The 230,686-nt window shown below is 71.1% G+C and carries 178 protein-coding genes, 4 pseudogenes and 3 riboswitches (1 of these 185 cut by a window edge); of the genes and pseudogenes, 77 read left to right on the forward strand and 105 right to left on the reverse strand.

Translation table 11 applies throughout. From position 1 onward, the window contains the following. From OG407_RS02485 to OG407_RS02500, 4 genes are all read left to right on the forward strand, one after another. Window positions 1-1,093, forward strand: partial view of a bifunctional serine/threonine-protein kinase/ABC transporter substrate-binding protein gene (locus OG407_RS02485; protein WP_405854534.1) — the 3' portion only. 1,058 nt of this gene lie to the left of the window's left edge; 1,093 of the gene's 2,151 nt are visible here — the last part of the coding sequence; its start codon lies beyond the left edge, outside the window; it ends in the stop codon at window positions 1,091-1,093. A 22-nt stretch (window positions 1,094-1,115) separates the two neighbouring features. Further along, window positions 1,116-3,314: a bifunctional serine/threonine-protein kinase/ABC transporter substrate-binding protein gene (locus tag OG407_RS02490; RefSeq protein ID WP_405854536.1), complete on the forward strand. Its 2,199-nt coding sequence runs from the start codon at window positions 1,116-1,118 to the stop codon at window positions 3,312-3,314. A gap of 79 nt (window positions 3,315-3,393) precedes the next feature. After that, a complete protein-coding gene (locus OG407_RS02495) occupies window positions 3,394-4,011 on the forward strand; it encodes a MerR family transcriptional regulator (RefSeq protein ID WP_405854538.1) in 618 nt (205 codons plus the stop codon). Then, entirely contained in the window at window positions 4,011-4,403 is a 393-nt protein-coding gene (locus OG407_RS02500; RefSeq protein ID WP_405854540.1) for a hypothetical protein, read from the forward strand. The genes OG407_RS02495 and OG407_RS02500 overlap by 1 nt, the downstream gene beginning before the upstream one ends. Window positions 4,404-4,427: 24 nt before the next feature. Here the strand turns inward: OG407_RS02500 and OG407_RS02505 are convergent, their stop codons facing one another. From OG407_RS02505 to OG407_RS02515, 3 genes are read right to left on the reverse strand one after another with little or no spacing between them, the layout of a single operon-like run. Then, window positions 4,428-5,435 (reverse strand): ABC transporter substrate-binding protein, encoded by a 1,008-nt coding sequence (locus OG407_RS02505; protein WP_405854542.1) that lies wholly within the window; start codon window positions 5,433-5,435, stop codon window positions 4,428-4,430. Window positions 5,436-5,449: 14 nt separating this feature from the next. Beyond that, entirely contained in the window at window positions 5,450-6,217 is a 768-nt protein-coding gene (locus tag OG407_RS02510) for an ABC transporter ATP-binding protein (RefSeq protein ID WP_405854544.1), read from the reverse strand. Further along, the gene (locus OG407_RS02515; RefSeq protein WP_405868251.1) at window positions 6,217-7,245 is read right to left on the reverse strand and encodes a FecCD family ABC transporter permease; all 1,029 of its coding nucleotides are present in this window, start codon (window positions 7,243-7,245) and stop codon (window positions 6,217-6,219) included. Before OG407_RS02515 ends, OG407_RS02510 begins: the two co-directional genes overlap by 1 nt. Before the next feature lie 190 nt (window positions 7,246-7,435). Continuing rightward, a riboswitch (cobalamin riboswitch) is annotated at window positions 7,436-7,516 on the reverse strand. Between the two features lie 152 nt (window positions 7,517-7,668). Between OG407_RS02515 and OG407_RS02520 the strand changes: the two genes are divergently transcribed. Further along, entirely contained in the window at window positions 7,669-7,803 is a 135-nt protein-coding gene (locus OG407_RS02520) for a hypothetical protein (RefSeq protein ID WP_405854546.1), read from the forward strand. 165 nt (window positions 7,804-7,968) lie between these two features. On the opposite strand, the gene OG407_RS02525 is transcribed toward OG407_RS02520, so the two are convergent. The 3 genes from OG407_RS02525 to OG407_RS02535 form a co-directional block, all read right to left on the reverse strand. Further along, window positions 7,969-8,871 carry a helix-turn-helix transcriptional regulator gene (locus OG407_RS02525; protein WP_405854548.1) on the reverse strand — a complete coding sequence of 301 codons (903 nt, stop codon included), beginning with the start codon at window positions 8,869-8,871 and terminating at the stop codon, window positions 7,969-7,971. 64 nt (window positions 8,872-8,935) lie between these two features. Beyond that, complete coding sequence (locus OG407_RS02530; RefSeq protein ID WP_405854550.1) at window positions 8,936-9,868, reverse strand: alpha/beta hydrolase; 933 nt, start codon at window positions 9,866-9,868, stop codon at window positions 8,936-8,938. 52 nt (window positions 9,869-9,920) lie between these two features. Next, on the reverse strand, window positions 9,921-10,388 hold the full coding sequence (locus tag OG407_RS02535) for a cupin domain-containing protein (protein ID WP_405854552.1): 468 nt from the start codon (window positions 10,386-10,388) through the stop codon (window positions 9,921-9,923). Between the two features lie 195 nt (window positions 10,389-10,583). Between OG407_RS02535 and OG407_RS02540 the strand changes: the two genes are divergently transcribed. Then, the gene (locus tag OG407_RS02540; protein ID WP_405854554.1) at window positions 10,584-11,246 is read left to right on the forward strand and encodes a TMEM175 family protein; all 663 of its coding nucleotides are present in this window, start codon (window positions 10,584-10,586) and stop codon (window positions 11,244-11,246) included. A gap of 60 nt (window positions 11,247-11,306) precedes the next feature. Here the strand turns inward: OG407_RS02540 and OG407_RS02545 are convergent, their stop codons facing one another. Together OG407_RS02545 and OG407_RS02550 are read right to left on the reverse strand one after the other, a co-directional pair. Further along, a complete protein-coding gene (locus OG407_RS02545) occupies window positions 11,307-12,512 on the reverse strand; it encodes an alpha/beta hydrolase (RefSeq protein ID WP_405854556.1) in 1,206 nt (401 codons plus the stop codon). A 63-nt stretch (window positions 12,513-12,575) separates the two neighbouring features. Next, on the reverse strand, window positions 12,576-15,266 hold the full coding sequence (locus OG407_RS02550; protein ID WP_405854558.1) for a LuxR C-terminal-related transcriptional regulator: 2,691 nt from the start codon (window positions 15,264-15,266) through the stop codon (window positions 12,576-12,578). 151 nt (window positions 15,267-15,417) lie between these two features. Here OG407_RS02550 and OG407_RS02555 point away from each other — a divergent pair, with 151 nt between their 5' ends. Then, entirely contained in the window at window positions 15,418-16,131 is a 714-nt protein-coding gene (locus OG407_RS02555) for a hypothetical protein (RefSeq protein ID WP_405854560.1), read from the forward strand. A gap of 43 nt (window positions 16,132-16,174) precedes the next feature. Here the strand turns inward: OG407_RS02555 and OG407_RS02560 are convergent, their stop codons facing one another. The 4 genes from OG407_RS02560 to OG407_RS02575 all read right to left on the reverse strand — a co-directional run bounded on the left by OG407_RS02560 (window position 16,175) and on the right by OG407_RS02575 (window position 19,591). Beyond that, on the reverse strand, window positions 16,175-16,936 hold the full coding sequence (locus OG407_RS02560) for an SDR family NAD(P)-dependent oxidoreductase (RefSeq protein ID WP_405854562.1): 762 nt from the start codon (window positions 16,934-16,936) through the stop codon (window positions 16,175-16,177). A 32-nt stretch (window positions 16,937-16,968) separates the two neighbouring features. Further along, complete coding sequence (locus tag OG407_RS02565; RefSeq protein WP_405854564.1) at window positions 16,969-18,024, reverse strand: MBL fold metallo-hydrolase; 1,056 nt, start codon at window positions 18,022-18,024, stop codon at window positions 16,969-16,971. Window positions 18,025-18,115: 91 nt separating this feature from the next. Further along, a complete protein-coding gene (locus OG407_RS02570; RefSeq protein ID WP_405854566.1) occupies window positions 18,116-18,796 on the reverse strand; it encodes an SDR family NAD(P)-dependent oxidoreductase in 681 nt (226 codons plus the stop codon). A 132-nt stretch (window positions 18,797-18,928) separates the two neighbouring features. Beyond that, window positions 18,929-19,591 carry a ScbR family autoregulator-binding transcription factor gene (locus OG407_RS02575; RefSeq protein ID WP_405854568.1) on the reverse strand — a complete coding sequence of 221 codons (663 nt, stop codon included), beginning with the start codon at window positions 19,589-19,591 and terminating at the stop codon, window positions 18,929-18,931. A gap of 109 nt (window positions 19,592-19,700) precedes the next feature. On the opposite strand from OG407_RS02575, the gene OG407_RS02580 reads away from it, so the two are divergent. Then, window positions 19,701-20,669 carry a ScbA/BarX family gamma-butyrolactone biosynthesis protein gene (locus tag OG407_RS02580; RefSeq protein ID WP_405854570.1) on the forward strand — a complete coding sequence of 323 codons (969 nt, stop codon included), beginning with the start codon at window positions 19,701-19,703 and terminating at the stop codon, window positions 20,667-20,669. A 224-nt stretch (window positions 20,670-20,893) separates the two neighbouring features. Continuing rightward, window positions 20,894-21,343, forward strand: a complete 450-nt coding sequence (locus OG407_RS02585) for a DUF6086 family protein (RefSeq protein ID WP_405854572.1) — start codon at window positions 20,894-20,896, stop codon at window positions 21,341-21,343. A 74-nt stretch (window positions 21,344-21,417) separates the two neighbouring features. Here OG407_RS02585 and OG407_RS02590 read toward each other — a convergent pair whose 3' ends face one another. From OG407_RS02590 to OG407_RS02660, 15 genes and pseudogenes are all read right to left on the reverse strand, one after another. Next, on the reverse strand, window positions 21,418-23,235 hold the full coding sequence (locus tag OG407_RS02590; protein WP_405854574.1) for a dipeptide ABC transporter ATP-binding protein: 1,818 nt from the start codon (window positions 23,233-23,235) through the stop codon (window positions 21,418-21,420). Then, window positions 23,232-24,092: an ABC transporter permease gene (locus OG407_RS02595; RefSeq protein ID WP_405854576.1), complete on the reverse strand. Its 861-nt coding sequence runs from the start codon at window positions 24,090-24,092 to the stop codon at window positions 23,232-23,234. The genes OG407_RS02590 and OG407_RS02595 overlap by 4 nt, the downstream gene beginning before the upstream one ends. A 54-nt stretch (window positions 24,093-24,146) precedes the next feature. Beyond that, on the reverse strand, window positions 24,147-25,085 hold the full coding sequence (locus OG407_RS02600) for an ABC transporter permease (protein WP_405854578.1): 939 nt from the start codon (window positions 25,083-25,085) through the stop codon (window positions 24,147-24,149). Beyond that, a complete protein-coding gene (locus OG407_RS02605) occupies window positions 25,082-26,734 on the reverse strand; it encodes an ABC transporter substrate-binding protein (RefSeq protein ID WP_405854580.1) in 1,653 nt (550 codons plus the stop codon). Before OG407_RS02605 ends, OG407_RS02600 begins: the two co-directional genes overlap by 4 nt. 117 nt (window positions 26,735-26,851) lie before the next feature. Beyond that, window positions 26,852-27,268 carry a nuclear transport factor 2 family protein gene (locus OG407_RS02610; RefSeq protein WP_405854581.1) on the reverse strand — a complete coding sequence of 139 codons (417 nt, stop codon included), beginning with the start codon at window positions 27,266-27,268 and terminating at the stop codon, window positions 26,852-26,854. 94 nt (window positions 27,269-27,362) lie between these two features. Then, window positions 27,363-27,815: an ester cyclase gene (locus tag OG407_RS02615; protein ID WP_405854583.1), complete on the reverse strand. Its 453-nt coding sequence runs from the start codon at window positions 27,813-27,815 to the stop codon at window positions 27,363-27,365. 49 nt (window positions 27,816-27,864) lie between these two features. Next, entirely contained in the window at window positions 27,865-28,653 is a 789-nt protein-coding gene (locus tag OG407_RS02620; protein WP_405854585.1) for an SDR family NAD(P)-dependent oxidoreductase, read from the reverse strand. 38 nt (window positions 28,654-28,691) lie between these two features. After that, a pseudogene (locus OG407_RS02625) lies at window positions 28,692-34,871 on the reverse strand (type I polyketide synthase); the annotation flags it as partial. 118 nt (window positions 34,872-34,989) lie between these two features. Then, window positions 34,990-47,988, reverse strand: a pseudogene (locus OG407_RS02630) (type I polyketide synthase); the annotation flags it as partial. A gap of 43 nt (window positions 47,989-48,031) precedes the next feature. Further along, entirely contained in the window at window positions 48,032-57,451 is a 9,420-nt protein-coding gene (locus tag OG407_RS02635; RefSeq protein ID WP_405854587.1) for a type I polyketide synthase, read from the reverse strand. A gap of 94 nt (window positions 57,452-57,545) precedes the next feature. Next, complete coding sequence (locus OG407_RS02640) at window positions 57,546-60,281, reverse strand: AAA family ATPase (protein WP_405854589.1); 2,736 nt, start codon at window positions 60,279-60,281, stop codon at window positions 57,546-57,548. A 482-nt stretch (window positions 60,282-60,763) separates the two neighbouring features. After that, window positions 60,764-62,236 carry an MFS transporter gene (locus OG407_RS02645; protein WP_405854591.1) on the reverse strand — a complete coding sequence of 491 codons (1,473 nt, stop codon included), beginning with the start codon at window positions 62,234-62,236 and terminating at the stop codon, window positions 60,764-60,766. Between the two features lie 158 nt (window positions 62,237-62,394). Then, window positions 62,395-63,708 carry an NtaA/DmoA family FMN-dependent monooxygenase gene (locus OG407_RS02650; protein ID WP_405854593.1) on the reverse strand — a complete coding sequence of 438 codons (1,314 nt, stop codon included), beginning with the start codon at window positions 63,706-63,708 and terminating at the stop codon, window positions 62,395-62,397. A gap of 427 nt (window positions 63,709-64,135) precedes the next feature. After that, the gene (locus OG407_RS02655; protein WP_405854595.1) at window positions 64,136-64,576 is read right to left on the reverse strand and encodes a MerR family transcriptional regulator; all 441 of its coding nucleotides are present in this window, start codon (window positions 64,574-64,576) and stop codon (window positions 64,136-64,138) included. A gap of 30 nt (window positions 64,577-64,606) precedes the next feature. Next, complete coding sequence (locus OG407_RS02660; RefSeq protein WP_405854597.1) at window positions 64,607-65,626, reverse strand: MDR family NADP-dependent oxidoreductase; 1,020 nt, start codon at window positions 65,624-65,626, stop codon at window positions 64,607-64,609. 173 nt (window positions 65,627-65,799) lie between these two features. Beyond that, a riboswitch (SAM riboswitch) is annotated at window positions 65,800-65,913 on the forward strand. Window positions 65,914-65,946: 33 nt separating this feature from the next. On the opposite strand from OG407_RS02660, the gene OG407_RS02665 reads away from it, so the two are divergent. From OG407_RS02665 to OG407_RS02690, 6 genes are all read left to right on the forward strand, one after another. Further along, entirely contained in the window at window positions 65,947-66,072 is a 126-nt protein-coding gene (locus OG407_RS02665) for a putative leader peptide (RefSeq protein WP_328685759.1), read from the forward strand. A 237-nt stretch (window positions 66,073-66,309) separates the two neighbouring features. Continuing rightward, complete coding sequence (locus OG407_RS02670; RefSeq protein WP_405854599.1) at window positions 66,310-67,932, forward strand: ABC transporter substrate-binding protein; 1,623 nt, start codon at window positions 66,310-66,312, stop codon at window positions 67,930-67,932. Window positions 67,933-67,935: 3 nt separating this feature from the next. Next, on the forward strand, window positions 67,936-68,895 hold the full coding sequence (locus OG407_RS02675) for an ABC transporter permease (RefSeq protein ID WP_405854601.1): 960 nt from the start codon (window positions 67,936-67,938) through the stop codon (window positions 68,893-68,895). Beyond that, window positions 68,892-69,818, forward strand: coding sequence for an ABC transporter permease (locus OG407_RS02680; protein WP_405854603.1), 927 nt, complete (start codon window positions 68,892-68,894; stop codon window positions 69,816-69,818). Before OG407_RS02675 ends, OG407_RS02680 begins: the two co-directional genes overlap by 4 nt. Next, complete coding sequence (locus tag OG407_RS02685; RefSeq protein WP_405854605.1) at window positions 69,800-71,530, forward strand: dipeptide ABC transporter ATP-binding protein; 1,731 nt, start codon at window positions 69,800-69,802, stop codon at window positions 71,528-71,530. Before OG407_RS02680 ends, OG407_RS02685 begins: the two co-directional genes overlap by 19 nt. Further along, window positions 71,527-72,540, forward strand: a complete 1,014-nt coding sequence (locus tag OG407_RS02690) for an LLM class flavin-dependent oxidoreductase (protein WP_405854607.1) — start codon at window positions 71,527-71,529, stop codon at window positions 72,538-72,540. Before OG407_RS02685 ends, OG407_RS02690 begins: the two co-directional genes overlap by 4 nt. Window positions 72,541-73,271: 731 nt before the next feature. Here the strand turns inward: OG407_RS02690 and OG407_RS02695 are convergent. Continuing rightward, a complete protein-coding gene (locus tag OG407_RS02695) occupies window positions 73,272-73,487 on the reverse strand; it encodes a hypothetical protein (RefSeq protein ID WP_405854609.1) in 216 nt (71 codons plus the stop codon). A gap of 278 nt (window positions 73,488-73,765) precedes the next feature. Continuing rightward, entirely contained in the window at window positions 73,766-74,794 is a 1,029-nt protein-coding gene (locus OG407_RS02700) for a LuxR family transcriptional regulator (RefSeq protein ID WP_405854611.1), read from the reverse strand. A gap of 202 nt (window positions 74,795-74,996) precedes the next feature. Here OG407_RS02700 and OG407_RS02705 point away from each other — a divergent pair, with 202 nt between their 5' ends. From OG407_RS02705 to OG407_RS02715, 3 genes are read left to right on the forward strand one after another with little or no spacing between them, the layout of a single operon-like run. Beyond that, window positions 74,997-76,049 (forward strand): FkbO/Hyg5 family chorismatase, encoded by a 1,053-nt coding sequence (locus tag OG407_RS02705; RefSeq protein WP_405854613.1) that lies wholly within the window; start codon window positions 74,997-74,999, stop codon window positions 76,047-76,049. Continuing rightward, window positions 76,046-77,593, forward strand: coding sequence for a class I adenylate-forming enzyme family protein (locus tag OG407_RS02710; protein ID WP_405854615.1), 1,548 nt, complete (start codon window positions 76,046-76,048; stop codon window positions 77,591-77,593). Before OG407_RS02705 ends, OG407_RS02710 begins: the two co-directional genes overlap by 4 nt. Continuing rightward, window positions 77,580-78,575, forward strand: coding sequence for a DMT family transporter (locus OG407_RS02715; protein WP_405854617.1), 996 nt, complete (start codon window positions 77,580-77,582; stop codon window positions 78,573-78,575). The genes OG407_RS02710 and OG407_RS02715 overlap by 14 nt, the downstream gene beginning before the upstream one ends. Here OG407_RS02715 and OG407_RS02720 read toward each other — a convergent pair. The 14 genes from OG407_RS02720 to OG407_RS02785 form a co-directional block, all read right to left on the reverse strand. Then, window positions 78,549-78,830 (reverse strand): DUF6059 family protein, encoded by a 282-nt coding sequence (locus OG407_RS02720; protein ID WP_405854619.1) that lies wholly within the window; start codon window positions 78,828-78,830, stop codon window positions 78,549-78,551. The two genes, OG407_RS02715 and OG407_RS02720, sit on opposite strands and share 27 nt — an antisense overlap. Beyond that, window positions 78,806-80,032, reverse strand: coding sequence for a dipeptidase (locus OG407_RS02725; RefSeq protein ID WP_405854621.1), 1,227 nt, complete (start codon window positions 80,030-80,032; stop codon window positions 78,806-78,808). Before OG407_RS02725 ends, OG407_RS02720 begins: the two co-directional genes overlap by 25 nt. Next, entirely contained in the window at window positions 80,029-81,693 is a 1,665-nt protein-coding gene (locus tag OG407_RS02730) for a dipeptide ABC transporter ATP-binding protein (protein WP_405854623.1), read from the reverse strand. Before OG407_RS02730 ends, OG407_RS02725 begins: the two co-directional genes overlap by 4 nt. Continuing rightward, window positions 81,686-82,666, reverse strand: a complete 981-nt coding sequence (locus OG407_RS02735; RefSeq protein ID WP_405854625.1) for an ABC transporter permease — start codon at window positions 82,664-82,666, stop codon at window positions 81,686-81,688. The genes OG407_RS02730 and OG407_RS02735 overlap by 8 nt, the downstream gene beginning before the upstream one ends. Window positions 82,667-82,669: 3 nt before the next feature. Continuing rightward, a complete protein-coding gene (locus OG407_RS02740; protein ID WP_405854627.1) occupies window positions 82,670-83,755 on the reverse strand; it encodes an ABC transporter permease in 1,086 nt (361 codons plus the stop codon). Continuing rightward, window positions 83,752-85,389: an ABC transporter substrate-binding protein gene (locus OG407_RS02745; protein ID WP_405854629.1), complete on the reverse strand. Its 1,638-nt coding sequence runs from the start codon at window positions 85,387-85,389 to the stop codon at window positions 83,752-83,754. The genes OG407_RS02740 and OG407_RS02745 overlap by 4 nt, the downstream gene beginning before the upstream one ends. A 244-nt stretch (window positions 85,390-85,633) precedes the next feature. Next, window positions 85,634-85,743, reverse strand: a riboswitch (SAM riboswitch). Between the two features lie 76 nt (window positions 85,744-85,819). Continuing rightward, on the reverse strand, window positions 85,820-86,356 hold the full coding sequence (locus OG407_RS02750) for an AAA family ATPase (RefSeq protein ID WP_405854631.1): 537 nt from the start codon (window positions 86,354-86,356) through the stop codon (window positions 85,820-85,822). 6 nt (window positions 86,357-86,362) lie between these two features. After that, window positions 86,363-87,427, reverse strand: coding sequence for an LLM class flavin-dependent oxidoreductase (locus OG407_RS02755; RefSeq protein ID WP_405854633.1), 1,065 nt, complete (start codon window positions 87,425-87,427; stop codon window positions 86,363-86,365). Between the two features lie 226 nt (window positions 87,428-87,653). Continuing rightward, window positions 87,654-88,238: an AAA family ATPase gene (locus tag OG407_RS02760; RefSeq protein WP_405854635.1), complete on the reverse strand. Its 585-nt coding sequence runs from the start codon at window positions 88,236-88,238 to the stop codon at window positions 87,654-87,656. Window positions 88,239-88,314: 76 nt separating this feature from the next. Continuing rightward, on the reverse strand, window positions 88,315-89,295 hold the full coding sequence (locus OG407_RS02765) for an ABC transporter substrate-binding protein (RefSeq protein ID WP_405854637.1): 981 nt from the start codon (window positions 89,293-89,295) through the stop codon (window positions 88,315-88,317). Window positions 89,296-89,401: 106 nt separating this feature from the next. After that, entirely contained in the window at window positions 89,402-90,430 is a 1,029-nt protein-coding gene (locus tag OG407_RS02770) for an ABC transporter substrate-binding protein (protein ID WP_405854638.1), read from the reverse strand. A gap of 114 nt (window positions 90,431-90,544) precedes the next feature. Further along, window positions 90,545-91,639 carry a FecCD family ABC transporter permease gene (locus OG407_RS02775; protein WP_405854640.1) on the reverse strand — a complete coding sequence of 365 codons (1,095 nt, stop codon included), beginning with the start codon at window positions 91,637-91,639 and terminating at the stop codon, window positions 90,545-90,547. Next, complete coding sequence (locus OG407_RS02780) at window positions 91,636-92,709, reverse strand: FecCD family ABC transporter permease (RefSeq protein ID WP_405854642.1); 1,074 nt, start codon at window positions 92,707-92,709, stop codon at window positions 91,636-91,638. The genes OG407_RS02775 and OG407_RS02780 overlap by 4 nt, the downstream gene beginning before the upstream one ends. Before the next feature lie 124 nt (window positions 92,710-92,833). Next, entirely contained in the window at window positions 92,834-93,634 is an 801-nt protein-coding gene (locus OG407_RS02785) for an AraC family transcriptional regulator (RefSeq protein WP_405854644.1), read from the reverse strand. A 92-nt stretch (window positions 93,635-93,726) separates the two neighbouring features. On the opposite strand from OG407_RS02785, the gene OG407_RS02790 reads away from it, so the two are divergent. The 3 genes from OG407_RS02790 to OG407_RS02800 all read left to right on the forward strand — a co-directional run bounded on the left by OG407_RS02790 (window position 93,727) and on the right by OG407_RS02800 (window position 98,979). Then, the gene (locus OG407_RS02790; protein WP_405854646.1) at window positions 93,727-95,796 is read left to right on the forward strand and encodes an ABC transporter transmembrane domain-containing protein; all 2,070 of its coding nucleotides are present in this window, start codon (window positions 93,727-93,729) and stop codon (window positions 95,794-95,796) included. Next, window positions 95,793-97,598, forward strand: coding sequence for an ABC transporter ATP-binding protein (locus OG407_RS02795; RefSeq protein WP_405854648.1), 1,806 nt, complete (start codon window positions 95,793-95,795; stop codon window positions 97,596-97,598). Before OG407_RS02790 ends, OG407_RS02795 begins: the two co-directional genes overlap by 4 nt. A 358-nt stretch (window positions 97,599-97,956) precedes the next feature. Continuing rightward, window positions 97,957-98,979, forward strand: a complete 1,023-nt coding sequence (locus tag OG407_RS02800; protein WP_033280953.1) for a DNA-directed RNA polymerase subunit alpha — start codon at window positions 97,957-97,959, stop codon at window positions 98,977-98,979. 702 nt (window positions 98,980-99,681) lie between these two features. Here the strand turns inward: OG407_RS02800 and OG407_RS02805 are convergent. Further along, window positions 99,682-100,254: an RICIN domain-containing protein gene (locus OG407_RS02805; RefSeq protein WP_405854650.1), complete on the reverse strand. Its 573-nt coding sequence runs from the start codon at window positions 100,252-100,254 to the stop codon at window positions 99,682-99,684. Between the two features lie 764 nt (window positions 100,255-101,018). On the opposite strand from OG407_RS02805, the pseudogene OG407_RS02810 reads away from it, so the two are divergent. Together OG407_RS02810 and OG407_RS02815 are read left to right on the forward strand one after the other, a co-directional pair. Continuing rightward, window positions 101,019-101,603, forward strand: a pseudogene (locus OG407_RS02810) (carbohydrate binding domain-containing protein); the annotation flags it as partial. Window positions 101,604-101,831: 228 nt separating this feature from the next. Next, window positions 101,832-102,236 (forward strand): nuclear transport factor 2 family protein, encoded by a 405-nt coding sequence (locus OG407_RS02815; RefSeq protein ID WP_405854652.1) that lies wholly within the window; start codon window positions 101,832-101,834, stop codon window positions 102,234-102,236. A gap of 132 nt (window positions 102,237-102,368) precedes the next feature. Here OG407_RS02815 and OG407_RS02820 read toward each other — a convergent pair whose 3' ends face one another. After that, complete coding sequence (locus OG407_RS02820; protein WP_405854654.1) at window positions 102,369-102,575, reverse strand: hypothetical protein; 207 nt, start codon at window positions 102,573-102,575, stop codon at window positions 102,369-102,371. A gap of 136 nt (window positions 102,576-102,711) precedes the next feature. On the opposite strand from OG407_RS02820, the gene OG407_RS02825 reads away from it, so the two are divergent. Next, window positions 102,712-104,454: a CocE/NonD family hydrolase gene (locus OG407_RS02825; protein WP_405854656.1), complete on the forward strand. Its 1,743-nt coding sequence runs from the start codon at window positions 102,712-102,714 to the stop codon at window positions 104,452-104,454. On the opposite strand, the gene OG407_RS02830 is transcribed toward OG407_RS02825, so the two are convergent. The 3 genes from OG407_RS02830 to OG407_RS02840 form a co-directional block, all read right to left on the reverse strand. Next, window positions 104,451-105,491: a helix-turn-helix domain-containing protein gene (locus OG407_RS02830; RefSeq protein ID WP_405854658.1), complete on the reverse strand. Its 1,041-nt coding sequence runs from the start codon at window positions 105,489-105,491 to the stop codon at window positions 104,451-104,453. The genes OG407_RS02825 and OG407_RS02830 overlap by 4 nt on opposite strands. Continuing rightward, complete coding sequence (locus OG407_RS02835; protein ID WP_405854660.1) at window positions 105,479-105,793, reverse strand: hypothetical protein; 315 nt, start codon at window positions 105,791-105,793, stop codon at window positions 105,479-105,481. The genes OG407_RS02830 and OG407_RS02835 overlap by 13 nt, the downstream gene beginning before the upstream one ends. 767 nt (window positions 105,794-106,560) lie before the next feature. Then, complete coding sequence (locus OG407_RS02840; RefSeq protein ID WP_405854662.1) at window positions 106,561-107,103, reverse strand: EF-hand domain-containing protein; 543 nt, start codon at window positions 107,101-107,103, stop codon at window positions 106,561-106,563. Between the two features lie 217 nt (window positions 107,104-107,320). Here OG407_RS02840 and OG407_RS02845 point away from each other — a divergent pair, with 217 nt between their 5' ends. Further along, a complete protein-coding gene (locus OG407_RS02845) occupies window positions 107,321-108,217 on the forward strand; it encodes an NAD-dependent protein deacetylase (RefSeq protein WP_405854663.1) in 897 nt (298 codons plus the stop codon). Window positions 108,218-108,441: 224 nt separating this feature from the next. Then, a complete protein-coding gene (locus tag OG407_RS02850; protein WP_405854185.1) occupies window positions 108,442-109,338 on the forward strand; it encodes an IS982 family transposase in 897 nt (298 codons plus the stop codon). A 236-nt stretch (window positions 109,339-109,574) separates the two neighbouring features. On the opposite strand, the gene OG407_RS02855 is transcribed toward OG407_RS02850, so the two are convergent. Further along, entirely contained in the window at window positions 109,575-111,167 is a 1,593-nt protein-coding gene (locus OG407_RS02855; RefSeq protein ID WP_405854665.1) for a peptidoglycan-binding protein, read from the reverse strand. Window positions 111,168-112,420: 1,253 nt separating this feature from the next. On the opposite strand from OG407_RS02855, the gene OG407_RS02860 reads away from it, so the two are divergent. Next, window positions 112,421-113,821 carry a glutamate decarboxylase gene (locus tag OG407_RS02860; RefSeq protein ID WP_405854667.1) on the forward strand — a complete coding sequence of 467 codons (1,401 nt, stop codon included), beginning with the start codon at window positions 112,421-112,423 and terminating at the stop codon, window positions 113,819-113,821. Between the two features lie 89 nt (window positions 113,822-113,910). On the opposite strand, the gene OG407_RS02865 is transcribed toward OG407_RS02860, so the two are convergent. From OG407_RS02865 to OG407_RS02875, 3 genes are read right to left on the reverse strand one after another with little or no spacing between them, the layout of a single operon-like run. Then, entirely contained in the window at window positions 113,911-114,975 is a 1,065-nt protein-coding gene (locus tag OG407_RS02865; protein WP_405854669.1) for a threonine aldolase family protein, read from the reverse strand. 55 nt (window positions 114,976-115,030) lie between these two features. Then, window positions 115,031-115,576, reverse strand: a complete 546-nt coding sequence (locus OG407_RS02870) for an XRE family transcriptional regulator (RefSeq protein WP_317770824.1) — start codon at window positions 115,574-115,576, stop codon at window positions 115,031-115,033. A gap of 29 nt (window positions 115,577-115,605) precedes the next feature. After that, window positions 115,606-116,328, reverse strand: coding sequence for a metal-dependent hydrolase (locus OG407_RS02875; protein WP_405854672.1), 723 nt, complete (start codon window positions 116,326-116,328; stop codon window positions 115,606-115,608). Between the two features lie 346 nt (window positions 116,329-116,674). Here OG407_RS02875 and OG407_RS02880 point away from each other — a divergent pair, with 346 nt between their 5' ends. From OG407_RS02880 to OG407_RS02895, 4 genes are all read left to right on the forward strand, one after another. Further along, on the forward strand, window positions 116,675-117,085 hold the full coding sequence (locus tag OG407_RS02880; protein ID WP_405854673.1) for a winged helix-turn-helix transcriptional regulator: 411 nt from the start codon (window positions 116,675-116,677) through the stop codon (window positions 117,083-117,085). A 130-nt stretch (window positions 117,086-117,215) separates the two neighbouring features. Then, entirely contained in the window at window positions 117,216-118,139 is a 924-nt protein-coding gene (locus tag OG407_RS02885; RefSeq protein WP_405854675.1) for an NADP-dependent oxidoreductase, read from the forward strand. Between the two features lie 161 nt (window positions 118,140-118,300). Further along, window positions 118,301-118,546 carry a hypothetical protein gene (locus OG407_RS02890; protein WP_405854677.1) on the forward strand — a complete coding sequence of 82 codons (246 nt, stop codon included), beginning with the start codon at window positions 118,301-118,303 and terminating at the stop codon, window positions 118,544-118,546. 38 nt (window positions 118,547-118,584) lie between these two features. Further along, window positions 118,585-119,556 (forward strand): alpha/beta hydrolase fold domain-containing protein, encoded by a 972-nt coding sequence (locus OG407_RS02895; RefSeq protein ID WP_405854679.1) that lies wholly within the window; start codon window positions 118,585-118,587, stop codon window positions 119,554-119,556. 37 nt (window positions 119,557-119,593) lie between these two features. Here the strand turns inward: OG407_RS02895 and OG407_RS02900 are convergent, their stop codons facing one another. Further along, entirely contained in the window at window positions 119,594-120,721 is a 1,128-nt protein-coding gene (locus OG407_RS02900) for an FAD-dependent oxidoreductase (RefSeq protein ID WP_405854681.1), read from the reverse strand. A gap of 103 nt (window positions 120,722-120,824) precedes the next feature. On the opposite strand from OG407_RS02900, the gene OG407_RS02905 reads away from it, so the two are divergent. The 3 genes from OG407_RS02905 to OG407_RS02915 all read left to right on the forward strand — a co-directional run bounded on the left by OG407_RS02905 (window position 120,825) and on the right by OG407_RS02915 (window position 123,408). Continuing rightward, window positions 120,825-121,535: a TetR/AcrR family transcriptional regulator gene (locus tag OG407_RS02905; RefSeq protein ID WP_405854683.1), complete on the forward strand. Its 711-nt coding sequence runs from the start codon at window positions 120,825-120,827 to the stop codon at window positions 121,533-121,535. 402 nt (window positions 121,536-121,937) lie between these two features. Next, the gene (locus tag OG407_RS02910) at window positions 121,938-122,624 is read left to right on the forward strand and encodes a glycerophosphodiester phosphodiesterase (protein ID WP_405854685.1); all 687 of its coding nucleotides are present in this window, start codon (window positions 121,938-121,940) and stop codon (window positions 122,622-122,624) included. Beyond that, a complete protein-coding gene (locus tag OG407_RS02915; protein ID WP_405854687.1) occupies window positions 122,608-123,408 on the forward strand; it encodes an inositol monophosphatase family protein in 801 nt (266 codons plus the stop codon). Before OG407_RS02910 ends, OG407_RS02915 begins: the two co-directional genes overlap by 17 nt. Window positions 123,409-123,450: 42 nt before the next feature. Here the strand turns inward: OG407_RS02915 and OG407_RS02920 are convergent, their stop codons facing one another. Then, complete coding sequence (locus OG407_RS02920; RefSeq protein WP_405854689.1) at window positions 123,451-123,864, reverse strand: DUF6069 family protein; 414 nt, start codon at window positions 123,862-123,864, stop codon at window positions 123,451-123,453. A gap of 179 nt (window positions 123,865-124,043) precedes the next feature. Between OG407_RS02920 and OG407_RS02925 the strand changes: the two genes are divergently transcribed. From OG407_RS02925 to OG407_RS02935, 3 genes are all read left to right on the forward strand, one after another. Next, a complete protein-coding gene (locus OG407_RS02925; RefSeq protein ID WP_405854691.1) occupies window positions 124,044-124,709 on the forward strand; it encodes a TMEM175 family protein in 666 nt (221 codons plus the stop codon). Window positions 124,710-124,722: 13 nt separating this feature from the next. Further along, the gene (locus OG407_RS02930) at window positions 124,723-125,634 is read left to right on the forward strand and encodes a LysR family transcriptional regulator (protein WP_405854692.1); all 912 of its coding nucleotides are present in this window, start codon (window positions 124,723-124,725) and stop codon (window positions 125,632-125,634) included. A 127-nt stretch (window positions 125,635-125,761) separates the two neighbouring features. Beyond that, window positions 125,762-126,943 carry an aminotransferase class V-fold PLP-dependent enzyme gene (locus OG407_RS02935; protein ID WP_405854694.1) on the forward strand — a complete coding sequence of 394 codons (1,182 nt, stop codon included), beginning with the start codon at window positions 125,762-125,764 and terminating at the stop codon, window positions 126,941-126,943. A gap of 21 nt (window positions 126,944-126,964) precedes the next feature. On the opposite strand, the gene OG407_RS02940 is transcribed toward OG407_RS02935, so the two are convergent. From OG407_RS02940 to OG407_RS02995, 12 genes are all read right to left on the reverse strand, one after another. After that, a complete protein-coding gene (locus tag OG407_RS02940; RefSeq protein WP_405854696.1) occupies window positions 126,965-129,673 on the reverse strand; it encodes a family 78 glycoside hydrolase catalytic domain in 2,709 nt (902 codons plus the stop codon). A 5-nt stretch (window positions 129,674-129,678) separates the two neighbouring features. Then, window positions 129,679-131,250: a DUF4038 domain-containing protein gene (locus OG407_RS02945; RefSeq protein WP_405854698.1), complete on the reverse strand. Its 1,572-nt coding sequence runs from the start codon at window positions 131,248-131,250 to the stop codon at window positions 129,679-129,681. After that, complete coding sequence (locus OG407_RS02950) at window positions 131,247-133,799, reverse strand: beta-glucosidase (protein ID WP_405854699.1); 2,553 nt, start codon at window positions 133,797-133,799, stop codon at window positions 131,247-131,249. The genes OG407_RS02945 and OG407_RS02950 overlap by 4 nt, the downstream gene beginning before the upstream one ends. Next, window positions 133,796-135,982, reverse strand: coding sequence for a beta-galactosidase (locus OG407_RS02955; protein WP_405854701.1), 2,187 nt, complete (start codon window positions 135,980-135,982; stop codon window positions 133,796-133,798). The genes OG407_RS02950 and OG407_RS02955 overlap by 4 nt, the downstream gene beginning before the upstream one ends. A 57-nt stretch (window positions 135,983-136,039) precedes the next feature. After that, complete coding sequence (locus tag OG407_RS02960) at window positions 136,040-137,539, reverse strand: glycoside hydrolase family 43 protein (protein WP_405854703.1); 1,500 nt, start codon at window positions 137,537-137,539, stop codon at window positions 136,040-136,042. Further along, window positions 137,536-138,480 carry an ATP-binding cassette domain-containing protein gene (locus tag OG407_RS02965; protein ID WP_405854705.1) on the reverse strand — a complete coding sequence of 315 codons (945 nt, stop codon included), beginning with the start codon at window positions 138,478-138,480 and terminating at the stop codon, window positions 137,536-137,538. Before OG407_RS02965 ends, OG407_RS02960 begins: the two co-directional genes overlap by 4 nt. Beyond that, complete coding sequence (locus OG407_RS02970; RefSeq protein ID WP_405854707.1) at window positions 138,477-140,354, reverse strand: dipeptide/oligopeptide/nickel ABC transporter permease/ATP-binding protein; 1,878 nt, start codon at window positions 140,352-140,354, stop codon at window positions 138,477-138,479. Before OG407_RS02970 ends, OG407_RS02965 begins: the two co-directional genes overlap by 4 nt. Continuing rightward, the gene (locus tag OG407_RS02975; protein ID WP_403592884.1) at window positions 140,351-141,292 is read right to left on the reverse strand and encodes an ABC transporter permease; all 942 of its coding nucleotides are present in this window, start codon (window positions 141,290-141,292) and stop codon (window positions 140,351-140,353) included. Before OG407_RS02975 ends, OG407_RS02970 begins: the two co-directional genes overlap by 4 nt. Window positions 141,293-141,381: 89 nt before the next feature. After that, window positions 141,382-142,917: an ABC transporter substrate-binding protein gene (locus OG407_RS02980; protein WP_405854709.1), complete on the reverse strand. Its 1,536-nt coding sequence runs from the start codon at window positions 142,915-142,917 to the stop codon at window positions 141,382-141,384. A 408-nt stretch (window positions 142,918-143,325) separates the two neighbouring features. Beyond that, a complete protein-coding gene (locus OG407_RS02985; RefSeq protein WP_405854711.1) occupies window positions 143,326-144,321 on the reverse strand; it encodes a LacI family DNA-binding transcriptional regulator in 996 nt (331 codons plus the stop codon). 186 nt (window positions 144,322-144,507) lie between these two features. Then, on the reverse strand, window positions 144,508-145,545 hold the full coding sequence (locus OG407_RS02990) for a hypothetical protein (RefSeq protein WP_405854713.1): 1,038 nt from the start codon (window positions 145,543-145,545) through the stop codon (window positions 144,508-144,510). A 207-nt stretch (window positions 145,546-145,752) separates the two neighbouring features. Next, window positions 145,753-146,211, reverse strand: a complete 459-nt coding sequence (locus OG407_RS02995) for a DUF6194 family protein (RefSeq protein ID WP_405868253.1) — start codon at window positions 146,209-146,211, stop codon at window positions 145,753-145,755. A gap of 47 nt (window positions 146,212-146,258) precedes the next feature. Between OG407_RS02995 and OG407_RS03000 the strand changes: the two genes are divergently transcribed. Continuing rightward, window positions 146,259-147,017, forward strand: a complete 759-nt coding sequence (locus OG407_RS03000; RefSeq protein WP_405854715.1) for a MerR family transcriptional regulator — start codon at window positions 146,259-146,261, stop codon at window positions 147,015-147,017. Here the strand turns inward: OG407_RS03000 and OG407_RS03005 are convergent. Then, complete coding sequence (locus OG407_RS03005) at window positions 146,989-147,219, reverse strand: hypothetical protein (protein ID WP_405854716.1); 231 nt, start codon at window positions 147,217-147,219, stop codon at window positions 146,989-146,991. The two genes, OG407_RS03000 and OG407_RS03005, sit on opposite strands and share 29 nt — an antisense overlap. Before the next feature lie 8 nt (window positions 147,220-147,227). Continuing rightward, on the reverse strand, window positions 147,228-147,857 hold the full coding sequence (locus OG407_RS03010; RefSeq protein WP_405854718.1) for a DUF3887 domain-containing protein: 630 nt from the start codon (window positions 147,855-147,857) through the stop codon (window positions 147,228-147,230). Between the two features lie 221 nt (window positions 147,858-148,078). On the opposite strand from OG407_RS03010, the pseudogene OG407_RS03015 reads away from it, so the two are divergent. After that, window positions 148,079-149,119: pseudogene (locus OG407_RS03015) on the forward strand (chitinase); the annotation flags it as partial. 71 nt (window positions 149,120-149,190) lie between these two features. On the opposite strand, the gene OG407_RS03020 reads toward OG407_RS03015, so the two are convergent. From OG407_RS03020 to OG407_RS03030, 3 genes are all read right to left on the reverse strand, one after another. Then, window positions 149,191-150,243 carry an Atu2307/SP_0267 family LLM class monooxygenase gene (locus tag OG407_RS03020; RefSeq protein WP_405854720.1) on the reverse strand — a complete coding sequence of 351 codons (1,053 nt, stop codon included), beginning with the start codon at window positions 150,241-150,243 and terminating at the stop codon, window positions 149,191-149,193. Window positions 150,244-150,271: 28 nt separating this feature from the next. After that, window positions 150,272-150,727 (reverse strand): MarR family winged helix-turn-helix transcriptional regulator, encoded by a 456-nt coding sequence (locus OG407_RS03025; protein WP_405854722.1) that lies wholly within the window; start codon window positions 150,725-150,727, stop codon window positions 150,272-150,274. Between the two features lie 71 nt (window positions 150,728-150,798). After that, window positions 150,799-151,896, reverse strand: a complete 1,098-nt coding sequence (locus OG407_RS03030; RefSeq protein ID WP_403592858.1) for a PP2C family protein-serine/threonine phosphatase — start codon at window positions 151,894-151,896, stop codon at window positions 150,799-150,801. A 307-nt stretch (window positions 151,897-152,203) separates the two neighbouring features. Here OG407_RS03030 and OG407_RS03035 point away from each other — a divergent pair, with 307 nt between their 5' ends. After that, the gene (locus OG407_RS03035; protein WP_405854724.1) at window positions 152,204-152,623 is read left to right on the forward strand and encodes an ATP-binding protein; all 420 of its coding nucleotides are present in this window, start codon (window positions 152,204-152,206) and stop codon (window positions 152,621-152,623) included. A 17-nt stretch (window positions 152,624-152,640) separates the two neighbouring features. Here the strand turns inward: OG407_RS03035 and OG407_RS03040 are convergent, their stop codons facing one another. The 3 genes from OG407_RS03040 to OG407_RS03050 all read right to left on the reverse strand — a co-directional run bounded on the left by OG407_RS03040 (window position 152,641) and on the right by OG407_RS03050 (window position 154,993). Then, complete coding sequence (locus OG407_RS03040) at window positions 152,641-152,868, reverse strand: non-oxidative hydroxyarylic acid decarboxylases subunit D (RefSeq protein ID WP_019056888.1); 228 nt, start codon at window positions 152,866-152,868, stop codon at window positions 152,641-152,643. Window positions 152,869-152,902: 34 nt separating this feature from the next. Beyond that, window positions 152,903-154,327, reverse strand: coding sequence for a non-oxidative hydroxyarylic acid decarboxylases subunit C (locus OG407_RS03045; RefSeq protein ID WP_405854726.1), 1,425 nt, complete (start codon window positions 154,325-154,327; stop codon window positions 152,903-152,905). 69 nt (window positions 154,328-154,396) lie between these two features. Beyond that, entirely contained in the window at window positions 154,397-154,993 is a 597-nt protein-coding gene (locus OG407_RS03050; RefSeq protein WP_405854728.1) for a non-oxidative hydroxyarylic acid decarboxylases subunit B, read from the reverse strand. Between the two features lie 87 nt (window positions 154,994-155,080). Here OG407_RS03050 and OG407_RS03055 point away from each other — a divergent pair, with 87 nt between their 5' ends. Further along, the gene (locus tag OG407_RS03055; RefSeq protein WP_405854730.1) at window positions 155,081-155,953 is read left to right on the forward strand and encodes a helix-turn-helix domain-containing protein; all 873 of its coding nucleotides are present in this window, start codon (window positions 155,081-155,083) and stop codon (window positions 155,951-155,953) included. A gap of 25 nt (window positions 155,954-155,978) precedes the next feature. Continuing rightward, entirely contained in the window at window positions 155,979-156,638 is a 660-nt protein-coding gene (locus tag OG407_RS03060; RefSeq protein ID WP_405854732.1) for a DUF402 domain-containing protein, read from the forward strand. Window positions 156,639-156,808: 170 nt separating this feature from the next. Here the strand turns inward: OG407_RS03060 and OG407_RS03065 are convergent, their stop codons facing one another. Then, the gene (locus OG407_RS03065; protein WP_405854733.1) at window positions 156,809-158,266 is read right to left on the reverse strand and encodes an MFS transporter; all 1,458 of its coding nucleotides are present in this window, start codon (window positions 158,264-158,266) and stop codon (window positions 156,809-156,811) included. Between the two features lie 174 nt (window positions 158,267-158,440). On the opposite strand from OG407_RS03065, the gene OG407_RS03070 reads away from it, so the two are divergent. After that, on the forward strand, window positions 158,441-158,896 hold the full coding sequence (locus OG407_RS03070) for a MarR family winged helix-turn-helix transcriptional regulator (RefSeq protein WP_405854735.1): 456 nt from the start codon (window positions 158,441-158,443) through the stop codon (window positions 158,894-158,896). 59 nt (window positions 158,897-158,955) lie between these two features. Here OG407_RS03070 and OG407_RS03075 read toward each other — a convergent pair whose 3' ends face one another. The 10 genes from OG407_RS03075 to glnT all read right to left on the reverse strand — a co-directional run bounded on the left by OG407_RS03075 (window position 158,956) and on the right by glnT (window position 171,844). Then, window positions 158,956-159,882 (reverse strand): hypothetical protein, encoded by a 927-nt coding sequence (locus tag OG407_RS03075; RefSeq protein ID WP_405854737.1) that lies wholly within the window; start codon window positions 159,880-159,882, stop codon window positions 158,956-158,958. 190 nt (window positions 159,883-160,072) lie between these two features. Then, window positions 160,073-161,557, reverse strand: a complete 1,485-nt coding sequence (locus tag OG407_RS03080; RefSeq protein ID WP_405854739.1) for an alpha-amylase — start codon at window positions 161,555-161,557, stop codon at window positions 160,073-160,075. Then, window positions 161,554-164,274: an MGH1-like glycoside hydrolase domain-containing protein gene (locus OG407_RS03085; protein WP_405854741.1), complete on the reverse strand. Its 2,721-nt coding sequence runs from the start codon at window positions 164,272-164,274 to the stop codon at window positions 161,554-161,556. Before OG407_RS03085 ends, OG407_RS03080 begins: the two co-directional genes overlap by 4 nt. A 184-nt stretch (window positions 164,275-164,458) precedes the next feature. Continuing rightward, on the reverse strand, window positions 164,459-165,580 hold the full coding sequence (locus tag OG407_RS03090; RefSeq protein WP_405854743.1) for an MFS transporter: 1,122 nt from the start codon (window positions 165,578-165,580) through the stop codon (window positions 164,459-164,461). Between the two features lie 113 nt (window positions 165,581-165,693). Continuing rightward, window positions 165,694-166,344 (reverse strand): helix-turn-helix domain-containing protein, encoded by a 651-nt coding sequence (locus OG407_RS03095; protein ID WP_403592833.1) that lies wholly within the window; start codon window positions 166,342-166,344, stop codon window positions 165,694-165,696. A gap of 53 nt (window positions 166,345-166,397) precedes the next feature. After that, the gene (locus OG407_RS03100; protein WP_405854745.1) at window positions 166,398-167,489 is read right to left on the reverse strand and encodes an FAD-dependent oxidoreductase; all 1,092 of its coding nucleotides are present in this window, start codon (window positions 167,487-167,489) and stop codon (window positions 166,398-166,400) included. Further along, window positions 167,486-168,814: an FMN-binding glutamate synthase family protein gene (locus OG407_RS03105; RefSeq protein WP_405854747.1), complete on the reverse strand. Its 1,329-nt coding sequence runs from the start codon at window positions 168,812-168,814 to the stop codon at window positions 167,486-167,488. Before OG407_RS03105 ends, OG407_RS03100 begins: the two co-directional genes overlap by 4 nt. A gap of 16 nt (window positions 168,815-168,830) precedes the next feature. After that, entirely contained in the window at window positions 168,831-169,523 is a 693-nt protein-coding gene (locus tag OG407_RS03110) for a glutamate synthase (RefSeq protein WP_405854749.1), read from the reverse strand. Further along, the gene (locus tag OG407_RS03115) at window positions 169,511-170,386 is read right to left on the reverse strand and encodes a glutamine amidotransferase (protein ID WP_405854750.1); all 876 of its coding nucleotides are present in this window, start codon (window positions 170,384-170,386) and stop codon (window positions 169,511-169,513) included. Before OG407_RS03115 ends, OG407_RS03110 begins: the two co-directional genes overlap by 13 nt. A gap of 63 nt (window positions 170,387-170,449) precedes the next feature. Next, entirely contained in the window at window positions 170,450-171,844 is a 1,395-nt protein-coding gene (gene glnT, locus OG407_RS03120; protein WP_405854752.1) for a type III glutamate--ammonia ligase, read from the reverse strand. Window positions 171,845-172,087: 243 nt separating this feature from the next. On the opposite strand from glnT, the gene OG407_RS03125 reads away from it, so the two are divergent. Then, entirely contained in the window at window positions 172,088-172,846 is a 759-nt protein-coding gene (locus OG407_RS03125; RefSeq protein WP_405854754.1) for an SDR family oxidoreductase, read from the forward strand. A gap of 159 nt (window positions 172,847-173,005) precedes the next feature. Continuing rightward, window positions 173,006-174,370, forward strand: a complete 1,365-nt coding sequence (locus OG407_RS03130) for an FAD-dependent oxidoreductase (RefSeq protein WP_405854756.1) — start codon at window positions 173,006-173,008, stop codon at window positions 174,368-174,370. 75 nt (window positions 174,371-174,445) lie between these two features. On the opposite strand, the gene OG407_RS03135 is transcribed toward OG407_RS03130, so the two are convergent. The 3 genes from OG407_RS03135 to OG407_RS03145 form a co-directional block, all read right to left on the reverse strand. After that, window positions 174,446-174,580 (reverse strand): hypothetical protein, encoded by a 135-nt coding sequence (locus OG407_RS03135; RefSeq protein ID WP_405854758.1) that lies wholly within the window; start codon window positions 174,578-174,580, stop codon window positions 174,446-174,448. After that, on the reverse strand, window positions 174,577-175,767 hold the full coding sequence (locus OG407_RS03140) for a DUF2306 domain-containing protein (RefSeq protein ID WP_405854760.1): 1,191 nt from the start codon (window positions 175,765-175,767) through the stop codon (window positions 174,577-174,579). The genes OG407_RS03135 and OG407_RS03140 overlap by 4 nt, the downstream gene beginning before the upstream one ends. Before the next feature lie 88 nt (window positions 175,768-175,855). Then, window positions 175,856-176,386 (reverse strand): PadR family transcriptional regulator, encoded by a 531-nt coding sequence (locus OG407_RS03145; protein WP_405854762.1) that lies wholly within the window; start codon window positions 176,384-176,386, stop codon window positions 175,856-175,858. 260 nt (window positions 176,387-176,646) lie between these two features. Between OG407_RS03145 and OG407_RS03150 the strand changes: the two genes are divergently transcribed. The 3 genes from OG407_RS03150 (at window position 176,647) to OG407_RS03160 (ending at window position 180,033) form a co-directional block, all read left to right on the forward strand. Then, complete coding sequence (locus OG407_RS03150) at window positions 176,647-177,078, forward strand: hypothetical protein (protein ID WP_405854764.1); 432 nt, start codon at window positions 176,647-176,649, stop codon at window positions 177,076-177,078. Window positions 177,079-177,352: 274 nt separating this feature from the next. After that, window positions 177,353-178,600 carry a hypothetical protein gene (locus OG407_RS03155; RefSeq protein ID WP_405854766.1) on the forward strand — a complete coding sequence of 416 codons (1,248 nt, stop codon included), beginning with the start codon at window positions 177,353-177,355 and terminating at the stop codon, window positions 178,598-178,600. Window positions 178,601-178,761: 161 nt separating this feature from the next. Beyond that, window positions 178,762-180,033, forward strand: coding sequence for an alpha-L-fucosidase (locus OG407_RS03160; RefSeq protein WP_405854768.1), 1,272 nt, complete (start codon window positions 178,762-178,764; stop codon window positions 180,031-180,033). Between the two features lies 1 nt (window position 180,034). Here OG407_RS03160 and OG407_RS03165 read toward each other — a convergent pair whose 3' ends face one another. After that, window positions 180,035-180,832 carry a helix-turn-helix domain-containing protein gene (locus OG407_RS03165; protein WP_405854770.1) on the reverse strand — a complete coding sequence of 266 codons (798 nt, stop codon included), beginning with the start codon at window positions 180,830-180,832 and terminating at the stop codon, window positions 180,035-180,037. Between the two features lie 156 nt (window positions 180,833-180,988). Between OG407_RS03165 and OG407_RS03170 the strand changes: the two genes are divergently transcribed. From OG407_RS03170 to tgmB, 3 genes are all read left to right on the forward strand, one after another. Continuing rightward, on the forward strand, window positions 180,989-181,285 hold the full coding sequence (locus OG407_RS03170) for a YkvA family protein (protein WP_405854772.1): 297 nt from the start codon (window positions 180,989-180,991) through the stop codon (window positions 181,283-181,285). Window positions 181,286-181,449: 164 nt separating this feature from the next. Then, window positions 181,450-181,641 (forward strand): putative ATP-grasp-modified RiPP, encoded by a 192-nt coding sequence (gene tgmA, locus OG407_RS03175; RefSeq protein WP_327406634.1) that lies wholly within the window; start codon window positions 181,450-181,452, stop codon window positions 181,639-181,641. 16 nt (window positions 181,642-181,657) lie between these two features. Further along, complete coding sequence (gene tgmB, locus OG407_RS03180; RefSeq protein WP_405854774.1) at window positions 181,658-182,644, forward strand: ATP-grasp ribosomal peptide maturase; 987 nt, start codon at window positions 181,658-181,660, stop codon at window positions 182,642-182,644. A gap of 43 nt (window positions 182,645-182,687) precedes the next feature. On the opposite strand, the gene OG407_RS03185 is transcribed toward tgmB, so the two are convergent. Further along, the gene (locus tag OG407_RS03185) at window positions 182,688-183,845 is read right to left on the reverse strand and encodes a serine hydrolase domain-containing protein (protein ID WP_405854776.1); all 1,158 of its coding nucleotides are present in this window, start codon (window positions 183,843-183,845) and stop codon (window positions 182,688-182,690) included. Between the two features lie 201 nt (window positions 183,846-184,046). On the opposite strand from OG407_RS03185, the gene OG407_RS03190 reads away from it, so the two are divergent. Next, window positions 184,047-186,086, forward strand: a complete 2,040-nt coding sequence (locus OG407_RS03190; protein ID WP_405854778.1) for a SpoIIE family protein phosphatase — start codon at window positions 184,047-184,049, stop codon at window positions 186,084-186,086. A gap of 9 nt (window positions 186,087-186,095) precedes the next feature. Here OG407_RS03190 and OG407_RS03195 read toward each other — a convergent pair whose 3' ends face one another. Beyond that, the gene (locus tag OG407_RS03195; RefSeq protein ID WP_405854780.1) at window positions 186,096-186,563 is read right to left on the reverse strand and encodes a hypothetical protein; all 468 of its coding nucleotides are present in this window, start codon (window positions 186,561-186,563) and stop codon (window positions 186,096-186,098) included. Window positions 186,564-186,707: 144 nt separating this feature from the next. Here OG407_RS03195 and OG407_RS03200 point away from each other — a divergent pair, with 144 nt between their 5' ends. Continuing rightward, on the forward strand, window positions 186,708-187,676 hold the full coding sequence (locus OG407_RS03200; protein ID WP_405854782.1) for a GlxA family transcriptional regulator: 969 nt from the start codon (window positions 186,708-186,710) through the stop codon (window positions 187,674-187,676). A gap of 17 nt (window positions 187,677-187,693) precedes the next feature. Here OG407_RS03200 and OG407_RS03205 read toward each other — a convergent pair whose 3' ends face one another. The 4 genes from OG407_RS03205 to OG407_RS03220 all read right to left on the reverse strand — a co-directional run bounded on the left by OG407_RS03205 (window position 187,694) and on the right by OG407_RS03220 (window position 191,458). Then, window positions 187,694-187,936: a DUF5133 domain-containing protein gene (locus OG407_RS03205; protein WP_328685681.1), complete on the reverse strand. Its 243-nt coding sequence runs from the start codon at window positions 187,934-187,936 to the stop codon at window positions 187,694-187,696. A 74-nt stretch (window positions 187,937-188,010) separates the two neighbouring features. Continuing rightward, window positions 188,011-189,783 carry an ABC transporter ATP-binding protein gene (locus OG407_RS03210; protein WP_405854784.1) on the reverse strand — a complete coding sequence of 591 codons (1,773 nt, stop codon included), beginning with the start codon at window positions 189,781-189,783 and terminating at the stop codon, window positions 188,011-188,013. 107 nt (window positions 189,784-189,890) lie between these two features. After that, entirely contained in the window at window positions 189,891-190,748 is an 858-nt protein-coding gene (locus OG407_RS03215; RefSeq protein ID WP_405854786.1) for an aldo/keto reductase, read from the reverse strand. Between the two features lie 215 nt (window positions 190,749-190,963). Further along, on the reverse strand, window positions 190,964-191,458 hold the full coding sequence (locus OG407_RS03220) for an FBP domain-containing protein (protein WP_405854788.1): 495 nt from the start codon (window positions 191,456-191,458) through the stop codon (window positions 190,964-190,966). Window positions 191,459-191,529: 71 nt separating this feature from the next. Here OG407_RS03220 and OG407_RS03225 point away from each other — a divergent pair, with 71 nt between their 5' ends. From OG407_RS03225 to OG407_RS03235, 3 genes are all read left to right on the forward strand, one after another. Next, window positions 191,530-192,105, forward strand: a complete 576-nt coding sequence (locus OG407_RS03225) for a TetR/AcrR family transcriptional regulator (RefSeq protein ID WP_405854790.1) — start codon at window positions 191,530-191,532, stop codon at window positions 192,103-192,105. A 163-nt stretch (window positions 192,106-192,268) separates the two neighbouring features. After that, window positions 192,269-193,465, forward strand: coding sequence for a GDSL-type esterase/lipase family protein (locus OG407_RS03230; RefSeq protein ID WP_405854792.1), 1,197 nt, complete (start codon window positions 192,269-192,271; stop codon window positions 193,463-193,465). A 356-nt stretch (window positions 193,466-193,821) separates the two neighbouring features. After that, a complete protein-coding gene (locus OG407_RS03235) occupies window positions 193,822-194,709 on the forward strand; it encodes a Gfo/Idh/MocA family protein (protein ID WP_405854794.1) in 888 nt (295 codons plus the stop codon). Between the two features lie 25 nt (window positions 194,710-194,734). Here OG407_RS03235 and OG407_RS03240 read toward each other — a convergent pair whose 3' ends face one another. The 3 genes from OG407_RS03240 to OG407_RS03250 form a co-directional block, all read right to left on the reverse strand. Beyond that, on the reverse strand, window positions 194,735-195,085 hold the full coding sequence (locus tag OG407_RS03240) for a hypothetical protein (protein WP_405854796.1): 351 nt from the start codon (window positions 195,083-195,085) through the stop codon (window positions 194,735-194,737). Between the two features lie 142 nt (window positions 195,086-195,227). Continuing rightward, on the reverse strand, window positions 195,228-196,118 hold the full coding sequence (locus OG407_RS03245; RefSeq protein WP_405854798.1) for a GNAT family N-acetyltransferase: 891 nt from the start codon (window positions 196,116-196,118) through the stop codon (window positions 195,228-195,230). Between the two features lie 254 nt (window positions 196,119-196,372). Continuing rightward, window positions 196,373-198,793 carry a GH92 family glycosyl hydrolase gene (locus tag OG407_RS03250; protein ID WP_405854800.1) on the reverse strand — a complete coding sequence of 807 codons (2,421 nt, stop codon included), beginning with the start codon at window positions 198,791-198,793 and terminating at the stop codon, window positions 196,373-196,375. Between the two features lie 372 nt (window positions 198,794-199,165). On the opposite strand from OG407_RS03250, the gene OG407_RS03255 reads away from it, so the two are divergent. Together OG407_RS03255 and OG407_RS03260 are read left to right on the forward strand one after the other, a co-directional pair. Further along, window positions 199,166-200,377, forward strand: a complete 1,212-nt coding sequence (locus OG407_RS03255; RefSeq protein WP_405854802.1) for a glycoside hydrolase family 64 protein — start codon at window positions 199,166-199,168, stop codon at window positions 200,375-200,377. Between the two features lie 44 nt (window positions 200,378-200,421). After that, on the forward strand, window positions 200,422-201,540 hold the full coding sequence (locus OG407_RS03260) for a PP2C family protein-serine/threonine phosphatase (protein WP_405854804.1): 1,119 nt from the start codon (window positions 200,422-200,424) through the stop codon (window positions 201,538-201,540). A gap of 36 nt (window positions 201,541-201,576) precedes the next feature. Here OG407_RS03260 and OG407_RS03265 read toward each other — a convergent pair whose 3' ends face one another. The 3 genes from OG407_RS03265 to OG407_RS03275 form a co-directional block, all read right to left on the reverse strand. Continuing rightward, window positions 201,577-203,826: an MMPL family transporter gene (locus tag OG407_RS03265; RefSeq protein ID WP_405854806.1), complete on the reverse strand. Its 2,250-nt coding sequence runs from the start codon at window positions 203,824-203,826 to the stop codon at window positions 201,577-201,579. Window positions 203,827-203,935: 109 nt separating this feature from the next. Continuing rightward, window positions 203,936-204,376, reverse strand: coding sequence for an Lrp/AsnC family transcriptional regulator (locus tag OG407_RS03270; protein WP_405854808.1), 441 nt, complete (start codon window positions 204,374-204,376; stop codon window positions 203,936-203,938). Between the two features lie 23 nt (window positions 204,377-204,399). Then, the gene (locus tag OG407_RS03275) at window positions 204,400-205,749 is read right to left on the reverse strand and encodes a transaminase (protein ID WP_405854810.1); all 1,350 of its coding nucleotides are present in this window, start codon (window positions 205,747-205,749) and stop codon (window positions 204,400-204,402) included. Window positions 205,750-206,196: 447 nt separating this feature from the next. Between OG407_RS03275 and OG407_RS03280 the strand changes: the two genes are divergently transcribed. From OG407_RS03280 to OG407_RS03320, 9 genes are all read left to right on the forward strand, one after another. Next, window positions 206,197-207,645 (forward strand): sensor histidine kinase, encoded by a 1,449-nt coding sequence (locus OG407_RS03280; RefSeq protein WP_405854812.1) that lies wholly within the window; start codon window positions 206,197-206,199, stop codon window positions 207,643-207,645. After that, on the forward strand, window positions 207,642-208,064 hold the full coding sequence (locus OG407_RS03285; RefSeq protein WP_405854814.1) for a roadblock/LC7 domain-containing protein: 423 nt from the start codon (window positions 207,642-207,644) through the stop codon (window positions 208,062-208,064). Before OG407_RS03280 ends, OG407_RS03285 begins: the two co-directional genes overlap by 4 nt. Then, a complete protein-coding gene (locus OG407_RS03290) occupies window positions 208,061-208,423 on the forward strand; it encodes a DUF742 domain-containing protein (RefSeq protein ID WP_405854815.1) in 363 nt (120 codons plus the stop codon). The genes OG407_RS03285 and OG407_RS03290 overlap by 4 nt, the downstream gene beginning before the upstream one ends. Beyond that, window positions 208,395-209,018 (forward strand): GTP-binding protein, encoded by a 624-nt coding sequence (locus tag OG407_RS03295; protein WP_405854817.1) that lies wholly within the window; start codon window positions 208,395-208,397, stop codon window positions 209,016-209,018. Before OG407_RS03290 ends, OG407_RS03295 begins: the two co-directional genes overlap by 29 nt. Continuing rightward, window positions 209,015-210,241, forward strand: coding sequence for a cytochrome P450 (locus OG407_RS03300; RefSeq protein ID WP_405854819.1), 1,227 nt, complete (start codon window positions 209,015-209,017; stop codon window positions 210,239-210,241). Before OG407_RS03295 ends, OG407_RS03300 begins: the two co-directional genes overlap by 4 nt. Beyond that, window positions 210,238-211,464 carry a cytochrome P450 gene (locus OG407_RS03305; protein ID WP_405854821.1) on the forward strand — a complete coding sequence of 409 codons (1,227 nt, stop codon included), beginning with the start codon at window positions 210,238-210,240 and terminating at the stop codon, window positions 211,462-211,464. Before OG407_RS03300 ends, OG407_RS03305 begins: the two co-directional genes overlap by 4 nt. Before the next feature lie 227 nt (window positions 211,465-211,691). After that, entirely contained in the window at window positions 211,692-212,312 is a 621-nt protein-coding gene (locus OG407_RS03310) for an L-threonylcarbamoyladenylate synthase (protein WP_365304894.1), read from the forward strand. A 124-nt stretch (window positions 212,313-212,436) separates the two neighbouring features. After that, a complete protein-coding gene (locus OG407_RS03315; RefSeq protein WP_405854823.1) occupies window positions 212,437-213,198 on the forward strand; it encodes a dienelactone hydrolase family protein in 762 nt (253 codons plus the stop codon). Window positions 213,199-213,414: 216 nt separating this feature from the next. Next, the gene (locus OG407_RS03320; RefSeq protein WP_405868255.1) at window positions 213,415-214,551 is read left to right on the forward strand and encodes a glycoside hydrolase family 64 protein; all 1,137 of its coding nucleotides are present in this window, start codon (window positions 213,415-213,417) and stop codon (window positions 214,549-214,551) included. Between the two features lie 59 nt (window positions 214,552-214,610). On the opposite strand, the gene OG407_RS03325 is transcribed toward OG407_RS03320, so the two are convergent. After that, window positions 214,611-216,983, reverse strand: coding sequence for a M4 family metallopeptidase (locus tag OG407_RS03325; RefSeq protein WP_405868257.1), 2,373 nt, complete (start codon window positions 216,981-216,983; stop codon window positions 214,611-214,613). 453 nt (window positions 216,984-217,436) lie between these two features. On the opposite strand from OG407_RS03325, the gene OG407_RS03330 reads away from it, so the two are divergent. From OG407_RS03330 to OG407_RS03360, 7 genes are all read left to right on the forward strand, one after another. Next, on the forward strand, window positions 217,437-218,741 hold the full coding sequence (locus OG407_RS03330; RefSeq protein ID WP_405854825.1) for an extracellular solute-binding protein: 1,305 nt from the start codon (window positions 217,437-217,439) through the stop codon (window positions 218,739-218,741). Window positions 218,742-218,748: 7 nt separating this feature from the next. After that, window positions 218,749-219,660, forward strand: coding sequence for a carbohydrate ABC transporter permease (locus OG407_RS03335; protein ID WP_405854827.1), 912 nt, complete (start codon window positions 218,749-218,751; stop codon window positions 219,658-219,660). Continuing rightward, a complete protein-coding gene (locus tag OG407_RS03340) occupies window positions 219,657-220,574 on the forward strand; it encodes a carbohydrate ABC transporter permease (protein ID WP_405854829.1) in 918 nt (305 codons plus the stop codon). The genes OG407_RS03335 and OG407_RS03340 overlap by 4 nt, the downstream gene beginning before the upstream one ends. Before the next feature lie 79 nt (window positions 220,575-220,653). Next, window positions 220,654-221,784, forward strand: a complete 1,131-nt coding sequence (locus OG407_RS03345; RefSeq protein ID WP_405868259.1) for an ROK family protein — start codon at window positions 220,654-220,656, stop codon at window positions 221,782-221,784. A 34-nt stretch (window positions 221,785-221,818) separates the two neighbouring features. Then, entirely contained in the window at window positions 221,819-223,345 is a 1,527-nt protein-coding gene (locus OG407_RS03350) for a GMC oxidoreductase (RefSeq protein ID WP_405854831.1), read from the forward strand. A 48-nt stretch (window positions 223,346-223,393) separates the two neighbouring features. Beyond that, window positions 223,394-224,005, forward strand: a complete 612-nt coding sequence (locus OG407_RS03355; protein WP_405854833.1) for a nucleoside deaminase — start codon at window positions 223,394-223,396, stop codon at window positions 224,003-224,005. Beyond that, complete coding sequence (locus tag OG407_RS03360) at window positions 224,002-224,928, forward strand: sugar phosphate isomerase/epimerase family protein (RefSeq protein ID WP_405854835.1); 927 nt, start codon at window positions 224,002-224,004, stop codon at window positions 224,926-224,928. The genes OG407_RS03355 and OG407_RS03360 overlap by 4 nt, the downstream gene beginning before the upstream one ends. Here OG407_RS03360 and OG407_RS03365 read toward each other — a convergent pair. Next, entirely contained in the window at window positions 224,849-226,447 is a 1,599-nt protein-coding gene (locus OG407_RS03365; protein WP_405854837.1) for a BTAD domain-containing putative transcriptional regulator, read from the reverse strand. The two genes, OG407_RS03360 and OG407_RS03365, sit on opposite strands and share 80 nt — an antisense overlap. Before the next feature lie 164 nt (window positions 226,448-226,611). On the opposite strand from OG407_RS03365, the gene OG407_RS03370 reads away from it, so the two are divergent. Both OG407_RS03370 and OG407_RS03375 read left to right on the forward strand, forming a co-directional pair. Continuing rightward, window positions 226,612-226,995, forward strand: coding sequence for a hypothetical protein (locus OG407_RS03370; protein WP_405854839.1), 384 nt, complete (start codon window positions 226,612-226,614; stop codon window positions 226,993-226,995). 113 nt (window positions 226,996-227,108) lie between these two features. Then, window positions 227,109-228,353 (forward strand): MFS transporter, encoded by a 1,245-nt coding sequence (locus tag OG407_RS03375; RefSeq protein ID WP_405854841.1) that lies wholly within the window; start codon window positions 227,109-227,111, stop codon window positions 228,351-228,353. Between the two features lie 46 nt (window positions 228,354-228,399). Here the strand turns inward: OG407_RS03375 and OG407_RS03380 are convergent, their stop codons facing one another. Then, entirely contained in the window at window positions 228,400-229,242 is an 843-nt protein-coding gene (locus OG407_RS03380; protein ID WP_405854843.1) for a helix-turn-helix transcriptional regulator, read from the reverse strand. Window positions 229,243-229,256: 14 nt separating this feature from the next. Next, complete coding sequence (locus OG407_RS03385; RefSeq protein WP_405854845.1) at window positions 229,257-230,192, reverse strand: SDR family oxidoreductase; 936 nt, start codon at window positions 230,190-230,192, stop codon at window positions 229,257-229,259. Window positions 230,193-230,416: 224 nt separating this feature from the next. Here OG407_RS03385 and OG407_RS03390 point away from each other — a divergent pair, with 224 nt between their 5' ends. Next, window positions 230,417-230,599: an antitoxin gene (locus OG407_RS03390; RefSeq protein ID WP_019056963.1), complete on the forward strand. Its 183-nt coding sequence runs from the start codon at window positions 230,417-230,419 to the stop codon at window positions 230,597-230,599. Window positions 230,600-230,686 lie beyond the last annotated feature (87 nt).

The following is a 230,686-nucleotide window of genomic DNA, read 5'->3' on the forward strand; positions in this document are numbered from 1 at the left end:
CGCGCGTCGCGCATGGGTCATCGGTGTCCAGGCCGACTTGACCGGCCCGCTGAAGGCGGCGGGGACGGCACAGGAGCGGGCCGCGCGGCTGGCCGTGGAGCAGTTCAACGCACGTGAGGACAAGCCGTTCCCGCTCACGCTGCGCGTGCTGGACGACCGGGGCGAGCCGGCCCGGGCCCAGGCCGTGGCCCGCCGACTGACGCGCGACCGCGACGTGTTCGCCGTTCTCGGCCCCACCGGTTACGCCTCGGCGCAGAGTGCCGTGGAGGTGTACGAGAGTGCCGGGCTGCCCTTGGTGACCGTGTCCGAACTCTCGGTCTCCGCCGTCCAGTCGGCCCTGCTGGCCAAGCCGCGAAGATACTTCCGGGCCGCTCCGCTGGCCGCGTACTCCGCGTTCGCCACCGTCACCGCGCTGACCGCGCAGGGGTCCCGCCACCCGGGGCTGCTGGTCGATCGCGCGGGCGGGATCACCGGCATGGAGTCCGTCAACGTCGTCCACAGCGCGACCGGCGCGGGCGGGGTGGCCCTGTACGCGCGGGTCGTCCCCGCCCTCGCGCCCGACGTGTCGACCGTCGTCGCCGACATGCTCGCCCACGGCGTCGACAGCTTCTACTACACCGGCACCCCCGAACGTGCCGCCCCGCTCGCCCGCGCCCTGGCCGCACGGGACTTCACCGGCCCGCGCTTCCTGGACATTCCGTCGGCCACACCCGCCTTCGTCTCGGCGGCGGGCCCGGCGGGCGAGGGCTGGCAGGTCCTGGCTCCGTACATCGACCCGGCCGCCGCGGCCGTACGACCGTTCGCCACCGCCTACCGCAAGCGGTTCGGCAGTACGCCGGGCGACTGGGCGGCGGAGGCGTACGACGTGACGCGCCTGCTGGCCGACCGGCTCACCGCTCTCGCCGGGAGCGCCAAGAAGCGCCCCAGCCGCACCCAGGTCGCCGACGCGCTCGCCAAGGCCAGGTTCAAGGGGCTGGTCACCACGTACGCGTTCGACGCCGACCAGCAGCTCGTCACCCGGCAGGTGCAGCACTACCAGGTCAAGGGCGGGCGCTTCGTCTACGACGGCCCGGTGGGACTGTCCGCTTCCTGACACACGGCACGGGAGCAGTGGGATGCAGGCATTGCGGGCCGGGGACCCGGAGAACCTGGGTGGGCACCGGCTGCTCGCCCGGCTCGGCGTGGGCGGCATGGGCGTGGTCTACCTGGCCCGTACCGCCGACGGGACACCGGTCGCGCTGAAGGTGATCCGCGCCGAGTACGCATCCGACCCCGCCTTCCGCGCCCGCTTCCGGCGCGAGGTGCGGCTGGCCACCGGGCTCACCGGCCGCTGGGTGGTCGCGGTGACGGCCGCGGACACCGAGGCGCGTGAACCATGGCTGGCCACCGCGTTCGTCCCCGGTCCGTCGCTGGCCGAGGCGGTGGACGGCCTCGGGCCGCTCCCGGCGGACACGGTCGCCACGCTCGGGGCCCAACTGGCGCAGGCGCTGGGCGAGTTGCACGCCGTGGGCCTGGTGCACCGGGACGTCAAACCCGGCAACATCCTCCTCGTGCCCGACGGCCCCCGGCTCATCGACTTCGGCATCGCCAAGGGCGTCGGCACGACCGCGCTCACCGCTCCCGACGCGGTCGTCGGCACCCCCGGCTACCTCTCCCCCGAGCAGACCCGGACCCGGGGCGGCGAGGTCGGTCCGGGCAGCGACCTGTTCTCCCTCGGCTGCGTGCTGGCGCACGCGGCGACCGGCCGGCGCCCGTTCGGCACCGGCGAGGCACCCGCGGTCCTGTACCGCACGGTGCACGAACCCCCCGATCCCACCGGCCTGGCCCAACTCCCGCCGCCGCTGCGGACGGTGATCGACGCCTGCCTCGCCAAGGACCCCGCGCTACGGCCGACGGCCGCGGCGGTGCACTCCGCACTTACGGGCGAGAAGCACCCGGACGACGGCCCGTCACCGGCGCCCGAGTGGCTGCCGCCCGCTGTCCTGAGACTGGTCGCCGAGCGCTCGGCCCGCGCCCTCGACCCGCCACCCCGCACGGAGGGACCGTCCGCACCCGAGCCGCTCAACACGCCTACGGCGCAAGGCTTTTCACGCCGCCGCGTCCTGACGATCGGCGGCTCGGCAGCCGCCGTACTCGCCGCGTCCGCCACCGGCGCGGCAGTCCTCCTCGCCCGGGGACACACGCCGACGAGCGGTTCACGCGACGACGTACCCACGCACACTCTCGCCCTCCACGCGGACCTGACGGGCGCTCAGAAAGCAATGGGCACAGCGCAGATGCGGGGAGCGGTCCTCGCGGTCGCCGCCCACAACGCCCGCAAGAACGTCACCTACCGCCTCGTCCTCTCCTCTTTCGACGACGGAGGCGACGCGACCCGAGCACGGGCGACGGCCCACCGCGTGCTCGCCCGGGCGACGGTCGTCGCGGTCATCGGCCCCAGTACAACAGCGGGTGCCCGCGCCGCCGCCCCGCTCTACGCGGCGGCGTCCATGCCGGTGGTCCTGGTGTCGGCCGCCGACGACGCGGCCGGACTGTCCGCCACGACCCTGCGCACCCTGTGCGTGACGAGGGCGTCCGACAGCTCACGGACCCTGCCGATCCTCTTCTACCTGACGAGGACCCGCCCCAGCCGGCGCACTGCGATCGTCCAGGACGGCGCGGCGGGCGAGGCGGCTGTCGACATCAGCCGGAACCTGGTCGAGACACCGCCCGACGGCGGCACCGTCACCGTCCACCAAGTGGCGCCCGCTACCAGCGACTTCGGCCCGGCCGTCGCCCGGGCACTGGCCACACATCCGCAAGCGGTGGTCTACGGCGGCACGTCACCGCGCCGTGCGGCGGCCTGCGCCCGGGCCTTGGCCGCGGCCCGGTTCGCGGGGGCGGTGACCGGCTTCGAGCCCGTCATGCGCGCCGACTTCCTCGCGGCGGCGGGGCAGGCGGCCGAGGGGTGGGTCTTCGAAGCGCCGTACACCGAAGCGCGGTCGGCCGGCACCCCGGCCGCGAAGGCGTTCACCGCGGCCTTTCGGGCGCGTTTCGGCGGGCCGCCCGGCCGCTGGTCCGCCGAGGCGTACGACGCCGTCGGTCTCGTCGCCCGAGCCCTGGACGCGCTCGGGACCACCACCGCGATCGAGCCCGCACAGGTCGCCGAGCGTCTCTTCCACACCGCGTACGACGGGGTGGCCAAGCCGATCCGCTTCGTCCCGGGCACGACTCACGCGCTGGATCCGGAGAACACCGGGTTCCTGTACCAGGTCAGGGACGGTGCGTTCCGTTTCCTGGGCCGCTACGACCAAGTGAGCGCGGGCCGGCCGTGACGCGAGGCGGCCGGCCGGGGTCTCACCCGTGGCCAACCCCCTTGACTCTCAGGTCACTTGAGAATCCATAGTGATGGGTGTGAACGAACGGGAGCTCTACTCCATCGGGGACGTCGCCCGCCGCACGGGCCTGAGCGTGAGTGCGATCAGGTTCTACGCCGACGAAGGCGTCCTCGCGCCCACCGGTCTCACCGAGGGCGGCTTCCGGCGGTACGACGTGCACGCCATCGCCCGGCTCGAACTCGTGCGCACCCTGCGGGACTTGGGCGCCGGCCTCGACGACATCCGCCGGGTGCTGGCCGAGGAGACCAGCCTGCACGACCTCGCCGTCACGCATCTGCGGCTGGTGGAAGACCAGTTGAGGCAGTTCCGGGCGCGCCGTGCCGTACTCCGGACCATCACGCGGCAGCACACCACAGCGGAACAGGTCAGCCTGATGCACAAGCTCGTGTCGATGTCCGACGACGACCGTGACCAACTCGTCGACCAGTTCTGGGACTTCGTGACCGACGGCCTGGACGTCCATCCCAGTTATGTGGAGCGGCTGCACAGTCTGCGGCCACACCTGCCCGAGGAACCGTCCACGAGCAGTTGGAAGCCTGGATCGAACTCGCTGAGTTCGTGCGGGACGCGGAGTCCCGCACGGCGCTGCGGGCTTTCTTCCACCGCACTTTCGGTACCGGGCAGGGCAAGTTGATGGCATCACCGGAGATGACGGCCCGTGTCGAGAAGCACCGGAAGCTACTTCTGGAGGCGCGGGCCTCCCAGCAGGCCGGGGTGCCTGCGGATTCACCGCAGGCCCGGGACCTCGCCGAGCGGGTCGCCGCCGATTCGGCCGAGTTGGTCGCCGCGATGAGAGGGGAGCACGACGTCGATGTCGCCAAGTCCCGGCGCGACATCGTCGAGTTCGACCGGAACGGCAAGCCGCCGCAGTGGCAGCCCAAGGCGACCGGCCTCAAGCTGCTGACCCAGTACCGCTCCCTGGTGGCGACGATCAACGGCACGGCCAGGCCGGACCCGACCTCGGACCGGGTCCGGGCTGCGGTCGTCCGGGAGTGGATGGGTGCCGCCCTGCGCCAGGCTCCTTGACCCGCAAGGGCCCCCGCACTCGCCCTAGTTGGCGTCCTTCGCCGCGGCCACCGTCCGCAGATACGCGCCGAGGCGGGCGATGGCCGACGGGTTGCGGGGGCTTTCGACGAGGTCGACGTAGTCGAGGACGAAGATGCGGTGGTGCTTGACGGCGGAGACATTGCGGAGTGGGCCGTAGGAGAGGAGGAACTTCTTCTTCTGTTCGGCGGTCACGTCGCCGTAGTCGCAGATGACGATGACGTCGGGGTCGCGCTGGACGACGGTCTCCCAACCGACCGTGGTCCAGGAGTCGTTGACGTCGTGCATGACGTTGGTGCCGCCGGCCTCGCTGATGATCTGGTCGGGGGCGGCGTAGCGGCCGGAGGTGAACGGGGAGTCCTGGCCGCTGTCGTAGAGGAAGACGGTGGGGCTCTTCGCCGGGGCCTTGCTGTGTACGGCCGCGACTTGCTTCTTGAAGTCGGCGATCAGGGTGGCCGCGCGCTTCTCTACGCCGAAGAGTTCTCCGAGGTTGGTGAGGTCGGTGTAGAGGGCGTCGAGGGGCGGCATGATGCCGCGCGAGGTGTCGGTGCGGCCGTTGTGGCAGGACTCGGTGAGGACGTACGAGGGGATGCCGAGCTTCTTCAGGGCGTCGGGGGTGAAGCCGCTGTCCTCGCGGAAGCCGTAGTTCCAGCCGGCGAAGACGAGGTCGGCGCGGGCGTCGAGGACGTTCTCCCTGGTGAGTTGGTCCTTGGACAGCCACTTCACCTCCTTGTAGCCGTCCTTCCAGGGGACGTCCGTCAGGTCACCCTTGTCGTCGGGCATCGCGAACCCGGCCATGCGGTTCTCCAGGCCGAGGGCGAACATCAGCTCGGTGATGCCGACGTCGTTGGTGACGACCCGCTTGGGGACCGTCTTGTACGTCACCTTCTGGCCGCAGTTGGTGAGGGTGACGGCGGAGGACATGGCCTTCTGCGGCGTGGGCTCGACCGTGGCACCGCAACCGGCTGTGGTGGTCGCGGCAAGGCAGAGGGCGGCGGCAAGTAGCTTGCGCATGCGGGTTGTTGTCCTTACGAGGTGGGCGGGAGCAGGTCGAACAGGAGCTGGACGGCGCCGGTCTCCGGGTGCCGTACGGGATGTGCGCGGACCCCGAACACCTCGGCGAGCAGGGCGGGTTGGAGTACCTCGTGCGGTGCGCCGGAGGCGACGATCCGGCCGTCCGCGATCACGTACAGCACGTCGCAGTGGGCGGCGGCGAGGTTGAGGTCGTGCAGGGCCGCCAGCACGGTCAGGCCGCTGTCGCGGACCAGGGACAGCACGTCCAACTGGTGGGCGATGTCGAGGTGGTTGGTGGGTTCGTCGAGGACCAGGACGCGGGGCCGTTGGGCGAGGGCACGGGCGATCAGGACGCGTTGCCTCTCGCCGCCGGACAGGGCGAGGAAGCCGCGGTCGGCGAGGTGGGTGACGCCGGTGCGCTCCATGGCTCCGGCGCAGATCCCCCGGTCCGAGGCGGCGGTTCGGTCCCGGTGGGGCAGCCGCCCCATGGCGACCACTTCGGCGACGGTGAAGTCGAACTCGGCCGACGACTCCTGCGGCAGCACGGCCACCTTCCGGGCGGCGGCACGTGGTTCCATGGCGTGTACGTCGTCGCCGTCGAGCCGGACCACACCGCATGCCGGTCGCAGCGCCCGGTACACGCACCTCAACAGAGTTGATTTTCCGCTGCCGTTGGGGCCGACGAGCCCGACGAAGGCTCCGCTGTCCACGACGAGCCGGATGTCCTCCACGAGCCGTACCGCGCCCGCGTCGACCGACAGGCCCTCGATGTCGAGCCTCATCAACGCCCCCCGAAGGCATAGCCGCCGCGCCGCATCAGCAGCAGGAACGCGGGCACTCCGACGACCGCGGTGATCACGCCGACCGGCAGTTCGGCGGGCGCCAGCAGTAGCCGGGACAGGACGTCCGCCCACACCAGGAGCACCGCTCCGGCGAGCGGGGCGACCGCGAGGACCTTGCGGTGATCGGCGCCGACGAGCATCCGTACGAGGTGCGGCACCATCAGCCCGACGAAGCCGATGGCTCCGCTGACCGCGACCACGGTCCCGGTGACGGCGGCGGTCACGAGGAACAACTCCCGGCGCAGCCGGGCGGGTTGGACGCCGAGCGCGGCGGAGGTCTCGTCCCCCATCGCGAGCGCGTTGAGCGACTCCGCCCGCCACCGCAGCCACGCCCACCCGGCCGCCACGGTGACGGCGGCCACCGGCACCTGCGCCCAGGTCGCCCCGCCCAGGCTCCCCAGCAGCCACATCATCGCCGAGCGGGCCGCCTCGCCCCGGGCCGCGCCGAACACCATCACGGTGGTGACGGCCTCGAAGCCGTACGCCAGCGCAGTCCCCGTCAGGATCAGCCGCAGCGGTGTGAGACCGTGCGGCGAGCGGGCCACGGCGTAGACCAGGACCATGGCCGCGAGTGCCGAGGCGAACGCCGACACCGACAGCGCCCACACCCCCAGCCCCGCGAACGCGCCCAGCAGGATGACGGCGTTGGCGCCGACCGCCGCGCCGGAGGAGATGCCGAGCACGAACGGATCGGCGAGCGCGTTGCGGACCATCGCCTGCACGGCCACGCCGACGGCGGAGAGTCCGGCCCCGACGACGGCCGCGAGGACGACCCGTGGCAACCGGATCTCCCAGACGATGGTGTAGGCGGCCACGTCTCCGGCGTGCACGGTCCCGCCGGTGACCCCGGCCCACAGGAACCGGAACAGGTCCGCCGTGCCGATTCCGGCCGCGCCGAGACCGACGCCGCACACGAGGGAGACGCAGAGCAGGAGCAACAGCCCGATGAGCAGGAAGGGTTGGGGTATTCGGCGAGGGTCACGCCCTGGACTCTGGCCACGGCCGGAGCCGGTTGTCGGACGTCGGAGCACGGTCGGCGGTCCTTCACCTGGGGCCGCCTGGTGAGCCTCGATCGAGGAGACAGCCCGGACGACCGTGCCGGCCGCTCGGCCCCCTCTCGCAGTCCACGGCGAGCAGTCAACGGGTCGCGCCACCCACGGGCGATCGGACTCGCGCGACGACCGGGGGTCGCCACGCACACCGTTGCGGGTCAGCGCCGGACTCTCACCGGACTTCCCCCGCGGGAGGCCTGGGGAGCGTAACAAACGACGCGGACCGGTCCGACGGCGCCCGAACCACACCATCTCAATAGTCTGTTTGAACTGATCTATACGGGAGTTCTCCCAGTTCCTCGGCGCGGTCCCCTACCTCGGCGCCCCCTGGCGACCGGCGTGCCCCGCTTGTTCGTCATCGAGGCCGAGTACGTGCTGTCCCTCGCGCACGCCGAGATGGCGTGGATCGACTCGGTCATCGATGACATCCGCACGGGCACGCCGACTTGGCCGACCGGTAAGGCAGACGGCTGAGAGAAACGGGACGCCTGAGGCTCACCGCTCCGCATGACGGACCGCTCTTCGGGATCTACCCGGGCGGAGTTCTCGGCGTGCGGGTCCTCGCCGATGTCTACGGGCTCGATGCGTCCGACCGCGGCAAGCTCGCGGACGAGGACCGACGCACCGCGTCCTCCATGCTCAACTCGGGCCGCCACGCCCCGACATGACGTGGGCCAGACCCCGCCCCGGCTCCGGACAGGTCGCGCGCAGGGCGTCCAGCTTCTCCGCGTCCGTCGTCCCGACCACCGCCGTGTACGTGACGATCCTGAGGTCGGTGCCCGCGGCCATCACGACGTCCAGGTCGAGGTCGATGTTCCCGACCCGGGGGTGCTCGACGGTCTTGCGGTCGCCGACGTTGGTGCGGGCGGTGCCGTTGGACCAGAGGCGGGCGAAGCGTGGGCTGTCGTGCAGCATGCGGTCGACGAAGGTGGCGAGCCGCGCGTCGTGGGGATGGGCGGCCGCCGTCATCCGCAGGTCGGCGACGAGGTCCTCCTCCTCTGCCTCCTCGCCCGCCCAGGACCGCACCGGCCAGGCCGCGATCGGTTCCCGCCGTCGTCCACCGCTGGACCGGAACATGCCTGCGACGAGGTTGAGTTCGCTCCAGCCGTACGTACGGGGGTCGCCGACCATCTCGGACCACATCGCGTTCCAGCTGATGAGGGTCCAGTCGGCGGCGAACACCGCCGTGGGGTTGCCCGCCAGCTGGCCCACCAGGCGGTACACCCTCGCGGGGACGTGCCGGGACACGTTCCCGGCCGAGGGCGGCGCGAGGTGGGCGCAGCGGAACAGGTGGTCGCGCTCGGACGGTTCGAGCCGTAGCGCCCTGGCCAGTGCGGTGACGACCTGGGCCGAGGGGTTCCGGGCGCGGCCCTGTTCCAGCCGGATCACGTAGTCGACCGACAGGCCGGCCAGCCGGGCCAGTTCCTCCCGGCGCAGCCCGGGTATGCGCCGGTCCCCGCCCACCTCCAGCCCGCTGTCCCGCGGTGACACCCGCTCGCGCCACCCCCGCAGAGCGATGCCGAAGTGGTTCGTCGTAGCCATGAACCACATTGTCGTTCAACTGGTGTGCGGCACAGGGACGTTCACCTGCCGTACGGCGGAGTCTTTACTCGCCGGGCTCGTCGGCGGCGGCGTCAGCGTCGGTGCCATCGGTCCACCGGGCCCGGATGAACGCTCCGGCGGCGTCCAGCGCGGCAGCGCCCTCGTCGAGCAGCGCGGCGAACGCCTGGAAGACGTGCGGGACTTGGGGCCAGACCTGGAGTTCGACGTGGACGTCGTGCGCGGCGGCGCGTGCGGCCAGTCGTACGGCGTCGTCCAGGAGGATCTCGTACGAGCCGACCTGGATGAACAGGGGCGCCAGGCCGGTCAGGTCGGCGAAGACGGGGCTGGCGTGCGGGGTGGTCGGGTCCGTGTCGCGGAGGTAGTCGCGGGCGCGGGCGCGCAGGCCTTCCGGGGTCAGTGAGGCGTCGACCGCCGCCTTGCCCACCGCGCTGTCGCCGGACACGGTCAGGTCGGCCCACGGGGAGAAGACCGCGGCCGAGGCGGGCTGGGGCAGGCCCGCGTCCTTGGCGGCGACCAGCGTCGCGGCGACGAGACCGCCGCCCGCGGACTCCCCGACGAAGGCAATGGCGGAACTGGGAGTTCCGTCGTCGAGCAGGGCCCGGTACACGGCCAGGGCGTCGTCGACCGCCGCGGGGAACGGGTGCTCGGGTGCCAGCCGGTAGTCGACGCAGACGGCGCGCGCACCGGTGCGCCGGGAGACCTCGGCGGCCAGACCCGCGGCGTCGGCCGCCGAGCCGATGACGTACGCGCCGCCGTGCAGGTACAGCAGGACGGTCGCCGGGTCGTTGGCCGGGGTCTCGACGGTGACGACCGGTACGCCGCCCAGTTCGCCCTCCGTCGTCTTGACGTCGGGCGGCAACGGGATGGACGTCATCATGTCGTGGAAGAGGGCGCGCTGTTGGGGGACGTCCCCGCCGAGGTCGAGCGGGCCGTGCCGCAGCATCTCGTCGAGGGCCTGGCGCTGTTGCCGGGACATGGCTGTGCCTTTCGTGGTTCCGGTCGGTGCGGTGGTGCTCTGGAGCGGTGGGTCAGCGCGGCGGGCCGACGATGATCTGGCCGTACATGTCGGCGGCCTCGGCCATGATGTCCCGCGAGATCTCGAAGCCCTCGGGGCGCGGGGTCGTGAGGTCACGTCCCGCGTGCCGGAACATGCCCTCGATGCCGCCGGGTGTGCAGATCATCAGCAGGTCGGCCGTGTCGGAGGTGATCCGGTAGCCGTGCGGCACGTTCCGCGGCAGGAAGACGATGCCGCCCTCCGTCAGCTCCATCTCCTCGTCGTCGCACCACAGCAGCGCACTCCCCTTGATGAGCATGAAGACCTCGTCCTCACGGGTGTGCTTGTGGTAGGGCGGCGCCTCGCCCTTGGCGACGGAGAACCGCCCCACGGTCAGCTGTCCGCCGGTGGCCGCGGCGTCGAGGAGTACGGCGAACTCGCCGCCGTCGAGCCATTCCAGTTTCTGCTGCTGCTCGGGCTGTGCGAGGTAGGCCATGGTCATGCGGCGGTCCGTTCTGCGCGATCAGCTGTCTGAGGTGTCTCCGGTCGGGGCCGTGCCCTGTCCGTCCGATGATCCTCTTCTCCGCGTACCGGCCGCCAGCCTGGCGGGTAGGACCAGCAGTACCACTCCCCCGGCCCGGACCTCGGTGCCGGGCGCGTCCGAGGTGCCCCTCGGCTTGTGGCATTCTCTGCTGCCATGGATGTCTCGACTGATCAAGAACTGCCGTCCGAGGAGCAGGACATGGAGGCCCGGGCGGTCTCCGGCGATCGGCTCACGTTCTTCGGGGACGCGGTGGTCGCCATCGCGCTCACGCTGCTGGCGCTGGAACTGCCGGTGCCGGAGGGGTCGACCAACTCCGAGTTGTGGCACTCGGCCACGTCACACCGTGAGAGCTATCTGGCGTTCATGATCAGCTTCGTGGTGATCGCCGCGCACTGGCGCTCCCACCACCGGGTGTTCCGCTACGTCACGGCGACCAACACCCGGTTGACATCCCTGACCATGTACTGGCTGCTGACGCTGGTGGTCACCCCGTTCGCGACCGACGTGATCGGCGGCCACGGAGCGTTCCAGGCGCGGTTCGTCTTCTACGCGGTCGTGCAGTTCTTGTCCTGTCTCCTGTTCATCCTGATGGTCCGCGAGGTCCCCCGCGACGGCCTCCAGCGCCCCGGCACCCCGCCCGAGCTCTTCGCCCGGTCCATCCGCCGCCTCGGCATGGTGGCACTGGGCTTCCTGATCTCGATCCCGGTGTCGCTCTTCACCCACTGGGCCTACCTCTGCTGGATCGTGGTGCCGGTCGCCGACTCGGTCGTCGACGCGCGCAGGGGTCGTAACGGGCAGCAGGGCGCGGAGGATTGAGCCGGGGGCTCACCGACGACAACGACGTCAGTGGTCGGGTGACAGGTCGTCGCCGGGTCTCTACGACACCGGCTTTCCGGTGGCGCTGTCCGCCCGGTCCAGCCGCGCGGACAGGAACTCTCCGGCCCGGTCCAGCGCTACGGCCGCCTCGTCGAGCAGCGGCTGATAGGCCTGGAAGACGTGCGGGACCCTGGGCGTGACCTCCAGCGTGACCTCGACGTCCGCGGCGGCCGCCTGCCGGGCGAGGCGTAGGGCGTCGTCGAGGAGGACCTCGTGGCTGCCGACCTGAATGATCAGGGGCGGCAGGCCGGACAGGTCCGCGAAGACGGGGCTGATCAGGCCGAGAGCGGCATCCTGTCCGGCCGTGTAGTCGGTGACCCGGGGTGCGAGGAGTTCCCGGCTGAGCAGCGGATCCGCCTCGTGCTTGGTGTCGATGCTCGCCCCGGCCAGGGTGAGGTCGACGTACGGCGACATGACGTAGGCCGCGGCGGGCAGGGGCAGTCCGCGGTCACGGGCGTTGACCAGGGTGGCGATGACCAGTCCGCCGCCCGCTGACTCCCCGGCGAGGACGATGTCCGAGGGGGCGATGCCGTCCTTCAGGAGAGCTTCGTAGGCCGCCAGGGCGTCGTCCACCGCCGCCGGGTACGGATGCTCGGGGGCGAGCCGGTAGTCCACGGAGTAGACCTTGGCGCTGGTCCGGCGCCCGACCTGCGAGGCCAGACCGGCCGCGCTCGCCGCGTCGCCCAGAACATAGACGCCGCCGTGGAAGTAGAGGACGACGTGCCGGGGTTCGACTCCGTCGACCGTGATCGCGGCGACGGGGACACCGCCCAGCGTGGTCGACGTCATGGTCACCTCGGGGGGCAGCGGCTGCGCCGACGTCAACTCATGGAGCAGGCGCCGCTGTTCACTGACATCACTGCCGACGGGAAGGGCCGACCGACGCAGGATCGCGTCGAGAGTGTCCTGCTGCTCGGTACTCACGGAACGTTCTCCCTTGGATGTGGGGTGGCTCGGTGGCGCGATCGGCCGGACCGAGAGGTCTTGCGGGGGCCGGGGCCTGACTCTGCGTACTTCGAGGAGGTCGAGGCCGAGTGCCTCGACCTCGGCGAGGACGCCGTAGAGCGCCGAGGCGTCCGGCAGCAGCCCGGTGAGCACGGTTTCGGTGCCCTGCTGCTCGGGCGCGAACGCCGGGAACGCCGTCAGCAGGGTGGGGCCGAGGTGGCCGCAGACCCGGATCTGGTACAGGAGGGGGTCATCACCCATGGCCCCATGGTCGAGGACGGCCGGGTGACTCCGCGTCGCCGGAATCCGGTGATCCTACGGTCCTCAGCCGCGGCCGTTCGACAGCAGCCGCAGCTCCCGCCCGCGCTGCACGGCCGAGGACCGGTCGCCGGCGCCGAGCTTGGCGTAGATCCGTCGGATGTGGGTGTTGACGGTGTTGAGCGAGACCGAGAGTTCGCCGGCGATCTCGGGGCGGGTGAGGTTCGTCGGCAGGTAGCGCAGGACGCGCAGTTCACTCGGGCTGAGGTTCTCGGCGGGTACCGAAGGCGGCCGGTCCGGTCCGCCGGTGGCGGTGCCCCGCACGACGTCCAGGATGTCGGAGACCAGCGCGGCGTGCGACGTCCGCTGCGGCAGCGACTCCAGCAGCTCCCAGGCACCGGTCATCGCGAAGGGCAGGATCATCCGGTCCGCTTCGGCGAGGTTCAGCGCCTGTTCTACGGCCGCTCCCGACGCCCGCTCGTCGCCGAGGTCGCGGCAGGCGAGCGCGTCCAGGAGGTGGGCCTCGATCGGGGTGAGGAAGGAGTTGACCGGGGCGGTGCCGTCGAGGACCGGCCGGAGTTCGCGGCGAGCGCCTGCCGGGTCCTGCTCGGCGAGGCGGATCACCGCGGCCGCGGTGCGGATCTCACCGGCGGCGGCCCGCTGTTCGTCGAGGGCGGCGAGGGTGGTCCGCGCCTGGTCGACCAGGCCGAGGCGGGCCTGGGTGGCCACCGTCCAGCCGGTCACCCGGGACCAGAGCCCGTGCTCGCCCCTCATGTGCGACTGCACCTGCTCGGCGGCCCTCAACTCGGCCAGGGTCTCGTGGAGTTGACCGCGTGCCGCCGGAAGCATCGCGGAGACCAGGTGCACCAGCAGCCGGACCCCCGGCTCGCCGTCGGACTGCGTGGCACGCCGGGCGCGGTCCAGCCACTGTCGCCCGAGGTCGAACTCGCCCGCGCAGATCAACGCCCCGGCGAAGGACACCTGCGCGGGCACGATCACCGGCTCGGCGCCCCAGCCGTACCGGTCGGCGAGCGCCAGCGCCTCCTCGCAGCGGCGCCGGACCAGGGCGAAGGAACGGTTGCCGGAGGCGAATCCGAGGTGGGCGAGGCAGGCGACCTCCAGGTACGGGCGGCCGATGTCGTGGGCGAGCACGGCGCCCTCCTGAAGGTGCCGTTCGCTGGCGTCGAGGCGTAGCGACCAGGCCTCGGTGACGCCCAGGTTCAGCAGGGCGAGCGCTCGCAGGTCACCCGCGAGCGCGACCTCCGTGGTGGACTGGCTGGTGCTGGGGGACGGCAGTGCGTCGGCCTGCTCGAACACGGCGTCGAAGTGCCCGCGCAGCCGGGCCAGCAGCAGGTCCAGGGACGCGATCGCCATGCGCAGCCGAGGCCGGCGGTCGGGTGCGGTCGTCTCGGCGTACGACCGGGCGAGGTCGAGGTGTGCCTGGGCCTCGTCCAGGCGGTACTGGTGCAGATCGGCGTTGGCGTGCACGAGGGCCAGCTCCGGGCGCTCCTCGCCGGTGCGGACCGGGAAGGCGTGCAGCAGCGCGACCACGGTTCCGGCCTGTCCGTCCAGGGTGAGGCTGACGGTGTGATCGGCGAGCAGGTGCGCCGCCTCGGCCCAGTCGCCGGCGGCCTGCAGATGCCGGACGGCGTCGGCGGTCTGGGCGTGTTCGGCGAACCAGCGCGCGGCCAGCCGGTGCAGTTCCGGGATGTTCCCGGGGAACGTGCGGCGCAGTTCCAGCCGGAGCAGGTCACCGAACATGTGGTGGTAGCGGAACCAGGTCCGGCCGGGATCGAGCGCCACGACGAACGCGTTGGCGTCCTCCAGATCCAGCAGGATGCGCTCCGACCCGGTCGCGTCCGTGAGCAGATCGGCCAGCTCGCCGTTGACGCGGTCGAGCAGTGAAGTCCGCAGCAACAGCCGCTGTACGTGCGGCGGTTGGCGCTCCAGCATCTCGGCCAGGAGGTACTCGGCGACCGTACGGTGGCTGCCGGAGAACTCGGCGACGAACCGCTCGGGGTCCGGGTGCCCGGTCAGCGAGAGCACGGCGAGGCGCAGCCCGGCCGCCCAGCCCTCGGTGCGCTGGTGCAGCCTGTCGGCCACGCGGTCGGGCAGCACGATCTTGGTGGCGGCCAGGAGTTCGCGGGTCTCGGCCTCGGTGAAGCGGAGCTGCGCGGCGCGGATCTCGGCGAGTTCACCGGCCAGCCGCAGCTTGTGCAGGCGCAGCGACGGGTCACGGCGGGTGGCCACGATCGCGTGGACGCCCTGCGGAAGGCCGGTCAGCAGTGTCCCCAACTGCTCGACGGCCGCGGCGGATCCGAGCTCGTGCAGATCGTCGATGACCAGGAAGAAGGGCTTGCGGGACGCCGTGATCTCGGACCGCACCTTGTCCATGACGGCACCGCCGTCGGAGCCGGGAGTCACGGCCGCGGGTTCGCTCACATCGTCGGTACCGGCCGCGGCGCGGACCGCGTCCAGCAGAGCGAGCCAGAACAGCTGCCCGTCCCGCTGGCTCGGCCGTACGGACAGGAAGGCGATGCGGCGGTCCTGGTCCGGCCGGTCGGCCCACGTGCGGAGCAGCGACGTCTTCCCGCTGCCGGCGGGCGCGGAGACCAGCGTCACCTGCTTCTCGGCCGCACGGTCCAGGGCGGCGACCAGGTCGCGACGGTCGATGAGTCCGCGTCTGCCCCGGCCCGCCGAGCGGCCCGAACCCGCTGCGGCCCGCGGGTCGGGGGTCACGCGATGTCCTTCAGCCACGCGGTCAGCGTAGTCGATGCGCAGCACGGCATCCCGGCGGCGAACCGACGCCTGCACGGCGGTGATCCTGGGCATGAGGTGAGGGCCGTATCGAGGTGGTCCGTCGTGTGGAGGTGGCGGCGCGCAAACGCGTTCGCATAGCCTCGCGGACATGCCAGATGTGTTTGCGGGCGTCCGTCTGCTCGGCCCGCCGGAGACCGACGGCGAGTACATCGCGCTGAGCGGGCACGAGTTGGTGCACCTGCACGAGTACACGCGGATCTACGCCGTGCCCGGCCTCTACGAGCATGTCGTCCAGGAACTGCTGGAGTGCACATCACCCCAGGTCGCGGCAGCGGGCTTCCTGCGCGCGGCCGAGCGCCTCGGGTTGGAGCCCGGGTCGCTGACGGTTCTCGACGTCGGCTCCGGCACGGGCTTGGTCGGCGAACTCGTGCGTGGCGGGGGCGTAGGTCAGGTTGTCGGGGTCGACGCGCTGCCGGCAGCGCGCGAGGCGAGTCTGCGCGACCGGCCGGGGGTCTACGCCGACTACGTGGTCGGCGACTTCCTGCGCCCCGACCCACTCCGCGAGGCTCTACGCCCGTACGCTCTAGGGGGGTTGGTGTCGGCAGGGGCGTTCGGTGGCACGCACGCCACCCCGCCGGCGCTTGAGAACGCCCTCGCGCTCCTGCCGCCCGGTGCCCCTGTCGTCTTCACGATCGACGAGCGGTGGATGGACGCGTCGGATCCGGACGGGTTCGGTGCCGCGGTCGAGCGGCTGGTGGCCGACGGACGTCTCGCGGTGCTGGAACGAACCCGGTTCCAGCACCGCGTGACGACGACCGGCGAGCCGATCTTCTACCGGCTCGTCGTGGGCGAGTCCAGGTGAACAAGGCGAGGTGAACGGCCTTACCGGACCGGCGAGTTGTCGGTCACCAGACCTTCATGCCGCCGTCGACGACGAGGTCCACGCCGGTCACGTACGCGCTCTCGTCGGACGCGAAGAACAGGGCCGCGCTCGCCACGTCCTCGGGTCGACCCACTCGGCCCAGGAGTGTTCGGCCGAGCATCTGGCGGGAGAAGTCGTCGTTCTCCAACTGCGCGCGGGTGGCCTGGCTTTCGATCAGGCCGGGCGAGATCGAGTTGACGCGGATGCCGAACTCGCCTCCCTCCATGGCCAGTTGGCGGGTCATGCCGATGATCGCCGCCTTGTTCGTCGTATGGGACAGGGACGGGAAGCCCTTGAAGCCGAGGGAGCCGTTCAGGGAGGCCATGTTCACCACCACGCCCCGGCCGGCCTTCAGTTGGGGCCATGCGGCCCGGGTGAGGTAGAAGACGAGGTCGACCTCGTCGCGGCGGGCGCCGTCCCAGTCCTTGTCGGTGACGTCTTCGAGCCAGTTGAAATGAGCCCTGGCGGCGAGGTTGAACAGGACGTCGATCCGGCCGAATTGATCCACGGCGAAGTCGACGAGTCTGGCGGATTCGGCGGGATCATCGAGACGGCACGGCTGCAGCGACACCATCTCACCGCCCTCGGCGCGCACCGACGCGACGGTCTCCTCCGCCGCCTCGACCGTCACGTCGCACCCGACGACCCGGGCACCTTCCCGGGCGAACGCCAGGGCGGTGGCACGCCCCGTGCTCCCGCCCGTGCCGGTGACGACACAGACTTTTCCGGCCAGTCGGCCCGGCATCTCAGCGTCCCTTCCGGTGTGTTGAGCCGTGATCAGGCATGGACCTGCGAACCCTGGCCGAGGTCGAGGCGGAGCGATTCGAGGATGATGAACGTCGTGCTGGCCGTGTAGACGTCGGCGGCGGCGAGGACGCCGGTGTACTTCTTGACGACCGGGTCGGCGGCGTAGGCGACCTGAGCGGCCTGGTACTCCTTGACCGCGGCCCAGGAGTTGTCCCCGTACTTCGCGAAGTACGGGGTGGGGTCGACCGCCGTCAGCGCCTTCTTGACGTTGTCGACGATGTCGTTCACGTACCGCTGGTAGACGACCATGTCCTGGCGGGTGCCGAGCCGCCCCATGTGGCCGCCGATGTAGTGCTTCCACGGGTACGTCATGGCCTTGGCCGGGGCGGCTATGGAGGCGGGGACGTCCTCGTTCAGGTTGAAGCTGTCGAAGGGGACCCAGCCGGGCAGGTTGACGTCGACCAGCATGAGCGTGTCGTGGTCCGGCAGGTGGATGTAGATGTTGTCGGGCGAGTGGTTGGTGCCGTGCCACGCCAGGTTGATGCGCTCGCCGCCGACGCGCAGCGTGTAGCGGTTCTCGAACGTCACGTCGGGCAGCGGCCGGGTCGGGTCGTTGTCGCGGGCCAGCAGCCGCTTGTTCTCGGCGTGCCCGATCCGCACGACATGCCGGTCGAACAACGACGACGCCCCGAGGTGGTCGGCGTGGTGGTGGGAGTAGACGAGGTGGGTCACCCTGTTCGAGACGCCGTTGGCCGCGGCGATCTCGTCGATGGCCCGCTGGAGGTTGTGCCCGATGGTGGGAGGCGCGTCGAACAGCACGACACCCTCACGGGTCGTCAGGAACGCCGCCTGGTACGTGCCGTCGGTCACCCAGTACAGGTTCCGCTCGACCCGACCGACGTAGTAGCCCTGCGAGTTGACGGCGGGGCCGAGCGCGGACGCCGGTATCGGCGCGTAGTCCGGCAGCGTGGGAGTGGCGGCGGACGCCTGGCCGGCGAATGCGCCGTCGGCGAGCGCGGCGACCGTGGGTACGGCCGCCAGGACCGCGCTGCGGGCGAGGAACGATCGGCGGTTCGTCGAGGACATGGTGGTTCCCTTCGGGTGGGGGTGACGTGCCTGGGGGGGGACGTGTATCGAGATGGCGGTGTGGGACGTTCGGGGGTGGGACCTGTCCGGGCTACGCGCCGTAGGCCGGCACGATCGCTCCGCTGATGTCCGTCACGAGGCCGTCGACGAGGAAGGCGATGATGTTCGCGATCGCCTCCGGCGGGACGGCGTGGGCCAGCGCCTCCGGAGGGAGCACCGCCCGGTTCCTGGCCGTGTCGAGGAGTTGCGGCGCCACGGCGTTCACGCGGATCCCATCCGGGCGCAGTTCCAGGTCGAGGATGCGGACGAGGTGGTTGAGCGCCGCCTTGCCGAGGCTGTAGGCGGCCATACCGGCGGTCGGCTCACTCGCCGGCCGGGCGGACACGTGCACGATGGCGCCCCCGCCGCGTCGACGCATGTACGGCGCCACGGCCTGGCTCAGCCACAGTGCGGCGCCGAGGTTGACGTCCAGCATGACCCGCAGGTCCTCGGGGGTCGCGGCGAGCGCCCCTCCCGGGCGGAAGGCACCGAGGGTGTTCACCAGTACCTCGGGAGGTCCGGACTCGGTGGCGATCCGGTCGATGACGTTCCTGGCCACGGCCGGGTCGGTCGCGTCGCCCACCACGCGGCGGACGCCGTCGGGCAGTTGCTCCAGTGCCTTCTCCGTACGGTCGACCGCCGTCACGCTGAACCCGGCGTTCGCGAGGACCACCGCCGTGGCAGAACCCAGGCCACCGCCCGCACCGACCACCACCGCCACACGCTCACTCATGAGACCGCCTCCTCGCCGGGCGTTGCCGAAGTCCCTGCACCCCAGGTTTGCCCTAGGGCAGGTGAGCGGTCCTCACCGGATTCCGGTGATCTGCTGGAGGCAGGCGGGGCACGTCGACGGAGGAGCGCGCATTCATTTCATACTCGGCTCAGGCCACCCCCGAGTGGCCGCCAGCAACGTCCTCGCCCCCTCCAGGCACTTCGCCGGATCCGCCGGCGCCGCCTGCAATCCCGGCAGCAGCATCATCCACAGGTCACTCACCGCGTCCTCGATGTTGCGGCGGTCGTCCAGTGCGTCGGAGACGGTGTGCACCCCGAAGAAGCTGGAGACGAGGACGCGTGCGGCGCGCTCGGCGTCGACGCCGGGGGCGAGTTCACCCGCTTCCGCGGCGGCGGCCAGCATGTGGGCGGCGGCGTCGATCCACCCCACGAAGGGCCGGGGCAGGGAGACGGGGATGGTTCTGCGCTCGCTCCAGAGCCTGTTCCCGGCGCGGACGATCACGTTGTCCCGGAATTCCCGGGCAACGGCGAGGCTCAGGCCCACCAAACGATCCAGTACAGGACCCTCCTGGGATTCCCAACGCTCGACATATCGCGGCCATTCGGCGAAATGGGCTTCCAGGACACCCCGGGCCAGCCCTTCCTTGCTGCCGAAATGGAAATAGATCGCCCCGCTGGTGTACCCGCTCGTACGCGCCACGTCGCTGATACTCGTACCGACGTACCCATGCTGTTCGAACAGCACCGCGGCCGTCGCCAGAACAGCCCGTCGGGTGGCTTCCGCACGTTCCTGCATATTCTCGGTCGTCCCTGTCCTGCGTGCCGGATCGTCTTTTCCGGTGAATCTAGCCGACAGGCAGCCGTTTCCCGCACCGATGCCAGGGAACCATAGCTTCTATTATTTTATGACTGAATCACCTTCTCTCGCACCGCCCGAAGCCGACCCGGAAGAGCTGACACTGAGCTGGGACAGCTGCGTGTCCAGGACCCTCGTACACCGGAACGCGGTCGCCGAAGTCCTGCTCACCGATGCCCGAGCGCTGCCCGACGGCCGTTTCCTCCTCGCGGCGCAGTGGCCGCGCTCGTATGCCACGTCCGCTACGTCGGATATCGGCTCCGGTTCTGGTTCTGGTTCCGGTTCCGCCGAGCGGCACGATCCGATGCTCGCCGCCGAGACCATCCGTCAGGTCGGCCTGTACATCTGTCAGCGCTTCCTCGGCGCCCCGAGCACGAGCAAGCCCGTCATCAGAAACGTCGGCTTCCAGCTCGACAACAGCGCGGAGCCGGTGGTCGGTTACGGCGCCACCGATGTGCTGTGCCGGGCCGAGGTGCACGACGTACGCCACGTCGATGACGTTCCCTGGCCGGTCGCGCTGAACGTACGGATCCAATTCTCCGCCGCCGGGCGGGAGTTCGGCTCGGCCTTCGGACGCGTCCGGGTCCTGTCGGAGGAGGAGTACGAGACGTTCCGCGGCCCGAACGCCGCCGCCGACCCCGTACCGGACCACGTGCACTCGCGCCCGTCACCCGCCGAGGTGTCGGTCCCCTCCCCCGGCGACGTGATGCTGGTCCGCGCGCCCTCCGGAACCTTGCTGGTGGCACCGGCCGACCTGCGCCACCCCCGTTTCTTCGACCACCCCAGCGACCACGTACCCGGCATGGTCCTCCTGGAGGCGGCCCGCCAGGCGGCCTGCCTGGCAGGAGCTTCGCCAGGCCGCCTGAACGGCTGCCACATGCAAGCCCTGCGCTTCACCGAGTGGAACGCACCCGTCCAGGTCGAATGCGGGCCGGCCGAGGACGGCTGGGCCTTCCAGGTCACCCAGGGCGGCGATACGACCGCCTCCGGCACGCTGTCGTTCGCGGCGAAGGGGTAACTCGCCCTCAGGGCCGCGACTTGACGTCCATTCCGCTCAACTGACCCGTATTTCCTCACCCGTTGTCGGCCTCCGATGGACGCCTGTTCACTCGAAGGACGGGCGCCCATCGCAAAACCCAGCAGCCGCCACCAGGCACCACCAGGCACCGAAATACCCAAGTGCCCACTACCCACCCGCTCTTCTAGTCTTCGCCGAGGGGCTGTTGAGCAGGGGGATCGACCATGAGCATGTACTTCGACATCGGCGACGAGACACTCTGGAACCCGTCGAACGGTTCCGGGCGCCTTTTCCTACGTCAGCTTGAGGTCTTCGAGGCAGCGCTGAACCTGCCCTCGGGAATAGGCCAGGGCAAACATTGGGGCGATCCGGACACACTCGAAGTCGATCCCGCCGCGTACGCGGAGTTCGTACACGCCCTGGTCGCCTGGCACTGCCGGACAGGGCACTCCGTGATCCTCGCGCTCTCCGAGGGCTTTGTGGCGACAGCTGTCGCACTCGCGCGGCGTGCCGGAACCGAGGTGGAACTCCCCGAACCGGAAGCCGGCCACATCGGCGGTCCCGCCCAGCGCGACATACAGGTCCCCGGCAACCCCCGCACCACGTCAGCCGCCGTCGTTGTCACGGCGCTGGACACCCGGGCACGGGAGATGGATCGCTGGATGGCCCGCTGAGTCGCATGCCGTTCCTCGATCGCGGATACGGCCAAGGCGGCTCATCGCGAGGAGGAGACGCGTGATCCGACGGTTCAGTCGGCCAGTGGTCCTGCCACGCTCCAGGCCGACTCGGCGGTGGGCGGTCCGTCGTCGGGTCGGGCAGCTCCCGGGACCGCCGCCGCGAGCAGTTCTCTCGTGTAGTCCTCCTTCGGGCTCGTGAAGACCGCATCGACGTCGCCGGACTCGATCACCCGCCCGTTCCTCATGACCAGCACCCGGTCGCTGACGTGGTGGACGACTCCGAGGTCGTGGGAGATGAACAGGAGCGTCACGCCCGTGTCGTGGCGCAGGTCGGCGAGGAGGTCCAGGATCTGGGCCTGGACCGAGACGTCGAGTGCGGAGACGGGTTCGTCGCAGACGATGAGGTCGGGGGCCGGCGCCAACGCCCGGGCGATGGCGACGCGTTGGCGCTGGCCGCCGGAGAGGTCACGCGGACGGCGGTCCAGTACCGATGCCGACAGCCCTACCTGGTCGAGCAGTTCGGTCACCCTCGCCCGGCGAGCCCGTCCGTGTCGCGGTCCGGCGAGAGCTACGGCCTCGCCGATCACCCGCTCCACGTCGAAGCGGGGGTCGAAGGAGCCGAGCGGGTCCTGTTGCACGGCTTGGACGCGCTGCCTCAGGGGTCGTCGTGCGCGCTGGGGGACCCCGGTCCAGGGGACGCCGTCGAAACGCACCGTTCCCGCGTCGGGTTCGGTCAGGCCGAGGAGGACGCGCGCCACGGTGGTCTTGCCCGAGCCCGACTCGCCGACCACGCCCAGGGTTTCGCCCCGGTGCAGGGTCAGGGAGACGTCACGGACGGCGTCGTACGGTGTGCCGTCGGGTGCCCGGTAGCGTTTGGTGAGACCTTCCGCCACCACCAGGGGTGGTCCCGGTGGAGCGCTCTCGATCAGCGTGGGGGTGGGGAGGGTCTTCGCCGTCGGCGCGGAGAGCGGGTGGTGGCACAGGGTTCCGTGGTCGTCCCGCTCGGGCGGCGTGGTCCGGCAGCCGTCGTCGGCGAGGAGGCAGCGGGCCGCGTAGGCGCAGCCGTCCGGTGCGGCGGGCGGGCCCGGCGGCGTCGATGGGGAGAGCCGGGTGCCCTTCGCGTGTGCGGTGGGTACGGCGTCCAGCAGGGTCCGGGTGTAGGGGTGACGCGGCGAGCGGAGCACTCGGTCGGTGGGGCCGTGTTCGACGATCCTGCCGCCGTACATGACGGCGACCCGGTCGGCGAGGCCCGCCACCACCGACAGGTCGTGGCTGATCAGGAGCAGTGCGGTGCCCTCGCCGCGGAGTTTGGCCAGCAGGGTCAGTACCTGGGCCTGCACGGTGACGTCGAGCGCGGTGGTCGGCTCGTCGGCGATCAGCAGATCGGGGGCGGCCGCTACGGCCGAGGCGATCAGGGCGCGCTGGCGCAGGCCGCCGGAGAGCTGGTGCGGGTACTGGTCGGCGCGGCGGGCGGGCTCCGGTACGCCCACGTCGGACAGCAACTCCAGGACGCGTGGCCGGAGTTGGGCCCGGGGCAGGATCCGGTGGGTGCGCAGGGGTTCGGCTATCTCGGCGCCGACGCGGCGCAGCGGGTCGAGGGAGACCAGGGCGTCCTGGAGGACGAGACCGACCCGGCGTCCCCGAATGCCGCGCCAGGCACGGTCGTTGAGGGTGCGCAGGTCCGTTCCGTCGAAGGTGAGGCGGCGGGCGGTGACCGAGGCCCCGCGCCCGGCGAGGCCGGCCAGGGCCCGGGCGGTGACGCTCTTGCCGGATCCGGACTCGCCGACCAGGGCGAGGCATTCGCCGCGGTCGAGGTGCAGGGAGAGGTCGCGGACGGCGTGCAGGGTGCCGAAGGACACGTCGAGTCCGTCGGCGTCGAGGAGGCTCATCCGTCGGTCCTCCGCGTGTAGCGGGCCTGGGCCCGGCGGCCGACGACGTTGACGGAGAGTGCGGTGAAGGTGATCGCCGCGCCGGGGAAGACGCCGATCCACCAGGCGGTGGCGAGGAAGTTGCGGCCTTCCGAGAGCATGGTTCCCCATTCGGGCGAGGGTGGTTGGGGGCCCAGTCCCAGGAAGCTGAGCCCGGAGGCGGCGATCAGGGAGGAGCCGAAGCCGACGGTGGCGAGGACGAGCAGCGGGCCGAGCGCGTTGGGCACGATGTGCCGTACGACGAGCAGGGGGCGGCGCAGGCCGAGCACCGTGGCCGACTCGACGTAGCCCGAGGTGCGCACCACCAGGGCCTCGGCCCGCACCAGGCGGGCGTAGCCCGGGGAGAACGCCACCGCGATGGCGATCATCACGTTGAGGGTGCCGGGCCCCAGGATGGTCACGGCGAGCAGGCCGAGCAGGATCGGTGGGAGCGCGAGCAGTGCGTCCACCAGGCGCATCAGTGCCTGGTCGGTCCACCGGCCGCCGAGGGCCGCGGCGAGGCCGAGGACGGACCCCGCCACGACGGCCAGGATTGTGGAGCCGAGGCCGAGCCACACCGAGGTGCGGGTGCCGTACAGGACGCGGGCGAAGATGTCCCGGCCGAGCTGGTCGGTGCCGAACCAGTGGGCGGCGCCCGGTGCGGTGAGCGCGTGGGCCGGGTCCGTGTCGACGGGCGAGGCGGAGGTGAACACGCCGGGGAGGACCGCCGCCAGCACGATCAGGCCCAGGAGGGCCGCGGTCGCCGCGTGCGCCGGGCGTACGGCGGTCAGGAGCCGGGGCCACCGCCGGGGCGGGACGGCGGCAGTGACGGTGGTCATGGGGCGGCGGCCTTTCTCGCCCGGGGGCGCCGGGATGTCGTCGGGTGGGTCATGTCAGCGGGTCCGGAGGCGGGGGTCGATGACGAGGTAGAGCAGGTCGATCGCGGTGGACAGGACGACGAACACGAGGGCGGACAGCAGGACGAGTCCGATGACCAGGGGGATGTCCTTGTTGGTGGCGGCCTGGAGGGTGAGCGCGCCGATGCCCGGGCGGCCGAAGACCGTCTCGACGAGGACCGCGCCGCCGATCAGGGACCCGGTGAGCCAGCCCGTGAGGGTGAGCAGCGGGATCGCGGCGTGCCGCAGCGCGTGCCGGAGCCGTACGGCGGTGTCGCTGAGTCCGCGGGCGCGGGCGGTCACCACGAACGGCTGCGCCAGGGCGGCTTCCAGGCCCTCGCGCAGGACCTGGGCCAGGACCCCGGCCAGGGACAGCGCGAGGGTGACGGCGGGCAGGACGAGGGAGGCGAAGTCCTGTGCTCCGGCGACCGGGAAGATCCGCAGCTGGAACGAGAACGCGGTGAGCAGCAGGATGCCCGTCCAGTAGGTCGGGGTGGAGGCGGCGAGGAGTTCGGCGAGGGAGGCGGCGGCGCGCAGGACGGGGTGGCGTCCGGCGGTGGCCACCGCCAGTGCGACGGCCGCGGTGACGGCCAACAGCAGGGCGAACAGGGCGAGTTGGACGGTGGGCCAGAGCTGATCCCCGATCAGGTCCGTGACCGGGCGCTGGAGTTGGTACGACTCGCCGAGGTTCCCGCTGAGCAGGTTGCCGAGGTAGTGCAGGTACTGCTCGGCCGGTGAGCGGTCGAGGCCGTACTCGCGGGTGATCTCGGCCCGGACCTCGGGGCCGGCCGCGTTGGCCGGTCCGAGCATCACGGCGACCGGGTCGCCGGGGATGAGCTGGAGGGTCAGGAAGGCCAGGGTCGCCGCTCCGAAGAGCACGGCCACCGCGGCGACCAGGCGTTTCACGACCGCCCTGAGCAGTGCGGGCAGGCTCACTTGCCGATCCAGGTGTCGTAGAAGTTTATCCACGTGTTCGGGTCGGTCTTCAGGCCGTGGACGTCGGCGGCGACGCCGACGACGGCGGTGCGGACGTAGAGCGGGACCTCCAATGCCAGGTCGACGGCGCGCTGTTGGGTCTTGGTGTAGAGGTCCTGGCGAGTGTTCTTGTCCAGGGTGGTCTGCGCCTCGTCGGTCCACTTGTCTAGGTCGGCGTCCTTGTAGAAGGTCGCGTTCTGGCCGCCCTTGCGGGGGTCGCTGGAGCTGTTGAAGTACAGGCGCAGCACGTCGGGGTCGAAGCGCGCCCAGCTGTAGTCGGCGATGCCTTCCTGGCCGCCGTAGACCTTGGTGAGGTAGGTGCCGATGTCGAGGCGGGGGCGTTTGATCTCGATGCCGAGTTTCTTGAGGTCGGCCTGGATGGCCTGGCCGAGGGTGTCGCGCTGTTCGCGTATGTACTCCTGTGGCATGAGGGGCCATTCGATGCTGAGCCGTTTGCCGTTCTTGGTGCGGTAGCCGTCGGCGTCGCGGCCGGTCCAACCGGCCTCGTCGAGTGACTTGGCTGCCAGGGTGGGGTCGTAATTCCAGGTGTTCTCAAGGGACTTGTCGTAGTACGGGGTGGTGGGTGAGATGGGGCCCCAGGCGCGCTTGTAGACGCCGAAGTACACGCTCTTGACGGCGGTGTCGATGTCGATGCCGCGCAGGATCGCCTTGCGGACGCGGATGTCGTCGAGGGGTTTCTGGGTGGTGTTGAGGACGAGTGCGTAGTTGGCGCCGGGGGCGTCGGTGGTGAGGGCCCGCAGCTGCGAGTCGGCCTTGACGGTCTTGACGTCGGCGGGCGGGATGGGGTCGGCGACCTGGACCTGGCCGCTGGTCAACGCGCCGACGCGGGTGGCGTCCTGGGACAGGAAGCGGATGGTGAGCTTGTCCAGGTAGGCCGGGCCGGTGTGGGCGGCGGTCGAAGGGGCCCACTTGTAGGCCGGGTTGCGGGTGAGGGTGACGCTCTGGCCCTTGGTGTAACTCGTGAACTTGAAGGGGCCGGTGCCCACGTCGGCGGCGCCGCCCGCGCTGAGTCGGCTGCCGTACTTCTTGATGGCGGCCGGGGAGTAGAAGCCGAGGTAGGGGGTGCTGGCGGCCTGGAGGAAGGAGGCGACGGGGGCCGAGAAGTGGACCTCGACGGTGTGCGCGTCGACGACGGTCGTGCCGGTGTAGGGGCCCAACAGGCTCGACGCGTACTGGGACTTGGTCGACTTGTCGGTGATCCGGTCGAAGTTGACCTTGACGGCCTCGGCGTCGAAGGCCGTGCCGTCCGTGAACTTCACGTCCTCGCGCAGGTGGAAGGTGTAGGTCTTCAGGTCCTTGGACGCCGACCACTTGCTGGCGAGCCACGGGTGGAACTCGCCCTTGGCGTCCTGGTAGACGAGCGAGTCGAAGACGTTGCGCTGGATGGCGCCGGTGATGTCCTGCGGGCTGGCGTGGATGTCGAAGGACACCGGCTCGGTGTCCACGGCGTAGGTCAACGAGCCACCGCTCACCGGCTTTCCGGTGGCGCCGGCCGCCGTGCCGTCGGTGTCACCGGCACCGTTGCAGGCCGCGAGGAACAGCGAGCCGACGGCGGCCAGGACAAGGGCTCTGGGACGGTTGACGGGCATGAGGGAACTCCGGTGTGTCGCGGGCGGGAAGGGCGGCGCACGGCCGACCGGCTGATGACATGGGGGAATGCCACGAAACTAACCGGCGTGCCCGCGCCGCACGCCCCTACCGGACCCCTACTGGACCCGTACCGGGTACCGGGGCACCGAACGCCGGTGCGCGATGCGCCATCCCTTGGGGGTGCGGACGAGTACGTCGAGGTAGTCGCCGTTGTGCACGCTGCCGTCGGGGAGCAGGGCGAGGTAGCGGCTGCGCGCGCGCACGGTGCCGTAGGGGTCCGCGGGGTCGACGGTGAAGACGGTGTCCAGGGTGTGGTGGTCGGGGGACCGCTCCCCCAGGCCGCGGTTGAACTCCCTGATGGCTTCGAGGCCTCGGAACTCGCGCCCCGGTCCGGCCAGGACGATGACGCCGTCCTCGGTGAACACCTCCGCCAGCCCGTCGAGGTCGCCGTTGTCGAAGACGTGCGCGAAGAGGGCGAGCAGGCTCCGGAGTTCGGCGAGGTCGTCGGGGCCGAGGCCGGCGGGAAGGGGCATGAAGGGCTCCTGGGGAAAGGGGTGTTGCCCGGCCGGCCGGTGAACGGGCGGCCGGGCAGCGGGTGTTGGCGGTGTCAGTGGGCGACCGGGAAGGTCACAGGTGTACGTCGGCGAGTTGCTGGATGATGCCGAGGCGGTCCGGCAGCACGTTGTAGCGGACGACCTGTCCCTCGCGGATGGTCAGCCAGCTGATGCTGTGCCCCGTGAAGGGCTTGCCGGTGGCGGGCACGCCGAAGATGTTGCCGGTGTGCACGCCCTCGATCTTCCAGAACACGATGACCCGGTCGCCCTCGGCGAGCAGGTCGGAGACGGAGACGTGGACGTCCTTGACGTTCTCCCACAGCCACTTGGCGTGTTCGTGGAAGTCCTCGCGGGTGCCGGTGCCGCCGACGCCGACCCGGGTCTCGTCGGCGGCGTCCGCGGCAACGATCTCGTTCAGGGTGTTCAGGCTGCGCCTGTCGACGAACTCCTCGAAGTAGCGCCGGGCGACGGTCTTGTTGCGCTCGATCTCGTACTCGACGTCGAAGTCGTTGTGGGTGCCGCTCACTTGGTGCCTGCTCTCTCTCGATGGACCGGCGGGTCGGTGGATCGGTGGGTCAGTGGGCTGCGGGTCCGGGCGGCGGGGGCAGGATGCCTCCGTTGGCGCTGAGTCCGCCGTCGACCGGGACGGTCACGCCGGTCACGTACGAGGCGGCCGGAGAGGTCAGGAACCAGATGACCTCGGCCTGCTCCCGGGGCTCGGACCAACGGTGGGCCGGGATACGGCCGGTGATCGCCGCGGAGAAGTCCGGGTCGGCGATCTGGCCGGCGGTCAGCGCGGTGGCCGTGCCGCCGGGGGCGATGGCGTTGATCCGGATGTTCTGGGCGGCGTAGTCGATGGCGGTGGCCCGCACCAGGTTGATGACGGCGGCCTTGGTGGCGTTGTAGCCCCAGGTCCCGGGGTCGCCGCGCAGTCCGGAGACGGACGAGGTCGCCACGATCGCGCCGCCGCCGGAGGCGCGCAGCGCGGGCGCGGCGGCACGGATGCCGAGGGCGACGGACCGCACGTTGACGGCGAACAGCCGGTCGAACCGCTCGATCGCGCCGGGCGACTCCAGCGGTCCGGCGCCGCCGATGCCCGCGTTCAGCACGGCCGCGTCGAGGCGCCCGAAACGCTCCAGCGCCAGTTCCACGGCAGCGCTGTTGGTGGATTCCTCGGCGACGTCGCCGACGAGGGTGGCCACGCCGTCCAGGGTGCCGAGTTTGGCCAGCCCCTCCTCCTGCAGGTCCACGGCTACGACCCGGTGGCCGCGTTCCGCGAAGAGACGCGCGGCGGCCTCCCCGATTCCGGACGCGGCCCCGGTGACCAGCGTGACCGGGGCCGCGGGTGCGGCGTGTGACGTCATGGACAACTCCTTTGTGGTGCGGGTGGGTTGGCGGCTGCTCAGGCGTGGTTCTCCAGCGTGCGCAGCCACTGGCGGGCGGCCTCGACCGTGGTCGGGGTGTGCTCCTCCAGAACGGTGAAGTGGTCGCCGGGGATGTCCTCGGTGCGGTGCGGGACGGGCCAGTGGGCGCGCCAGTCGTTGCGGCCCGTGGGGTCCACGACGGTGTGGCGCAGGGGGGTGTCGGCGCGCAGCGCGATGGTCGGCGCGGCGACCGGCTGGGGCTGCCAGCGGGCGAAGAGGTTGTTGTATCCGCCCATCGCGGTCAGGCTGGCGTCGCTCCAGACCATGTCGTAGGCCTCGATGCGGTCGAGCATCCCGGTGAGCATGGCGGTCAGCCACCACTCCCCCATGCCCTCGCGGACGGCGCTGTCGACGGGGTAGGCGTCGATGAGGAGGAGTCCGGCCGGCGAGCGGCCCTCCTGTTCCAGGCGGGCGGTCACCGCGTTCGCCAGGCAGCCGCCCATGGAGCGGCCGACGACCACGAACGGCCGCTCGTCGCCCACGAGTTGACGAACGGCCTCGGTGTGCAGGGTGAGGAACGTGTCCAGGCTGTCGGGCAACGGGTCGTCGGCGCGCCAGCCGGGCGAGGGCACGACGAACAGGTCGCGTTCACCCTGGAAGCCGTGGCCGAAGCGGGCGTACTCGTGCGGTCCCGAGATCGCGCTGAGCGCGGGGAAGCACACCACCGCGGTCTCCCGGTCGCCCCGCGCCAGATGCAGCGGCCGCTGCGCGTGCCCGGCACGTTCCGGGAGCGTGAACTGTCCGCGCAGCGCCGAGGCGACGCCGATGAGCGCGGAGGCGTCTGCGAACTTCCCCTCGGCGGCGAGGCGCCGGTAGAGGGTGGAGAGCGGCTCGTCGTCGGGGGTCCGGGGTGCGGCGGCGGGACCCGTCTCCTGGACGGCGCCGATCAACTCGTCCACATGGGCCGCGAGTTCGGCCGGTGTCGGGTGGTCGAAGGTGAGCGTGGCGGCGAGCCGCAGTCCGGTGACGGTGGCAAGGCGGTTGCGCAGTTCCACGGCGGCGAGGGAGTCGAGTCCGAGGTCGTTGAAGGGGGTGTGCGCCGCTACGGCTTCGGGGCGGGCGGCAAGTACGGCGGCGGCCTCGTCCCGCACCAGGGCGAGCAGGATCTCCTGCCGCTCCTGGTCCGTGCGCCCGGCGAGCCGGGCGGAGAGCGCGGGGCCTTCCGTCGCGGCGCGGGCGGTCCGGCGGGGCGGTCGCACCAGGCCGCGCAGGAGCGCGGGGACCGGCTGCCGGTCGCGCGCCGCGGCGAGATCAAGGGGCGCGGGCACCAGATGGGGCAGGCCCAACGCGCCCGCCCGGTCGAAGAGTTGGGTGCCCCGCTCGGTGGGGATGGCGCGCAGGCCGGCTCGGCGGGCGCGGCCGAGGTCGGCTTCGGTGAGGTGGCCGGTGATGCCGCTGGGCTCCTCCCACTGGCCCCAGGCCAGGGACTGGGCGGGCAGCCCGAGGGCGTCGCGGTGCGCGGCGAGCGCGTCGAGGAAGGTGTTGGCGGCGGCGTAGGAGCCCTGGCCGGGGCCGCCGAGCACGGCAGCGACGGAGGAGTAGAGCACGAAGGCGTCCAGCGGCAGCCGCGCGGTCAGTTCGTGCAGATACCAGGCGCCGTCGGCCTTCGGCCGCAGCACGGTGTCGAGCCGGTCGGGGGTGAGGGTGTCGACGAGCCCGTCGTCGACGGTGCCCGCCGTGTGCACGACGGCCGTCAGGGGGTGTCGCGGCGACACCGAGGCGATGAGCGCGGCGAGTGCGTCGCGGTCCGCGATGTCTACGGCCACGACGGTGACCCGCGCGCCCGCGGCCGTGAGGTCGGCCGTCAGCTCGTCGACGCCGGGTGCCTGGGGGCCGCCCCGGGAGATCAGGAGGAGGTGCCGTACGCCGTGTCGCGTGACGAGGTGCCGGGCGAGGGCGGCGCCGAGGACGCCGGTGCCTCCGGTGATCAGGACGGTGCCGTTGGGGTTCCAACGGGTTTTCGTTGATGGGGTGTTGGGTGCCTCCGGGGTTCGGGGCGGGCGCGGGGCGTCGACGGCTTGGGCGAGTTGAGGCTCACCGACGACGCGGGTGGCGGGTTCGGGGGCACCCTCCCCAACCTCGTCTGCTGCCCAACGGCCGCCCACCGCACGGTCGTTGGGTGTCTCTGGCGTGCGGGCCAAGCGCGGCACGTAGGCGACACCGGCGCGCAGCGCGAGCTGAGGTTCGTCGGAGGCTCGGGCCGCGGCCACGGCGGTGGGGAGCAGGGCGGTGCTTTCCGGAGTGCCGTCCGTGTCGGTCAGGAGGAGTCGGTCGGGTTGTTCCGACTGGGCGGAACGCAGTAGTCCCCATACGGCTGCGGAGGCCAGGTCCGGGTGGTCGGTCTGCCGTACCGCCTGGGCGTCGCGGGTCACCACCACCAGGGGTGAGGTCGTTTCGCGGTGTCGGCGCAGCACGTCCAGGGCCTCTGCCAGGGCCGCTCGGATGCGTCGCGGGACGTCACCGGCCTCGGCCGCCTCGGTCAGGTGGACGGTCTCCGGGGTCGCCACCGGCCCGCCCGGCGTGGGCAGTTCGCGCCACTCCAGGTGGAACAGGGAGTCGGGGTCGGCGCTGCGGGCGGCGGCGAGTTGGCCGGCGGAGACGAGGCGGGCGTGGAGGGCCGTGATCGTCGCGACCGGTGCGCCCGCCCCGTCCGCGAGGTCGACGGAGAGGGTGTCGGGGCCGGTGTGGGTGAGGCGGACGCGCAGGGCGGTCGCACCCTCCGCGTGGAGCCGAACTCCCGTATAGGCGAAGGGCAGTCGGCTGAACCCTTCCGGTGTGCCGGTCAGGTCGTCGTGTGCGGTGAGGTGGACGGCCGCGTCCAGCAGGGCGGGGTGCAGGCCGAAGCGGGCGGCGTCCGCGTGCTGCGGTTCGGGCAGGGCCACCTCGGCGAAGAAGGTGTCGCCGTCCCGCCAGGCGGCGCGCAGTCCGCGGAACGCCGGGCCGTACTCCAGCCCGGAGGCGGCGAGTTCGGCGTAGACGTCGTCGACGGGTACGGCGGTGGCGCCGGGCGGCGGCCAGGCCGTGAGGTCGGCCCCCTCGGCGGCTTCCGCGGCGGGCGGCGCGGTCAGGGTGCCGGTGGCGTTGCGGGTCCAGTCGCCGCCGGGGACCCGGGAACGGATGACGGCCTCGCGGGCGCCCGTCGGGTCGGGAGCGCCGACCTCGACCTGGATCCGCACGGCGCCGCGCGGCGGCAGGACCAGCGGGCCCTCGATCACGAGCTCGGCGATGACGTCGGCGCCTGCCTCCTCGCCGGCTCGCCGGGCGAGTTCGAGCAGGGCGGTGCCGGGGACGATCACCGTGCCCTGCACGGCGTGGCCGGCCAGCCATGGATGGGTGCGCAGGGAGAGGCTTCCGGTGAACAGGACGCCGTCGGTGTCGGGCAGCGGCACGGCCGCCGCGAGGAGCGGGTGGCCCGCGTCGTCGAGTCCGAGGCCGGAGGGGCGGGTCGCGGTGCCGGGCTCCAGCCAGTAGCGGCGGTGCTGGAAGGCGTAGGTGGGGAGGTCGGTGCGGCGGGCCCCGGTTCCGGCGAAGAAGGCGGGCCAGTCGACGGGGCGGCCGCGGCCGCGCAGTCGGCCGAGGGCGGCCACCGCGCTCGCCGGTTCCGGTCGGTCCCGGTGCAGCGCGGGCAGCGCGAACGCGTCGTCCAGGGTGGCCCGGACCAGTGCGGTGAGGGTGCCGTCCGGGCCGAGTTCGAGATAGGTGCCGGTGCCGGCCTCGTCCAGGGTGCGGACGACATCCGCGAACCGCACCGCTTCCCGGACGTGCCGTACCCAGTAGTCGGCGGTGGTGATCTCGCCGTCGGTCGCGATCCGGCCGGTCACGTCGGAGACGACGGGGATCCGGGGCGGCCGGTAGGTGAGTCCCTTGGCGACCCCGGCGAACTCGGTGAGCATGCCGTCCATGTGGGACGAGTGGAAGGCGTGGCTCACGGTGAGGCGGCGGGTGCGCCGGTTCCGCTGCGCGAAGCGGGCGCCGAGCGCGAGGACCGGTTCGATGTCGCCCGAGATCACCACGGAGGAGGGCCCGTTGACGGCCGCCACGTCCACCGTCCCGTCCAGCGGGGCGAGTTCGGCCCGGATCTCCTCCTCGGTGGCCTGGACGGCCAACATGGCTCCGCCACGCGGCAGTTGCTGCATCAGCCGGGCACGGGCGGCGACCAGGGCCGCGGCGTCCGGGAGGTCGAGCACTCCGGCCACGTGCGCGGCGGTGACTTCGCCGATGGAGTGTCCGGCGACATGGTCCGGGCGCACGCCCCAGGACTCGTAGAGGCGGAACAGGGCGACCTGGAGAGCGAACAGGGCGGGCTGGGTGTACTCGGTGTCGTTCAACCGTCCGCCGGTCGAGGTCACTTGGGCGATCGGGCGGTCCAGGAACGGATCGAGGTGGGCCGCGACCTCGTCGTAGGCGGCGGCGAAGGCGGGATAGCTGTCGTACAACTGCCGTCCCATGCCGACCCGTTGGCTGCCCTGGCCGGTGAAGAGGAGGGCCAGGGAGCCGGTGCCGGCGGTCACGGTGTCCGGTGAGCCGTTGTCCGCGAGGTCACGGAGGGCGGTGAGCAGGGTGTCGTGGGTGTCGGCGACGAGCGTGGCGCGCTCCTTGAGAGGGGCGCGGGTGGTGGCGAGCGAGTAGGCGATGTCGAGGGGGCGGAGCCGGTTCCGCGTCAACTGGTCGGCGAGGCGGGCCGCTTGGGCGCGCAGGGCGTCGGGGGTCTGCGCGGTGAGCACGAACGGGAGGGGGGTCGTGCCGCTGCCCGCGGGTGTCTCCCAGGTGTCGCCGGGGTCCGTCGACGAGGCCTCTTCGATGATCACGTGTGCGTTGGTGCCGCTCGCGCCGAACGCGGACACCCCGGCGCGCCGCGGGCGGCCCTCCGGCGTGGTCGGCCAGGGCTGCTCCTCGGTGAGCAGCCGTACCGCGCCCGCGGACCAGTCGACGTACGGGGTGGGTTCGTCGGCGTGCAGGGTGCGCGGGAGTACTCCGTGGCGGAGCGCCTGGATCGTCTTGATCACGCCGGCGACTCCGGCGGCGGCCTGGGTGTGGCCGATGTTGGACTTCAACGAGCCGAGCAGCAGGGGCCGTTCGGGCGCGCGTCGCTGTCCGTAGGTGGCGAGGATGGCCTGCGCCTCGATGGGGTCGCCGAGGGAGGTGCCGGTGCCGTGCGCCTCGACGGCGTCGACGTCGGCGGGGCCCAGTCCGGCGGCGTCCAGGGCCTGCCGGATGACCCGCTGCTGCGAGGGGCCGTTGGGCGCGGTGAGGCCGTTGGAGGCGCCGTCCTGGTTGACGGCCGAGGCGCGCAGGACGGCGAGCACAGGGTGGCCCAGGCGCCGGGCGTCGGAGAGTCGCTCGACGAGGAGCAGGCCGACTCCCTCCGCCCAGCCGGTGCCGTCGGCGCCCGCGCCGAACGCCTTGCAGCGGCCGTCGGCGGACAGCCCGCGCTGCCGTGCGAACTCGACGAACGCCTGGGGCGTGGACATCACGCTGACCCCGCCGGCGAGCGCGAGGTCGGACTCCCCCGAGCGCAGGGACTGCGCGGCCAGGTGCAGGGCGACCAGTGACGAGGAGCACGCGGTGTCGACGGTCACCGCCGGGCCCTCGAAACCGAAGGTGTACGAGATCCGCCCGGAGGCGACGCTGTCCAGGCCGCCGATGCCGAGATAGCCCTCCAACTCGCTTGGCGCGTCGCCGAGTCGGGGTGTGTAGTCGCCGCCCGCGATGCCGGCGAAGACGGCGGTACGGCTGCCTTTGAGGGACCGCGGGTCGATGCCCGCGCGTTCGAAGGCCTCCCAGGCGGACTCCAGCAGCAGCCGGTGCTGGGGGTCGGTGGCGAGGGCCTCGCGCGGGGAGATGCCGAAGAACTCGGCGTCGAAGTCGGCGACGGTGTCGAGGAATCCGCCGTGCCGGGTGTAGGAGGTGCCGGTGCGTTCCGGGTCCGGGTCGTAGACGGCGTCCAGGTCCCAGCCGCGGTCGTCGGGGAACTCCGTGATGGCGTCCACGCCGTCGCGCACCAGTGCCCAGAGGTCGTCCGGTGAGGCGACCCCGCCGGGCAGCCGGCAGGCCATGCCGATCACGGCGATCGGCTCGCGCCGGCTCTCCTCGACCTCCTGCAGCCGCCTGTTGGCCTGCCTGGCGTCGTTGAGCGCGCGCTTCAGATAGTCGCGGAGCTGCTGCTCGGTGGCCATCGGGGTACGTACCTCTTCCCGTCGGGTTGGTCTCGATGGATCTCGATGGACAGGGGGCGTCGTCTCAGTGCGATCCGGCGTTGCGTTCGACGAGTTGGAACAGTTCCTCGTCGGTGGCCGCGTCGAGGTCGAGATCCAGGTCGTGTTCCGGATCGGTCGTCGGTGCCGGCCGGTCGAAGCGGTCGATGAGGGCGAGCAGCCGGGACAGCACTCCGTCGTCCGCCGCGTCCGGTGCGGCGAGCGCCCGCTCCAGGGCCGCGAGCGAATCGCCGACTGTCGGTGCGTCCGTCTCGCCCTGGTCCAGGGGGAGTTCGGCGGCCAGGTAGGCGGCGACGGCGGCCGGGGTGGGGTGGTCGAAGACGAGCGTGGCCGGGATGTCGAGGCCGGCCGCGGCACCGATCCGGTTGCGCAGTTCGACCGCGGTGAGCGAGCTGAACCCGAGTTCCTGGAAGGCCCGTTCGGCGTCGACTCCGGCCATGCCGTCGGTGTGACCGAGGACCACGGCGGCTTCCGCGCGGATCAACTCCGTGAGTTTCGACCGCCGTTCGGCCGCGTCGAGTCCGGCGAGCCGCCGTGTCCACGCGGGCGTCCGAGGGGTGTCGAGGTCGTGCGGGTCCGTGACCGCCGTGCTGACGACGGTGGTGTTGGTGACCTGGGCGTCCAGCCAGTAGCGGCGCCGCTGGAAGGCGTACGTCGGCAGGGGGACCCGGCGCGGCACGGCGGGGGCGAACGCGGCCGTCCAGTCGACGCGCACTCCGCGCACATGCAGTTCGGCGGCCGAGGCGAGGAAGCGGCGCAGGCCGCCCTCGTCGCGGCGCAGGGTGCCCGCGACCACGGAAGTGCGGGCCGCGTCGGCCGCCTCCAGGGTCTCCTGGAGCGGCACGGTCAGCACCGGGTGGGGACTGACCTCGACGAACGCGGTGTGCCCGGTGGTGGCGAGCGTCCGTACCGCCTCCTCGAAGCGGACCGTCCGGCGCAGGTTGGCCACCCAGTAGGCGGCGTCGAGTCCGGCGGTGTCCTGCCAGTCGCCGGTCACGGTGGACAGCAGCGGCACGGTGCCGGTGCGCGGCCGGACCGGGGCGAGCGCGTCGAGGAGTTCCTCGCGCAGCCCGTCCACGTGGGCGGAGTGCGAGGCGTAGTCGACGCGGATCAGCCGCGCCCGTACGTCCTCCGCCTCGTAGGCGGCGACGAGTTCGGCGAGCGCGTCCGGGTCGCCCGAGACGACCGCCGAGGTGGGCCCGTTGACGACGGCGACGGACAGCCGATCGGGCCACCGGCGTTCGATGCGCTCGGCGATCTCGTCGGCGGGCAGGGCGACGGACGCCATGCCGCCGCGGCCGGACAGGGCGAGCAGGGCGCGGCTGCGCAGCGCCACGATCCGGGCACCGTCGTCGAGGCTGAGCCCGCCGGCGACGGTGGCGGCCGCGATCTCGCCCTGGCTGTGCCCGACCACGGCGTCCGGCCTGATGCCGTACGACGTCCACAGGTCGGCCAAGGACACCATCACCGCCCACAGCACGGGCTGGACCACGTCCACCCGGTCGAGGCCGGGGGCGCCGTCGGCACCGCGCAGGACGTCGAGCAGTGACCAGTCGGTATAGGGGGCGAGGGCCGCCGCGCACTCCTCGATCCTCGCGGTGAACACCGGTGCGCTGTCGAGGAGTTCGACTGCCATCTCGGCCCACTGGGAGCCCTGGCCGGGGAAGACGAAGACGGTCCTGCCGTCGGTGTCCGCCCGGCCGCGGACCACTCCGGGTGCGGGCTCCCCGGCGGCCAGTGCGGCGACGGCGCGTCCGGGATCGCCGAGGAGGACGGCGCGTTCCTCCAGGGCGCCCCGGGTGACGGCGAGGGAGTGGGCGATGTCCACCGAGTCGTCGTCGGTGCGGTCGAGATGGGCGGCGAGCCGGCCGGCCTGGGCGCGCAGTGCCTCGGGGGTGCGGGCGGACAACAGCCAGGGCAGTTCGGCGGGTTCGGTGTCCGAGGTGGGCAACGGGGGTGTGGTGGGCGGCTGTTCGAGGATGACGTGGGCGTTGGTGCCGCTGACCCCGAAGGAGGACACGGCGGCCCGGCGCGGGCGGTTGCCGTCCGTCTCGGGCCAGGGGCGGGCCTCGGTGAGGAGTTCGACGGCTCCTGCCGACCAGTCGACGTGCGGGGACGGGCTGTCCACGTGCAGCGTCTTCGGCAGCACGCCGTGGCGGAGCGCCTGGATCATCTTGATGATGCCGGCAGCGCCCGCGGCGGCCTGGGTGTGACCGATGTTCGACTTCAACGAGCCGAGCCACAAAGGCTGTTCGGGGTCGCGGTCCTGCCCGTAGGTGGCGAGGAGTGCCTCGGCCTCGATGGGGTCGCCGAGGGTGGTGCCGGTGCCGTGCCCCTCGACGACGTCGACGTCGGCGGGGCCCAGTCCGCTCGCGGCGAGGGCCTGCCGGATCACCCGCTGCTGGGACGGGCCGCTCGGCGCGGTCAGCCCGTTCGAGGCACCGTCCTGGTTCACGGCCGAGCCCCGTACGACGGCGAGGACCTGGTGCCCCAGCCGTTGGGCGTCCGACAGCCGCTCCACGAGCAGCAGCCCGACACCCTCCGCCCAGCCGGTGCCGTCCGCCCCGGCCGCGTACGCCTTGCAGCGGCCGTCGGCGGACAGCGCCCGCTGCCTGCTGAACTCCACGAACGTGGTCGGCGTCGACATCACGGCGACGCCACCGGCCAGGGCCAGGTCGCACTCCCCCGTGCGCAGCGACTGGGCCGCGAGGTGCAGGGCGACCAGCGACGAGGAGCAGGCGGTGTCGACGGTCACCGCAGGGCCCTCGAAGCCGAAGGTGTAGGAGATCCGGCCCGAAGCGACGCTGCCCGCCGTGCCGTTGCTCAGCCAGCCCTCCAACTCGGCCGGTACGTCGCGGACTCGGGGCGCGTAGTCGTGGTACATGACCCCGGCGAAGACGCCGGTACGGCTGCCGCGCAGTGCGTCCGGGTCGACGCCCGCGCTCTCCAGCGTCTCCCACGCGGTCTCCAGCAGCAGCCGCTGCTGCGGGTCGGTGGCAAGCGCCTCGCGCGGGGAGATGCCGAAGAAGGCCGCGTCGAAGTCGGCGGCCCGGTCGAGGAATCCGCCGTGCCGGGTGTAGGAGGTGCCGGGGCGTTCGGCGTCCTCGGAGTAGAGGGCGTCCAGGTCCCAGCCCCGGTCGTCTGGGAACTCGCTCACGGCGTCCACGCCGTCGCGCACCAGCGCCCACAGGTCGTCCGGGGAGGCGACCCCGCCCGGCAGGCGGCAGGCCATGCCGACGATGACGACCGGGTCGTCGTCCGTGGCGGCGGCCCGCGCGGGTGCCCGTTCGGGCTGCGGGGCTACGGCGCCGAGGAGCCGTCCGCGCAGATGTACGGCGACATCGGCGGGGGTGGGGTGGTCGAAGACCAGGGCGGCGGAGAGGGTGAGGCCGGTGGCAGCGCCCAGCCGGTTGCGGAGTTCGACGGCGGTCAGCGAGTCGACACCGAGTCCGGTGAACGCCTTGCGGACGCCGATGGCGGCGGGTGCGGTGGCCAGCACGGTCGCGGTCTCACCGCGGACGAGGTCCAGCAGGGCGGCGTCCCGCGCGGCGGCGTCCGGCAGCGCGGCGAGGCGCTCCGCGAGGCCGGTGTGCGAAGTGACGGCGACCGCGGTGGCCGCGCTGCGCCGGGCCGGACCGCGCTCCTGCCGGACCAGGCCGCGCAGCGGCGCGGCGACGGGTGCGCCGGATGCCCGTACGGCGTCCGCGTCGAACGGCGAGGGCACGAGCAGCGGCCCGCCCACCGCCTCGGCGGCGTCGAACAGGGCCGTCCCCTCCGCGTCACCGAGGGGACGCACGCCCAGCCGCGCGAGCCGGGCGAGGTCGGCCGCGGTGAGGTGGCCGGTGATCCCGCTGGCCCCGGCCCACTGGCCCCAGGCCAGCGACTGCGCGGGCAGCCCCAGCGCGTGCCGGTGGGCGGCGAGCGCGTCGAGGAACGTGTTGGCCGCCGCGTAGGGGCCCTGTCCGGGCGAGCCGAGCACGCCGGCCACCGACGAGTACAGGACGAACGCGTCCAGCTGCAGGTGGGCGGTCAGTTCGTGCAGGTGCCAGGCGCCGTCGGCCTTCGGGCGCAGCACGGTGTCCAGGCGTTCGGGGGTGAGCGCCGTGGTGACGCCGTCGTCGACGACTCCGGCGGTGTGCACGACGGCGGTGAGCGGGTGACCGGCGGGGATGGCGTCGAGGACGGCGGCGAGTGCGTCCCGGTCGGCGGTGTCGGCTGCGGTGATCGTGACGTCGGCGCCCGACTCGGCCAGTTCCGCGCGGAGTTCGGCCGCGCCCGGTGCCGCCTCGCCGCTGCGGGAGGTGAGCACGAGGTGGCGTACGCCCCGCCGGGTGACGAGGTGCCGGGCGAGCAGGGCGCCGAGGGTTCCGGTGCCGCCGGTGATCAGGACCGTACCGTCCGGGTTCCACTTCCCCAGGGGTGTGCGGCCGGGGGCCGCGGGGGCCAGGCGCGGGACGTGGACGTTACCGGAGCGCAGCGCGAACTGCGGTTCGCCGGTGGCGACCGCTGCGGCCAGTGCGGCGGCGGACTCCGGGCTGCCGTCGGTGTCGGCGAGGACGATCCGGTCCGGGTTCTCGGTCTGTGCGGAGCGCAGCAGGCCCCATACGGCGGCGGCGACCGGGTCCGGTGTGTCGTCCGGGCCGGTGGAGACGCCGTCGCGGGTGACGGCGACCAGTCGGGGGCCGGCCGGGTGGGCGTCGCCGAGCCGCTCCTGGACGGTGGCGAGGGCGTGGGCCAGGGCGGACCGGACTCGGGCGGGAGTGTCCGTGGTGCCGAACGGGCCGTCGCCCAGGCGGACTTCGGTCCACTCGAAGGTGTCTGCCGGGTCACCGCCGGTCGCTGGGAGGTGCGGCCAGGTGAGGGCGTACAGGCCGTCGGTCGCGGTGCGGGCGGTGGTCTTCAGCGGCCGGGTGGTGAGGGCGTCGGCCGAGACGACGGGAGCGCCGGTCGGGTCGGTGGCCAGGAGGGAGAAGGTGTCCGGGCCGGTGGCGGTGAGCCGGACCCGCAGCTCCGTCGCGCCGGTGGCGTGCAGGGCGACCTCTCGGTAGGCGAACGGGAGACGGGTCGGGCCGCCCAACTCCTGATGCAGACCGGGGAGTTGGAGAGCCGCGTCGAGGAGAGCGGGGTGGATACCGAAGCCGGTCGCCTCCTTGCGCCGCTCTTCGGGGAGGGCGACCTCGGCGTAGGACGTGTCGCCGTCCCGCCAGGCGGCGCGGATGCCGCGGAACGCGGGGCCGTACTCCAGGCCCGTCGCGGCCAGTGCCGCGTAGACGTCGTCCACCGCGACGGGTTCGGCCTCGGCGGGCGGCCACCGGTCGATCCGTTCGCCGTCCGGGGCCGGTGCGGTGCCGAGGATGCCGGTGGCGTTGCGCACCCAGTCGGCGCCGGGAACCCGGGACCGGACGGTGACACTCCGGTCGCCCGCAGCGTCGGGGGCGTCCACGGCGACCTGGACCTGGGCGGCGCCCTGTCCCGGCAGCAAGAACGGTGTTTCCACGGCGAGTTCGACGAGCCTGCCCGCCCCGACCGTGTCGGCCGCGTACGTGGCCAGTTCGACGAGGGCGGCGCCGGGCAGCACCGGGCTGCCCACCACGACGTGGTCGGCGAGCCAGGGATGCGTGCGCAGGGAGAGGCTGCCGGTGAGGAGCAGCCCGTCGCTGTCGGGCAGCGGTACGGCCGCCCCCAGCAGCGGGTGGTCGACCGTGCCGAGGCCGAGCGCGTCGGCGTCGGCCGAGGTGCCGGGCTCCAGCCAGAACCGGCGCCGCTGGAAGGCGTACGTCGGCAGCTCGGCGCGCCGGGCGCCGCTGCGCGCGAAGTACGCCGTCCAGTCCACCGCGTGGCCGCGCACATGGACGTGGGCGAGGGCGGTCAGCGCGGTCACGGTCTCGGACCGGTCCCGCCGCAGCGCGGGTACGGCGACGGTGGCACCGTCCACGACCTGCCGGCGGACGAGTCCGCTCAGGGTGCCGTCGGGGCCGAGTTCGAGGTAGGTCGTGACGCCGGACGCGTCGAGTGCGCGGACCACGTCGGACCAGCGGACGGCGTCGCGCACGTGCCGTACCCAGAACTCGGCCGTGGTCAGGTCCGCGCCCTCGGCGACCCGTCCGGTCAGCGCGGAGACCACGGGGATCTCCGGCCGGGCGTAGGTCAGTCCGGCGACGACCGTGCGGAATTCGTCGAGGACCGCGTCCATGTGCGGGGAGTGGAAGGCGTGGCTGACCGTGAGGTGCCGGACGCGGCGGCCTCGGGCGGCGAAGGTCTCGGCGAGCGTGTGGACGGCTTCGGTGTCGCCCGAGACGACGACGGCTTCGGGCCCGTTCACGGCGGCCACGTCCACGCCGTCGGGCAGTTCGGCGCGGATCTCGTCCTCGGTGGCCTCTACGGCGGCCATGGCGCCGCCCGGCGGCAGCGCGCCGATCAGCCGGGCACGGGCCGCGACCAGGGCGGCGGCGTCCGCGAGCGAGAGCACGCCGGCGACGTGCGCGGCCGTGATCTCGCCGACGGAGTGTCCGGCCACGAAGTCGGGGCGCACGCCCCATGAGGCGTAGAGACGGAACAGCGCGACCTCGACGGCGAACAGCGCCGGCTGGGTGAACGTGGTGTCGTCCAGGCCGTCCCCGGAGGCGATGACCTCGGCGAGCGGACGGTCCAGGAGCGGATCGAGGGCCGCGGCCACCTCGTCGAAGGCGGCGGCGAACGCGGGCTGGGCGTCGTACAACTCCCTTCCCATGGCGATACGTTGGCTGCCCTGCCCGGTGAAGAGGAAGGCGAGGCCGCCCGGTTGTGCGGCCGAGCCCGTGATCACGTGGGCCGGGGTCGGCCCGTCTTCGGCCAGGGTGTGCAGCGCGCCGATGTCGCCGACGACGACGGCTCGTTCCTCCAGGGCGGCACGGGTGGTGGCCAGGGAGTGGGCGAGGTCCAGCGGGCGGTCGGGGGCGAGGTCCAAGTGCCGCGCGATACGGGCGGCCTGGGCGCGCAGCGCCTCCGGTGTACGGGCGGAGAGGAGCCAGGGCAGCGGGTGACCGGCGGGCGGCGCGGGTTCGGTGTCCGGCTCCGTTTCCAGCGGGGGCTGTTCGATGATGACGTGGGCGTTGGTGCCGCTTACGCCGAACGCCGATACGGCTGCCCGGCGCGGTCGGTGATCGTCCGTCGCGGGCCACGGACGGGTCTCGGTGAGGAGTTCCACCGTCCCGGCCGACCAGTCGACATGCGGGGACGGCTCGTCGATGTGCAGGGTTTTGGGCAGCACGCCGTGGCGGATCGCCTGGATCATCTTGATCACGCCGGCGACTCCGGCGGCGGCCTGGGTGTGGCCGATGTTGGACTTCACCGAGCCGAGCAGCAGAGGGCGTTCGGCGGGGCGGTCCTTGCCGTAGGTGGCGATGAGGGCGTGTGCCTCGATGGGGTCGCCGAGGGTGGTGCCGGTGCCGTGCGCCTCCACGGCGTCGACGTCCGCGGGGATCAGTCCGCCCGCCGTCAACGCCTGCCGGATCACCCGCTGTTGGGACGGACCGCTGGGCGCGGTCAGGCCGTTGGAGGCACCGTCCTGGTTCACGGCCGAGGCGCGGACCACGGCCAGCACCTCGTGGCCGAGCCGTCGCGCGTCCGACAGCCGTTCCACGAGCAGCAGCCCGACGCCCTCCGCCCAACCGGTCCCGTCCGCCCCGGCCGCGAAGGCCTTGCAGCGTCCGTCGGGCGACATGGCGCGCTGTCTGCTGAACTCGATGAAGGTGGTCGGCGTCGACATCACGAGCACACCGCCCGCGACCGCGAGGTCGGCCTCGCCCGCCCGCAGCGACTGCGCGGCCAGGTGGAGGGCGACCAGCGACGAGGAGCACGCCGTGTCGACGGTCACCGCCGGACCCTCGAAACCGAAGGTGTACGAGACGCGCCCGGAGGCCACGCTGGCCGCGTTGCCGATGCCGAGGTAGGCCTCCAGCTCGTCCGGGACGTGCTGGCCGCGACCGGCGTAGTCCCGGCCGGACAGGCCCGCGAAGACGCCGGTACGGCTGCCGCGCAGCGCGGTGGGGTCGATGCCCGCTCGCTCGAACAGCTCCCAGGTGGTTTCCAGCAGCAGCCGCTGCTGGGGGTCGACGGCGGGCGCCTCGCGCGGGGAGATGCCGAAGAACTCCGGGTCGAACTCGGCGACGGAGTCCAGGAATCCGCCGTGCCGGGAGTAGGAGGTGCCGGGGCGGTCGGGGTCCGCGCTGTAGAGGCGGTCGAGGTCCCAGCCGCGGTCGGCGGGGAACTCGGTGAGGGCGTCCGTGCCGTCGAGGACCAACTGCCACAGGTCGTCAGGGGAGTTGACTCCGCCGGGGAATCGGCAGGCCGTGCCGACGATGACCACGGGGTCGTCGTCGGGCGGGGTGGTCACGGCGGTTACGGCGGTCTCGACCCCGGCGGTCGCGTCGCCGCCCAGTTCGGCGGTGAGCCAGTCGGCGAGGGCGGCCGGGGTGGGGTGGTCGTAGACGAGGGTGGCGGGCAGGGGGTGGCCGGTGGCCGTCGTGAGCCTGTTGCGCAGTTCCACGGACATCAGCGAGTCGAAGCCGTGGGCGCGGAACGCGCGGGCCGGGTCGATCACGTCGGGGGTGCCGTGTCCCTGGACGGCGGCGGCCTGCGAGCGTACGACGGTGAGGAGCTCGCGGCGCAGCTCGGCGGGGGCGAGCCCGGACCATCGGTCGGGTCGGACGGCCTCCACGACTGCGTCCGTCAACCCGCCCTGCACGTACGGGAGTTCTACGGCGATGGGGTGCGGGCGTCCCCGGAAGAACGCGGCCCAGTCGGCGTCGGCGACGACGAGGTGCTGCTCCGCGCGGTCGAGGATCTGCCCGAGGACGGTGAGGGCGCCGGCCGGCGGCAGGGAGACGAGGCCGTGCCGCAGCAGCGTCTCCTCGGCGCCGTCGGCGGCGATCCCGTCGCCCGCCCAGTGGCCCCAGGCTATGGAGGTGGCGGGCAGTCCGGCGGCCCGGCGCCGGTCGGCGAGCGCGTCCAAGTAGGCGTTGCCGGGTGCGTAGTTGGCCTGGCCGGGGATGCCGCAGACGCCGGCGACGGAGGAGAAGAGCACGAACGCCGACAGGCCGGAGTCTGCGGTCAGCTCGTGCAGGTTGCGGGCGCCGACGGCCTTCGCGCGCAGGGCGCGGTCGAGGTGGTCGGGGGTCAACTCGCCGATCAGCGCGTCGTGCAGGGCCGCGGCGGTGTGCATGACGGCGGTCAGCGGCCGGTCCGGCGGGACGAGGGCGAGCGCGGCGGCGAGTTGCTCGCGATCGGCGACGTCGGCCGCGGCAAAGGTGACGGTGGTGCCCAAGTCGGCCAGTTCGGCGGCGAGTTCACTCGTACCGGGGGCGTCCTGGCCGCGTCGGCTGACCAGCAGGAGGTGTTCCGCCCCGCGTGCGGCGAGCCAGCGGGCGAGATGTCCGCCGAGGGCGCCGCTGCCTCCGGTGATGAGGGTGGTGCCGGTCGGCCGCCATCCGTCGGTGTCGCCGGTGAGGGGCTGCAGCGGTCCGGTGGGCACGAGCCGGCGGGCCAGAACTCCGCCCGGGCGTACGGCGATCTCGCGTTCCCGCTCCGGGCGGGGGTCGGCGAGCAGGGTGGCGACCTGGGTCCAGGTGTGCGTGTCGGGGTCGGCGGGCAGGTCGATGAGACCGCCGGACCGTGCGGGGTTCTCCACGGCGAGGATGGCGCCGAAGCCCCACACCAGCGCCTGTTCGGGGTCGCTCACCCGGTCCGCGGGGCCGGTGGAGACCGCGCCCCGGGTGAGGAACCAGACCGGCGCCGCCGCGCCCGCGTCGTCCAGGGCCTGGGTGAGGGCGACTTGGGCGGCGTACGAACGCGGGACGGCGTTCCGGCCGTCGAGCCGGCCCTCGGCGAGTGCGAGGAGCGAGACCACTCCGGAGGCGCCGGGCGGCAGCAGTGCGGCGAGTGCGGCACGGTCGGCGTCGGCCGGGACGGCGACGGTGACGACTCGGGCGCCGGCCGCTTCCAGTGCGCCGCGCAGGGCGGTTGGGGCGGGGTGGTCGACGTGCGTGTCGGGTACGGCCAGCAGCCACTCCCCCGTGAGCCGGTGGCCCGGGCGGGCGGAGTGCGTCGGGCGCCACACCAGGCGGTGGAGCCATCGGTCGGATGCCTCGGCGGCCAGTCGGCGTTCCCGCCAGGTCGCCAACGCGGGGAGTACGGGGGCGAGTTCGGGGGTGGTCAGGCCCAGGGCGGTGGCGAGCCGGTCGGGGTCGGGTTCGGCGACCAGGTTCCAGAAGGTGTCGTCCCGCGAGGTGGGCGCCGCGGCGAGTTCGGGCGAGCGGGTGGCGGCCAGCCAGTAGCGGTCCCGCTGGAAGGCGTACGTCGGCAGGGCTGCGCGGCGCGGGGATGCGGCAGCGGAGGCGGCTGTCCAGTCGACGGGCACGCCGTGGACGTGCAGTTCGGCGACCGACCGCAGCCAGCGGTCGAGGCCGCCCTGTCCGCGGCGCAGCGAACCGGTGACGACCGGCTCGCTCTCGGCCAGGGTCTCCTGAACGGCACCGGTCAGGACGGGGTGGGCGCTGACCTCGACGAAGACCGTGTGCCCGGTGTCGTCGAGCCGGCGGGCGGCCTCCTCGAAGCGGACGGTGCTCCGCAGGTTCGACACCCAGTAGACGGCGTCCAGTTGGGCGGTGTCCTGCCAGTCGGCGGTCACGGTGGAGAGCAGCGGGACGGTTCCGGTGCGCGGCGTGATCGGGGCGAGCGCGTCCAGCAGCCGTTCGCGCAGGGCGTCGGTCTGCGGGGAGTGGGAGGCGTAGGCGATCGGGATGACGCTGGTGCGGACGCCCTCGGCCGCGTAGGCGGCGCGCAGTTCCTCAAGGGCGTCCAGGTCGCCCGAAACAGCCACGGCGGAGGGGCTGTTGACGACGCCGATGGACAGTCGGCCCGGCCAGCGTTCCGCGAGGCGCCGGGTCACCTCGGCCTCGGGGAGCGCCACGGCGACCATGCCGCCCCGGCCCGCGATGGACTCCAGGGCCTGGGCCCGCAGGGCGACGATCCGGGCGGCGTCCTCAAGGCTCAGCCCACCCGCGACATACGCGGCGGCCACCTCGCCCTGGCTGTGCCCGACCACGGCGTCGGGGGTGACGCCGTAGGACTTCCACAGGTCGGCGAGCGCGACCATGACCGCCCAGAGCGCGGACTGGACGACGTCCGTGCGGTCCGGGCCGGGAGTGTCGCCGGTGCCGCGCAGGACGTCGAGCAGCGACCAGTCGGTGTAGGGGGCGAGGGCCGCCGCGCACTCCTCGATCTTCGCGGCGAACACCGGTGCGCTGTCGAGGAGTTCGGCGGCCATGCCGAGCCACTGGGAACCCTGGCCGGGGAAGACGAAGACGACCTTGCCGTCGGTGCCGGCCGGCCGGACGGTGCCCTGTACGGCGTTGGCGGGGTGCTCGCCGCGGGCGAGGGCACGCAGTGCCTGGGCCGGGTCGTCGGCGACCAGCACGACGCGTTCGTCGAAGCCGGTGCGGGTGGCGGTCAGGGAGTACGCGACGTCGGCGGGTGCGTCGGCGGTGGTGTCGAGATGGTCCGCGAGCCGGGCGGCCTGGGACCGCAGGGCGTCGGGGGTGCGCCCGGAGAGGACCCAGGGGAGCGGGAGCGTGGGCGGGACCGAGGTCTCAGTCAACGCGCCTAGCGGAGGGGGGACTTGGGCAGGTGCCGGAGCCGGAGCCGGGGCCTGCTCGATGATCACGTGGGCGTTCGTACCGCTGACGCCGAAGGCGGAGACGGCGGCGCGGCGGGGCCGTTCGCCCTCGGTGGTGGGCCAGGGCTGGGCTGCGGTGAGGAGTCGGACGGTTCCGTCGGACCAGTCGACGTGCGGGGACGGCTCGTCCACGTGCAGTGACCTGGGCAGTCGGCCGTGGCGGATGGCCTGCACCATCTTGATGACGCCCGCGACGCCCGCGGCGGCCTGGGTGTGTCCGATGTTCGACTTCAACGAGCCGAGCAGCAGAGGGCGTTCGGCGGTACGCGCGCTGCCGTAGGTGGCGATGAGGGCCTGGGCCTCGACGGGGTCGCCGAGCCGGGTCCCGGTGCCGTGTGCCTCGACGGCGTCGACGTCGCCGGGGCCGAGCCCGGCCGCGGTGAGGGCGTCGTTGATGACGCGTTGCTGAGAGGGACCGTTGGGCGCGGTGAGCTGGCTGCTGCGGCCGTCCTGGTTGACGGCGGAGCCGCGCAGCACGGCGAGGATCGGGCGGCCCAGGCGCTGGGCGTCCGAGAGCCGGGCCAGGACGACGACGCCGACGCCCTCGCCCCATCCGGTGCCGTCGGCCGCCGCGGCGAACGGCTTGCAGCGGCCGTCCGGCGCGAGCCCGCGCTGCCTGCTGAACTCGATGAACATGCCGGGCGCGGCCATCACCGTGGCGCCGCCCGCGAGGGCGAGGTCGCACTCGCCGCGCCGTAGTGACTGGGCGGCGAGGTGGAGGGCCACGAGCGAGGAGGAGCAGGCCGTGTCCACGGTGACGGCCGGGCCCTCCAGCCCGAGGGTGAAGGCGATGCGGCCGGAGGCGACGCTGGTGGTGCTGCCGGTGAGGACGTAGCCGTCGGTCTGTTCGGCGGGCAGGTGGTGCAGGCTCGGCCCGTACTCCTGCGCGATGACACCGGCGAACACTCCCGTGCGGGTGCCGCGCAGGCTGGTGGGGTCGAGGGCCGCGTGCTCCAGGGCCTCCCAGGAGGTCTCCAGGAGCAGCCTCTGCTGGGGGTCCGCGGCGAGGGCCTCACGCGGGGAGACGCCGAAGAAGGAGGCGTCGAACTCCCCGGCGTCGTAGAGGAATCCGCCTTCGCGGGCGTAGCTGCGGCCCGCCGCGTCGGGGTCCGGGTCGTAGAGGTGGTCGAGGTCCCAGCCGCGGTCGGCGGGGAACGCGCCGATGACGTCGCGTTCCTCGGTCACCAGCCGCCACAGGGCGTCCGGGGTGTCGGCGCCGCCGGGGAAACGGCAGGCCATGCCGACGATGGCGATCGGTTCGTCGTCGCGTCCGGTGGCCCGGGACTCGGCCTCCTTGAGCCGTTCGCGGGTGTGGTGCAGCTCGGTGGCGACGCGGGTGAGGTAGTCGCGGAGCTTCGCCTCATGCGTGGTCATGTGGTGGATGCCTCTCCTACGAAATGCCGAGCTGGCTGTCGATGAGGTCGAAGATCTCGTCGTCGTCGGCGGCCACGAGCAGGGCCTCGACGTCCACGGAGGGCGGGGGCGCCGCCGGTTCGGGTTCGGGTTCCGGCGCGGGTGGCGCGGGGGGTGCGACGAGCGTGCCGAGGTGGTCGGCCAGGGCGGTCGGGGTGGGGTGGTCGAGGACGACGGTGCTCGGGAGGCGCAGTCCGGTGGCCGTGCCGAGGCGGTTGCGCAGTTCGATGACTCCGAGGGAGTCGAACCCGCTCTCCATGAAGCCGGTCCCGGGCCGTACGGCGGTGGCGTCGGCGTGCCCCAGGACGGCCGCGGCGGTGCCGCGCACGAGGGCGAGCAGCCTGCGCCGGCGGTCGGCCTCGGGGGCTTCCGCCAGTTCGCGCCGCAGCGTGCCCGACGGGTCCGGAGTCGCACCGGGTGGCCGTACGGCGGGCCGCGTCCGCTCCGCGAGATCGCGCAGCACGCCGGTCGGCCGGTCGCGATCGCCCTCGGCCGGTCCGGTGTCGATCTCGGCGGCGACCAGCATCGCGTACGGCGTGCCGAGTGCGGTGTCGAACAGGGTGAGGGCGGTGTCGTTCGTCATCGGTGCCAGGCCGGTGCGGGCGAGCCGGTCCGTCTCGGCGGAACCGAGTCCGGCCGCCATGCCGCCCGCCTCCGCCCAGTGGCCCCACGCCAGTGACACGGCGGGCAGTCCGCGCACCCGGCGGTGCTGGGCGAGGGCGTCCAACTGGGCGTTGGCGGCGGCGTAGTTGGCCTGTCCGGCGTTGCCGAGGACGCCGACGGCCGAGGAGAACAGCACGAACGCGGACAGGTCGAGGTGGGCGGTGGCCCGGTGCAGGTGCCGTGCGCCGTCCGCCTTGGGGCGGGCTACGGCGGTCAGCCGTTCCGGGGTGAGCGAGGTCAGGACGGTGTCGTCCAGGACGCCTGCCGTGTGCACGACGGCGGTCAGTGGACGGTCGGTCGGCACGCCGGAGACCAACGCGTCGACCGCGTGCGCATCGCCCACGTCGCAGGCGAGGATCGTCACCTCGGCACCCAACTCCGCGAGTTCGGCATGGAGTTCGGGGGCGCCGGGCGCACTCCGCCCCTGCCTCCCGGTGAGGAGCAGGTGCCGTACGCCGTGGTGGGTGACCAGGCGGCGGGCGACGAGCGAGCCGAGGGCGCCGGTGCCGCCCGTGATCAGGACGGTTCCGGCCGGGTCCAGGGGCGGCGGGGGCGAGGTGAGAACGAGCTTGCCGGTGTGCCGGGCCTGTCCGAGCCGCCGTAGCGCCTGCGGGGCCCGGCGGACGTCCTGCGCCCTGAACCGCAGTGGTTCCAGGGCCCCTTCGGCGAAGAGCCGGAACAACTCGGCGAGGATCTCCCCGATCCGGTCCGGCGACACGTCGAAGAGGTCGAAGTCGAGATAGGCGGCACCGTCGTACTCGGCGGCCACGGCCGCGGCGTCCCGCCAGTCGGTCTTGCCCATCTCCACGAACCGGCCCTCGGGCGCCAGCAGCCGCAGCGAGGCGTCGGTGAACTCCCGTGCCAGGGAATTCAGTACGACGTCGACGCCCCGCCCGTCCGGGGTACCGCGCCGGAAGGCGTCCTCGAAGTCGAGTGTGCGGCTCGACGCGATGCGGTCGTCGGGCAGCCCGAGGTCACGCAGGGTGTCCCACTTGCCGGGGTGCGCGGTGGCGTACACCTCGGCACCCCGGTGCCGGGCCAACCGGACGGCGGCCTGACCGACGCCACCGGCCGCAGAGTGGATCAACACGCGTTCCCCCGGCTGGAGTTCGGCGAGGTCGAAGAGGCCGTGGTAGGCGGTGAGGAACACCACGGGCACCCCGGCCGCACGGGCGAAGCTCCAGCCGTCGGGGATGCGGACGAGGAGCCGGTGGTCGGTGACGGCGACCGGTCCCAGGGTGCCCTGCACCAGTCCGGTCACCCGGTCACCGGGCACGAGGCCGGTGACGCCGGGCCCGGTCTCCAGGACCACGCCCGCCCCCTCGGCCCCGATACGGGCCTCGCCGGGATACACGCCGAGCGCGATGAGCACGTCACGGAAGTTGAGCCCGGTGGCCCGCAGCGCGATCCTGACCTGGCCCGGCGCGAGGGGTGCCGCCGCCTCGGGCGCGGGCAGCAGCGCGAGTCCGTCGAGACTCCCCCGCGGCTCGGCGTCCAACCGCCACGCACCGGCGGAGTCCGCCGGCGGGGCGAGCAGGTCCGGGTCGGCGCCCCGGGTCAGCCGTGGAACCAGCAGTTCCGTTCCGCGTACGGCGACTTGCGCCTCATCCGCGCCGAGCAGCGCGGCCAGTTCAGCGAACGGGATACCGGTCGCCGAGTCCGTCACGAGGTCGACCAGGGCGAACCGACCGGGATGTTCGGCCTGCGCGGACCGCACCAGTCCCCAGACCGCGGCGGCGGACGGATCGGGAACGTCCTCGCCGGGGTGGGTGGCGACCGCGTCCCGGGTCACCAGCACGAGCGGGGTGTCCTCGGTGTCCGGGAGGGCGAGCCAGCGCTGGAGCAGGTCGAGCACGGCGGCGGCGTCGGGAGCGGCGGCCAGCGTGAGCGGGACGAGGGGGCGGGGCAGGGCGGCGGGGTCGTCATAAGCCTCGACGGGATGACCGGCGGCCTCGGCCAGCACGGTCCGCAGAGGGTCGCCATCCGCGCCGAGGAAGGACCAACTTGCTGGCCCCGCACCACCGTTGGGCGCATTGGCCGGCGTCACCGGTCCGGCGGGGACTGCGTGGGCGCCGGCGGGATGTCCGACGGCCTCCGCCGGGGTCCACTCCAGCCGGTACGCCGTGGCGGTGTCCCGCCGGGGCGCGGCCCGCAAGGTCAGCGCCGCCACGTCCGCGACCAACTCGCCGCTCGTGTCGGTGAGTTGCAGGGTCACCTTGTCGACGCCCGTGGGCCGGACCCGTACCCGCAGGGCCGACGCGCCCGGCCGGTACAGGTGGACGCCCTCCCAGGCGAACGGCAGTCGCAGGCGGGTGGATCCGGGGACCAGGGCGACGACGGCGTGGAGCGCTGCATCGAGCAGGGCGGGATGCAGGGCGTGCCCCGCGGGAGTCTCGGGGGCCGGGCCGACCTCGGCGTACACCTCGTCGCCGAGCCGCCAGGCAGCGGTCAACAGCCGGAAAGCCGGGCCGTATTGGTAGCCGTCGTCCGCGAGACGGCCGTAGACGTCGGTGAGATCGACGGGTTCGGCACCCACCGGCGGCCAGGCGGTGTCCGCCCCTCCCGACCGGTCCTGGGCCTCGGCGGTGAAGCCGGTGGCGTGGCGTGTCCACGGGGCGTCGGCGTGTTCCGCGCGGGAGTGCACGGTGAGGGGGCGGCGGCCGGTGTCATCGGCCGCGCCCAGGGCGAGTTGGAGGCGGACCGCGCTGTCGGCGGGCAGTTCGAGCGGGGTTTCCAGCGTCAGTTCCTCGACCCGGCCGCCGCTCGCGTGCAGGGCGAGGTCCGCGAAGGCCGCGCCCGGCAGGACGACCCGGCCGGCGATGGTGTGGTCGGCGAGCCAGGGATGGCTGCGCAGCGAGATCCGCCCGGTGTACAACGTGCCCGCGTCGTCGGGGAGTTCGACGCTCGCGCCCAGCAGGGGGTGATCCGCGGGGTCGAAGCCGGCCTCGGTCGTGGCGGTGCCGGAGGGGACCTCCAGCCAGTGCCGCCTGCGTCGGAAGGGGTAGGTGGGCAGGTCCACGGCGCGCACGGTCCGCCTGTCGAACGCTGCCCGCCAGTCGACCTCGGTGCCGTGGACGTGGAGTCGGGCGAGCGCCTCGGTGAAGGTCCGCGTCTCCTCGCGGCCCGGGCGGAGGGCGGCGACCGCGGTGGTGGCCGCGGCGGGTTCGTCGTCGTCCGGGCCCGCTTCGGCGAGGGATTCGACGAGCGAGGTGAGGACGGCGTCCGGGCCCAGTTCGAGGAAGGCCGACACCCCGAGGTCGCGCAGGGCGCCGAGCCCGTCGTGGAACCGTACGGCCTCCCTGATGTGCCGCACCCAGTAGCCGGGGTCGGTCAACTCCCCTGCCGCCACCGGCCGTCCGGTGAGGTTCGAGACCACGGGCACGACCGGCTCGGCGAGTTCCACGCTCGCCGCGACCTCGCGGAAGTCCTCCAGCGCCGCGTCCATGTGCGCGGAGTGGAAAGCGTGACTGACCGTCAGCAGCTTTGTCCTGCGGCCCTTTTCGCGCCACAGGGCGGCGATTCGGCGTACGTGGTCCGCGTCGCCGGAGACGACCACGGACGCGGGCCCGTTGACCGCGGCGATGCTCACCCGGCCGTCGGCCGCGGCGAGCAGCGATGCGGCTTCGGCCTCCGTGGCCTGGAGCGCGGCCATCGCGCCGCCCTCCGGAAGAGCCTGCATCAGGCGGCCTCGCGCGGCCACCAGGCGGACCGCGTCCGGCAGCGGGAGGACCCCGGCGAGGTGGGCGGCGGTCAGTTCGCCGATCGAGTGGCCGATAAACGCGTCGGCGCGGACGCCGAACGACTCGGCCAGCCGGTACAGGGCGACGCCGAGGGCGAACAGGGCGGGCTGGGTGTAGGCGGTGGTGTCGAGCAACGCCGCGTCCGCGCTGCCCGGTTCGGCGAACAGGACGTCGAGCAGCGGGGTGTCGAGTTCCGCGTCGAAGAGCGCCGTCGTCTCGTCGAGGGCAGCGGCGAACACCGGGTGGGTGGCGTACAACGCCCGTCCCGCGCCCGGGCGTTGGCTGCCCTGCCCGGGGAACAGCACCGCCGTACGGACTTCGCGGCCGGCGGCCGGTCCGTGCACCAGTCCGGGCGCGTCCGTGCCCTCGGCGAGGGCCCGTAGTGCGGCGGTCCGCGCGGCGCGGGTGTCGCCGAGGACCACGGCGCGGTGATCGTGCAACGACCGGGTGGCCGTCAGCGACCAGCCGACGTCAGCGTCGCGCCCGTCAAGAGACTCCAGGCGGGCGAGGAGGCGGTCCGCCTGGGCGCGGAGGGCATCGTCGTCGCGGGCGGACAGGATCCACGGCCCGGGGACGGCGGCGGAGGCCACGACGGTGCCGTCCTCCTCGGTGGGCGGCGCCGCCTCCAGGATCAGGTGGGCGTTGGTGCCGCTGATGCCGAACGAGGACACGCCGGCCCGGCGGGGGCGGTCCTCGACGGTGACCGGCCAGGGAGTCGTTGCGGTCAGGAGGGAGACCGTGCCGGCCGACCAGTCGACGTGCGGGGTGGGGCGGTCCACGTGCAGCGTGCCGGGCAACTCGCCCTGTTCCAGGGCCTGTACCAGCTTGATGACGCCGGTGACGCCCGCGGCGGCCTGGGTGTGTCCGATGTTGGACTTCGCCGAGCCGACGAGCAGTGGGCGTCCCGCGTCCCGGTCCTTTCCGTACACGGCGATCAGGGCCTGTGCCTCGATGGGGTCGCCGAGTGCCGTGCCCGTGCCGTGCGCCTCGACGGCGTCCACGTCGTCCGGCCGCAGCCCGGCGGAGGCCAGGGCCTGGCGGATCACCCGTTCCTGGGAGGGGCCGTTGGGCGCGGTCAGTCCGTTGGAGGCGCCGTCCTGGTTGACGGCGGACGCCCGGACCAGGGCGAGCACCCGGTGGCCGTGGCGACGCGCGTCGGAGAGACGCTCCAGCAGGACCAGTCCGACGCCCTCGGCCCAGGCGGTGCCGTCGGCCGCCGCCGCGAAGGGTTTGCAGCGCCCGTCGGGCGCCAGTCCCCGCTGGCGGCTGAACTCGGTGAACATGCCCGGCCCCGACATGACGGTGGCGCCACCGGCCAGCGCGAGGTCGGTCTCCCCCGACCGCAGCGACTGCGCGGCCAGGTGCAGGGCGACCAGGGACGAGGAGCAGGCGGTGTCCACGGTGATCGCGGGGCCCTCCAGTCCCAGCGTGTAGGCGAGGCGGCCCGAGGCGACGCTGGTCAGGGTTCCGGTGAGGGCGTGGCCCTGATATCCCTCGGGGGTCTCGTGCAGCCGGGGGCCGTAGTCCTGCGGCATGACGCCGACGAACACGCCGGTGCGCGTGCCGCGCAGGGCGGCGGGGACGATCCCGGCGCGTTCGAGCAGTTCCCAGGAGGACTCCAGGAGGAGCCGCTGCTGCGGGTCCATGGCGGCGGACTCGCGCGGGCCCAGCCCGAAGAACGCCCCGTCGAACCGGTCCGCGTCGTGCAGGAACCCGCCCTGCCGGGTGTACGAGGTGCCGTGGCGCAGGCCGTCCGGATCGTAGAGGGCGTCCAGGTCCCAGCCCCGGTTGTCCGGGAAGTCCCCTACGGCGTCCCGCCCGCCCCGCAGCAGCTCCCACAACTCCTCGGGGGTGTCCGCGCCACCGGGCCAGCGACCGGCGAGGGAGACGATCGCGATCGGATCGTCGTCGGCGGCACGTGCCGCTTCCCGTACGGGCTCTGCGGCGGTCTCGCCCGACCCCGCCAGCAGGTTTCGTACGTGGTCGGCGACCGCGCGGGCGGTGGGGCGGTCGTAGGTGAGGGTGGACGGGAGATCCAGTCCCGTCGCCGCGGCGAGCCGGTCGCGGAACTCGACGGCCGAGACGGAGTCGAAGCCCAGCTCCCGGAAGGTGAGGTCGGGGTCGACGGCTTCGGGGGACGGCTGTCCGAGGACGAGGGCCGCGCCCGAGCGGACGACCCGCAGCAGATCCGTGGCGGCGGGGACGGCCGCCCGGTCGGCCGACTGCCGGTGCACGGGCTCGGCCGGAGAAAGCACGGGAGACGTCCCGGTGGGCGTCCAGATCGGGGCGTCGGGGCCCGGCAGCCCGTCGAGCCAGATCCGGCGGCGCTGGAAGGCGTACGTGGGCAACGGGACCCGGCGGGCCTCGGGACCGTAGACCTGAGTCCGGCTCAACTCGCCGCCGCGCGCGTGCAGTTCGGCGAGGGAGGTGAGGAAGCGGCGCGGACCCCCGTCGTCGCGGCGCAGGGTGCCGGTGACGGCCGTGCCCGGCAGGTCGGCGAGGCCCACGGTGAGTACGGGGTGCGGGCTGACCTCGACGAAGGCGCGGTGCCCCGCGGCGTGCGCGGCTTCCACGGTCTGCCGGAAACGGACGGTGGAGCGGAGGTTGCGGTACCAGTAGGCGGCGTCGAGCGCGGTGCCGTCGAGGAGACCGCCGGTCACGGTCGAGTAGAAGGCGATCCGTGCCGGTCGGGGCCGGACGGACGCGAGGAGGGCGGGCAGGCTGTCGCGCAGCGGCTCGACGTGGGGCGAGTGGGAGGCGTAGTCGACCGGTACGACCTTGGCCCGGACCCCGTCCGCGGTGTACGCGGCGACGAGGGCTTCCACGGCCGTACGGTCGCCGGAGACGACGGTGCTCGACGGGCCGTTGACGGCGGCCACGCTCAACTCGCCGCCGGAGCCGACGAGTCGGCCGCGTACGTCGGCCTCCGGCAGCGGGACCGAGGCCATGGCGCCGTCGGCGCCCGACGCGGCGAGTTCGGTGATGGCGCGGGCGCGCAGGGCGACCAGTGCGGCGGCGTCCTCCAGGGTCAGTGCTCCGGCGACGTGTGCGGCGGCGATCTCTCCCTGGGAGTGTCCGATCACCGCGTCCGGGTGCACGCCTCGGGACTGCCAGAGGGCGGCCAGGGACACCATCACGGCGAAGAGGGCGGGCTGGACCACGTCGGCGCGTTCCAGTGACGGGGCGTCGTCCGTGCCGCGCAGCAGGTCGTGCAGGGACCAGTCGGTGTGCGGGGCGAGGGCCGTGGCGACCGCGTCGATCGAGGCGGCGAAGTCCGGTTCCGTGTCGAGGAGTTCGCGGGCCATGGCGGGCCACTGCGAACCCTGTCCGGGGAAGACGAAGACCGTGCCGCCGGGCTCACCGGCCCGTCCGGTGACGAGTCCGGCCGCCTGTTCACCGGACTCCAGGGCGGCGAGTCCGGCGAGCAGTTCGTCGCGGTCGCCGCCGGTCACCACCGCGCGGTGGGCGAAGGCGGTGCGGGTGGTGGCGAGTGTGAAGCCGATGTCGCGCGGTGCGAGGTCCGGCCGTCGTACGACATGGGCGCGCAGTCGCGCGGCCTGGGCCCGCAGGGCCTGCGGGGTGTGCGCGGACAGGGGCCACGCCCAGGGGCCCTCGCGGTGGGACGCGGTGTCCTGTCCTACGGACGCTCGCTCGGGAGCCCCGCCCACCACGACGTGGGCGTTGGTGCCGCCCACTCCGAACGAGCTGACCCCGGCGAGCAGTTGACGTTCGGGGCGGGGCCACGGACCGGACTCGGTGCGGACCCGCAGCCGGAGGCTGTCGAAGGGGATGTCGGGGTTGGGGGTGGCGAAGTTGAGACCGGCGGGGAGGCGGCCGTGGCGGACGCTGAGCACGGTCTTGAGCAGACCGACGATGCCGGAGGCCCCTTCGAGGTGGCCGACGTTGGTCTTCGCCGAGCCGACGAGCAGCGGGGCGTCGGCGGGCCGGCCGGCGGCGAAGACCTCGCCGAGGGCGGCGGCCTCGACCGGGTCGCCGACGCGGGTGCCGGTGCCGTGCAGTTCGACGTACTGCACGTCGGCGCCGTCGACTCCGGAGCGGTGCAGCGCGGCCCGGATCACCTGCGCCTGGGTGGCGGCGCCCGGCACGGTCAGTCCCGGCGTGGCGCCGTCGCTGCCGACGGCGCTGCCCAGCAGGACGGCGTGCACCCGGTCGCCGTCGGCGAGGGCGCGGGCGAGCGGCTTGAGGACGAGCAGCACGGCGCCCTCGCCGCGGGCGTAGCCGTTGGCGCGGGCGTCGAAGGTGAAGCAGGTGTTGTCGGGGGACAGCGCGCCGAAGCGGTCCACGACGAGGGTGCTGTCCGGGGCGAGGTTCAGGTTGACCCCGGCGGCCAGCGCCAGTTCGGACTCGCCGGTGCGCAGGCTCTCCAGGGCCAGGTGGACGGCGACGAGCGAGGAGGACTGTGCGGAGTCCACCGAGAGGCTCGGGCCGCGCAGGTCGAGGGCGTAGGAGACGCGGTTGGCGATGACGCCCCGGCTCAGGCCGGTCAGGGTGTGCCGGGTGATCGCGTCGGGGCCGTGCCGGTGGACCAGCCCCGCGTAGTCGGCGGCGATCGCTCCGACGAACACGCCGGTGCGGGACGCGGCGAGGTCGGCGGGGAGGATTCCCGCGTCCTCCAGGGCCTCCCAGGCGAGTTCCAGGACAAGGCGCTGCTGCGGGTCGGCGGCGGCCGCCTCGGCCGGGGACATCCCGAAGAATTCCGGATCGAATCGGTCGACGTCCTGAAGGAATGCGCCGGGCCGGACATTCGCGTCTGCCGCCGAGTCCGCGGTATCCGCTACGTCCGCCGTATTCGCGGTATTCGCCGATGCGCGGAAGCGGCCGGGCGGCGGATTCCCGACCGCGCTCACGCCGTCGTCGAGAAGCCGCCAGAAGGCGTCCGGGTCGGGAGCGCCGGGGAGCCGGCAGGCGATCCCGACTACGGCCGTGGCTTCGTTCTCCGTGGCGGCCGTGGCTTCTTTCTCCGGTGCAGACATGCTGATCAGCATGGTGTCCGCGAGGGTGTGAACGACCCCTAGCGGCCCCCTGCCGACCCCCTAGCGGGAAACCCCTAGTGGCGGTGAACGCCGCTCAACCGGCCAACCCGCGGCGGATTTCCAGCAAATGGGAGAGTTCCATTCTGCGGCGCACCCCGAGTTTCCGGTAGACCTTCGTCAAATGCTGTTCCACCGTGCTGACCGTGATGAAGAGCTTCTGTCCGATCTCGCGGTTGGTCAGCCCGCAGGCCGCCAGTTCGGCCACCCGCCGTTCGGCTTCGCTGAGTTCGTCGTCGCCGGGCTGCGCCGGGGCGGTGCCCGACACGCGGGAGAGATGACGGGCCCGGCGGTCGGCGGTCCGCGCCTGGGCGGGGTCGCCGAGCGCGCCGTGTGCGGCGCTCAACTCGGCGAGCGCGGCGGAGAGTTCGAACTGGTCGCCGGAGATCTCCAGGGCCTGCACCGCTCGTTCCAGCAACGGGGTGCGTTCGGCCGACTCGGCCGCGGCGGCGCGGGTGCGCAGCGCCATGCCCAGGATGCGGGGCCGGCCGGGACCGAGGTCCCTGAGCTGACGGTCCGTCAGGGCCCGGGCGGCGGCGGGGCGTCCGAGGGCGAGCTGGGCGCGGGCGGCACCGATGCGCCAGGGGACGAGGGCGGGCAGGTGGTCCAGGCCCCAGCGGGCCATCGTCGCTCCGCACTCCTGGTAGTCGACGAGGGCCGACTCGGCGTCGCCGACCGCGAGGTGGTGGCCGGCCCGGGCGTACCGGTAGTGCAGTCCCGCGGGGGTGCGGAGCATCGCCCCCGGCACGGGCATGGCCAGGTACCGGGCGGCGTCCTCGTGCCGGTCCAGCGCGGTCCGGGCGGCGATCATGGTGGACAGGGGGAAGCCCACGCCGACGCCCCAGCGGTCCGGATCGATCTGCTGGAAAGCCGCGCGGGCGTATTCCTCGGCGGTGCGCACATCGCCCTGTCGCAGGGCGGCTTCGGCGGTCAGCGCCGCCAGCAGGGCGTCATGGGTCGCGTCGTGTCCGTGGCCGGGCCGGTTGGTGACGGCCGCGCACCATCGTGCGGCGCGGTCCGCCTGGTCGGCGTAGAGGAGCGCGGTGAGCGCCGCCGTCAGGGAACGGACCGGAGTCTCACCGAGCCGGCTCTCGCGCAGGACCTGCTCCGCCTGTGTCACGGCGTCCTGCGCGGGCAGCCCTCCGAGCAGTGCCGTGAGCACCCGCATGCCGTCCGGGAGCGCGGCGCGCGTGCCGCCGCCGGGAGGTTCGTCGCCCGTACTGCCGCACTCCGCGTCGGGTCCGGTGCCGGTCGGCGGGAGGAGCGTGGGGTACCAGTAGCGGATCCAGTCGTGCAGCCGTGACCGGGCGGCGAGGTCCCCCGGGTGGTGGGCCTCGTAGCGCCGCAGGGCGACGAACCCCTCGTCCACCTGACCGTGCCAGAACAGGTGCCGCAGGCTCGTGCGCTGTCGGCGGGGAGAGGGAGCGGCGGCATCGGGACCCGCCTCGGGGAGCCAGGGCACGCACTGGATCACGACGTCCGGGGTCCGAGAGGGGTCCGGTGCCCCCAATTCCTCAGCGGGCACGGGGACTTGAGGCACTTGGGGTACTTGGGGGTTCGCTACGGACGTCGGTGCCCCGTCGGTCGCCCATGGTGCCCGCACCTGCCCCTCGGCCGCGCGCACCTGTTCGGCGATGTGGTCCGCGCTCGCGCCCGCGGTCCGCAGCAGGTCGGCCGCACGGCGGTGGAGCGCCGCGAGTTCGGCGGGCCGCATCGCCGCCAGCAGGTCGCCCGCTCCGCTCGGGTGGCGGAAGGAGCCGTCACGGAACAGGCCCGCCGCGTGCAGCAGGTAGAGGGCGCGCGGGGGTGAGTCGTTGGACAGCAGGAGGAGTTCGGCGAGCAGCGCCGGATCGGCGGGGCGGCCGAGCGCGGCGACGCCTCGGGCCACGCGCAGCGCGAAGGCGTCGATGCGGTGCAGGCAGTGCATGACCCCGCGCCGGTAGTTCTCCCCCACGACCAGGTCCGCACGGTCCGAACCGGCTTCCTGGTCGTCGACGACGGCCCTGACGAGGAGGGGGCTTCCACCGGTGAGTTCGTGCGCCTCGCCCGTGTGCCGGCGGGCGGCCTCCTCCCCCAGCCGGGCGCGCATCAGGTCGGCGATCACGTCGGGACCGAAGAGGCTGAGCCGGATGCGCTCGTGATGCGGCTGGCCGGCCAGGTCGACGTCGAAGAAGGGTTCCTGCGGCGTCATGTTCTCCCGCGAGCAGAGCACTGTCAGGACGCGGGCGTTGCGGATGCGGCGGGCCAGGTAGAGCAGGAACTCCAGCGACTGGATGTCGGCGTCCTGCCGGTCGTCGACGGCCAGGAGCAGGGGCGTCTCCCGGGCGAAGTCCAGCAGGAGCGTGCTCAGACCGTGCAGCACCTGAGGCGTGGGCCTCACCCGGGAGCCGCCCTCGCCGCCCTCGGGCGAGGACCAGTGCGGGGTTGGCCCCGCGGCCACCCCGTTCTCGATGAGCCGGGCCGCCTCGGAGACGATCTCGGGTGCCAGGTGCGGGCTCTGGAAGAGCTGGCGGACGATGCCGAGCGGGAAGTCCCGCTCCAGCGGGGAGCCCGCCGCCATCAGTACCTGAGCGCCGTCGGCATCGGCGAACTCGCTGAAGGCGTCGAGGAGTTCGGTACGTCCGACGCCCACGGGACCGTGCAGGGTGACCACGCCGCCCCGGCCGCTGCGGCAGAGTTCCCACGCCGAGCGGAGCCGGCCGATCTCAAACTGGCGTCCCGGTATCGAGAAGGACGGGACGGTGCGCATCTGCTGCGCCGGGGAAATGAACATGCGCTCTCCTGGGACACCGGCGCATGAACGGGAGGCGCGCCGCTGCGCTCCCCATCGTGCGAGGCCTGGAACGAGGTACGAAGCGCGTCACGTCGAACGAACCACGACGTGCGCGGAGATGGGGCGCCGGACCGGGCTTGTCCCGTCCGGTCACATCCCGGGAGTCACCGACAGAGAGAACTCGCCCGGCGCCGGAGGTCGATGTCCAACCTGGCAACCAGTCCGAGCTGTGCGGCACCGATGTGCACGCGCTGCATGACCGTCCCCATCCCCAGACCAGTCCTACGAAGAGGCGCCCCTCCGTCTCGGAGAAGCACGGCCGGTCACTGTTGGGTGGCCGACAATCGCTGCGTTCAGGAGTTTACGAACCTGCCTTTCCGCGCGTCAACGTCCGCTCGGCATACGGACATTGGCAAACCCCAGAGCGTGGCAGGTTCCGGATCGGGCACGTGCGCCCGACCGTCTCCGCCGCTGTCGGGTGCTCAGCGTTCCTGCGGGCTGCGGTCGTCGTGGTGGTGGTCGTCCCGGGAAGTCGTCGCGGTCGAGCACGCGAGGGTCGTCGTACGAGGTGGGGTCGCCGGCCGGCGCAGCCGCGACAGCGCCAGAGCCACGGCGAGCAGGCCCGCGCAGACGCAGGAGGCCAGCGCGTAGGCGGTCCTCGGTGAGCCGCCGGCCGCGTGCAGATAGACCGCCGACACGGCGCTGAGGCAGACGGCCGCGGCGATGCGCTGGGCCATCTGCAGGATGCCGCCGCCCACTCCGGCGGCCTCCGCCGGGGCGTGCTGGAGGACCTGGGTCTGGTTGGGCGAGACGGCGAGCCCGCCGGCCGCACCGGACAGCAGTTGCGTCGCGGCGAGCGCCGGCGGCAGCCCCGCGTCCGGCACGTGGAGCGCGGCCACCGCTCCGGCCAGGGCCGCGCAGATGCCCAGGGTCAGGCCGACGCTCACCGTGCGCGGTCCGATCCGCCGGACCAGGCGCCAGGCGAGCGCGGAGGAGACGCCCATCGCGAGCGCCGACGGGAGCGCGATCGCCGCCGTGAGCAGGGCGGAAAGACCCAGCCCGTCCTGGAGGAAGACGGTGAGCACGAGGGACGCGGCGAGCGAGGACCCGAACTGGGCCATGGCGACCGCCGTGCCCAGCATGTACGGCTTCGACGATCTCAGCGCCGGGTGGACCAGCGGTGCCCGGCCCCGGCGCGCCCGCACGCGCTGCTGCACGGTGAAGGCGCCGGCCAGGGCGCACACTCCGGCCGCCCACAGGAGTGCCTCTCCCCCGCTGTCCGGTGTGCGGATGAACGGCACCATGAGGGTGAGCGTGCAGCCGCAGGCCAGGGCGAGGCCGAGGGGGTCGAGCCGGGAGTCGCGGGCGGTGCGCCGGGGCGGCGGCAGCCAGCGGGCCGCGAGGACGAGGGTGATCACCGCGCACGGCGCGCTCAGCAGGAGGCAGTACCGCCAGCCGACCCCGGGCCCGAGCCCGGCGACGAGCGCACCGCCGAGCGGCGGCCCGAGGGCGGTGGCGACACCGGCCGTCACCGCGTACAGGCCCAGCGCACGGCCCCGGTCCAGGCCGTGGAAGACATCCTGGACGGTGCCGATCACCTGGGAGTTGACGAGCCCCGCCGCGGCTCCCTGCACCAGCCGCGCGCCGATCACGGTCCCCGGCCCGCCGCCGGTCGCGGCCACCGCCCCCGCCAGGAGGAAGACGGCCATGCCGACGAGGAAGAGCCGCTTGCGTCCGTGCAGGTCGCCGAGGCTGCCCCCGGGGACGAGGGCGAGCCCGAAGGCCAGTGAGTAACCGGCCACGATCCACTGCACGTCCGCCGCGCCGGCCCCGAGCGAGTGCCGCATGCTCGGGATGGCGATGTTCAGAACTGCCTGGTCCAGCAGGGTGGTTGCCCCCGCCGCCATGCACACCAGCAGGACGCGCCGGGTGGCGCGGTCGTCTCCGGGGAGCATTCAGGCGTGCCGGAGCGGTTGGTCGAGCAGCACCTTGCTCTCCGCCGGGGTCACGCCGGTCGGGTGGTCGAAGGGCGGTCCTGCCCTGAGGACTTCGAGGGGGGCGACGGTGGTCATGACGTTCTCCTCCTGGTACGGCGGGTGCGGCCGCTCCCGGTTCAGGACCGGACGGTCGAGGCGTCGCGGGCCGGCAGTTCGAGGCCGAGGTTCTCGCGCAGGGTGAGGCCGGTGTAGTCGGCGGCGACGATCTTCCGCTTGCGCAGTTCGTGCAGCAGGCCGTTGACGACGAAGTCGTGCCCGCGCGGATCGGCGAGGCCGCTCAGGGAGATCACGTCCAGCACGCCCGCCCTGAACCGTTCCTCGACCGCGTCGGCGAGTTGTTCGGGGGTGCCCGCGGCGGCCCAGTGCCCGGTGTCCTGGGCCGCGACGATGAGTTCCCGCAGGGTGTGGCCCTGGCGCGCGTAGCCGGTGAAGAGGTCGACCCGGCCGCGGCGGCGGTTCACCGACGTGACGTCGGGCAGCAGACTCTCCGGCAGCGTCGAGTCGAGGGGGATCTCGGAGAGGTCGACTCCGCCGCCGAGCATGTCGGCCACCCGGGCCCGGCCGCCTTCGAAGTCGATCGACTCCCGCTTCTCGCGGACGAGTCGCCGCGCCTCCTCCTCGGTGGCGCCGAAGGTGGCGTGGAACGAGCTGAAGATCAGCGGCAGACCGTCTGCCCTTCCCAACTGCCCTGCCTGGGCACGGATCTTCCGGGTGAAGTCCACCGCGTGGTCGAGGGTCGGCAGCGAGGTGAAGACGATCTCGGCGTAGCGGGCGCCCAGTGCCGTGCCCGCTTCGGACTGCCCGGCCTGGATCTGCACCGGGCGGCGCTGCGGCAGCGGCGGGATGTTGAGCGGGCCCGCCACGTCGAAGAACGTCCCGGAGTGGTGGATCGGGTGGACCCGGTCCCGGTGCAGCACCGCGTGGCCGTCCGCACCGACGGTCAGCGCACCGGGCTCCCAGCTGTCCCACAGCGCGTTGACCACCTCCAGCGTCTCGGCGGCGCGTGCGTAGCGCTCCTCGGGGCTGGGCAGGTCGCCGGGGCCGAAGTTCTCCTCGCCGATCGAGGAGGTCACCAGGTTCCAGGCGGCCCGCCCGTTGCTGACGTGGTCGAGGGTGCCGAACAGCCGGGCCAGGTTGAACGGGTGGTGGAAGGTCGTGGAGACCGTGGCGATCAGGCCGATCCGCGAGGTCACCTGGCTCAGGGCGGACACGAAGACCAGCGGCTCCTGCGAGCCGATCGCGCCCTGGGCGTCGAAGCTGAGGAGATCGGCGGTGAACAGTGCGTCGATCCTCGCCGCCTCGGCGAGCTTCGCGACCCGGACAGCGGTGTCCAGCGTGGACCGCGTGGGGTCGACGGCCAGGTCGTAGGTCTCCGAGGTGCCGCCGGCTCCGGTGACGGTTTTCAGCGTCCGGGGCTGCTTCGCGCTCATGACTCGTCCGTTCTCGTCTCACCGGTGCCGGTGTCGTCGCGGCCGGTGGCGTGGTGGGGTGACGGAGTTCCCCGGGTGCGGGCCGACGCCCGGACACGCGAGGTCGAAACCGGTCAGGCGCGAGGGAGGCGCGGGCCTGCCGGGAGAGAGCCGGTCGGACCGGTCAGCGACAGAGCGCGGTGTGGGTCCGGCACAGGTCGACGTGCCGACGTTTCGTGCGGACCGGGAGCAGAGCCGCGGTGCGGACCGGACCGAGGGACGGTGTCCTCACGGTGACTCCCCTCCGTCCTGGCGTCGGCAGCCTACGGCGCCTCGGCGCAGGGGCGCTCCGGGCTCGCGTCCGGCGCCCGCCGGGCACGGGCATGATCTCCCGTCGCCGCCCGGCGATGCAAGCCCGCCTGTGTGCGGACCTTCGGCGGCGGCCGTGTCAGGAACCGGCGGGGGCATCGCTCAAGGAGGCGTCCAGGCCGATGAGTTGGCCGACCAGGACACCGAACCGTACGTCGAGCCGGTCGGCCAGGCGGTCCCGTACCTCCGTCAACCCGCGGATACGGGCGTCGAGTTCGGCCAGTCGCCGGATCGCCACCTGAGGGACGACGCACGTCGCCGCGTAGGGCCCCGTGTGGACCGCCGGCACCTCCGGGCGGCCGGGCAGCGCGTCGAGGATGTCGATGAGGAGCCGCACGTCGCCGATGGTGAGGCCGGAGTCCAACAGCTCGCGGACGGCGTGGAGTCGGCGTACGTCCTCCTCCTCGTACTCCCGCTGTCCCGACGCCGTACGCCGTGCCGTGATCAGTCCGCGCTGCTCGTAGTAGCGCAGGGTTCGGGTGGTGACACCCACGGCCGCCGCCGCGTCGCCGATGCGCATTCCGTCCTCCGGGAGTCGGGTGGCCGACGACTACAACTCCACGACCACGGTGCCGATGTGGTGTCCTTCGAGCAGTTCCATCAGGGCGCGGGGTGCCTGGTCGATTCCGGACAGGCGGGTGTGCGGGACGGTGACCGAGCCCTCGCGGAGCCAACGGCCGAACGTCTCCTCGTATTCCGTCAGCGCGTCCCGGTGGCGCGCGCCGCTGATGCCGCGGAGCTGGATCCCGCGCACGATCAGCGAGTAGGTGTCGATCTCGACGGGCGCCGTGTTCTCGCCCGGGACCTGTGCGGAGAGCGCTCCGATCAGCCCCACCCGGGCACCGGGCCGGGCCAGGGCGAGCGCGGCCCGCAGCTGCTCACCGCCGACGTTGTCCACGACCGCGTCGATGCCGTCCGGGGCCGCCTTGCGCAGCTGGTCCTCGATGGGTTCGGCTCCGCGCAGCACGACCGCGTCGAAGCCCAGCGTCTCGACCAGGTAGTCGGCCTTGCGCTGCGAGCTGGTGCTGCCGATGACCCGGCCGGCTCCGCGCATCCGGGCGAACTGCCCGGCCAGGGTGCCGAGTCCGCCTGCCGCGCCGGAGACGAACACCGTGTCCCCGTCCCGTACTTCGGCGCCCCGGACCACACCGATCCAGGCCGACGGCCCCTGCGAGAGGTACGCCACGGGGTCCGGCAGAACCGTCAGGTCGACGGCCTGCACCGCGTCGGCCTCCACCACGGCGTACTCGCGGAACCCCGCCCAGTGCGACACCAGATCACCGGGGCGCGGGGTCCCGCCCTCGGGTGCCGTGACCACCTCTCCGACGGCCGGGGCCGACAGCGGCCCGCCGACCTCGAACGACGGCAGGGGCAGCCCCGCCTCCTCCCCCATCAGGGTGCGCAGTGACGCGGCGACGCCCATCAGGCGGTTGCGGACCAGCAGTTGCCCGGGTCCCGGTTCCGGGACGGGGACCTCCGCCACGGTGAAGTGGCGTGATTCGAGGGCGCCTTGGGGACGGGAGGCGAGTCGGACCTCGCGGTGCGTGGCGGGGATGTTCGACGGAGACATCTACGGGCTCCTGACGGGTGGTCGACGGCCGCACACGGTGTGCGGCGCCCACCGACGTTAAGAGTTGACGCGCACGTCAAGGTCAAGCCGGAGCGGACCGCCCGGTCGATCTCCCCTCGTCGGCCCGGACCCGCCATTGACGTACGACGACGTCGCTCCGTACGATCGCGACCGGCATCGAGTGTCAGCGTCAAGCCCTGGCTTGCTGACCGGCAACCCTCCGACGCGGTGGGGTGCTCCAGGTGAAAGCCCGGCAGGATCACCGACGATCTCTGCAAGCGCGGGGCCCTTGGCCGGGGTCGGAGACGGGGAGGACGGTCGTGCGACACAGCAGTGACCCGAGCGTCTCCGTCGCTTCCCTGACGGCCGCGACCGTCTTCTCCCGGTTCTCCCGCCGCCGCCACATCGACCTGCAGCGCTTCACCAGCTGTCTGTGTCGCGCCTGACCGCCTTGACCACGTCCGTCTGACGTCTGTCGCGGCCCGCAGGCATGTCTCCGCAGCCTCTCGCGGTCCTGTCCGTGTTCACGGACGGCATCCGCACCCGCCGCGCCCCCTTCCCGCTTGACTCCCCCAACCGCACTGCCCGTCAACGGCGTTGAGCCGACCGGAGCGGCGCGCCCACGTGCGCGGCCGTGATCCGCGGGCACCCCATGCGTAGTGACACGAGTAGGAGCACCCTCCGTGAGAGCACATCCGGACATCCGCCCCACCCGATGGGCGACCCTGACCGCCCTTCTGACCACCAGCGTCCTGCTCACCGCCTGCGGGTCCGGCGGCAGCGGCGGTTCGGACGGCGGCAGCGGCCCGGCGAAGTCCGGTGGCACCCTGACCTTCGCGGTGGGTTCCGACGCCGGCTGCGTGGATCCGCAGCAGGTGGCCAGCAACGACACCATCTACTCGGTACGCCAGATCGTGGACTCCCTCACCGACCAGGACCCCGCGACCGGCAAGATCGTGCCCTGGCTGGCGAAGAGCTGGGACATCAGCCCCGACGCGACGACGTTCACCTTCCACCTCAGATCGGGTGTCACCTTCAGCGACGGATCGAAGCTGACCGCCCAGGTGGTCAAGGACAACTTCGACGCGGTACCGGACCTCGGCGCGCTGGGGACCCTCGCCGAGGGCTATCTGAGCGGCGTCAAGAGCACCGCCGTCGTCGACCCGCTCACCGTCAAGGTGACCTTCCAGCAGCCCAACGCCCAGTTCCTGCAAGCCACTTCGACGCACTCGCTGGGCATCGAGTCCTCCGCGAGCGTGAAGAAGTCCCCGCAGCAGAAGTGCAGCCAGGGAGTGGTCGGCTCCGGGCCCTTCGTGCTCAAGCAGTACGTGCAGAACCAGTCGGTGACGCTGGCCAGGCGGACCGGGTACGCGTGGGGCTCCTCGCTGTGGCACAAGAGCGGCGAGGCCTACCTGGACAAGGTGGTCTTCAAGGTCGTACCCGAGGCGGGGGTGCGGGCCGGCAGTCTCCAGTCGGGGCAGGTGGACGCGATCAGCAGCGTCGGCAAGGCCAACGAAGCGGCGCTGAAGGGCGGCCAGGTCGCCCTTCAGCGGCGGGCCAACCCCGGCGTGGTGTTCGGCCTGGCCTTCAACAACTCGCGTCCGGCCCTGAAGGACGCGCGGGTGCGCCAGGCCATCGGGTTCGCCATCGACCGTAAGCAGATCGCCGACACCGTGTTCCCGACCGGCACCCAGCCCGCGACCAGCGTCCTGGCGCACACCACACCCGACTACGCGAACCTCTCCGCGGATCTGACGACCGACGCGGCCAAGGCGAAGTCCCTTCTGGACGCGGCCGGTTGGAAGACCGCCGGCGACGGCATCCGGACGAAGGACGGCAAGAAGCTGAGCCTGACGGTCGACTGGGTCCCCAACGCGGCCACCAACCAGCCCACGTTGGAGCTGATCCAGCAGCAACTCAAGGCCGTCGGCGTCAACCTGACGCTCAAGCAGGTCCAGATCACCCAGCTCGCCCCGACGCTGCAGTCGGGTGACTACGACACCGCGTGGGGCAACGTGACCCGGGCCGACCCGGACATCCTGCGCAGCTCCTTCTCCACCAAGCTGGCCAACTTCTACCGCGTCCCGGTGGGCCCGCTGGACACCGCGCTGACCGGCCAGGCGGCGACGACCGACACGACGAAGCGCGGGCAACTGGTCGAGCAGGCACAGCAGTTGATCGTGCGGAACGCCTACTACGCGCCGGTGGTGGAGCTCCAGTCCCAGATCGGCGTGGCGGCCAAGGTGCACGGGCTGAACTTCGACGCCTCCAGCCGGATACAGCTGCACGACACCTGGGTCGGCTGACGCATGCGCCGCTACGTGGTCAAGCGGATCGCCCAGGCCGTCGGGGTGCTGTGGGCGGCCTACACGGTGTCCTTCCTGGTCCTCGACTTCCTGCCCGGCGATCCGGTCACGGCGATGGCCGGTGCCGGAATGGACTCCGGGCAGGTCGATCCGGCCCAACTCGCCGCGCTGCGGCACGAGTACGGCTTCGACAAGCCGATCCTGGTGCAGTACGCCGACTACCTCGGCAAGGCGGTGCGCGGGGACTTCGGCGACGCGGTCTCCACCGGCCGGCCGGTGACCTCGACACTGGCCGACGCGCTGCCCCAGACCCTGCAGCTGACCGGGGCCGCGCTGCTGCTCGCGGTGGTCCTCGGCGGCGGCCTGGCCGTGCTGGCGACCTACACCTCGCAGCGCTGGCTGCGCCAACTGCTGCTGTCGCTGCCGCCGTTGGGAGTCTCGGTACCGACGTTCTGGACCGGTCTGCTGCTCGTCGAGATGTTCTCCTTCCGGCTGCACTGGTTCCCGGCCTTCGGCAACGACGGGCTGCGGGGGCTGGTCCTGCCGGCCGTGACCCTGGCGATCCCGACCGGCGCGCAGGTGGCCCAGGTGCTGGCCAAGAGTCTCCTCACGGCGCTGGACCAGGCCTATGTGGAAACCGCCCGCGCCAAGGGCGCCGGCCGCTGGCGGGTCCATCTGCGGCACGCCCTGCGCAACGCGTCACTGCCGGCGCTGACGGTCGTGGGGCTGCTGGTCGGGCAGTTGATCGCGGGGTCGGTGGTCGTCGAGACGGTGTTCTCGCGTGACGGCCTCGGCCGGGTGACGGCCGCCGCGGTCACCGCCCAGGACATCCCGCTGGTCCAGGGGGTGGTGGTGTTCGGAGCGCTGATCTTCGTGGCGACGAACCTGGTCGTCGACCTCGTGTATCCGCTGCTGGACCCGCGGATCGTCGTGGCCTCGGGCCGGAAGGCGGGACTCGCATGAGCCAGGAACTGATCGACGACGCCACCGGCGCCGCACTCGGCCTCCCGGCCCGGCCGGTCGAACCGGGGGCCGCCCCCGAACGAGAACCTGGCGTCGACCTGCGCCGAGTCCGCCGGTTCCTGGTACGTCGCCCGGGCCTGCTGCTGTCGGTCCTGATCGTCGTCCTGGTGGTGCTGGCCTCCTTCTGGCCGGACCTGTTCACCTCGAAGGATCCGCTGCATGGGGTGCCGTCGGAGAACTTCCGCGGTCCCGGCGGCGCGCACTGGTTCGGCACCGACGAACTGGGACGCGATGTGTTCTCCCGGGTGGTCCACGGCGCCCAACTCTCCCTGAAGGCCACGCTGATCGCGGTCGCGGTCGCCTTCGTGGTGGGCAGTCTGATCGGTCTGGTCGCCGGGTTCGTCGGACGCTGGGTCGACGACGTGCTGATGCGCTTCGTCGACGTACTGCTGTCGATCCCGGCACTGTTCCTGTCCCTGGCCCTGGTCACCGCGCTGGGCTACGGCACGGTGAAGGTGGCGGTCGCGGTCGGGATCGCCAGCGTCGCGAGCTTCGCGCGGGTGACGCGGGCGGAGGTGCTGCGGGTGCGGCAGGCGGTCTTCGTCGAGGCGTCGCGCTCCTGCGGATCCCGCTGGTACTCGGTCCTGGGCCGCCATGTCCTGCCCAACGCGGCGGGCCCGGTGATCGTCCTGGCCACCCTCGACTTCGGCTCCTCCATCCTCGCCGTGTCGGCCCTGAGCTTCCTCGGCTACGGCGCCCCACCACCGGCGCCGGAGTGGGGCACGTTGATCTCCGACGGCCGCAACTACCTTGCCAACGCCTGGTGGTTGACGGCGCTGCCCGGACTGGCGATCGCCGCGACCGTGCTGGCCACCAACCGCATCGCACGCGCCCTGGACGGCGAATGGTCGCGGCAGCGATGACCGACCGCGTGACGAACGACCCCGGAACGGGTGAGGACTTGACGACAACACCGAGCACCGGACCGAACGGGCAGGGAGCCCTGGAGATACGCGGCCTGTCGGTGTCGTACCGCACCCGCGGCACCACCGTGCAGGCGGTGCGGGACGTCGACCTCGACGTGCGGCCGGGTGAAGTGACCGCCGTGGTGGGCGAGTCGGGGTCCGGCAAGAGCACCACCGCGCACGCGATCACCCGGCTCCTGGCACCGAACGCCTCCATCGACAGCGGCACGATCCGCTTCGGCCGGCACGACCTCACCACCCTGTCCGAGGCGGAGCTGCGTACCGTGCGCGGCGCACAGATCGGCCTGGTCCCCCAGGACCCGTCGGTCTCCCTCAACCCGGTCAAGCGCATCGGCGAACAGGTCGCCGAGGTCCTGCGCATCCACGGGCTGGCGACCCGCCGTTCCGCCCCGGCGGAGGCGATCGGCATCCTGGACCGGGCGGGGCTGTCCGACGCGGCCACCCGAGCCCGGCAGTACCCGCACGAACTCTCCGGAGGCATGCGGCAACGCGCCCTGATCGCCGTCGCCATCGCCGCGAACCCGAAGCTGATCATCGCCGACGAGCCGACCAGCGCGCTCGACGTCACCGTGCAGCGCGTCATCCTCGACCATCTCCAGCACCTCACCGAGGAGTTGGGCACCGCGATCCTGCTGGTGACCCATGACCTCGGCGTCGCCGCCGACCGGTCCCAGCGCCTGGTCGTGATGTCGCAGGGGCGGGTCGTGGAGGCGGGCCCGACCCGTGACATCCTCGCCGACCCTCAACACGCCTACACACAGCGGCTGTTGGCGAGCGCGCCGAGCCTGGCCACCGCCCGCGCGCACTTCCCGGCCACCGGACCCGCGGCCACCGGGGGGACTCCACTGGTCGAAGTCCGCAACGCGGTCAAGGAGTTCAGACTCCCCCGCACGGACGGCGAGTCCCGCACCCTGCGCGCGGTGGACGACGTCAGCTTCACTCTCCACCGCGGCCGGACCCTGGCGCTGGTAGGCGAGTCCGGTTCGGGGAAGTCCACCACGGCCCGGCTGGTGCTCCGCCTGACCGACACGACCGACGGACGCATCCTGTTCGACAGCGCCGACGTCACGACCGCGCGGGGCGCGCAGGCCCGCCAACTACGGCGCCGGGCCCAGCTCGTCTACCAGAACCCGTATGCCTCCCTCGACCCGCGCTTCTCCATCGGCGAGGTGATCACCGAACCACTGCGCGCGTTCAAGGTCGGCGACCGCGCCTCCCGCCTCGAACGCGCCCGCGACCTGCTCGACCGGGTCGCGCTGCCCGCCTCGACGCTGGAGCGCCGTCCGGCGGAGCTGTCGGGCGGGCAGCGCCAGCGCGTGGCGATCGCCCGCGCCCTGGCGCTCTCACCGGATCTGGTCGTCTGCGACGAGCCGGTGTCCGCGCTCGACGTCTCCGTCCAGGCCCAAGTCCTGGACCTGCTGGCCGAGTTGCAGGCCGACACGGGAGTGGCGTACCTGTTCATCTCGCACGACCTGGCCGTCGTACGGCAGATCGCGCACGAGGTGGCGGTCATGCGGGCCGGCCGCATCGTGGAAGTGGGCGCGCCCGAGGACCTCTTCACGCACCCGGAGCACGAGTACACCCGCGAGCTGCTCGCGGCGATCCCCGGCCACCGGGACGACCACGACCTGAGGACGCAAACCGCATGACCATCACCTCCCTCGCCTTCCTCACCCCGGGCAACTTCGCCGACGACGACCCCTACACCGGCCTGGAGGAGACGCTCCAACTCTTCGAGTACGGCGAGCGGTTGGGCTACGACGGCGCCTGGATCCGGCAACGCCACCTCGAACACGGCGTCGGCTCGGCCGCGGTGTTCCTCGCCGCGGCCGGACAGCGCACCGAGCGCGTCGAGTTGGGGACCGCGGTCATCCCGATCGGCTACGAGAGCCCGTTCCGCCTGGCCGAGGACCTGGCCCTGGCCGACGTACTCTCCCGCGGCCGGCTCCAGATCGGCTTCTCCACCGGCATGCCGCACGCCGACATCCTCGGCGACCTCGTGTTCGACGGCGACTGGCGCTCCTTCGACCTCTCCTACGGCCGGGTCGCCCGCGTCGTCGACAACCTGCGCGGCGACTACCTCGGCGGCACGGACACAGTGATCCAGTCGCCGGGCAACACCCAACGACCACGCCTGCAACCGCACAACCCCGGTCTGGCGGACCGTATTTGGTACGGCGGCGGCAGCCTGCGCTCGGCTCGCTGGGCCGGCGAGAACGGCCTCAACCTGCTGTCCGGCAACATCGTCACCGGCGAGGGCACCGACGACTTCACCACGGCCCAGTCGAACCTCCTCACCGAGTACCGGCGTTTCCGGTCCAGCGCCCGCGTCGCGGTGGGCCGCGTGATCGTGCCCTTCGACAGCGCGGACCGCGCCACCCGCACCCGCTACCGGGAGTACACCGCGAGCCGCCAAGCCCGCACCTTGGCTCCACAGGGACCGAGACGGACCCTCTTCGCACCCGACGTGGTCGGCACGGCGGAACAGATCCTGGACCAACTCACCGCGGACCCGGTCGTGTCGGCGGTGTCGGAGCTGCGCCTTGAACTGCCGTACGAGTTCCGCCGCGAGGAGTACGAGCAGATCCTGCACGACGTACGCCACCTGATCGCCCCCGAACTGGGCTGGCGCCCGGCGCAGTTGGAGGCGGCGCGATAAGTTCCGTACGGCTGGAGCTGCACGCCCGGGAGCCGGTGGCCGACGGTCATCGTTTCGCCGGGGGCGCTCCGAGGGTGTCCGCTCCACTCGACACCTGCACCGGCGGGAACACCCACGCGCACGGACTGGTCGGCGCCGCGCCACGACACCGAGTCGCCCTGACGACCGCGTCAGGGCGACTCCCGGACAGGGCTGGTACCGCAACGGTGCTCACGGCGCCACGTCGACCAGTGCGGACACGTGGATCCCGTGGCCGGGACACGGACAGGACACCTGGCCCAGGTGCCCGGGACGCGCGGCGCCCGACCGTGGCGGCCCGTGGGCGACGACATCTCCGGCCCACGCGGGCGCACCACGACCAGAAGCGGGGCAACCTTCCATGTCGAACCGACCCGACCGACCGCTCGCCCCTTCACCCGACCGGTCTCTCGGCCGCAGACAACTGCTCCGCACGTCCGTCGCTGCCACCGCCCTGGCCGGCCTGGCGATGACAGGTGTCGCCCCGGCGCGGGAACGCGGCGGACGCCGGCCCTGCCGCCCGTGCCCGGCATGCTGGGCGACCGCCGGGCCAACGAGGTCTGGTACCAGCTCGACGAGGTCGCCCTCTATCACGCGTCGCCCGAACTGGTCGCCGCCTACAAGGCCGTCGGTCCGCAGGTCGGCGGCGACATCGAGGGCGGAGTGCGCGGGCTGCGGCAGGAGATGAGCAAGTCTCCCGATTACCCGGGCAATTACCGGAACTTCATGACACCGGTCGAGGAACCCCTGCGGGCGATGATGCTGCTGAACATCGACCGACCGCGCTGGACGGCATTAGCTCCGCTCATGGCATACGCGTGGGCACTCCAGTCGGTGGCCAAGCCCACGACACAGACGCCGAGTCCACCGCTGCCCCGGGAGACCGTCGTACGGCCTGTCGGGCCCGACGCACCGAGAGTGCTCTTCATCTCGGGGTCCGCCGAGGACGACGCGGTCGTGGCCGCCCTGCGGGCGGGCGCGCGGGGCTACATGCTCTGCGTCCGCGACGATGGCCCAGGTCGCCTCGATACCGGAACAGCCCGGGAGCAGCAGGTCCATGAGGACGACATCGGCTACCACATGGCCGTCCCGCAGGGCCACGACCGCCTCCTCCCCCGTGCTCGGCTATCCGTTTGTGGCGCGGCGCGCGGCGCGCGAGACATACTCCCGGCCCGGTGCCGAGCCGGGAGTATGTCTCGCGCCCCGGCTACGCCGCCGTCCGCTCCCCGGCGAGGCCGCGTTGCCCGAGCACATAGCCGGCCTGGAGGCGTGTCCTGGCTCCCAGGGCGTCCATGAGCTCGGCGATGCGCCGTTGGCAGGTGCGCAGGGAGATGTCCAGGCGCCGGGCGATCACCTTGTCCTCAAGGCCGTTGAGCAGCATACGGAGAATGGCCTCGTCGATCAGGGCCGAGGTGGAGCGGGCGCTGTCGTGGTCGTAGCTGCCGTCGAAGGGCCGTGCCTCGTCCCACGCGCCGCTCAGGGTGCGCCGTAGCGCCGCGACCACGGACTGCTCGCGCACGACGCTGAGCCCGGGACCGTCCGCGACGGGGACCACGGCGACCTCGGCGTCGGCGACCAGCAGCCATGCAGGAGCGTGGACGGCCGTGCGCACCTGCCCCCCGTCGGCGATCAGCGTCTCCACCCGCTCACGCACCCGGACGTCGAACCTGGCGGCCTCCGGCAACAGCACCCTGAGGAGTTCGGAGCGCGTCCCCGCGCTCCGCAGCCACGCCCCGCGGTCCAGGTCCGCCGGTTCTTCCCAGGGATCCAGGGCCGGGAGGGAGAACAGGATCTCCCGCTTCGCCTCGACCGTGATCGTGGTGAGGACCCCCCGGGCGGCTCTCGGGTCGTCGACGCGCTGCACGTGCGGATGGTGCGGCTCGCTTGAGAAGTTGGCCTGGTAGAGCGGCAGCAGGCTGTGCATCTGCTGCCGCAGCCGCTCCAGTTCGTGCTGCCGCTGGCGCAGGGCCTCGTCCTGCACGGCCAGCAGTTGCAGCGAGGCGGACATCGGGTTGACGGCGACATAGGCGTACGTGCAGCCGTGCACCAGATGCAGGAGCCGCAGCCGGAGGAGATCCTCGATGGCCGCGGCGGCCTCCGCCTCGGAGATGCCGAGTTCTCGTGCGCAGCGTTGGATGTCGACGTATTCGCTCCGCAGGGCGAGCGTGTACACGTCGCTCGCCGCGGTGCCCGCCTGTGGGACGTCCGGCAGATCCGTTATGCCGTCGAAGCTCACGGTTCGTCTCCCCCTCGTAATCGTGCCTGACGCAAGTCTGTGGCTGCCCGGCCAAGGCTTCCACCATCGATTCTTCAACAGGAACAGATCATGTGCCGAACCCTTGCGCGCTTTGTTCACCGTCCCGCAACACCCGTGCAGCGCATGCCGGTTGACCGCTTCCGTCACACCCCCGACGGCGGCGGCAGAGACAAGGAGATCCATGAGTAACCGTCAGCCCGAGGCACGCTTACAGGGCCTCTGGTCCGACCTGGTTCCCGTCACCACCGTCGCGACCGTCGCGCCGGAGGGGTCGGCGGCCTCGCCCGGCAGCATCCTGGGGCGGATCCGTTTCACGGACGCCGCTGCCGAGGCCGCCCTGGACGACGCCGCTCCGCTCCTGACCACCCACATGACCAACGAGCACGTGCGTCCCGTAGAGGAGATCTGGCGGACCGCTCTCCCGGTACGGACCGGCGTCGCCGGCGACGCCGTCTTCGCCGAGGACGGCGAGCACCTCTTCTACGCGGTACGGCTCGGCCCACAGCCGGTGTACCGGCGTCCGGTGCGCGAACTGTACGCGAACGCCCTGGAGTTCGCCTGGGAGCACGGCTACACCGACCTGGTCCGCATGTGGAACCTCATCGGCGGCATCACCAGCCCGAACGCGGAGGGCATGGAGATCTACCGCGACTTCTGCGTGGGCCGGGCGGAGGCGTTCGCCGGCTTCGCCGACCGCTTCCCCCAACTGTCGGCCGCCACCGGCATCGGCACCCTCTCTCCGGGTGTCGACGTCTGCTTCCTCGCGGCGAAGCCCGGTCGGGCCGTCCACCTGGAGAACCCGCGACAGACGCCCGCGTACAAGTACCCCTCCCAGTACGGGCCGAAGTCGCCGAGCTTCGCCCGGGCCACGTTCCTCAAGGACGTCGGCACACCCGAGTCCGTCACAGGAACCCTCTTCGTCTCGGGCACGGCCAGCATCCTGGGCGACGACACGGTCCACCCCGACAGCGTTGCCCTGCAGACCGAGGAGACGCTGCGCAACATCGGGGCGCTCGTCGGCGGCGACAACCTCCGCGGCCACGGCCTGGACGGTGCCGGGTACGACGTCAAGGACCTCGACCAGGTCAAGGTCTACGTACGCGACGCCGAGCACCTTCCCGTCGTACGGAACATCGTCGAGTCGACGCTCCCCGCCGACACGGACGTCTCGTATTTCAACGTCGCGGTCTGCCGTCCCGACCTGCTGGTCGAGATCGAGGGGGTGTGCAGGTGACGGACATCCTCACGGACATACCAGCCGCTCCGGCCGAGACCGTCCCGGCGGACGGCAACCTCTCCGTACGGCTGGAGGACCTCGCGCGCCGCAACGGCTGGCTCGGCCGGACCGCGTACCTCCAGGGCACGCACCGCTACTCCTACGGCGAGGTGTACGAGCAGGTACGCCGAACCGCCGCCGCCCTGCGGCGACTTGGTGTCGGGCGCGGCGACCGGGTACTGCTGGCGCTGCCCGACAGCGTCGCCTTCGTGGCGACGTTCCTGGCCGTCCTGCGGATCGGCGCCGTCGCCGTACCGGTCAACACGTTCTTCCACGCCGACGAACTGCGCTCCAGCGAGGAGATCGCCGAGGCCTCACTGGTCGTCGCCGACGCGTCGCTCCGCGAGGAGTTCCACGGCCGCAGCGTGACCCCGAGAGAACTGACGGAGGCCTACGACCCCGCGGGCGCCGACGCTCCCGAGCCGCTCGCGTCCGACGCCCCCGCCTTCGCCGTGTTCACGTCCGGCACCACGGGCGCACCCCGCCTCTGCTTCCACGACCACGGCGACGCCCTCCACTTCGACCGGGCGATCGGCAGCGTCCTGACGCTCCGTCAGGGCGAGGTCTGCTACTCCGTGTCGCGCATGTACTTCGCCTACGGACTGGGCAACTCGGTCCTGCTCCCGCTCCAGCGCGGCGCCGTGGTCGTACTGTCCCCGCAGCGCGCGGACGAGACGACCGTCCCCCAACTCCTGGAACGCCACGGCGTGAGCGTCTTCTACGCGCAGCCCAGTTTCTACGCCCGGCTGCTCGCCCGCCCCCAAGTCGCCGACCTGCTGGGCAGGTTGCGGCTGGCCCTCGTCGCCGGGGAGACGTTGCCCCGGCCGCTGGAGGACAGGCTGCGCCGCGTGCTGGGACCGCGGCTGCTGAACATCTGCGGCACCAGCGAGATCGGGCACGCCGTCCTGGCCAACGGCCCGGACGAGATCCACCCGTACAGCCTGGGCCGCGTTCTTCCGCCGTACCGGGTGCGCGTCGTCGACGACGCGGGCGCCGCCGTACCGGAGGGTGAGGTCGGGCGGCTGCAGATCTCCGGCCCCGGTATCGGCCCCGGTGTGCGGCGGGGCGGCCTGCCGCCGCACCGGCTCCGCCCGGACGAGTGGTTCGCCACCGGGGACTCCGCGCGCGTGGACGCCAAGGGTCTGGTGTGGCTGCTCGGACGGGTGGACGACATCGAGATCGTCGCCGGAGCCAACGTCCACCCCATCGAGGTCGAGGACCTGATCACCGGCATCGCCGGGGTACGCGAGGCCGCCGTCTGCTCGGTGCGCCGGTCCGACGGCACGACAAGCCTGCGCGCCTACGTCGTCCCCGAGCCCGGAGCGGACCGGCTCGCCACGTTGGCGGCCACGATCCGCTCGACCACGGCGTCGAAGCTCACTTGGTACAAGGTCCCCGAGGACGTCGAGTTCATCGACGCGTTGCCCCGCAACAGCACGGGAAAGATTCTCCGCCGCGTCCTGCGCGGAGCGAACAGGGAGTTGCCCGATGGCACAGCATGAGACGTCCCCCACCCTCGCGAAGACACCGGTCTCCGCGTTGGTCGCCGCAGTGCTCACCATGGTCCTGTGGGCCTCGGCGTTCGTGGCGATCCGGCACATCGGCGAGAGCGTGCGGCCCGGCCCCCTCGCGCTCGGCCGTCTCCTCATCGGTGCCGTCGCGCTCCTCGCCGTCGTGGCGTTCCGGCGCGAGGGCCTGCCGCCGCGTGCCGCGTGGCCCGGGATCGCCGGCATGGGCGTGTTCTGGTTCGGGCTGTACATGGTTGCGCTGAACTGGGGCGAGCAGCACACGGACGCGGGGACGGCGGCGCTGCTCATCGGTGCCGGTCCGCTGCTGGTGGCGCTGCTCGCCGGGTTCCTGCTGCACGAGGGTTTCCCGCGTCCCCTGCTGATCGGCCTCGCGGTGGCCTTCGTGGGCGCGGCGCTGGCGGGGGCGTCCAGCGGGGGCGGCGACTCGGCCGTCCTCGGTGTGCTGCTCTGCCTGGCAGCGGCGGCGGGTCACGCCGTCGGCGTCATCTTCCAGAAGCCCGCGCTGTCCCACGCGTCGCCGTTGCAGGTGACCGCGTACGCCAGCACGATCGGTGCCGTCGCCTGCCTGCCCTTCGCGGGTCAGCTCGTCACGGATCTGGGCGACGCGTCGGCCGGGGCCTGGGCGGGCGTGCTGTACCTGGGGCTGCTGCCGACGGCACTGGCCTTCTGGACCTGGTCGTACGCGCTGGCGCACATGCCGGCGGGGCGCCTGGGAGCGGTGTCGTACATCGTGCCCGCCCTCACCGTGCTGCTGGCCTGGCCCACGCTGGGCGAGTTCCCGTCCGGCCTGGCGCTCGCCGGGGGTGCGCTGTGCCTGCTCGGCGTCGGGCTGTCCCGCCGTCAGCCGCGCCCCGCACCCGAACCGGCCGCGTCGCCGGTCCCTGAACCCGCGTCCGTCGGCGAGGGCCGCGGTGGGACCGCCGACGTCTCAGGACCGGCGCTGGCGAAGGACTGAACGCGGTCCGACCTTCTGGTCGAGGGCGGACCACAGCTCCCGCTCCACATCCGTCAGCGGGATGTGCGCGGCGAGACACTCCGGGTGGCCGTACGGCAGTCCGCCGGACGGCTCCGGTGTCTCTTCGCGGGCCGAGAGCTCGGGCAGCGGGAGTCCCCCCAGGCAGCAGCCGACCGCGAGCAGACCCGGCGTCCACCGGGCGAACGCCTCGGCCCATCGGCGCGCGCGGCTCACCGCAACGGAGCCGTCGGCCACAGCGGTTCGGTCGCGCGGTGTTCCGCCTCACGCAGGACGCGCAGGACGTTGCGGCCGGTCAGGGCCTCCAGGTCGGACCGGGACCAGCCGCGGTCGGCGAGTTCGCGCAGCAGCACCGGGTAGCCGGAGACGTCGGCGAGGCCGGTGGGCTGGTGGTCGACGCCGTCGTAGTCGCCGCCGAGACCGATGTGGTCCCGGCCCGCCACCTCGCGGGCGTGTTCGACGTGATCGGCGACCTGGGCCACCGTCACCTCGGGGCGCGGGTGTTCCTCGGTCCAGCGTCGCAGCCGGTCGTCGGCGGGCTCGGTGGAGGCCGTCGCGAACTCCTCGGCGACCCGGGCCGGGTCCTCGCCGGGACGTGGTGCGCGCGGCCAGGTCCATGGCAGCGCGGACAGCCCGAGACGTTCACGCTCGGCCTGCAACTCCCTTCCCCACTCGGCGACTTCGCCGGAGATGAAGTACGGGACGAAGGTGAGCTGGATGACACCGCCGTTGTCCCGCAGCAGTTCCAGGACCGGGTCGGCGACGTTGCGCGGGTGGTCGTTGAGGGCGCGTACCGAGGAGTGGCTGAACAGCACCGGGGAGGTCGAGGCGGCGAGGGCGGCGCGCTGGGTGGAGTCGGCGACGTGGGAGAGGTCCACGAGCACGCCGGTGCGGTTGAGTTCGGCGACGATCGCGCGGCCCGTGTCGTTCAGGCCGCCGACGCCGGGCTCGTCGGTGGCGGAGTCCGCCCAGGTGGTGTTGTCGTTGTGGGTGAGGGTCACGTACCGGACGCCGAGCCGGGCGTACGACCGCAGGACGCCCGGGGACTCGGCGAGGCTGTGGCCGCCCTCGATGCCGAGCAGGGAGGCGATCCGCCCGTCGGCGAGCGCGTGCTCTACGTCGGCCGCGGTGTAGGCGATCCGCAGGGTGTCCGGGTAGCGGGCGACGAGCCGGTACACGGCGTCGATCTGCTCCAGCGTGGCCACCACGGCCTCGGGCTCCGGGAGTTGGGACGAGACGTACACCGACCAGAACTGCGCGCCAACTCCTCCGGCGCGCAGCCGGGGCAGGTCGGTGTGGAGGTCGGGGCGGCCGTCGGCAAGCCCCTCGACGCTGTAACCGGAGCGGGCGCGCAGCGCCAGGGGGAGGTCGTTGTGGCCGTCGATGACGGGCGTGCTGTTCAGTACCTCTTCGACAAGATCGTCCACGGTGTCGGTCATGCGCTTGCGACTCCTTCGCCAAGGGTGTGCCGGCGGCGGCTCTGTCGTACCGGGTCGGCGACGGGCAGGGAGGCGACCAGCCGCCGGGTGTAGTCGTCCTGTGGACTGCCCAGCACCTGCGCGGTGGAACCGGACGCGGCGATCCGGCCGCGGTGCAGCACGACGACACGGTCGGCGACCTGTTCCACGACCGCGAGGTCATGGCTGATGAACAGCGCCGCGAAGCCCAACTCCCGCTGGAGTTCGGCGAAGAGGTCGAGCACCTTCGCCTGGACGGACACGTCGAGAGCCGAGGTGGGTTCGTCCGCGACGAGCAGCGGGGGCCGCAGGGCGAGCGCCCGGGCCAGGGCGGCACGCTGTCGCTGGCCGCCACTGAGTTCGTGGGGGTAGCGGTCGCCGTAACTGCTGGGCAGATGGACAGAGTTCAGGAGCGCCTCGGCCTCGGCGCGGATGGCCGCGGCCCCGAGTTCACGCCGATGGACGGTCAGCGGTTCGGCGATGCTGTCGCCGACAGTCAGCAGCGGATTGAAGCTGGCCGCCGGATCCTGGAAGACGTAGCCGATGTGACCGGCCCGGCCGCGCGTTCGCCGTCTCGCCGCCAACGGCTCGCCGAACACGGTGAGTTCACCGCCGGTCGACGCCGTCAGACCGGCGACCGCCCGGCCGATGGTGGTCTTGCCGCTGCCGCTCTCCCCCACCAGGCCGAGCACCTCGCCCGGCCGGATCTCGAAGCTCACGTCGTCGACCGCCCGGAAGCCCTTCCTCCCGAGCCGCCCCGGGTAGTCCACGACCAGACCGGCGGCCCGTACGACCGGCCGCTCGTCGTCCCTCGCGGAGGCCGGGGCACGGCTCTGCTCGCCGAAGACCGGTACGGCGGCGAGGAGTTCGCGGGTGTACGGGTGGGCGGGCGCCGCGAACAGCTCGCGGACCGGGGCCTGTTCGACGATCTCGCCCTCGCTCATCACGGCCACCCGGTCCGCGAGGTCGGCGACGACGCCCATGTTGTGGGTGATGAGGAGCACGGCGGTGCCGAAGTCGGTGCGGCACCGGTGCAGGAGTTCCAGGATCTCCGCCTGGACGGTGACGTCCAGGGCCGTGGTGGGCTCGTCGGCCACGATGAGCCGGGTGCCCAGGGCGAGGGCCATGGCGATGACGGCGCGTTGCTTCTGGCCGCCGGACAGTTGGTGGGGGTAGTGGTGCACGCGGGTGGCGGGGTCGGGGATGCCGACCTTGTCGAGCCATTCGACGGCCAGGGCCCGGAGTTGGGCCTTGCTGCCTCCGTGTCCGTGGGCGCGCAGGCCTTCGGTGAGCTGCCAGCCGATGGTGAAGACCGGGTTCAGCGCGGTGGACGGTTCCTGGAAGACCATCGCCGCGTGGGTGCCGCGCAGGGCGCGCAGTCGGGCGGGGGACGCGGTGAGGACGTCCTCGGAGGGGTCGGCGGTGCCGTCGCCGAGCAGCACCAGGCCGCGGGCGGTCGCGGTGGCGGGCAGCAGTCCCAGGACCGACCTGGCGGTGACGGTCTTGCCGCTGCCGCTCTCGCCGACCAGGGCCAGCACCTCGCCCGGACCGACGGACAGGCTCACGCCTTTCACCGCGGGGGCCGCGCCGGCGTCGGTGGCGAAGGTGACGTGCAGGTCCTCGATGCGCAGGAGGTCAGTCATCGTCCGCGCCTCCGTCCGTTACGGTGCCGGTCGGCTTCGCCGTCGTACCCCCGCGCCGTCGCAGTCGCGGATCGGCCAGGTCGGTGAGGCTCTCGCCGAGCAGGGTGGTGCCGAGCACGGTGAGCACGATGGCCAGGCCCGGCGGGATCGCGGTCCACCAGAGACCCGAAGTGACGTCCTCCACCGAGCGGTTGAGGTCGTAACCCCATTCGGCGGCCGAGTTGGGCTCGATGCCGAAGCCGAGGAAGCCGAGCCCGGCGAGGGTGAGGATGGCCTCGGAGGCGTTGATGGTGAAGATGAGCGGGAGGGTGCGGACCGAGTTGCGCAGCACGTGCCGGAACATGATCCGCCAGGCGCCGGTGCCGATCACCCGGGCCGCGTCGACGAAGGGTTCCGCCTTCACCCGGATCACCTCGGCCCGTACGACACGGAAGTACTGCGGCACGAACGCGACGGCGACCGAGCAGGCCGCCGCGCCGAGGCCGCCGACGAGGCTGGACTGTCCGCCGCTGATCACGATCGACATGACGATGGCGAGCAGCAGCGGCGGGAACGCGTAGAGCGCGTCGGCCAGCCCCACCAGCAGCCGGTCGAGGCGACCGCCGAGATAGCCGGAGGCCAGCCCCAGCACGGTGCCGGGGACCACCGAGAGCAGCAGCGCCGCGAGGATGATCTCCAGCGCGGTCCTGGCACCCCACACCGTGCGGGACAGCACGTCGTACCCGGCGATGGTGGTGCCCAACGGATGGGCGCCGGAGGGGTGTTGCTGCGACCCGAACAGCCGCCCTCCGTGCTGGAGTTGGGCGTATCCGTACGGGGCGAGCAGCGGTCCGAGGAGGGCAGCGAGGACGAACAGCACGGTGAGTACGGCACCGGTGAGGAGCATGGCGCGCTGCACCCTGCCGCCGGTGCGCAGCCGGGCGCGAAGGCGGACCGGCAGCAACGCGGGCCGTCGCACGAGGAGTTGGGACACGGCTCAGTACCTCACTCGGGGATCGATGAGGGCCGCGACGACATCGACGAGGAAGTTCGTGAGCGCCACGACGACGGCGAACAGCGCCACGATCCCTTGCACCGCCGGGAAGTCACGCACCGTCAGATAGTGCGCGAGTTCGTAGCCGAGGCCCTTCCACTCGAAGGTGGTCTCCGTCAGCACCGCCCCGCCGAGCAGTCCGGCGACCTGGAGTCCCAGGACGGTGACGACGGGGATCAGGGCGGGCCGGGTGGCGTGCCGGGTGACCAGGCGGAACGGCGCGACGCCCCGGGAGCGGGCGGCCTCGACGTAGTCGGCGCCGAGGGTGCCGATCAGGTTCGTGCGGACCAGCCGCAGCAGGATGCCGGCGACGAGCAGGCCCAGTGCCACGCCCGGCAGTACGGCGTGCTTCAACACATCGGCTACGGCCGCCCCGTCGCCGCTGCGGAGGGCGTCGACGAGGTAGAAGCCGGTGGTGCTGGTCTGGTTCTGCAGGAAGAGCTGGACGTCGGTGCTCGCCCGGCCGGACGCGGGCAGCCAGCCGAGCCGGATCGCGAACACGAGCTTCAGCAGCAGGCCCACGAAGAACACGGGGGTGGCGTAGGTGAGGACGGCGAACAGGCGCAGTGCCGCGTCGGGCGCGCGGTCCCGGTACGAGGCCGCGACCATGCCCAGGGGCACGCCTACGGCGAGGGCCACGAGGAGGGCGTAGAAGGCGAGTTCGACGGTGGCGGCGCCGTAGGTGCCCAGGACGTGGGTGACCGGTTCGTTGTCGGTGACGGTGCGGCCGAAGTCGCCGGTCGCCAGGGACTTCAGGTAGTCCAGGTACTGGGTGAGCAACGGCCGGTCGTAGCCCGCCTGGTGGAGTTTCGCGTGGAGCTGGTCCGGGGTGAGCCGGTCGCCGAAGGCGGCGCTGATCGGGTCGCCGGTGGCCCGCATCAGGAAGAAGACCAGGCTGACCAGGATGAACACGGTCGGGATGATGAGGAGGAAGCGGACCAGCAGGTAGCGGGCGAGTCCGTACCCGGCGGCGCCGTCGGCGGGGCTGCCGACGGCGCCGGGGGTCGTCTCCTGGGTCAGGGCGCTCACTTCTTCGCGAGTCCTGCCCAGCGGAAGGTGTACGCGCTGGTCAACGCGTCCGGCACACCGCTGACATCGGTACGGGTGACGATCGCCGTGGACCCCTGGAGCAGGGGCAGCAACGGCACCTGCGCGGCGGCCTTGTCCTGCGCCTGCTTGAGGAGTTCGGTCCGCTTCCCCGCGTCGGTCTCCGTCTCCTCCTTCTTGATCAGCTCGCGTACGGCCGGGTCGTCGTAGTCGTTGGCGACCCAGCTGTTGGCCGAGTAGAAGGGCGAGAGGTAGTTGTCGGCGTCCAAGTAGTCGGCGTACCAGCCGAGTTGGTAGAGCGGGTAGAGGTGCTTGATGCGGTCCTTGCCGTACTGGGTCCATTCGGTGGACTGCAGGTTCACCTTGAACAGGCCGGTGGCTTCCAGCTGGGTCTTGACGAGCGCGTACTCGTCGGCCGAGGAGGAGCCGTAATGGTCGCTGTTGTACTGCAGGTTGAGGGTGACCGGGGTGGTCACCTTCGCCGCCTTCAGCCGTGCGGCGGCAGCCGCCTTGTCCGGGCCGCCCTTCTTGTCGCCGTAGAGCGACTTGAAGGAGTCGGTGGCGCCGGTGAGTCCGTCGGGCACCGAGCTGTAGAGCGGCTGGTAGCTGTTCTTGTAGACCTGCTGGGCGAGTTGGGCCCGGTCGACGGAGTCGGCGACGGCCTGGCGGACGGCGAGCGCCTTGGCCTTGTCCGCGCTCTTGGTCCTGGTGCCGTAGGGCTGGGTCTGGAAGTCGAAGACGATGTAGCGGATGCCGTTGCCGGAACCGGTGTGGACCTTGATGTCCTTCTTCTTCGCCAGGTCGTCGAGGTCGGCGGTGGTGAGCGTGCGGTACACGGCGTCGACGGTGCCCTGCTGGACGTCGAGCTTCAGGTTGCTGGCGTCGGTGTAGTACTTGAGCTGGACGTTCTTGGTCTTCGGGGTGCCCAACTGGCCGCCGTAGGAGCCGTTTTCGGCGAAGGAGACCAGGGAGTTCTTGTCGTAGCTCGTGACGCCGTACGGCCCGTTCCACGGCTTGGCCGCGACGATGGCCTTGTCGTCGAGGATCTTGTCCGCGGGGAAGGTCTGCTCGTCGACGATGTAGCCGGCCGCGGTGGACAACACCTGAGGAAACAGCGTGTCGTTGGCGGACTTGAGGGTGAAGACGACCGTGGTCGGTGCGGGGGCGGCGACGGAGGCGAGGTTGTACAGGAGTGAGGAGGGGCCGTTCTCGTCGGCGATCTTCAGGGTGCGGTCGAAGCTGAACTTCACATCGGAGGAGGTGAGTTGATGACCGTTCGCGAACTTCAAGCCCTTCCGCAGCGTCACCGTGTACTCCTTGGGCCCCGTCAGCTCGATGCCGGCGGCCAGGTCCGGGGAGACCTCCGTGGCGCCGTTCTTCACGCTGAGGAGGGTGGCGTAGACCTCGCTCTCGATGGTGCCGGAACCGGCGTCCCAGGCGCCCGCCGGGTCGAGGCTGGTCACCTGGTCCGTGGTGCCGACGGTGATCGTCGAACCGCCGGAAGCAGTGGCGGTCTTGCTGCTCGTGCAGCCGGTGAGGGCGACCAGGAACGCCGTGCCGAGGGATACGGCGCCGAGGGATCGGAACGGTCTGACGGTGCTGGGCTGCTGTGCCATGGCTGGTCTCTGTCTCCGCATGGGTGGGTGCGCGAAGGGGCGGCGGCAGGCAGGACATGCCGACGCGCGCGTTCGCGTGAAGGGTGAGAGTGACGGGTGTGGTGCGGGTGACGGGTGTGGTGCGGGTCAGCTGTGACAGAGACAGCTGGAGACCAGCAGCAGATCCACATGACGCCGGGAGCACAGCACGAGGCTGGTCGCCACGTCGTCCTCCTAGGGGTGTCGCCGGCAACTGGGGCCGGTGGGAGCGCACTTGCAGAACAGGAACATCCGCCGAGCCGCCATCTGGGGCACCCCACTGCGTCGAGGGTTGCCGTCCGGCCAGCCAGGGCTTGATCACCGGAACTCGTAGCTCGCGCTCACCGTAGATCGACTGTTCTCCCGGCGTCAAGACGTCCCCGGGCCCCGCACCGGTGCGAGCGGAAAGTGCTCACCGCCGCGGGAGGTGCTGGAGCCGATCGAGCTGGTGGAGAAGGGAGTTGAGCGATTCCCGCGGTCCGTCCCCGGCGGTGTCGAGGGTGATGTGTTCACGGTTCCAGGGTTCGTAGTCCCGCCGACGCACCTCCTCCCAGTCCGGAAGCGGCAGATCGGGAAGGTCGACCGCCCGGGACGCCACCCGGTGCCGATGCTCGGCCGGATCCGAGCAGATCACTTCCACCTCTACGACCGGAACGCCCGCCCGGGTCCCCGCGTCGCGCCAGCTGTCGCGGGTGACGGCCAGCGGATTGACGGACTCAGCGATCACGGTGAGCCCCTGCCGGAGGTGTTCCTCGGCCAGGGCGTACCCGACGACGTAGCCGGCCGGCCCGACAGGGTGCCGCGCCAGGCCGGAGCGGACGAGTGCCTGCTCGATGGTGTCGACGCGCAGGTGCACCGCGCCGATGCGTGCGGCCAGGCGTCGGGACAGTGTGGTCTTCCCGGTGCCGGGAAGTCCGCCGACGACGATGAGGACGGTGTTCGACGGCATGCCGAATCAGCGCAGCCGGGGCAGGAGTTGCTCGCCGACGCGGATGATCTCCTGTTTGTAGGGGGTGTCGGAGAGGACGAAGTGGGTGATGCCGAGCTTGCGGTAGTCGTCCAGCGCGGTGGCGACGTCGGCGGCGGAGCCGACCAGCCAGGTCGTCGCCGCTCCCCCGCCGCCGAACCTGCCCGGCGTGGTGTAGAGGCAGGTGTCGAGCACCTCGCCCCGGGCGGCGAGGTCGTAGAGCCGCTGCTGTCCGACGGCCGCCTTGCGGTTCCCCGTCCAGGTCAGCTCGTCACCTGGGCCGGCCGCCATCCGCGCGACCCGCTCCTCGGCGGCCCGCCACGCCTCCTCCGTGGTGTCACGCACCACGGTGGTGATCCGCAGCCCGAACTCCAGCGGCGCGTGCCGACGGCCGACCTGCTCGCTCAACTCCTTGAGCCGGTCGATGCGTTCGGCGAGCCCGGCGAGGGGTTCGCCCCAGAAGAGCTGTACGTCCGCCTCCGCCGCCGACACCCGCTCGGCGGCCTCGGACGCGCCGCCGAGGTAGAGCGTCGGATGCGCTCTGCCGACCGTCGTCCAGGGGCGGGGCGCGACCGTGGAACCGCTCACTTGGAAGTGTGCACCGTCGAACGTCACGTCGTCCTCGGTCCACAGCCGCCGCACGAGACTCATGAACTCCTGGGTGCGCGCGTACCGTTGGGCGGGATCGCTGTGGGTGTCGCCGTAGGCGGCCAGGTTGTCGAGTCCGCTGACGATGTTGACCAGGACCCGGCCGCGGCTGAGCTGGTCCAGGGTCGCCGCCGCGGCGGCGAAGTGGCCCGGCTGCCAGTAGCCGGGGCGAACGGCGATCAAGGGCTTGAAGGTGGTGGTCCGGGCGGCCAGCGCGGTGGCGACGGTGAAGGTGTCGGGCCGCCCCCACCCGGTGCCCAGGAGCGCACCGCCCCACCCGTGTCGCTCCGCGGTGCGGGCGAGGTCGGTGGAGTACTCGATGGACCCCCAGCCGTCCGTCGTGTCGTCGCCGCGGTGACCCGGCTCGACGGTGTTGGGGATGTACCAGAGGAATTCCAGGCTCATGGTGCTTCCGATCGCGGGTTGACCAGCGCCGGTCAGTGATCAGGGGATCAGTGATCAGGACATCGGTGATCTGGGGATCAACACAGTGCGCTGGACACGCGAACGAGGTCTACGCAGCGCTCCCTGGTGAGCAGCAGGACCTCGGTCATGCGATCGAGTCTCCGAGGCATCGATCCGCGTGTCAATGGACCCCGACTCGGCGCGGACCATCACCCGCCGGAGATCATCACCCAACTACCGCCTGTTCTCCAGGAGTTGTCGGTCGCCGCAGAAGCCGTGCCATGGTCGTCGCAATCAGTGCCGCCCGATCCGCGACGTCACCGGCCGGCACTTCCACCAGGTCATAGCCGAACAGCCGATAACTCTGTTCGTGGATCCGCTCGAACTCCAGCGACTCCTCGAAACTGATCCGGCGTGCGGCGGTGGGCTCGCAGAATCCGATGGGGCGGATGAAGAAGACCTGCCGCTCGTAGATCTGTTCGCGGGTGATCCGGTCGATCTCGGCGGAGAGCGCCTCCGGGACGGGACGTCCCAGGTAGCCGGCGAGGGCGTGCGTGCAGATCGGAGACCTGTCGTAGATCTGCGTGGACACGGCTCGCGTCGCGGATCGCGTCTGTCGTCGGTGCTGCAGTGCGACGACCTGTTCGACGAAGTCCGCCCGGGTCCGGGGTTCGGCGTCTCCTTCGGCCTGCCTGCGCGTGATGAACGCGGTCGCCGCCTCGTCGACGACGTCGAACCCGCGTTCTTGCAGATGACGGAGGATCGACGTCTTGCCCGCGCCGGGGGCGCCGGTGAGGATGAAGCGCTTCATGGTGGTCAAATCGTAGTACGGGGGCGACCTTTCACGTACTGGAACGGGCCGCCCCCGGTGTTCGGTCCGCTCTCGGCTACGTGTGCAGGGCCTTCTCCAGGCTGTCGATCACGCCGATGGCGTCCGAGTAGGAGCCTGGCAGGAAGTCCGAAGTACCCACCAGGTGATGGGACTTGGTCACCGGGAGGTTCTTGAATGCCTGGAGGGCGAACAGCTTCTGGATGTTGTTGGCGGGGGAACCGTCGTTGTTCGTGTAGTAGACGACGTAGTCGGCGTCCTTGAGCAGGTCCGCCCGCTCATAGGACACGGACTTGGTGTCGCCCTTGGCGACGGAGGCGGTCGCCGACGCGAACCGTACGCCGAGTTCGGTCAGGATCGCTCCGACCGGTGATTCGGCGCCGTAGATCCAGTAGTTGCCGTTGTCGAAGCCGCCCTGGATGACGTCCCAGCGGGCGTCGGCCAGTTCCGTGCCGTAGGTCATGCGTACCGCCGCGATCCTGTCGTCGTACTTCCGCTTCAGCGCGGCCAGTTGGGACGTGCGGTTCACGAACTGCGCTGTCGCGTCCGGGTATGCGGACCAGGTGGCGGTGTCCTTGAAGGGCGCGAAGGTGGTCGGCGCGATGGCGGACAGCTTCCTGTAGGCCTTGGACAGATAGGGGACGTCAACGCCGACGATCAGGTCTGGCCTGAGCTTGGCGATCTCCTCGTAGTCGATGTCCGCACCGGTCGTCACCTTGGGCGTGGCCTTCCAGCGCTTGAGGTAGCGCGGCGGCACATAGGTCTCGCCGCCGTTCTCCACGCCGACGGGCTTGAGGCCGAGGTCGAACAGCGACTCGGTGGCCCAGGAGTGCACCGAGACGATTCGCAGCGGGTGCGCGGGCACGGACACCTTGCCGTGGGCGGTGGCGACCGTCCGGGTCGCCGTCGTACCGCCGGACGAGGTGGAGGCAGAAGAAGAGGAGCCGCAGGCGGCCAGGGTCAGCGCCATCGCGGTGGCGGCCACGGCGGTCAGCAGACGGCGCGGGCCGGACGCCCTGACCGGAGATGAGGTGAGCATGGGGTAGTCCAAAGTCGGTCGGGAGTAAGGGCGTTGAGGGATGTCGAGGGGTGTTGAGGGGTGTTGAGGGGGGTTCATGGACTTGACGCAGTCGAGGTGAGGAACGTCAGGAGGCGGACTGCGGGCCGACGCCCGTCCGCGCGCCGTGCACATGGGTGGCGAGCCCGTCGAGCAGTACCGTGAAGTTCGACCAGCTGTACGCGTACCAGGAGGCCAGGTCGGGCTTCCAGAGCTGGCCCGCGCGGACTGCGGGGGCACGCTTCCACAGGGGGTTGTCCGGCAGCGGGTCGGAGACCGCCCACACCAGCAGGTCCGCCGGGATGGACGGGACGTTCTCCCAACTGACCGCCTGGCTATAGGTGTTGTCGGCTCCGCCGGGCACGGGGACCAGGTCCATGGCGAGCGCGCTCACCGTCTTGAGAACGGCCCAGGTCTTGGGGTTCATCACGCCGACGGTGTTCTTGTCGATGCCGAACACGAACCCCACGCGCAGGTCGGGATTGGCGTCGATGGCGGTCCTCAGTTTGGTGTGTGCCCGCATGTAACCGGTCTTGGCCGCTTTGTCGGTTAGATCGGCACCCAGGGAGTGGGTAAGCCGGTCGGCGGTGGCCGCGATGGTCTCGATCGGGCGGTACATGCTGAGCCCGACGACGGGCGCGATCTTGCTGATCTCCGGGATTTGCGAGGCGACTTGGAGGGTGCCGTCCGGCTGTACGGCGTCGATCAGCAGGTCGGGGCGGGCCTGGGCGAGCGCTTCGAGCCGTACGCCCTTGTCCGCGGAGTAGATCTTGGTGACACCGGACCAGTCGGGCTTCACCGCCGGGACGATGCCCTGACCGGAGTCGGAGGCCGCGACCGGCCGCAGTCCGGCCGCCCACAGCGCCGCGCCCACGGTGTCGGTGAGGAACGCGATCCGCTTCGGCCGCTCCGCCAGTCGTACGGTCTTGCCGCGGTCGTCGGTGAACGACCAACCGGCGCTGCCGGTAGCGCTGTTGGAGGCGGAGTCGTCGGACCCGCACGCGGTGAGTCCGGCGAGCGCGGCCATCCCGAGGCCGCCCGCGAGCAGACCTCGGCGGCTGGGGTGCCGTCGGACGTGAGAGGCGTACGCAGGGCGTCGGAGGGTGGTACTGGGCATGGTGTGTCCTCGGCAGGCGGAGTGGCCGCGGCGCGGCGGCGGAGGGAGAGCGGAGGGAGAGGTGAAGGGCGGGGCGTCAGCGGTGTAACGCGCGCAGCGGCGAAGGGACTTGGCTCACTGGGTGCGTTTCCGCCCACGGGCCACGAGCAGTTGGCACAGGTAGAGGCCGCCGAGTACGCCGGTCATCGCGCCGACGGGCAACTCGGTCTGCGGCAGGACGCGTTGGGCCGCGAAGTCGCTCGCCGTCAGCAGCAGGGCGCCCATGAAGGCGGCCGGTACGACCGGTGGCCCGGGGCTGCGGACGAGCCGGCGGCACAGTTGCGGCGCGGCCAGGGCGACGAAGGCGACCGGGCCGATGGCAGCAGTGGTGGCGGCGGCCAGGGCGGTGGCGGCCACCGCGAGGACGATCCGGCTGCGGCCCAGGGGCACGCCGAGCCCGCGCGCGGTGTCCTCGCCGAGTTCGAGCCAGCTCAGGGCGCGCGCGGCCGGGACGACGACGGGGACCAGGACGGCGAGGGTGATGGCCAGAGGCGTGACCACGGCCCAACTCGCCGAGTTGAGGCTGCCGATGAGCCAGATCTGGGCGTCCTGGGCCTGGTAGAGGCTGGCCCGGGTCAGCAGATACGCGGTCAGGGAGGTGAGCATCGCGCTGATGCCGATGCCGACCAGCACGATCCGGTACCCGGAGGTGCGCCCGCGCCGGACCGAGATCACACCGACGGCCAGCGCGGTGAGCAGACCGCCCGCGATCGACGCGAGCGCGGTGGCGGTGGCGCCGCCGTGGAAGAGGACGATCTGCACGACCGCCCCGCTCGCCGCGCCGCTGGTGAAGCCGACGATGTCCGGACTGCCCAGCGGATTGCGGGACATGCTCTGGAACACCGCGCCGCTCATGCCCAGCGCGGCCCCGGCCAGCACCGCGCACACAAGGCGGGGCAGCCTGAGGCTCATCACGATGAACGAGTCGGCTCCGGTGCCACGCCCGAGCAGACAGTCGACCACCACCGACAGGGGCACCTGGAAGGTGCCGGTGGTCAGGCTGAGCGCGCCCACCACGAGACACGCGGCGGCGAGCAGCAGGCAGACGGTGAGGGTGCGGGGCTGCCAGCGCAGCGAGACACGGCCGTCGTAGAGGCGTAGCACCTGGCCCTTGAGGACCGTGCGGCGGCCGGTGCGCGAGGTGGGTGCGGAGGCGGTCGGGGCGGTCACAGTTCGGCGATTCTTCGGCGGCGGACGAGGGCGATGAAGACGGGGGCTCCGGCGAAGGCAGTGACGATGCCCGCCTGGATCTCGCCGGGGCGGGCGATCACCCGGCCGAGGACGTCCGAGGCGACGAGCAGGGTCGAGCCGACGACCATGGAGTACGGCAGCAGCCAGCGGTGGTCGGGGCCGGTGACCGAGCGGACCAGGTGGGGAACCACCAGGCCGATGAAGGCGATGGGGCCTACGGCAGCGGTGGCGGCCCCGCACAGCAGGGTGACGGAGAGGGTGCCGAGGAGGCGGGTGCGCAGGACGCCGGAGCCGAGAGCGCGCGCGGTGTCGTCGCCGAGGGCGAGCGCGTTGAGCGATCCGGAGAGGCCGAGCGCGAGGAGCCCGCCCGCGGCGAGGAAGGGCAGCACGGTGGTGAGGACGGACAGCGGCAGCCCGGCCAGCGAGCCGACGCCCCAGAACCTGAACTGGTCGAAGACATCGGGCCGTAGCAGCGTCACGACGGAGACCAGCGCGCCGAGCACCGCGCTGACGGCCGTGCCGGCGAGGGCCAGACGGACGGGCGCCGGGCCGGTACGCCCGCGTGAGCCGAGCACGTACACGAGAGCGGCGGCGATGCCCGCACCGGCGAAGGCGAACCAGACGTAGAACGCGGGGTCGGTACTCCCCCACACCGCGATGGCGATGACCACGGCGGTGGAGGCGCCCATGTTGACGCCGAGGATGCCGGGGTCGGCCAGCGGGTTGCGGGTCAGGGCCTGCATCAGGACGCCTGCGGTGGCGAGTGCGGCGCCGACGGCGATGCCGAGCAGGGTGCGGGGGACGCGCAGGTCGAGGACGACCGAGCCGTCGACGGTGGACCGCCGGCCGTGCCACAGGGCGTGCAGGACGTCGAGGGGCGGGATGGCCTTGGCGCCCACCGCGATGCTCAGGACGGCGACGAGCAGCAGCACTCCGGTGGCGGTGAGCAGACCCAGCAGCCGTACGGCGAATCCGCCACGGCGTGCGGTGGCACCGGTGTCGGGTGGTCGGGTCACCGCACCGGTGGCGCTCATGGTGGTGGTGCCCATCGTGCTCCCTCGCGAGGTTGTCGGTCGACGCAAGGGACCGGCGGAGTAATTAGCACTTAGCTTAGCCTTGCCTAAGTACGTTATGACCGTCCGGCTCGGCGGGACAAGCCACGCAGACGCCATGTCATGTCGCGGATCCGCCAGTTGCCGACCCTGCCGAATACCCGGTATCGGCGTCCCGGCTCCGGAGGTCGGCGAAGTAGGCGGCCGGGGTGTAACCCGTCAGGCGGCGGAACGCGGCCACGAAGGCGCTGGGGGTGGCGTAGCCGACGCGTTCGGCCACGCGGGAGACGGGCGCACCCTCGGCGAGGTGGGCCAGGGCGGCCTGCAGCCGAGCGTGCACCCGCCACTGGTTGAACGTCATCCCCGTCTCCGCGAGGAACAGCCGCAACAGCGTGCGCGCACTCGAACCGACGACATGCGCGAACTCCCCCAGGCCGCGCGGGTCCGCGGGATCGTCCAGCAGCAGCGCGGCCAGTTCCCGGGCCCGGGGGTCGATGGGCAGCGGCAGTTCGAACACGGCACCGGGCGCCGGACGCAGCACGTCCAGCAGGACGGCCTCGGCGTGCACACGGGCGTCCGGGGCGAGTTCGCCGGCCAGGTACTCGATCAGGCGCCGGGCGAGCGGCGAGACCGCGAGCACCGTTGGGGCGCTCCAGGCGAGCGGGCAGCGCTCGGGGTCCAGGTAGATGCCCTGGAGCACCGACTCGCGCAGGGCGCCGGTGGAGTGCCGGAGCCCGGAGGGTATCCACAGGGCCAGGTGCGGCGGCAGCACCCAGCACCGGTTCTGGATGTCCACCATGACAACCCCCGATCTGGCCCAGGCGAGTTGATGGTCGTCGTGCCAGTGGTGCTGGAAGGTCTGCCCCCGCTCCATCTCGAACCGTTCCAGATCGATGGAGGTGTCCTGTGCGTCCTGTGCCATGTCCGGCACCCTGTCTCCCGTGGCTGTTGCGCGACATCTCTTGGCGTACTGCCGCGTTTACGACAAAAGTAAGGTGACCCTAACGTAGCCGGGTGACCCCACCCGACTCGCCGCATGCCCTGCTGTGGCACTCCCTGTCCGCCCGACGACGGGACCTGGCGCTGGCGTCGGCTCTGTACACGACGCACCAGCTGGGCGAGGCGCTGGTGCCGGTGATCGTCGGGACGACGGTCGGTACGGCCGTCCAGCACGGCACGCCCGGGTCGATGGCCTGCCAACTCGCCCTGCTGGCAGCGGACTTCCTGGCGCTCTCGATGTCCTACCGCTTCGGCGCCCGCGCCTCGGCCCGGGCCAAGCAGCACACCGAGCACCGGCTCCGGATGGCACTCACGGCACGGGTGCTGCGTCCGGACGGCGGTGTCACGCTGCCGCCGGGCGACCTGCTCAGCCGCGCGTCGGCCGACACCAACCGGGTCGGCACGTTCACCGGTACGGTCGCCTCGACCGTGGCCGCGACGGTGGTGCTGCTCGGCTCGGTCCTCCTCCTGTTGCGCATCTCCCCCGGGCTCGCCGCGCTCGTGGTCGTCGGCACGGCCTGTCTGCTCACCGCGCAGAACCGCCTCTCCCGGACGCTCCGCCGCGCCGGCACCACCGAACAGGTCCACCAGGCACGGGCCACCGAAATCGCCGAGAACCTCGTCCGAGGCCTACGGGTCCTCAAAGGCATCGGCGCCGAAGGAGCCGTAGCGGCGGACTACGTCCAGGTCAGTCAGGACGCCGTGGGGGCCGCGCGCCGGGCCGCACGGGCCGAGGCGACTCTGTTGGCGGTGGGCGGGCTGGCGACCGGTCTGTATCTGACCGCGACCGTGGCGCTGGGCGGACGGCTCGCGCTGGACGGCCGGTTGAGCCTGGGCGAGTTGATCGCGGCGCTCGGTCTCGCGCAGTTCGTGATCGGTCCGATGCGGGTCGTCTCCACGGCACACGCGGCGTATGCCCGCGCGGTGGCGTCCGCGGGGCGCGTGCACGCGGTGCTCGTCGCACCGGCGGCGGTGTCGGAGGTGACGGTGGGCGGCTCGTCCCCGTCCTTGGCCGACTCGGGGACGGTGTCCGAGTCCAGGTCGGCGTCCGAGTTCCCGCCCGGGTCCGGGTCGTTGGGCATCGAGTTCCGTGATGTCGAGTTGCCGGGTGGGGCACGGGCCCAATGGCACGCGACAGAAGGGGTGTTGACCGGGTTGGTGTGTGACGACCCGGCCGCGGCCGACGCGCTCGCGCGGTTGCTGGCCCGCGAGGCCGACCCGCCCGGTGGCCGGATCCTGGTCGGCGGAACCGATCTTGCCGCACTTCCGCTGGACACCCTGCGCGCCACCGTGCTGGTCTCCCCTCACGAGGCGGCCCTGCTGCCCGGGAGCATCGCCGAGAACCTGGCCGCGCTCACCGACGACGGCCCCGCCCTGACCGAGGCGGCCCGGGCCTCCTTCGCGGACCAGGTCATCGCCGCGACACCGCAAGGCGCACACACCTCGGTCGGCGACCGGGGCGAACTGCTCTCCGGCGGTCAACGCCAGCGCGTCGCACTCGGACGGGCGCTCGCGGCCCGGCCGCCGGTACTGGTCCTGCATGAACCGACCACCGCCGTGGACACGGTGACGGAGGACGCGATCGCCGAGCGCGTTCGCGGGGCGAGGGCGGGTCGCACGACGCTGGTCGTCACCAACAGCCCCGCGTGGTTGGCGCGTTGCGATCACGTCGTCCACATCTCCGCGATGGGCAGGCGGGTTCCGGATGCGGCCGGAGCACCGGGTGCCGGTCCAACGCAGTCCGCTACCCCCGGTGCCGGTTCAACAACCGCGCAGATCGAGGCCGTTACACCGGGGGCTGGTCCAGCGTCCGCGCATCCCAGGACCAGTGCACCGGGCGCCGACCCGACACCCCGGCGCCCCGAATTGACCACACCGAACACCGATCCGACACCCGCGTACTCCAGGACGACTGCACCGAGCGTCGATCCATCTCCCGCGCCCGGCACATCTGTTGCGCCGAGCACAGGTCCAACTCCCCCACAGCCCAAGGCCACTCGATCGAGCACCGACCCAACGGCCGCGCACCCCAGCGCCAGTCCAACTCCCCCGCACCGCAACACCCCCAGGACCACAGCCCGATGACCACCGCACCCGCACCCGCACCCACCCATCAGCCCCTCACCCCCGCACCGCTGCTGCCGGTGGCCACGGCTCGGCAGACGCGGGCCCGCCTTCGGGACGCGCTTCAGGGCAGGTGGCTGATGCTGTGGGCCGTCGTCGCCGCCCTGGGGGTCGACAGCGCGCTCGCCCTCGCCGGGCCGACGGCCATCGGGCGTATCACCCAGGCCATCGCCGACCGAGGTGCCTCCGGCGCGCTGGTCGGCCCGGTGCTGCTCCTGGCGGGGGCCGCCACGGCCGGTGCCATGACCGGCTGGTGCGCGGCCGTACTGTCGGCCCGGCTCGTGCAGCCCGTCGCCGCCCGGCTGCGCGAGGACGCCGTCACGGCGGCGCTCGCCGTGCCCGTGGACGTCGTCGAAGCGGGCGGCACCGGCGACCTGGTCTCCCGGGTCTCCGGTGACGTGGACAGGGTGTCGCAGGTGGCGTCCGGAGCGCTGGGCAACTTCGTCGCGGCGGCGCTGACGATCGCCGCGACCCTCGTCGGACTGGCCGCCCTGGACTGGCGGTTCGCGCTCGCGGCACTGCTCGCGGCGCCGCTCCAGGCGTACGCCCTGCGCTGGTATCTGCGCACCTCGCAGCCGCTTTACGCGGCGGGCCGCACCGCCGACGGACGCCGTGCCTCGGCGCTGCTCGGCGCGTTCGCCGCGCTGCCCACACTGCGCGCGCTGCGCCTCGGCCCGGGCCGGTACGCCCGGGTGGAAGCGACCTCGGCGGAGGCGATGACGTACGAACTCCGGGCCACGCACGCGGCGACGAGGTTCTACGGCCTGCTCAACGGCGCCGAACTCGTGGGCCTGAGCGCGGTGTTGGTCTCGGCGTACGCCCTGGTGCACGCGGGGCCGGCCGATGTGGGCGCCGCGACCACGGCCGCGCTGTTCTTCGTGGGGCTGTTCGACCCCGTCAACATGATGCTCGGCAGCTTCGACAGTGTGCAGCAGGCGGCGGCCGGCCTCGCCAGGATCGTCGGCGTCACACTCCACGGACCCGCACCGCACGAACGCCCGCAGGGCCCAATTGACCGTCAGGACAAGACACTTGTCGTGCACGACGTCCACCACCGCTACGGCACCGGCCCTGACGTGCTGCACGGCGTCCAGCTCGAACTGCCCGCCGGGCAACGGCTGGCGATAGTCGGCGCCACGGGCTCGGGCAAGTCCACGCTGGCGAGCCTCGTCGCAGGCCTGCGCCTCCCGTCCTCGGGACGGATCACCCTCGGCGGCACCGACACCGCCGACCTCGCCGCCCCCACGCCGGACGGACGGCGCCGGATCATGCTGGTGACCCAGGAACACCACCTGTTCCCGGGGACCGTCGCGGACAACCTCCGCCTCGCCCGCCGCGACGCCTCGGCGTCGGACCTCGACGCCGCGCTCGCCGCCGTAGACGCGACGGGGTGGATCGACGCCCTGCCGGACGGCGCGGACACCCCGGTCGGCACCGGAGGCGTCGGTCTCACCCCGCGCCAGATACAGCAACTCGCCCTGGCCCGCGTGCTGTTGCTCGACCCCGAGGTGGTCGTCATGGACGAAGCCACGGCGGAGGGCGGCAGCGACACCGCCCAGGCCCTCGACCGGGCGGCCCTCGCGGCGGCCGAGGGCCGTACGGCGGTCGTGGTCGCCCATCGTCTGTCCCAGGCTGCCACCGCCGATGTCGTGGTGGTGATGGACGACGGCAGGGTCATCGAGCGGGGGCACCCCGACGAGCTGCGGTCGGCGGGCGGGGTCTACGCCCGCCTGTGGGCCGCCTGGTCACGCGGCACCGAGTGACCGGGCACCATCGACCACCCCGCTCGGCTCCGCACGACCCGCGCACGCCCCGCACGACCCCGCGCTGACCGATGCGATCTTGGAGCCGCATATACTCCATGACCACGACATCAGCCGACCCTGACCTCACATCCATACCTGCCCGTGCCGCGCACCCGAGTGCTGGGGACATGGGCAAGGCGGAAACGGTTGTGGGTGGGGGTGGCGGGCGGCTGCGATCAGCCCAAAGTCTCCTCGCCAGGGCAGGGAGACGGGCGGTTCGGCCACGGCGGAGCCCGTATCGCCCGCGCCGCCCCGTAGGCTTCGTGGTGTCTACGGCGTCACATAGCGGGCGCCAAACCACTGGAGGCAACACCGCATGCTGATCGCTCAGCGCCCCTCGTTGACCGAAGAGGTCGTCGACGAGTTCCGCTCCCGGTTCGTGATCGAGCCGCTGGAGCCGGGCTTCGGCTACACCCTTGGCAACTCCCTGCGCCGTACGCTCCTTTCCTCGATCCCGGGTGCGGCGGTCACGTCCATCCGTATCGACGGAGTGCTGCACGAGTTCACCACCGTGCCGGGCGTCAAGGAGGACGTCACCGACCTGATCCTCAACATCAAGCAGCTCGTCGTCAGCAGTGAGCAGGACGAGCCCGTCGTGATGTACCTGCGCAAGCAGGGTCCGGGTCTGGTCACCGCCGCCGACATCGCGCCCCCGGCCGGTGTCGAGGTGCACAACCCCGATCTCGTCCTCGCCACGCTCAACGGCAAGGGCAAGCTGGAGATGGAGCTGACCGTCGAGCGCGGTCGCGGCTACGTCTCCGCCGTGCAGAACAAGCAGGTCGGTCAGGAGATCGGGCGTATCCCGGTCGACTCGATCTACTCGCCCGTGCTGAAGGTCACGTACAAGGTCGAGGCGACCCGTGTCGAGCAGCGCACCGACTTCGACAAGCTGATCGTCGACGTCGAGACGAAGCAGGCCATGCGTCCCCGTGACGCCATGGCGTCGGCCGGCAAGACCCTGGTCGAGCTGTTCGGTCTCGCCCGCGAGCTGAACATCGACGCCGAGGGCATCGACATGGGCCCGTCCCCGACGGACGCCGCCCTCGCCGCCGATCTCGCCCTGCCGATCGAGGAGCTGGAGCTCACGGTCCGCTCCTACAACTGCCTCAAGCGCGAGGGCGTCCACTCGGTGGGTGAACTCCTGGCGCGTTCCGAGGCCGACCTGATGGACATCCGCAACTTCGGTGCGAAGTCCATCGACGAGGTCAAGGAGAAGCTGGCCGGCATGGGCCTCGGCCTCAAGGACAGCCCGCCCGGACTGAACCTGTCCGCCGCTGCCGACACCTACGGTGCCGACGACGACGTGGACGCCGGTTTCGTGGAGACCGAGCAGTACTGATGCCGCGCTGCGCCGGCCTTGGTGACACTCCGCGGCCGGGAACAGGAGACTTCCACACTGTTCCCGGCCCGGAGGGAAACCTCGGCCGGCTCCGCGTCGGCGCACAGACCTTGGGGAGACTGTCGAACCTCGGCGAGACTGTCGAACGTCCCGCTCAGGGCTCGGGAGTCCATTCCACGGGCGGTGGCCTACGGCTGTAGCGGGCTCCCCTGGTGCCGAAGTGGGCGAGGTGGAGCGTCTCACCTCCAGATGGCTGTTCCGGCCGTCCGCCCAGCTCCGGGCCCGCTCGCGCCTCCACGGGTCCTGCAGGGTCCGCGGGGCGGCCGGGTCGCGCCGGTAGCCGTTGAGGCCGCGGACGAGAGCCTCGCTGTGGAAACCCTTGACCCGGAAGTTCTCCAGGTCCTCCGCCCGCACGACCATGTTGACGGCACCAGCCCAACAGGCCGTCCGGTGCCTATTCTTCGCTGGTTCCCATGTCCGCCACGCCACGAATTCTCAGTCACGGAACGCGGCACGGACAAAGCCTTTGTGGGGTTCTCGGAATGCGGGGCAGGCGGGTCGGCCCACTTGATGCCGTTGTCCGTGACATAGCGGACCGCACCAAGCGTCACACGGTGGCCATAGCCCTCCGGCCGCCCGCCCCGCCCCTCCGATAAGGCGGGAATCGCCGACACGGTGAATGACAGGCCTCTCAGGAACGGCCTAACTCACCGTCCACACCTGGGCCGCTGCCGGGTGTGCGTCGTCGCAACTCCATTGCATGAGCTGGCTGCCGGTACTGCCGACCGTGTCGAGGCACAGGTTGGTGCCCACGTGCCGGAATTTCGCGCCGCCCTTCTGGTCGACGATCGCGGCGGTTTCGACCCACTGTTCCGACGCCAGCCCGTCGCAGAGGTATTCGTCGACGGCCTCTCCGGGAACGCTGGTGCCGTTGTTGACCTCGGCGCAGTACCCACTCGCCTGATTCACCAGGTAGTAGGTGTCCGTCGCACCGGTCGACACGAAAGCCCAGTTCTGGGTGCTGGAACCGTTGCAGTTGGCCAGCTGAAGTCTGACGTTGAGTACCCCGCCGGGCGCGTCCACGCATTGGGCGAAGGCCATGTTCTTGATCGTGTGATAGCTGCTCGCGGCCGCCGCGGCCGTGACGCGGGCGGTGATACCCGCCGTAGAGTCCGCGGTCGGCGTGGCGGCACTGGCCCCCGTCGCCAACGTGACCATGCCCGCGCAACTCACCAACGTCGCCGCCAGGACAGTGATCCTGTTTCGGATCTTCATCGCCATGACTCCTCTGACTTGTCGACCGGAAACCCGATATCCGATATCCGATTTCCCCTATCCGATATCGCCTTGTTCGTGGACAGCGTGTTCCGCCGACAGCCCGCCGTCGCCCTCTGTTCCGCTCAGCGGACCGGCCGCCGCTCGCCAGCAGTGCGGGGGCACTATGCCGGGCGATCCTCGGTGTGATTACCCGGGGCGTCTGCGCAGACCCCGGATGCGGGGAATGGCATCGAGCAGCGGGGGATGAACCGCTCGCCAAAGTGCCGGTTTCCGACGGTCGTCCTCAGACGCTTCGGCGAGCAGGTGTGCCCGTCGCACACAACCGCGGCCGACCAGAAGAAAAGCGGGCCGGCTCCCCACGCACGCGCTGTGCGGTCCTGCCAGACCAACGCGCCCTGGAGCTTGCGGTGCACCAGCTGAACCTCCGGCGCGGGCGTTGCGTATCAATTCCGCAAGGGACAGCCCCGGTCCCCGCCACGGGACGGAAGGAACGCACCGTGCCCACACCGCCCGCCTCCGACTCACCGGACGACCGCACCGCGCTGGAACCCATCCGCGTACTGCGCCCGCGCCGTACCGACGCCCTGGCCCAACTGCTCGAAGACATACGCCAGGACAAGGACTACCGCACCCACACAACCGAGGCCGCACCCGTCCCCCACACCCCGACCGGCGGCGACACAGAGGAACTCCCACCCGTCCCCGGCGTCAGGACGGAGGAAATCCCCGCGCCCCACGGCGACGTCCGGCCACCGCGCCCGGTGGACCGCCCGCGCCTGAGGCCCGGACAGCGCCGCGCGGCCGTGGTGATCGCGGTCGCCGCGGCGGCCGTCGCCGGCTTCGGCTGTTCCCTCCTGATCCCCAGCCCCACCGAAGCCACCCCGGCCGCACCCCCGGCAAGCCCCTCGGCCGCCCCGGCGTCGGCCGCCCCGAGCGCGGTCGGGGCCTCGGACGTCCTGACCAACCCCGGCTTCGAGTCGGGCAGGGTCTCGCCGTGGAACTGCCCCGGCAACCCGGGTTCGATCGTCACCTCTCCCGTCCACTCGGGCTCCAAAGCCCTCCAGGGGACGGTGAGTTCGAGCGACACCGCGCAGTGCGACCAGACCGTCGCGGTACGGCCGAACACCACCTACTCACTCAGCGGCTGGGTCCGCGGCGCCTACGTCTACCTGGGCGTTAACGGCGCCACCTCCACCTGGACCAATTCCCCCTCCGCCTACAGCCGACTGACCGTCTCCTTCACCACTGCCGCGTCCCAGACCACCGCGACCATCTACGTCCACGGCTGGTACGCCCAGGGCACGTACTACGCCGACGACATCACCCTGAACGGGCCGGGTGGCGGCACTCGTCCCTAAGGGCCACCCGTGTGCGGGCTGCCCTTCCGCGCGTCCCCCGGACAGGACAGCGGGCGCCACGAATCGTTCCAGGCGGGGGGCTGCGGCCAGGCCTGCTTTGTCCGGACGGTCTACGCTGTTGCCGTTGTGTGCCCGAGCCCAGCACCCGGCACCTGGAGGGCGCAGCGCTGACAGGCCCCCGGATCGTTTTCGCCCGCCCGCAGAAGGGACCACGCGATGGACCCTGATATCCGAACCCGTGCCGCGATCGAGGAACACTGGCAAGCGTCGGAGCAGGGAGACGGCGAAACCGAGCACGCGATCTACGCGCCGGACGCGATCCTCGACTATCCCCAGTCAGGGGAACGGTTCCGGGGTCGCGCGACGATCGCTGCGCAACGCGGCGGCCACCCTGCCGACCGGCACTTCAGCGTCCTCCGGATCACCGGCAGCGGGGAGCTGTGGGTGAGCGAGTGCGTGATCACGTACGACGGGGCGCCCACCTACTCGGTGAGCATCATGGAATTCGCCCACGGGCATGTGGTGCACGAGACGCAGTACTTCACGAACACCTTCGGTGCGCCCGAATGGCGAACAGCACTCGCGGAGCCGATGCCGGGCCGGGAGATCACCAGGGACTGAACCCTGCCCGGTCCTTGGCTAGCTCGGTTCCACCTCCACCCCGCACTCTCCTTGGTGAACAAAGCCCTGGCCCTTGAAGTCGCCCATGGCCTTCTTCGCCCCGTTCGGACAGCGCGAGCGCGCCGTTCCGGGTCAGGCCAGGTCAGGTCGGGTCAGGTCACCGGCCGGTTCCAGGACGGCCGCTCTGCCCTCGTGCATCGCCGCGTCCGCGACCGCGACGCCATCAGCGCGGAACACCTCTACGAATCGGGCCAGTTGCTCCTCGCACGCCGTCGCGATGGCGGTCGGCCCGGGATCGGAAGGAGGGAGAGGGCCGACGGGTTCGTTCAGGAAAACCATCCCCGATCGTGTGGCCGGGTCAGGTGGGAAAAGCGCTGCCGGATGGCGGGAATCGTCCGCCATCCGGCTAGCCGTCGCCCGCCTGATCCGGCCGCACAATCGCAGGACGGTTTTCCCTAGGGCAGGCAGGTGTGCGATGAAGTACGGAGCCGCTTTTGACGTGCGGGTCCCCATGAGGGACGGCACGGAGTTGTCGACGAACGTCTGGCGACCGGAGACGGACGAGCCGATGCCTGTGCTGCTCGCGCGTACGCCCTATGACAAGGAGAAGGCGGGTCTGGAGAGCGGCCTGATGCCGACCCTGTACGGCATGCTGCGCGGGGGTTATGCGGTGGTCGTCCAGGACTGCCGGGGAACCGTCGGTTCGGACGGTGTCTTCGTACCGCACGTGGACGACGCCTCGGACGGCGCCGACACGGTGGCCTGGCTGGCCGAGCAGGAGTGGTGCGACGGCAACGTGGGCATGTTCGGGGCCTCCTACCTGGGCATGGTGCAATTCCTGGCCGCCTCGTCCAAGGTCCCGGCGCTCAAGGCGATCGCTCCCATGATGACGACGGCCGACTTGTACGCGGCGCCTTGGCGTTCCCGGGGTGGGGCGCTGTCTTTGGACACCGTGCTCGGCTGGGCCACTCTCATGGCTTTGGGCAAGGCTCAGCGGGATCTCGCGCAGGGGCGGGCCGACGTCGCGGATGTGGTCGCCCTCGCGGCGCGTGTGGCGGACCGGTCCCGGCGCAACGAGCACACGCCGGTGGCCGACCAGCCGTTGATCTCCGCCCACCTGCCCTGGATGGTCGATGCCGCGATCAGCCGCCCCGACCGCGACCAGTCCTGGCGGGACCTGTCGGCGCTGGAGCAGGTGGCTACGCTCACGACACCCGCGCTGCACATCGGCGGGTGGTACGACCTGTTCATCGGCGAGACGTTGCGTGACTTCACGGAGATGAAGGCGGGGGCCGGTACGGCGGAGGCGAGGGAGGGTCAGCGACTGATCGTAGGGCCTTGGTCCCATATGCCCGTCGGGCACGTCGGCTTCTTCCCGGACCGTGACTTCGGAATGGCGGCCGGCACGGACGTCACGGCGTTGGGTGAGCAGCAGATCGCCTTCTTCGACCGGTGGTTGAAGGGACGGCCGGACGCGCTGGAGGGTCGGCTGCCGGTGCGGTTGTTCGTGATGGGGGTCGACCAGTGGCGGGACGAGCCGGACTGGCCGCTGCCCGACACCGACTACCGGAACTATTACCTGGAGGGCGACGGCCCAGCGAACAGCGCCGCGGGCGCGGGGCGGTTGTCCACGGCCGAGCCGACCGGCGACTTCGTCGACACGTACCTCTACGACCCGCTTCGACCGGTGCCCTCGCTCGGCGGCAGCCTCATGAGCCTCACTGGATACGACGGTCCCGCCGACCAGCGCCCGCTGCACGACCGTGACGACGTGCTGGTCTTCACGACCGAGGTGCTGGAGGAGCCCGTGGAGGTGACGGGGCCGGTGTCGGCACGGCTGTTCGTGAGTTCGTCGGCCGTGGACACGGACTTCACCGCGAAACTGGTCGACGTCCACCCGGACGGGCGGGCCATCGTCCTGTGCGACGGCATCCTGCGCAGCCGCTACCGGGAGGGCTTGAACGCCCCGCAGTTGATGACTCCCGGCGAGGTGTACGAGATCGAGGTCGATCTCATCGCCACCGCCAATGTCTTCCTCGCCGGACACCGGATCATGCTGGAGATCTCCAGCTCCAACTTCCCCCGCTACGACCGGAATTCCAACACCGGCGGGATCATCGCGCAGGAACACCTCTCCGACATGGTGGCCGCGGTCAACCGGATCCACCGCGGCGCCGAGTACCCCAGCCGGATCATCCTGCCCGTCGTCCAGCGCTAGCGTGCTGCCGGGTGGAGCAGCAACCGGCGGGCGGCGAGGGCCAGTTGCACCCGTAGTCGGCCTTGGGGTTCGTGTACCGGAAACCCCAGGGACTGCTCGATCGCGGTGAGCCTGCCTTTGAGCGTCGAGTGGTGAACGTACAGGGCCGCCGCCGCGAGCCTCAGGCTGCCGTGCGAGGTGAACTCGACCAGCGTGCGCAAGACCCACGGACCGGAACGGGCCGCCTTCTCCAGAGCGCGGACGTCGTCCGGCGGTGAGGCGGGGTCTAGGGCGTCGACGAGCAGGGCCAGCGTGCCGAGTTCCTCGAAGAGGACGACGCCGGGTCCTGGGTCGTTGTCGGTGCCCGCGGCGGCGTAGCGCAGTGCGGTCCTGGCCCGGCCCCAGGACCGTGGGAGTTCCAGCAGGGGAACGGCGGGTCCGATGCCCGTACGTCCGAGACCGCCCCAGCGTCGCGCCCGGGCGGCGCCGTCCCCGTCGTCCTTCGCGGCGGCCACGATCTGTCCGGCGCTGTCGGCGGACGCCACCGCCCGCAGGTCGGCCCCTCCGGGCAGGTGCAGCAGCCGGGCCGCGTGCAGGCGGTCGCTCTCGCTCGCGGCGCTGTCCAGAAGCACCTCGACCGCGGCCGGGTCGTCCGAGAACGGGCCCGCACTCCTCCCGGCCGCGTCGCGGGTGCGATGGAGCACCTCACGGGCGGCGAACGCGACCCGATCGAGCACCATTGCCTCGATCAGCGAGTGCCGGCCGACCCGCTCCAGCCAGAGCGCCGGCCGGCCACCCGGCACGAGGGGTGCGCCGATCCAGCGCGGATCGATCGGTCCGCCGTCGCGCTCGACCCGGCCGTCGAGGTCGGCGCGGAGGGCGACGGCGAACCGTTCGTCGATCAGCCGGGCAGGTGAGCCGGTCAGTATTGCCGCCGCGGACAGGATGGGCCCCAACCCCGCGTGCCCTTCGACGAGTTCGTCGAACCGGGCGATGACCCTGATGGCGGCTCCCGCCTCCGGGTCGAGGGCGTCCAGTTTGGCTACTACGTGGTGCATGACCGTCTCGATTCGTTCGGCTCCGTCAGCGCAGGTTGGCTCGGAAGAAGGAGCCGATGGTGTCGAGGCTCAGCGCCGGTCCTGTACTGGTCCCAGTCTTCCCGCAACCCTTCGAGGTGCCCGATCGGGATCTGGTCGTCCGCGTCGCCATGCCCGATGAGGAACGCCGGGAGCCTGCGGGCGGACGAGATGTACGTGAGCGGGCTGGCCTGCTTCAACTGCCCGGCGGCCTTGGCGAAGTCGGTGGGTCCGGACAGGTCCACGACGGCGTCGACGCAGCTGGAGGGTCCGGTCGTACCCATGGCGCCTTCCAGAGAACGGACGCCACAGCTGGTGCCCACCACGGAGACGGGGACTTGACGCTGCCGCTCAGTGTGCAGTCGACGGAGGCGACCACGGGGACCGACTTGCTCTCGCTCTGTGCCGAGGCGTACGACACGTTCGAGTAAGTGGTGTAGCCGGAGCCAGAGTTGGCGTTGGCGTTGGCGTTGGCGATCGTGGGACTCGCGACCACGCCGAGACAGGCCGACGCCGACGCCAGCGTGGTGACCAGGTGACGTCTCATGCGATGTCGGACTCCTTTGTCCTCAGTCACGGAATGTCCTCTGTCGCGGAACTTCTTGCGTCGAGGTCACCACGGCGGAAGTGGAGGACTCTCCTCCGGGAGTATTGACGTTTCTTTACGATGACCACAAGGTCGCGATGAGGATTCACAGCTTCAGACCCGGACGGCCCGTTGTCCCGTCCGAGTGACAGCGGACCGTTCCGCCCCTGCCTCAGGCGCGGTGCGCGGGTCTCACCCCGTGCGCGGATGAGCGTGGCTCGGCCCGGCGCGGCACGTCTTGTGCCGGGCCGGGCCGTTGTTCATGAGTTGCAGCTCAGGTGGGCCGCTCAGGATGTCGAGGCATTAGCCGTTCATCCGACTGCGGACCCTCTCGACGTCAGCGCCGTGGGCACCGTCCCGGACGTCGCGGACAAGGCTGTCGCCAGTCAGGCGAGGCGTCAGGTGGGGCTCAGTCGGCGCACTGTCCAGCGACACATCCAGCGGGTGACGACCCTCGCCAGTGACTCACCCGGCGCTGAACGGGCCGCACATCAGGTTGCCGGGTTCGGCGGGGTCGTCGCTGATCCAGAACTGGGTCCACAGCGTGGCGAACTCGGGGCGGCTGAGGTAGCCGTCGGCGTCCTGGTCGAGCCGGTCGAAGGCACCGCCGGTCTCCACGGGCCGCCCGTGCCAGGTGTCGACGAGACGCTGGTGCTCACCGCGCGAGATGCGCCCGTCGGCGTTCTCGTCGACCGCGTCGAAGATGGTGTCGGCGGTGGCGGTGACGGCCTCGGGGATGGTCGGCAGCATGTCCACCATGGCGAGGATGTCGTCCATGTCGATCCGGCCGTCCCGGTCCGTGTCGACGGTCTCCGACAGCTGCTGCCACCAGCCCTTCAGTACGCCGTCCACGCGCGCCGCCAGTTCCGATCCCTCTCTCACTCGCGGCAGCCGGCCCCAGCGCTCCGCCAGGGCCACGAAGTCCGCCTCCTCCAGATAGCCGTTGCCGTCCGCGTCGAACGCCTCGAACATGGCCCGGAGCTTGGTCCGCTGGAACTCGCTGGACATCAGGTGTCTCCTCGCTCGCAGTACTTCAGTACTGAGGACATGCTTTCCGCGACCGACCGCCCCGCAACGGCGCTCGCGCTCACCGCGGCGGGCACCCGCGCGCCCACGCGCCCGCCCGGTGCGTCGGGCGCCGGTTTGCCCCCGGCGGATGCAGGACCGTTCCCCGGCAATCGTCCACGCCCGCCGAGGGCCGCCACCGATTCCGTACCCTGGCGGCATGCGCATGCGCCCCACCCTGAGCTGGACCCCTACGACGGACCCACTGCCTGGCACCACCGACCTGGAGCCGGTCGTCGACGCGCTGAACGCCGGCGGAGTGCTGGTGCTCAGCGGGGCGGGCATCTCCACGGAGTCGGGCATCCCCGACTACCGGGGCGAGGGCGGGAGCCTGAGCCGGCACACCCCGATGACCTACCAGGACTTCACCGCAAGCGCGCACGCACGGCGCCGGTACTGGGCGCGCAGCCACCTCGGCTGGCGCACCTTCGGGCGGGCCCGCCCGAACGCGGGGCACCTGGCGGTGGCAGCCTTCGCCCGGGACGCCCACGTCTCCGGCGTGATCACCCAGAACGTCGACGGCCTGCACCAGGCCGCCGGCAGCGAGGGTGTCGTGGAACTCCACGGCAGCCTGGACCGGGTCGTGTGCCTCTCCTGCCGCGCCATCAGCCCACGCCGCGAACTCGCCCGGCGCCTGGAGGCCGAGAACCCGGGTTTCGCCCCGGTCGCCGCCGGGCTCAACCCGGACGGTGACGCGGACCTCACCGACGCGCAGGTCGGGGACTTCCGCGTCGTCCCGTGCGCCGACTGCGGGGGCGTCCTCAAACCGGACGTGGTGTTCTTCGGCGAGGCGGTTCCGCCGCAGCGCGTCGAGCACTGCCGGAAGCTGGTCCGCGAGTCGACCGCGCTGCTGGTCCTCGGTTCGTCGCTGACGGTGATGTCCGGGCTGCGGTTCGTCCGTCAGGCGTCCCAGGAGGGCAAGCCGGTGCTCATCGTCAACCGCGACCCCACCCGGGGCGACCCGCACGCCCTCACCCGGGTCGCGCTGCCGCTGGGAACGGCCCTGACGACCGTCGCCGACCGACTCGGCATTCCGGTCGGCGGGCCGACGGACTGAGGAACAGGTCTGTCTGGATGACGGCCTTGAACGAAGCCGGGTTCACCGGGACCGTAGTCGCGAGCGAGGTCGCGGCCGTGCACGAGCCGGCCGAGGGTGCATTCGCCGACAGGGCCCCATGCCAAGAAACCTTCACACCTCGGTAGAAACAGGTGCGTCGGAGCTAGACGAGTAGTTCCGATTGTGGGGTTCACGGACGCAGGGAGGGTGTCCAACATCGGGTTGTGACGACCGATTTAGACACCCTCTTGACGGCACTGTACGTGCATGTCGATGACCATTTGAAGACACCGCGGTGGCGTGGGCGTCCGCCGCTGCTGACCGATGCCGAGCTGGTGACCCTGGCGGTGGCCCAGGCCGTCCTGGGCTTCCACTGCGAGGCCCGATGGCTGCGCTTCGCGCACGCTCACCTGCACAGAATGTTCCCGTACCTGCCGCAGCGGCCCGCGTACAACAAGCGCCTGCGAGCGGCTCTGCCCCTGGTCAAGCGGGTCATCCGGTCACTGGCAGCCGACACCGACCTGTGGCTGGACCCGCTGTGGGTCGTGGACTCCACGCCCGTCGAGTGCGCCCGCTCCCGGGAAACCGTGCGCCGCTCGGACCTGGCCGGCTGGGCCAACTACGGCTACTGCCGCTCCCACTCCCGTTTCTACTGGGGCCTGAAACTGCACCTGGTGTGCACCCCGGCCGGACTGCCCGTCACCTGGGCCCTCGCCGACCCGAAGATCGACGAACGGCAGGTGCTGGCCGCCCTGATCGACGAGGAGCCGCACCTGGCAGCCGCCCGGCCGGGCCTGCTGATCCTGGCGGACAAGGGCTACACCGCCGCCGAACTCGACCGCTTCCTCGCCGCCCGCGGCATCCAGCTGCTGCGGCCCTCCTACCGCAACCGCGGCACCCCACACCCCGCAGAAGCCCTGCTCAAGACCGTGCGGCAGCTGATCGAGTCGGTCAACGACACCCTCAAGGGCCAGCTCGACCTCGAACACCACGGCGGCCGGACCATCGAAGGCGTCGGCGTCCGCGTGGCCCAGCGGATCCTGGCGATGACCTGCGCGATCTGGCACAACCGCGCCATCGGCGCACCCATCACCAGGTCACTGATCGCCTACGACCACTGAGACACATCGGAACTACTCATCTAGCGCACGCAGGCCGACGGGCGCCCTGCGTCCAGGGCCAAGCCGCTCGACCCGACACCGAGCGTGACGTCGCGTCAGCAAGCCGAATCAGCACACCGCTCAACTGTGAAGACCCCGGAGAGCAGGCCTGTCTCCCCCACGGCGAACGAGTGCGGGACGAAAGAACCGTCGCGGTCATCCCGCCCCGCACACCCGCCACCGGAGGGGCTCGGCGGTCAGCTGCCGACGAGCATCTGCCAGGTCTGCGGTCCGACCTGGCCGTCCACGCCCAGGCTGTGCGCGGACTGGAAAGCCCGGGCGGCGCTGACAGTGCCGGAGCCGAAACTGCCGTCGACAGTAAGGCCGTAGCCGAACTTGTTCAGCTCCACCTGGGCGGCCCGGACGGCGTCACCGCTGGAGCCGTCCTGAACCTGGACGATCAGCGCCGACCACGTCTGCGGGCCGATCTGACCATCCACGCCGAGACCATGCGCGGACTGGAAGCTCTTGGCCGCGGCAAGGGTGGCCGACCCGAACTGGCCGTCAGCGGTGATCGAGGCACCGTGGTAGCGCAGCAGGTACTGCGCGGCCAGCACGTTGTTCCCGGTGTCGCCGTCGATGACGTTCGGCCAGGGCGGCGCGACGGTGCTACCGCCCGAGGCGCCGTTCCCGGTGCCCACGAGCATCTGCCAGGTCTGCGGTCCCACCTGGCCGTCCACACCCAGGCCGTGCGCGGACTGGAAAGCCCGGGCGGCGCTGACAGTACCGGAGCCGAAACTGCCGTCGACAGTAAGGCCGTAACCGAACCGGTTCAGCTCCACCTGGGCGGCCCGGACGGCGTCACCGCTGGAGCCGTCCTGAACCTGGACGATCAGCGCCGACCACGTCTGCGGGCCGATCTGACCATCCACGCCGAGACCATGCGCGGACTGGAAGCTCTTGGCCGCGGCAAGGGTGGCCGACCCGAACTGCCCATCCGCGGTGATCGAGGCACCGTGATAGCGCAGGAGATACTGCGCCGCCTGCACGCTGGGCCCCGTCATGCCGTCGGTGATGTTCGGCCAGGACGGCAGGATGACACCTCCACCGCCGCCGCCCGTGCCGCCCCACTGGCCGAAGTCGGCGGCCATCGCCTGGTCGAGGTCCGCGTCGTGCCCGGAGACCGTTATGTCGTTCTGGACCTGCCGCAACTGCGCGCGGCTGTCCCAGTTCCCGCCGGACCACGCGTACGTCTGCCAGCCCCAGGCTATTTTCCCGCTGTCGAAGAGCTCCCCGATCACGTGGTAGCCGCCGTACGCACCGGTCCGAGACCGGCCGATCACCGAGGCGACGCCGTCGAAGTAGGAGTTGAGCGCGGAATACATCGAGGGCTGAAGGTCGAAGTCGACGCTGAAGTAGATCGGCCGCGACGACGGCATCCCGTTGGCCAGCGCTTGCCGCTGCGCCTCGGTGGCATGCCCGGCCCCCTGGGAGTAGGGGTCTGCGGGGACACCACTCTGCCAGTCCTGCAGCCCGTCGGACTCCCAGTTGGAGACGATGCCCAGATCAGCGGCGGTCAGGGCCTGCGCCTCGGACAGGGTGAGGACCTTCGAGTTCGGCAGCCAGCTGAGGTAACGGCACACGAAGCCGTAGCCCGCCGCAGCGACCGAACCGGCGGTGAGCGACGCGTCGGAATAGTCGATCCCGTAGCCGGTCACCGCGGAAGCCGTAGACGTCGCGGACGCCGACTGAGCGAATCCGATGCCGGTCGCGGTGGCCACGGCGGCGCCGCCGGCGAGGGTCAGCAGCCTGCGTCGAGACAATTGATGGCTGTGGCCGAACAGGCTCATGACATGTTCCAATCCTTGACGTCTGGTCTGGTTGCGGTGAGCAACGCGGGAACCGCTGAGCGACACGGCGTTCGAGTCCTGCCGGCACCAACTGTCCAGCGCTTGGGCGGCGCCAAGCAGAAGCAGCGCTGCAGGTGATCTTTGGGCCCCCGTCCGGCCCGCGTCCACAGCGAGCCGGGATCTGGCGCGATTGCGGGACGACACCGGCACTGACCTGCCGGGATCCACAGCAAGGTGACGATCGAGCGGGACGGCTTCGACGCAACCGCCGAACGGGCTGGCTGCGTGGGTAGCGGCCCAGGTCTCGACTGCGGGGATGCTGGTGCTGTGGAAGCAACGGGGTGTCCGTCGCACGGGTCGATCGGCCGCGGACGGGACACATCGGCTCCACCTCGCCACGGCCGATAAAAGGGCCCGGGAGTGCCCGGTCTGTGCGGTGCTCGCCACCAGGGTGAAGTCCTCGACGGGGACCCGGCTCGCGAACTGCCGTACGGCGAGAGCGCAATGGAGTTGCGCTGGCACAAGCGCCCCTGGTGGTGCTGGAAGCCCAGCTGCCCGCGCCGGTCCTACTGACCATCGTCCAGCCAATGACGGCCACGAACGCACCCGCGCCCAGGACCAGCTCCACACCGGCCTCGCGCATCTGCGCCAAGTCGCCGCCGCGAAGGGCCTGTTGCCGATCACCCGGGACAGGACAGGGGGCTACCAGATACTGGACGACGCACCGCAGCCCCGGACCGGCTACGAGAGGCTCTTCGAATCGGTGCAGCACCGGGTCGCCCGCTTCATCGCCGGGATCCTGCCGCCGCACCAGAAAGGCCTTCGCCGCCGGCGCGTACAGGGCAGGCGGGACAGGACCATCCAGTACCCGTCCGACTGAACTGGCCACTCGCCAGGGGGACTTACTCAATAGCCCCCTTGCGCAACGGGCTCGCCAGAGCGCACAAGGGGCCGGATCCAGGCACCGAGGTCAAAGCCCCGTAGGGCGGCAGCACCCTCCTGCCGCGCTGCAGCATGGGAAACCGCAGACCCACAGACCAACCCCGCCCACCCAGAAGAACCTGGTCAGAGCCCACCGACAGGCAAGTCCAGCCCTGCAAAAAGTAATGCCCAGTATGTACAAGGGAAAATCCAGTTCATCAGTCCGCAAATCGATCACTGGATCGGTGTAATCGGCACATACGCCGCACCGCTCGGCGATCTAGCGTCGGAGTGCACGGGGCCGCACGGACCAGAAAGGCATCCAGACACTCATGCCCATCCCGCATACCGACGTCATGCCCGAAGCCGAGTTCGACACCCTGACCGTTACCCGCGGCGGCGGTCTCCCGCCGGCCGTTGACCTCCTCCAGCCAGTCGACGCGCTGCCGGAGTTCGCGTCGGAGCCCGACCTGGTCTGCCGCCGCGTACGCGACGAGCTGATGCTCGACGGCAACGCGCGTCTCAATCTCGCCACCTTCGTGACGACCTGGATGGAGCCGCAGGCAAGGGAGTTGATGGCGGAGACCGCCGAGAAGAACCTCGCCGACCGCGCCGAGTACCCACAGATCACGGCGATGGAAGAACGCTGCGTACGGATGCTCGCCCGGCTCTGGCACGCGCCGCACGCGGAGCAGGTCCGCGGCTGCTCGACCACCGGCTCCAGCGAGGCCGCCATGCTCGGCGGACTCGCACTCAAGCGCCACTGGCAGGAACGCCGCCGCGCCCAGGGCAAGGACACCTCACGCCCGAACATCGTGATGGGCGCGAACGTCCAGGTCTGCTGGAAGAAGTTCGCCAACTACTTCGAGGTGGAACCGCGTTACGTCCCGATGGAGCCGGGCCGCTACCACCTCACGGCCGACACCCTCACCGCCTACTGCGACGACAACACCATCGGCGTGGTGACGATCCTCGGGTCCACGTTCGACGGTTCCTACGAGCCCGTCGCGGACATCTGCATGGCCCTGGACGGCTATCAGGCCGCCACCGGCACCGACATCCCCGTCCATGTCGACGGCGCGTCCGGCGCGATGGTCGCCCCGTTCCTCGACCCGGGGCTCATGTGGGACTTCCAGCTCGAACGCGTCGCCTCCATCAACACCTCGGGACACAAGTACGGCCACGTCTTCCCCGGCCTGGGCTGGGCGTTGTGGCGCAACGCCGAAGCCCTCCCCGACGACCTGGTGTTCGAGGTCGACTACCTCGGCGGCAGCTCCCCCAGCTTCACCCTCAACTTCTCCCGCCCGGGCGCGCATGTCGTCGCGCAGTACTACAGCTTCCTCCGCTACGGCGTCGAAGGGCTGCGCAGTCTGGCGTCGCAGAGCCGCACCACGGCCCGCGCACTCGCCTCGCGCATCGAGACCATCGCACCCTACGAGTTGATCACGGACGGCTCCGAACTCCCGGCGTTCGCCTTTCGGTTGAAGCCCGGCACACAGGGCTTCACGGTGTTCGACGTCTCCCACGCGATGCGGGCCCGCGGCTGGCATCTGCCCGCCTACAGCTTCCCCGCGCCCTGCCAGGACGTCTCCGTCCTACGTCTCGTGGTGCGCACCGGGTTCACCGCCGAACTCGCCGGCATGTTCATCGCCGACCTCACCGAGGTCACCAGGAGCCTGCACACCAGCCGCCCGACGCTCGCGCCCCCGCACCAGCCCCTCGTCTCCGCCTGACGACACTCCCTGCGCCTCCGTCGCCACCAACTCGCCTTCTCCTGGGCCAAGTTGAGCGACAGCCGGTACGCGGTCCGCGGCAACTCCCGTCAGTGGGTGTGGCGGCGGACCGCGTCCAGCAGTTGGTCGATGTCGTCGGCACTGTGCGAGAAGGCGGTGACGAAGCGGACGATGCCCGGCTCCCACCGGTCGTGGTAGAAGGCGTACCCCTCCGCGAGGAGGCCTTCGGTGACCTCCTGGGGCAGACGACAGAAGAGGATGTTGGCCTGCGGGATAGCCAACAGACCTGCCCCGGCAATGGACTTGAGGCCGTCGCCGAGTCGGGCTGCCATCGCGTTGGCCTGGCGGGCGTTGCGCAGCCAGAGATCGTCGGTGAGATACGCGTCGATCTGGGCCGTGTTGAAGCGCATCTTGGAGGCGAGCTGGCCGGCACGCTTGGCACGGAAGGCCAGTTCACCGGCGCGCGCGGGGTCGAAAGAGACGATGGCGTCGGCGGTCATCGCACCGTTCTTGGTGGCGCCGAAGGACAGCACGTCGACGCCCGCCTTCCACGTCATCTCGGCCGGGGTGGCGCCCAGTTGGACCAGGGCGTTGGCGAAGCGCGCCCCGTCCATGTGGACGCGCAGCCCCGCGTCCCTGGCGATGGCGGACAGTTCGCGGATCTCCGCCAGCGTGTAGACGCTGCCGCTCTCGGTTGCCTGGCTGATGCTCACCGCGGACGGCTGCACACTGTGCACATCACCGGCCCGCCGACGCACCGCCACCCGCAGCGCACCGGGGTCGATCCTGCTGTCCGCGCCCGGCACACCGACGAGCTTGGCCCCGTTGGTGAAGAACTCCGGCGCGCCGCATTCGTCGGTGTTGATGTGGCTGTCCGGGTGGGACAGCACACTCCCCCACGGCGGGGTGAGGGCGGCCAGGCTCAGGCCGTTGGCCGCGGACCCTGTGGACACCGGGAAGACATCGACGTCCCGCTCGAAGATCTCGCCGAGCCTGCGGCGGGCGCTGTCGGTGAAGGGGTCGTTGCCGTACGGCAGAACCTGCCCGGCCGCCGCGTCGGCGACGGCACGGGCTATCTCCGGGGACGCACCGGCCATGTTGTCGCTGATGAAGGCACGGCTGGAGGGAGTGGTGGCGATCGTGGAGGTGCTCATGAGCGGGGGTTCCTCGGTCTCAAGTACTGCTGAGATAATGGTTGTTGACGGTGCCTCAGGTGCTGATGGGAGAAGCGAAGACGACCGTGATGTCGACCTCCTCGGCACCGGTACGGTAGAAGTGCGGGGCGTCACCGGCGAACGCGAGCATGTCGCCGGGTCCCAGGTCCTCCGGCGCGTCGACGGGGCCGGCAGTGACGTGCCCGGTGGCGATGAGCAGGTGCTCGATGGTGCCGGTGGCGTGGGGTACGCCGGCCAGCTCCGTCTCCGGCGGGATGCGCAGCCGCCAGATCTCCAGGCTGTTGCCGCTGCTGATCCGGCGTAGCAACTCCCTTGAGACTTCCCCGGGTTCGATGTCCGTGCCCGGCCGGAAGACCGGTCCGGTGTCGGCGTCTCGTGCCAGCAGGTCGGCGATCGGGATGCGCAGGGCGATCGCGATCGCGTCCAGGGTGTCGATCGTAGGATTGCCGTTCCCGGCCTCCAGCTGCGACAGGGTGGCCTTGCTCAGCCCGGCCCGCCGGGCCATCTCCGCAGCGCTCATCCCACGCTGCTGACGGCGCAGCCGGATCTTCGCGCCGACCGCGGCGGCGGTACTGCTCACCGGCCGACGGCCGGACGGCGGGGGTGTCATCAACGGCTCCGGTGGGTCGCGGTGTAGGACACGCGGATGCGGCCCTTCTTGACCTTCAGTGTCGGCAGCACCACGTCGGCCAGGTCCCCGAGGCTGCGCACATGCGTGCCGCCGCACGGCGCGGAGTGCAGCGCGTCGAGATGCACCACCCGCCGCCCGTCGGGGAGGTACCGCGCGGAGACCGGCAGATCATCGGCGACCGCGCCCGCCACGGCGGCGCGCAGCACGGCGGTCACTTCCTCCCGCCCGTCCGGGTCGCCCAGCCGCGCGTCCGCGTGCGGCGCCTGGAACTCGATCCGAGCCTGACCGGGAAAGTGAATGCTCCCGACCATCTCCCACCCCTGCGTCCGCCCGACCGCCTCGACGAGATGCCCGGCCGTGTGCAGAGCGGCATGCAGCATCCGGTCCCGCAGATCTATCCGGGCCCGCACCCACTCCCCCACGGCAAGGTCCGGAAGCCCCCCGCCCTCAGCCGCCATAGCCACAACCAGCCCCGACTCCCGCTCCCGGACCGGAAGGACCTCCACATCCCCCAACCACCCGCGGTCGGCAGGCTGTCCCCCGCCCTGCGGATGAAACAGACAGTGCTCTACGGCCGCCCAGGGCGCCCCGTCCGTCTCACCAACCGCGATCACCCGCGTGTCGACCTGCTCCAAGTAGGTGTCGTCGAGGTAGGCGCTGATCTGTGCGCCGACCCGAGAATCCGCGATCGAATGAACCATGCGTTCACTATACCGAACCAGGAGAGGAATAGTGAACGCGTCGTTCGTTTTAATCAACACATCCGCCCGCGAGGCCAGACATCGACGAATGCCCGAGACCACTCGGACCACGGGAACCGCTCCACCATCCGACGCATCAGGAATCACGCCAGTGCCAGCGCCCGACACCTCACATCCAGCAGGCGCGCCAACACCCCCGCCCCATGCAACGCACGGAGCGTGGCGCATCCATCGTTTGCGAAGTAGAACGACTCGAATCACGCAAATAGGACGAACACCAGGCGGGTTACGATCGTTTGGTACGTAGGCACTCTTGAGTGCGTTGCAGTCCTGATGGGAGAACCAGGTGGCCACCAAGGCGAAGCAGGCGCGTCAGATCGAGCCCGGCACGTACGAGGCGTACATGCACGACTGCCCTGCGGTGGCCCTGCTCTCGACGATCAGCAACCGGTGGGTCAGCCTGACGATGTGCACCCTCGGGTCGTACGGCGAGCCGATGCGGTACAGCCACATCAGCCGCGAGATCCCGGGCGTGAGCCAGAAAATGCTCACCCAGACGCTGCGCATGCTCGAACGCGACGGGATGGTGACCCGGACGGTCACGCCGACCGTGCCGGTACGCGTCGACTACGAGTTGACCCCGCTCGGGCAGGGTCTCTACGGCCTGCTGTCCCAGGTGCGCGACTGGGCGGCCGAGAAAACCGACGAGGTGGACGAGGCGCGAGGACGCTACGACGCCCGGCAGAGCGACCAGTGACGACAGGCGACAGACGTCAGCCTCGCCCACTCCGCAGGCCGTAACGCACTTTAAAGTGCCTACTTACTAATCGATCGTAACCCGCCTAGCGTTTGTGGTGTTCGGATACGCAAACGGAATGGCGGACATCATGCGCGCTGCAGTCGTCAAGAAGATCGGTGGACCCGAGGCCGTCGAGGTCCTGGAGGTTCCCCTCCCGGAACCGGGCCCCTTCGAGATCCGCGTCAAGGTCGCTGCCGCCGCGCTCAATCCCGCCGACGCCGCCGTGTGGGGCGGGTTCTTCGGGCCGTTGGACGAGGTCGAGTACACGGGTCTCGGTCTGGACGCCGCCGGGACGATCGACGCGGTCGGTACGGGTGTCCTCCTCAAGGTCGGAACGCCGGTCATCGTGTTCCACTCCGCCGTACAGCGCCCCACCAAGGCCCAGGCGGAGTACCTGGTGACCGACCTCAACTCCATCGCCCTCGCACCCGAGGGCATGGACCTGACGCTCGCGGCGACGATCCCCCTCAACGCGATGACCGCCTCGATGGCCCTGGACCACTTCCCGCTACGTCCTCGCGACACCCTGCTCATCACGGGCGCCGCCGGTGCCGTGGGCGGCTACGCCGTCGAGTTGGCACGGACACGGGGCGTACGGATCGTCGCGCAGGGACGGACCGAGGACGAGGAGTTCCTCCGCGACCATGGTGCCACCTGGTTCGTGGCGCGCGACGAGCAACTCAGCGACGCGGTACGCCGGTTCGTGCCGGAAGGCGTGGACGGCGTGCTCGACGCGGCGGCGCTGGGCGCACCCGCGCTGGCGGCCGTCCGCGACGGCGGCGTCTTCGTGAGCGTGCGGGTCGACGTCCTGCCGACACCGGAGCGGGGCGTGGTCGTACGCAACACCACCGCCGGCCCCGAACCCACCCGTCTCGCCTACCTCTCCGCCCTCGCCGAGGTCGGCGTCCTCACACCACGCGTAGCGCAGACCTACCCCCTGTCCCAGGCCGCCGAGGCCCACGCCCAGCTCGCCCGAGGCGGCCAGCGCGGCCGGATCGTACTGGTGCCGTAGACCGGTTGGGGTCACGTGGCGCGTGATGGTCGCGCTCGACGAGTGGGCACAGTGGCACCCGGCCGTGTCGCTCGACGCGAAAGCCGAGAAGGTCGTGGTCGAGGCGGAGGTCTCGGGCCGCGCCTTGGACGGCGGCACCTCCGATCGGCAGACACTCGCTCGTGCCCACCCCACAGCCTGCCGGCACCACCGAGCTCACCGACTCCGAGGAGTTCCTCGGTGCCATCGCCGCCGAGATCATCCCGGCGCTGGTGACGAACCTGCCGTCTGTCAGGCGGAGTTCGGGTCAGCCCAGCGGCAATCAGCCGATCACGTTCGACACGGCGACGGCTTCCTCCGCGGAGGTGGAGGAAGCCCCTCCATGTCCATTGACGTTTTTTTACGACAGCGACAAACTCGCTATATGACACCTGAGATCCCGTCCGCCCCCAAGCTCCCCGCGCCTATGGCCAGCACCATCGCGCCACCCGACCTCGCCGACAGCACCTTGCTGAATGTCAGCCCGAATCCGCAGATGACTCTTGGCGCGGTCGAGATTGAAAGCCACCCTGACGTCGTCTTCAGCACCGTGGATCTACCGAACGGAGAGTCGCGTGAGCTGAAGGCCGACATTCTGCGGCCCGCGTCGGGAGACCGGCTTCCGCTGGTCCTCTTCCTTCCCGGTGGGGCGTTCCTTCGCTGCAACAAGGCGATGGCGTTCGATGTACGTCGACACGTTGCCGAATCTGGTTTTGTCGTCGCCAGTGTCGAATACCGCGTCGCACCCGACGGTGGCACCTACTTGGATTCCGTCCACGATGTGCGGGCAGCCCTCTCCTATCTGCGGCAGCATGCGGATGACTTCGGTATCGACCCGCGTGCGGTTGCCCTCTGGGGAGAGTCAGCCGGTGGTCATGTGGCGGCGCTGACGGGTGTCACGAATGACTTGCCCGAGTTTGCAGGAGACGCGGGTCCATCCTCAACAGGTGCCGTTCAAGCCGTGGTTGACGCCTTCGGCACCTCCCTGCTCTCGGCGATCGCCGATGACTTCGACGAGGAGGCGCGGCTCCACTACCAGCGCACTGCCACGCATTTCTCGGCCTATGTCGGCAAGGCCGGCGCACTGTTCTCGGAAATTCCCGAGGCGGTGAGCGCTGCGGATCCCGCAACCTACGTGACGGCTTCGGCCCCGCCGTTCCTTCTTCTCCACGGCAGCGACGACATGCTCGTCTCTTCCTCTCAGACGCAGCACGTGCACAAGGCCCTTCTCAGTGCAGGCGTTGAGAGCACCCGCTATGTCGTGGCCGGGGCCAATCACGGCGATTTCGGAGTTCTCGCGGATTCGGATGCTGCCCTTGTCTGGTCGTCCGCGACCGTCATGAACGTCATCACCGAATTCCTGCACCGCCACCTCGACAGCGCCGACCTGCCGGAGTAAGCGAGTTCTCTGCCCGTCGGGCCACGGGGTGAATGTCTCAGCGGGTCGACTCGCCTCCGGTGAACATGTCGAGCAGGCTCTGCGGCGCGTTGTCGCCGAAGAGCACTTCGTTGAGGTCGGCGCCGTCGATCGCGGCCGCGGCACTGCGCGGGAAGAGCGGCTGCTCGTATGCGGTGAGGGCCGCCTCCGGGTCGTCGGGGTGCGCGGCGAGGGCCTTGCCGAGTTCGGCGCCGTCGTACATGGCCAGGTTGGCGCCTTCGCCGTTCGGGGCCGAGAGGTGGGCGGCGTCGCCGAGCAGGGTTACGCCGGGCACGCGGTCCCAGCGGTGTTCGACGGGGAGGGCGTAGAGGGGTCGTAGGACCAGCGGGGTGTCGCTTTCGGTGATCAGGGCGGTGAGTTCGGGGGCCCAGCCGTCGAATTCCCGCGCGATCCGCTGGGCCGCCGTGGCGGAGTCCGTGAAGTCGATGTCGGCGAACCAGTCCTGCGGCCTGGACAGCGCCACGTAGGTGTGGAGGGTGCCACCGCTCTCGCGGTGTGCCTGGATGCCCTTGCCCGGGGCGAGCGCGAACAGGGACCCGCCGCCGACCGCCTTCGCGACCGCGGGGTGGCGGGTGTCGGCGTCGTACAGATAGGTCTCGACGTACGACTTGCCGGTGTATTCGGGTGTCGCGCCGGACAGCAGCGGGCGGACCCGTGACCATGCGCCGTCGGCACCGACCAGGAGGCTGGCGGTGATGGCAGTGCCGTCGGCGAAGGTCACCTCGTGGCGGCCCTCGCCGAGGGCGCGGACGCCGGTCACCTTGTGCCCCCACCGGACGGTGCCGGCCGGGAGCGAGTCGAGCAGGATGCGGCGCAGTTCGCCGCGCAGTACCTCGGGGCGTCCGCGCGTGCTGTCGTCGTCGAAGAGGACGGTCCCGTCCGGGGCGAGGACCCGTGTCGCCTCGCGGCCCTCCAGAACGAGGCCGCGGAACTCCTCGGTCAGGCCTGCCGCAGCGAGGGCCGGCTGGCCGTTGTCCTCGTGGATGTCGAGCATCCCGCCCTGGGCACGTGCGGTCGGGGCCGGCTCCGCCTCATAGACGGTGGCCGGGATGCCGTGCACGTGCAGGACGCGGGCGAGGGTGAGGCCGCCGAGTCCGGCGCCGATGATCGTGATGTGCCTGTCCATGGTGACTCCTTGGGGATCCGGGTCGCCGGGTGAGTTCCGGCCGACTTCTATGGAATGCCGTTCCATTGTTGGAACGGCGCTCCAGTTATGTCAAGATGGCCGCATGGCAACGCGGACGGGCCGGTCACAGCGGCGTACGGAGGCGCTCTCCCGTGAGCGCATCGTCGAGGCCGCCGTCGAGTTGCTCGACACGGTCGGCGAGGACGGGCTGACGTTCCGGACGCTGACCGAGCGCCTGGCCACCGGGCCCGGGGCGATCTACTGGCACGTGGCGAACAAGGGCGAGCTGCTCGGCGCCGCCACCGACGCCGTCGTAGCCGCGGCCCTGGCCGTCGAGCCCACCGGGTCTCCGGACGCGCCGCAGGACGGGATCCGCGCCGTCGCGCTCGGCCTGTTCGATGCGATCGAGGAGCACCCGTGGCTCGCCACGCAGCTCGCGACGCAGATCTCCCACAGCCCCTGGGGGCCGGTGGCGCCGCGGCTCTTCGAGAGCATCGGCCGACAGGTCCGCGCGCTGGGGGTGCCCGAGGCCGGCTGGTTCACCGCGACCTCGGCGTTGATGCACTACATCCTCGGCGCCGCCGGCCAGAACGCCGCGAACACCGCGAGCGCGGGCACTCTCGGGCCCGACGTGGACCGCGCCCAGTTCCTCGACGCCGTATCGACGGCCTGGGAGGAACTCGACCCCGACGACTACCCGTTCACCCGGGCCGTCGCGAACCAGGTGCGCGGACACGACGACCGCGAGCAGTTCCTCGCCGGCATCGACCTCGTCCTCGCGGGCGTAACCGCTCTGCACCCGATGAACGGTTAGATCTGCCGACAGCCTCGGCCATCACCGCCCCGGGCGGGATCGTCGCGTCGCTCGTCGCATGACTGAGGGCCCCTAGGCGCCGCCCGCCGAAGTGTCGCCCTGAAAAAAGTCCACGTTCATCCGGTCGTTCCCGAACCTCACCGGCACCCCTGCCTATCGTGCGCCGGAGCAGAGCGTTCCGCCCCCGAACCAGAACGCCCGGAGCAACCACCATGTCCATCCGGAACCTTGGCCGTTCCCTCGCCACCTCGCGGTCGTGGAGTTGGAGGGCGGCCCACGCCTGCGGTCGTACGTCTCCGGCGCTACGACACCCGCGCACGGCGAGGTCGTACGGGTGAGGGTCGGGCAAACCCTGTCGTACGCGGTCTCCCCCGCCGTAGAGACAAAAGCAGCGGAGGCGGCGTGAGGACGCGGCGGCCGTTGGCCGTGGCGCACCGGGGTGACCCCTGGGCCGCGGTGGAGAACACCCTGGATGCCGTACGGCGGGCGGTGAGTGCCGGAGCCGACGCGATCGAGGTGGATCTGCGGTGCACGGCGGACGGGGTCGTCGTACTGCATCACGACGACGACCTGCGGCGTCTGTGGGGGCGTCCGGAGTCGGTCGCCGCCCTGACACTGGCCGAGTTGAGGGACATCGCGCCGGCCGTCCCGACCCTGCGGGAGGCCCTGGAAGCCGCCGACAGGATCCCGTTGCTGCTGGACACCGGGGACCCTGTGGTCGCGACGGCGGCGCACGCGGAGCTCGGACGACTGGGAGCGGTGGCCATGTTCTGTGGCGCGGCGGAGGCGATGGCGGCGGTGCGGGCGCGGGACGAGCGGATCACGCTGTTCCTCAGCTGGTACGGCGAACTGCCGCCGTCCGAGGGCGTGTTGGGGGCCGTGCGCCCGCAGTACTTCAATCCTGAACACCGGTTCCTGAGCGAGGAGGCGGTGGCTCACTGGCATGCGCGGGACGTGCTGGTGAGTTGCTGGACGGTGGACGCCGCGGACCGGCGCGGCGAACTGCTCGCGTGGGGTGTGGACGCGATCATTGGCAACGACCTGAACGGGGTGGTGAAGAGCTGTGCCGAACGTGCCGAACGGACATGACCTGGACGGTGCTCTGCGGGTGGCCGTGGAGTTGGCCGAGTGGGCGACGGAGGCGATCCGTGGCGGGAACCGAGGAGGTGCGGGTCCGGTCCGGGAAAAGGCGAGTCCGGCCGACATCGTCACCGACACGGACGAGGCGGTGGAGCGGCACGTGCGGGCGGTGCTGCGGCGGGAGTTCCCCGACTGGGGCATCGACGGCGAGGAGTACGGCGCCGAGGAGGGGGCATCGGACGACGCTCCGCACTGGGTGATCGACCCGGTGGACGGAACGACCAACTACGCTCACGGGCTTGGCTGGTGCTCCTTCTCCCTGGGCCTGGCGGAGCCGGACGGCAGTCCGCTGCTGGGTCTGGTGGCGGACCCGTGGCGGGGTGAGGTCTTCACGGCGGTGCGGGGCAAGGGCGCGCACCTGAACGGGACTTCGATCCACGCGGCGGACCACACCACGCTCACGGGCCATGTGTTCCTCACGGAGTGGGCGGCCCACGCGCACTGGCCCGGCCTCGACGCGCTGCTCGCGCGACTGGCCGACCGGCACTGCACGGCCCGCGTCATGGGCTCGACCGCGCTGTCGTTGGTCCAGGTCGCGGCGGGCCGGGCGACGGCCGCCGCGATCGGTGAGTTCCACCCGGTGGACGGCCTGCCCGCGTTGCTGATCGCGACCGAGGCGGGTGCGGTGGCCATGCCGCAACTCCCTTCCTACGGTGAGCCGTTGCTGCTCGTGGCGCCGCAAGCGGCGGCGGAGGCCGGGGAGTTGTGGCGTTCGACGGTCGGGGCCGCCTAGCGCATCGGACGGCGGCCATCGAATCGGTGGCCGTCGGTGCCCCTACGACAGGGGCATCACCTTGCGGTAGGTGACCACCGCGGCCGTCGCGACCGTCACGTGCATCAGGAGCAGCGCCGCGACACCGGTCGCGCCACCGTCGCCGTAGAGCAGGAAATCGGGGACGAAGGACACCAGGACGAGGGCCGGGACCAGCCACCGCACCAGGGCCTGGGGGTCCTTCGACACCTTGCGCAGGATGGCCCAGCCGATGGCGCCCGCGACGATGCCGAGCGTCGTCAGGAAGATGTACGACGGTGCCTTGAGGGGCTGGAAGTCGTCGGGTGCGCCTGCGGTCAGGGCGAGTTGGGCGATGACGGTGTCCGCCGCGGAGGCCAGCACGATCGCGGCGATGACACCTCCCACGACGACGAGCGGACCTCGGCGGACGGCGACGGCTTCAGAGGCGAGTGACATGACAGCTCCAGGGAGGGAGATTTCGGGCAGAGCCCAAAGAGTCCCGAGACGGATCGGGCCGCTTGAACTCTCAAACGAGAGTCTGACCGACTCCGTTTGAAACTTCAAGCGCGCCTGACGGGTGCCTGTCCTGGCACTCTCTAGGATCGGGTGCACGATCTTGACCTGTGGGAGTTCGGATGAGCGGGGATGTGCGGCCGGAGCCCGGGCTCTCGCCGGAGCGACTGGCCTTCTTCACGGACGCCGTCTTCGCGATCGCGATGACGCTGCTGGCCGTCGAACTGGAGCGACCGGACACGGAGGAGCGGGCGTCGGCCGGTGCGCTGGCCCGCTTCCTGGTGGACCAGCGGAATTCCTATCTGGCGTTCGCGCTGGCGTTCGTCCTGTTGTGGTCGGTGTGGCGGCGGCACCACCAGCTGATGGACCAGATCCGCGTGCTGTCGCCGACCTTCGCGTTCTGGCACGCGCCCTATCTGCTGCTGGTCGCGTTCCTGCCGTTCCCCACGACCGTCATCGGCTCCGCCATCACCAATCCGATGGCGCAGACCCTCTTCGCCGGGACCATGGCGGGCATCGTCTTCTGCGAGGTCGCCCTCAAAGAGGTCTCCGCCGACGGCGGCCTCGTCATCGGCGATGTCCCACGGGCCCGCAGACACGCCGACGCCTCGTGGGCGGTGGGCCTCTGGTTCGTCCTGAGCCTCTGTCTCGCCTGGGTGTTCTCCTACGCCTACGTCCTGTGGATCTTCGCGCCGCTGTCCGCCACCTACGGCGGTCCGCTCATCACCCGCCTTCGCGCCCGGCGCACACGTTCCCACGACGAGCGGACGCCGCCGACCGGGTCGTAGACAGTCGTAGACAATGGACGGAGTGAAGGGCATGTACAACCTGCGCCGCCTGGAGGTGCTGCGGGAGTTGAAGTACCGCGGCACGCTGGCCGCCGTCGCGACGGCCATGTCGTACAGCCCCTCGGCCGTCTCCCAGCAGCTGGCCCTCCTGGAGTCCGAGGTCGGCGCACCGCTGCTGGAGCGGGAGGGGCGTGGGGTCCGGCTGACGCCACAGGCCGAGATCCTCGTCGCCCGTACGGAGAAGGCCCTACGGGAACTGGAGCGCGCCGAGACGGAGATCGCGGCCTCGCTGCGGGAGGTGTCGGGGACGCTCCGGGTCGCGGCCTTCCAGACGGCGATGCTCGCGCTGCTGCCCGCCGCGCTGACCTGGCTGCGCGAGCACCATCCCCGGGTGCGGGTGGAGGCCACGCAGGCGGAGCCCGACACCTCGCTGCCCGGCCTGCTCACCCGGGACTTCGACCTCGTGATCGACGAGACGTTCCCCGGCCGCCCGCGACCGGCGCGGGCCTCGGAGGTCGAGCACCATCCCCTGTACGAGGACGCCATGCGGCTCGCGACCCCCGCGCCGGTAGCGGCCGTGGCCGAACTGGCCGAACGCCCCTGGGTGATGGAACCCGCCGGCACGCCCGCCCGCGCATGGGCGACCGGCGTCTGCCACGCGGCCGGCTTCGAGCCGGACGTCGCCTATGTCTCCGCGGACATGCTGACCCACGCACGGCTCGTCGAACGGGGCCACGCGGTGGCCTTCCTGCCCGACCTGCTCTGGTACGACCGCACGCCCCGGCTGGCGCTCGACACCTCCGCCGTCCACGTCCGCACCGTGCTCGCGACCGTGCGCGCCGGCGCCGGGGAGCACCCCCTGATCCGGACTTTCCTGGCCGCTCTGGGGTACGCGGTCGGCAGGCTGCCCGCGCGCACGGGGTGACGTCGCCGGGCCACCTCATTCATCAATTTTCCTAACCTTTCACATCCAAAAACATTCACTTTACTGAAAGGGTGCGGCTTGAGAACGTGAAGGAAAGGGTTCTTCGGACAGACGGGAAGCACAGGACATGGACATCGAAGCGCTCCGCCAGGACACCCCGGGCACCGCGAACCGGGTACACCTCAACAACGCGGGGGCCGGTCTCCTGTCCCGTCGGACGCTGGAGGCCATGACCTCCCACCTGGAGTTGGAGGCGGCCATAGGCGGTTACGAAGCCGCCGGCCAGGAACGGGACCGCATCGACGCCACCCACGCGGACATCGCCCGGCTGGTGGGCGGACAGGCGGACGAGATCGCGCTGTTCGACAACTCCACCCACGCGTGGAACGCGGCCTTCTACTCCATGACGTTCAAGCCCGGCGACCGCATCCTCACCGGCCGGGACGAGTACGGCAGCAGTGTGCTCGCCTATCTGCACACCGCCCGGCGCCACGGCGCCGAGGTCGTCGTCGTACCCGACGACGAGGACGGACAGCTCGACACCGCGGCCCTGGCCGACCTGATCGACGAGCGCACCAGGCTCGTCGGCGTCACCCACATCCCCACCAGCGGCGGCCTGGTCAACCCGGCGGCCGAGATCGGCCGGATCACCCGCGCGGCCGGCATCCCCTTCCTGCTGGACGCCACCCAGTCCGTGGGCCAGTTCCCCGTCGACGTCGCCGAGATCGGCTGCGACATGCTCACCGCGACCGGCCGCAAGTTCCTGCGGGGCCCGCGCGGCACGGGCTTCCTGTGGGTGCGTCCCGAGGCCCTGGAGTACCTGGACCCGTACGTCACCGAGATCGAGGCCGCGACCTGGGACGGCGAGCGCGGTTTCAGCTGGCACGACGGTGCGCGGCGCTTCGAGACGTGGGAGGTCAGCTACTCCAACGTCCTCGGGCTGAGCGCGGCCGTCCAACAGGCCCTGGAACTCGGCATGGACGAGATCGGCCGCCGCGCCGTCGCCCTGGGCTCGTATCTGCGTGACCGCCTCGACGCACTGCCGGGTGTCACCACGTACGACCTGGGCCGCGACCGGTGCGCCATCGTGACCGTGAAGGTCGATGCCGTCCCCACGGCCGATGTCGCCGCGGCGCTCGCGAAGCAGGGGATCAACGTCACCACGACCGTGGCCGAGCACAGCCAGTTCGACACCGAACACCGCGGCGTCCACCCCTTGGTGCGGCTCTCCCCGCACTACTACAACACCGAGGCCGAACTCGACCAGGCCGTCGAGGCCATCGCCGAAATGGCCCGCAGCGCGCAGTAGCGCGAGGAGGCCGCCCGAGGTTCACGGGAACCGGATCGCGGCCGGCGGCCAGGCCGGGGCGGTGTAGGGGCGGCGGAACGTATGGCGCCCCGAGCTCACCTCGAACGGGGCACTGCCGTCCGGTAGTTGGACCTCGGCCCGGGTGTTCGGGGGTACCGACACCTCGACGACGAGGACGTCTCGTTCGCTGCCCAGGACATCCTCGATGCGCCAGCCCGCCTCGGCCCTGCCGTACCGGGTGTCGTGGGCCGCCTTCGCCCAGGTCAGGTCGCCGCCCGGGACCGGGGCGACGCGCAGTCGGCGCCAGCCGGGTTCGGCGACCGCGAGACCCGCGACCGTGCGGTGCAGCCAGTCGGCGACCGCGCCGAGGGCGTAGTGGTTGAACGAGGTCATCTCGCCGGGGTTGACGGTGCCGTCGGGCAGCATCGAGTCCCAGCGCTCCCAGACAGTCGTGGCGCCCATGGTCACCGGGTAGAGCCACGACGGGCAGTCCTTCTCCAGGAGCATGCGGTAGGCGAGTTGGGGTTCGCCCGCCGCGCACAGGGCGTCGCAGATCAGCGGTGTGCCCGTGAAGCCGGTGGCGATACGGAAGGACGCGCGGCGCACGATCTGCGCCAACCGCTCGGCAGCGCCCCGCCGTTGACGTTCCGTCGGCAACAGCGAGAAGGCGATGGCCAGGGCGTACGCGGTCTGGGAGTCCGAGGACAGTCGGCCGTCCGGCGTGACGAACCGGCCGGCGAACCGCTCGCGTACGGCCTGCGCGTGCTCGCGGAAGCGGGCGGCGTCCTCCTTCCCGTCCAAGTGGCCTGTGTCGCCGAGGAGTTGGGCGACCTCGGCGAGGACCTCCGCGGAACGGATGACATACGCGTTGGCCACGAGGTCGCCGTCGGTCCGCGCCTCTCCCGGACGGTCCGGCGGGGCCTGCGGGTCGAGCCAGTCGCCGAGTTGGAAGTCCTGGCGCCACAGTCCGTCGCCCTCGGCGGTGAGCCGGATCGTGGCCTCGCCCCAGGCCCGCATGCTCGGGTACTGGGCGCGCAGCACTTCCAGGTCCCCGAACCGCTGGTACAGGGTCCACGGCAGGAGCACCGCGACATCGGCCCACACCGCCTGGGCACCCGCGTCCTGGAAGGCGGCCGGCAGCACATCCGGGACGACGAGGGGCGGCACTCCGCCCGGTCGCGCCAACTGCTCCGCTGACAGGTCGCGCAGCCAGCCGGTCAGCATGCCGGAGCAGTCGTGGAGGAAGGACGCGGTGGGCGCGAAGACCTGGATGTCGCCGGTCCAGCCCATGCGTTCGTCGCGCTGCGGGCAGTCGGTGGGGACGTCGAGGAAGTTGCCGCGCATGCCCTGCACGACGTTCTCGTGCAGCCGGTTCACGAGGGGGTCGGAGCACTCGAACCAGCCGGTGCGGGCCATGTCCGTGTGGAGTACCACCGCTTCGACGTCGGCTGGGTCGAGCGGGCCGGGCCAGTTGCCGATCTCGGCGTATCTGAAGCCGTGGAAGGTGAAGTGGGGTTCGTAGGTCTCAACCCGCTCGTCCTCAGCTCCCTCTCCCTCCCCTTCGTCTCCCTCCACGCCTTCGCCGCGCAGGACGTACGTGTCCGTGGCGGCGGCGAACCGCAAGGGGCGGATGCTCAGTTCACCGTGCTCCAGCACCTCCGCGTGGCGCAGGGTGACCTCGTGGCCGGCGGGACCCTTCACTCGGATACGTAGTCGGCCGACCATGTTCTGTCCGAAGTCCAGGACGGTCTTCCCCGACGGCGTCGTGATGACCTCCACCGGGGCGACGGTCTGGGTGCGTCGCACGGGCGGACCCGTCGGTGCCACCAACTCGGCTCCAGGGGACGGGAGTTCGCGGACGTGACTCCAACCGGACGTGTCGTGTCCCGGCGTGGACCACCCCGGCCGCTCCCGCCGCGCGTCGTACGCCTCGCCGTCGTAGATCTCCGAGCGCAGCACCGGGCCGGTCGTCGTACGCCAGCGCTCGTCGGTGCGGACGGTCCGCGTCGTGCCGTCGGCGTACGCGATCTCCAACTGGGCGAGGAGTGCGCGGTGTTCACCGTAGATGTCGCGGCGGCCTCCGTGGAACCCGAGGCGTCCGGTGTACCAACCCTCGCCGAGCAGGGCGCCGATGGTGTTCTCACCGGCTCGCAGCAACGGCGTCACGTCGAACGTCTGGTAGCGCAGGCGGTGTTGATAGGAGGTCCAGCCGGGGGCCATGACCTCGTCGCCCACGCGCTCGCCGTTGATCTCGGCCGCGTAGACGCCGTACGCGGTGATGTACAGCCGGGCGGAGGCGACGGGACCGGCGAGGGTGAAGTCGCGGCGGAGCAGTGCTACGGGGAGCGGTTCCTCGGCAGGGGTGCCGAGGTCCGGGGTGATGGGGCGGGCCGTCCAGTCGGCCGCTTCCAGGAGCCCGGTCTCGGCGTACGCGGGCTCCGACCAGGGGGATGGCGCGTCCTCCCCCGCACCCCAGACGCGTACGCGTACACCGACGCGCTCCCGGGAACCAAGGTCCGGCCCCGGCCAGGGGACGAGGACGGACTCGGCGGACTCCGCGCGTCCGGTGTCGGCGAGGACCGTGCCGTCGGCGGCGGTGATCTCCACCTGGTGAGCGGCCTGGTGCCAGTCCCCGGTGTCGGTGACCGTGCGCCAGCTGAGGCGGGGAGCGGATTCGCCGATGCCCAGGGGTTCGCGGTGGTGCTCGAAGGTGGGTGGTGTGACATGCACGGGGATCAACTCCGGCTCGGATCATGGCAGATGTACACCCGTGGGGCTCCGCCTTCGTCGGGTACGGGTTCTACGGCGGTGGCGCGCACGCCCTCGCGGACGGTCCCGCCGGTGCGGGGATCGACCACCCGGTACGGGAGCGGGACGTTCTCCGGGTCGGTGACGAAGAGCGGGCCGCCCTCCTCCGCGTAGCAGAGGTACAGCACGCCGGGGACGGACAAGCCTCGGGGCGCCAGGGCGGAGCGCCAGTCGGGCCGCATGTCCGTCAGGGGGAGGCCGTGGAGGATGCGGGAGATCAGCCCGACGTGGCGTGAGCCCTCGAAGTGCAGTGCCTCGCGCCAGCCGGCGTCCTCGGCCAGGAAGAACTCCTCGTGTCCGGCTTCGGCGGGGTGCAGCCGCCACTGCCACAGGCTCGCCGCGCCGTAGACCACGCCCATCGTGCCGCCGGCGCAGAGGTTGCTCCAGGCCTCGTGTCCCTGCCACCAGCCCGCGGCGCGGCCGGGCCGCCCGGTGTTCTCGTACGTCGGCTCGGCGTTGGCGACCGCCTTGGCGGGGGTGTTGCGCCACATGTCGGCGACGCGTTCCTGGACGTGCCCGCCCATATGACCGGTCTGGCACCACTGGAAGTGCAGCCAACTCTCGCTCTGGTGTGCCGAGTTGTCGGCGTGCGGCCGGTAGTGGATGCCGCAGGGTTGGCCGTAGTCGTCCCAGCGGCCGATCTCCGCACCGCCCGCCGCGATCTGCGGTTCGCGGCCCTCGCCGTCGGCGCCGACCAGATAGACGGTGGGACCGGCGCCGTAACGAGCCACCAGATAACGGCAGTAGCGCGCGTACTCCTGCGGCGGTACCACCGGCCCGGCCACCCGCAGGCCCTTCCAGCCGAACCCGTGGAAGAGCGGCTGGAGTACGGGGACGATTCCGTGCTCGCGCAGGATGTCGATCAGCCGGTCCACGTACTGGAAATACGCCGGGTTGAGCACATTGACGTGCCCGGTGGGCAGGTCCTCGAAGCCGACGTCGAACCCCTCGTCCACGGTGCGGTCGCGCGGTCCGCGCGCGTCCATGTCGGGCTGGACGCTCATCAGCAGGGCCGCGTTGAAGCCTTTGGCCCGCCGGTCGGCGGCGTACTCCGTGACCTGCTCCTCGGTGGCCCGCCAGGGCAGGGCCCAGGCGGTGTCGCCGACCAGCAACGCGGCCGTGCCGTCGGCGTGCACCAGGCTCCGTCCGCCGGGCGACATCCGCCAAAAGCCGTGCCGGTGGAAGGAGTTGGCGTCATCGACGGCGGGGCGTACGACGAGTGTTCCGCCCTGTCCTGACAGTCCTTCGTCGGGGACGGAACTGCCGCTGCGCCAGGTCCAGCGGCCGTCCGCCTCCGGGGAGGCGAACCGGACCTTCCAGACCCGGCCGCCGTCCCAGAAGGCAGGGCGGCGCAGGACGGTGCCGGAGTCGTGGGTGAACTCGGCCCATACGTCGATGTCGGTGTACGGGTTGGCGTGGTCGCGGGCCCCGGTGAGGGTGATCTCGGTCTGCCGCCAGGGGGCGACCACCGGGTCCGCTTCCGTCCGTGTATCACTCATGAGGTCCCGACGGCGATGTCCGCGGCCAGGGGCGGGGTCGCCGAGGACGGTCCGGCCTCCAGGGTGAAGGTCCCCGACTCGACCTCCCAGCCGCCCACTTCGGTGTCCCAGTGCTGGAACGCCCGCGCGTCCACGGTGACCGTCGCGACGGTGTCCTCGCCGGGTGCCGCCTCGACCACGGCGAATCCGGCGAGCCAGCGGAGCGGGCGCTCGACGGCACCTCCCGGACGGCCGGCGTAGACCTGCACGACCTCCTTGCCGTGCCGGGTACCGTGGTTGCGTATCCGCACTTCTACGGTGAGATCGGCGCCGGACGCCACCTCGCCGGGGGCGTCGATCGCGACGTAGTCCCAGGTGGTGTAGCCGAGTCCGTGGCCGAAGGCGTAGCGGGGCGGCTGGGAGCGGGTGCGGCCGTCACCCCGGTATCCGATGAACAGCCCCTCGTCGTAGGCGAGTACGCCGTCGACCGGCTCGGTGGCGGGCAGTCCCTGCTCGGTGGCGGGCCAGGCGGTCGGCAGTCGGCCGCCCGGTTCCGCGACGCCCAACAGGACGTCGGCGAGCGCGTTGCCGAACTCCTGGCCGGGGAACCAGGCGAGCAGCACCGCCGCCACCTCCTCGGACCACGGAAGCAGCACCGGCGCACCGGAGTTGACCACCACGACGGTACGGGGGTTGGCCTCGGCGACCCGGCGGACGAGTTCGTCCTGCCGGCCGGGCAGCGCCAGACTGTCGCGGTCGAAGCCCTCGCTCTCGACCTCTTCGGTGGTGCCGACCACGACCACGGCGACGTCGGCCTCGCGGGCGAGTGCCACGGCCCGCTCGATCTCCTCGTCGTCGCTGCCGTGCGGCGGCTGGAGGTTGAGCTGGAACATGGTGACCGCGTCGCCGAGGGCGTCGTCCGCCGAGTCGACATCGTGGGTGACCATGGCGTGAGTGACCGTGTCGTGGGTGAGGACGATCTCGATCTCCTCGCCCTCCGCCAGATCGACGGTGTGGAGACGTTGCGGCGGAGTCATCAGACCCTCCACCAGGTCGGCGCCCGGCGGGAGTTGGAGACGCGCGTCGAACACCTCGGACCCCGCGACGGACAACCGGAAGCGTCCGATGCCCGAGCCACCGATGGCGTACCGGCCGGCGTCGGTCGCGCGGATCACGGTGCGCACTTCTACCCGGGCGACCTGCCCGGTGGGCACGCTGGGGCCGTAGGACCCCATCCAGGTGTAGGCGCCCCCGGCGCGGCGCTCGGAGCCGAGGAGAGTTCCGTCCTCGGAGAGGAAGTTCACCTGCACGCCCTCGCCCGAGTCGTCGGGGTGGCGGAGGTAGGCAAGTGCCGCCGTGGGTATGCGAGTTTGCGGGGTGACGCCGACGCCGTGGGTGACCTCGACGTCGTCGCCCAGGGCCGCGCGGATGCCGTCGAGGGGCGAGACCGTGTAGGGCGGGAAGACGGTGGCGCTGCCTCCGCCGAGGGTTCGGGCCGCGGCGGCGTTGGGTCCGAGGACAGCGACCCTCGTCAACGCCGCGCGGTCCAGGGGAAGTCGGGCGTTCTCGTTGCGGGCCAGGACGAATCCGGCGGCTGCGGTTTCGCGCAGGCGGGCCGCCACGGACTCGGCGTCGTAGTGGGGCGGAAGGACGGGGGCGGGCACATCGGTCAGCGCGCCGACCCGGGCCGCGAGGCGCAGCAGTCGTAGCACCTTGTCGTCGACGAGGGCCTCTTCGACCTTGCCCTTGCGTACGGCGGCGACCAGCGCGTCGCCCCAGGGACCGATCGGGCCGGGCATCACCAGGTCGAGGGCGGCGCGGGCGGACGGCTCGGTGGTGCGGGCGGCGAACCAGTCCGACATCACCAGTCCGTCGAAGTCCCAGTCGTCGTGCAGTACTTGGCGCAGCAGCGGGCTCTCGGTCATCGGGTATCCGTTGACGCCGTTGTAGGCGGCCATGACCGCCCAGACCCGGCCCTCGCCGACGATCCGCTCGAACGGCGCCAAGTACAGCTCCCGCAGGGCGCGTTCACCGATGCGCGCGTCGAGCGTCATGCGCTGGGTCTCGGAGTCGTTGCCGACGAAGTGCTTGACGGTGGCCGCGACGCCGCCGCCCTGGACGCCTCGGACGTAGGCGACGCCGATGCGGGCGGTGAGCAGCGGGTCCTCGCTGAAGCACTCGAAGTGCCGTCCGCCGTAAGGGGTTCGGTGCAGATTCACGGTCGGGGCGAGGAGGACGTCGACACCCTTGGCGCGTGCCTCGTGGGCGAGCAGACCGCCGAGTCGTTCGATCAGCGGCTCGTCCCAGGTGGCGGCCAGTGCGGTGGGCGAGGGCACGTTGGCGGAGGGGCTGCGTTCGTCCCACAACTCGCCGCGGACTCCGGCGGGTCCGTCCGAGACGACCAACCGGCGCAGTCCGACGGCGGGTTCGGGGTGGAGGGACCAGAAGTCGGCGCCGGTCAGCAGCCGAACCTTCTGCTCCAGGGTGAGCACGCCGAGGCGTCTGGCCAGCTCGGCTTCGTCCGTTGCGGAGGGGGTGGAGGGGGCGTCGGTGGTGGGCTGCCGGGTCACGGCGTCCTCCTCGGTGAAGGTGAAGGTGACGGTGAAAGCGAGGGTGCGGGTGAAGGTGAAGTGGGATCGTCGTCGCGTTCGATGAGCAACCGGACGTCCCAGGGGCCGAGTTCGAGCGCGGTTCCGGCGGCGAGGGGCTCACCGGTGAACAGGTCGTGGACGTCCCCAGGAAGGCGGTAACCGACCGGATCCCAGGCCCAGTTGTGGACGAAGCGCAGGACGGAGCCGTCGGCGGTGGTGGCCGACGTGCAGGTGACGGACGGCGGCCGGTCCTCGCGCCAGGCGTCGGAGGGGAGCGAGACCCCGGTGACCCACTCGGCGAGGCTGCGCGAGAGTTCGCGGTCCGGGACCGTGCCGACGTAGGTCACGCGGCCGGCGCCGCACTCGTGCGTGGTGACGGCGGCGAACTGACCGAGGTGCGGATGGTCGTACCCGGCGAGGACGGTGGCGCCCTCCGCGATCAGTCCATCGGCCCAGGCGGTGGCATGCCCGTGCAGAGCAGGGCCGTTCGTGTCCCCCTGGGTGATCGTGACCGGGGTCAGCACATTGGTGAACTCCTGGTAGTACGCGCCCGCCCCGGGCCGCAGCACTCCGGGCATGACCGTGTGCCGGGCGACAGCCTCCTCGTCGGCGTAACCGGTGCGCGGGGTGAGGACGAGATGGCCGCCGGCTTCGGCGTACCGGCGCAGCAGGTCCAGCGTCGCGTCGTCCGCGATGTACAGCGCCGGGACGACAAGCGCCGGCCACCGGTCCACCAACTCCTCCGGAATGGAGGCAAGTTGCTCCGGGGAAACGATGTCGACGGACAACCCGGCGTCGAACAGCCCCCGGTAGAACGCGGCCACGATGCGGTCGTAGGACTGCGGATCGCCGAACCAGGCAGGGGTGTTGCCCCGGAGCGGTGCCATGAACTCCATGGCCCAGCGGCTGTCGGCGGACAGCAGCATCGCCACGTCGCTGCGGGGTCGCAGGCCCTCGATCGCACTACCGGCCTGCTCGAACTCCCCGGCGATTGCGGAGAGTTCGTCGTAGGTCCGGCCGGGTTCCAGGCTGTGGCCGAGGATGCCGCCCCAGTAGGTCTCGGCGCCGTAGTGCAGGGAGTGCCAGTGCCAGTACTCGATCATCCTGGCGCCGCGCGCGACCATGCTCCACACGGCCTGGCGGGCCTGGCCGCGGTAGAGGGGGAAGTTGTCGGCGGAGCCGCCGATCGAGGTGGCGTTGGTCTCCATGACGAGGAAGGGCTCCTGGCGGATGCCGCGTGCCATGTCGTTCTGGAGGTAGAGCCAGGCGGGACCGGACCAGGCGACGAAGAACGGATACAGGCCGCCCTCCGGCTCGTCGGGACCCGGAAGGGCCAGCCCGTCCTGCGTGGCGTAGTAGATGTTCGCCCCGGCGATGTCGAGGGGCCGGCCGATCGTCGCGATGTCCAGGCCCTGTTGGCCGAGGGCGACGCAGGTGGTGACGAAGTGGCGCTCAGGGACGAGACCGCGGACCAACTCGGCGTGCCAGGTGATGTATTCCTGCGTCAGCCGCGATTGATAGCGGCGCCAGGCGAGGTCGTACGACGGGGTGGAGTTGCCGTCGGGGGTCCACAGGTCCGCCCAGTCCCGCAGGCGGTGGGACCAATAGGTGAGCCCCCAGCGGCGGTTGAGGGTCTCGACGTCGCCGTAGCGTTCGCGGAGGTGGTCGAGGAAGCCCTGGAACACCGAGTCGTTGTGGAAGAGCCGTAGCCCGGGTTCGTTGTCGACCTGCCAGCCGATGACCGCCGGGTGGTCGGCGTAGCGCCCCACGATCTTGCGGACCAGCCGCTCGGCGAGATGCCGGAAGGCGGGGTGCGAGTAGTCCGCGTCCTGCCGCATGCCGTACGGGATGGGCTGCCCGGTGCTCGAACGGGCCGCCGTTTCCGGGTACTTGCGGCGCAGCCAGGGCGGGACGGCGTAGGTCGGGGTGCCCACGATCGCCTTGATGCCTCGGTCGTCGGCGGCGTCGAGCACCGGTTGCAGCCAGTCGAGTTCGAAGTGGCCCTCGCGGGGTTCCCAGGTCGACCAGACCGACTCGCCGACCCGGATGACACTGAACCCGGCCTCGGCCATCAGATCGAGGTCTTGCGCGAGCCGCTCGTACGGCTGGTACTCGGTGTAGTACGCGGCTCCGAAGAGCATGCGTGAGGAGGAAGTGCCCATACGGTGCTGGTGACTTTCTCTCAGGTGCCGGTCGGTGTCGTGGAGGGGGCGAAGGCGTCAGTCCTCGCCCCGGTACCTGAACTGGCCGAAGGCGACGGCCCCTTCAGCGGCGTACATGCCCACGACTCGGCCGGTGAAGGACGCGGCGGTCTCCGCGGAGACGTAGCGGCCGTCGAGTGCGGCGAGTTCGACCGGTCCGCTGTCGGTGTCGGTCTCGACGGACAGGCGGACCATGTCGGGGCCCAGGGCGTCGAGGCCCATGCCCCTCACCGGTTCGGTCTCGATCCGTACGGTCACCGGTCCCGGCCCTGGGGGAATCCGCTGCTCCCAGGTCTGACACATCCCGCCCACCCGAGCGCGGGCGCGGGCGATACCGGCGCCCACCTCGATGTCGTAATGATGCCGTTCGTCGATCCGCAGGCTCAGCCCGCCGACTCCCCCGGCGCTGTCCACGCGGACCGAGAAGGCGACCGCCTGGTGCTGCTGGCGGCGGCCGACGAACCGTGGCCGCGGGTCGTCCATGGTGGAGCCGTCGGCATGTATGACGAGGTGGCCCGGTCGTTCGGTGAGTGAGGACCAGTCGGCGGCCGGTGTCCGTATGGAGATCCACTCCAGGCCGAGTTGGGCGCCGGTGAAGTCGTCGTGGTGCTCAACCGGTGCGGTCGGCGGGGTCAGTTGGACCGGCTGCACCACCGGCCAGCCGTCAACCCATTCCAGTGTCGTGCTGAACGTCTCCCGGCCCATCGGAGAGAACGCCCTCGTCAGACCGCCGGGCCGCATGCCCAGCAGGAACAGCGCCCAGCCGCCGTCGGGAGTGCGGACGAGGTCGGCGTGGCCGGTGTTCTGGACGGGGCGGGCGGTGCTGCGGGCGCTGAGCACCGGGTTGGCCGGGCCGCCTTCGAAGGGGCCGTCGGGACGGGTGCCGCGGGCGATGCTCACGGAGTGCCCGCGCTCGGTGCCGCCCTCGGCGATCAGGAGGTACCAGGTGCCGTCGATCTCGTAGAGGTGCGGCGCCTCGGGGAACATCAGGCCCGTGCCCGACCACAACGACCGGGGTTCTTCGAGGGCTTGGCCCGTTTCCAGGTCCATGCGGACCTGCTGGATGCCGAGGTGCTCGCCGGCGCGGTCGCCGTCGAGTTGGAGTCCCGAGTACGTGACGAGACAGGTGCCGTCGCTGTCCCACGCGAGGTCCGGGTCGATGCCCGGCACGCCCTGCATGACGATGCCGTCGGACCAGGGGCCCTCGGCCCGTTCGGCGGTGAAGATGAGGCTGCCGCGGCCCATCGCGTCGGTGACGACCAGCCAGAAGCGGCCGTCGTGGAACCGGATGGTGGGCGCCCAGGCGCCGCCGAGCGTGGGGACCTTCTCCACCGCCAACTGAGCGGGCCGGGTGACCACGTTGCCGATCTGCTCCCACCGCACCAGGTCGCGGCTGTGGAACAGCGGTACGCCGGGGAGGTACTCGAAGCTGGAGCAGGCGAGGTAGTAGTCGTCGCCGACGCGGGTGATGCTGGGGTCCGGATGGAAGCCGGGGAGGACGGGGTTGGGCAGGGTCATGCTCGGTCTCCCGACGTCGGGGCGGTCGTGGATACGGCTGTCGAGGCACCCGGGGAGGTCGCCGTGGCGGCCACCAGCCGTCGGCGCTCGGCCCGGCGTTCCGCCTGCCGCTGTGGGTCCGGCACCGGCGCGGCGAGCAACAGGCGCTGGGTGTACGGGTGTTGGGGCGCGGCGGTGACGGTGGCCGCGTCGCCGGTCTCGATGACCTCTCCGCCTCGCATGACCGCCACCCGGTGACTGATGTGCCGGACCACGGACAGGTCGTGGGTGACGAAGAGGTAGGCGACGCCGGTGCGTTCCTGGATCTCGACGAACAGGTCCAGTACCCGGGCCTGGGTCGACAGGTCCAGCGCGCTGACCGGTTCGTCGCAGACGATGACACGGGGGTCACGGGACAACGCCCTTGCGATGGCGATGCGTTGGCGCTGTCCGCCGGAGAACTCCCGCGGCAGCCGGTCCCCGGCGTCGGTAGGCAGCCGTACGTGGTCGAGCAGGTCCCGCACCCGCTTCTCGGCCTCCGTCCGCGGGGTTCCCGCGACGCGCAGCGGTTCGCTGAGGATGTCGTTCACGGTCATCGCCGGGTTGAGGGAGGTGTACGGGTCCTGGAACACCACCTGGATGTCGCTGCTGAGGGCCCGGCGTTCCTTCGCGCCGAGACCGGAGATGACCTTGCCGTCGTAGCGGACGGTGCCGGAGGCGATCGGGGCCAGCCCGAGTACGGCCCGGCCCAGCGTGGTCTTGCCCGATCCCGACTCGCCGACCAGTCCGAGGGTCTCGCCCGCGCCGATGCTGATCGACACGCCCTTCAGTACCCGGAACGGCGGCTTGCGCCAGCCTTTCGCCGGGTACTCCACGACCAACTGGTCGGCGATCAGAAGGGGTTCGGCCGGGATTTCCTTGTTCGGCGTCCCGTTCATGGTCCCGTTCAATGTCCCGGTCATGCCGGACCCTCCTGACGTCCGGTGTGCGTGATGCCGGCGCTGTTCGAGATGCCTGCGGTGTCCGTGGCTCCCCCGGCGCTCGCCGACACGCTGCGGCTCAGGCTCAGCGCGGACCGCGGCTCGGCGTCCTCCAGCGTGGAGGACAGGAGCATGCGGGTGTAGGGATGTTGGGGAGAGGCGAACAACTCCGCCACGGGTGCGGACTCCACGACCGTGCCGGTCTGCATCACCGTCACGCGGTCGCAGATGTCGGCCACCACGCCGAAGTCGTGGGTCACCAGGATCACGCCCATGTTCCGCTCGCGCTGAAGGGACCGCATCAGGTCGAGCACCTCGGCCTGCACGGTCACGTCGAGGGCGGTGGTCGGCTCGTCGGCGATCAGCAGGTCCGGCTCGCAGGAGACGGCGCCGGCGATGAGGACGCGTTGCGCCATGCCGCCGGAGATCTGGTGCGGGTAGGAGCGGAAGACCCGTTCGGGGTCGGAGATGCCGACGCGTTCCAGCAGGCCGAGGGTCTTCGCCTTCGCCTCGGCCGCGGACAGCCCGAGGTGTCTGCGTACCGGTTCGACCAGTTGGGCGCCGATACGGAAGGAGGGGTCGAGGTTGGACATCGGTTCCTGCGGGACGTAGGCGATCCGGTGGCCGCGGTAGCGGTTCATCGCGGCGCGGCCGAGCCGTCCCAGTTCCGTGCCGTCGAACTCCAGCCGGGCGGTGCTGACTTGGGCCTCTCGGGGGAGCAATCCGAGGACGGCGAAGGCGGTTTGGCTCTTGCCCGAGCCGGACTCCCCCACCAGTCCGAGGACTTCGCCCCGGCGGACCGCGAGGGAGACGCCGTCGACGACGGTCTTCTCGCCCTGGGCCGTCGGATAGGAGACGGTCAGGCCTTCCAGGACGAGCAGGGCGTCGTCCGCCTCACCCGCCTCAACGGTGACGGGCGGTGCCTTCGTGTCAGCGGCCGGCTTACGGGTCGTAGCGCCACGCGACTTCTTCCGCCCGCCGGTCGCGCTCCCGTCCAGCGCGTCCCGCAGGGCGTTGCCCAGCAGGCCGAACGCGGCGACGGTCACGGCGAGCGCCACGCCGGGCCAGACCATCAGGACCGGCTTCGTGTAGATGTTGCCGAAGGCGTCGTTGAGCATGGAGCCCCAGCTCGCCTGCGTCGCCGAGCCCAGGCCGAGGAATTCGAGCCCGGACTGGATGACGATGCCGAGGCCGAGCATCTGGGCGGCCTGGATGATGGTCGGCGCCTGCACGACGGGCAGGATGTGCCGGCGGATGATCCGGGCGTCCGTCAGGCCGGACACCCGTGCCGCGTCGACGTACAGCTCCTCGCGTACGGAGATCACCGAGGCGCGGATCAGCCGGAAGACGCCCGGTGACATCAGCAGGCCGAACACCGCCATGGCGAGGTAGGTGTTCTGGCCCACCGCGGACATCACGACGAGGAGCACGATGATCGCCGGTACGGCCATCAGCAGGTTGGAGACCCAACTGCTCACCGCGTCGAACCACTTGCGGTAGTACCCGGCCACCAGACCGGCGGGCACGCCGATCGCCACGGCGACGGCCACCGCGAGCAGCGCGCCGAGCAGGCTGGTCCGGCCGCCGTAGAGGAGTCGAGCGAGGACGTCACGGCCGACGCCGTCGCCGCCCAGCGGGTGTGTGCCGCTGATCGGGGCGAGGCTGTCGGTCAGTGAGGTGTGGGCCGGGTCCTGGCCGGTGAGGAGCGGTGCGAACAGACTGGCCAGGGAGATGAGGGCGAGCAGGACGAGACAGGTCACGGCCACCGGGTTGCGCAGCAGTCGGCGCAGGAGTCCCGCCCGCCCCTGCGCGGCGACAGCGGGGGCCACCGTTTCTTCGGACTGGGGAAGCGTCATCCCACACGCACCTTCGGGTTGAGCCAGCCGTATGCGAGGTCCATCAGGATGTTGACCACCACGACGAGGGCGACCATGACCACGACGACGCCCATGACCACCGGGGTGTCGCCCTGCGAGCCGGCGCTGGTCGCCTGGCTGCCGATCCCGTTGAGGCCGAAGACCTTCTCGACGACCACCGCGCCACCGACCAGGCCGATGAACTGCAGGGCCAGCACGGTCAGTGCGGCCGGGGCGGCGTTGCGCAGGGCGTGCCGGAACAGCAGGCTCCGCTCGCTGACGCCACGGCTGCGGAGGGTGCGTACGTAGTCGGCGCGCAGGACGTCGACCATGGAGCCGCGCACCTGCTGGGCGGTGGCGGCGATCGCTCCGACGGAGAGCGACAGCGCGGGCAGGGTGATCGACCGGAGCCAGCCGCCCGCCGAGTCCGCCAGCGGGACATAGCCGGTCGCCGGCAGCCAGCCCAGGTCGACGCCGATCACGACGGCGAACACCAGGGCGACCAGGAAGCTGGGTACGGCGAACCCCAACACCGCGAGCAGTTGCACCAGTTGGTCCAGGGCGCCCCGGCGGACCGCGGCGGCCACGCCCAGCACCGTGCTCAGTACGGCCGACACCAGGAGCGCGGCCAGCACGATCGACAGGGTGACCGGCAGTTTGTTCTCCAGCGAACTCGTCACGGACTCGCCGCTGAACCACGAGCTGCCGAGGTTGCCGTGCACCGCGTCCGCGAGCCAGTGGCCGTAGCGGACCACGAAGGGCTGGTCGAGCCCGAGTTCGGCGGACTTGGCGGTCACCTGCTGCTGGGTGGCGGTCTGCCCGACGATCTGGCGGACCGGGTCGGAGCCGGTGAGGCCCATCAGCGCGAAGGTCGTGGTCGCGATGACCAGGACCAGGACCAGCCCGGCGACGATGCGCCGGACCAAGAAAACGATCATCTGTCTCTCCACCTTGCCTCTCCCTGACCGGAGTTCATCGGCGGCCGGGCGGAAGCCATGTCATTGCTCCCGCCCGGTCCGGCTCCCGGTCAGCCAGCGGGCTTGAAGTTGTAGATCGGCGGGACGGCGGCGAACGTCTGCGGTGTGAAGGTGACGTTCTTGGTCGTGGCGTAGGTGTTCTCCACGGAGTCCCAGGGCGCGTTCCACGCCTGGTCGACGAGATAGGTGTTGAGCTGCTTGAACAGCGCGTCCTGGGTGGCACCGGTCGCGGACTGTGCCTTGGTGATGAGGTCGGTGACCTTCGGGTCCGAGCTGTGCAGCGGGTTCCACAGCGCGCTCTTCGCGACCTCGATCTGGATGGTGTCCCAGGGGCGGAAGGAGGCCAACGTCATGTACGACAGCGGGTACTTGCCCGCGAGGAGGGCGCTGATGAACTGCGTGACCGGGATCTTGTCGACCTTGACCTTGATCCCGATGTCCTCCAACTGCTGCACCATGGCGGCCTGTTGGTCGGGGAAGACCGACGACACGTCCGGGACGGTCACCGAGAAGCCGTGCGGATAGCCGGCCTCGGCCAGCAACTGCTTGGCCTTCGCGGGGTCGTAGGAGTACGTGGAGTCGAGCGAGCTGTCGAAGGCCGAGCCGCCCGGGTTGAAGATCTGGGTCGTCGCCTTGCCCAGTCCCTGCTTCGCCGTCTTGACGATCGTGGAACGGTCGAAGGCGTAGTTCAGGGCCTGGCGCACCCGGACGTCGCCGAGCGCCTTGACGATCTTCCCTTCGCGGTCCCAGATGTAGACGCCCTCGACGTCACCGGAGGTGTACTTGGTGACGCTCAGCCCGCTGCTCTTGGCCGGCGCGACGTTCTTGGCGCTGGCCAGCAGCGCGCCGTTGACCTGCCCGGAGCGCAGCGCGTTGAGCACGGCGGTCGGGTCGGTCAGCGGCTTGAGGACGATCTTGTCGAAGGGGAAGGCGGCCTTGTTCCAGTAGCCCTGGTTGCGCACGAAGGTGTACGTACTGCCGTCCGTGGTCGCGGACTTGTCCAGGGTGTACGGCCCCGATCCCACCGGGGTGGTCTTGATCGTGCCCGCGGCGATGGCCTTGGGGCTGGCGATCATCCCGGCCACGTTGCCGAGGTTCGGCACCAACGACGGGTCGGGGGCGGAGAGTTCGATCGCGACCGTGGTGGCGTTGACGACGTCGACGCCGGTGATGCCCTTGAGCTGCCCCGCGGCCTCACTGGTGCCCTTCTCGGTGTGCAGCAGGTTGGTCTTGACCGCCGTCGCGTCCAGCGCGGTGCCGTCGGTGAACTTCACGCCGGTGCGCAGGGTCATCGTGAGGACCGTACGGGCCGCGTTGTACGACCACTTGGTCGCCAGGTTGGGCTTGACCTCGGCGGTCGGGGACAGCCGGAGCAGCGAGTCGTATACGGGCTGGTAGTACTGCGTGTTGTTGCCGAGACCGGCGTCGGCCAGATCCCACGGCTGCGCCGCGACCAGGGGGGCCAGGGTCAGGGTGCCGCCGGTGGCCGCCTTGCCCGAGCCGGAACCCGATCCCGATCCCGATCCGCAGGCTGCCGCGGACAACATCAGGACAGCCGATACGGCGGTCAGCGCGATTCTTCGCATGGGTGCTCCGCTGGTGAGTGGTTGACCGGACGGCATCGCGCGGCGAGCCGCCCTCAAGGGCCTCGGAGGAAGTGGGAAACCAGGTCCTGACGCGGCCTGGACCGTTCTTGGCGGTCAGCCGTTCCTGGCGGAAGGGGGCTATATGTCCACCGTTTTTCGGTGGGTCCGAAATCAGCCACTGATACGTACAAGTGAAACGTATGCGTAACGTAGCCCCGCGCTTGGAGGACCACAAGGGCCGTGCAACAGCTTTTTGGAAAGGACGGAATCCGGACGAACGGCGACGGACGGTGGAGCCGTGGCGCACGGGGAGCCGGGGTGAGGGCGCGTGGAGAGCCGGCGCTGTGGCGCGCCGGAGCCGGGCCTACCCGGAGTCAGTCGAAGACGCCCTGGCCAGACGGGCCCGGGTCAGGCGGACTCGCGGACGACCAGCGTCAGCGGGGTCACCTGGGGTGCCGGTGGCTGGGACTGGCCGTTCACGCCGTTGACGATCATGCGGGCGATGCGGCCCACGGCGACGTCGAGGTTGTTGTCGATCGTCGTCAGCGGCGGTACCGCGAACGGGGCCAGCTTGTCGTTGTCGACACCGATCACGGCCAGGTCGCCGGGGGCGGCGAGGCCCACCCGGCGCATCCCCGCGAGGAGGGCGAAGGCCGTCTCGTCGTTGTAGGCGCACACTCCCGTGACGGCGGGCACGGCCGCGTGCCACTGCTCGGCCGCGGCGGCTGCCGCCGAGATGTCGAGGGGCACGTCCAGCACGACCGGCGGCTCAAGTCCGCGCTCGGCGCAGGCGGTACGGGCTCCGTCGAGCCGCAGGTCCAGGAAGTCCCGGAGCCTGGGATCCCCGGGAGCGGCGTAGCCGATGCGCGTGTGTCCCGTCGCCGCGAGCCGCTCGACCTGCATCGCGCCGATCAGGGTCTGGGGCACGGTCAGGACACCCGGGGCGACCGCGGGGCCCATCCCGGCGCTGACCACGTGGATACCGGCCGCCCGCATGGTGGCCACGTCGTCGGCGCCGACATCGAAGGCCGTCATCACGGCCGCCGGCATCAGCTCACGCCACAGCGACTTCAGCGGGGCGTGCCGCTCGCGTCGGGTGACGAGGTTCAGACCGTGCCGTTCCAGTTCGTCGCCGAGCAGTTCGACCAGGGCGGTCAGGGTGCCGCCGACGGGAACGTCCGGAAGGAACAGCAGCACGAGATCGCTGCGGCCCAGACGCAGGGCGCGTGCGGCGGCCGACGGTTCGTAGCCCAGCTTCGCCACCGCGTCGAGCACTTTGCGCCGGGTCCGGTCGGAGATCTTCTGGTGCGACACGTCGTTCAGCACATAGCTGACCGTGGTCTGCGAGACCCCTGCCTCCTTGGCGACGTCGGTCGCCGTCACGCGGCCGGTCCTGCGCGCCATGGGAGTCTCCTGGGGAAGGTCTCGGGCAGTCCTGATTGCGGAGCGATTGCGGGACGTCGACTGAACGGCGAACTCTACTGAATCGTAACAGTGAGCATGCGGGATGTCCGATACTCCGGACACCTCGGACCGTGTAATCCGGTGCGCATCACTCTCCGGCCGACGTCTCTCCGACCGGCGTCGGCCTCACCCGCTGTTGTCGATGCTCCAGGCCCACATCTTCCCCTTGGCGATGCGCTTGAGGAGCGTGTTGAAGTCGGCCTTGACGGCTTCCGGGGTCTTCTCCGGCGGGAACAGGGGCTTGACGGGCTGGCGTTCCAGGGGCAGGTCCTGGGAGAGGCGGGTCCTGTAGGCGTTGTACACCGCCGCGATGTCCTTGCGGATCGTCTCGCCCTCGCTGTTGCCCAGGCGCGGCATACCGCGCTTACGGTCGTCGTTCGTCGCGGCGATCGACGCGACATCCATGAGGAAGCAGTCGATCAGGTCGGTGACGTCCTGTTCCCGGGCGCCGTCCTCCTTGTTGCGCACGTCCCGGAGCAGCAGGTCCGCCATCTCCAGGGTGACGTCACGGTAGACGGTGTACCGCGGGCTTCCGGGGATGACGCCGAGCACGTGGTCGGCCTGCTGGGCGGTGTCGGAGTTCATCGACGCGACCCCCTCCGGAACGTCCTTCCCCTCAAGACCCGGCACCGGGTACGGCACGCCCCGGAAGCTCTCCTCTTCCTCGCTCATGTTGGGGGCGGCCCGCGCCATCGGATGCATACCGAACTCATGGCACAGCATGCCCACGATGTAGCCGATGTCGTAGTTCTCCAGGTAGTACGAGGCCAGCGTGACGAAGACGCCCTCGGCCCCCTGGTCGACCACGTTCGCCGGCGCCTCCGTCGTCCGCTTCTCCAGCGTGATCCGACAACTCCGGTCGCCGAGAAAGGACTTGACCTTGGTGTTGGCGGAGAGAAGCTCCAGGATCCGCGTGGCCTTCCCCTGCGACTCCGGGTACTTGAGCGACACGTTGGTGAACGAGATGTTCCCGTGCGACAACGTGCTCCGCTGAACCACCGCCCGCTGCACGGCCGAGGCGGGATCGGACGCCCGCCCTGCCCAGGAGTGACCCCCTTCGCCGAGCATCCGCACGACCCCGGCGTTTCCCGCCTTGCCCTGGAGCGACAGCAACTCGTGCGAAGGCCCAACGGTGTTGACGGGATTGACTGCGGGGCCGCTCACCGACGTACGCCGGGCTCCGGCATCCTTCGGGCGGACTTCGTCTCGGGCGTGCACGTGCTCACTTCCTGGCCGGCCTGACATCGTGATCATCGTTGTCTAACCGCAGACCGGATGCCCCCACCAGGTCCTCCGGGGCAATGATTCCCGCCGGAGGTCCACTCCAACTGCCCGTAGGGGCACGGAGGTTCAAGGGGTGCTCAAGAGGGTTCAGGGGGTGCGCCGCGCGAGCCTGGCCCGGGCGTCATCGTGCGCGCCGCGCAACAACTCCACGACCAACTCCCCCGTCCTCTCAGCGGGGTTGACGACGCAGATCCAGCCGAGTGCCCCGTACACCGGGTGCGGCAGCACGGTGTCGGTGGCCGCGAAGTCGCGGGACCGGTTGAGATCGCGTGGCTGCTCCTCCGCCGCGAGTTCGCGGAACGCCGCCCGGCCGACGTGGATGTTCACGCGCCAACGCCCCGGAGGGTCGAGGTCGGACGCGATGTCGTCGGGGTAGTTCTTGGTGACGACCGTCCCGTACGGCTGGACGTTCTGCGGCAGTTGACCGTCGGGGGCGTAGTAGAAGAAGGCGTCTCCCCAGGCGAGTTCGGGAAACGCGCTGCCTGGTTCCGGTACGAGCACGAGCGCGCCGGTGAAGTCTCGTACGGTCGCGATGATCTGTTCCATACTCATGGTTCAAGCATGACCTTCAAGTGCGTATGTGGGGTTGGGCGATGGGTGAGCCGACGAGCGGTTCGCGACAGGAGACACTCAGGACCGCCGGTGTCGCACGAGAGTCGGGGTACTCGGTGCAACAGGTGCGCGACCTGGAGCGGCTCGGAGTCATCCCTCCGGCGACTCGTTCGAGCAACGGATACCGTTCCTACGCACCACTGCACATCCACGCCCTCCTCGCCTACCGAGGTATCGCAGGTGCTGTAGGACCAGTCGTAGCGCGGCAATTGCTCGCGGAACTGCGCACGAAGACGATCACGGAGGCGGCCTCGGCGATCAACGAGGTCCATGTGCGGCTCGCGCGGGAGCGCGAGGAGGCTCTGCGTGCCCAACAGGCGTTGCGCGCGATCCAAGCCGAGGCGGACACACCGGAGTTCGAGCATGACGTGGAGCAGAACAGCGACGCGATGACGATCACCGAACTCTCCAGAGCACTCGGCGTACGCCCTTCGACCCTGCGGTTCTGGGAACAGGAAGGACTCGTCACCCCCGAGCGCGTGACCTCCCTCCAGGCGCGCCGCTACGACCTCTCCGCCATCAGGACGGCCCGCATCGTCGCCGCCCTCCGCAGTACCGGTTACGGCATTCCGGCGGTGCGCGAGATCGTGGGTTCCCTGCGTCAACTCGACGGCGCGGAAGAGGCCCAGCGCGTCCTGCGCGCACGTCTCGACGCGATCGCGCTACGGACCGTAGGACTGCTCCGGGCGGGGACGGACCTGGCCGCCGTCGTCACCGATCCTCGCCGCGCCCGAACCTGACGTAGGCGAAGAGGCCGAGGACGTTTCCGAAGGCGCAGATCGCGAGCCAGATCTGGGGCGGGAACCGTTGGGTGCGCGGGTGGCGGGCGATGTCGAGCATGCAGAGGACCGCGGGAAGGATCGCGACGAGCGGCACGATCGCGATCCATGGTGTGGGCGGCGGTGAACCGAGGGAGTCGGCGAACGCGGGTAGCTCCGCCAAGGCCGGTGTCATGGCGTGTCGGGGGCGAGGATGAAGATGCCGGCGACCTTCTCGTCCGTGTCGAACGCGACGCGGGCCTTCATGTCGCCGGCCTCGTAGCTCAGCGGGATGTCGACGACCGTGTGGTCGCCGATGCGGCGGACGAACGGCTCGCCCTCGCCGTAGCCCTCGAACTCCCCGACGAGGCCGGTGACGGTCGCCAGGCCGTCACCTCGGACCTTGTCGGTGAATGCCTCCAGTACCTGCGCGTTGAAGGACTGCCTGGCCTCGTCCATGCGCCCTTCGAGAACGGCCGTGACGATCGCGATCGCTCGCTCCGCCGCGTCGGCCATGCGCACCGTCTTGTCCATGGGTTCTCCCGTGCGGGGATCAATGGGTTTGCCGAACCGCTGGAAGGCGGCCTGGCGGGTGACTCCGAGCAGGTCCCCCAGCTCCTGCCAGGTGTGACCGGCGTCCCGGCTCTGCCGCACGCACAGCTTGAGCACCTGTTCCGCCAGGCCGTCGACGTCCCTCGCCCGCCGGACCAGGTCCAGGTACGCGGGTGATGCCAACGGGCTGCCCAGCGCCTGCGCCAGGACCGCGGCCCGCTCGGCCAGCAGGTCGCTCAGGGCAGCGAGAGTCTGAGGGGAATCGGCCACACGTAAAGGATGCCTTTACACGTCGACCGCGTCAAGGATTCCTTTACAGCTACGGCTCGATGTCCGGACGGCCCCCACCCCAGGACGACCCTCGCCGAATTCCCGCGCCGGCCCGGTCAGTTCACGGTCAAGAGCCTTGACAGGGGATTGGTCTAGTCCAAATATGGTCGCTGTTCGTCCCGGTCAGGGGCGGCTTCTCTCCTCTCAGCATGGGAGCGTCAATGAGACGACCTGGGCCTCTTCGCGCGTCGTTGTCCTGCGCGGCCGTAACCGCCTTGTCCGCGGGGCTTGTTGGGCTCGGCGGGGGTGGCGCGAGCGCGACGCACCGCGTGCCGCCCATGCCGGACCGTGTCGCGGCGCCGTACTTCGAGGCGTGGACCGGTGAGAGCCCGGCGGCGCTGGCCGCCGCGTCCGGGAACAAGTACCTGACGATGGCCTTCCTGCAGACCGAGGCGGCCGGTTCGTGCTCGGCGTACTGGAACGGTCTGCCCGCCCAGCCGATCGCGAAGTCCACCTTCGGCAAGGACATCGCCACGATCCAGGCGCGCGGCGGCAACGTCATCCCGTCCTTCGGCGGTTACGCGGCGGACACCACCAACACCGAACTGGCCGACAGCTGCACCGATGTCGACGCCATCGCGAAGGTCTACGAGAGCCTGGTCACGACCTACGGCGTGAGCCGGATCGACCTCGACATCGAGGCCGACTCCATCAACAACACGGCCGGTATCGACCGCCGCAACAAGGCGATCGCGAAGGTGCAGCGCTGGGCCCAACGCACCGGCCGCAGCGTGGAGTTCTCCTACACGCTGCCGACCACCACCACCGGTCTCGCGCCCAACGGCGTCGCCCTGCTGCGGAACGCGGTCGACAACGGCGCGCGCGTGGACGTCGTCAACATCATGACGTTCGACTACTACGACGGCGCCGCCCACGACATGGCGGAGGACACCAAGACCGCCGCGACCGGCCTGCACTCCCAACTCGCCGCGCTCTACCCGAAGAAGAACCCGGCGAAGCTGTGGAAGATGATCGGCGTCACCGAGATGCCCGGCATCGACGACTTCGGCCCGGCGGAGACCTTCACCACGCAGAACGCGGTCACGGTGAAGAAGTGGGCCGTCGCCCGGGGCATCAACACACTCTCGTTCTGGGCACTTCAGCGCGACAACGGGAATTGCGTGGGCACCGGGGGCGCCAACAACTGCTCCGGGATAGCCCAGGACACCTGGTACTTCAGCCACACCTTCAAGTCGTTCACGCGCGACTTCGGCTACCACCACTAGCGGCTCGGCGGACCGCGTGTCGCCGCCTTCCCCGAGGCGGCGTCGCGTCAGTCCCGCATCATCTCGCGCACCAGCGGCGCGACCTTCGTGCCGTACAGCTCGATGTTGGTCATGAGGGTGTCGTGGGGCATTCCGGTGATGCCGTACTTCAGGTTGAAGCGGGTCGCGTCGAGGGTCTTGAGGGTGTCCGCGATCTTGCGGGCCACGGTCTCGGGCGATCCGACGTGCAGGGCGCCGCCGGGGCCGACGTCCCGCATGAGGCTCTCGCGGGTCGGGGTGCGGAAGCCGCGTTCCCGCGCCACGCTCGCGATCAGCTGCTGGAAGGCCGGCACGAACTCCTCCACCGCCTGTTCGTCGGTGGCGGCGACATGGCCGGGCGCGTGCACGCCGATGGGCCGCGCGGGGTGGCCGAACTCCGCCAGCGCCCGCCGGAACAGTTCGGAGAACGGGGCGAAGCGGGCCACGTCCCCGCCGATGATCGCCAGCATCAGGGAGAACCCGTACTGGGCGGTGCGGATCACGGACTGGGGGCTGCCGCCGACGCCGATCCAGGTGGGGATCGAGCCCGTCTCGCTGTGCGGGTACACGGAGACTCCGTCGAGGGCGGCACGCGTGGTGCCGGACCAGGTGACGGGCTTCTCCTTGAGGAGTTCGGCGAAGAGGGCGACCTTCTCCTCGAACAGCTCCTCGTAGTCGTTCAGGTCGTAGCCGAAGAGCGGGAAGGACTCGGTGCTCGACCCTCTGCCGAGGATGACCTCGGCGCGGCCCGCGGAGACGGCGTCGAGGGTGGCGTAGCGCTGGAAGACGCGGACGGGGTCGTCCGAACTGATCACGGTGACGGCCGAGTTGAGGCGGATGTGCTCGGTGCGCGCGGCGATGGCCGCGAGGACGACGTCGGCGGCCGACAGGGGCATCGCCTCGGTGTGGTGCTCGCCGATGCCGAAGTGGTCGACACCGGCCCGGTCGGCGAGGACGCCTTCCTCGACCAGGCGGCGGATGGCCTGGCCGTGGGTCAGCGGTGTGCCGTCGGCGTCGTTCGTGACGTCACCGAACGTGTCCAGGCCGAGGGTGATGGCGAAGGGGGTGGTCGGGGTGGTCATCTCGTACTCCTTGGTTCCGCTCGGTGGGTCAGGTGGCGATACGGCGCATCACGCCGAGGAGCCGGGTCAGGTCGTCGGCGTCGACGTGGTCGAGGACATGGCGCCGGACGCTGGACAGGTGGGCGGGCCATGCCTCCTGGAGGCGGGCGAGGCCCTGGTCGGTGAGGACGGCGTTCCAGCCCCGGGCGTCCTCGGCGCACCGCTCCCGTCCGACCAGCCCCTGGGTCTCCAGGCGGGTGACGATGCGGGTCATGCCGCTCAGCGAGAGGCTGCAGACGGACGCCAGCTCGCTCATGCGCATACGCCGGTCCGTGGCCTCGGACAGGTGCATGAGGGTCGTGTACTCGGACAGCGGCAGGCGCTGCTCCCGCATCATGTCGGCGTCGACGGCCCGGGGCAGCACGAGCATCACCCGCGCGAGTTCGCGCACCAGCTCCTCCTCGTGCGGACTCATGGGGCGCAGTGGCTGCTCGGGCGTGATCATGCCACCAGTTTACTTGATTGACGAAACAAGCAACTGGATCGATCGCCGCGGCTGCCCAGGACCTCCCGGGTTCACCGGAGGGGTGACTCGTCCTCCGTCGTCGACGCATGGCCGTGGTAGCGCAGCAGGAGCATCGCCGCGTCGTCGTGGAGCGGTCCGGCCGTGTGCCGGACCAGGTCCTCGCGCAGCGAGTCCAGGGCGCTCTGCGCGTCGGGCTCCTTCAGCAGGTGCGCCCGCTCGCCCAGCGGATAGAACGTGCCGTGGCCGTCGCGGGCCTCGGTGACGCCGTCGGTGTACAGCAGCAGTTGCTCACCCGGCGCGAAGCGCACGGAGAACGGCTTCGGGCTCTCGCTGCCCTGCGCGCCGCCCAGGCCGAGCGGCGGGGCGTAGGAGGGCGGTGCGGGGAAGTCGGCGGTGCCGTTGCGGCGGACGACCATCGGGGGCGGGTGGCCGTAGTTGAGGAAGAGCACCTCGTGGTCCGTGCCGATCTCGGCGAGGACGGCGGTCACGAACTTCTCGTCGGACAGCACGCGGGAGACGCTGCGTTCCAGGCGCTCGCCGAGTCCGACGAGGTCGGGTTCGTCGTGCGCGGCCTCGCGGAACGCGCCGAGCACCACGGCGGCCGTCTCCACGGCGGCGAGCCCCTTGCCCTGCACATCACCGACGATGACCCGCACGCCGTGCGGGGAGGCGACCACCTCGTACAGGTCGCCGCCGATGCGCGCTTCCGCGACGGCCGAGGTGTACGACACCGCCGCCTGGAGGGGTCCCGCGGTCAGGGGAACGGGCCGTAGGAGAACTCGCTGCGCGACCTCCGCGATGGAGCGCACGCTGGCGAGTTCGGCCTCGCGGCGGCCGCGCATCACGGCGGCGGCGATGCCCGCGCCGGTCACGCCCACCACCGACACCATCGCCAGGAAGCCCCGGCGTTCCTGGAACAGGCCGTCGTAGAGACCGAGTCCGACGCACAGGGCGAGGGCCGCCGCGCCGAACCACGCCGTACGGCGCCAGCCGCCGACCAGTCCGGCGAAGGCCGGACCGAGGGAGGCCAGGGGCAGGAAGCCGAGTCCGGGGCCGGTGACGATGTCGCCGACCGCGACCACCGCCATCACCGCGGCGGGCAGCCAGGTCAGCACGGAAAGACTGCGCTGCGGCTTCGCTGCGGCCATGGTCCACTCCAAGGGCGTCGCGGCTTTCGGGAGCCGCCTTCCGCAGGGGCCCCTCCCCCACCTTTGGACATCGCCAGGTTGTCAGGCAATCCCCCCGACGTGCCCGGCGCTTTACCCAATTGAGTCCGAGAACGGACATTTCCTGATCGACGAAAACCAGTCGACAACCATCTGTCGCCGCCTGGTTGCCGATCACGGACTCAGGGCAAGGGAACTGTGTAGGACCGGCCGCGCAAGATCTGCGGCGGCCCCGGTGCGGTGGCGCCGCGGGGATACCGGGTTGTCCTAGGAGGGGAAGTGATTCGCCATGCGTGCGCATCGGCGTACCCATAGGCGTTCCGTACGCGTGGAGTACCTGCTGCCCGACGAGGCCGCGTCGGCGGGTCAGGCACGGAAACTGACTTCGGAGTTCCTCGCGCGTTCCCGCCATCAGCTGGCACGGGTGGACGCGGAGCAGATCGACGACGCGACGCTGATCGTGTCCGAACTCGTCGCCAACGCGACCGAGCACGGCCGCGGCGAGTGCCGGCTGCGCCTCCAACTGTCCGACGAGCGCGTCACGGTCGAGGTCTACGACGACAACCCGGCCCCGCCCCGCGTGCGGCCGATGACGGCCGAGGGCGAGAGCGGACGCGGCCTGGCCATGGTCCGGTGCCTGGCCCACCGCCTCGACGTCACCCCGCTCACCGGGGGCGGCAAGCGGGTGCGGGCGATCCTGGCGATCTGACCCGGCGGACGGTCGGTTCAACCGACGCGAAGCGGAGGTACGACGGGCACCTCCGGCGCGGCGTCGATGTCGGCCTGCGTCATCCGGAACTCGACGGGGTACGCCTCGCGCCGGGTGCGGCGGTCGGGTTCGGTGGTGCGCCACATGTAGAGGCAGCGGACGCATTGGAGTACGTCCCATACGCCGGGGACCGGCGAGGTGGTCACGGTGTCGACCGTGTCGTGGGCGCAGCGGGGGCAGATCATGGCGGGTGACTCCTGAGGTCGGGGCAGCGGGTTCCTATCGGGCGGCGATGAGGGCGCGCAGCCGGTCGGCCCACTCGGGGGTTTCCGGCAGGTCCCGTACCGGGGTGTCGAAGTGGCCCCTGTTGTCCGGTGCGACCGGGGTCGTGGCGTCGATGATCATCTTGCTGGTGATTCCCGGGGTGTTGGCGGCCGGTGCCAGGGCCATGACCGAGAGGTTGGGGACGATGATCACGTCGTCCTGGGGGTTCACCTTCGCGGACATCGCCCACATCACCTGGGGCAGGTCGAAGGGGTCGACGTCCTCGTCCACGACGATGACCTGCGTGACGTAGCCGAGGCCGTGCGGGGTGGTCATCGCGCGCATGCCGACCGCCTTGGCGAAACCGCCGTAGCGCTTCTTCGTCGAGACGATGACCGCGAGGCCGTGGGTGTACATGGCATTGACCGCCTGCACCTCCGGGAATTCGGCGCGGAGTTGCTTGAGGAGGGGGACGCAGGTGTTGGGGCCGACGAGGTAGTCGACCTCGGTCCACGGCATGCCGAGGTAGAGGGACTCGAAGACCGGATTCGTGCGGTAGGAGACGCGGTCGACACGGATCGTCGGCATGCGTCGGCCGCCGGAGTAGTGGCCGGTGAACTCGCCGAAGGGGCCCTCTATTTGGCGCTTGCGGCTCTCGACCACGCCCTCGATGACGACCTCGGAACCCCAGGGGACGTCGAAGCCGGTGAGGGGCGCGGTGGCGATGGGGGCGGGGGCTCCGCGCAGGGCGCCGGCCATCTCGTACTCGGACTGGTCGTAGCCCATCGGCATGCCGGCGACGATCGTGATGACGGGGTCGTTGCCGAGGGTGATCGCGATGGGGAGGTCCTCGCCCAACTCCTCGGCGGCGTGCAGGTGTTGGGCCACGTCGTGCATGGGGACGGGCTGGAAGGCGAGGCGGTCGCGGCCGATGACCTCGATGCGGTACGTGCCGACGTTCTGCTTGCCGAAGTGGTCCGGGTCGCGCGGGTCGCGGGAGACCACGGCGGCCTTGTCGAGGTAGAAACCTCCGTCGCCGTCGTTGAGCCGGAACAGCGGGAGGACCTTGAACAGGTCGATGTCGGCGCCCTGTTGGCTGTTCTCCCGCCAGGGCGCGTCCTCGCGGCGTTCCGGTGCGACCGGGAAGGCGTCCCAGCGGCGGGCGAACTCCTCGACCTGCTCGCGCACGGAGGTGTCCGGGGGCAGGCCGAGGGCGAGGGCGTGGTTGCGCCAGGAACCGTGGACGTTCATCGCGATGCGCGCGTCCGTGAAGCCCTTGACGTTGTCGAAGTAGAGGGCGGGGGCGCCTTCGCCGATACGTCCTGCCGCGTTGGCGGCGGCGGCCAAGTCCGGTTCGGGGAGGACCTGTTCGGTGATCCGTAGCAGCTGGTTCTCCTTGTCCAGGGTGTCCAGGAAGCTGCGGAGGTCGTCGTAGGGCATGGGGACTCCGTGCGTGAAGGGGCGTGTGGCGCAGTGGTATTGGGCGCCTCGGGTGTCTCTGGTGGTGTGTCAGGCGGCGGGGTGGATGCGTGCGTCGCGGGCGGGTCGCATGCCTTCCCAGCGCTTGGCGGCGGGGGCGGGCAGGTCGAGCTGGTCGAGGACGCGGGAGGTGATGTGGGTGACGATGTCGTCGACCGTGGCTGGGTGGTTGTAGAAGGCGGGCATCGGCGGCACGATCCGGACGCCCTTGCGCGCGAGGTCGAGCATGTTCTCCAGGTGGATCTCGCTCAGGGGTGTCTCGCGGGGTACGAGAACCAGTGGTCGGTGTTCCTTGAGGATCACGTCGGCGGCCCGGCCGATCAGTCCTTCGGCGTAGCCGGTACGGATGCCGGCCAGGGTCTTCATGGAGCAGGGCACGATCACCATGCCGTCGGTGCGGCACGACCCGGAGGCAATGGTGGCCCCCTGGTCCTCGGGGCCGTGGACGACGTCGGCCAGCTCGGCGACCTCGCGGGCGGTGCGTCCCGTCTCCAGCTCGACGGTGGTCCGGGCCCAGCGGCTGAGGACGAGATGGGTCTCCACCTCGGGCAGCTCGGCGAGCTGCTCCAGCAGCCGGACACCGAGCACGGCCCCGGTCGCTCCGGTCATCCCCACGATCAGTCGCACGTCGCCAGCTCCTTGCCCAGTCCGGTCTCTGTGCTTTCGACCGTAGGAGCGGTTCGGTGCCCGGCAAGGGTAGGCTCGGGACTCATCATGGGAAAAAACGGTCAGCGTCGGCCCGAGATCACGGACGTGTCGTACCGTCCGTCGCTCAGCGCGCCCATCGGTATGGACATCGTGGGATTCACCGAGCTGCTGGCGCGCGGTGAGCGTCGCGGCATCGACCTGTCGGCGCCGCAGCGGCCGGACTTCCACCACCTGATCCACGTCACCGAGGGCACGCTGCGCCACCGGGTGGACTTCACGGACTGCGCGGTGGAGGAGGGCGGCTGGCTGTGGGTGAGCTCGGGGCAGGTCCACCAGTACGTCCCCGCCGACCTGACGACGACCCGCGGCACGATCGTCATCTGGCAGCCCGGCTTCGTCCTGGCCGATCCGCCCTTCGACCAGTCACCCCTGCTCCCGACGGGTCCGCACGCGCGAGCGGCACGCCTGACACTCCGTCACCTCAGCCACGAATACGCCGACTTGGCCTCGCTGCCCCTCGACGCGCACCTCCAGACCCTCCGCATGCTCCTCTCCGTCCTCCTGCTGCGCCTCTCCCACGTCCGCCCGGACCCGGTGTCGTCCGCCCCGGCCGACGACACGTTCCGCCGCTACAGCGCCGCCCTGGAACGGGACTTCCGCACCAGTCACCAAGTCGCCGACTACGCCGCCGCGTTGGGCTACAGCCCGCGCACCCTCACCCGGGCGACCCTCACGGCGACCGGCACCACCGCCAAGCAGTACCTCGACGCCCGCATCCTCCTGGAGGCCAAGCGCCTCCTCGTCCACACCGACGCGACGGCGGCGGACGTCTCCCGCACGCTCGGCTTCGGCGAGCCGACCGACTTCGCGAAGTTCTTCCGCAAGCGGGAGGGTCGTACGCCGTTGGAGTTCCGGGTGGTGGCACGCGGGCAGACATGAGTCAGCCGAGCGTCCGGAGGTACCCATGCAGGAGTTCCAGCCGGGTCGGACCGCCGTACGGCGTGATGTGTTCCGGCGGAAGGTGTGGAGCGCTCAGGCGTCGCGGGTCGTCGACGACACCGCCGAGGCGCTGGTTCTGGGGTGCCGGCCGGGCGCGGAGTTGCTGGCCCCGACGACCTGGATCGAGTGGCTCCTCACCGGCGACGAGACCGCCCGCCTGCGCGCCCTGCCGACCCTGGCCGCCGGCGACTGGCAGCTCGGCCGGTGGTCCTGGCGGGACACGGCCCTGCTCCAATGGGTGCCGCCCGAGACCTGGTTCAGCGTCAACGCGTTCTTCGACGCCACGGGCGACGGCCGACTCACCCACTGGTACGTCAACTTCCAGCATCCGATGCGCCGCACGCCTATCGGCTTCGACACCTTCGACCTGCTGCTGGACCTGGTGGTCACGCCCGACCTGTCGCGGTGGGACTGGAAGGACGAGGACGAGTACGCCCACGGCCGCCGGTTGGGGGTGGTGAGCGAGGCCGATCACCGGGCGGTGGAGAAGGCTCGCGAGGAGGCGATCGCGATGATCGAGGGGGGTGCCGGACCGTTCGCCGCGGAACGGGGCTTGGGGACGTGGCGCTACGAACCTCAGTGGCCCGACCCTCAACTGCCCACCGGCGTCCTGGACTTGGGCTAGTCGGTACCGTCGCGCCGTTGCCACACCCCACGTCCAGCGGCCGACTCTCCGCAAGGGCCTTGTCTCACCCAGGAGTTCACCGCCGGACAGCCCGCTGCCCGGCGCCAAGGAGCGATCCCCCGCTCCTCCGGCGCCGGGCAGCACACCCCCGTACGTTCAGCCCGCCGAGGTCAGGACTCGACCCCCGCGTCCTCCAGCTCGCTGACCGCCTCGGCCTTCTTCTCGGTCGGGGCGGCTGCGCGTACCGCCGGGATCGCCGCCGCGACGAGGGCCGCCAGCAGGGCGACGCTGCCGCCGATGATGAGGCCCGTGCGGAAGCCGCCCTCGGAGGTGAAGGTGTAGCCGCCTGCCGTGGTGGTCATCTGGGAGAGGACCACGCCGATCACCGCGGCGCCGATGGACGTACCGAGGGCGCGCATCAGGGAGTTGAAGCCGTTGGCCGCGGCGGTCTCGGAGAGCGGGACCGAGCTCATGATGAGGGCGGGCATCGCGCCGTAGGCGAGGCCGACGCCGCTGTTGATGACGATGCAGACGAGCATGAGGCCCCGGGCGGAGCCCATCAGGCCCATCGACAGGGCGTAGCCGGCGGTGATGACCAGAACGCCGCTGATCAGGGTGAACTTCGGGCCGCGGGCGTTGGTGAGCTTTCCGCCGAGCGGGGAGACGATCATCATCATGATGCCGCCGGGCGCCATCCACAGGCCGGCCGCGAGCATCGACTGGCCCAGGCCGTAGCCGGTGGCCTCGGGGAACTGGAGCAGCTGCGGGACGACCAGCATGCTGGAGTACATGCCGACGCCGACGAAGACCGAGGCGATGTTGGTGATCAGGACCCGGGGCCGGGCCGTCGTCCGCAGGTCGATCAGCGGGTCTCCGGTGCGCAGCTCCCACACGCCCCAGGCCAGGAAGGCCACGACGGCGACGGCGAACAGGCCGAGGACGGTGCCCGAACCCCAGCCCCAGTCCGCGCCCTTGGAGATGCCGAGCAGCAGGCAGACCAGGCCGACGGCCAGCCCGAGGGCGCCGGGCACGTCGAAGCGCTGGCCCTTGGCGGCGGCCGGTACGTCCGGGATCAGGAACCAGATCAGCGCGGCGACGACCGCGGCGAGGGCGGCCGAACCCCAGAACAGGGCACGCCAGTCGGCGTACTGGGCGACGGCCGCGGCGATCGGCAGACCGAGGCCGCCGCCGATGCCCATGGAGGCGCTGACCAGTGCGATGGAGGGGCTCAACCGCTCCGCCGGTACGACGTCCCGCAGCAGGGCGATGCCCAGCGGGATCATGCCCATGCCGATGCCCTGGAGACCGCGTCCGACGATCATCGGGACGATCGAGGAGGACAGCGCGCACACCACCGAGCCCACGATCAGCGGGACGGAGCAGGCGAGCAGCATGCGGCGCTTGCCCAGCAGGTCGCCCAGGCGGCCGACGACCGGCACACAGACCGCGGCCACCAGCAGCGTGGCGGTGATCACCCACGCGGCGTTCGAGGACGAGGTGTGCAGCATCTCCGGCAGGTCGGCGATGAGTGGCGTGACCAGCGTCTGCATGATTGCCGCGGTGGTGCCGGCGAAGGCCAGCGTGGCGACCACGCCGCCTGCGCGGGCTGAAGGCTGGGGGGCGTCCATGACGGGACTCCTCGGCATGTCTGTTCAGTCGGGACTAGGAATGTGCATCGTACACATCGTATGTATCAGCCATGTGATGGGGATGATGCATACCGTCGTGCGAGGATGGGCCGGGCCGCCCCGGAGCGCAGGACACGGCGGCGGCATCGGCAGGAAGCAGGAGGCAGCGGACCGATGGACAGGCGCACGCGCGAGATCGAGTACGAGCAGATGCTTCTCAGCCGCCACGGGTTGCTCGCGCAGAAGGGCGGGCGCCGCAAGGACGGCGTGCTGGAGCGCAGCGCCTACATCCTGTTGAGCCGGATCCGCATCCAAGGGCCCATGTCCATCGGCGAGTTGAGCGACGCCTTCGGTCTCGACACGTCCACCCTCAACCGGCAGACGGCGGCCGCCATGCGGTCCGGGCTGGTGGAGCGCATCCCCGATCCGCAGGGCGGCATGGCCCGCAAGTTCCGCATCACGGACCAGGGCGCGCGGCTGCTCGACGAGGAACGCGAGGGTCTCGTCCAGGCCCTGGACCAGATCATGGACGACTGGCCGGACGAGGACATCGACGCCTTCGCGGCTTTTCTACGACGCTTCAACACCGACATCGAACGGCTCGGCGGGCGTCCCTGGCCACGGCCGTGAGCCCCGTCCCGTGACAACTCACGGGACGGGGCGGTCAGTTCACGCCGGGCGTGTCCAGGTCAGGAGGAACGGCGGGCGCGGCCGGCCGCGTAGACCCCGCCTGCGCCCAGGGCGATCACCAGGGCCGCGCCACCGGCTATGAGGCCGACCGGCGCGTTGGAACCGGTCTCCGCCAGCGGCTGGTTGCCACCGTTCGGCGTCGCCTTCGGACTGGGCGAGGGCGACGACTTCAGCGGCGGGACGTGTGCGGACGTGGGCGGCGTCGTCGACGGCTTGGGGCTGGCCGGCGGGGTCGACTCCTCGGCGGGAGGCGTGCTGCCGGCCGGGGTCGACGGCGTCGCGGGCGGTGCCGAGGCGGGCCGCGTCGGCGTCGGGGTGGGCGAGTCGGGCGTGCTCGGGGTGCACTCCTTGTCGCCGCCGTTCCAGGCCGCGATGAGGTGGTACGGGGTCATGATGTTGTCCGGCTCGTACGGCAGGGGGCCGTGGCCTTCGCCCGTACCGCCGTCGTAGGTGACGTCGTCGCCGTACAGGTCGATCTGGCCGTAGCAGTCAGGTGACTTGACCTTCAGCTGCTGCCAGGTGTGCTGGGCGTCGCTCGCGCCGGCGACGTCCTTGGAGGTGAGGTAGACCGTGGCCTTGTCGACCATGGTCTGGTGGCCGGAGGTGTACCAGTTGGGGCCCTCGGCGGTGTACTCGGCGAGGGAGACGGGGTACTTGCAGCTGTCCCCGACGCTCTGGCCGGGAGCCAGCCGGACCTCGACGGTGCCGGGGACGGTGTCCCACTGGAGGAACCCGCCCTGCGAGGTCCAGTCGGCGCCGACAACGTTTCCATCGGCGCCGACGATGCGGTACTGCACGGTGGCGGACTGGCACCCGTCGGCGTCCGTGGCGCTCGCCGGGCCGGCCGCGAGCACGGGCGCGGCGGCGGCGATGAACGCGGTGGCCGCGAGGGCGGACAGGGATCGGAGGTGGTGCGAACGTGACAAAGTGAGCCTCGACGATGGTGAAAGGTGTGGGAGGTGGCAGAACGAGCGGCGGGCGCACGAAGGAAAACGATCGAGGGCGTGCGCGACCGGACCGCTCGCAGCTGCTCCGCTCAGTTAAGGCACAGCGAAGCAAGCTGAATTCTTGTCACCTTTCACAACTTCCGTCAATCCTTCACCAGTTCGCCACAGGTCAAGATCGACGCATCACCGCGAGTAGATGCCGGCACATCCCCTCCAACTCGACATAGAGGCCCGGGTCGACCAGTTCGTCGCCGTCCCGTTCATAGGTCAAGTCGCTGAGCAGCTCGGTGAGTTGGAGGGAGCCACCGCGCAGGTCGGTCCACGGGAGGCGGACGCGGCCCTGGGCGGGCTGATCGGACAGGTTGACGACGACGAGATGGCGGCTGGAATCCGTTGTCCACGACCAGGCGAGCAGGTTCTCGTGGGTGGGGTTGTCCGGCCAGCCCGTGCAGTCGAGCAGCTGCCACTCCCCTCCCGTGCGCATGCCGGAGGAGGCGACGGCGGCGAGCAACTGGTGGTGGAACGCGAGGAGTTCCTTGTCGACGGGCTCCTCCGGCCGACGGGAGAGGAAGACCGGCGGGCGTACCCGTCGCCCCTCGAACTGGCCCTCGTGCCAGAGCGTCGCGCCGGGCAGGGTGGCGATGGTGACGGCCGCCGCGCGTTCCCGCTCGGGTGACAGAGTGGCGGCGGCCCGGGGTTCGTCGTGGTTCTCCAGGAAGCGGACAAGGCCGCGCTGGTAGCGGACGTCGGCCCGCAGATGACCGTGCACGGAATCGGCGCCCTCGTGCAGTAGCCGGTCGTAGAGGCGTTTGTCGTAGCAGTGGTCGAACCCCTGTTGTTGCAGGGCCCATTCGAGGTCCCAGTACGCCTCGGCGACGAAGAGGAAGTCGGGGTGGCGCTCGCGGACCTTGGGGATCGTGTACGGCCAGAAGTCCTCGGCCGGTGCGGTGCCGGCCCGTTGGCCCCAGGTCTTCGTGAACACGTCGGTCATCAGCAGCATGGCCATGTCGCAGCGGACGCCGTCGGCCTGGTCGGCGATCGAGGCGAGGGTGTCGACGGCCGCCGTGCGCAACTCCTCGCTGAAGGCGTTGAGTTGGACGACGTCCGGCCAGGGCGCGAAGTACGGGTCGCGGCCCCGGGCGAACACCTTGCCGCCGGCCTCCAGGAAGGCGGCGGGGTCGCGGGACAGGTCGTCCTGGGTGCCCTGGACGAGGCAGTCGGGGCGTTCGGTCAGCCAGGGGTGGTCGGGGGCCACGTGGTTGGGGACGTAGTCGAGGATCAACCGGACGCCACGGGCGGCCAGTTGGGCGCGGGCCGCCGCCAGCCCCTCCGGACCGCCGAGGGATGCGTCCACGACGTAGTTGCGGACGCAGTACGGCGATCCGGCGACGTCCTCCGGGCGGAGGTCGGGCAGCGCGGCCCGGAACGACGCCTGGAGCGAGGCGTCGCGCAGCGCGATCTCCAGTCCGGCCGGGCTGCGTTCCCACACGCCCATCAGCCAGACGGCGTCGACGCCCGGGAGCGCGACCTCGTCCCAGGCGGGCGCGGGGACCTCGCCGAGGGTGACGGTGCGGCCGTAGCGGGTGCTCAACTCCCCCAGCCAGATGAGGGTGTTGATCTCGTAGATCACCGGGTGCTCGGGCCAGGCGGTCATGACAGGGGCTCCTCTCGGTCGCCGGTCGGGCGCAGGCTCTCGCGGCCCCGGGCCGACCACTCCTCGTCGCCCAGGGTGTGGAAGAGGGTGGCGGTGACCGCGGACAGGCCGGTCCAGCCGGTCTGGTGGGAGGCGCCGAGTCCGGCGCCGTTGTCGCCGTGGAAGTACTCGTAGAAGAGGATCAGGTCCTTCCAGTGCGGGTCCTTCGCGAACTTGGCCTGGGCGCCGTGCACCGGCCGGTGTCCGTCGCCGTCGCTGAGGAAGGTGGCGGTGAGCCGGTCGGCGATCTCGCGGGCGACCTCGTAGAGGGTGAGCTGGCGGCCCGAACCGGTGGGGCACTCGACGGTGAACTCGGCGCCGTGGAAGGCGTGCAGGTTGAGCAGCGCACGGATCAGCAGCAGGTTGACCGGGAACCACACAGGGCCACGCCAGTTGGAGTTGCCGCCGAACATCGCGGAGTCGGACTCGGCGGGCAGATAGCCGACGCCGTACGACTCCCCGTGCACCTCGAAGGTGTACGGGTGCTCGGCGTGATGGCGCGAGAGGGAGCGGATGCCGTGCGGGCCGAGGAACTCGCCCTCGTCGAGCATCCGGGACAGGATGCGCCGTAGCCGGTCCTCGCCGAACAGGGCGAACAGATAGCGGCCGTCGGCGTTCGGGCCCAGCGCCTGGTGCGAGGAGATGGTGGCCTCCACGGCCGGGTGCCGCTCGATGAACTCCCGTGCTCCGGCGACCAGTTCGGGGAAGCGCCGGTCCGCCCAGCCGCCGACCAGGCTGGTGGCCGCGAGGGGGATCAGTCCGACGAGGGAGCGCACTTTGAGCCGGGTCGCCGTGCCGTCGGGCAGTCGCAGCACGTCGTAGAAGAAGCCGTCCTCCTCGTCCCACAGGCTCGCGTTGTCGGCACCGATGCGGTTCATGGCGACGGCGATCCACGCGAAGTGCTCGAACAGGGACTGTGCCTGCTCGATGTAGACGGGGTTGTCGACGGCCAGCTCTATGGCGATCTCAAGGAGGTTCTGGCAGTACAGCGCCATCCACGCGGTGCCGTCGGCCTGGTCGAGGTGGCCGCCGGTGGGGAGCGGGGCGCTGCGGTCGAAGACGCCGATGTTGTCGAGGCCGAGGAAGCCGCCCTGGAAGACGTTGTTGCCGTCGGTGTCCTTGCGGTTGAGCCACCAGCTGAAGTTCTTCATCAGCTTCTGGAAGGCGTTCTCCAGGAAGGCACGGTCGGCCTTGCCGGTGCGGTGTTTCTCCAGCTCGTAGAGGAACAGGGTGGCCCAGGCGTGCACGGGCGGGTTGACGTCGCCGAAGTTCCATTCGTACGCCGGGATCTGGCCGTTGGGGTGGAGGTAGAGGCGGCGCAGCAGCAGGTCCAACTGGCCCTTGGCGAAGCTGAGATCGACCATCGACAGGGCGACGGTGTGGAAGGCGAGGTCCCAGGCCGCGAACCACGGGTACTCCCAGGTGTCCGGCATCGACATGATCTCGTCGTTGACCATGTGGTACCAGTTGCTGTTCCGCACCCGGGGGTCGGAGGCGAGCGGGTCGACACCGTGCTCGGAGAGCCAGCGCTCGACGTCGAGGTAGTAGTACTGCTTGCTCCACAGCATCCCGGCCAACGCCTGGCGCACCAGCCGCCGTTCGTCTTCCGACGAGTCGGCGGAGGTGATGCCGTCGTAGAACTCGTCGGCCTCCGCCCGCCGTTGAGTCATCACGGTGTCGAAGTCGCCGGTCCAGTCGGACAGTTCGGTCGCGGTGAGGCGCAGGCGGACGGTGGCGCTCTGGCCGGCCGGGATGGTCAGCACGTGGTGGACGGCGGCCTTGGTGCCGGTCCGTTCGGGGTTCACGGCTCCGGTCTCGCCGCCGACGACGCACCGGTCGATGCCGTCCTTGACGAACGGGGAGGAGTTCGAACTCCCGAAGATCTTCTCGTTGTTGGTGTCGTTCTCGGTGAACAGGGTCTGCGCGTCCGCGTCGCAGTACAGCCAGCGCGGGCCCAGCTCCACGTGGTCGGCGCGGAGCGGGCCGCCGGGTTGCTGATGGATGGACGGTACGGCGGTGCCGCCGGCCCAGGACCAGGTGTGCCGGAACCAGAGGGTCGGCAGCAGGTGCAACGGAGCTTCGTCGGGGCCGCGGTTGTGCGCGGTGATCTCGATCAGCAGGTCGTCGGGGCCGGCCTTGGCGTACTCGACGAACACGTCGAAGTAGCGGTCCTCGTCGAAGATGCCGGTGTCGAGGAGTTCGTACTCGAAGTCGCCGCGCCCCCGGGCCTGGTTGGTGGCCTTGAGGTCCTCGTACGGGAACTCCGACTGCGGGTATTTGTAGAGGTACTTCATGTACGAGTGCGTGGGCGTGCTGTCGAGGTAGAAGTAGTACTCCTTGACGTCCTCGCCGTGGTTTCCCTCGGAGTTGGTGAGGCCGAACATCCGCTCCTTGAGGATCGGGTCGCGGCCGTTCCACAGCGCGAGCGCGAAGCACAGCCGCTGTTTGTCGTCGCTGACGCCCGCGATGCCGTCCTCGCCCCAGCGGTAGGCGCGGGAACGTGCCTGGTCGTGGGTGAAGTACGACCAGGCGTCACCGGTGTGGCTGTAGTCCTCCCGTACGGTCCCCCACTGGCGCTCGCTCAGATAGGGACCCCAACGGCGCCAGGGCACCCCGGAATCGTCGGCCTCGGCCAGCCGTCGCCGCTCGGCATCCGGCGTGTCACCGCTCGTCCCCATCGTGTGTCCTCCTCGTGGCCCGGCACCTTCCCCAAGACTCCGGTGTCTCGCGCGCGACGGCAACGGATACAGGGCCGACCATGCGGATGGTCCCCTCTCGTTCATCTCCGGGTTCGGGCGGATCGTTCCTCTCCGGTTCGAGCGGAGTGCGCGAGAACCACCGTGACTGCCAGCAGAAACGCCATTACCGCCGCGATCGGCGCCACCAGGAACGCTCCACCGCTGCCGTGGCCGTCGGCCAGATATCCGGCCAGTGCCTGCCCGGTCGCGGTGCCGACGGGCCGCCCGCGCACAGGATCGTCAGGGCGACGGTCGCCCGGTCGGCGGGTGCGAGGCGTTCGGTGAGGGCGTAGAGGCTGATCAGGTACGGAGCGACGGTCACCCCGGCGACGGCCATGGCGGCGGGGAGCATGTGCCCTCGCTCCCCGGCGACCAGGGTGAGCGCGCCCAGCAGCAGCGTCGCCGCGAAGGTCACGTACCGCCGGCGGAGGGTGAAGCGCGCGGGGAGCCAGGCGCAGGCGGCTCCTGCCAGGGCGCTGCCGATGCCGAAGACGGCGTAGAGGAGTCCGGCGCTGCCGGGGTGCCCGCTCTCGTTGGAGTAGGCGGTGACACCGGTCTGTACGGCGCCGAAGATCGTGCCCATCGCGGCCATGGCGAGGAACATCGCGGCAAGTGGCAGGCGGGGCAGGGGAGTTCGCGCGGCGCGTGGGTCCTGCCGGGGTTCGGTGCTCCCCTGGGCCAGGGACAGGGCGAAGGGCAGGGTGGCCAGGACGAGGAGGGTGATGGCGGCCAGGGTCGGCGCTGTCGGGCCGAGGGCGGTGACGAGTCCGACGAGCGCGGGGCCGGCGACGAAACTGATCTCGTCGGCGGTCGCCTCGTACGAGAAGGCGGTCGGTATGAGGTCGGGCCGGGCGCGGGCGTGCAGCAGACGGGACCAGTGGACCCGTACGAGGGGGCCGACCGGGGGTTGGGTGAGGCCGGACAGGGCCGCGGCTGTCAGCATGCTCGCGCGGCCGGTGTGGCTGGCCGCGACGAGGGCGGTCAGGGCGGCGGCGTTGGCGAGTGCGGTGACCGTCCCGACGAGGCGGTGGCCGTGGCGGTCGGCGAGTGCCCCGGCGATGGGGGCGCCGAGCGCGTTGGCGATGCCCTGGGCCGCCGCGGCGAGTCCGGCGAAGGCGTAACTGCCCGAGGCGGCCTGCACGAGGACGAGCGTCGCGAGCGACGAGGTGGCGTAGGGAAGGCGGGCCAGGAAGCCCAGCGGGAAGAAGGCCGCGCCGGGCACACGCAGCAGGGATCGGTACGCCATCGGCGTCTCCCGTGAACACGTCGAAGAGACGCGCCACCCCAGCCACCAACGCGTGGACGATCCCTGTTCTGCCGCGCAGCCTAGCGAGCGAACGGGCCTGTCACCAAAGCGTTTCAGTCCCTTACGTGATCACCGAAAGCGGTGACCGACAGGAAGCGGACGGGGAGTTCGACCAGTTCCTGGGGGCCGTGCGCGCCCTCGCCGTCGAGTTGGAGGGCGTCGCCGGGGCGCATCGTGTAGGCCGCCTCTCCATGGCCGTAGACCATGACGCCTTCGAGCATGAACAGCAGCTCGGTGCCGGGGTGTTGGAAGAGCGGGAAGACCTCGCTGGACTCGGTGAGGGTGACCAGGACGGCTTCCATGCGTTTGTGGGGGCCGCGCAGGGCACCGAGGAGTTCGTAGAGGTGGCCGACCCGGCTGCCGCGGCGGATGATCTGGGCGCCGTGGCCGGCGGGGACGTAGACGGCCTCGCGTTCGGTGTCGACGCCGCGGAAGAGGGCCGTGACCGGGACGTTCAGGCCGGTGGCGAGGCGGCCGAGGGTGGTGAGGCTGCACGACGTGTGCGCGTTCTCGATCTTGGAGAGCATCGCTTTCGAGATGCCGACCCGGGCCGCCATCTCCGCCACCGACAGACCGGCCGCGATCCGGTAGCGGCGCACCTGACGGGCGATCGCGGTCTCCAAGTCCACTGGCCCGTCGGCCTGTTCGGGGGTGATCTCCCGGTCGGGCAGCGCGGCTGCCGGGTCGTCGTGGTCGGTGCCCATGGCGGTCATTCTGCCTGATGGGCGTGTGTTCACCGGGAGTTGCGGGTCGGGGGTCATCGGCCCAGTGCGAAGCGTGGGTGGGGCTCGGTGCGCCCCAGGGCGAGGTCGGCGGCCATCGCGCCGATGAGCGGGGTGAACTTGGCGCCGTGGCCCGAGCACGGGGAGACGACGACGAAGGGGCCGGTGCGGTCGAGGACGAAGTCCTCGTCGGGGGTGGTGGTGTAGAGGCAGCTCGCCTCGGCGACGGGTGCGGGGTCCAGGCCCGGGAGCGTGCGTTCCACCCACGCGGTGACCTTGTCGCGCGAGCCCGGATCGACAATGCCGGTGCGGGTGTCCGCGGTTGTGGGGGTGCCCTCGTCGTGCTGGGCGACCTTGAACGCCGGGAGCGGTCCGCCGTCGCTGCCGGAGGGGAGGCCGTAGAGGTTCAGTTCGTCCTTGTGGACGAAGACGGGCCAGGTCGCCGACGGGTCGCGGCGGCGGAAGTGGAAGACCTGTTGCTGGGTCACCCGGAGGGGCGGCAGGGGCTCGGGAATGCCCAGTGGGGCGGCGAGTTGGGGCAGCCAGGCGCCGGACGCGATCACGACGGTGTCCGCGACGACAGTGGGGCCGTCCGAACTCAGCGCGACGCGGCCGTCGTTGAGGATCTCCGCGCCGGTGACGCGGGTGCCGGTGAGGACGCGGGCGCCCAGTTCGGCGGCCCGCCGCACGGCGGCGGCCACCGTCGCGTCGGCGTCGACCGTGCCCGCGTCCGGGTGGTGGAGCACGGGTCCGTCGAAGCGGAACTGCGGCCAGCGGTCCGTCGCTTCGGCCGCGGTCAGCAGTTCGTGCGGTACGGCGGCTGCGGTGAGGATGGCTGCGATGCCCTCCGGGTCACGGCCCGCGCCGAAGTCCAAGCCCCCGGTGAGGCGCAGCAGTTGGGCGCCTGTGTCGTGCTCCAGCTCCTGCCAGAGTTCGCGGGCCTGGCCGGTCAGGCGGACGTAGAGGGGGTCGCCGTAGGCGCGGCGGTAGATGCGCGAACTGCCGTGGGAACTGCCGGACTTGTGGCCGATCTCGTACGCCTCGACGAGGGTGACCTCATGGCCCTGCCGGGCGAGTTGCCAGGCCGTGGCGGCGCCCATCAGGCCCGCTCCTACGACGGCGATCACAGGGCGGCTCCGGAGGTGCCGGGGATCCAGTCGGTGCCGGCGAGGGGGACGCGGGCCATGGCGGCGGATTCGATGGTGAGGGCGACCAGGTCCTCGGGTTCCAGGTGGTGGAGGTGGGCCTTGCCGCAGGCGCGGGCGAGGGTCTGGGCCTCCATGGTGAGGACGCGGAGGTAGTTGGCCAGTCTGCGTCCGCCTTCGACCGGGTCGAGACGGGCCGCGAGTTCCTCGTCCTGGGTGGAGATGCCGGCCGGGTCACGGCCGTCCTGGAAGTCGTCGAAGTAGCCTGCCGCCGAGCCGAGTTGGCGGTACTCGGCGTCGTGGCGCGGGTGGTTGTCGCCGAGGGCGATCAGGGCGGCGGTGCCGATGGCGACCGCGTCCGCGCCGAGCGCGATGGCCTTGGCGACGTCGGCGCCGGTGCGGATGCCGCCGGAGACGATGAGTTGGACCTCGCGGTGGACGCCGAGTTCCCGAAGCGCCCGTACCGCCTGGGGAATTGCGGCGAGGGTGGGGATGCCGACGTGCTCGATGAACACCTCCTGGGTGGCGGCGGTGCCGCCCTGCATGCCGTCGACCACCACGACGTCGGCGCCCGCGTGGACGGCGAGCTTCACGTCGTAATAGGTGCGTGTGGCGCCGACCTTGACGTAGATCGGCTTCTCCCAGTCGGTGATCTCGCGGAGTTCGCCGATCTTGATGGTGAGGTCGTCGGGGCCGGTCCAGTCGGGGTGGCGGCAGGCGCTGCGCTGGTCCACGCCGACCGGCAGCGTGCGCATCCCGGCGACGCGGTCGGTGATCTTCTGGCCCAACAGCATGCCACCACCACCCGGCTTTGCCCCCTGGCCGAGGACCACTTCGATGGCGTCGGCCTTGCTGAGGTCCTCGGGGTTCATGCCGTAGCGGGACGGCAGGTACTGGTACACGAGGTGCTTGGACTGGCCGCGTTCCTCCGGGGTCATGCCGCCGTCGCCGGTGGTGGTGGAGGTGCCGGCCGCGCTCGCCCCGCGCCCGAGCGCCTCCTTGGCGTTCGCGGACAGGGCGCCGAAGCTCATGCCGGCGATGGTGACCGGGATGTCCAGGTGCAGCGGGTGCTTGGCGTTGCGGCCTCCGAGGACGACGTCGGTGTCGCAGCGCTCGCGGTAACCCTCCAGGGGGTAGCGGGACATGCTGGCGCCGAGGAAGAGCAGGTCGTCGAAGTGCGGGAGGGGGCGCTTCGCACCCCAGCCCCGGATGTCGTAGACGCCGGTCGCGGCGGCCCGTTGGATGGCGTGGATGGTCGCGCGGTCGAAGGTGGCCGACTCGCGCAGGCCGCGGGATGCGAAGTCCATGAAAGTAACAACTCCCTCAGTACGCCGTCGAGTTGTCGACCTTGAAGTGGTACAGCTGTCGGGCCGAGCCGTAGCGGCGGAAACCGGCCGGGTCCTCGTCGGACTCCGCCGCTTTCAGCAACTCGGCCAGTTCCGTGAGGTGTTCGTCCCGCATCTCCTTCTCCACGCAGTCCGCGCCGAGGGACTTGACCGTGCCCTTGACGTAGATCCGGGCCTCGTAGAGGGAGTCGCCGAGGGCATCACCCGCGTCGCCGCAGACCACCAGCCGCCCTGCCTGTCCCATGAACGCGCTCATGTGGCCGACGTTCCCTCCGACGACGATGTCCACGCCCTTCATCGAGATCCCGCACCGGGCCGCCGCGTTGCCCTCGACCACCAACAGGCCGCCGTGTGCGGTGGCCCCGGCGGACTGGGAGGCGTCGCCGCGTACCCGGACCGTGCCGGACATCATGTTCTCGGCGACACCGACTCCGGCGTTGCCGTGCACGGTGACCGTGGCGTTCTGGTTCATGCCGGCGCAGTAGTAGCCGACGTGGCCCTCGATGTCGACGGTCACCTCGTCCTTGAGTCCGCAGGCGACGCTGTGGGCACCTCGGGGGTTCAACACCCGCCAGGATGCGGCCGGTCGGGGTGCGTGGAGCGCCTGGTTGAGTTCGCGGACGGTGGAGGCCGCGAGGTCGGCGACCTCCATCCCGGTCAGCGCTGCCATACGTACACCTCTTCCGGCTCGGGTTCGAAGATGCGGGCGTGCTCGATGCCCGGCAGAACGTCCAGGGCGCGGTACTCGGACGCCATGGCCACCCAGGCGTCTGTCTCGGCGACCAGTGCGGGCTTGCAGGCGATGGCGTCGCGGACCACCGCGAAGGAGTCGGCGGTGGAGACCAGCAGCGTGTAGAAACCGTCGAACCGCTCGCACAGCAGCCGCAACGCCTTCTCCAGGTCGGCGCCCCGGGCGAGGTGGTGGGCGACGAAGCGGGCGCCGACCTCGGAGTCGTTCTCACTGTCGAACTCCACGCCCTGGGACCGGAGTTCGCGGCGGATGGTGGCGTGGTTGGCGAACGACCCGTTGTGGACCAGGCATTGACCGGGGCCGACGGAGAAGGGATGCGCGCCTTCGGGGGTGACGGCCGACTCCGTGGCCATCCGGGTGTGGCCGACGCCCTGGTAGCCGGTCACTCCGGCGAGCCCGAACGACTCCGCCAACTGGACTGGATTTCCAGTGCCCTTGAGGACGGCGAAGCCCTCCCCCGAGCCGATGACGGTGGCATGCGGCAGCGCGGTCGCGATGGCGGCGAGCAACTCGGGGACCGACGAGTCCGCGTGGACGACCGTCGTGGCGTCGGCGGCGACAACCACCACGCCCGGCATGGCCGTTGACGCCTCCTCCGGGGTCACTCCCAGCAGCGAGACGACAGCGCGCCCGGGTGGCGACAGACGCGGGTCGCCGTAGACCGCTACGCCCGCCGAGTCCGGGCCGCGTTCTACGACTTGGCCCAGCATGGCGGTGAGCAGTTCGCCGAGCCTTGGTTCGAGGGAGGGCTCCCGCAGATGGAGCCCGACGATTCCGCACATGCGGCTCTCTTCCGATGAGGAGGGACGGGGACGAACGGGCGGGTGAGCAGGGGGTGCGGCGGGTCAGAAAGCGGTGAGGTAGCGGTCCAACTCCCAGGCGCCGACCGTGCCGTGCCAGTCGAAGAACTCCTGCCGTTTAACCTCGCCGAAGTACTCGCTGACGCCGGGACCCGCCGCGTCGAGAGCCCCGCCGATCACCGGGTCGGCGGCCAGTGCTTCCACGGCGTGCAGCAAGGTCGGCGGGAGTTCGGGGCGGGATGCCGTGGCCGCCGCGTCTCCCGGTTCGCCGGGGTCGAGGGCGCGCTCGATGCCGTCGAGTCCGGCGGCCAGCGCGGCGGCTGCCGCGAGGTAGGGGTTGGCGGAGCCGTCGCCGCCGCGCAGTTCGACGCGGTTGCCGTCGGGGACGCGGATGAAGTGGGTGCGGTCGTTGCCGCCGTAACCGGCCTTGCGGGGTGACCAAGTCGCCCCCGAGCGGGTCGAGATCGCACCGGTGCGCTTGTACGAGTTGACGGTGGGCGCGATGACGGCCTGGAGGGCGTGGGCGTGGTCGAGGATGCCGCCGACGAAGGAGTAGGCGAGCGGGGACAGGCCGAGGCCTCGGGTGTCGCTGGCGTCGGGGAAGGCGGGTTCGCTCCCCCGCCACAAAGACAGGTGCATGTGCATCCCGGAGCCGGTGCGGTCGGTGAAGGGCTTCGGCATGAACGTGGCCGTCATGCCCCGCTGTTCGGCCAGTACCGACACCAAGTACCGCATGGTGATGACCCGGTCGGCGGTGGTGAGGGCGTCGGCGTAGGCGAAGTTCTGCTCGAACTGGCCGTTGCCGTCCTCGTGGTCGTTGGCGTAGTTGCCCCAGCCGAGAAAGTTCATCGCCTTGGAGACGGCGGTGAGGTGGTCGTACATCCGGGTCAACCCGCGTGCGTCGTAACAGGGTTGGGCGGCGGTGTCGCGGTTGTCGGCGACGGAGAGCGTGCCGTGTTCGTCGCGGTGGACGAGGAAGTACTCGATCTCCGCGCCGACCGCGAGGGAGAGTCCGAGTTCGGCGGCTCGCGCCAGGACCGCGCGCAGGATGATCCGGGGCGCGTAGGGCCAGGGCTTTCCCTCGACGTGCGGGTCGCAGTGCACGAGGGCAAGTCCCGGGCGCACGAAGGGCAGTGGGGTGTACGAGGTGACGTCGGGCAGCGCGATGACGTCCGGGTCGCTGGGCTGCTGACCGAGGGCGCCGGCGGCGTAGCCCGCGAATCCGACGCCGTCGGACTGGAGTTCCTCGACCGCCTCGACGGGGACGAGCTTGGCGCAGGGCTTGCCCGCGAGGTCGACGAAGACGGCCAGCACGAACTCGACGCCGTCGGCGCGGACTTGGGCGGCGAGGTCGGGCGTGGGCTCGGTGGTCGACGCCGGGTCGGTCGTCTGTGCCGGGCCGGTGGTCGTGGGCGGTGCGGCTGCGGTGTCCATCGCCATGGGAGGCTCCCAGCATCCGGGGTTTCCTGATGTGAATCTCGATTTCTCCCGAGGAAACCGCGCGGGCATTACCGGGCCGTTTCCCGCACGGAAGCAGCCTGTTGCCAACTGTCGGGCGGGGCCGCCGTGGCGTAGGACCGATCTCATGTGACGAATATGGCGTTCTCAATTAGCGAGAGGTAGCCTCTCACTTGATCGTCACAGCTCGCTCCGACTCGTCAACGTCCCGCCGGGGAGGCCGTCATGGCAGGCACGATGCAGGGCAAGGTCGCCGTGGTCAGCGGAGGTTCGACCGGCGTGGGGCGGGCCGTCGGGGCGCAGCTCGCCGAGAACGGGGCGCAGGTGGTGCTGCTCGCCCGGCGTGCCGACCGGCTGGAGGCGGCCGCGCGGGAGATGGCGGGGTCGGTGCTGACGATCCCGACCGACGTCAGCAGCGGCGACGGCGTCCGTGCCGCGTTCGCTCAGGTCGAGGAGCGGTTCGGGCGGGTGGACATCCTGGTGAACAGCGCCGGCGCCGCCCGCATCCGCGCCATCGAGGACACCGCCGACGAGGACATCCACAGCTGCATCGGCACCAACCTCCTGGGCCCGATCCACACGATCCGCTCGGCGGTGCCGCTGCTGCGGGCGGCGGGAGGTGGTGACATTCTCAACATCTCCTCCGAGATCACGCTGGACCACATGCCGCTGATGGCGATGTACGCGGCGAGCAAGCACGGCCTGAACGGCTTCACCGCAGCGATGCACAAGGAGCTGCGCGGCGACGGAATCCGGGTCGCCCTGGTGATCCTGGGCTCGATCTCGGACAGCGCCTTCATCGAGAACTTCCCCGGCGAGGACCGGCAGCGCGCGGCCCCGATATGGGAGGCGGACGGGTACCTGACCAGGGTGGGAGCCATGAAGCCGCTCCCCTCGGCGACCGTCGCCCGGGTCATGTTCCAGTTGCTCAGCACGCCGCCCGAGGTGGTCCAGGACGTGGTGCACATCCGCCCGGCGGGCTGAGAAAACCCCGTACGGTCCGCACACCGGCCGAACGTCAGCCCTGGGCGCCTCATAAACCGGCCTTATGAGGTCATAGACCGGACCCGCATACCGACTTAGGCATGCCTTAGTTTAGGCTTCCCGTCGAGTCGTCTGTTTTCGCTCGAAGGGAACCTGATCATGCCGCGCCCCCTGCGGGTAGCCATCGTCGGAGCCGGCCCCGCCGGGATCTACGCCGCCGACGCCCTGCTCAAGTCCGAGGTGGCCGCCGAACCCGGCGTGTCCATCGACCTCTTCGAGCGGATGCCCGCGCCCTTCGGCCTGATCCGGTACGGCGTCGCCCCCGACCACCCGCGCATCAAGGGCATCATCAACGCCCTGCACCAGGTCCTCGACAAGCCGCAGATCCGCCTCTTCGGCAACGTCGACTACCCGACCGACATCAGCCTGGACGACCTGCGCAGCTTCTACGACGCGGTGGTCTTCTCCACCGGTGCGACGGCCGACCGAGACGTGTCGATACCGGGTATCGAGCTCGACGGTTCCTACGGCGCCGCCGACTTCGTCTCCTGGTACGACGGCCACCCGGACGTCCCGCGCACCTGGCCGCTGGAGGCCGAGAAGGTCGCCGTTCTCGGTGTCGGCAACGTGGCTCTCGACGTGGCCCGCATTCTCGCCAAGACCGGCGACGAGCTGCTGCCGACCGAGATCCCGCCGAACGTCCACGAGGGCCTCAAGGCCAACAAGGCGCTCGAAGTGCACGTCTTCGGCCGTCGCGGCCCGGCGCAGGCGAAGTTCTCCCCGATGGAGCTGCGGGAGCTGGACCACTCGCCCACCATCGAGGTCATCGTGGACCCCGAGGACATCGACTACGACGAGGGCTCGATCACCACGCGTCGTAGCAACAAGCAGGCCGACATGGTCGCCAAGACCCTGGAGAACTGGGCGATCCGCGATGTCGGCGACCGCCCGCACAAGCTGTTCCTGCACTTCTTCGAGTCCCCGTCCGAGATCCTCGGCGAGGACGGCAAGGTCATCGGCCTGCGCACCGAGCGCACCGCGCTGGACGGCACCGGCAACGTCAAGGGCACCGGCGAGTTCAAGGACTGGGACGTCACCGCGATCTACCGCGCGGTCGGCTACCTCTCCGACAAACTCCCCAAGCTCCCCTGGGACATCGACTCGGGCACGGTCCCGGACGAGGGCGGCCGGGTCATCCAGGAGACCGGCGAGCACCTCCAGTCGACGTACGTAACCGGCTGGATCCGGCGCGGCCCGGTCGGCCTCATCGGCCACACCAAGGGCGACGCCAACGAGACCGTCGCCAACCTCCTCGACGACCACGCCAACGGCCGTCTGCACACGCCCGTTTCGCCCGACCCGGAGTCCGTGGACGCGTTCTTCGCCGAGCGCAACGTCCGCTTCACCACCTGGGACGGCTGGTACCAACTCGACGCCGCCGAAAAGGCGTTGGGCGAACCGCAGGGCCGCGAGCGCGTGAAGCTCGTCGAGCGTGAGGACATGCTCAGGGCGAGCGGCGCGTAAGCCTCACTCCCGCACAGCTGAGACCGAGGGGCCCGGCGGCCGTACCGCCGGGCCCCTCGCGCATGTCGGCCCGCGCTATCCAGTGGCATGGCCGGTGAGACTCACGCCTGCCAGGAGTCCGCCGACGAGGAGGCTGACGACCACAACGGCGGTGGCCGGCATGGCGACTCCGGCAGTGAGCGGACATCCGCCCGCCAGTGCGTTCGTCATGGGCGGACCTGCGCAACCGGCGTGGGCAGAGGGGGCGTTGGGGCGGAGCCCACGAGCGCAGTCCGCTTCAGCAGTTCACGGCCGTACATCACACGCAGGCTCACGACAGTGGTCGCGGTGAAGGCCAGCATCCCGCACCCAATGGCGACCCCGGCGGACAAGGCCGTCAACCGGTCGAGCCCCAGGGCGCGTTGAAAGACCGGAGCCGCAGCGACCGACAGCACCGGCGCCAGGCACAGTGCCGTCAGATGCAGCCGCCACTCCTCCCGCGCCCAGAGCCGACCCTGACGTCCGGCGCGGCGGGCGCTGACGGCCATCACGGCGTAGCTGACCGCGTAGGGAAGGAGATAGGCCCACAGCAGTCGCCGTCCGGTCGCACCGAAGTCCAGGAAGGAGCGCCCGATCCACAACAGGGCGACCACACCGGCGAGTTGCGCGACGACGAGCACGGGCAGCGGGGCCCAGGAACCCGACACGCCCTCGACCGTCGTACGGCGGTCCCGTGCGCGTGAGGCGATCAGTGCGCCCAATACGACCACTGAACCCAGGTGCATGATCGCGACCTGGTTGATCTGTTCCATGGTCAGGCCGGGCAACAGCCGGGGCAGGAAGCCCCATTCGAGGCGCAGCAGCGGTGCGGTGAGGAGGAATCCGTAGCAGAGGATCATCCAGCGCTGGTGCAGGTCGGGGAGTCCGCCGACCGCGGCGAGGATGCCGAAGGTCACGCTCATGACGGTGCCGACCAGGAGGGTGGCGAGCACGATCCAGAACGCGGGGCCGCTGAACGCGTCCTTGGGGGCCGTGCGCGCCAGGTAGATCCCGGCGCCGGCCATCGAGACGTACACCGTGACCGCGAAGACCACGCCCAGCGTGCGGTGCAGACGGGCGCGTCGGCGTGCGGCGGTGAGGAGTTGGGCGGGGCCCAGGAGCATGAGGGCGCCGCCGAGGACCGAGTGCACGACCATCGGTACGAGGCTGTGGCGGTAGGGCGCGATGCGGCCGGCGAGGGCGTCGGTGACGTAGTGCGGGGAGACGACGCGGCCCATGACCCACTCGCCGAGGGCGGGGGCGCCGGGGCGGGCGTACGGCCAGAGTTCGGTCATGGCGATCGGCGCGTAGGCCAGGCACATGACCGTCACCGCGATCATCGTGGCGCGGCGCCAGGTGCTGTTCGTCGGACGACGCACGGTGCCCCCCTGCGGGCTCAGGGCCTCGGCCCGGCCCTCGATAGTCTCGTCTGGACTATCGAGACGGTAGAGGCGGCCGTCGCCGGGGTCAACGGTCCTGCGCGCGTTCGTCGCGGTGCCGCACCCACTGCCAGAAGTCGACCATCATCCGCTCGTACCGGATGCCGAACTCCAGCGCCTCGCGCTGCCCCGGGGTCAGCAACTCGCCCACACCGTCGGCGAGTTCCTCGTAGCCCCGCAGGGTCTTCTCGTGCTCGCCGAGCTGGACCGGGGCGAGGACGTCGGGCCGGCCGCCGAACCACAGCTTGAGAATGCCGCGCTCCCTGGCCTCGACCGGCACGAACTCCGGGTCGTCCAGCCAGCCCCGGAGGACGGACCGGCCCTGGCCGGTGAGGGTCAACACCCGGCGGTTGCGGCCGCTTTCCTGCCGCACCTGGGACAACAGCCCCGCCTCCAGCAGCCGGTCGCACTGGGCGTACACCTGCGCGTGCGGCACCGACCAGAACGGCGCGACGGTCCGCGCGGCCTCCGTCTTCACGTCGTACGGACTCGCCTCGCCCAGTTTGTCGATGATGCCGAGGACGAGGTAGGAGGAGGTGGTCAGCCGCGCGTCAGACATGCGCCGACCGTATCGCGGTGTCGAACGAATACTTGGGGTCCGCAAATGATGTGAACTGCCCCACGACGGGTAGTTCTTAACTCAGCTAGCCCTTAACCCAGCGCCTGTTCCGCGTGAACACCTCCACTCAAAGGAATGTGGTCTTGGCTCTCGCGTACCCTGACGCCCCGTCAGCCCGTCGACCCGGGCGTACCTGGACTATTCGCATCACAGGTCACCGCGACCGTACCGCCTCGGTCAGCTGCTCCTCCGGGTGCGGCATGCCCGCCCGGTCGCGCGACATCGCGGCCCTGCGCCGCTTCGCCGAAGCCCATGCGGCGGCCCACGTCAGAGCGGCCACCGTACGCCCCGACGCGGCCTGCGGCTGCCGTCGTCAGCGGTGCGCGGCGCACGAGGGGACCCGGGTCGACTGCTCGGGCTCGGTGCTGCTCGTGCTGCGCCACGATCCCGCGATCGGCCAGGTGTGGACCCTGGCCGAGGTCTGCGCGGCCTGCGCCTCGCGGATGACGCACACCCGTGTCGTCGGCAAGCCGCTGCCGCGCACCCGGCCGCCGCGCGAGGAGACGGTCGTACCCCTGCAGGCGCCGTCCCCGACGAGCGCCCGTTCGGTGCCGGCCGGGTTCAGCGCGCCCCCGCCCGAACCGGGCGTCCCGTCCCGGCCGGGCGCCGCCGACAGGCGTCGGGGACGGTGAGACCCGGTGGCACACGGAAGGGACCCGCCCCGAGCGGATGGTGGGCGGGTCCCGTCCGCCCCATCATTCTGCGGACAGGTCCACGTCAGAGGCACGCGTGAAACCCGGCCGCCCGGAGTGAACCGATCACACCCCGCGCGTAAGCTCACGCGGTATCCCAGGAAAAACGGGCATACGAGACTCTACGACCCCTGCTCGACCCCCCGCTTGACCCGCCAAGATCTCCGACGGTGATACTGGTGGGTCAGCACCGCCCCCGCCCGCAGATTGGCCTATGTCGAACTCCTCCACAGCTCCGCCCACGATCCCCCAGACGGTGTGGCTGGCTCGCGGCCGCCACGTCGGGTCCGCCGACGCCGCGGATGTCGTACGGCGACAGCTGCAACGGCTCAAGGACCGCGAGGTCATCGACGACCACCTGGAACCCGACGAGGACCAGGATCAACAGCCCGACCCCGGTCAGGGCCAGGTTCACGATCAGGTCCATGATCCGCTCGACCGGGTCTTCGAGGCGCGGTGGCGCGTCGAGGGGACGGTGACCGTGCGGGCACGGTTGACGCTTCCGCATGTCCCGGAGCCCGGTTCCGGTTCCGCCGCCGCCTCCTCCGTCTCGGCGGAGGGGCAGGAGTGGGTCCTGGTCGCGGAGGCCGAGCGGGTCTGGGATCCCCGGTGGCCCTCCCCCGCGACCGTGTTCTGGCCCGAGGACCCCGGGAGCGCCGACGCCGGCTGGGACCGGGTGACGGTCCCCGGGCTGCGCTTCGGGCAGGTCAATCCGCTGCCTTCCGACGAGAAGGAGCTGCGGCGCCTGTTCCGGAGCTGCGCGCAGGACGGCTGGAGCATCCACGTCGTCGTGCACGAGGCCATGACCCCGGACGCGCACGGCCGGGAGCCCCTGGCCCGGCTGCTGCCCGCGAGCCTCCGGCACTGTGTGGTGGAGCACCGGGCCACCCCCGATCAACTACGCTCCGTCAACTGGGCGTTGCTGCGCGAGTTCGACTTCCAGGTGCCGCGCGGCGGTGCCGTGGTGCTGCCCACCAGTCCGGTGGCCCCCTCCTACGACGTGCGCGAGTTCTCCGTGCGCAGCGTCTTCCTCGACGGCTCCGAGCCCACCGAACTCGTGGACATCCTCTGCCGCTACGCCGCCTCCGCGCGCCCCCTCCCGGACGGCGGCCAGGAGGCCGTCACCGCGCTGCGCGAGCAGTGGAAGCTGATGACGATGGAGGAGGAACTGGCCCGGGAGCGCAGGCTCGTGGCCATGTACGCCGAGGCGCTCGAAGCGATGACGAAGTCCCGGGACCTGTACCGGGAGTCCGCGGACCGGGCCAACGAGGCACTGGCCGCACTGCGCGACTCCGCCGGAGCCGCACTGCCCGGGGCGCCGTCCCAGCCGGGCGGGTCCCCGTTCCAGCGGACGTTCGGTCGGCTAAGGGGCGCGACGAAGGCGCTGCGCCCGGCACCGCCGACCGACAGCGACCGCGCTGATCCGCCGAGTGACGGCGGCCGATCGGCGGAGGACCAGTAGCCCATCGGCGCCGGGGCCGGGGAGACATCGTCACCTGGACGGCCTCCCGGCCCCTTTGCCGTGCCGAAGGCCTACGCAGCGCAACGCCGATGGTGAGAATCGACCACCAGTGGTGATCACCGCCCACGCACCCCCTGAGCCCCCCGTCCTAGCTTGGGGGCATGCCGATGCAACCCTGGTTCCGCGATGCCAAGTTGGGCATCTTCGTCCACTACGGGATCTACGCCGTCGACGGTGTGCCGGAGTCCTGGTCCTTCTACTCGGGCGAGGTCCCGCACGACCAGTACATGCGGCAGCTCGACGGGTTCACCGCCGCGCGCTACGAACCGCGGGCCTGGGCACGGCTGTTCGCGCGGGCGGGTGCCAAGTACGCGGTGCTGACCGCACGTCACCACGACGGAGTCGCCCTGTGGGACTCGGCACACGGTGACCTGGACGTGGTCCGCCGTACCCCGGCGGGCCGGGATCTGATCGGGCCGTACGCGGAGGCGCTGCGCGAGGAGGGCCTCAACGTCGGCCTGTACTACTCCCATTCGGACTGGAACCACCCCGACTACGCCAGCACGGTGCACCCCCGGCCGCCCGAGGAGGAGATCCGCACCAACCCGTACGCCTCCGCCCGGCCCGGCCACGAGGACCCGGCCGCCTGGGCGCGCTACCTCGCTTACCGCAACGGCCAGGTCGGCGAGTTGGTCGACCGCTTCCGACCGGACCTGTTGTGGTTCGACGGCGAGTGGGAACGCAGCGAAGAGCAGTGGGGCATGCGGGAGTTGGCCGAGCTGATCCTCGCCGGGAACCCCGACACCGTCCTCAACGCCCGCATGCTCAGCTACGGCGACTACGCGACGCCCGAGCAGGGGGTGCCGCTGCACGCTCCGGACGGGCCTTGGGAGTTGTGCCTGACGGTCAACGACTCGTGGGGTTTCCAGCACGGGGACGAGCACCACAAGTCGGTCCGGCAGCTGGTGCGTTACTTCACGGAGACGATCGGGATGGGCGGCAATCTCCTGCTCGACGTGGGCCCGAGGGAGGACGGGACGATAACGCCCGCTCAGACGGAGCGACTTGAGGGGCTCGGCGCGTGGATCGCCCGGCACTCCGAGGCGGTGTACGGCACGGTCGCCGGTCTGCCCGCCGGGCACCACTACGGCCCCAGCACCCTCTCCGCCGACCGCCGCACCCTGTACCTGGTGTGCTTCGACCCGCCCCGCGAGTCGGTGTCGGTGCGCGGCCTGCGTACGCCCGTCAAGCGCGTCACCGTCCTCGGCACCGGCGCCGAACTCGGCCACGACGTCACCGGCGGCCTCGGCGACGTGCCGGGCGTGACGTGGATCGACGCCCCGGGCGCTGCCGACGTGGACGGGTCGGCGACGGTCCTGGCGGTCGAGCTGGACGGGGAGTTGGACCTCTACAGGGGTGCCGGCCGGGATTGAGTCACGAGGTGCCGGCGCGAACCGCCCTGGGTGACGCCCCCAGTTCGCGTCGGCACGTCTTGTTGAAGGCCTGTAGATCGCCGATGCCGACGGCGGCCGCGATCGCCGGGATGGACAGGGTCGACTCGCGCAGCAGGTGCCGGGCGCGTTCCATGCGGCGGTGCCGGAGGTAGGCGACGACCGTGGTGCCGGTCTCGGCGCGGAACAGGCGGATGAGGTGGTTGTGGGAGATGCCGGCCGCGTGCGCGACGTCGGGGACGGTCAGTTGGGCCGCCAGGTTCGATTCGATGTGGGCCACCGCGAGGGCGAATGCCGGGTGGGGGCCGGTGGTTCCGCCCGCGGCCGGGGTCGCCAGGTCGGCCACGCGCCACAGCACGGTCCACAACTCGGCCGCCGCGCGGGCGGAGTTGCGCGGTGCCGCCGCGACGGCCCGCTGCATCAGGTCGGTCAGCACCGGCGTCTGCGTACCGGCGTCCTGCATCACGGGCACGGTCAACCGCTCACCGGCCGACGGGAGTTCCAGGTGGGCGAAGAGGTGCTCGGAGCGGCCCCGGTAGTGGAAGCGCACCAGCGCGCCGGGCGGCACCAGGCTCACATGGCCGGGCCTGATCTCGTGCGCCACGCCGTCGACGGTCAAGTCGGCCTCGTAGCGGTACAGATGGAGCTGCCAGAGGTCGGGCAGCCGGAACACGTCGCGCGGGCTCGCCGTCCCGTGCACGCCGACGCCGAGGCTGGCCACGCGCGGTGGGGCGTCGAGGCCGATCCGTACATGGGTTCCGGTGCCGTTGGTCGCGCTCACGGTGAAAACGTACCAGCGCCTGACGAGGGGTCAACGGCTGTCAAGGCTCTTCGAAGCGTTCGGGTGTGATGTTCCCCTCGTCGGCCATACCGGGGCCGTAACCGGGCATCCGGATAGGGCACATGCCGTGCGGCCGTACCGGAAAAAGGGGCGCCAGTGGACTCGACCACGACCGTGATCGTCATCGTCGCGGTGCTCGCGGTGATGCTGCTCGCCGTGGCCGTCGGAGTGCTGGTGCGGCTCGTCCGCACGCGGCGCACGATGCGGCGCGCAGGGCTTCCGACCGGCCCCAAATGGGTTTTCTGGGGTGCCGTCCTCTACTTCGTGCTGCCGACCGACCTGATGCCCGATCCCGTGTATCTGGACGACATCGCCGTTCTTCTCCTCGCTCTTCGCACGATGCGCAACTCCCTCGGCGAGCAGGAGAAGGGGCTGCCGGGCGAGCTCGACTGACCCCGGTACGCGTGGCGCGCTCCTTACTCCGACTACGCAGAGTAAGGAAACCATTCACTCGTTCGATTCGTATAAGTCTCTGGAAGCAGACGGAAGTCAGCGGGCCAAGCGACCTCGCAGGGTGGCCACCGCTTGCACGAGGCAGTACCGACGAGGGAGAGACGATGCAACCGTTCGCGCTCAACTACGCTCGCCCGGCAGCACAGTTGGAGCTCAGCGCTCCGTACAGCTACGACTCCGGACTGCAGTTGAACGTGCTCGCCGACGGACGGGTCGCCGCCCATGATCTCGCTCTGCTGAGAGAACTGGGGACCACGACGTCCACCGCGGGATCGAAGACTCACTTCGACGACTGAACACGGAACGACGAAAATGACCGTCCTGGTCCTTACCTGCGAAGAGGACGTCACGGCGGACATGGTGGTGGTCCACCTGCACGCGTCCGGCGTCCCCGTGGTCCGGATCGATCCCGCCGACCTCACCGGCGGGGTCGCGCTGTCCGGTGAGTACGTGCACGGAGCCTTCCGCGGCCATCTGTCCGCCGGGGGGCGACTGGTGAGCGTGAGCGGGCTGCGGTCCATCTGGGTGCGCAGACCGGGCGCCCCGGCGACTCGCGCACCCCAGCCCTCCGCATGGCTGACCGAGGAGGCCTCACAGGCGCTCTACGGCATGCTCCGCGGTTCCGGCGCCCGCTGGATGAACCACCCCGACGCGTCCCGACGCGCCCGGCACAAGCCCTGGCAGCTGCGTCTCGCGCAGCGCAGCGGCCTGCCCGTGCCGGCCACCCTGATCACCACGTTCCCGCAGGCCGCCCGCGAGTTCTCGCGGCGCTTCCCGGACCTGGTGGTCAAGCCGGTCTCCGGCGCCCATCCGCAGGACCCGCCCCGCGCGGTGCCGACGAGCCGGGTCGCGCCGGACACCGACTTCGCCGCCGTCGCGTTCGGCCCCACACTGCTGCAACGCCGGGTCGCCAAGCGCGCGGACATCCGTCTTACCGTGGTGGGCGACCGGATGCTCGCCGCCCGTACGGCGACCGCCCCGGACCCCGACCCCGTCGAGGTCGACGTCCGTTTCGCCGTGTCCGCGCAGCCCTGGCGCCCCACCGAGGTCCCGCCGCGCATCGCCGAGGCCGTCCTGACGTATATGCGCGATGCCGAACTGGCCTACGGCGCCTTCGACTTCGCCGAGGACGGCGACGGGACCTGGTGGTTCCTGGAGTGCAACCAGTCGGGCCAGTTCGGCTTCGTCGAGGCGGAGACCGGCCAGCCGATCGCCCGGACCATCGCGGAGTGGCTGGCCCTGCCCGCCGCCCCCGAACGGGAGGGCCTCGTCAACGGGTCGGACAGTGCGGTCGGTTGAGCAGTAACGGTTCGCCTGAGACGGAAGGGGCGAGCGCGCTCGGTCAGGAGTGACGCTCTGCCCCATATGTCCCCAACAGGCCGCACACCGCGTCCTCTTCGACCGCGCGCACCTTCCGCAGCAGTTCCGGGTTCCCGGCCTGGTTCACCTGAGTTGTCAATGAGAAAGTGAGCGACCGCCGCCCGTCGGGGGTCGCCGCGATGAACTGTGTGTAACCGAGGGTGTTCCCGGTATGTCCTAGAACGACCCCGCATCGCGTGTCGTAGCGGAAGATCGCGAGTCCGGCGCTGTTGCGGCCGGGGCCGGCCGGTTCGGAGGCGCCGGGGACCCAGTGCCGCTGTTCCCGCACGACCGCCTTCGAGGTGAGGGCCCCGGCGGCGTAGCCGCTGATGAACGCGGTCAGGTCGCGGGGCGAGGAGGTGATCCCGCCCGACGCCCACACGCCCGACATGCCGATCGCCTCGCTGACGTCCTCCGGTCCGGCCGGTCCACCGACCGTGTATCCGTGCATGTACGGCTCCGGCATCTCGAACCCCTGCGGCAGGCTCGTGTCGTGCAGCCCCAGCGGCTTGTAGACGTCGTGCCGCAGCAGGTCCTCGTAGCGCGTGCCGGTCGCCACCTCGGCCATCAGGGCTACGGCGATGTTGTCGGAGTTGGAGTAGCGGTACTGCGAGCCCGGCGTGAAGCGCAGTGGTTCTCCGGCCACGAAGTCGAGCAGGCGCCGCGAGTCGAAGTGCCGGTGCGGGTCGGCCTGGAGGAGGCTGCGGAAGCGGGTGCTCTCGCTGAAGTCCGGGAGGCCGCTGGTGTGTTGCAGCAGCTGGCGCAGGGTCACCTTCCGCCAGGCCCGGGGCTGGTGGGGCAGCCGGGTGCCGATCGTGTCGTCGAGGGCGAGCCGGTGCTGTCGTACGAGATGCAGGGCCACCGCTCCGCTGAACGCCTTGCTGGTGCTCGCGGTCCGGGTGTGGTCGTTCGGTTCGAGCGGGCGGCCGGTGGTGATGTCGGCGGTTCCGGCGCGGAGGACTCGTTGGTGGTCGCCGTCGCGGAGCACGACGATCACGCCGGGCGGTCCGTCGGGGGCGGCGACCAGGTCGTCGAGGCCGCGCTGGAGGGAGTGGTCGTCGGCCGCGGCGGGCGACGCGGGGACGAGGGCGCCCACGCAGGTGGCGACGAGGAGGGAGACGAGGCGGAGCGGCAGGGGCATGGAGTGTCCTGGGGGCTGTGGGGTCGGGGCACGACCAGAATCCGGGGGTCCGTGGGCGTCCGCGCGGGAGCGTGCTCCATACGGCCCCCTTCCCCTGTTCACCTCGCGCGGTGTTGCCCCGCGGGGCGTGCTGTGCCGTAATCGGATGACCCGTGGTTCGGATCTTGGCGGTTCCGTGCCGCGCCGGAGGGAGCGGCTGGGATGGACGCTTACGGTGCCGGGGACGGTTTCTCGGCCGCCCCGGGCGGGCTGCTGGACCTGTTGCGGGTCACGGCGGTGGTGCTGGACGCCGGCGGGTACATCGGGCTGTGGAGTCCCGAGGCGGAGCGGTTGCTCGGCTACTCCCCCGAGGAGGCGCTGACCCAGCGCGCGGACCGGCTGCTGGTGTCGCCCGACGACCGGGTCCGGGCGCGTGAGCTGTTCGCCCAGGTCGGTACGGGCGCCCGCTGGGCGGGGGTGTTCCCGCTGCTGCACCGGGACGGCACGGAGCGGATGGTGGAGTTCCGCACGATGCGGCTGCGCGACAGCCACGGCCAGCCGCATCTGCTGGGCCTCGCCGCGGACGCCACGACAGTACGGGGTGTGGAGCGGGACCTGGCCCTGTCCCACAGCCTGGTGCGCCAGACGCCGGTGGGCATCGCGGTGTTCGACACCGATCTGCGGTGGGTCGGGGTCAATCCGGCCCTGGAGCGCATCAACGGCGTCCCGGAGGAAGAGGTCGTCGGGCGCCGGGTAGGCGAGGTGTTGCCCGGTCTGGACGTGGCGGCCATCGAGTCGCGGATGCGGCACGTGCTGATTACCGGCAAGCCGCTGCTCGACCAGCAGACCGTGGGCCGGACGGCGGCCGACGTGGTGGACCGGGCGTACTCGGAGTCGTACCACCGCATCGAGGACGCGCAGGGCCGGGTCCTCGGGCTGGCGATGGCCGTCCTGGACGTGACCGAGCGGGAGCAGGCGGCGGCCGAGGTCGCGCAGGCGCGCCAGCACCTGTCCGTCGTGGCGGAGGCCGGAGTGCGGATCGGCACGACGCTGGACCTCCAGCAGACCGCCCGGGAACTGGCCGACGTCGCGGTCCCGCACGTGGCCGACCTGGCCGCCGTCGACGTACTGGAATCGGTCGTCACGGACGGCACGATCACCCCGGTGACCGAGGACGCGCAGGTCGAGTTCCGCGCGCTGGCCGTCGCCGCCGGCTATCTCACCGACGCGATCCACGCGGCCGACCCGGTGGGCGAGTTGGCCACCTACGGCCCCCACCGCATCATCACCCAGTGCGTCCGCGAGGCCGGCCCGATCCTGGTCGAGCGGGTCGACCCGCCGATGATGCGCCGCATCGCCCGGGACGGCCGCGCCGCCCAGACCCTGCGCACGGCGGGCGTCCACTCCTACCTGGCCGTCCCGCTGATGGCCCGCGGCGAGGTGCTGGGCACGCTGAGCCTCTACCGCACCGTCAACGAACGCCCCTTCGACGAACAGGACCGCGTCCTCGCCACGGAACTCGCCGCCCGAGCCGCGATCTGCATCGACAACGCCCGCCTCTACGGCCGCGAGCGCGCCACCGCGCTGACCCTCCAACGCAGCCTGCTGCCACCGGCCCCGGCCCGGCAGGAGGGCCTCGACATCGCGGCCCGCTACCTCCCGGCGCTGAGCGAGGTCGGGGGCGACTGGTACGACGTGCTGCCGCTGGGGCCGGGCCGCACCGGGCTCGTCGTGGGCGACGTGATGGGCAAGGGCGTCCAAGCCGCCGCCATCATGGGCCAGTTGAGCACCGCGACCCGCGCCCTGGCCCGACTCGACCTGCCGCCCGCCGAGTTGCTGCACCACCTCGACGACCTCACCGGTTCCCTCGGCGACGCGATCGCCACCTGCGCGTACGGCGTCGTCGACCTCGGACGCGGCACCTGCGAACTGTCCAGCGCCGGACATCTGCCACCCGTCCTGATCCACCCCGACGGCACCGCGGAACTCCTCGACATCCCCGGCGGAGTCCCGCTCGGCGTCGGCGGCGTGGACTTCGGAACCGCCGAAGTCGACTTCACCACAGGCGCGTTGCTCGCCCTCTACTCCGACGGGCTGGTGGAGAACCGCGGCGAGAACATCGACGTGGGACTGCACGCGCTGACACGGCTGTTGCAGAGTTCCCGCCGCCCCCTGGAGCAGACGAGCGACATGCTCCTCAACGCGCTGCGCCCGGAGCCCGACGACGACGTGGCACTGCTCCTGGTCCGCGTCACCGGTTGACCTCTCCGGTCAGGCGCCCGTGGTCGAGCCCGGGCGGATGATCATGAGGACGGTGACGGTCGCCCACAGCAGGTTGAAGATGCCGGTGAACATGGCGAGTTGAACGGTCCCCGAACGCTCCACGGGCCGCTGCGTGCCGAGTTGTTCCAGGAGTTCGTCCTGACGCGGCAGCACGAAGGCGATCAGGATGCCGGCCGCGACCGCGGTGAGGGTGATGGAGGCGATGAGCCAGCCGCTGCCCAGGACGCCCATGGCGGAAGCGGTCGCGAAGCCGAAGAGGGGCACGGCCAGTCCGACGGCGCCGTAGACACGGCAGATGCGATGCAGCAGTCGTACGGTCGTCACGCCCGCGTCGGGTCCGTCCGGGCCCGTGAGGGCGCGGCGGGCCGCCGGTGGGAACATGCTGGCGGCGACGGTCACGGGGCCGACCGCGACGATGGCGGCCAGGACGTGCAGGGTGAGAAGGATCTTGGTCACCGGCCCAGGTTAGGGACGTCCGGCGTGGGGGCACAGAGGCTGAAACGACAGCTTCCAACGGATTCTCGCCACCAGCTCTGACAAGGCTGTCGTGGCAAAATCCCCTGCCACTCCCCTGGCGGGAATTCGTCTATCGTGGACTTCATGCACACCGTCGCGATCCTCGTTCTCGATCATGTGGTGCCGTTCGACATGGCGACACCGATGGAGGTCTTCGGCCGTACCCGGCTGCCGGACGGGCGGAACGCCTATCGGGTGCGGGTGTGCGCCGAGACGCCGGACGTGCGGACGGACGGGTTCGCGCTGCGGATCGACCATGGGCTCGAAGCGTTGGTGGACGCCGACACCATCATCGTCCCGGGGCGCTCGGAGCGGGCCGCGCCGCCCTCCGCCCGGGTGCTGACGGCACTGCGGGAGGCGGCAGCGGCGGGTACCCGGATCGTGTCCATCTGCGTGGGCGCCTTCGTGCTGGCCGAGGCCGGGCTGCTGGACGGGCTGCGTGCCACCACGCACTGGGTGGCGGCCGAACTACTGGCCCGCACCTACCCGTTGGTCGAGGTGCGGCCTGATGTGCTGTACGTCGACAACGGGCAGATCCTCACCTCGGCCGGGGCCGCCGCCGGGCTCGACCTGTGTCTGCACGTCATCCGGCGGGACTACGGCTCGGCGGTCGCCGCGGACGCGGCCCGGCTGTCGGTCATGCCGCTCGAACGCGAGGGCGGGCAGGCGCAGTTCATCGTCCACCGGCACCCGCCGGTCCCGCAGGGCTCGACCCTCGAACCGCTTCTCCAGTGGATCGAGGACAACCTCTCCCACGAGATCACCCTGGGGGCGCTGGCGACGCGATCGGGTATGAGCGAGCGGACGTTCAGCCGCCGTTTCCGCGACCAGACGGGCAGCACACCGCTTCAGTGGCTGCTGCGGGCCCGCGTACGACGCGCCCAGTATCTGCTGGAGAACAGCGACCACACCATCGAACGCATCGCCCAGCAGGCCGGGTTCGGCTCCCCCACCGCGTTCCGCGAGCGCTTCCGCCGGGTCGTCGGCACCAGTCCGCAGGCGTACCGCTCGGCGTTCCACGGCAGGGCGGTCCCCGAAGTGGCCTTCTCCTGACGGATCTACCGACGGCTCTACGCCGCGGCGCGGCCGTCCGCGACCACGCCTCCCGGTGTGCTGCGCGCCGCCGCCAACAGGGTGTCCGCCTTGACGATGGCTTCCCGGATGCCGGTGGTGCCCATCATCACGCAGAGGGTGTAGACGACGTCGTTCAACTCGGCGGCCGCCTGCGGTCGGTGGCGCTCCGCCTGGGAGATGCGCAGCACCGCGTACCGGGTGAGCAGTTTTCTGACGGCCTTCGGGTCCGGCACCAGCACGAAACGCCCCTCTCTCGCTTTTCGCTCCGTGTGCCCAGCCCGCGCCGTTCCAACCGGACGGCGGCGAGATCCGGTCAGGCGACCTGCCCGCTGTGCAGGGCCGTGTACGCCCCGCCCCGGCGCAGGAGTTCGTCGTGCGTGCCGACCTCCAGGATCTCCCCGTCGCCCATCACCACGATCCGGTCGGCGCCCCGGACGGTGGACAGCCGGTGGGCGACCACGAAGGTCGTACGGCCGCGCAGCAGCCGGGCCAGGGCCTGCTGGACGAGGGCTTCCGAGCGGGTGTCCAGGGCCGAGGTCGCCTCGTCCAGGACGAGCACCTTGGGGTCGCGGATCAACGCCCGTGCGATGGCGAGGCGCTGACGCTGGCCGCCGGACAGCCGGGCCCCGCGCTCGCCGACCAGCGTCTCCAGGCCCTGGGGCAACTTGTCCACGAACTCAAGGGCGTTGGCGTCCCGCAGCGCCGCGCGCACCGACTCCTCGTCGGCGTCGTCCATGCCGTAGGCCACGTTGTCGCGGATCGTGCCGTCGAAGAGGATCGACTCCTGGGGGACGACCGAGACGAAGCGGCGGTAGGTGCGCAGGTCGAGGGTGTTCATGTCGGTGCCGTCGAGGAGGAGTTGGCCGGTGGTGGGGCGGATGAAGCCGATGACGAGGTTGAGCACGGTGGACTTGCCGGCGCCGGACGCGCCGACGAGGGCGACCGTCTCGCCGGGTGCGACGGTGAGGGTGAAGTCGTGCACGGCGGGCCGGAGTTGGTCGTTGTCGTAGGCGTGGCCGACATGTCGGAAGGTGACGGCTCCGCGTACCCCGGTGACCTCCGCCTTGCCCTCGTTGTCCTCCAACTCGGGGGCCTGGAGCACCTCGCCGACCGAACGGACCGATTCCAGGCCCTTGGTGATGACCGGGGCCAGGGTCGTGAGGGACGTGGTGGAGTTGGTGAGGGTGGTCAGGAAGGCACTCAGCATGACGACGTCTCCGGCGGTGACTCCCCAGACGCCGTAGTACGACACCAGGGCCGCGCCGGCGAGGACCAGGACGCCGACGACATTGAGGACGACCCAAGCCAGCGAGCCGAAGCGGCCGTTGAGGAGGTCGAGGCGGTTTCCGGAGGTGAGCAGGCGGCGCAGGGTGCCGTCCATGCGGCGCAGGGCCTTGCCCTCCAGGCCGTGGGCGCGGGTGACCGGGATGAGGCGGGTCATCTCCGTCACGCGTGAGGACAGGGTCTCCACCTCGTGGCGGAAGTGCTCGTTGTGGGTGCGCAGGCGTGACCGCAGCCGGGACACGAGAAGCGCGGCGACCGGTACGACGACGATGAAGACGGGCACGAACTCCGGTGTGCGGAAGCCGATGATGACCAGGCCGCCGGTGAGCACGGTGATCGCGCCGAGCCCGGTCTCCGCGGTCTGCTGGACCATCTGCTCGACCGTCTCCACGTCCCGCACGACCTTGGCCTGGAGCACTCCGGCGCTGACCCGGGAGTGGTAGCCGATGGAGAGCTGCTGCATGCGGGTGCACAGGGCCGAGCGCAGGTCGGTGCCCATGCGGCGGACGCTGCCGTAGAGGAGACGGACGTAGAGCACGTGCAGGGGGTAGTTGATCAGCAGGATGAACAGGATGATGCCGGTGCTCGTCCAGAGGCGGCTGACCGGCTGGTGCTGGACGACGGTGTCGATGATGGACGCGGTGATCAGCGGGAGCAGCCAGATGGGGCTGTGCTTGACCGTGAACACGGCGACGGCCAGGGCCAGTTGTCGCCGGTCGGCGCGGAAGAGGTAGGCGAGGGTGCGGATCGGGTGTTCGTCGCGGTAGCGGTGGTCGAGCGGTTTCTCCGTGGTCGATGCCATCGGTGGTGGTCCTCCCCCTGTGACCGGTCGGCCCCCTGGGGCCAGTTGACGGGCAAGCGCTTTCTGCCCTTGCCCGCCCCTCCTACACCTCAGACATCAGGGTCTTCTCAAACGGCGTCCAGCTCCGCGATCTCCTCGGCGGAGAGGGCGAGTTCGGGTGCGGCGGCCGAGTCACGGATCGTCTCGGGGCGGCTGGCGCCCGGGATCGGTACGACGACCGGGGACTTGGCGAGCATCCAGGCCAGGCAGACGCGCTGCGGGCTGACGCCGTGCTTCTCGGCGATGCGGGCGAACGGGGCGTAGGCGGAGCCGAGTTCACCGGCGCGGGTGATGCCGCCGAGGGGGCTCCAGGGCAGGAACGCGATACCCAGTTCGTCGCAGAGGTCCAACTCCGGCTCGCTGGAGCGGAAGGCCGGGGAGAACTGGTTCTGCACGGAGACCAGTCGGCCGTCCAGGATCTCGTTCGCCAGCCGGATCTGCTCCGGGTCGGCGTTGGAGATACCGGCCAGGCGGATCTTGCCCTCGTCGAGCAACTCCCGTACCGCGCCCACGGACTCGGCGTACGGGACCCTCGGGTCGGGGCGGTGGAACTGGTAGAGCCCGATGGCCTCCACGCCGAGCCGGCGCAGAGATGCCTCGCAGGCCTGCTTCAGGTACGCGGGACTGCCGTTCAGGGTCCAACTGCCGTCCCCGGGGCGGAGATGGCCGCCCTTGGTCGCGACGAGGACGTCCGCGCCGCGGTCGTGGGAGGCGAGGGCCTTGGCGATCAGGGTCTCGTTGTGCCCGACCTCGTCGGCGTGCAGGTGGTAGGCGTCGGCGGTGTCGATCAGCGTCACGCCCGCGTCGAGTGCGGCGTGGATGGTCGCGAGGGAGCGTGCCTCGTTCGGCCGCCCCTCGATCGACATGGGCATACCGCCCAGGCCGATCGCACTGACCTCGACGTCACCGATACGGCGGGTGTCCATGCGGGTGCTCCTCCTCCGGCTGTCACGCGGAAACGTGCCGTCCCACACCGCTGGAGCCCGAACCGGGTTCTCGGATCGGGGTCACCGACGGGCAGGACGCATCCTCCAGCCTGTCCGGCCCGGGTCCGCAGGTCCAATAGAAGAAATCGAACGCATCCAGCAGCGGGACTGCTCAATCGGAACCGCCCAGCCGGAACCGGTCAATTCGGGATCGCTCAGCGAGCGGCGACCTTGGCGATGAACGCCGTGACGTTGGTGACGGTCCGCTGGATCTTCTCCTCCAGGGTGAGCGACTCGGGCATCCGTGCGCCGACGCCCGCGTCCTTCTTGCCGCGCACGTACAGCGGGCAGGCGAGGTCGCTGCATATGTAGGCACCCACGGAGTTGCCCTGCTGCCCGGCCCTGCCCGCCCTCGCGGCGGTCATCAGCGAGACGCCTCCGGTGTGCGTGGTCATGCACATCGAGCACATGCTGCGCCGCGTCTGCCAGGAGGTGACACCGGGGCTGCGCAGGGCGATCGCCGTCAGGTCGTCGCCCAGCTCGATGGCGAGGTAGGCGCGATCCGGAGCCTGCGGGTCCCGCCAGCCGAGGAAGTCCAGGTCGTCCCACGGCCGTTCGGCCAGATCCCGGGGCACGGACAGGCGCTTGGCCTCGCCCTTGGTGCAGTTCACGAAGGCGGCGCGGATCTCCCGCTCGGTCAGTGGTCTCATGAACGGCACGCTAGTTTGCCTAAACCCTTTAGGCAAATGCATAATGGTTATCGTCGATTGGGAGGATGGTTATGGCCAGAGCAGGACTGACGCCGGAGCGGCTGACCCTGGCAGGGGCGGAGCTGGCCGACGAGGTCGGCTTCGACCAGGTGACCCTCTCGGCACTCGCGCGACGGTTCGATGTCAAGGTCGCGAGCCTGTACTCGCACTTGAAGAACTCCCAGGAACTGAAGACCAGGATCGCCCTGTTCGCGCTGGAGGAACTCGCCGACCGGGCCTCCGACGCGGTGGCCGGGCGGGCCGGCAAGGACGCCCTGGCCGCCTTCGCGGAGGCCTACCGGGACTACGCCCGGAAGCACCCCGGCCGGTACGCGGCCGCGCGGCTCCGGCTCGATCCCGAGACGGCGGCCGCCAGCGCCGGGGTGCGGCACTCCCAGATGACCCGGGCGATCCTGCGCGGCTACGACCTGGCGGAACCGGACCAGACGCACGCGGTGCGGATGCTGGGCGGCGTCTTCCACGGCTACGTCAGCCTGGAGCTGGCCGGGGGTTTCGAGCACAGCGCGCCGGACGCGCGTGAGTCCTGGGCCTGGGTCGTGGATTCCCTCGACGAGCTGCTGCGGAACCGGGCCGCGCCCCACGACTGACGTATCCCGGATCCGGCGCTTCCCGGCTCCGGATCCGACGCGTCCCGCTTCCGGATCCGACGCACTCCGATCCCGATTTGGACGTGCTCCGATTCCGAGTCCGACCTATTTCAGTTCAGGGCCTGACCACCCTTCCGGACATCTTGATCAACAGGCTGAGGCGATGAGCACCGACCACGACACGATCACCACACCCGTCACCACCGACATGCTGCGCGGCTTCCTCGACGTGGAGACGACCGCGCACGGTCTGCTGCCACATCGGCTGCCCGCCCGGGCGCGCCGCCAGATCCCCGACGACCAACTCGCCGTGGCCGAGGCACAGCCCTCCGGCGTACGGCTGGTCTTCCGCACCCGGGCGACCTCGATCGAGCTGGACACGCTGCCCACGAAGCGTGTCTACCGGGGGTTCCCGGCCCCGGCGGACGGCGTGTACGACCTTCTCGTCGACGGCCGTCTCACCGCCCAGGCCACGGTGTCCGGCGGCAACGTACGCACGATCACCGACATGGCGACCCAGTCCTACGAGCTGACGGAGGGGCGGCCCGGCACCGCCCGGTTCACCGACCTACCGGCCGGCGACAAGGACATCGAGATCTGGCTCCCGCACACGGAGGCCACCGAACTGATCGCCCTGCGCACCGACGCCCCCGTCGAGAGGGCGCCGGACAACGGGCGCAAGGTGTGGCTGCACCACGGCAGTTCCATCAGCCACGGTTCGAACGCCACGCATCCGACGGCGACTTGGCCCGCCCTGGCTGCCGCCCGAGGTCAAGTGGAGCTGGTAAACCTGGGGTTCAGCGGCAGCGCGCTGCTCGACCCGTTCACCGCCCGTGCGATGCGGGACACCCTGGCGGACCTGATCAGCGTCAAGATCGGCATCAACATCGTCAACGCCGACTCGATGCGCCTGCGCGCCTTCGCCCCGGCGGTCCACGGCTTCCTCGACACCATCCGCGAGGGCCATCCGACCACGCCGCTCCTGGTCGTCTCCGCCATCCTCTGCCCGGTCCAGGAGGACACGCCCGGCCCCCTCATGCCCGATCCCGACGGCGGCACCCTGCGGTTCAGGGCAACGGGCGATCCGGCGGAACGCGCCCTCGGGCGCCTGACACTCACCGTCATCCGCGAGGCACTCGCCGACGTCGTCGAACAGCGAGCGGCCGACGATCCGAACCTGCACTACCTGGACGGCCGTTCCCTCTACGGCGAGGAGGACTACGCCGAACTGCCGCTGCCCGACCAGGTCCATCCTGATCCGGCGGGGCATCGGCGTATCGGGGAGAACTTCGCGCGGTTGGTGTTCGGAGACGGTGGGGCTTTCGCGACGGGGACCGGGGCTGAGACCAGGACCGGCTGAGTTCGGCTGCGCGGGATCGCGGATGCACTGCGGCTCAACTGGGCTGACGCGAGGGGGACTTCGGGGGGGGCCGTTGAACCAGCGGCACTCCTCGCCGTCCAGCTACCGTGCCCGGGTCGGGTCCGCTGAAGGCCACCGAGGACAACGGTGCGGTGTTCTCCCCCTGGCATCCGGTCACTCTCAACGAAACCGGGCACGGGGATCGCATCCGCAAGGTTCTCGGTGTGTCGGTCGGCAGGCCCGGTCGCGGTAAGGGCTTGCGCACCCGCCCCGTTCATATGGCACGCTCACCGGCGACCGGCCGGTCGGATCGGGCCCGGTCTCGTCACCAGGTTCGACCGTGGAAAGGCACCGCTATGCGCATCGGACTGCTCGGCACCGGCCCTTGGGCTCAGATGGCTCACGCCCCGGCCCTCAGTGGGCACGGTGCGTGGGAGTTCGCGGGCGTGTGGGGTCGCCGCCCCGACGCCGCCAAGGAGTTGGCCGACCGGCACGGCGTACCGGCCTACGACGATGTCGACGCCCTGCTCGGGGACGTGGACGCCGTCGCCGTAGCCCTGCCGCCCTCGATCCAGGCCGAGTTGGCGGTGCGGGCGGCACGGGCGGGTCGGCATCTGCTGCTGGACAAGCCCCTCGCGCCGACCGTGGAGCAGGGGCGGGCCGTGGTCGACGCGGTGCGGGAGGCCGGGGTCGCGTCGGTGGTGTTCTTCACCACCCGCTTCCAGCCGGAGACCGAGGCGTGGATCGCCGAACAGACCGCAGCGGAGGGCTGGTTCACGGCTCGGGCCGAGTGGCTCGGGTCGGTGTTCACCACCGACAGCCCGTTCGCGGCCTCGGCCTGGCGGCAGGAGAAGGGCGCGCTGTGGGACGTGGGCCCGCATGCCCTGTCCGTGTTGCTGCCGGTCCTCGGTGATGCACGGCGAGTGGCCGCCGCCGTGCGGGGTCCCGGCGACACGGTCGTGCTGGTCCTGGACCACGTCGGCGGTGCGTCCAGCACGCTGACGCTGAGCCTCACCGCGCCGACCGCCGCGGCGGGAGCCACGGTCGAACTGCGCGGCGCGGCCGGGGTGACCAGCCTTCCGGACAGCTCGGGCGACGCGGTGTCCGCCCTCGTACGAGCCGCCGACGCGCTGAGCGAGGCCGTACGCACGGGGCGGCCGCACGCGTGCGACGCGGTGTTCGGGCAGCGGGTCACCGAGATCCTGGCCGAGGCCGAGGCGATGGTGGACAGCGAGCCTGTCTGATCGGACGCTCTGGTCGGTCGCCTGGTCACTCGCCACCGGGCGGCTCCTCGTCCTCGTCGAACGGCTCGTCGCTCCAGCGGAACCAGGCCCGCTCCCCCTCGATGTGCAGCAGGAACTCGGGTACGGGCCCGTCCGGCGAGGTCAGCGTCACCTGTCGGCTGATCTCGTCGTAGGACTCCTCCCACCGCGCCCAGTGCCCGTCGTCGTCCGCCTTCGTCAGGGCCAGTTCCCGAGCGAACAGTTCCTCTACGTCACCGAACGCCGGACCGGCGGTGAACTTGCCCGAGAGCCAAGGAAAGTCGGCGTCGTCGATCAGGATCTCCCCGACCGACTCCTCGCCCCTGCGCACCTGCCACACCTCGCCGACGAACCCCATGCCCGCCTCCATCCCGCCGTAGATCGACCTGCCGCCAGCATGGCACCCGGTACTGACAGTCGGCCCGGAACTGATGACAGGCCGGGCCGACCGCCTTATGGCCTACGGATCTACGAAGCGACGCGCTTACTCAACTACTCGCCTACTCGACGAAATGGAAGCTGGCCCGCTCCCGGATGACCGGATAGCCGACCTTCGCGAAGTGTGCGGCCATCGGGAAGTTGCCCTGGTCCGTGGCGGCGGCGATGAACTCGGCGCCCCGTTCCACGAGGTAGTGGGTGCACTCGGCGAGCAGGTCGCGGGCGTAGCCGTGGCCGCGCTGCTCCGGTACGACTCCGATGAAGCCGATGCAGGGGCCCGACGGGTTGTGGGCCGGGATGTGGACGCCGGCGAGGTCTCCCTCGGGGGTGCGGGCGATCTGCCACCACTCGCGCGGGGACGGGCACCAGCGGAAGAAGTCGATCTCCTCCTGTGCGGCCTTGTCAACTCCCCCTTCCCGGATGGCCCGTTGGGCGTGGGCGTCGAGGGTGACGGAGTGGATGCGGCGCAGGGCGTCGAAGAAGACGGCGTCGTCCGGTTCGGGGGCGAAGACCAGGCGGCCGGGGCGTTCGGGGAGGCCGCACTCCGGGGTCCACCGGTAGATGAACCGCTCGACCAGGAGGTCGTAACCGGCCGCGCGCAGGGCGGTGAAGCGTGCCTCGGCGGCCGTGCGGGTCTCGGGGTTGTCGCGCCAGCCGGCGGGGAGGTTCAGTTCCACGTCGACGCGCCAGGGTGCGCTGCGCAGGAGTTCGGCCCCGGCCTCCTCCTCGCCCTCGATCAGGTCGAAGCAGTCGACGGCGAGGGGTTCGGTGTCGTTCGGGCCGCCCCACCAGGCGGCGCGCGCGACGACCGTGCCGTCGCGCAGGGCCACCCGCTGCCAGTCGGGCCGCCAGGTTGTCCGGCGGTGTTCGGCTCGGGCGCCGAGGGCGTCGGGAAGGGTGTCGAAAAGGTGGGCGTCGCTCTCGTCGAGCGCGCGAATGACCAGATCGGTCATGGGGTTTCCTCCGGGAGGGGTGCTGCGTGGAGCGCTCCCGGTCAGGTCAGGCGAGGCACGCCGGGTCAACGGGGAGGGAGCGCTGGGGTGTTGTGAACCTCATGGCACTCGCCTCCTTCCGCTGGTCTCAGGGCGTGCTCGCACACGATAGGCGGTTGATCTCCCGCCCGTCCACCGTATTTCCGGGCCGGCCCGGCGGAGCGGGACTCCGCCGGGCCGGTGTGCGTCACCTGGAGTGCGTCACTCGATGCGCATCACTTCGGCAGTTGTCCCGGGTCGATCCCCCAGCTCGTGTTGGGTTCGATGGCGAGCCGGAAGTCCAGCCTGCCGCCCTTGAGCGTCAGGCCGGCGCCGGTCCACGCGCGCGTGAGGTCACGGCCGTCGAGGCGTACGGCGTCGACGTACTGGTGGGTGTCGTCGGCGTCGGGGGCGGTGATGACGATGTCCGTGCGGCCCGGCCGGTCGACGACCGCCTTCGGGAACAGCGGTGCGCCGAGCAGCAGGTCGGCGCTGCCCGGGGTGCGGGGATAGATCCCGAGGGCGGAGAGGACGTACCAGGCGGACATGGTGCCGAGGTCGTCGTTGCCGGGCAGGCCCTTGGGGCCGGTGCCGTAGGCCGTGTCGAGGATCTGGCGGACCGTCGCCTGGGTCTTCCAGGGCCGGCCGAGGGAGTTGTAGAGCCAGGGCGCGTGGATGTCGGGCTCGTTGGTCGGGTCGTAGCGCAGCGCGTCGCCGCCCCGGACCGACCAGGCGCCGTCGGCGGTGTGGAAGAAGCCGTCGAGCCGGGTCGCCGCCGCCTCGCGGCCGCCCATCGCCTCGGCCAGGCCCTGTACGTCCTGCGGGACCATCCAGACGTACGCGGCGGCCGAGCCCTGCGCGAAGCCGAGATCGCTCGCCGGGTTGAACGGGCCCACCCAGGAGCCGTCGAGGTTGCGGGCCTGGATGTAGCCGGTGGCGGGGTTGAAGACGTTGCGCCAGTAGGCGCCGCGTTCGGTGAGGGTCTTCGCCTCGGCGGTACGGCCGAGCAGTTTCGCCCACTGGCCGAGGGCGGAGTCCGCGACGGCGTCCTCCAGGGTCTCGGCGGCACCGCCCCAGCAGTGGCACGCGTCCTGGGCGGCGTAGTGGGAGGTCATGTACTGGGCGAGGTTGGGGCGTTGGCCGACGCACTGCCCGGGGCAGCCGGCGTCCGAGAGTTCGTCCGGGTTGGGCACGGTGGCCTGGTGGACGAGGGAGTCGAAGGCGCCCTTGTAGTCGAAGTTGCGGACCCCCATGGCGTAGAAGGTGGCCAGGGTCGCGGCGGTCGGGTCGCCGGTCATGACGTGGGTGGCGCCGCTGATGTGCACCCAGCGGTCCCAGATTCCGCCGTTCTGTTTCGCGAAGTTGTAGAGCGATTGGGCGAAGTCGCCCGCGACGGTGGGCTTGAGGAGGGCGAGCAACTGGATTTGGGCGCGGTACTGGTCCCAGCCGGAGAAGTTGCTGTACTGCGCCCGCTGCCCGCGCGCTAGTCGGTGCACGGCTTGGTCCATGCCCCAGTAGCGGCCGTCCTCGTCGCTGATCAGGTTGGGCTGCATGAGGGCGTGGTACAGCGCCGTGTAGAAGGTCTGGCGGCGTGCCGCTGTGCCGCCGTCGACGCGTACGGTGCTCAGTTCGCGGTCCCACGCGTGGGCACCGGCTTCGGCGACGTCGGCCACGCGCGCGTGCGGGGCGATCTCCTGGCGCAGGTTGGACTCGGCTCCCCCGAGGCTGACGTAGGAGATGCCGATCCGCATGCGGACATCGTTGTCAGATGCGGTGTCGAAGCCGACCCAGCCGCCGGAACCGCGTCCCGCGCGGTCGGCGCCGGTGGCGTAGCCCTCGCCTCCGGAGGCGGTCGTCGACCCGGGTGACACGGTGCTGTCGTGCCAGGTGCCGACGGAGGAGAAGGCGCGGTCGAAGGAGGCGCTGAAGTAGAGCTTGTAGTAGCTCTTGCGGTTGTTGACGCCGCCGTTGGCGCGCCGACCGCAGAAGGCGCCGGTGTACACCCAGCCGGTCACCTTCTGGTGGGCGGTGTCGATGTCGACGTGTGCGTCCTGGCTGCCGTTGAGGGAGTTGGAGACGCGGAAGAGCAGGCTCGCCGGGCGGTCGGCGGGGAAGGTGAAGTCGGCGACTCCGGCGCGCTTGCTGACGGCCAGGTCGGCGGTGGCGCCGGAGGCGAGGCCGAGGGTGTAGCGGCCGGGGGTGGCCTTCTCGTCGGCGTGCGAGAAGTTCGACGCGTACACGGCGTCCTTGGTGTCCGCCGAGGGGGACGAGGTGACGTCGCCGACGAACGGCATGATCGGCACGTCGCCCGCCGCGCCCGGGTTGCAGCCGGCGCCGTTGACGTGGGTGAGGCTCAGGCCGCGGATGCGGGTGGCGCCGTACTCGTACCCGTTGGCGGCGCCCGTGCTGGTCTGGTCGCCGGTGGTGCTGGTCGGGGACCAGGCGATCATGCCGTACGGGAGGGTGGCGCCGGGGTAGGTGTTGCCGCCGTTGGAGGAGCCGATCAGCGGGTCGACGAGCGCGGACGGCCGCTCGGACGGGCCGCTCGCCGCAGCGGGGGCGGGGAAGGGGGCGGCCGCGGCGAGCGCGGTCGATACCGCCACGGCCGCGGCTCCGACGCCGAACCGTCTTGCCGTGCCCAGGAGTTGGTGACGCATGCGTCAAGTCGCCTTTCGGGGAAGGGACATGGGGAGAGGTACAGGAAGGCGCATGAGGCCGAGGAGACAGGGGGCATCGTGAGGCTAGGAGGCCGCACGATGGGAGGGAAGAGGCTCCCGGGTACGGGTGGTGAAGTACGAGTGAACGCTTCGCCGGGCGCTTAAGTGATCCTTAAGTGGGGGTTAAGCCACCCATCCCGCCCCGTCTGCGCAGGTCAGCGCGGTGACGACTTCCCGCAGAACCGTTGGCTCAGCCCCTGGGCGTGCGTAACATCGGGCCTCGGCGGCGGTGTCGACACTCGCTGTGAGAGCGCTCTCAATGCGTCGGCACCGTCGCTCCGAACAGTCCGACTCGCCCGGAGGTCCCCCCACATGACTCCCCCGACTGCCCGCCATCAGCGCACGCTCGGCCGCCGCAAGCTCCTCTTCGCCCTCGGCGGTGCGGCGGTGGCCGCCCCCGCCGTCGCGGCACTCGCACCGCACGCCCTCGCGGACACCAAGTCCATGGAGACCAGCGCCGATCAGGCGGGCGCCCTCCCGCTGACACTGGTCAACAACAGCGGCTCGTTCGACAACGCCAACGTGCACGTCTACGTCGTGGGAAACGTGGACGGCAAGCAGGTGCGGGTCACTCCCGACGGGACGATCGCGCCGATCGCGCTCTCCGACAACGGCGCCGACGGTTTCACCGACTACGCGATCAGCCTCAACTCCGGTGCGGAGACGACCATTTCGCTCCCGTACCTTTCGGGCCGCATCTATGTCTCGCTCGGCGCGAAGCTCAAGTTCAAGGCCGTGGCGGACGGCAACGGCAATCCCGCGTTGCAGTACCCGGCCGGCTGGGTGACGTCCGACCCCAACTACGAAGTCCTGCACGACTGCGCCGAGTTCACACACAACGCGTCCGGCATGTTCTGCAACACGACGATGGTCGACATGTTCAGCGTGCCGCTGAGCATCCGGTTGACCGGCGCGCAGGACCAGACGACGGGCACCCTGCGCGACGGCGGCCGGGCATCGGTGTTCGACGCCGTACGGAAGGTCGAGGCGTTCGCCCCGCTGGTCGTGGGCGACACGCGGGTGATCGCGCCGGGACACGGGCTGGACGCGGGCCTGTTCGCCGCGGACTACTTCGCGCCGTACATCGACGAGGTGTGGAGCACGTACACCGGCAAGGACCTCACCGTCACCACGAACGCGGGCGCCTTCACGGGACGAGTCCGCGCCGGCCAGTTCACCTTCACCGGCCCGGCCTCGGTCTCGTTCGCGAAGCCGTCGACCCGGGACGTGCTGTTCTGCGACGGCAACCTGGCCGCCCCGAACGACGGCACCACGGGCCCGGTCGCGGCCGTCCTCGGCGCCGGGTTCAACCGCTCGACACTCCTGTCGAACCCCGCCCAGCCGACCACCGACGCGGCCGGCTTCTACGCCACCGACCTCACGAACCACTACGCGAAGGCGATCCACGCGGCCACCGCCGACGGCAAGGCGTACGGCTTCGCCTTCGACGACGTGGCGGACTTCGCGTCGTACGTCCAGGACACCGCGCCCACGGGGATACGGCTGACGCTCACGCCGTTCTAGGCGCTCGGCGTGCGGGGCCGGTACCGCCGTAGGAGCGTGGTGGTGTGGGAAAGGTGCGCGTGCCGTCGTTCCGCCGGGTTCGGGAGCCGGCCCGGCGGGGGTGGCTTCGGGGCGCGCCGGCGCCGCGGTGGGTGCGGGTGCTGCCGGGGGCACTGGTGGTGGGGGTGGGCGTGGCGACGCTGGTCAGCCCGCACTCGCTGGACATCGGCTTTCTGCTGGGCGCCATTCCGCCGCTGGCGGGGCTGTCGTACGGGCCGCTCGCGACCGCGCTGATGGGTGGCGCCACGGTCGGGCTGCTGACCGTCCCGGCGTTCCATCTCAACGATCCCGGCGAGACCGATCTGCTGACGGTCCTGTTCGTCGCGGTGCTGAGCGTGTTCGTGTCCTTCGTGCGCAGTCGCCGTGATGCCCAGCTGGACCTGGAGCGCACGGTCGCGGAGGCGGCGCAGCGGGCCGTCGTGCCGCCGCTGCCGGAGCGGGTGGGGCCGGTGGGGTGTGCGGGGCTGTACCGGGCGGCGCAGCGCGGGACGCTGGTCGGCGGGGACTTCTTCGACGTGCGGGACGGCCCGTACGGCGTGCGGGCGGTCATGGGCGATGTTCAGGGGCACGGGCTGTCGGCCGTCGCGACGGTGGCGTCCCTGCTGGGGGCGTTCCGGGAGGCGGTGCTCGATCTGCCGGACCTGGAGGCGGTCGCCGCGCGGCTGGACCGGCGGCTGGTGGTGGACTCGGCGCGGTCGGCGCACGCGGAGCTGTTCGCCACGGCGGTGCTGCTGGAGTTCACGGCGGACGCGGACGCGGTGCGGATCGTGGCCTGCGGGCATCCCTCTCCCGTGCTGCTGCGCGCGGGCCGGGTCACGGAGATCGACGTCGAGGCGTGGACGCCGCTCGGTCTCGGCCTGTCCGACGCCGGTCCGCTGAGTGGGGTGACCATCCAACTGCGGCCCGGCGACCGGCTGTTCCTCGCCTCCGACGGGGTGTGGGAGGCGCGGGACACGGGCGGCGCCTTCTACCCCTTCGCCGAGCGGCTGGCCCAACTCGCGCACGAGGAGCCAGTCTTGATGACCGAGCGGGTGTGGGCCGACCTGCTGCGGTACTCGCCGGAGATCCGGGACGATGTGACGATGCTGGTGCTCACACCCCGGGCCCGACCGGTCGGCGGTTGAAGACGCACACCCCGCACGCCGTACGGGAGTTGAGGCTCACGCCTGCTGCTCGTGGTCGCCCTCCGCGTCGATGTGCGGCAGGATCCGGTCCAGGAAGCGGGGGGTCCACCAGGCGTGCCGGCCCAGCAAGGTCATGACCGCGGGCACCATCAGCAGCCGTACGACCGTGGCGTCGATCAGCACGCTGACGGCCAGGCCGAGGCCGAGCATCTTGACCACGATGTTGTCGCTGACGACGAAGGCCGCGAAGACGCTGACCATGATCAGCGCGGCGCAGGTGATGACGCGCGCGGTGATCTCCAGGGCGTGGGCGACCGACGCCTCGGCGTCGCCGGTGCGCAGCCAGGCCTCGTGGACGCGGGAGAGCAGGAAGATCTCGTAGTCCATGCTCAGGCCGAAGATGATCGCGAACATCATCATCGGGACGTAGCTCTCGATGGGGACCTTGCCGGAGACGCCCAGCGCGGGGCCGCCCCAGCCCCACTGGAAGACCGCGACGACGACGCCGTAGGAGGCCGCGATGGAGAGCACGTTGAGGACGGCGGCCTTCAGGGCGACGAGGAGGCCGCGGAAGACGGCGAGGATGATCAGGAAGGCCAGCGCGACCACCACGCCGATGATCAGGGGCAGCCGGCTCGACACGATGTCGCGGAAGTCGACCTGTGCTGCTGTGGTGCCGGTGACGTAGCCCTTGGCGGAGGTACCGGCGACCGCGTCCGGGAGGGTGTCGTGGACGAGGCGGTTGGTGAGGTCGGTGGTGTCGGCGCTCTGCGGGGACTGCTTGGAGTAGACGGTGCCGACGAGGACGTCACCGTCCTTGGTGGTCGTCAGCGGGGTGACCTTCGCGGCGCCCCGCACCCCGTCGAGGGTCTTCTGGGCCTGGCTGGAGAGGTCCGAGCGCTGGGAGGTCGGGACGCCCGTCTGGTCGATGACGATGGTGAGCGGGCCGTTGGAGCCGGGGCCGAAGGCGTCGGTCATCAGGTCGAAGGCGCGTCGGTCCGTGAACGAGGTGGGGTCGGCGCCGTCGCCGATGTGACCGAGCTGGAGCGAGAACACCGGGATCGCGAGGACGACCACGGCCGCGACGCCCGCCGCGAGGAACGTCCACGGCCGGTGTTCCACGCGCTGCGCGTAGCGGTGCCAGGTGCCCGTGGGCTCGGTGCCCGGCGCGGCGTCGGTCTCGGCGACCGGGCGGCGCACCCGGTAGCGGTCGATCCGCTTGCCGAGGAGCCCGAGCAGGGCGGGTACGAGGGTGAGCGCGCCGATGACCGCCGACACGACCGTCACGGCGGCGGCGAGCCCGAGTTTGCCGATGAAGGGCACGCCGGACACGAACAGTCCGGCCAGCGCGATGATCACCGTGCAGCCCGAGACCAGTACCGCCCGGCCGCTGGTCGCCGTGGCCTGTCCGGCGGCGCTCACAGGGTCGGAGCCGTTCATGAGGTTCTGCCGGTGCCGGGTGATCAGGAACAGGGCGTAGTCGATGCCGACGCCGATGCCGATCATCGTCGCGAGGGTCGGTGACACCGTCGCGAAGGTGAAGGCCGCCGCCAGCAGTCCGAGGCACGCGAGTCCCCCGATCACGCTGATCAGCGCGGTCACCAGGGGCATCGCGGCGGCGACCACGCTGCCGAAGCCGATCAGCAGGACGACGATCGCCACGGCGAACCCGATGAGTTCGCTGATCCGGTCGTCGGCGACGGGCCGGGCCAGTTCGCCGAGCGGTCCGCCGTACTCGACCTGGGCGCCGGCCGCACGCAGCGGCTTCACGGAGGTGTCGACGCCGTGGAGGTAGCCGTCGCCGAGGGTGGACGGCTGCACGTCGAAGCGGATGGTGATGTACGCGGTCCTCGCGTCGGAGGAGAGGGGGCCGACGTTCGGACTGGAGGACGCCGGTGGCTGCGTTCCGGGCTGGGGCAGCGGGTTCTGCACCGACAGGACGTGCGGGAGTTTCTGCAGGTCGCCGACCGTCTCAGACATCTGCGAGTTCAGGGAGGTGAGCTGCTTGTCCTTGTCGTGCAGGACGATCTGGCTGCTGTAGCCCCCGGCCGCCGGATCGTGCTCCTTGAGGACCTGCAACCCGTGCTGGGACTGTACGCCGGACAGCGAGAAGTCGTCCGAATAGTCGCCCCCGAAGGACCTGTTGAGGACCTGGAGCGCGGCGAGCGCGACGAGCCAGGCGACGATGACGATCACGAAATGCCGGGCGCACCACTCCCCCAGGCGCCTCAGCACCCCCTTGGCAGCCGTCCTGCCGTCCCCTGCGCTGGATTCCGTGGGCGCCATGGCCTCGGCCTTTTCCGCCGGGTGACATTTCCGACATCCCCATTAGACGCCTGTGCGATCACTCCGGCATCCTGAGCTTCTTTGGCCCCTTTGGCTTCTTGGGCGCGCGTCAGCCCACGTCCCACAGGAACCGGTGCGTGTGGATGCCGAAGTACGGGAACGACCGGACGCTCCGCACCCCTTCGATCGGCCGCACCACGTCGTTGACGAAGTCGAGCAGGTCCCGTGGTCCCGGCGTGACCACCTCGGCGAACAGGTCGAAGCCGCCGGAGGTGAGCACGGAGTACACCACCTCGTCGCGCAGGGCGAGTTGGTCGGCTACGGCACGCGGGTCGCCGTCCACCTCGATGCCGAGCATGGCCATGGCCTGCCCGCCCATGGCCATCGGATCGGTCACGCCGACGACCTGAACCGCCTTGGAATCCAAGAGGCGTTGGAGCCGCTGCCGGGCGGCCGACGCGGACAGTCCGACCCTCGGTCCGAGGTCGGCGTACGCGATACGTCCGTCGGTCTGCAGCTCGCGCAGGATGGCCCGGTCGATGTCGTCCACGTGCTTGTCTCCAACTCCCTGTGTCAGTTGGCCAGTTCGGCGAGCGCGTCGGCGAAGACCCGGGTGTGGGTGTCCACGTCCTGCTCGGTGGTGTCGGGGCACATCAGCGCCATGCTGTGGAACGGGGTGAGCAGGATGCCCCGGTTGGCGAGGTAGAGGTGGAGGAAGTCCTCCAGCTCCGGGTCACCGGCTGCCTCGGACTCGGTGCCGGTGCGCGGTGCCGGGGAGGCGAAGCGGTACTCGCTGCGGGCGCCGAGACGGCTCACCGTCCAGGGCAGGGCGTGGGCGTCGATGCCCTGCTGCACCCCGGCCGCGAAGCGTTCGGACAGCTTGGCCATGTGGGCGAACGCCTCGTCGGTCAGGACGTGTTCGAGCGTGGCGCGCATCGCGGCGACGGACAGCGCGTTGCCCGCGAGGGTGCCGCCGACGCCGCCCATGTCGACCAGGTCCAGGTCGGCTCGGCCGAGCAGGCGGTCGGCGAGTTCGACGGAGAGGCCGTAGGCACCGGCCGGGATGCCTCCGCCGATCGCCTTGCCGATGGTGAGCAGGTCGGGTTCGAGGTCCCAGGCGGCGGTGCAGCCGCCCGGTCCCGCGGAGAACGTGTGGGTCTCGTCGTTGATGAGCAACGTGCCGTATTTCCTGGTCAGTTCGCGTACGGCGGCCAGGTAGCCGGGCTCGGGCAGCACGATGCCGATGTTGGTGAGTGCCGGTTCCATGAGGACGGCGGCGACGTCTCCGTGCGCCAACTCCCGTTCCAGCTGGGCCGGATCGTTGAACTCGGCGACACGGCTGGTGAGCGTGACATCGCAGGGGGCGCCGACATTGCCGGGGCGGGCGGTGCCGTGGCCGTCCGGTCCCACGACGATGAGCGACTCGTCGACGCTCCCGTGATAGCTGTAACTGTTCACCAGGATCTTGGGACGGTCGGTGACGGCACGGGCAAGCCGGATCGCCCAGCGGTTGGCGTCCGTCGCGGTCAGCGCGAAGCTCCAGCGGGCGAGCCCGAACCGGCGGGTGAGTTCCGCGCCGACCCACTCGGCGTCCTCCGTCGGCAGCATCGCCGTAGCACCGCCCTGCTCGGCGAACCGCCGCCGCACCGCCTCCGCGACGACGGCCGGCGAGTGCCCGGCCATCGCTCCGGTGTCACCGAGGCTGAAGTCGACGTACTCGTGACCGTCGATGTCGGTGACGCGGGCGCCCCGGGCGGTGTCGAGGTAGCGCGGAAAGGCTCCGGCGGTCTTGTTCATCCAGGTCATCGGCACCCGCCCGAAGAGATGCTCGGCACGCGCGTAGGCAGCCTTCGACCGCGGGTTGAGCCGCTCGGCGTCGGCGCTCTCACGGGCGAGGAGGTCCTGCAGGCGGGTGCGGTCCATGGGGTACCTCGGTGGCGTCGGCGACGGAATATCCGGACCATATGGCGGAAAGGGGCGAGGAGGCAAGGTATGGCCGCTGAATCAATTGCGGCGACGATCGATTCACGCTCTCGTTCCGACCCGACATGAAGCCCGGCCCGGAGTACCGCTTGGTCGCGGCCACGGGCGTGGCGATCGCGAGGCACGCGGACGTCGCACGGCGCACCTTGAGTCGGCACTCCACCGACCTGGAGCCATTCACTCAACTCTCTTTCCCCACAGGCCATTTCAGACACTTGCCACAGAAGCGAACAGAGGCCGGTCAGTTTCGGAGGGAACTCCTGTTACACCGTGCGAGAGCGGTCGATGACGGTGTGTACTGTGCTCCGGGCGCCCCGCCTGAGGGACCGGAACTCAGCCTCAAGGGCCCCGGCTCAGCCCTGCCCGACTTCGCTTGGACTCGATTCGATGACCGAATTACCGGACCTGGTGGCCGGTGCGCTCGCCGCCGGCACGCTGTCCGCGCTGGCGCTCGGTGCCGGGCTGCTGCGGTCGCGGCGTCAACGTGCCCTGCAGCGTGCGGAGATAACCGCGCTGCGGGACCGCCTGGACGGCGTTCAGGCGGCGTTGGCAGCCGAGGTCGAGCATCTCGCGGTGCAGCGGATTCCGGCCGCCGCCCGGCAGCTCACGCATCCGCGGGTCACCGTTCCGGGGCCCGGGCAGCCGCAGTTCATCGGCTCGCCCCTCGGCATCGCCCTCGAAAGCGTGCTGAACGCGGCGCGTTCGGAACTCACCGCGCAGCGCACCCGCATCGACGCCGCCGCGCAGGCCGGGATGCGCGGGGCGACCCGGGAGATCCAGGCCGCGCTGTACCGGTTGCAGGACGCCCTGCGCTCGCTCCAACAGCGGTACGACGAGCCCGAGTTGGCGCAGACCCTGTTCATGCTGGACCACGAGAACGAGCAGTCGCTGCGCCGTGCGCAGGTCGCGGCCGTCGTGTGCGGGGCCTGGGTCGGGCTCGCGCGTGAGGAGTCGCACCTCGTCGAGGCCGTCACCGGCGGACAGGCCCGGCTCGCCGGGTACCACCGGGTACGGGTGCACAACCACCTCGAAGCCGGTACCGCGCTCGTCTCGCACGCCGTGGAACCGGTCGCCGTCATCGTCGCCGAACTCATCGACAACGCGCTGCGGCACTCCGCCCCGGACACCGACGTCGTGGTCAACCTGGAACACGTGCACCACGGCGCCTGCGTCACCGTCGACGACGCGGGGCTCGGCATGACCCAGGACGAACGCGACCACGCCCGGCGGCTGGTGGCCGGTTCCGACCCGATCCTGCTCACCGACCTGGGCGACCCGCCGCGCATGGGGTTCGCCGCGATCGGCCGTCTGACCCGGCAGTTCGACCTGAGCGTCGACGTGTCCTCGCCCTCCCCGTACGGCGGCGTCCGCGCGGTCCTGCGCATCGACAGCCATCTCCTCAGCCGTATCGACCCCGAGCGGCAGCCCCCCGCGGCCGGCGCCCCGCGCTCGACCCGCCGGGCCCCCGCACCCACCCGCACGCCCGCTCCCGCACCGGCCCACTCCTACGGTTCCGAGCACGCCGAACAGGCCGGAGCCGACGCGTCCGGGCATCAGGCCGTACCCGATGCGGGCGGCCTGCCGCGACGCCGTCGCCGGACCCCGGCCACCGCACCGGTCGCACCGGCCACCCCGTCCGCCCGGGAGACGCACCAGCCGGAACGCAGCCCGGAGCAGGCAGCCGCCGCACTCGGCGCCCTCCAGTCCGGCACCGCCGCCGCGCGCGCCGCGAACGACGACGCCGGAACCGCCGTAGGAGAACGGGCCGTGGCGGCCGAAACAGTGACAGCGCGCGAGACGCATCAGACCGACTACGAAGGGGGAGCGGCTAGATGACCAGCCGCGATGGGGGCGACACGGCGTGGGCGCTCGATCCGATCCTGGAGGTGCCGCATGTGGTGGCGGCGGTGCTGCTGACCCGGGACGGGCTGGTGCGGGGGTACACCGACGCGCTGTCCCAGGCCTCGGGCGAGCGGGTCGCCGCGATCACCAGCACGGTGCAGGGGGCGTGCCGTACCGCCGCGGCGGCGTTCGCCGACCAAGAAGGGGCGGAGATTCGGCAGGTGGTCATCGAGTCGGACCACGGCTATGTGCTCATCGTCCCCACGGATCACGGGACTTGTGTGGCGGCCTACGGGGACACCGAGGTGCGGCTGGATCTGCTGGCGCACCGGGTGCACTCGCAGGTGGCGCGGCTGGGTGAGAAGGCGATGGCCGCCGCCCCGCGGGGAGTTGACGGCGGCGCACCGGCATGACGGGCCGCCGCGGCGGCCGTCCTCTGGTTCCCGCGTATCTGTCGACCGGCGGTGTGGCCCGGCCCAGCCGCCCGCACCTGGAGCGGCTGACGGTGCTCAGCGGCAGTGGCGAGCCCGCCCCGGCCGACCTGTCCGCGGCTCAACTCGCCCTGCTGGACGCCCTGTACGGCGGTTCGCTGACGGTGCTGGAGGCGGCGGCCCTGCTGGAGCTGCCCGTGTCCGCGGTGCGGGTCCTGGCCGCTGGTCTTCTGGACCGGAGCCTGGTGCTCGCCCGCGCTCCGATCCCGCCCGCCGAACGCTTCGACCCCGACCTGCTGAAGAGAGTCGCAGATGGCCTACGCGCCCTCAAGCACCACTAGCGGCAGCACGACCGGTGGCGTCCATCTGCCGGACACCGCCCGCGAGTTGGTCAAGATCCTGATCGCGGGTCCCTTCGGGGTGGGCAAGACGACGCTCATCGACTCCGTGTCGGAGATCCGGCCGCTGCACACCGAGGAGCGGCTCAGCGAGGCGTCCGTCGCGGTGGACGATCTCGACGGGGTGCGGGAGAAGTCGACGACGACCGTCGCGATCGACTTCGGCCGGATCAGCCTGCCGGGCGGGATCGTGCTGTACCTGTTCGGCACGCCCGGACAGGAGCGGTTCCGGGCCCTGTGGCAGGACATCGCGTACGGCGCGCTCGGGGCGCTCGTCCTGGTCGACAACCGCCGCATCGACGCCTCGTTCGACGTGCTCGCGCTGGTGGAGGAGAGCGGCCTGCCGTACGCCGTCGCCTTCAACACCTTCCCGGACGCGCCCCGCCACCACACCGAGCAACAGCTGCGCGCCGCCCTGGACTTGGAGCCCGGCACACCCCTGGTGACCTGTGACGCCCGGGACGCGGACTCGTCCCTCGACGCGCTGCTCGCCCTGGTCCAGCATCTGATCGACCGCGACCCTCCGGAGCACCGGTGACCACCACTTCCCCCGTCGGCCCCACCCGACCCGTCCGACTGTGGGAGGACGGCTTCGCGCTGGATCCCTACGGCTACTACGCCGCCCTGCGCGCCCAGGGACCGGTCGGCTGGGCCGAACTCGCCCCGGGCGTACCGGCGTACGTCGTCACCGAGCGGCGGGCCGCGCTGGAGCTGCTGCGCGACACCGGCACGTTCTCGCACGATCCCCGGCCCTGGGAGTCGACGGTCGCCGAGGACTCGCCGGTTCTCGGGATGATGCGCTGGCGGCCCAACTCCCTGTTCTCGGACGGCACCGAGCACGTCCGCTACCGTGCCTCGCTGATCGACGCCTTCGAGCGCATCGAGCCGCACGACCTGCGCGCCCGGGTGCACCGGGCGGTGCATGTGCTGGTGAGCCGGATCGGGCCGCGCGGACAGGCCGATCTGGTGGGCGAGTTCGCGCGGCCGTTGATGGCGCTGGTGTTCAACAGCCTGTTCGGGCTGCCCGACAGCCAGAGCGAGCGGCTGGACCGGGCGCTGGGCATGATGATGGAGGGCGGCGCCCAAGCGGCCGAGGGCGAGGCCGAGTTCGGCGGTTACGTCCTCGAACTCATCGCCGCGAAGGCCGAGTCACGCGGCGACGACCTCCCGAGCTGGCTGCTCGACCATCCGGCCGGGCTCACCCCGGAGGAGGTCACCTGGCAGGTGTTCCTCACCCTGGGCGCGGGCCACGAGCCGACCGCGAACCTGGTGTCCAACGCCCTGTCCCGCATCCTCGGCACCTCGGTCTACTACTCCACGCTGACCAGTGGCGCCCGCCCGGTCATGGACGCCGTGGTGGAGGTCCTGCACCACGAGACCCCGCTCGCCAACTACGGCATCCACTACGCCCGTTCACCCGTGACGTTCCACGGCGCGTGGATCAGGCCCGCGATCCCGGTCGTCGTCTCGTACGGCGCGCTCGCGCACTTCGCCGAGCAGGAGGTCGTCACCGGCAGGCATCCCAAGGACGCCTCGCACCTGTCGTGGTCGGCGGGCCCGCACGCCTGCCCGGTCAAGCAGCACACGCTGCTGATCGCGACGGAGGCGATCGAGCGGCTCACCCTGTGGCTGCCGGACCTCGAACCCGTCGTACCGCGTGCGGAGTTGACCTGGCGGCCCGGCCCCTTCCATCGTTCGCTGACGTCCCTGCCCGTGCGGTTCAGCCCCCGCTCCCCCGACCAGCCAGGAGACCTGTCGTGACCGTGTCCGACCGCATCGCCCTCGACCCGTTCGGCACCGACATGGCCGCCGAGAGCGCCAAGTTGCGTGCCCTCGGCCCGATCGTGCCCGTCGAACTGCCCGGCGGCATCCCCGCCTGGGCCCCCACCGGCTACGACACCCTCAAGGAACTGATCCTCGACCCGCAGGTCAGCAAGGACCCCCGGCTGCACTGGAACCTGTGGTCGGAGATGGGCGAACACCCTTCCTGGGGGTGGGCGTTGGGCTGGATCGGCGTCATCAACATGCTCTCCACCTACGGCACCGACCACGCCCGCCTGCGCAAACTCGTCGCGCCCAGCTTCACGCACCGGCGCACCGAGGCGATGCGGACCCGGGTGGAGACGATCACCGTGGAACTGCTCGACGCGATGGCGGCCGACGACGCCGAAGTCGTCGACGTCAGGGCTGCCTTCGCCCGACCGCTGCCGATGCGGATCATCTGCGAACTGTTCGGTGTGCCCGACGAGTTGGTGGACGACACGGGCCGGCTGATCGCGGCCATCATGGACACCTCGGACCCGTCCCCGGAGCACGCGGCGTCCGTGCAGCGGCAGATCGGCACGGTGCTGCCCGCGCTGATCGCCCACCGCAGCGAGCACCCCGGCGACGACCTCACCACCGAACTGATCCGGGTCCGCGACGAGGACGGCGACCGGCTCAGCGACGAGGAACTCCTCTACACCCTGCTGCTGGTGATCGGCGCGGGCTTCGAGACCACGGTCAACCTCATAGGCAACGCGATCGTCGCCCTGCTCAGGCGCCCCGAGCAGCTGGCGGACGTGCGCGCCGGGAAGATCGGCTGGGACGCGGTCGTCGACGAGACCCTGCGCGTCCACCCCTCCATCGCCTCGCTGCCGCTGCGGTTCGCGGTGAGTGACCTCACCGTCGGCGAGATCACCGTCCCGGCCGGGGACGCCATCATCACGACGTTCGCCGCGGCGGGGCTCGACCCCGCGCACTACGGCCCCGACGCGGACGTCTTCGACGCGGCCCGCGGCGCCGACGACCACCTGGCGTTCGGCATCGGCGTGCACCGCTGCATCGGGGCGCCGCTCGCCCGCGTGGAGGCCCTGACCGCGCTGCCCGCGTTCTTCGACCGCTTCCCGGACGCCCGGCTCGCCGTAGCGGCGGACGAGCTGCGCCAGGTGCCGTCGTTCATCGCCTTCGGCTGGCAGGAAGTACCGGTGCGGCTGCACGGCTGAGCCGCGCGCCCCCCTCTGTACCGCTCCCGCACCCGAGGGCGGTGGAACCGCCCCGCCGCGGCCACGGGGGGATGGGCCGCGGCGGGGCCGGTCCTGCCCGGGTTCGGGGGAGAGACCCGAGCGCTCTCGTCGGTTTCCCCGGATTCACCGGGGTACACACCCGCCGGACCGGCCGGCCGCAACGGCCCCGCGCGGCGACCCGCGCGGGCACGGCATAAGCTCGGCGGGTGGCCAAGTACTTCGACGTGCATCCGGACAATCCGCAGCCCCGCACCATCTCCCAGGTCGCGGACAGTGTGCGCTCGGGTGCGCTGATCGCGTACCCGACCGACTCCTGCTACGCGCTGGGCTGTCAGCTGGGCAACCGGGACGGCATGGAGCGGATCAAGACGATCCGGCATCTGAACGACCGGCACCACTTCACGCTGGTGTGCCAGAACTTCGCCCAGCTGGGCCAGTTCGTGCACATCGACAACGACGTGTTCCGCGCCATCAAGGCCTCCACGCCCGGCAGTTACACGTTCATCCTCCCGGCGACCAAGGAGGTGCCGCGCCAGTTGCTGAACACGAAGAAGAAGACCGTGGGCGTGCGCATCCCCGACCACGTCGTCACCCAGGCGCTGCTGGCCGAGCTGGGTGAGCCGCTGCTGTCCAGCACCCTGCTCCTGCCCGACGAGGAGGAGCCGATGACCCAGGGCTGGGAGATCAAGGACCGGCTCGACCACGTGGTGGACGCGGTGGTCGACTCCGGGGACTGCGGTACGGAACCGACGACCGTCATCGACTTCTCGAACGGCGAGGCCGAGATCGTCCGCAAGGGCGCGGGCGACGTCTCCCGCTTCGAGTGACCCCGGTTCCGCTTCGAGTGACCCCGGCGGAGGGGCCGTAGGCAGGCGTGCCACGATGATCGGAACACGCCGCTCCGGGCCGGCTGTCGGCCCGGCGCCCATCCGCCAGGGAGGCACCTCCACCATGACCGCCGTACAGGGCACAGCCGTGGACATCCCCACCGAGGACGGCATCGCGGACGCCTATCTGGTGCATCCCGGTGACGAGCGTCCCCGTCCGGCCGTGCTGCTCTACCAGGACGCCTTCGGGCTCCGCCCCCACCTGAAGTCGATGGCCGACCGGCTGGCCGAGGCCGGTTACACGGTCCTGGTGCCGAACGTGTTCTACCGGGAGGGCCGTGCGCCCGTGGTGGAGCTGCCCGAGTTCATCGATCACGACGGACGTCCGGAGATCTTCGAGAAGGTCGGCCCGCTGATCATGGGGCTGGCTCGGCATCCCGAGCTGATCAAGCGGGACGCCGGGGCCTATCTGCGCTGGCTGGCCGACTCCCCGCTGGTCGTCGACGGGCCGATCGCGATCACCGGGTACTGCATGGGCGCCCGCCTCGCGCTGTACACCGCCGGTGCCTACCCGGACCGGGTGGCGGCCGCCGCCGGTTTCCACGGCGGACGGCTGGCCACCGACGACCCGGACAGCCCGCACCTGGCGGCCGAACACATCACCGCCGAGCTGTACTTCGGCCACGCCGACCAGGATCCCTCGCTGCCCGAGGACCAGATCAAGCGGTTCGAGGACGCGCTCACCGCGGCCGGTGTCCGGCACCGCTGCGAGGTCTACCCGGGCGCGCAGCACGGCTACACGCAGGCCGACACCTCGTCGTACGACGCGAAGGCCGACGAGCGGCACTGGGTCGCGCTGCTCGACCTGCTGGACCGTACGTTCTGACCGGCAGACCGCTTTCACTGATTCAATCCAGGTGCCCACGGCGCGAGTCGCCGTGGGCACCTTTCGTTCAACTCATTGACATGCTCGCGCCTCGGCGCGACTCTGAGAGCGCTCTCACAGAGGTACGGACCAATTGTTCGTACACCCCCCACACGGAGGTGAGCAGTGCTCCTCAGACTCGTACGTCGACTAGGTGCCGCGACCGCGGTGGCCACGATGATCGCGCTGGCCACACCGGTGACGGCGGACGCCGCGGTGCCCGCCACGATCCCGCTGAAGATCACCAACAACTCGGGCCGCGGTGACGCGGTCTACATCTACGACCTGGGCACCAACCTGACCACGGGCCAGCAGGGTTGGGCCGACGCCAACGGCACGTTCCACGCCTGGCCGGCCGGGGGCAACCCGCCCACCCCGGCGCCGGACGCGTCGATCGCGGGCCCGGCGGCAGGGCAGTCCAGCACCATCCGGATCCCCAAGTTCTCGGGCCGCATCTACTTCTCGTACGGCCAGAAGCTGGTGTTCAAGCTGACGACCGGCGGTCTGGTGCAGCCGGCCGTGCAGAACCCGACGGACCCGAACCGCAACATCCTCTTCAACTGGTCCGAGTACACGCTGAACGACTCCGGGCTGTGGATCAACAGCACCCAGGTCGACATGTTCTCGGCGCCGTACGCGGTCGGGGTGCAGCGGTCGGACGGGAGCACGGCCTCCACCGGGCATCTCAAGTCGGGTGGTTACACCGGGTTCTTCAACGCGCTGCGCGGGCAGCCGGGCGGCTGGGCCAACCTGATCCAGACCCGGTCCGACGGAACGGTTCTGCGAGCGCTCTCACCGACGTACGGGATCGAGACCGGCGCCCTGCCGAGCACCGTGATGGACGACTACATCAACCGTGTCTGGTCGAAGTACTCGTCGTCGACGCTGACCGTGACGCCGTTCGCCGACCAGCCGAACACGAAGTACTACGGCCGGGTGTCGGGCAACGTCATGAACTTCACCAACAGCTCCGGGGCGGTCGTCACGACCTTCCAGAAGCCGGACGCGGCCAGCATCTTCGGCTGCTACAAGTACCTCGACGCCCCCAACGACCTGGTACGCGGACCGATTTCACGCACGCTGTGCGCGGGCTTCAACCGGTCCACGCTCCTGGTCAACCCCAACCAGCCGGACACCACCACGGCGAACTTCTACGTGGACACGGTGACCAACCAGTACGCGCGCAAGATCCACGCGCAGATGGCCGACGGCAAGGCGTACGCGTTCGCGTTCGACGACGTCGGCGCCCAGGAGTCCCTGGTGAACGACGGGAACCCGCAGCAGGCCTACCTGACGCTGGACCCGCTGAGCTGAGAAACCGGAACACCCCGCACGCCTGGGGGCGCGTGCGGGGTGCCGGACTCACGGATCGATCAGCTGGTCGTGACGGCGGTGTCGTCGATGACGAAGCTGGTCTGGAGCGAGGAGTCCTCGACTCCGCTGAACTTCAGGGCGACCGTGGTGCCCGCGAAGGCCGACAGGCTGAAGGACTTCGCGACGTACCCGGTGGCCGCGTTGAGGTTGGAGTAGGTGGCCAGGGTGGTCGATCCGGCGGTGACCGTCAGCTTGTCGTACGCGGTGCTGGTGGTGGTCTCCGCCGTGTCGATGTGGATGTAGAAGGTGAACGTCGTTCCCGTGCAGCCGCTCGGGACCGTCACCGACTGGGACAGCGTGTCGGTGTGGGTCGAGCCGTAGCCGTCGAGCCAGGCCTTGTAGGAACCGGTGCGGGCCGCCTGGCTGGTGGAGCTGGTGATGACGCCGCTGGACGCGGTCCAGGTGGTGTTGCCCGACTCGAAGCCCTGGTTGCCCAGGAGTTGGGTCGAGGTGCAGCTGCCGCCGCCGGTGGCGCTCACCGTCCAGGTGAAGGACGCCGTGCCGGTCGCGCCGGTGGAGTCGGTCACCGTGACGGTGGTGCTGTAGGTGCCGGCGGTCGTCGGGGTGCCGGTGATGGCGCCCGTGGAGCTGCTGATCGACAGGCCGGTCGGCAGTCCGGTCGCGGCGTAGGTCAGGGTGCCGCTGTTGGTGCTGCTGGCCGTGACCGCCAGGCTCACCGCCGTGCCGACGGTCGAGGACTGGCTGCCCGGGTTGGTCACCGTGACACCGCTGGTGGGCACGGTGATGTGGCTGCCGACGTTGATACCGGCGAAGGCGTTGCCAACTCCCGCGTACTGCGCGGAACTTGAACCGTACAGCGACGCGGCGGCGCTGAGTGCGGCGGTGCGTGCCCCGGCGTAGTTGGTGCTGGACGTCATGTACGTCGTCAGCGCCTTGTACCAGATCTGCAGGGCCGCGGCCCGCCCGATACCGGCGACGGCCACACCGTCGGACGTGGTGCTGGTGTAGCTGGTGCCGTTGATGACCTTGGTGCCGCTGCCCTCGGAGAGCAGGTAGAACATGTGGTTCGCCGGGCCCGAGGAGTAGTGCACGTCGAGGTTGCCGACGCCGGAGTACCAACTGTCCGCGGAGCCGCCGTCCTTGCTCGGCTTGTCCATGTAACGCAGCGGCGTGCCGTCGCCGTTGATGTCGATCTTCTCGCCGATGAGGTAGTCGCCCACGTCGGTCGAGTTGTTGGCGTAGAACTCGACACCGGTGCCGAAGATGTCCGAGGTCGCCTCGTTCAACCCGCCTGATTCACCGCTGTAGTCGAGCCCGGCGGTGTTGGAGGTGACGCCGTGGCTCATCTCGTGGCCCGCAACGTCCAGCGAGGTCAGGGCGTGGGTGCTGCTGGTGCCGTCGCCGTACGTCATGCAGAAGCAGTCGTCGTCCCAGAAGGCGTTGACGTACGCCGTGCTGTAGTGGACGCGCGAGTAGGCGGCGACGCCGTCGTTCTTGATGCCGCTGCGGCCGAAGGTGTTCTTGTAGAAGTCCCACGTCATCTGCGCGCCGTAGGCCGCGTCCGCGCCGGCGGTCTGGGTGTTGGAGCCGGCGCCCGTACCCCACACGTCGTCGGAGTCGGTCATCAGCGTGCCGGTGCCCGACGTGCCGTTGTTGAGGCTGTACGTCTTGTGGCCGCCGCGCGTGGTGTCGTAGAGCTGGTAAGTCGAGCCGGAGAGCGTGGTGTTGAGGGTCACCGTGCCGCTGTACTGGGTATTGCCGGTGCCCGTCTTGATCCCCTGGTAGCGGTAGAGCTCCTTGCCGCTGGAGGCGTCCGTGACGACGTGCAGCTGGCTCGGCGTGCCGTCGTCCTGGAAGCCGCCGATCACGGTCTCCCAGGCGAGCTTCGGCGTGCCGCTGCCGGCCCAGATGACCTTGCGCGCGCTGTCGGTGGAGGGGCTCTTGGCGTCGAGGGTCTTGGCGGTGGTGAGCGCCTTGGTCTCGGCGGCCGTCTTGGAGAGGGACGCGGTGGTGGAGGGGACCGTGACGGTGCGCTTGTTGTTGAACGTGGCGCTCACGGTACCCGTCGCCACGGAGGCGGGCGGGGTGTGCACGACGAGGTCGCCGCCGAGGACCGGGAGGCCCGCGTAGGTGCGCTCGTAGCGGGTGTGGACCGTGCCGTCGTTGTCCTTGACGACGTCCCGGACGACCAGCTTCTCCTTGGCGCCGAGGCCGAGGGTGCGTGCGGTCGCCGTGCTGTTCTGCGTGGCGCTCTTCACCAGCGCGGAGCGCTGGGCCGGGGTGAGCTTCGCCTCCAGGCTGCCGGTGAGCAGCGGGCTCGGGTGGGGGGATGCGGGCTTCGCGGTCGCGGGCACCGACTGGATGCCGACGGCCAGGAAGGCGGCGGTGGAGACCAGGGCTCCTACCGCCATCCGCTTGCGGGGGATGCGTCTCACTCTTAACTCCTACTGCGACGACCGCGGACGCGGCCGGTGACAGACCGGGCAGCCGGGTCTGCTGTCCGGGAAGAGCCGAGCTGTGCGGGACCGGTACGAACTTTGACCAATCCGTGGAGGATCCGTGGGGGTGGCTGGGTGGAGGATGACAGTCTTGACCCGTCCATGTCACCCAGGTCAGGGGCACTCAAGGGTTTTCCCTCTGTCAGGGATTTCGCTACAAGTTCCGAAATTATTCGTGACGGCTGAGCCACGCCGGCGAAACAGACCCTTCCTAACGTCGCAGTCAGCCACAGAGGTCCCATCAGCCGCATTACGGCCGTCGGACCGATAACGCTGCTTTCCCCGAAAATCCCGGAACCCCGAAAACGGCGGCGCTCCGGAATTCCCTTCACTGTCCTCAGCGCCCCATGAGACAGGAGCCCCCGAGTGTCCGACCCCTCCCGCCGCGGCGTCCTCAGACTGTCCGCCGGCACCGCCCTGCTCGGCACCCTCGCCCTCACGGGCTGCGGACGCGGCGACACCGCGACCGCCACCGCGAAAACCGCGGCCAAGTCGATCGACGACAAACCGGCCACCGGCACCGTGAACGTCTGGGCCGCGCAGGGCGACGCCGACGTCCTCGACAAGGTGATCAAGCCCTTCAAGTCCGCGAACCCCGACGTCACAGTGAAGTTCACGCTGATACCGAACTCCGAGTACTACACGAAGCTCCAGGCGGCGATCGCGGCGGGAAAGGGCCCCGATGTGGCCCAGTTCTTCCCCGAATCGCAGGCGCAGTTCCTCGACCCGTCGATCCTCCGGCCGGTGCCGGACGGACTCGTCGACTCCGGCGCCTTCTTCAAAAGCCTCTGGGACGCGGGCCTGGTCAAGGACGTGGCCTACACGGTGCCTTGGTACGCGTACACGTACGCCCTCGTCTACCGCGCCGACCTCGCCAAGAAGGCGGGCGTCGAAGCACCCACCACGTGGGCCGAAATGGTGCCGTTCTTCAAGGCGTTGAAGGGTGCCGGTGCCGTACACGGGCTCGGGGCGGACAACGGCTGGGACATCTTCAACGGCCAGGACGTCGCGATGTACGCCTGGCAGGCGGGCGGCAACCTCCTTTCCGGCAGCGGCAGTTGGAACCTCGACACACCGGAGATGGTCGACGCCCTCAAGTACAACGCGTCGTTCTTCACCTCGGGTTCGGCCGACACCGCGACCCCCACCTTCCTCGACGCGCAGCCGTACTTCGTGTCCGGCAGGACGGCCACGATGGTCACCGGCCCCTGGGTGCTCGGGCAGCTCGACACCGCCGCGAAGAGGACCGGCTGGACGGCGGCCCATGTCGCCACGGCACCCCTGCCGGCCGGCGCCTCGGGCAGCATCTCCTTCTCCGCCGGGGGCACTTGGGGCGTCCTCGCCGACAGCGGGAACACGGACGCGTCGTGGAAGTTCGTCCGCCACGTCGCGAAGCCGAGCACGCAGGTCGCGCAGTACTCGGCGTACGGCTCGCTGCCCGCGGTGATCTCCGCCTGGGACGCTCCGGCCGTCAAGAAGCAGCCGCTCCTCGACGCCTTCCTCACCCAGCTGAAGAACACCAAGGCCTTTCCCCAGGTGGGCACTTGGCAGCAGGTCGCCACCCGGCTGGGCAAGGAGATGGAGACCGTCGCGAAGGGCACGCAGACCGCGGAGAAGGCCGCCGCGAGCATCCAGGCGTACGCCAAGAGCCTCGGCACGGGCGCGGAGTGAGCCGCGGATGACGACCACGCTCGTCCCGGGAGCGCGGCACCGGGCACGCAACTCCCGTCGCACGGCGGTCGCTTGGCTGTTCCTCGCGCCGTTCGGCGTCGTGTTCCTGATCTACACCGCGATCCCCACGGTGGCCGCGCTCGGCTTCAGCCTGACCGACCTGCGCGGCTCGGACCTGCGGCATCCCCTCGCGGTCGACTTCACCGGCCTGGACAACTACCTGCGCCTGTTCCAGGATCCGACCTTCCTGCGGGACATCCTGAACACCGGCGTCTTCGTCGCCATCGGGGTCCCCCTGACCATGGCGATCGGCTTCGCGCTGGCCGTCGCGCTGAACTCCGGGATCCGGCGGCTGCGTGGCGTGTTCCGTACGGTCTTCTTCGCACCGGTCGTCACCAACGTCGTCGCGGTCGCCCTGATCTGGCAGTACGCCTTCAACGCGGGCGGCACGGTCAACAAGGCACTGGGCTACGTCGGTCTCGCCGGGCCGAACTGGCTGGACGATCCGCACCTCGCCATGCCCGTGGTGATCCTGCTCGGCGTCTGGCGCAACTTCGGCACCGCGATGGTCCTGTTCCTGGCCGGACTTCAGGCCGTACCGGAGGACGTGTACGAGGCCGCGGCGCTCGACGGGGCGGGCAGATGGCGGCAGTTGCGGCACATCACGCTGCCGCTGCTGCTCCCGACCACCCTCATGGTGTCGGTGCTGCTGACCGTCTTCTACCTCCAGGTCTTCGACGAGCCCTATCTCCTCACGGACGGCGGGCCGTTGGGGTCCACCGAGTCCGTATCGCTGTACACCTACCACCAGTTCGGGTCCGGCCAGCTGGGCATGTCCTCGGCCGCGTCGTTCGTGATGCTGCTGCTCGTGCTGCTGGTGAGTGTCGTCCAGTTCCGACTGCTGAGGCCCCGCACATGACCGCCGTAGCCGCGTCGTTGACCGACGCCGACACCTCTGCCGCTGCCTCTGCCTCTGCCTCTGCCTCTGCCGAGGACCGGATCGGCGTACGCCACCGGCCAGTTGGCCGCCCCCTGCTGTACGGCGCGTTGGTGCTGTGCGCGCTGCTCACGCTGCTGCCCTTCTTCTGGGTGGTCAGCGGTTCGCTGCGCGGTCTCGACGAGATCCGCTCCGACCCGGGCGCGTGGCTGCCGCGGCACGTCACGCTCGACAACTTCGTGCGGCTGTTCCGGACCGAGGGCTTCGGGCGCTTTCTCACCAACAGTGTCCTGGTCGCCCTCATGGTGGTGATCGGCAACATCGTGGCGGCCTCGGCGGCCGGATACGCCCTGGCCAAGCTGGAGTTCGCGGGCAAGCGGCTCGCGTTCGGCGCGGTGATGGCGGCGATGATGGTGCCGTTCACGACGGTGTTCGTCACCCAGTTCGTGATCACGGTCGACATGGGCCTCGCCGACACCCTCACCGGCATCGCGCTGCCCGGGGTGGCGCTGCCGCTCTCCGTGTTCATCATGCGGCAGTACGCGCAGTCGGTGCCCGACGAGTTGCTGGAGGCGGCGCGCATCGACGGCGCGGGCGAGTTCCGGATCTTCTTCCGGATCTTCCTGCCGCTGGCCGGTCCCGCGGTCGCGACGATCACGATCATGTCGTTCCTGAACTCGTGGAACAACTTCATCTGGCCGCTCATCGTCGCCCAGAGCACGGCGAGTTACACCCTCCCGGTCGGCCTCGCCGCCACCAGCCAGGCGGCCCAGCACGTCACCGACTACGGACTGGTCCTCGCCGGCGCGATCGTCGTGATGCTGCCGGTGCTCGTGCTCTTCCTGTTCCTCCAGCGGTACTTCGTGCAGGGCATCGCCGGATCGGGGATGCGGTGACGCCTGTGACCGGGACCTGTGGGTTCGCGCCCGTCGCACGGGGCAAGTCCGAGGAGGCGGAAGGGTGTTGATGTCGGGGATGAACCAGAGCGCCGTGCGGCGCGTCAACACCTCGGTCGTCCTGCGCGCGCTCGCGGTGTCCGCGGGGCCCACGACACTGACCGCGCTCGCCGAACGGGCCGGTCTGTCCCGCCGTACGATCGAGCTGATCCTGGACTCGCTCGTCGAGGCGGGCTGGGTCGCCGAGTTGGAGCGGATACCGATCAGCGGTAGTGCCGGGCGACCGGCCCGGCGGTACGAACTGCGCGCGGAACACGCCCTGTTGGCGGCCGTGTACATCAACACCGCCGACGCCTCGGCCGTGATCGCCGACGTACGCGGCCGTATCGTCGGCCGGGCACACCGCCCGCTGCGTGCCTACCAGGACCCACAGGCCACGCTCGACGACGCGGCGGCCCTGGTACGGGAGGCGCTCGACGACGCGGGCGGGTCGCCGGAGCGGCTGCGCGCGGGCGCGGTGGCGGGCGGTGGTGCCATCGACGACGAGGGGGTCGTACGCCGCCTGGTGCACACCACGCGCTGGGAAGGCGTGCACCTGCCCAAGGAGCTCGAACAGCGCATCCGGATGCCCTGGTTCGCGGACAACGACTCCAACCTCGGTGCGTTGGCGGAGCGTTGGCGAGGTGTGGCCGGTGATCACGACAACGTCGTGTGGGCGATCCTCGGCAACCGGACCGGTCTCGGCATCCTGATCCGAGGGGCCGTGCACCGGGGTCTGGACGGCGCGGCGGGCGAGATCGTCGAGGCACGGTCGATCCCGACCGGCACGGTCCAGGACCGCCCGGTGGCGTTGCTGAGTTCGCCGGAGGCGGCGCAACGCACAGTGGCCCTGGCCCGCTTCGAGGCCGCCCGGGCCGGGGACGCCGAAGCGCTCGCCGAGGTCGACGAGTTCGTCGACAACATCACCTCCATCCTCACCACCCTGTCGTGGACGGTCGCGCCCTCGCTCATCGTGCTGGGCGGCGGTCTGGAGGACGCGGCCGATGTGCTGCTCCCCCGGGTGCGCGAGGCGATGCGCGCCGCCCGTACCCCCGCGATCGAACTGCGCGCCACCGGCCTGGGCCGCGACGCAGCGCTGATCGGCGCCGTGAAGCTGGCACTCGACCGCATGGACACCGAGTTGTTCGGCCCGCTCGTCCTCAGTCCCTAACTCCCCCCACAGCAAACGATTTTGGAGTCTCCCTGTGACCGACACCCCGCGCACCGACGTCCTCATCGTGGGCAGCGGCATCATGGGTTCCGTGGTGGCCCGGCTGCTGCGGGAGAGCGATCCGGGGCTGGGCATCACGATGGTCGACGGCGGCAGCGCGATCGGCGAAGCACCCGGGCTGCATCTGCACGACGTGGCCGATCCGGACCTCTGGTCGCGGTACAACGAGCGGGTCGAATCCGGTATCCAGGGCATGTACACCGGCGCCGAGGTGGTGCGCGAGGTCGCGGACGGCCTCGCCGGACTCACGCCCGGCATGTTCCACGCGCTGGCCTTCGGCGAGGACGCCGAGGCGATGCCCGCGACCGCGCTGGCGTGGAACGCGGGCGGCATGGGCGTGCACTGGACCGCCGCGACCCCGTGGCCGGCCGGGCCCGAGGTCTTCGACTTCGGCGACCCGGCCCGCTGGGCGGCCGACCTGGACACCGCGCGCCGCCTGCTCGCCGTCTCCCCCTCCCCCATCGGCCCGACCGAGGTCGGCCGGACCGTCCTCGACGTCCTGCGCCGCCGCTACGACGACACCGCACCCGCCGACCGGCGCCCGCAGCCGATGCCCATGGCCGTCACGGCGACGGACTCGGGCCCCATGCCGCGCACGGCGCCGGGGACGATCTTCCCGGCGATCGCGGCGGGCGGCGACCCGGCGTTCACCCTGCTGACGGGGACCCTCGCGACCCGGCTGCTCGGCTCGGACGGCCGGATCACCGGCGCCCGACTGCGCCGTGTCGCCGACGGCACGGAGTCCGCACTCCACGCGGACACCGTGATCGTGTGCGCCGACGCGCTGCGCACCCCGCAACTGCTGTTCGCCTCGGGCATCCGCCCCGAGGCGCTGGGCCGCTACCTCAACGAGCACGCGTTCATCACCGCCCAAGTACTCCTGGATCTGGACCGGTTCGGGATCGCCCTGGACGACCTGCCGCTCCCGCGCACCGGCGAGTTCAGCACGGACTCGCTGTGGCTGCCGCAGAACGGGCCTGCCCAGCCGTTCCACGGCCAGATCATGAACCGGACGTACGTCGACGAACACGGCCGCCCGCTCGCCCACGCCGTGGGCCTGTCGCTGCTCATCCCCGTCGAGTCGCGCCCCGAACACCGGCTCGTCTTCTCCGAGTCGGAGACCGACCTCGCCGGACTGCCGCGTATCGGCGTCGAGTTCGCCTACACGGAAGCCGACCGCGCGCTGATCGACCGGGGACTCGCCGAAGTCCGTTCACTGGCCGGGGAGTTCGGCCCCTTCGACGCCGCGACCGAACTCGCCCTGCTCCCGCCCGGCTCGTCCCTGCACCTGACCGGCACCGTCCGCTCGGGCACCGCCGACGACGGGACCAGCGTGTGCGACCCGGACGGCCGGGTGTGGGGCTTCGACAACCTGTACGTCGCCGGCACCGGAGTGATCCCCACCCCGATGGCCGCCAATGTGACCCTGACCGGCGCGGTGACGGCCGTACGGACCGCCCGTGCCGTGACCGCCCGCACCGCGCCGCTCGCCGCGCGCTGAAAGGAAGCCCAACCGTGAAGGAAGCCCGAACGTGAAGGACGCCCGATCGTGATCGACATCGTGAAGGAATACCGCGTGGCACTGCCGGCGTGGATCGACGACGAGCTGGCCGACGTGCCCGCCGTCGTCCCCGGCCGCGAGGACCGGATGCGGCTCGTGCACCGGCTCGCGGACCGCAACTGGCGGGAGGGCAACGGCGGTCCGTTCGCGGCGCTCGTCGCCGAGCGCGACACCGGCCGGATCGTCTCGGTGGGCGTGAACGTCGTTCTCGCCTCCGGAGTCTCCAGCGCACACGCGGAGGTCATGGCCCTCGGCCTGGCCCAAATGGCCGCGGGCGGCTGGGACTTGGGCGCCTCCGGCCTCCCGACGCACGAGCTGGTCGTCAACTGGCGCCCCTGCGTCCAGTGTTACGGCGCCACCCTGTGGTCGGGGGTGCGCGGTCTGGTGGTCGCGGGCGAGGGCCCGGAGCTGGAGGAGATCACCACGTTCGACGAGGGCCCACTCGGCGCGGACTGGGCCGAGCAGTTCGAGGCGCGGGGCATCGAGGTCGTAGGAGATGTGCTCAGGGACGAGGCGCTGGCCGTGTTCCGGAGCTACCGCAAGGCCGTCGACGAAGCGGACGGTGTCGTCGTCTACAACGCGCGCGGAGGTGCCGAGTGACCCCGCGTTTCGCGACGGACATCGTCACCTTCTACCACCCGGACTTCTGGGAACTCCCCTCGGCGGACGCCGTACGCGCGTGGGCGCTGGCTCATCCCGAACTCTTCTGGGAGCGGGTGATGGACGCGTTGGACGAGGCCGGCGTCACGGGCATCGAACTCACCTTCGCGCCGGGCGACATCGAGTCGGCGCTGCGGGCCTTCGGCAGTGCGCAGGGCTTCCGGCGCGAGCTGGTGTCCCGCGGCCTGGCCGTGGTGAGCGCGTTCGTCGCCGGGGAGGACAGCCCCGACTGGCGGGATGCCGACAACCTGCCCGCGATCGTCGCCGACGCCGAACGACGCGCGGCCTTCCTCGTCGACGTGGGGGCCGAACTCCTCGTCGCGGGGCTCCCGATGCGCACGACGTTCGGGACGCGCCCGCCCTTCTTCGTCGACGCCCCGTACATGACGCGCATGGCCGACATCGCGCACGCGGTGGGCGAGGCCGTCTCCCGGCAGGGCGTGCGGCTCGCCTTCCACACGGAGTCCAACAGCACGCTCTGGTACGAGCGTGACATCGACCTGTTCATGGCCTTCACCGATCCGCGCTACGTCTGGCTGTGCCCCGACTCCTGCCACATCGCGCTCGGCGGGGGTGATCCGGTGGCCGTGGCACGCCGTCACGCGCAACGCGTCGCCCTGGCGCACTGGAAGGACGCGGTCCGGCCCATCGACGTGGAACTCACCATCGACGAAACGGTCTTCGCCCAACAGCAGCCCTACATGGCCGAGTTGGGCTCGGGCATCGTCGACTGGAAGGGCTGGGCCGACGTGATGTCCCGTACGCCCGGCGCCGACACGGTGCTCATCGAACTGGACGAGGCGGCCGATCCGGTCGCCGCGTTGCTGGCGGGGAGGGCGGTGGCGTCGTCGGTGCTGCCGTGACCGGTGACCCGGTGCCGGCACGGCGGTGCGACGGAAGCGCGTCGAGACTCCGAAGGATCTTGGCGCGCAGGGGAGCCGTGCCCAGGAGGCCGATCTCGTCGATGATGGTCAGGGCCTCGACCCAGGCGTCGCGTGCCGCGTCGGAATCGGCCGCGGCACGGTGGCGGACACCGAGGCGGCCGGTCAGCAACTCCCGGGCCTGGTCTGTGGTCAGCAGGTCCACGGCCAGCAGGTGCGCGCCCTCGGTCGCGGCCAGACCGGCGAGCCGGTTGCGGCTGGTGACCAGTGCCAGGCAGCCGGCCGCGCCGGGCAGCAGCGGGCGGACCTGTGCGGCGTCGCGGGCGTTGTCCAGCACCACGAGTACCCGCCGCCCGGCCAACAGGCTTCGGTACAGGCCGACTTGTGCGTCAAGGCCGTTCGGGATGCGGGCCGGTGGCACCCCGAAGGCGTCCAGGAATCCCCGGACCGCCTCGGCCGGGTCCACCACGGAGCCGCCGGGGCCGAAGCCGCGCAGGTTCACGTACAACTGCCCGTCGGAGAAGGCGTTCCGGACCCGGTGGGCCCAGTGCACGGCCAGCGCCGTCTTGCCGACACCGGCGGTACCCGACACGGCCGAGATGACCACGGCGGCCTGCGGCACCGGGCCGGGGTCGGCCGTAGCGGGCAAAATGGCGTCGAGCTGGGCAAGTTCGCCGTCGCGTCCGGTGAATGCCGCTACGGCCAGGGGCAGTTGGGCTGGAACCGCGCACGGCGACGCCGGCGGTCCGGGCGTCGGAGCGGGCGCGGTGTCCTGGCGCAGGACGGCGGTCTGGATGTCCCGCAGCGCCGGGCCGGGTTCGATGCCCAGTTCCTCGCCCAGTCGGCCGCGGGTGCGATGGAAGTGGTCCAGGGCTTCGGCGGAACGGCCGCACCGGTGCAGCGCGAGCATCAACTGGCCGGCCAGCCGCTCGTCCAGGGGGTGCGCCTCCGCGCGGGCCGGCAGTTCCGGCAGCAGCGCGGCATGCTGTCCCAGCCGTAACCGCAGCTCGCCCAGGTCGAGTTGGGCCGCGAGTCGTTCCTGGACGAGGGTGTCGCGCAGGGCGTTGAACCAGGGCGTGTCCAGAGCGGCGAAGGGCTCCGCGCGCCATGACCCCAGGGCCTGATCGAGGAGGGCCGCGGCGCGGGTGTCGTCGTCGGTGGCGCGGGCCTCGGCGGCCGTACGGCGGAAGGAGTGCAGGTCGACGGTCACGGTGTCGGAGGTGGTGAGGACGTAGCCGCCGGGGCGCCGTGCGATGACCGCCTCGCCGGTCGCGGCCAGGGCCTGTCTCAGCCGGGAGAGGTAGCTGTGCAGGGTGGTGCGGGCCTGCCGGGGTGCGTGGTTTCCCCAGACCCGTTCGGTGAGTTGATCGGTCGTCACCGGGCGGTGGACGTCGACCAGCAGCACCGCCAGCACACCCCGCTGCCGGGTGTGGCCCAACGCGACCGGCCGGCCGCCGATGTGGGCCTCGACGCTGCCCAACACCCCGAATTCCACGGTCATCCCGACCGCCTCCCCCGCGATTCAAGAATTGTCCAACGTTTGTCCCAGCCCCGACCGACACCTTGGTGCGTGGCGGCAGTCGATCACTGATGGAACAACTCGACTGCCGGCCAAAGGACTTGACCCCTGGTCGAAGAACTCGGCCAAGCATTCGGGAGGCAGACATGAGACGCACGATACGACGCCGTGGCGCCATGATCGCGGTGGCCGCCGCGCTCAGCGCGGGCGGGCTGATTCTGGGAACGGCGGCGAGCGCGTCCGCGAGCGCGCTGATCCCGCTGACCACGGCCACCGGGGCGGCTCTCTTCAACGGCACCACCGTGGCCTCCGGAACGGTCGGCGTCCCGGACCTCTGGCCCGGGGACACGATCCTCGCCACCTGCTGGAGCCGAGGTGACAACCTCGGCGGGGGCAACGTCTGGTACCGCACGGTCGACGAGCGCTACGCCCACCTGAACGGACTGGAGTTGACCGCCACCGGGTGGACGTACGGGGCGTACGTCGACACCAACGCGGCCTTCCACAACGGGAGCATTCCGCAGTGCTGACAGGACGGTGACATCGGAATCGTCCACGGCGTCGAGCCCCCGGTCATCGCGACCGGGGGCTCGACGCCGCCTCCAACTGCCTTGCGAAGGCGCCCACTTGATACGATTCGATCATGCCGCGCCTGGTGGACGTCCCTGGGTACGTACGCTTCTGGACCGCCTCCGCGATCTCGTCGTTCGGCTCGCAGATCACCGGGCTGGCGCTGCAGATCCTGACCGCCGTCACGCTGAGCGCGTCCGCCACGGAGGTGGGTCTGGTCAGCGCGGCCCGCTGGGCGCCGTATCTGCTCTTCGGGCTCGTGGCCGGGGTGCTGGTGGACCGCTGCCGGCGCAGGCCGGTCATGGTGGCCATGGACCTCGGCAGGGCCGTCCTCCTCGGCGCGATCCCGTTGCTGTACGCGCTGGACCGGCTCGGCATCGCCGCGCTGTGCGCGTGTGTCTTCGCCTTCGGGGTGCTCTGTCTGTTCTTCGAGGTGGCCAGCCACTCCTACGTCCCGCAGCTGGTCCCCAAGGAACTCCTCAACGCGGGTTATGCCCGGGTGGGGCAGGCCGACGCGGCGGCCGGGTCGACCGGGCCGCTGCTCGCCGGAGTGCTGATCAAGCTGGTCGGCGCGCCGCTCGCCGTGCTCGTGGACGCCGTCAGTTATCTGGTGTCCGGCCTGCTGCTCACCTCGGTGCGGGCCCACGACCCGGTGCCCGATCGGGGCGCGCGGCGCAGTCTCCTCCAGGAACTGCGTGAGGGGGTGGCCTGGGTCTACCGCCATCGGACCCTGGCGTCCATCGCGCTGACCTCGCACTTGATGCTTCTCTTCAACACCGTCGTCAGCACGGTCTTCGTGGTCTTCGCGCTGCGTGACCTCAAGATCGGGGACTTCGGCCTGGGCGTGACGTACGCCTGCGCGGGCCTCGGCGGAGTGGTCGGCGGCGCCTTCTCCGCACGCGCGGCGCGGAGGTTCGACGTCGCCGCCGTCCTTATCGCGGGCCGTCTCGTCGCCGCCGTCGGCTGGCTGCCACTGCTCCTCGCCCAGCGGGGACCGTGGGCCCTGGTCTCTGTGTCACTCGCCTTCTTCGTGGTCTCCGGGGCCATCTCGCTCGAAAGCCCGGTCGAGATGAGCTACCGCCAGGCGGTCACGCCCGAGCGGCTGCGGGGACGCGTGAACGCCACGATCCGCTCGTTCAACTGGGGCATGGTCGCGATCGGCGCACCCCTGGGCGGCCTCCTCGCCGACCGGGTCGGCTACCGGTTCGCCCTGTGGGCGGGCCTGTCCGGAGCGGTCCTCCAGGCCCTTCTGCTCGCCGGGTCGCGCACCCGGGAGGCGCGCGACACCGACGGGGTCGAGCCTCTCGTACGGGCCTGAGCCGAGGGATCGCCACGCCTTTCCGAGGTGGTCGGGAACGGCGACGTCAGAGGTGCGGTGCACGATCGCCCACGACGGACAGGAGCTGGAGTTTCTCGTGGCTCTCGGTACCGGGTGTGGCGGTGTAGACGAGAAGGGCCTGTGCCTGGTCGGCGTCGTAGAGGACCTGGCACTGGAGGTCGAGGATGCCGAGGTCGGGGTGGCTGATGCGCTTGCGGTCGTCGGGTCTGCGGACCGAGATCTCGTGGTCGCTCCACAGTCCGGCGAACTCCTCGCTCTCCGCCAGGAGCGCCTCGACGATCTCGCCCACCCGGGGGTCGGCGCCGTTGCGGGAGTAGACGGCGCGCATTTCGGAGGTGACGACGCGGCTGTTCAGCGCGTGGTCGGCTTCGGGATAGATCCGTCGGGCCAGCGGGTCGGTGAACCAGCGGTAGGCCAGGCTGCGGCTGAGGCCGGTGAAATCGGTCTCGTTGCCGATCAGCGCGACCGCGAGGCGGGTCTGGATCAGGGTCTCGCCGAGGCCGTTGACGACCTGGGCGGGCGTGTCCGCGAGGCGGTCCAGAATGCGCATGATGCCCGGGGTGACATGGTCGGTGCCGAGACCGCGACTGGGTGTGTTGTGGCCGGCCATCCGGAACAGGTGATCGCGTTCGTCCAGGGAGAGATGCAGGCCACGGGCGATGGCGGCGAGCATCGCCTCGGACGGCATCGGCCCGCGCTGCTGCTCGATGCGTGCGTAGTAGTCGGCGGAGATACCGCAGAGCAGGGCGATCTCCTCGCGCCGCAGGCCCCGGGTACGTCGGCGCGGGCCGCGGGGCAGACCGACGTCCTCGGGCTGCAGTGCCTCGCGCCGGGTCCGCAGGAAGTCGGACAGTTGTGCTCGGTCCATGACGGCATTCTTTCTCAGGCGGGGAAGCGGACACCGGTCAGTTCCTCGGACAGCTCCCAGATCCGCCGGGCGTCGGCCTCGCTGCGGGCATTCTTGTAGACGGCCTGTTCGACGGGAGCGCCGCTCAGGTGCAGAAAGCCTCCGGGGCCGTAGAACGCGCCGCCCCGCGCGGCCGGGTGCGTCGCCGCGTACAGCGCCGGAAGGGGTCCCGCGTCGAGGGGCTGGACGAGGAATCCGGCGCTCGCGAGACGGCGGATGATCCGCACCGCCGCGGTGTCCTTGGACCGGCCCATGTGCGGCTGCGCCGCGAGCAGGTTGGTGGGGGTGACACCGGGATGGGCGACATTGCTGGTGATCCCCCAGCCGAGCCGTGCGCTACGGCGGTCGAGTTCCAGGGCGAAGAGCATCAGCGCGATCTTGGACTGGCTGTAGGCGCGGGAGGGCTTGTACGTGTCGCGCCATTGAGGGTCGTCCCAGTTGATGCCGCCCATGTTCGCGGAGACGCTCGACTGGGAGGTGACCCGGCCGCCCGCCGCGCGCAGCAGGGGCAACAGCCGTGCCGTGAGCGCGAAGTGGCCGAGGTGGTTCGTGCCGAACTGCAACTCGAAGCCGTCCTTGGTCTCCGCACGCGCGGGCGGTTCCATGATGCCCGCGTTGTTCACCAGGAGGTGGACGGGCCGCCCTTCGTCGATCAGGGTCGCGGCGAGGGCCTCGACGGAGTCCAGTGAGGACAGGTCGAGCGGGCGGGTCGAGACCTGTGCGCCCGGGTGGGCCGCCTTGATACGTCCGACGGCGTCCCCGCCCTTGGCCTGGTTGCGCACGGGCAGGATCACCTCGGCTCCGGCGGCGGCGAGACGGCCGGCGAGACCGAGCCCGATCCCGTCGCTGCCACCGGTGACCACGGCGAGCTTTCCGGTCAGGTCGGGCAGGGTCGGTTCGGGAATGTCCATGATGGTTCGGCTCCTGGGTCGGGGCTGGCTGGTGGCCAGGTGTGACGGTGCAGGGCGGTGAACCCGCCGCCACCCACGATTCCGGCGCCGCCCCCGCGGATGAAGGCACAACGCATCCAGGGACAACCGATCCCTGTCTGGCATCGCCGTCCGGCACCGAAATGCGGCCCGCGGGAAGCCGGGGGATGCTGGGAGGGCCAACGCACGTCCGAAGGAGGACAGCCATGTCGTTCATGGACAAGGTCAAGGGAATGCTGGGCCAGCACCCCGACCAGGCCAAGCAAGGTGTGGAACGGGCGGGAGACATGGTCGACAAGCGCACGGGCGGCAAGCACGCCAAGCAGGTCGACATGGCCCAGGACAAGGCCAATGACTTCATCGACCGCGAGAAGCCGCAACAGCCCTGACCGCTTCTGTCCCCGTATCGACCTCGATGCGGCCCAAGTGCACCCCGGAAAGCACAGAGTTAATCGACTGCTGATGTGAAAGGGTTG

Source organism: Streptomyces sp. NBC_01515, from assembly GCF_045040345.1.
In the GTDB taxonomy this organism is placed as follows: Bacteria; Actinomycetota; Actinomycetes; order Streptomycetales; family Streptomycetaceae; genus Streptomyces.

What these genes read in the sequence shown, in the direction of transcription:
- OG407_RS02490 (WP_405854536.1), top strand. Translation starts at nt 1,116, where the DNA reads ATGCAGGCATTGCGGGCCGGGGACCCGGAGAACCTGGGTGGGCACCGG.
- OG407_RS02500 (WP_405854540.1), top strand. Translation starts at nt 4,011, where the DNA reads ATGGCATCACCGGAGATGACGGCCCGTGTCGAGAAGCACCGGAAGCTA.
- OG407_RS02505 (WP_405854542.1), bottom strand. Translation starts at nt 5,435, where the DNA reads ATGCGCAAGCTACTTGCCGCCGCCCTCTGCCTTGCCGCGACCACCACA.
- OG407_RS02510 (WP_405854544.1), bottom strand. Translation starts at nt 6,217, where the DNA reads ATGAGGCTCGACATCGAGGGCCTGTCGGTCGACGCGGGCGCGGTACGG.
- OG407_RS02525 (WP_405854548.1), bottom strand. Translation starts at nt 8,871, where the DNA reads ATGGCTACGACGAACCACTTCGGCATCGCTCTGCGGGGGTGGCGCGAG.
- OG407_RS02530 (WP_405854550.1), bottom strand. Translation starts at nt 9,868, where the DNA reads ATGTCCCGGCAACAGCGCCAGGCCCTCGACGAGATGCTGCGGCACGGC.
- OG407_RS02535 (WP_405854552.1), bottom strand. Translation starts at nt 10,388, where the DNA reads ATGACCATGGCCTACCTCGCACAGCCCGAGCAGCAGCAGAAACTGGAA.
- OG407_RS02540 (WP_405854554.1), top strand. Translation starts at nt 10,584, where the DNA reads ATGGATGTCTCGACTGATCAAGAACTGCCGTCCGAGGAGCAGGACATG.
- OG407_RS02545 (WP_405854556.1), bottom strand. Translation starts at nt 12,512, where the DNA reads ATGGGTGATGACCCCCTCCTGTACCAGATCCGGGTCTGCGGCCACCTC.
- OG407_RS02555 (WP_405854560.1), top strand. Translation starts at nt 15,418, where the DNA reads ATGCCAGATGTGTTTGCGGGCGTCCGTCTGCTCGGCCCGCCGGAGACC.
- OG407_RS02560 (WP_405854562.1), bottom strand. Translation starts at nt 16,936, where the DNA reads ATGCCGGGCCGACTGGCCGGAAAAGTCTGTGTCGTCACCGGCACGGGC.
- OG407_RS02565 (WP_405854564.1), bottom strand. Translation starts at nt 18,024, where the DNA reads ATGTCCTCGACGAACCGCCGATCGTTCCTCGCCCGCAGCGCGGTCCTG.
- OG407_RS02570 (WP_405854566.1), bottom strand. Translation starts at nt 18,796, where the DNA reads ATGAGTGAGCGTGTGGCGGTGGTGGTCGGTGCGGGCGGTGGCCTGGGT.
- OG407_RS02575 (WP_405854568.1), bottom strand. Translation starts at nt 19,591, where the DNA reads ATGCAGGAACGTGCGGAAGCCACCCGACGGGCTGTTCTGGCGACGGCC.
- OG407_RS02580 (WP_405854570.1), top strand. Translation starts at nt 19,701, where the DNA reads ATGACTGAATCACCTTCTCTCGCACCGCCCGAAGCCGACCCGGAAGAG.
- OG407_RS02585 (WP_405854572.1), top strand. Translation starts at nt 20,894, where the DNA reads ATGAGCATGTACTTCGACATCGGCGACGAGACACTCTGGAACCCGTCG.
- OG407_RS02590 (WP_405854574.1), bottom strand. Translation starts at nt 23,235, where the DNA reads ATGAGCCTCCTCGACGCCGACGGACTCGACGTGTCCTTCGGCACCCTG.
- OG407_RS02595 (WP_405854576.1), bottom strand. Translation starts at nt 24,092, where the DNA reads ATGACCACCGTCACTGCCGCCGTCCCGCCCCGGCGGTGGCCCCGGCTC.
- OG407_RS02605 (WP_405854580.1), bottom strand. Translation starts at nt 26,734, where the DNA reads ATGCCCGTCAACCGTCCCAGAGCCCTTGTCCTGGCCGCCGTCGGCTCG.
- OG407_RS02610 (WP_405854581.1), bottom strand. Translation starts at nt 27,268, where the DNA reads ATGCCCCTTCCCGCCGGCCTCGGCCCCGACGACCTCGCCGAACTCCGG.
- OG407_RS02620 (WP_405854585.1), bottom strand. Translation starts at nt 28,653, where the DNA reads ATGACGTCACACGCCGCACCCGCGGCCCCGGTCACGCTGGTCACCGGG.
- OG407_RS02635 (WP_405854587.1), bottom strand. Translation starts at nt 57,451, where the DNA reads ATGTCTGCACCGGAGAAAGAAGCCACGGCCGCCACGGAGAACGAAGCC.
- OG407_RS02640 (WP_405854589.1), bottom strand. Translation starts at nt 60,281, where the DNA reads ATGTTCATTTCCCCGGCGCAGCAGATGCGCACCGTCCCGTCCTTCTCG.
- OG407_RS02645 (WP_405854591.1), bottom strand. Translation starts at nt 62,236, where the DNA reads ATGCTCCCCGGAGACGACCGCGCCACCCGGCGCGTCCTGCTGGTGTGC.
- OG407_RS02650 (WP_405854593.1), bottom strand. Translation starts at nt 63,708, where the DNA reads ATGAGCGCGAAGCAGCCCCGGACGCTGAAAACCGTCACCGGAGCCGGC.
- OG407_RS02655 (WP_405854595.1), bottom strand. Translation starts at nt 64,576, where the DNA reads ATGCGCATCGGCGACGCGGCGGCGGCCGTGGGTGTCACCACCCGAACC.
- OG407_RS02660 (WP_405854597.1), bottom strand. Translation starts at nt 65,626, where the DNA reads ATGTCTCCGTCGAACATCCCCGCCACGCACCGCGAGGTCCGACTCGCC.
- OG407_RS02675 (WP_405854601.1), top strand. Translation starts at nt 67,936, where the DNA reads ATGCGCCGCTACGTGGTCAAGCGGATCGCCCAGGCCGTCGGGGTGCTG.
- OG407_RS02680 (WP_405854603.1), top strand. Translation starts at nt 68,892, where the DNA reads ATGAGCCAGGAACTGATCGACGACGCCACCGGCGCCGCACTCGGCCTC.
- OG407_RS02685 (WP_405854605.1), top strand. Translation starts at nt 69,800, where the DNA reads ATGGTCGCGGCAGCGATGACCGACCGCGTGACGAACGACCCCGGAACG.
- OG407_RS02690 (WP_405854607.1), top strand. Translation starts at nt 71,527, where the DNA reads ATGACCATCACCTCCCTCGCCTTCCTCACCCCGGGCAACTTCGCCGAC.
- OG407_RS02695 (WP_405854609.1), bottom strand. Translation starts at nt 73,487, where the DNA reads ATGAAGAGCACTCTCGGTGCGTCGGGCCCGACAGGCCGTACGACGGTC.
- OG407_RS02705 (WP_405854613.1), top strand. Translation starts at nt 74,997, where the DNA reads ATGAGTAACCGTCAGCCCGAGGCACGCTTACAGGGCCTCTGGTCCGAC.
- OG407_RS02715 (WP_405854617.1), top strand. Translation starts at nt 77,580, where the DNA reads ATGGCACAGCATGAGACGTCCCCCACCCTCGCGAAGACACCGGTCTCC.
- OG407_RS02725 (WP_405854621.1), bottom strand. Translation starts at nt 80,032, where the DNA reads ATGACCGACACCGTGGACGATCTTGTCGAAGAGGTACTGAACAGCACG.
- OG407_RS02730 (WP_405854623.1), bottom strand. Translation starts at nt 81,693, where the DNA reads ATGACTGACCTCCTGCGCATCGAGGACCTGCACGTCACCTTCGCCACC.
- OG407_RS02745 (WP_405854629.1), bottom strand. Translation starts at nt 85,389, where the DNA reads ATGGCACAGCAGCCCAGCACCGTCAGACCGTTCCGATCCCTCGGCGCC.
- OG407_RS02750 (WP_405854631.1), bottom strand. Translation starts at nt 86,356, where the DNA reads ATGCCGTCGAACACCGTCCTCATCGTCGTCGGCGGACTTCCCGGCACC.
- OG407_RS02755 (WP_405854633.1), bottom strand. Translation starts at nt 87,427, where the DNA reads ATGAGCCTGGAATTCCTCTGGTACATCCCCAACACCGTCGAGCCGGGT.
- OG407_RS02760 (WP_405854635.1), bottom strand. Translation starts at nt 88,238, where the DNA reads ATGAAGCGCTTCATCCTCACCGGCGCCCCCGGCGCGGGCAAGACGTCG.
- OG407_RS02765 (WP_405854637.1), bottom strand. Translation starts at nt 89,295, where the DNA reads ATGCTCACCTCATCTCCGGTCAGGGCGTCCGGCCCGCGCCGTCTGCTG.
- OG407_RS02770 (WP_405854638.1), bottom strand. Translation starts at nt 90,430, where the DNA reads ATGCCCAGTACCACCCTCCGACGCCCTGCGTACGCCTCTCACGTCCGA.
- OG407_RS02780 (WP_405854642.1), bottom strand. Translation starts at nt 92,709, where the DNA reads ATGGGCACCACCACCATGAGCGCCACCGGTGCGGTGACCCGACCACCC.
- OG407_RS02785 (WP_405854644.1), bottom strand. Translation starts at nt 93,634, where the DNA reads ATGGCACAGGACGCACAGGACACCTCCATCGATCTGGAACGGTTCGAG.
- OG407_RS02795 (WP_405854648.1), top strand. Translation starts at nt 95,793, where the DNA reads ATGACCACCGCACCCGCACCCGCACCCACCCATCAGCCCCTCACCCCC.
- OG407_RS02800 (WP_033280953.1), top strand. Translation starts at nt 97,957, where the DNA reads ATGCTGATCGCTCAGCGCCCCTCGTTGACCGAAGAGGTCGTCGACGAG.
- OG407_RS02805 (WP_405854650.1), bottom strand. Translation starts at nt 100,254, where the DNA reads ATGAAGATCCGAAACAGGATCACTGTCCTGGCGGCGACGTTGGTGAGT.
- OG407_RS02815 (WP_405854652.1), top strand. Translation starts at nt 101,832, where the DNA reads ATGGACCCTGATATCCGAACCCGTGCCGCGATCGAGGAACACTGGCAA.
- OG407_RS02820 (WP_405854654.1), bottom strand. Translation starts at nt 102,575, where the DNA reads ATGGTTTTCCTGAACGAACCCGTCGGCCCTCTCCCTCCTTCCGATCCC.
- OG407_RS02825 (WP_405854656.1), top strand. Translation starts at nt 102,712, where the DNA reads ATGAAGTACGGAGCCGCTTTTGACGTGCGGGTCCCCATGAGGGACGGC.
- OG407_RS02830 (WP_405854658.1), bottom strand. Translation starts at nt 105,491, where the DNA reads ATGCACCACGTAGTAGCCAAACTGGACGCCCTCGACCCGGAGGCGGGA.
- OG407_RS02835 (WP_405854660.1), bottom strand. Translation starts at nt 105,793, where the DNA reads ATGGGTACGACCGGACCCTCCAGCTGCGTCGACGCCGTCGTGGACCTG.
- OG407_RS02840 (WP_405854662.1), bottom strand. Translation starts at nt 107,103, where the DNA reads ATGTCCAGCGAGTTCCAGCGGACCAAGCTCCGGGCCATGTTCGAGGCG.
- OG407_RS02845 (WP_405854663.1), top strand. Translation starts at nt 107,321, where the DNA reads ATGCGCATGCGCCCCACCCTGAGCTGGACCCCTACGACGGACCCACTG.
- OG407_RS02855 (WP_405854665.1), bottom strand. Translation starts at nt 111,167, where the DNA reads ATGAGCCTGTTCGGCCACAGCCATCAATTGTCTCGACGCAGGCTGCTG.
- OG407_RS02860 (WP_405854667.1), top strand. Translation starts at nt 112,421, where the DNA reads ATGCCCATCCCGCATACCGACGTCATGCCCGAAGCCGAGTTCGACACC.
- OG407_RS02865 (WP_405854669.1), bottom strand. Translation starts at nt 114,975, where the DNA reads ATGAGCACCTCCACGATCGCCACCACTCCCTCCAGCCGTGCCTTCATC.
- OG407_RS02875 (WP_405854672.1), bottom strand. Translation starts at nt 116,328, where the DNA reads ATGGTTCATTCGATCGCGGATTCTCGGGTCGGCGCACAGATCAGCGCC.
- OG407_RS02885 (WP_405854675.1), top strand. Translation starts at nt 117,216, where the DNA reads ATGCGCGCTGCAGTCGTCAAGAAGATCGGTGGACCCGAGGCCGTCGAG.
- OG407_RS02895 (WP_405854679.1), top strand. Translation starts at nt 118,585, where the DNA reads ATGGCCAGCACCATCGCGCCACCCGACCTCGCCGACAGCACCTTGCTG.
- OG407_RS02900 (WP_405854681.1), bottom strand. Translation starts at nt 120,721, where the DNA reads ATGGACAGGCACATCACGATCATCGGCGCCGGACTCGGCGGCCTCACC.
- OG407_RS02905 (WP_405854683.1), top strand. Translation starts at nt 120,825, where the DNA reads ATGGCAACGCGGACGGGCCGGTCACAGCGGCGTACGGAGGCGCTCTCC.
- OG407_RS02920 (WP_405854689.1), bottom strand. Translation starts at nt 123,864, where the DNA reads ATGTCACTCGCCTCTGAAGCCGTCGCCGTCCGCCGAGGTCCGCTCGTC.
- OG407_RS02925 (WP_405854691.1), top strand. Translation starts at nt 124,044, where the DNA reads ATGAGCGGGGATGTGCGGCCGGAGCCCGGGCTCTCGCCGGAGCGACTG.
- OG407_RS02930 (WP_405854692.1), top strand. Translation starts at nt 124,723, where the DNA reads ATGGACGGAGTGAAGGGCATGTACAACCTGCGCCGCCTGGAGGTGCTG.
- OG407_RS02935 (WP_405854694.1), top strand. Translation starts at nt 125,762, where the DNA reads ATGGACATCGAAGCGCTCCGCCAGGACACCCCGGGCACCGCGAACCGG.
- OG407_RS02945 (WP_405854698.1), bottom strand. Translation starts at nt 131,250, where the DNA reads ATGAGTGATACACGGACGGAAGCGGACCCGGTGGTCGCCCCCTGGCGG.
- OG407_RS02955 (WP_405854701.1), bottom strand. Translation starts at nt 135,982, where the DNA reads ATGGGCACTTCCTCCTCACGCATGCTCTTCGGAGCCGCGTACTACACC.
- OG407_RS02960 (WP_405854703.1), bottom strand. Translation starts at nt 137,539, where the DNA reads ATGACCCTGCCCAACCCCGTCCTCCCCGGCTTCCATCCGGACCCCAGC.
- OG407_RS02965 (WP_405854705.1), bottom strand. Translation starts at nt 138,480, where the DNA reads ATGACCGGGACATTGAACGGGACCATGAACGGGACGCCGAACAAGGAA.
- OG407_RS02970 (WP_405854707.1), bottom strand. Translation starts at nt 140,354, where the DNA reads ATGACGCTTCCCCAGTCCGAAGAAACGGTGGCCCCCGCTGTCGCCGCG.
- OG407_RS02975 (WP_403592884.1), bottom strand. Translation starts at nt 141,292, where the DNA reads ATGATCGTTTTCTTGGTCCGGCGCATCGTCGCCGGGCTGGTCCTGGTC.
- OG407_RS02980 (WP_405854709.1), bottom strand. Translation starts at nt 142,917, where the DNA reads ATGCGAAGAATCGCGCTGACCGCCGTATCGGCTGTCCTGATGTTGTCC.
- OG407_RS02985 (WP_405854711.1), bottom strand. Translation starts at nt 144,321, where the DNA reads ATGGCGCGCAGGACCGGCCGCGTGACGGCGACCGACGTCGCCAAGGAG.
- OG407_RS02995 (WP_405868253.1), bottom strand. Translation starts at nt 146,211, where the DNA reads ATGGAACAGATCATCGCGACCGTACGAGACTTCACCGGCGCGCTCGTG.
- OG407_RS03000 (WP_405854715.1), top strand. Translation starts at nt 146,259, where the DNA reads ATGGGTGAGCCGACGAGCGGTTCGCGACAGGAGACACTCAGGACCGCC.
- OG407_RS03020 (WP_405854720.1), bottom strand. Translation starts at nt 150,243, where the DNA reads ATGACCACCCCGACCACCCCCTTCGCCATCACCCTCGGCCTGGACACG.
- OG407_RS03025 (WP_405854722.1), bottom strand. Translation starts at nt 150,727, where the DNA reads ATGATCACGCCCGAGCAGCCACTGCGCCCCATGAGTCCGCACGAGGAG.
- OG407_RS03030 (WP_403592858.1), bottom strand. Translation starts at nt 151,896, where the DNA reads ATGGCCGCAGCGAAGCCGCAGCGCAGTCTTTCCGTGCTGACCTGGCTG.
- OG407_RS03035 (WP_405854724.1), top strand. Translation starts at nt 152,204, where the DNA reads ATGCGTGCGCATCGGCGTACCCATAGGCGTTCCGTACGCGTGGAGTAC.
- OG407_RS03040 (WP_019056888.1), bottom strand. Translation starts at nt 152,868, where the DNA reads ATGATCTGCCCCCGCTGCGCCCACGACACGGTCGACACCGTGACCACC.
- OG407_RS03045 (WP_405854726.1), bottom strand. Translation starts at nt 154,327, where the DNA reads ATGCCCTACGACGACCTCCGCAGCTTCCTGGACACCCTGGACAAGGAG.
- OG407_RS03055 (WP_405854730.1), top strand. Translation starts at nt 155,081, where the DNA reads ATGGGAAAAAACGGTCAGCGTCGGCCCGAGATCACGGACGTGTCGTAC.
- OG407_RS03060 (WP_405854732.1), top strand. Translation starts at nt 155,979, where the DNA reads ATGCAGGAGTTCCAGCCGGGTCGGACCGCCGTACGGCGTGATGTGTTC.
- OG407_RS03065 (WP_405854733.1), bottom strand. Translation starts at nt 158,266, where the DNA reads ATGGACGCCCCCCAGCCTTCAGCCCGCGCAGGCGGCGTGGTCGCCACG.
- OG407_RS03070 (WP_405854735.1), top strand. Translation starts at nt 158,441, where the DNA reads ATGGACAGGCGCACGCGCGAGATCGAGTACGAGCAGATGCTTCTCAGC.
- OG407_RS03080 (WP_405854739.1), bottom strand. Translation starts at nt 161,557, where the DNA reads ATGACCGCCTGGCCCGAGCACCCGGTGATCTACGAGATCAACACCCTC.
- OG407_RS03085 (WP_405854741.1), bottom strand. Translation starts at nt 164,274, where the DNA reads ATGGGGACGAGCGGTGACACGCCGGATGCCGAGCGGCGACGGCTGGCC.
- OG407_RS03090 (WP_405854743.1), bottom strand. Translation starts at nt 165,580, where the DNA reads ATGGCGTACCGATCCCTGCTGCGTGTGCCCGGCGCGGCCTTCTTCCCG.
- OG407_RS03095 (WP_403592833.1), bottom strand. Translation starts at nt 166,344, where the DNA reads ATGGGCACCGACCACGACGACCCGGCAGCCGCGCTGCCCGACCGGGAG.
- OG407_RS03105 (WP_405854747.1), bottom strand. Translation starts at nt 168,814, where the DNA reads ATGGACTTCGCATCCCGCGGCCTGCGCGAGTCGGCCACCTTCGACCGC.
- OG407_RS03110 (WP_405854749.1), bottom strand. Translation starts at nt 169,523, where the DNA reads ATGGCAGCGCTGACCGGGATGGAGGTCGCCGACCTCGCGGCCTCCACC.
- OG407_RS03115 (WP_405854750.1), bottom strand. Translation starts at nt 170,386, where the DNA reads ATGTGCGGAATCGTCGGGCTCCATCTGCGGGAGCCCTCCCTCGAACCA.
- glnT (WP_405854752.1), bottom strand. Translation starts at nt 171,844, where the DNA reads ATGGCGATGGACACCGCAGCCGCACCGCCCACGACCACCGGCCCGGCA.
- OG407_RS03125 (WP_405854754.1), top strand. Translation starts at nt 172,088, where the DNA reads ATGGCAGGCACGATGCAGGGCAAGGTCGCCGTGGTCAGCGGAGGTTCG.
- OG407_RS03130 (WP_405854756.1), top strand. Translation starts at nt 173,006, where the DNA reads ATGCCGCGCCCCCTGCGGGTAGCCATCGTCGGAGCCGGCCCCGCCGGG.
- OG407_RS03135 (WP_405854758.1), bottom strand. Translation starts at nt 174,580, where the DNA reads ATGACGAACGCACTGGCGGGCGGATGTCCGCTCACTGCCGGAGTCGCC.
- OG407_RS03145 (WP_405854762.1), bottom strand. Translation starts at nt 176,386, where the DNA reads ATGTCTGACGCGCGGCTGACCACCTCCTCCTACCTCGTCCTCGGCATC.
- OG407_RS03150 (WP_405854764.1), top strand. Translation starts at nt 176,647, where the DNA reads ATGCCCGCCCGGTCGCGCGACATCGCGGCCCTGCGCCGCTTCGCCGAA.
- OG407_RS03155 (WP_405854766.1), top strand. Translation starts at nt 177,353, where the DNA reads ATGTCGAACTCCTCCACAGCTCCGCCCACGATCCCCCAGACGGTGTGG.
- OG407_RS03160 (WP_405854768.1), top strand. Translation starts at nt 178,762, where the DNA reads ATGCCGATGCAACCCTGGTTCCGCGATGCCAAGTTGGGCATCTTCGTC.
- tgmA (WP_327406634.1), top strand. Translation starts at nt 181,450, where the DNA reads ATGCAACCGTTCGCGCTCAACTACGCTCGCCCGGCAGCACAGTTGGAG.
- tgmB (WP_405854774.1), top strand. Translation starts at nt 181,658, where the DNA reads ATGACCGTCCTGGTCCTTACCTGCGAAGAGGACGTCACGGCGGACATG.
- OG407_RS03185 (WP_405854776.1), bottom strand. Translation starts at nt 183,845, where the DNA reads ATGCCCCTGCCGCTCCGCCTCGTCTCCCTCCTCGTCGCCACCTGCGTG.
- OG407_RS03190 (WP_405854778.1), top strand. Translation starts at nt 184,047, where the DNA reads ATGGACGCTTACGGTGCCGGGGACGGTTTCTCGGCCGCCCCGGGCGGG.
- OG407_RS03200 (WP_405854782.1), top strand. Translation starts at nt 186,708, where the DNA reads ATGCACACCGTCGCGATCCTCGTTCTCGATCATGTGGTGCCGTTCGAC.
- OG407_RS03210 (WP_405854784.1), bottom strand. Translation starts at nt 189,783, where the DNA reads ATGGCATCGACCACGGAGAAACCGCTCGACCACCGCTACCGCGACGAA.
- OG407_RS03215 (WP_405854786.1), bottom strand. Translation starts at nt 190,748, where the DNA reads ATGGACACCCGCCGTATCGGTGACGTCGAGGTCAGTGCGATCGGCCTG.
- OG407_RS03220 (WP_405854788.1), bottom strand. Translation starts at nt 191,458, where the DNA reads ATGAGACCACTGACCGAGCGGGAGATCCGCGCCGCCTTCGTGAACTGC.
- OG407_RS03225 (WP_405854790.1), top strand. Translation starts at nt 191,530, where the DNA reads ATGGCCAGAGCAGGACTGACGCCGGAGCGGCTGACCCTGGCAGGGGCG.
- OG407_RS03230 (WP_405854792.1), top strand. Translation starts at nt 192,269, where the DNA reads ATGAGCACCGACCACGACACGATCACCACACCCGTCACCACCGACATG.
- OG407_RS03235 (WP_405854794.1), top strand. Translation starts at nt 193,822, where the DNA reads ATGCGCATCGGACTGCTCGGCACCGGCCCTTGGGCTCAGATGGCTCAC.
- OG407_RS03240 (WP_405854796.1), bottom strand. Translation starts at nt 195,085, where the DNA reads ATGGGGTTCGTCGGCGAGGTGTGGCAGGTGCGCAGGGGCGAGGAGTCG.
- OG407_RS03245 (WP_405854798.1), bottom strand. Translation starts at nt 196,118, where the DNA reads ATGACCGATCTGGTCATTCGCGCGCTCGACGAGAGCGACGCCCACCTT.
- OG407_RS03250 (WP_405854800.1), bottom strand. Translation starts at nt 198,793, where the DNA reads ATGCGTCACCAACTCCTGGGCACGGCAAGACGGTTCGGCGTCGGAGCC.
- OG407_RS03255 (WP_405854802.1), top strand. Translation starts at nt 199,166, where the DNA reads ATGACTCCCCCGACTGCCCGCCATCAGCGCACGCTCGGCCGCCGCAAG.
- OG407_RS03265 (WP_405854806.1), bottom strand. Translation starts at nt 203,826, where the DNA reads ATGGCGCCCACGGAATCCAGCGCAGGGGACGGCAGGACGGCTGCCAAG.
- OG407_RS03275 (WP_405854810.1), bottom strand. Translation starts at nt 205,749, where the DNA reads ATGGACCGCACCCGCCTGCAGGACCTCCTCGCCCGTGAGAGCGCCGAC.
- OG407_RS03280 (WP_405854812.1), top strand. Translation starts at nt 206,197, where the DNA reads ATGACCGAATTACCGGACCTGGTGGCCGGTGCGCTCGCCGCCGGCACG.
- OG407_RS03285 (WP_405854814.1), top strand. Translation starts at nt 207,642, where the DNA reads ATGACCAGCCGCGATGGGGGCGACACGGCGTGGGCGCTCGATCCGATC.
- OG407_RS03290 (WP_405854815.1), top strand. Translation starts at nt 208,061, where the DNA reads ATGACGGGCCGCCGCGGCGGCCGTCCTCTGGTTCCCGCGTATCTGTCG.
- OG407_RS03295 (WP_405854817.1), top strand. Translation starts at nt 208,395, where the DNA reads ATGGCCTACGCGCCCTCAAGCACCACTAGCGGCAGCACGACCGGTGGC.
- OG407_RS03315 (WP_405854823.1), top strand. Translation starts at nt 212,437, where the DNA reads ATGACCGCCGTACAGGGCACAGCCGTGGACATCCCCACCGAGGACGGC.
- OG407_RS03320 (WP_405868255.1), top strand. Translation starts at nt 213,415, where the DNA reads ATGATCGCGCTGGCCACACCGGTGACGGCGGACGCCGCGGTGCCCGCC.
- OG407_RS03325 (WP_405868257.1), bottom strand. Translation starts at nt 216,983, where the DNA reads ATGGCGGTAGGAGCCCTGGTCTCCACCGCCGCCTTCCTGGCCGTCGGC.
- OG407_RS03335 (WP_405854827.1), top strand. Translation starts at nt 218,749, where the DNA reads ATGACGACCACGCTCGTCCCGGGAGCGCGGCACCGGGCACGCAACTCC.
- OG407_RS03340 (WP_405854829.1), top strand. Translation starts at nt 219,657, where the DNA reads ATGACCGCCGTAGCCGCGTCGTTGACCGACGCCGACACCTCTGCCGCT.
- OG407_RS03345 (WP_405868259.1), top strand. Translation starts at nt 220,654, where the DNA reads ATGAACCAGAGCGCCGTGCGGCGCGTCAACACCTCGGTCGTCCTGCGC.
- OG407_RS03365 (WP_405854837.1), bottom strand. Translation starts at nt 226,447, where the DNA reads ATGACCGTGGAATTCGGGGTGTTGGGCAGCGTCGAGGCCCACATCGGC.
- OG407_RS03370 (WP_405854839.1), top strand. Translation starts at nt 226,612, where the DNA reads ATGAGACGCACGATACGACGCCGTGGCGCCATGATCGCGGTGGCCGCC.
- OG407_RS03375 (WP_405854841.1), top strand. Translation starts at nt 227,109, where the DNA reads ATGCCGCGCCTGGTGGACGTCCCTGGGTACGTACGCTTCTGGACCGCC.
- OG407_RS03380 (WP_405854843.1), bottom strand. Translation starts at nt 229,242, where the DNA reads ATGGACCGAGCACAACTGTCCGACTTCCTGCGGACCCGGCGCGAGGCA.
- OG407_RS03385 (WP_405854845.1), bottom strand. Translation starts at nt 230,192, where the DNA reads ATGGACATTCCCGAACCGACCCTGCCCGACCTGACCGGAAAGCTCGCC.
- OG407_RS03390 (WP_019056963.1), top strand. Translation starts at nt 230,417, where the DNA reads ATGTCGTTCATGGACAAGGTCAAGGGAATGCTGGGCCAGCACCCCGAC.